182 protein-coding genes, 3 tRNA genes, 1 pseudogene and 1 riboswitch are annotated in these 215,535 nt (G+C 74.3%); of the genes and pseudogenes, 112 read left to right on the forward strand and 74 right to left on the reverse strand.

Annotation, left to right across the window (positions count from 1 at the left end):
- Positions 1 to 331: 331 nt before the first annotated feature.
- The 18 genes from AC3WUG_RS00005 to AC3WUG_RS00090 all read left to right on the forward strand — a co-directional run bounded on the left by AC3WUG_RS00005 (position 332) and on the right by AC3WUG_RS00090 (position 21,906).
- Positions 332 to 1,933: a methyl-accepting chemotaxis protein gene (locus tag AC3WUG_RS00005; RefSeq protein WP_492325750.1), complete on the forward strand. Its 1,602-nt coding sequence runs from the start codon at positions 332 to 334 to the stop codon at positions 1,931 to 1,933.
- A 158-nt stretch (positions 1,934 to 2,091) separates the two neighbouring features.
- Positions 2,092 to 3,822: a methyl-accepting chemotaxis protein gene (locus AC3WUG_RS00010; RefSeq protein WP_492325751.1), complete on the forward strand. Its 1,731-nt coding sequence runs from the start codon at positions 2,092 to 2,094 to the stop codon at positions 3,820 to 3,822.
- Positions 3,823 to 4,067: 245 nt separating this feature from the next.
- Positions 4,068 to 5,672 carry a methyl-accepting chemotaxis protein gene (locus AC3WUG_RS00015; protein ID WP_492325752.1) on the forward strand — a complete coding sequence of 535 codons (1,605 nt, stop codon included), beginning with the start codon at positions 4,068 to 4,070 and terminating at the stop codon, positions 5,670 to 5,672.
- A 279-nt stretch (positions 5,673 to 5,951) separates the two neighbouring features.
- Positions 5,952 to 7,094, forward strand: coding sequence for a multiple monosaccharide ABC transporter substrate-binding protein (gene chvE / locus AC3WUG_RS00020; protein WP_492325753.1), 1,143 nt, complete (start codon positions 5,952 to 5,954; stop codon positions 7,092 to 7,094).
- Entirely contained in the window at positions 7,094 to 8,734 is a 1,641-nt protein-coding gene (locus AC3WUG_RS00025; protein WP_492325754.1) for a methyl-accepting chemotaxis protein, read from the forward strand. The genes chvE and AC3WUG_RS00025 overlap by 1 nt, the downstream gene beginning before the upstream one ends.
- A gap of 103 nt (positions 8,735 to 8,837) precedes the next feature.
- Positions 8,838 to 10,046, forward strand: a complete 1,209-nt coding sequence (locus AC3WUG_RS00030) for a protein-glutamate methylesterase/protein-glutamine glutaminase (protein ID WP_492325755.1) — start codon at positions 8,838 to 8,840, stop codon at positions 10,044 to 10,046.
- Positions 10,043 to 11,053 (forward strand): CheR family methyltransferase, encoded by a 1,011-nt coding sequence (locus tag AC3WUG_RS00035; RefSeq protein WP_492325756.1) that lies wholly within the window; start codon positions 10,043 to 10,045, stop codon positions 11,051 to 11,053. Before AC3WUG_RS00030 ends, AC3WUG_RS00035 begins: the two co-directional genes overlap by 4 nt.
- The gene (locus AC3WUG_RS00040; RefSeq protein ID WP_492325757.1) at positions 11,050 to 11,433 is read left to right on the forward strand and encodes a response regulator; all 384 of its coding nucleotides are present in this window, start codon (positions 11,050 to 11,052) and stop codon (positions 11,431 to 11,433) included. Before AC3WUG_RS00035 ends, AC3WUG_RS00040 begins: the two co-directional genes overlap by 4 nt.
- The gene (locus tag AC3WUG_RS00045) at positions 11,430 to 11,885 is read left to right on the forward strand and encodes a chemotaxis protein CheX (protein ID WP_158372720.1); all 456 of its coding nucleotides are present in this window, start codon (positions 11,430 to 11,432) and stop codon (positions 11,883 to 11,885) included. Before AC3WUG_RS00040 ends, AC3WUG_RS00045 begins: the two co-directional genes overlap by 4 nt.
- Before the next feature lie 67 nt (positions 11,886 to 11,952).
- Positions 11,953 to 12,315: a response regulator gene (locus AC3WUG_RS00050; protein ID WP_147797104.1), complete on the forward strand. Its 363-nt coding sequence runs from the start codon at positions 11,953 to 11,955 to the stop codon at positions 12,313 to 12,315.
- Positions 12,312 to 12,800 carry a hypothetical protein gene (locus AC3WUG_RS00055; protein WP_217616627.1) on the forward strand — a complete coding sequence of 163 codons (489 nt, stop codon included), beginning with the start codon at positions 12,312 to 12,314 and terminating at the stop codon, positions 12,798 to 12,800. The genes AC3WUG_RS00050 and AC3WUG_RS00055 overlap by 4 nt, the downstream gene beginning before the upstream one ends.
- Before the next feature lie 122 nt (positions 12,801 to 12,922).
- Entirely contained in the window at positions 12,923 to 14,407 is a 1,485-nt protein-coding gene (locus tag AC3WUG_RS00060; RefSeq protein WP_492325758.1) for an NCS2 family permease, read from the forward strand.
- A 146-nt stretch (positions 14,408 to 14,553) separates the two neighbouring features.
- Positions 14,554 to 15,879 carry a UDP-glucose dehydrogenase family protein gene (locus AC3WUG_RS00065; protein ID WP_492325759.1) on the forward strand — a complete coding sequence of 442 codons (1,326 nt, stop codon included), beginning with the start codon at positions 14,554 to 14,556 and terminating at the stop codon, positions 15,877 to 15,879.
- Between the two features lie 239 nt (positions 15,880 to 16,118).
- Positions 16,119 to 17,036, forward strand: coding sequence for a DUF559 domain-containing protein (locus tag AC3WUG_RS00070; RefSeq protein ID WP_492325760.1), 918 nt, complete (start codon positions 16,119 to 16,121; stop codon positions 17,034 to 17,036).
- Positions 17,037 to 17,132: 96 nt separating this feature from the next.
- Positions 17,133 to 17,561: a MarR family winged helix-turn-helix transcriptional regulator gene (locus AC3WUG_RS00075; protein ID WP_492325761.1), complete on the forward strand. Its 429-nt coding sequence runs from the start codon at positions 17,133 to 17,135 to the stop codon at positions 17,559 to 17,561.
- A gap of 10 nt (positions 17,562 to 17,571) precedes the next feature.
- On the forward strand, positions 17,572 to 18,894 hold the full coding sequence (locus AC3WUG_RS00080) for an MFS transporter (RefSeq protein WP_492325762.1): 1,323 nt from the start codon (positions 17,572 to 17,574) through the stop codon (positions 18,892 to 18,894).
- A gap of 126 nt (positions 18,895 to 19,020) precedes the next feature.
- Entirely contained in the window at positions 19,021 to 20,802 is a 1,782-nt protein-coding gene (locus AC3WUG_RS00085; protein ID WP_492325763.1) for a DUF4012 domain-containing protein, read from the forward strand.
- A 318-nt stretch (positions 20,803 to 21,120) separates the two neighbouring features.
- A complete protein-coding gene (locus tag AC3WUG_RS00090) occupies positions 21,121 to 21,906 on the forward strand; it encodes a peptidase (RefSeq protein ID WP_492325764.1) in 786 nt (261 codons plus the stop codon).
- Positions 21,907 to 21,960: 54 nt separating this feature from the next.
- On the opposite strand, the gene serC is transcribed toward AC3WUG_RS00090, so the two are convergent.
- Complete coding sequence (gene serC, locus AC3WUG_RS00095) at positions 21,961 to 23,100, reverse strand: phosphoserine transaminase (protein ID WP_492325765.1); 1,140 nt, start codon at positions 23,098 to 23,100, stop codon at positions 21,961 to 21,963.
- 88 nt (positions 23,101 to 23,188) lie between these two features.
- Between serC and AC3WUG_RS00100 the strand changes: the two genes are divergently transcribed.
- The 4 genes from AC3WUG_RS00100 (at position 23,189) to AC3WUG_RS00115 (ending at position 26,896) form a co-directional block, all read left to right on the forward strand.
- Entirely contained in the window at positions 23,189 to 23,887 is a 699-nt protein-coding gene (locus AC3WUG_RS00100; RefSeq protein ID WP_492325766.1) for an iron-dependent transcriptional repressor DtxR, read from the forward strand.
- Between the two features lie 227 nt (positions 23,888 to 24,114).
- Positions 24,115 to 24,278, forward strand: a riboswitch (cyclic di-AMP (ydaO/yuaA leader).
- 2 nt (positions 24,279 to 24,280) lie between these two features.
- Positions 24,281 to 25,072: a C40 family peptidase gene (locus AC3WUG_RS00105; protein ID WP_492325767.1), complete on the forward strand. Its 792-nt coding sequence runs from the start codon at positions 24,281 to 24,283 to the stop codon at positions 25,070 to 25,072.
- A 221-nt stretch (positions 25,073 to 25,293) separates the two neighbouring features.
- The gene (locus tag AC3WUG_RS00110; protein WP_492325768.1) at positions 25,294 to 25,803 is read left to right on the forward strand and encodes an HNH endonuclease; all 510 of its coding nucleotides are present in this window, start codon (positions 25,294 to 25,296) and stop codon (positions 25,801 to 25,803) included.
- A gap of 124 nt (positions 25,804 to 25,927) precedes the next feature.
- Entirely contained in the window at positions 25,928 to 26,896 is a 969-nt protein-coding gene (locus AC3WUG_RS00115; RefSeq protein ID WP_492325769.1) for a universal stress protein, read from the forward strand.
- 4 nt (positions 26,897 to 26,900) lie between these two features.
- On the opposite strand, the gene AC3WUG_RS00120 is transcribed toward AC3WUG_RS00115, so the two are convergent.
- Positions 26,901 to 27,377, reverse strand: coding sequence for an Lrp/AsnC family transcriptional regulator (locus tag AC3WUG_RS00120; RefSeq protein WP_147795577.1), 477 nt, complete (start codon positions 27,375 to 27,377; stop codon positions 26,901 to 26,903).
- Positions 27,378 to 27,720: 343 nt separating this feature from the next.
- Between AC3WUG_RS00120 and AC3WUG_RS00125 the strand changes: the two genes are divergently transcribed.
- The gene (locus AC3WUG_RS00125) at positions 27,721 to 29,196 is read left to right on the forward strand and encodes a hypothetical protein (protein WP_492325770.1); all 1,476 of its coding nucleotides are present in this window, start codon (positions 27,721 to 27,723) and stop codon (positions 29,194 to 29,196) included.
- A gap of 239 nt (positions 29,197 to 29,435) precedes the next feature.
- Here AC3WUG_RS00125 and rocD read toward each other — a convergent pair whose 3' ends face one another.
- The 3 genes from rocD to AC3WUG_RS00140 all read right to left on the reverse strand — a co-directional run bounded on the left by rocD (position 29,436) and on the right by AC3WUG_RS00140 (position 32,269).
- Entirely contained in the window at positions 29,436 to 30,683 is a 1,248-nt protein-coding gene (rocD, locus tag AC3WUG_RS00130) for an ornithine--oxo-acid transaminase (RefSeq protein WP_492325771.1), read from the reverse strand.
- Positions 30,684 to 30,742: 59 nt separating this feature from the next.
- The gene (ddaH, locus tag AC3WUG_RS00135) at positions 30,743 to 31,573 is read right to left on the reverse strand and encodes a dimethylargininase (protein WP_492325772.1); all 831 of its coding nucleotides are present in this window, start codon (positions 31,571 to 31,573) and stop codon (positions 30,743 to 30,745) included.
- 147 nt (positions 31,574 to 31,720) lie between these two features.
- A complete protein-coding gene (locus AC3WUG_RS00140; protein ID WP_492325773.1) occupies positions 31,721 to 32,269 on the reverse strand; it encodes an SRPBCC family protein in 549 nt (182 codons plus the stop codon).
- 192 nt (positions 32,270 to 32,461) lie between these two features.
- Here AC3WUG_RS00140 and AC3WUG_RS00145 point away from each other — a divergent pair, with 192 nt between their 5' ends.
- Positions 32,462 to 33,454, forward strand: coding sequence for an aldo/keto reductase (locus AC3WUG_RS00145; RefSeq protein ID WP_492325774.1), 993 nt, complete (start codon positions 32,462 to 32,464; stop codon positions 33,452 to 33,454).
- A 170-nt stretch (positions 33,455 to 33,624) separates the two neighbouring features.
- Here the strand turns inward: AC3WUG_RS00145 and AC3WUG_RS00150 are convergent, their stop codons facing one another.
- Together AC3WUG_RS00150 and AC3WUG_RS00155 are read right to left on the reverse strand one after the other, a co-directional pair.
- The gene (locus AC3WUG_RS00150; RefSeq protein WP_492325775.1) at positions 33,625 to 34,365 is read right to left on the reverse strand and encodes a hypothetical protein; all 741 of its coding nucleotides are present in this window, start codon (positions 34,363 to 34,365) and stop codon (positions 33,625 to 33,627) included.
- Complete coding sequence (locus AC3WUG_RS00155) at positions 34,365 to 34,844, reverse strand: OsmC family protein (protein ID WP_492325776.1); 480 nt, start codon at positions 34,842 to 34,844, stop codon at positions 34,365 to 34,367. The genes AC3WUG_RS00150 and AC3WUG_RS00155 overlap by 1 nt, the downstream gene beginning before the upstream one ends.
- Before the next feature lie 199 nt (positions 34,845 to 35,043).
- Here AC3WUG_RS00155 and AC3WUG_RS00160 point away from each other — a divergent pair, with 199 nt between their 5' ends.
- From AC3WUG_RS00160 to AC3WUG_RS00170, 3 genes are all read left to right on the forward strand, one after another.
- Positions 35,044 to 36,264, forward strand: coding sequence for a sensor domain-containing phosphodiesterase (locus tag AC3WUG_RS00160; RefSeq protein ID WP_492325777.1), 1,221 nt, complete (start codon positions 35,044 to 35,046; stop codon positions 36,262 to 36,264).
- A gap of 80 nt (positions 36,265 to 36,344) precedes the next feature.
- Complete coding sequence (locus tag AC3WUG_RS00165) at positions 36,345 to 37,592, forward strand: sensor histidine kinase (protein ID WP_492325778.1); 1,248 nt, start codon at positions 36,345 to 36,347, stop codon at positions 37,590 to 37,592.
- Positions 37,580 to 38,260, forward strand: a complete 681-nt coding sequence (locus tag AC3WUG_RS00170; protein ID WP_492325779.1) for a response regulator — start codon at positions 37,580 to 37,582, stop codon at positions 38,258 to 38,260. Before AC3WUG_RS00165 ends, AC3WUG_RS00170 begins: the two co-directional genes overlap by 13 nt.
- 181 nt (positions 38,261 to 38,441) lie before the next feature.
- Here AC3WUG_RS00170 and AC3WUG_RS00175 read toward each other — a convergent pair whose 3' ends face one another.
- From AC3WUG_RS00175 to AC3WUG_RS00215, 9 genes are all read right to left on the reverse strand, one after another.
- Complete coding sequence (locus AC3WUG_RS00175; protein ID WP_492325780.1) at positions 38,442 to 38,672, reverse strand: hypothetical protein; 231 nt, start codon at positions 38,670 to 38,672, stop codon at positions 38,442 to 38,444.
- 3 nt (positions 38,673 to 38,675) lie between these two features.
- A complete protein-coding gene (locus AC3WUG_RS00180) occupies positions 38,676 to 39,350 on the reverse strand; it encodes an ArsR/SmtB family transcription factor (protein ID WP_492325781.1) in 675 nt (224 codons plus the stop codon).
- A 137-nt stretch (positions 39,351 to 39,487) separates the two neighbouring features.
- Entirely contained in the window at positions 39,488 to 41,656 is a 2,169-nt protein-coding gene (locus AC3WUG_RS00185; RefSeq protein ID WP_492325782.1) for an Ig-like domain-containing protein, read from the reverse strand.
- 167 nt (positions 41,657 to 41,823) lie between these two features.
- Positions 41,824 to 43,167, reverse strand: a complete 1,344-nt coding sequence (locus tag AC3WUG_RS00190) for a dipeptidase (protein ID WP_492325783.1) — start codon at positions 43,165 to 43,167, stop codon at positions 41,824 to 41,826.
- Between the two features lie 49 nt (positions 43,168 to 43,216).
- Positions 43,217 to 44,293, reverse strand: coding sequence for an aminopeptidase P family protein (locus AC3WUG_RS00195; RefSeq protein ID WP_492325912.1), 1,077 nt, complete (start codon positions 44,291 to 44,293; stop codon positions 43,217 to 43,219).
- A gap of 47 nt (positions 44,294 to 44,340) precedes the next feature.
- Positions 44,341 to 45,912 (reverse strand): MFS transporter, encoded by a 1,572-nt coding sequence (locus AC3WUG_RS00200; protein WP_492325784.1) that lies wholly within the window; start codon positions 45,910 to 45,912, stop codon positions 44,341 to 44,343.
- Positions 45,913 to 46,119: 207 nt separating this feature from the next.
- Positions 46,120 to 48,759 (reverse strand): metallophosphoesterase, encoded by a 2,640-nt coding sequence (locus AC3WUG_RS00205; protein ID WP_492325785.1) that lies wholly within the window; start codon positions 48,757 to 48,759, stop codon positions 46,120 to 46,122.
- Between the two features lie 241 nt (positions 48,760 to 49,000).
- Complete coding sequence (locus tag AC3WUG_RS00210; RefSeq protein WP_492325786.1) at positions 49,001 to 49,375, reverse strand: hypothetical protein; 375 nt, start codon at positions 49,373 to 49,375, stop codon at positions 49,001 to 49,003.
- 100 nt (positions 49,376 to 49,475) lie between these two features.
- Positions 49,476 to 50,369: a ribokinase gene (locus AC3WUG_RS00215; RefSeq protein ID WP_492325787.1), complete on the reverse strand. Its 894-nt coding sequence runs from the start codon at positions 50,367 to 50,369 to the stop codon at positions 49,476 to 49,478.
- Positions 50,370 to 50,708: 339 nt separating this feature from the next.
- On the opposite strand from AC3WUG_RS00215, the gene AC3WUG_RS00220 reads away from it, so the two are divergent.
- The 5 genes from AC3WUG_RS00220 (at position 50,709) to AC3WUG_RS00240 (ending at position 57,463) form a co-directional block, all read left to right on the forward strand.
- Positions 50,709 to 50,781, forward strand: a tRNA-Arg gene (locus tag AC3WUG_RS00220).
- A 248-nt stretch (positions 50,782 to 51,029) separates the two neighbouring features.
- Positions 51,030 to 53,195 (forward strand): DEAD/DEAH box helicase, encoded by a 2,166-nt coding sequence (locus AC3WUG_RS00225; RefSeq protein WP_492325788.1) that lies wholly within the window; start codon positions 51,030 to 51,032, stop codon positions 53,193 to 53,195.
- Positions 53,196 to 53,233: 38 nt separating this feature from the next.
- Complete coding sequence (locus tag AC3WUG_RS00230) at positions 53,234 to 53,995, forward strand: PRD domain-containing protein (RefSeq protein ID WP_492325789.1); 762 nt, start codon at positions 53,234 to 53,236, stop codon at positions 53,993 to 53,995.
- Positions 53,996 to 54,056: 61 nt separating this feature from the next.
- Positions 54,057 to 56,003, forward strand: a complete 1,947-nt coding sequence (locus AC3WUG_RS00235) for a glucose PTS transporter subunit IIA (RefSeq protein ID WP_492325790.1) — start codon at positions 54,057 to 54,059, stop codon at positions 56,001 to 56,003.
- On the forward strand, positions 56,000 to 57,463 hold the full coding sequence (locus tag AC3WUG_RS00240; RefSeq protein WP_492325791.1) for a glycoside hydrolase family 1 protein: 1,464 nt from the start codon (positions 56,000 to 56,002) through the stop codon (positions 57,461 to 57,463). The genes AC3WUG_RS00235 and AC3WUG_RS00240 overlap by 4 nt, the downstream gene beginning before the upstream one ends.
- Positions 57,464 to 57,575: 112 nt before the next feature.
- On the opposite strand, the gene AC3WUG_RS00245 is transcribed toward AC3WUG_RS00240, so the two are convergent.
- A complete protein-coding gene (locus AC3WUG_RS00245) occupies positions 57,576 to 59,705 on the reverse strand; it encodes a serine hydrolase domain-containing protein (RefSeq protein ID WP_492325792.1) in 2,130 nt (709 codons plus the stop codon).
- Between the two features lie 252 nt (positions 59,706 to 59,957).
- Here AC3WUG_RS00245 and AC3WUG_RS00250 point away from each other — a divergent pair, with 252 nt between their 5' ends.
- Complete coding sequence (locus AC3WUG_RS00250; RefSeq protein WP_218704816.1) at positions 59,958 to 60,110, forward strand: hypothetical protein; 153 nt, start codon at positions 59,958 to 59,960, stop codon at positions 60,108 to 60,110.
- Between the two features lie 29 nt (positions 60,111 to 60,139).
- Here the strand turns inward: AC3WUG_RS00250 and AC3WUG_RS00255 are convergent, their stop codons facing one another.
- The 3 genes from AC3WUG_RS00255 to AC3WUG_RS00265 form a co-directional block, all read right to left on the reverse strand.
- Positions 60,140 to 60,514, reverse strand: a complete 375-nt coding sequence (locus AC3WUG_RS00255; protein WP_492325793.1) for a hypothetical protein — start codon at positions 60,512 to 60,514, stop codon at positions 60,140 to 60,142.
- A 109-nt stretch (positions 60,515 to 60,623) separates the two neighbouring features.
- Positions 60,624 to 62,141, reverse strand: a complete 1,518-nt coding sequence (gene arfA / locus AC3WUG_RS00260; protein ID WP_492325794.1) for an arabinosylfuranosidase ArfA — start codon at positions 62,139 to 62,141, stop codon at positions 60,624 to 60,626.
- Between the two features lie 110 nt (positions 62,142 to 62,251).
- Positions 62,252 to 63,244: a LacI family DNA-binding transcriptional regulator gene (locus AC3WUG_RS00265; RefSeq protein ID WP_492325795.1), complete on the reverse strand. Its 993-nt coding sequence runs from the start codon at positions 63,242 to 63,244 to the stop codon at positions 62,252 to 62,254.
- 164 nt (positions 63,245 to 63,408) lie between these two features.
- On the opposite strand from AC3WUG_RS00265, the gene AC3WUG_RS00270 reads away from it, so the two are divergent.
- The 3 genes from AC3WUG_RS00270 to AC3WUG_RS00280 all read left to right on the forward strand — a co-directional run bounded on the left by AC3WUG_RS00270 (position 63,409) and on the right by AC3WUG_RS00280 (position 65,717).
- Positions 63,409 to 64,692, forward strand: a complete 1,284-nt coding sequence (locus AC3WUG_RS00270) for a low temperature requirement protein A (protein WP_492325796.1) — start codon at positions 63,409 to 63,411, stop codon at positions 64,690 to 64,692.
- 126 nt (positions 64,693 to 64,818) lie between these two features.
- Positions 64,819 to 65,460, forward strand: a complete 642-nt coding sequence (locus tag AC3WUG_RS00275) for a hypothetical protein (RefSeq protein WP_492325797.1) — start codon at positions 64,819 to 64,821, stop codon at positions 65,458 to 65,460.
- Between the two features lie 47 nt (positions 65,461 to 65,507).
- Positions 65,508 to 65,717, forward strand: a complete 210-nt coding sequence (locus AC3WUG_RS00280) for a hypothetical protein (RefSeq protein WP_492325798.1) — start codon at positions 65,508 to 65,510, stop codon at positions 65,715 to 65,717.
- A 193-nt stretch (positions 65,718 to 65,910) separates the two neighbouring features.
- Here AC3WUG_RS00280 and AC3WUG_RS00285 read toward each other — a convergent pair whose 3' ends face one another.
- The gene (locus tag AC3WUG_RS00285) at positions 65,911 to 66,543 is read right to left on the reverse strand and encodes a hypothetical protein (protein ID WP_492325799.1); all 633 of its coding nucleotides are present in this window, start codon (positions 66,541 to 66,543) and stop codon (positions 65,911 to 65,913) included.
- 209 nt (positions 66,544 to 66,752) lie between these two features.
- Here AC3WUG_RS00285 and AC3WUG_RS00290 point away from each other — a divergent pair, with 209 nt between their 5' ends.
- Positions 66,753 to 67,427: a helix-turn-helix domain-containing protein gene (locus tag AC3WUG_RS00290; RefSeq protein WP_492325800.1), complete on the forward strand. Its 675-nt coding sequence runs from the start codon at positions 66,753 to 66,755 to the stop codon at positions 67,425 to 67,427.
- Positions 67,428 to 67,435: 8 nt separating this feature from the next.
- Entirely contained in the window at positions 67,436 to 68,197 is a 762-nt protein-coding gene (locus AC3WUG_RS00295; protein WP_492325801.1) for a hypothetical protein, read from the forward strand.
- 102 nt (positions 68,198 to 68,299) lie between these two features.
- On the opposite strand, the gene AC3WUG_RS00300 is transcribed toward AC3WUG_RS00295, so the two are convergent.
- The 6 genes from AC3WUG_RS00300 to AC3WUG_RS00325 all read right to left on the reverse strand — a co-directional run bounded on the left by AC3WUG_RS00300 (position 68,300) and on the right by AC3WUG_RS00325 (position 78,607).
- Positions 68,300 to 69,409 carry a substrate-binding domain-containing protein gene (locus AC3WUG_RS00300; RefSeq protein ID WP_492325802.1) on the reverse strand — a complete coding sequence of 370 codons (1,110 nt, stop codon included), beginning with the start codon at positions 69,407 to 69,409 and terminating at the stop codon, positions 68,300 to 68,302.
- 117 nt (positions 69,410 to 69,526) lie between these two features.
- Positions 69,527 to 70,822 carry a multiple monosaccharide ABC transporter permease gene (gene mmsB / locus AC3WUG_RS00305; protein ID WP_492325803.1) on the reverse strand — a complete coding sequence of 432 codons (1,296 nt, stop codon included), beginning with the start codon at positions 70,820 to 70,822 and terminating at the stop codon, positions 69,527 to 69,529.
- A gap of 39 nt (positions 70,823 to 70,861) precedes the next feature.
- Positions 70,862 to 72,409, reverse strand: coding sequence for a multiple monosaccharide ABC transporter ATP-binding protein (gene mmsA, locus AC3WUG_RS00310; RefSeq protein ID WP_492325804.1), 1,548 nt, complete (start codon positions 72,407 to 72,409; stop codon positions 70,862 to 70,864).
- Between the two features lie 259 nt (positions 72,410 to 72,668).
- Complete coding sequence (locus tag AC3WUG_RS00315; protein ID WP_492325913.1) at positions 72,669 to 73,475, reverse strand: ATP-binding cassette domain-containing protein; 807 nt, start codon at positions 73,473 to 73,475, stop codon at positions 72,669 to 72,671.
- Between the two features lie 16 nt (positions 73,476 to 73,491).
- Entirely contained in the window at positions 73,492 to 74,667 is a 1,176-nt protein-coding gene (locus AC3WUG_RS00320) for an ROK family transcriptional regulator (protein WP_158372643.1), read from the reverse strand.
- A 406-nt stretch (positions 74,668 to 75,073) separates the two neighbouring features.
- The gene (locus AC3WUG_RS00325; RefSeq protein WP_492325805.1) at positions 75,074 to 78,607 is read right to left on the reverse strand and encodes a helicase-related protein; all 3,534 of its coding nucleotides are present in this window, start codon (positions 78,605 to 78,607) and stop codon (positions 75,074 to 75,076) included.
- A gap of 269 nt (positions 78,608 to 78,876) precedes the next feature.
- On the opposite strand from AC3WUG_RS00325, the gene AC3WUG_RS00330 reads away from it, so the two are divergent.
- From AC3WUG_RS00330 to AC3WUG_RS00350, 5 genes are all read left to right on the forward strand, one after another.
- Entirely contained in the window at positions 78,877 to 80,643 is a 1,767-nt protein-coding gene (locus tag AC3WUG_RS00330; RefSeq protein WP_492325806.1) for an RNA/DNA-binding domain-containing protein, read from the forward strand.
- Positions 80,640 to 83,462, forward strand: a complete 2,823-nt coding sequence (locus AC3WUG_RS00335; protein WP_492325807.1) for a DUF1156 domain-containing protein — start codon at positions 80,640 to 80,642, stop codon at positions 83,460 to 83,462. The genes AC3WUG_RS00330 and AC3WUG_RS00335 overlap by 4 nt, the downstream gene beginning before the upstream one ends.
- A complete protein-coding gene (locus AC3WUG_RS00340) occupies positions 83,459 to 85,402 on the forward strand; it encodes a GmrSD restriction endonuclease domain-containing protein (protein WP_492325808.1) in 1,944 nt (647 codons plus the stop codon). The genes AC3WUG_RS00335 and AC3WUG_RS00340 overlap by 4 nt, the downstream gene beginning before the upstream one ends.
- A complete protein-coding gene (locus tag AC3WUG_RS00345; RefSeq protein ID WP_492325809.1) occupies positions 85,402 to 88,734 on the forward strand; it encodes a DUF499 family protein in 3,333 nt (1,110 codons plus the stop codon). The genes AC3WUG_RS00340 and AC3WUG_RS00345 overlap by 1 nt, the downstream gene beginning before the upstream one ends.
- Before the next feature lie 599 nt (positions 88,735 to 89,333).
- Positions 89,334 to 90,560, forward strand: coding sequence for an aldose epimerase family protein (locus AC3WUG_RS00350; protein WP_492325810.1), 1,227 nt, complete (start codon positions 89,334 to 89,336; stop codon positions 90,558 to 90,560).
- A 95-nt stretch (positions 90,561 to 90,655) separates the two neighbouring features.
- On the opposite strand, the gene AC3WUG_RS00355 is transcribed toward AC3WUG_RS00350, so the two are convergent.
- From AC3WUG_RS00355 to AC3WUG_RS00365, 3 genes are all read right to left on the reverse strand, one after another.
- Positions 90,656 to 91,555 (reverse strand): SRA domain-containing endonuclease, encoded by a 900-nt coding sequence (locus AC3WUG_RS00355; RefSeq protein WP_492325811.1) that lies wholly within the window; start codon positions 91,553 to 91,555, stop codon positions 90,656 to 90,658.
- 199 nt (positions 91,556 to 91,754) lie between these two features.
- Entirely contained in the window at positions 91,755 to 92,405 is a 651-nt protein-coding gene (locus AC3WUG_RS00360; protein WP_492325812.1) for a hypothetical protein, read from the reverse strand.
- 113 nt (positions 92,406 to 92,518) lie between these two features.
- Entirely contained in the window at positions 92,519 to 93,133 is a 615-nt protein-coding gene (locus tag AC3WUG_RS00365) for a hypothetical protein (protein WP_492325813.1), read from the reverse strand.
- A gap of 401 nt (positions 93,134 to 93,534) precedes the next feature.
- On the opposite strand from AC3WUG_RS00365, the gene AC3WUG_RS00370 reads away from it, so the two are divergent.
- Complete coding sequence (locus tag AC3WUG_RS00370; RefSeq protein WP_492325814.1) at positions 93,535 to 95,940, forward strand: glycerophosphodiester phosphodiesterase family protein; 2,406 nt, start codon at positions 93,535 to 93,537, stop codon at positions 95,938 to 95,940.
- Positions 95,941 to 95,967: 27 nt separating this feature from the next.
- Here the strand turns inward: AC3WUG_RS00370 and AC3WUG_RS00375 are convergent, their stop codons facing one another.
- The 5 genes from AC3WUG_RS00375 to AC3WUG_RS00395 all read right to left on the reverse strand — a co-directional run bounded on the left by AC3WUG_RS00375 (position 95,968) and on the right by AC3WUG_RS00395 (position 100,858).
- Complete coding sequence (locus tag AC3WUG_RS00375) at positions 95,968 to 96,990, reverse strand: LacI family DNA-binding transcriptional regulator (protein ID WP_492325815.1); 1,023 nt, start codon at positions 96,988 to 96,990, stop codon at positions 95,968 to 95,970.
- A 52-nt stretch (positions 96,991 to 97,042) separates the two neighbouring features.
- Positions 97,043 to 97,669 carry a 2'-5' RNA ligase family protein gene (locus AC3WUG_RS00380; protein WP_492325816.1) on the reverse strand — a complete coding sequence of 209 codons (627 nt, stop codon included), beginning with the start codon at positions 97,667 to 97,669 and terminating at the stop codon, positions 97,043 to 97,045.
- 92 nt (positions 97,670 to 97,761) lie between these two features.
- Positions 97,762 to 99,126, reverse strand: a complete 1,365-nt coding sequence (locus AC3WUG_RS00385) for an ABC transporter substrate-binding protein (protein ID WP_492325817.1) — start codon at positions 99,124 to 99,126, stop codon at positions 97,762 to 97,764.
- Positions 99,123 to 99,941 carry a carbohydrate ABC transporter permease gene (locus tag AC3WUG_RS00390; protein ID WP_147795638.1) on the reverse strand — a complete coding sequence of 273 codons (819 nt, stop codon included), beginning with the start codon at positions 99,939 to 99,941 and terminating at the stop codon, positions 99,123 to 99,125. The genes AC3WUG_RS00385 and AC3WUG_RS00390 overlap by 4 nt, the downstream gene beginning before the upstream one ends.
- A complete protein-coding gene (locus AC3WUG_RS00395; RefSeq protein WP_492325818.1) occupies positions 99,941 to 100,858 on the reverse strand; it encodes a carbohydrate ABC transporter permease in 918 nt (305 codons plus the stop codon). The genes AC3WUG_RS00390 and AC3WUG_RS00395 overlap by 1 nt, the downstream gene beginning before the upstream one ends.
- A gap of 225 nt (positions 100,859 to 101,083) precedes the next feature.
- On the opposite strand from AC3WUG_RS00395, the gene AC3WUG_RS00400 reads away from it, so the two are divergent.
- The 3 genes from AC3WUG_RS00400 to AC3WUG_RS00410 are packed head-to-tail and all read left to right on the forward strand — an operon-like array spanning position 101,084 to position 104,260.
- Entirely contained in the window at positions 101,084 to 102,043 is a 960-nt protein-coding gene (locus tag AC3WUG_RS00400; protein ID WP_492325819.1) for an inorganic phosphate transporter, read from the forward strand.
- A gap of 5 nt (positions 102,044 to 102,048) precedes the next feature.
- Positions 102,049 to 102,663 carry a DUF47 family protein gene (locus AC3WUG_RS00405; protein WP_492325820.1) on the forward strand — a complete coding sequence of 205 codons (615 nt, stop codon included), beginning with the start codon at positions 102,049 to 102,051 and terminating at the stop codon, positions 102,661 to 102,663.
- Between the two features lie 46 nt (positions 102,664 to 102,709).
- Positions 102,710 to 104,260 (forward strand): DUF8370 family protein, encoded by a 1,551-nt coding sequence (locus AC3WUG_RS00410; protein ID WP_492325821.1) that lies wholly within the window; start codon positions 102,710 to 102,712, stop codon positions 104,258 to 104,260.
- Between the two features lie 538 nt (positions 104,261 to 104,798).
- On the opposite strand, the gene AC3WUG_RS00415 is transcribed toward AC3WUG_RS00410, so the two are convergent.
- The 3 genes from AC3WUG_RS00415 to AC3WUG_RS00425 are packed head-to-tail and all read right to left on the reverse strand — an operon-like array spanning position 104,799 to position 106,971.
- Entirely contained in the window at positions 104,799 to 105,185 is a 387-nt protein-coding gene (locus AC3WUG_RS00415; protein WP_492325822.1) for a hypothetical protein, read from the reverse strand.
- Between the two features lie 8 nt (positions 105,186 to 105,193).
- A complete protein-coding gene (locus AC3WUG_RS00420; RefSeq protein WP_492325823.1) occupies positions 105,194 to 106,597 on the reverse strand; it encodes a restriction endonuclease fold toxin-2 domain-containing protein in 1,404 nt (467 codons plus the stop codon).
- On the reverse strand, positions 106,594 to 106,971 hold the full coding sequence (locus AC3WUG_RS00425; RefSeq protein WP_492325824.1) for a hypothetical protein: 378 nt from the start codon (positions 106,969 to 106,971) through the stop codon (positions 106,594 to 106,596). The genes AC3WUG_RS00420 and AC3WUG_RS00425 overlap by 4 nt, the downstream gene beginning before the upstream one ends.
- Positions 106,972 to 107,224: 253 nt before the next feature.
- On the opposite strand from AC3WUG_RS00425, the gene AC3WUG_RS00430 reads away from it, so the two are divergent.
- On the forward strand, positions 107,225 to 108,880 hold the full coding sequence (locus AC3WUG_RS00430; RefSeq protein WP_492325825.1) for an exonuclease domain-containing protein: 1,656 nt from the start codon (positions 107,225 to 107,227) through the stop codon (positions 108,878 to 108,880).
- On the forward strand, positions 108,877 to 109,248 hold the full coding sequence (locus AC3WUG_RS00435) for a hypothetical protein (protein ID WP_492325826.1): 372 nt from the start codon (positions 108,877 to 108,879) through the stop codon (positions 109,246 to 109,248). Before AC3WUG_RS00430 ends, AC3WUG_RS00435 begins: the two co-directional genes overlap by 4 nt.
- A gap of 130 nt (positions 109,249 to 109,378) precedes the next feature.
- Here AC3WUG_RS00435 and AC3WUG_RS00440 read toward each other — a convergent pair whose 3' ends face one another.
- The 3 genes from AC3WUG_RS00440 to AC3WUG_RS00450 are packed head-to-tail and all read right to left on the reverse strand — an operon-like array spanning position 109,379 to position 113,962.
- Entirely contained in the window at positions 109,379 to 111,454 is a 2,076-nt protein-coding gene (locus tag AC3WUG_RS00440) for an alpha-glucuronidase (protein WP_492325827.1), read from the reverse strand.
- A 22-nt stretch (positions 111,455 to 111,476) separates the two neighbouring features.
- Positions 111,477 to 112,934: a serine hydrolase domain-containing protein gene (locus AC3WUG_RS00445; RefSeq protein WP_492325828.1), complete on the reverse strand. Its 1,458-nt coding sequence runs from the start codon at positions 112,932 to 112,934 to the stop codon at positions 111,477 to 111,479.
- Positions 112,931 to 113,962 carry a LacI family DNA-binding transcriptional regulator gene (locus AC3WUG_RS00450; protein ID WP_492325829.1) on the reverse strand — a complete coding sequence of 344 codons (1,032 nt, stop codon included), beginning with the start codon at positions 113,960 to 113,962 and terminating at the stop codon, positions 112,931 to 112,933. Before AC3WUG_RS00450 ends, AC3WUG_RS00445 begins: the two co-directional genes overlap by 4 nt.
- 267 nt (positions 113,963 to 114,229) lie before the next feature.
- On the opposite strand from AC3WUG_RS00450, the gene AC3WUG_RS00455 reads away from it, so the two are divergent.
- The 6 genes from AC3WUG_RS00455 to AC3WUG_RS00480 all read left to right on the forward strand — a co-directional run bounded on the left by AC3WUG_RS00455 (position 114,230) and on the right by AC3WUG_RS00480 (position 122,410).
- The gene (locus AC3WUG_RS00455; protein WP_187365216.1) at positions 114,230 to 115,285 is read left to right on the forward strand and encodes an ABC transporter permease; all 1,056 of its coding nucleotides are present in this window, start codon (positions 114,230 to 114,232) and stop codon (positions 115,283 to 115,285) included.
- Positions 115,279 to 116,205, forward strand: coding sequence for a carbohydrate ABC transporter permease (locus AC3WUG_RS00460; RefSeq protein WP_230322822.1), 927 nt, complete (start codon positions 115,279 to 115,281; stop codon positions 116,203 to 116,205). The genes AC3WUG_RS00455 and AC3WUG_RS00460 overlap by 7 nt, the downstream gene beginning before the upstream one ends.
- Before the next feature lie 55 nt (positions 116,206 to 116,260).
- The gene (locus tag AC3WUG_RS00465) at positions 116,261 to 117,901 is read left to right on the forward strand and encodes an ABC transporter substrate-binding protein (RefSeq protein WP_492325830.1); all 1,641 of its coding nucleotides are present in this window, start codon (positions 116,261 to 116,263) and stop codon (positions 117,899 to 117,901) included.
- A gap of 84 nt (positions 117,902 to 117,985) precedes the next feature.
- Entirely contained in the window at positions 117,986 to 119,554 is a 1,569-nt protein-coding gene (locus tag AC3WUG_RS00470; RefSeq protein ID WP_492325831.1) for a GH39 family glycosyl hydrolase, read from the forward strand.
- Complete coding sequence (locus AC3WUG_RS00475) at positions 119,551 to 120,246, forward strand: DUF624 domain-containing protein (RefSeq protein WP_492325832.1); 696 nt, start codon at positions 119,551 to 119,553, stop codon at positions 120,244 to 120,246. The genes AC3WUG_RS00470 and AC3WUG_RS00475 overlap by 4 nt, the downstream gene beginning before the upstream one ends.
- A complete protein-coding gene (locus AC3WUG_RS00480; RefSeq protein WP_492325833.1) occupies positions 120,239 to 122,410 on the forward strand; it encodes a beta-galactosidase in 2,172 nt (723 codons plus the stop codon). The genes AC3WUG_RS00475 and AC3WUG_RS00480 overlap by 8 nt, the downstream gene beginning before the upstream one ends.
- A 249-nt stretch (positions 122,411 to 122,659) precedes the next feature.
- Here AC3WUG_RS00480 and AC3WUG_RS00485 read toward each other — a convergent pair whose 3' ends face one another.
- The 4 genes from AC3WUG_RS00485 to uxuA all read right to left on the reverse strand — a co-directional run bounded on the left by AC3WUG_RS00485 (position 122,660) and on the right by uxuA (position 127,873).
- The gene (locus AC3WUG_RS00485) at positions 122,660 to 124,078 is read right to left on the reverse strand and encodes a mannitol dehydrogenase family protein (RefSeq protein ID WP_492325834.1); all 1,419 of its coding nucleotides are present in this window, start codon (positions 124,076 to 124,078) and stop codon (positions 122,660 to 122,662) included.
- Positions 124,075 to 125,511 (reverse strand): glucuronate isomerase, encoded by a 1,437-nt coding sequence (gene uxaC, locus AC3WUG_RS00490; protein ID WP_492325835.1) that lies wholly within the window; start codon positions 125,509 to 125,511, stop codon positions 124,075 to 124,077. Before uxaC ends, AC3WUG_RS00485 begins: the two co-directional genes overlap by 4 nt.
- A gap of 128 nt (positions 125,512 to 125,639) precedes the next feature.
- Entirely contained in the window at positions 125,640 to 126,671 is a 1,032-nt protein-coding gene (locus AC3WUG_RS00495; RefSeq protein WP_492325836.1) for a LacI family DNA-binding transcriptional regulator, read from the reverse strand.
- A 20-nt stretch (positions 126,672 to 126,691) separates the two neighbouring features.
- The gene (uxuA, locus tag AC3WUG_RS00500; RefSeq protein WP_492325837.1) at positions 126,692 to 127,873 is read right to left on the reverse strand and encodes a mannonate dehydratase; all 1,182 of its coding nucleotides are present in this window, start codon (positions 127,871 to 127,873) and stop codon (positions 126,692 to 126,694) included.
- Between the two features lie 199 nt (positions 127,874 to 128,072).
- Between uxuA and AC3WUG_RS00505 the strand changes: the two genes are divergently transcribed.
- The 7 genes from AC3WUG_RS00505 (at position 128,073) to AC3WUG_RS00535 (ending at position 132,886) form a co-directional block, all read left to right on the forward strand.
- Positions 128,073 to 128,609: a hypothetical protein gene (locus tag AC3WUG_RS00505; protein ID WP_492325838.1), complete on the forward strand. Its 537-nt coding sequence runs from the start codon at positions 128,073 to 128,075 to the stop codon at positions 128,607 to 128,609.
- Positions 128,606 to 128,908, forward strand: a complete 303-nt coding sequence (locus AC3WUG_RS00510) for a hypothetical protein (RefSeq protein ID WP_147795672.1) — start codon at positions 128,606 to 128,608, stop codon at positions 128,906 to 128,908. Before AC3WUG_RS00505 ends, AC3WUG_RS00510 begins: the two co-directional genes overlap by 4 nt.
- Entirely contained in the window at positions 128,905 to 130,677 is a 1,773-nt protein-coding gene (locus tag AC3WUG_RS00515; RefSeq protein ID WP_492325839.1) for an alpha/beta hydrolase, read from the forward strand. Before AC3WUG_RS00510 ends, AC3WUG_RS00515 begins: the two co-directional genes overlap by 4 nt.
- A complete protein-coding gene (locus tag AC3WUG_RS00520) occupies positions 130,671 to 131,159 on the forward strand; it encodes a hypothetical protein (protein ID WP_492325840.1) in 489 nt (162 codons plus the stop codon). Before AC3WUG_RS00515 ends, AC3WUG_RS00520 begins: the two co-directional genes overlap by 7 nt.
- A 340-nt stretch (positions 131,160 to 131,499) precedes the next feature.
- Positions 131,500 to 131,850, forward strand: a complete 351-nt coding sequence (locus tag AC3WUG_RS00525; RefSeq protein WP_492325841.1) for a hypothetical protein — start codon at positions 131,500 to 131,502, stop codon at positions 131,848 to 131,850.
- Entirely contained in the window at positions 131,847 to 132,566 is a 720-nt protein-coding gene (locus tag AC3WUG_RS00530) for a WXG100 family type VII secretion target (protein ID WP_492325842.1), read from the forward strand. Before AC3WUG_RS00525 ends, AC3WUG_RS00530 begins: the two co-directional genes overlap by 4 nt.
- Entirely contained in the window at positions 132,563 to 132,886 is a 324-nt protein-coding gene (locus AC3WUG_RS00535; RefSeq protein ID WP_492325843.1) for a hypothetical protein, read from the forward strand. Before AC3WUG_RS00530 ends, AC3WUG_RS00535 begins: the two co-directional genes overlap by 4 nt.
- A 19-nt stretch (positions 132,887 to 132,905) precedes the next feature.
- Here the strand turns inward: AC3WUG_RS00535 and AC3WUG_RS00540 are convergent, their stop codons facing one another.
- Positions 132,906 to 133,214 (reverse strand): hypothetical protein, encoded by a 309-nt coding sequence (locus AC3WUG_RS00540; RefSeq protein ID WP_218704895.1) that lies wholly within the window; start codon positions 133,212 to 133,214, stop codon positions 132,906 to 132,908.
- Positions 133,215 to 133,642: 428 nt separating this feature from the next.
- Between AC3WUG_RS00540 and AC3WUG_RS00545 the strand changes: the two genes are divergently transcribed.
- Genes AC3WUG_RS00545 through AC3WUG_RS00565 form a run of 5 tightly spaced genes read left to right on the forward strand, consistent with a single transcriptional unit; the run spans position 133,643 to position 137,152 of the window.
- A complete protein-coding gene (locus AC3WUG_RS00545) occupies positions 133,643 to 134,104 on the forward strand; it encodes a hypothetical protein (protein WP_492325844.1) in 462 nt (153 codons plus the stop codon).
- Between the two features lie 57 nt (positions 134,105 to 134,161).
- Positions 134,162 to 134,458, forward strand: coding sequence for a hypothetical protein (locus tag AC3WUG_RS00550; protein WP_158372591.1), 297 nt, complete (start codon positions 134,162 to 134,164; stop codon positions 134,456 to 134,458).
- Positions 134,458 to 135,756, forward strand: coding sequence for a hypothetical protein (locus AC3WUG_RS00555; RefSeq protein WP_492325845.1), 1,299 nt, complete (start codon positions 134,458 to 134,460; stop codon positions 135,754 to 135,756). The genes AC3WUG_RS00550 and AC3WUG_RS00555 overlap by 1 nt, the downstream gene beginning before the upstream one ends.
- On the forward strand, positions 135,753 to 136,556 hold the full coding sequence (locus AC3WUG_RS00560; RefSeq protein WP_492325846.1) for a hypothetical protein: 804 nt from the start codon (positions 135,753 to 135,755) through the stop codon (positions 136,554 to 136,556). The genes AC3WUG_RS00555 and AC3WUG_RS00560 overlap by 4 nt, the downstream gene beginning before the upstream one ends.
- Entirely contained in the window at positions 136,553 to 137,152 is a 600-nt protein-coding gene (locus AC3WUG_RS00565; protein WP_492325847.1) for a hypothetical protein, read from the forward strand. Before AC3WUG_RS00560 ends, AC3WUG_RS00565 begins: the two co-directional genes overlap by 4 nt.
- A gap of 15 nt (positions 137,153 to 137,167) precedes the next feature.
- Here AC3WUG_RS00565 and AC3WUG_RS00570 read toward each other — a convergent pair whose 3' ends face one another.
- From AC3WUG_RS00570 to AC3WUG_RS00580, 3 genes are all read right to left on the reverse strand, one after another.
- A complete protein-coding gene (locus tag AC3WUG_RS00570) occupies positions 137,168 to 137,452 on the reverse strand; it encodes a hypothetical protein (RefSeq protein WP_492325848.1) in 285 nt (94 codons plus the stop codon).
- Positions 137,453 to 137,503: 51 nt separating this feature from the next.
- Positions 137,504 to 137,920 carry a class I SAM-dependent methyltransferase gene (locus tag AC3WUG_RS00575; RefSeq protein WP_492325849.1) on the reverse strand — a complete coding sequence of 139 codons (417 nt, stop codon included), beginning with the start codon at positions 137,918 to 137,920 and terminating at the stop codon, positions 137,504 to 137,506.
- Positions 137,921 to 138,104: 184 nt separating this feature from the next.
- Entirely contained in the window at positions 138,105 to 138,692 is a 588-nt protein-coding gene (locus AC3WUG_RS00580) for a TetR/AcrR family transcriptional regulator (protein WP_492325850.1), read from the reverse strand.
- A gap of 190 nt (positions 138,693 to 138,882) precedes the next feature.
- Here AC3WUG_RS00580 and AC3WUG_RS00585 point away from each other — a divergent pair, with 190 nt between their 5' ends.
- The 3 genes from AC3WUG_RS00585 to AC3WUG_RS00595 all read left to right on the forward strand — a co-directional run bounded on the left by AC3WUG_RS00585 (position 138,883) and on the right by AC3WUG_RS00595 (position 141,008).
- Positions 138,883 to 139,182, forward strand: a complete 300-nt coding sequence (locus tag AC3WUG_RS00585) for a hypothetical protein (RefSeq protein WP_492325851.1) — start codon at positions 138,883 to 138,885, stop codon at positions 139,180 to 139,182.
- A 38-nt stretch (positions 139,183 to 139,220) separates the two neighbouring features.
- A complete protein-coding gene (locus AC3WUG_RS00590; protein WP_492325852.1) occupies positions 139,221 to 139,949 on the forward strand; it encodes a hypothetical protein in 729 nt (242 codons plus the stop codon).
- Positions 139,950 to 140,027: 78 nt separating this feature from the next.
- Positions 140,028 to 141,008: a DMT family transporter gene (locus AC3WUG_RS00595; protein WP_492325853.1), complete on the forward strand. Its 981-nt coding sequence runs from the start codon at positions 140,028 to 140,030 to the stop codon at positions 141,006 to 141,008.
- On the opposite strand, the gene AC3WUG_RS00600 is transcribed toward AC3WUG_RS00595, so the two are convergent.
- A complete protein-coding gene (locus tag AC3WUG_RS00600) occupies positions 140,953 to 141,282 on the reverse strand; it encodes a hypothetical protein (RefSeq protein WP_239195114.1) in 330 nt (109 codons plus the stop codon). The genes AC3WUG_RS00595 and AC3WUG_RS00600 overlap by 56 nt on opposite strands.
- Before the next feature lie 56 nt (positions 141,283 to 141,338).
- Entirely contained in the window at positions 141,339 to 142,349 is a 1,011-nt protein-coding gene (locus AC3WUG_RS00605) for a LacI family DNA-binding transcriptional regulator (RefSeq protein WP_492325854.1), read from the reverse strand.
- A 154-nt stretch (positions 142,350 to 142,503) separates the two neighbouring features.
- Between AC3WUG_RS00605 and AC3WUG_RS00610 the strand changes: the two genes are divergently transcribed.
- From AC3WUG_RS00610 to AC3WUG_RS00655, 10 genes are all read left to right on the forward strand, one after another.
- On the forward strand, positions 142,504 to 143,907 hold the full coding sequence (locus tag AC3WUG_RS00610; RefSeq protein ID WP_492325855.1) for an ABC transporter substrate-binding protein: 1,404 nt from the start codon (positions 142,504 to 142,506) through the stop codon (positions 143,905 to 143,907).
- Positions 143,904 to 144,815, forward strand: coding sequence for a carbohydrate ABC transporter permease (locus tag AC3WUG_RS00615; protein WP_492325856.1), 912 nt, complete (start codon positions 143,904 to 143,906; stop codon positions 144,813 to 144,815). The genes AC3WUG_RS00610 and AC3WUG_RS00615 overlap by 4 nt, the downstream gene beginning before the upstream one ends.
- On the forward strand, positions 144,815 to 145,756 hold the full coding sequence (locus AC3WUG_RS00620; protein WP_492325857.1) for a carbohydrate ABC transporter permease: 942 nt from the start codon (positions 144,815 to 144,817) through the stop codon (positions 145,754 to 145,756). Before AC3WUG_RS00615 ends, AC3WUG_RS00620 begins: the two co-directional genes overlap by 1 nt.
- A 31-nt stretch (positions 145,757 to 145,787) precedes the next feature.
- Complete coding sequence (locus AC3WUG_RS00625; RefSeq protein WP_492325858.1) at positions 145,788 to 147,929, forward strand: glycoside hydrolase family 2 protein; 2,142 nt, start codon at positions 145,788 to 145,790, stop codon at positions 147,927 to 147,929.
- A 155-nt stretch (positions 147,930 to 148,084) separates the two neighbouring features.
- Positions 148,085 to 148,456: a YbaB/EbfC family nucleoid-associated protein gene (locus AC3WUG_RS00630; RefSeq protein ID WP_492325859.1), complete on the forward strand. Its 372-nt coding sequence runs from the start codon at positions 148,085 to 148,087 to the stop codon at positions 148,454 to 148,456.
- Between the two features lie 4 nt (positions 148,457 to 148,460).
- Entirely contained in the window at positions 148,461 to 148,781 is a 321-nt protein-coding gene (locus tag AC3WUG_RS00635) for a type VII secretion target (protein ID WP_492325860.1), read from the forward strand.
- Positions 148,778 to 150,190, forward strand: a complete 1,413-nt coding sequence (locus AC3WUG_RS00640; RefSeq protein WP_492325861.1) for an ADP-ribosyltransferase — start codon at positions 148,778 to 148,780, stop codon at positions 150,188 to 150,190. Before AC3WUG_RS00635 ends, AC3WUG_RS00640 begins: the two co-directional genes overlap by 4 nt.
- A 5-nt stretch (positions 150,191 to 150,195) precedes the next feature.
- Complete coding sequence (locus AC3WUG_RS00645) at positions 150,196 to 150,453, forward strand: hypothetical protein (protein ID WP_492325862.1); 258 nt, start codon at positions 150,196 to 150,198, stop codon at positions 150,451 to 150,453.
- Positions 150,450 to 150,980 (forward strand): hypothetical protein, encoded by a 531-nt coding sequence (locus AC3WUG_RS00650; RefSeq protein WP_492325863.1) that lies wholly within the window; start codon positions 150,450 to 150,452, stop codon positions 150,978 to 150,980. The genes AC3WUG_RS00645 and AC3WUG_RS00650 overlap by 4 nt, the downstream gene beginning before the upstream one ends.
- A gap of 144 nt (positions 150,981 to 151,124) precedes the next feature.
- On the forward strand, positions 151,125 to 151,373 hold the full coding sequence (locus AC3WUG_RS00655) for a hypothetical protein (protein WP_147795687.1): 249 nt from the start codon (positions 151,125 to 151,127) through the stop codon (positions 151,371 to 151,373).
- A gap of 4 nt (positions 151,374 to 151,377) precedes the next feature.
- Here the strand turns inward: AC3WUG_RS00655 and AC3WUG_RS00660 are convergent, their stop codons facing one another.
- Together AC3WUG_RS00660 and AC3WUG_RS00665 are read right to left on the reverse strand one after the other, a co-directional pair.
- Entirely contained in the window at positions 151,378 to 153,621 is a 2,244-nt protein-coding gene (locus AC3WUG_RS00660; RefSeq protein WP_492325864.1) for a DEAD/DEAH box helicase, read from the reverse strand.
- Positions 153,622 to 153,632: 11 nt separating this feature from the next.
- Positions 153,633 to 154,067 (reverse strand): hypothetical protein, encoded by a 435-nt coding sequence (locus AC3WUG_RS00665; protein ID WP_492325865.1) that lies wholly within the window; start codon positions 154,065 to 154,067, stop codon positions 153,633 to 153,635.
- Between the two features lie 115 nt (positions 154,068 to 154,182).
- Between AC3WUG_RS00665 and AC3WUG_RS00670 the strand changes: the two genes are divergently transcribed.
- The 3 genes from AC3WUG_RS00670 to AC3WUG_RS00680 all read left to right on the forward strand — a co-directional run bounded on the left by AC3WUG_RS00670 (position 154,183) and on the right by AC3WUG_RS00680 (position 157,030).
- The gene (locus tag AC3WUG_RS00670) at positions 154,183 to 155,331 is read left to right on the forward strand and encodes a zinc-dependent alcohol dehydrogenase (protein ID WP_492325866.1); all 1,149 of its coding nucleotides are present in this window, start codon (positions 154,183 to 154,185) and stop codon (positions 155,329 to 155,331) included.
- 12 nt (positions 155,332 to 155,343) lie between these two features.
- Positions 155,344 to 155,904 carry a hypothetical protein gene (locus AC3WUG_RS00675; protein WP_492325867.1) on the forward strand — a complete coding sequence of 187 codons (561 nt, stop codon included), beginning with the start codon at positions 155,344 to 155,346 and terminating at the stop codon, positions 155,902 to 155,904.
- A gap of 130 nt (positions 155,905 to 156,034) precedes the next feature.
- On the forward strand, positions 156,035 to 157,030 hold the full coding sequence (locus AC3WUG_RS00680; RefSeq protein ID WP_492325868.1) for a pirin family protein: 996 nt from the start codon (positions 156,035 to 156,037) through the stop codon (positions 157,028 to 157,030).
- A 41-nt stretch (positions 157,031 to 157,071) separates the two neighbouring features.
- Here AC3WUG_RS00680 and AC3WUG_RS00685 read toward each other — a convergent pair whose 3' ends face one another.
- Positions 157,072 to 157,671: an NADPH-dependent FMN reductase gene (locus tag AC3WUG_RS00685; RefSeq protein ID WP_492325869.1), complete on the reverse strand. Its 600-nt coding sequence runs from the start codon at positions 157,669 to 157,671 to the stop codon at positions 157,072 to 157,074.
- A 306-nt stretch (positions 157,672 to 157,977) separates the two neighbouring features.
- Between AC3WUG_RS00685 and AC3WUG_RS00690 the strand changes: the two genes are divergently transcribed.
- Positions 157,978 to 160,674, forward strand: a complete 2,697-nt coding sequence (locus AC3WUG_RS00690) for a helix-turn-helix transcriptional regulator (RefSeq protein ID WP_492325870.1) — start codon at positions 157,978 to 157,980, stop codon at positions 160,672 to 160,674.
- On the opposite strand, the gene AC3WUG_RS00695 is transcribed toward AC3WUG_RS00690, so the two are convergent.
- Positions 160,640 to 161,053, reverse strand: coding sequence for an OsmC family protein (locus tag AC3WUG_RS00695; protein WP_492325871.1), 414 nt, complete (start codon positions 161,051 to 161,053; stop codon positions 160,640 to 160,642). The genes AC3WUG_RS00690 and AC3WUG_RS00695 overlap by 35 nt on opposite strands.
- 888 nt (positions 161,054 to 161,941) lie before the next feature.
- On the opposite strand from AC3WUG_RS00695, the gene AC3WUG_RS00700 reads away from it, so the two are divergent.
- Both AC3WUG_RS00700 and AC3WUG_RS00705 read left to right on the forward strand, forming a co-directional pair.
- On the forward strand, positions 161,942 to 166,642 hold the full coding sequence (locus tag AC3WUG_RS00700) for a hypothetical protein (RefSeq protein WP_492325914.1): 4,701 nt from the start codon (positions 161,942 to 161,944) through the stop codon (positions 166,640 to 166,642).
- A gap of 287 nt (positions 166,643 to 166,929) precedes the next feature.
- Positions 166,930 to 167,103 carry a hypothetical protein gene (locus AC3WUG_RS00705; RefSeq protein WP_217615136.1) on the forward strand — a complete coding sequence of 58 codons (174 nt, stop codon included), beginning with the start codon at positions 166,930 to 166,932 and terminating at the stop codon, positions 167,101 to 167,103.
- A 184-nt stretch (positions 167,104 to 167,287) separates the two neighbouring features.
- Here the strand turns inward: AC3WUG_RS00705 and mscL are convergent, their stop codons facing one another.
- Both mscL and AC3WUG_RS00715 read right to left on the reverse strand, forming a co-directional pair.
- Positions 167,288 to 167,875 carry a large conductance mechanosensitive channel protein MscL gene (mscL, locus tag AC3WUG_RS00710; protein WP_492325872.1) on the reverse strand — a complete coding sequence of 196 codons (588 nt, stop codon included), beginning with the start codon at positions 167,873 to 167,875 and terminating at the stop codon, positions 167,288 to 167,290.
- 40 nt (positions 167,876 to 167,915) lie between these two features.
- The gene (locus AC3WUG_RS00715; protein WP_492325873.1) at positions 167,916 to 168,731 is read right to left on the reverse strand and encodes an SAF domain-containing protein; all 816 of its coding nucleotides are present in this window, start codon (positions 168,729 to 168,731) and stop codon (positions 167,916 to 167,918) included.
- A 181-nt stretch (positions 168,732 to 168,912) separates the two neighbouring features.
- Between AC3WUG_RS00715 and AC3WUG_RS00720 the strand changes: the two genes are divergently transcribed.
- Positions 168,913 to 169,059, forward strand: a complete 147-nt coding sequence (locus AC3WUG_RS00720; protein WP_492325915.1) for a hypothetical protein — start codon at positions 168,913 to 168,915, stop codon at positions 169,057 to 169,059.
- A gap of 62 nt (positions 169,060 to 169,121) precedes the next feature.
- On the opposite strand, the pseudogene AC3WUG_RS00725 reads toward AC3WUG_RS00720, so the two are convergent.
- Together AC3WUG_RS00725 and AC3WUG_RS00730 are read right to left on the reverse strand one after the other, a co-directional pair.
- Positions 169,122 to 169,214, reverse strand: a pseudogene (locus AC3WUG_RS00725) (FmdB family zinc ribbon protein); the annotation flags it as partial.
- A 170-nt stretch (positions 169,215 to 169,384) separates the two neighbouring features.
- Positions 169,385 to 170,023 (reverse strand): 5-formyltetrahydrofolate cyclo-ligase, encoded by a 639-nt coding sequence (locus AC3WUG_RS00730; RefSeq protein WP_492325874.1) that lies wholly within the window; start codon positions 170,021 to 170,023, stop codon positions 169,385 to 169,387.
- A gap of 102 nt (positions 170,024 to 170,125) precedes the next feature.
- Here AC3WUG_RS00730 and AC3WUG_RS00735 point away from each other — a divergent pair, with 102 nt between their 5' ends.
- From AC3WUG_RS00735 to AC3WUG_RS00765, 7 genes are all read left to right on the forward strand, one after another.
- Complete coding sequence (locus AC3WUG_RS00735) at positions 170,126 to 171,349, forward strand: molybdopterin molybdotransferase MoeA (protein WP_492325875.1); 1,224 nt, start codon at positions 170,126 to 170,128, stop codon at positions 171,347 to 171,349.
- On the forward strand, positions 171,349 to 171,954 hold the full coding sequence (locus AC3WUG_RS00740) for a GNAT family N-acetyltransferase (RefSeq protein ID WP_492325876.1): 606 nt from the start codon (positions 171,349 to 171,351) through the stop codon (positions 171,952 to 171,954). Before AC3WUG_RS00735 ends, AC3WUG_RS00740 begins: the two co-directional genes overlap by 1 nt.
- Positions 171,955 to 172,104: 150 nt before the next feature.
- On the forward strand, positions 172,105 to 173,241 hold the full coding sequence (locus AC3WUG_RS00745) for a SepX/GlpR family protein (RefSeq protein WP_492325877.1): 1,137 nt from the start codon (positions 172,105 to 172,107) through the stop codon (positions 173,239 to 173,241).
- A gap of 61 nt (positions 173,242 to 173,302) precedes the next feature.
- A tRNA-Ala gene (locus AC3WUG_RS00750) sits at positions 173,303 to 173,375 on the forward strand.
- 85 nt (positions 173,376 to 173,460) lie between these two features.
- Positions 173,461 to 174,018 (forward strand): dihydrofolate reductase family protein, encoded by a 558-nt coding sequence (locus AC3WUG_RS00755; RefSeq protein ID WP_492325878.1) that lies wholly within the window; start codon positions 173,461 to 173,463, stop codon positions 174,016 to 174,018.
- Between the two features lie 72 nt (positions 174,019 to 174,090).
- A complete protein-coding gene (locus tag AC3WUG_RS00760; RefSeq protein WP_492325879.1) occupies positions 174,091 to 175,122 on the forward strand; it encodes a bile acid:sodium symporter family protein in 1,032 nt (343 codons plus the stop codon).
- 138 nt (positions 175,123 to 175,260) lie between these two features.
- Positions 175,261 to 176,748, forward strand: a complete 1,488-nt coding sequence (locus AC3WUG_RS00765; RefSeq protein WP_492325880.1) for a beta-N-acetylhexosaminidase — start codon at positions 175,261 to 175,263, stop codon at positions 176,746 to 176,748.
- 9 nt (positions 176,749 to 176,757) lie between these two features.
- Here the strand turns inward: AC3WUG_RS00765 and AC3WUG_RS00770 are convergent, their stop codons facing one another.
- Entirely contained in the window at positions 176,758 to 178,716 is a 1,959-nt protein-coding gene (locus AC3WUG_RS00770; RefSeq protein ID WP_492325881.1) for a dolichyl-phosphate-mannose--protein mannosyltransferase, read from the reverse strand.
- A gap of 126 nt (positions 178,717 to 178,842) precedes the next feature.
- Between AC3WUG_RS00770 and rsmI the strand changes: the two genes are divergently transcribed.
- Positions 178,843 to 179,703 carry a 16S rRNA (cytidine(1402)-2'-O)-methyltransferase gene (gene rsmI, locus AC3WUG_RS00775; RefSeq protein WP_492325882.1) on the forward strand — a complete coding sequence of 287 codons (861 nt, stop codon included), beginning with the start codon at positions 178,843 to 178,845 and terminating at the stop codon, positions 179,701 to 179,703.
- A 74-nt stretch (positions 179,704 to 179,777) separates the two neighbouring features.
- On the opposite strand, the gene aroD is transcribed toward rsmI, so the two are convergent.
- Positions 179,778 to 180,560, reverse strand: a complete 783-nt coding sequence (gene aroD / locus AC3WUG_RS00780; RefSeq protein ID WP_492325883.1) for a type I 3-dehydroquinate dehydratase — start codon at positions 180,558 to 180,560, stop codon at positions 179,778 to 179,780.
- A gap of 102 nt (positions 180,561 to 180,662) precedes the next feature.
- Between aroD and AC3WUG_RS00785 the strand changes: the two genes are divergently transcribed.
- The 3 genes from AC3WUG_RS00785 to AC3WUG_RS00795 all read left to right on the forward strand — a co-directional run bounded on the left by AC3WUG_RS00785 (position 180,663) and on the right by AC3WUG_RS00795 (position 184,878).
- Positions 180,663 to 181,847 carry an aminotransferase class I/II-fold pyridoxal phosphate-dependent enzyme gene (locus AC3WUG_RS00785; RefSeq protein ID WP_492325884.1) on the forward strand — a complete coding sequence of 395 codons (1,185 nt, stop codon included), beginning with the start codon at positions 180,663 to 180,665 and terminating at the stop codon, positions 181,845 to 181,847.
- Positions 181,848 to 182,041: 194 nt separating this feature from the next.
- The gene (locus AC3WUG_RS00790) at positions 182,042 to 182,773 is read left to right on the forward strand and encodes a head GIN domain-containing protein (RefSeq protein WP_492325885.1); all 732 of its coding nucleotides are present in this window, start codon (positions 182,042 to 182,044) and stop codon (positions 182,771 to 182,773) included.
- A gap of 377 nt (positions 182,774 to 183,150) precedes the next feature.
- Positions 183,151 to 184,878, forward strand: coding sequence for a DUF222 domain-containing protein (locus AC3WUG_RS00795; RefSeq protein ID WP_492325886.1), 1,728 nt, complete (start codon positions 183,151 to 183,153; stop codon positions 184,876 to 184,878).
- Between the two features lie 156 nt (positions 184,879 to 185,034).
- Here the strand turns inward: AC3WUG_RS00795 and AC3WUG_RS00800 are convergent, their stop codons facing one another.
- The 10 genes from AC3WUG_RS00800 to AC3WUG_RS00845 form a co-directional block, all read right to left on the reverse strand.
- Positions 185,035 to 185,979, reverse strand: a complete 945-nt coding sequence (locus AC3WUG_RS00800) for a 4-(cytidine 5'-diphospho)-2-C-methyl-D-erythritol kinase (protein WP_492325887.1) — start codon at positions 185,977 to 185,979, stop codon at positions 185,035 to 185,037.
- 97 nt (positions 185,980 to 186,076) lie between these two features.
- Positions 186,077 to 187,039: a ribosomal RNA small subunit methyltransferase A gene (locus AC3WUG_RS00805; RefSeq protein ID WP_492325888.1), complete on the reverse strand. Its 963-nt coding sequence runs from the start codon at positions 187,037 to 187,039 to the stop codon at positions 186,077 to 186,079.
- A gap of 36 nt (positions 187,040 to 187,075) precedes the next feature.
- Positions 187,076 to 188,371 carry a resuscitation-promoting factor gene (locus AC3WUG_RS00810; protein ID WP_492325889.1) on the reverse strand — a complete coding sequence of 432 codons (1,296 nt, stop codon included), beginning with the start codon at positions 188,369 to 188,371 and terminating at the stop codon, positions 187,076 to 187,078.
- 346 nt (positions 188,372 to 188,717) lie between these two features.
- Positions 188,718 to 189,935 (reverse strand): resuscitation-promoting factor, encoded by a 1,218-nt coding sequence (locus tag AC3WUG_RS00815; protein ID WP_492325890.1) that lies wholly within the window; start codon positions 189,933 to 189,935, stop codon positions 188,718 to 188,720.
- A 139-nt stretch (positions 189,936 to 190,074) separates the two neighbouring features.
- Positions 190,075 to 191,067 (reverse strand): TatD family hydrolase, encoded by a 993-nt coding sequence (locus tag AC3WUG_RS00820; RefSeq protein ID WP_492325891.1) that lies wholly within the window; start codon positions 191,065 to 191,067, stop codon positions 190,075 to 190,077.
- 1 nt (position 191,068) lies between these two features.
- Positions 191,069 to 192,862: a methionine--tRNA ligase gene (gene metG, locus AC3WUG_RS00825; RefSeq protein ID WP_492325892.1), complete on the reverse strand. Its 1,794-nt coding sequence runs from the start codon at positions 192,860 to 192,862 to the stop codon at positions 191,069 to 191,071.
- A gap of 10 nt (positions 192,863 to 192,872) precedes the next feature.
- Entirely contained in the window at positions 192,873 to 194,384 is a 1,512-nt protein-coding gene (cycA, locus tag AC3WUG_RS00830) for a D-serine/D-alanine/glycine transporter (protein ID WP_492325893.1), read from the reverse strand.
- 59 nt (positions 194,385 to 194,443) lie between these two features.
- Positions 194,444 to 194,626 (reverse strand): hypothetical protein, encoded by a 183-nt coding sequence (locus tag AC3WUG_RS00835; RefSeq protein WP_492325894.1) that lies wholly within the window; start codon positions 194,624 to 194,626, stop codon positions 194,444 to 194,446.
- Positions 194,580 to 194,987 (reverse strand): hypothetical protein, encoded by a 408-nt coding sequence (locus AC3WUG_RS00840; protein ID WP_492325895.1) that lies wholly within the window; start codon positions 194,985 to 194,987, stop codon positions 194,580 to 194,582. Before AC3WUG_RS00840 ends, AC3WUG_RS00835 begins: the two co-directional genes overlap by 47 nt.
- A 158-nt stretch (positions 194,988 to 195,145) precedes the next feature.
- Positions 195,146 to 196,957 carry an ABC-F family ATP-binding cassette domain-containing protein gene (locus tag AC3WUG_RS00845; RefSeq protein WP_492325896.1) on the reverse strand — a complete coding sequence of 604 codons (1,812 nt, stop codon included), beginning with the start codon at positions 196,955 to 196,957 and terminating at the stop codon, positions 195,146 to 195,148.
- A 98-nt stretch (positions 196,958 to 197,055) separates the two neighbouring features.
- On the opposite strand from AC3WUG_RS00845, the gene AC3WUG_RS00850 reads away from it, so the two are divergent.
- From AC3WUG_RS00850 to AC3WUG_RS00895, 10 genes are all read left to right on the forward strand, one after another.
- On the forward strand, positions 197,056 to 198,096 hold the full coding sequence (locus AC3WUG_RS00850) for a LacI family DNA-binding transcriptional regulator (RefSeq protein WP_492325897.1): 1,041 nt from the start codon (positions 197,056 to 197,058) through the stop codon (positions 198,094 to 198,096).
- Complete coding sequence (locus tag AC3WUG_RS00855) at positions 198,093 to 199,373, forward strand: extracellular solute-binding protein (RefSeq protein WP_492325898.1); 1,281 nt, start codon at positions 198,093 to 198,095, stop codon at positions 199,371 to 199,373. The genes AC3WUG_RS00850 and AC3WUG_RS00855 overlap by 4 nt, the downstream gene beginning before the upstream one ends.
- A gap of 1 nt (position 199,374) precedes the next feature.
- Entirely contained in the window at positions 199,375 to 200,346 is a 972-nt protein-coding gene (locus tag AC3WUG_RS00860) for a carbohydrate ABC transporter permease (protein ID WP_492325899.1), read from the forward strand.
- Between the two features lies 1 nt (position 200,347).
- On the forward strand, positions 200,348 to 201,184 hold the full coding sequence (locus tag AC3WUG_RS00865) for a carbohydrate ABC transporter permease (protein WP_147795722.1): 837 nt from the start codon (positions 200,348 to 200,350) through the stop codon (positions 201,182 to 201,184).
- A 3-nt stretch (positions 201,185 to 201,187) separates the two neighbouring features.
- Positions 201,188 to 202,174: a glycoside hydrolase family 130 protein gene (locus AC3WUG_RS00870; RefSeq protein ID WP_492325900.1), complete on the forward strand. Its 987-nt coding sequence runs from the start codon at positions 201,188 to 201,190 to the stop codon at positions 202,172 to 202,174.
- Positions 202,175 to 202,240: 66 nt separating this feature from the next.
- Positions 202,241 to 204,337 (forward strand): hypothetical protein, encoded by a 2,097-nt coding sequence (locus AC3WUG_RS00875; protein ID WP_492325901.1) that lies wholly within the window; start codon positions 202,241 to 202,243, stop codon positions 204,335 to 204,337.
- A 152-nt stretch (positions 204,338 to 204,489) separates the two neighbouring features.
- Entirely contained in the window at positions 204,490 to 205,920 is a 1,431-nt protein-coding gene (locus AC3WUG_RS00880) for a sensor histidine kinase (RefSeq protein WP_492325902.1), read from the forward strand.
- The gene (locus tag AC3WUG_RS00885) at positions 205,917 to 206,675 is read left to right on the forward strand and encodes a response regulator (protein WP_492325903.1); all 759 of its coding nucleotides are present in this window, start codon (positions 205,917 to 205,919) and stop codon (positions 206,673 to 206,675) included. The genes AC3WUG_RS00880 and AC3WUG_RS00885 overlap by 4 nt, the downstream gene beginning before the upstream one ends.
- A gap of 133 nt (positions 206,676 to 206,808) precedes the next feature.
- The gene (locus AC3WUG_RS00890) at positions 206,809 to 207,747 is read left to right on the forward strand and encodes an ABC transporter ATP-binding protein (protein WP_492325904.1); all 939 of its coding nucleotides are present in this window, start codon (positions 206,809 to 206,811) and stop codon (positions 207,745 to 207,747) included.
- Positions 207,744 to 208,907 (forward strand): ABC transporter permease, encoded by a 1,164-nt coding sequence (locus AC3WUG_RS00895; RefSeq protein WP_492325905.1) that lies wholly within the window; start codon positions 207,744 to 207,746, stop codon positions 208,905 to 208,907. The genes AC3WUG_RS00890 and AC3WUG_RS00895 overlap by 4 nt, the downstream gene beginning before the upstream one ends.
- 58 nt (positions 208,908 to 208,965) lie before the next feature.
- Here AC3WUG_RS00895 and AC3WUG_RS00900 read toward each other — a convergent pair whose 3' ends face one another.
- The 3 genes from AC3WUG_RS00900 to AC3WUG_RS00910 form a co-directional block, all read right to left on the reverse strand.
- Positions 208,966 to 209,493 (reverse strand): MarR family winged helix-turn-helix transcriptional regulator, encoded by a 528-nt coding sequence (locus tag AC3WUG_RS00900; protein WP_492325906.1) that lies wholly within the window; start codon positions 209,491 to 209,493, stop codon positions 208,966 to 208,968.
- Between the two features lie 25 nt (positions 209,494 to 209,518).
- Positions 209,519 to 209,590: transfer RNA gene (locus tag AC3WUG_RS00905), tRNA-Gln, on the reverse strand.
- Positions 209,591 to 209,667: 77 nt separating this feature from the next.
- Positions 209,668 to 212,184, reverse strand: coding sequence for a helix-turn-helix transcriptional regulator (locus AC3WUG_RS00910; RefSeq protein WP_492325907.1), 2,517 nt, complete (start codon positions 212,182 to 212,184; stop codon positions 209,668 to 209,670).
- A gap of 544 nt (positions 212,185 to 212,728) precedes the next feature.
- On the opposite strand from AC3WUG_RS00910, the gene AC3WUG_RS00915 reads away from it, so the two are divergent.
- From AC3WUG_RS00915 to AC3WUG_RS00930, 4 genes are all read left to right on the forward strand, one after another.
- Complete coding sequence (locus tag AC3WUG_RS00915) at positions 212,729 to 213,388, forward strand: hypothetical protein (RefSeq protein WP_492325908.1); 660 nt, start codon at positions 212,729 to 212,731, stop codon at positions 213,386 to 213,388.
- Between the two features lie 104 nt (positions 213,389 to 213,492).
- Positions 213,493 to 214,047: a hypothetical protein gene (locus tag AC3WUG_RS00920; RefSeq protein WP_492325909.1), complete on the forward strand. Its 555-nt coding sequence runs from the start codon at positions 213,493 to 213,495 to the stop codon at positions 214,045 to 214,047.
- Positions 214,044 to 214,712: a hypothetical protein gene (locus tag AC3WUG_RS00925; RefSeq protein ID WP_492325910.1), complete on the forward strand. Its 669-nt coding sequence runs from the start codon at positions 214,044 to 214,046 to the stop codon at positions 214,710 to 214,712. Before AC3WUG_RS00920 ends, AC3WUG_RS00925 begins: the two co-directional genes overlap by 4 nt.
- 5 nt (positions 214,713 to 214,717) lie before the next feature.
- A complete protein-coding gene (locus AC3WUG_RS00930) occupies positions 214,718 to 215,419 on the forward strand; it encodes a hypothetical protein (protein WP_492325911.1) in 702 nt (233 codons plus the stop codon).
- Positions 215,420 to 215,535 lie beyond the last annotated feature (116 nt).

Raw genomic sequence — 215,535 nt, forward strand, 5'->3', positions numbered from 1 at the left:
CCCCCCCCCCCCCCCCCCCCCCCCCCCCCCCCCCCCCCCCCCCCCCCCCCCCCCCCCCCCCCCCCCCCCCCCCCCCAGGGCCGTCCTGCTGCCCGACCGCCCCGCCTACGCTCTCCGGCCGCGCCCACGACGGTCGCGGTGGGCGCGGCCGGAAGCCGTCGGCGGGCTGGCGCGGGCCCGTGCGCCCTCCGGGAGGCGAAGCGCTTCACTTCACCCCTGCGCGGTGGTCATGCAGGTCAGCGGCCTGCCGATGGGAGGGACGTCCCGGCGACGCGCCCGGCCCGCGCGCAGTCGCGCGGGTCGCGTCGCCACGCACGCGCCTGGAGCGTCCATGTCCCGAACCGCCCCCGCCCCGTCCCGCGCCCGCGGGCTGCGGATGTCCATCGCCGGCAAGGTGCTCGGCCTGCTCGCGGCGTCCGGCCTCGTGGCCGTGCTCGTCGTGGTCGCCGCGGCCACCAGCCTGGTGCAGCTGCGCGACGAGGTCGCGAAGGAGGGCGCGTACGTCGCCCAGCTCGGCCAGGTCAGCGACCTGCAGCGGGCCCTGCAGGCGGGGCGCGCGCGGATGGTCGAGTACCCGGCGGCGTCGACGGACGTGCGGGCCGACCTGCGCGACCAGCTCGCCGAGTACGTGACGAAGATCCAGGACCAGCAGGCGGCGTACGACGACCTCGCCGTGAACGACCAGGCGTGGTCCGACTTCGACGCGGGCTGGAACGAGATGGTCCGCCTCGCGCAGGACGAGCTGTTCCCGATGGCCGACGACGGCGACGTCGCGGGCGCGGCCGCGCTCTACCGCGCCGAGATCCTCCCGCAGACGACGATCGCCGCGGACGCGATCGCGCTGGAGAACCAGTCGGTGGCCGAGGTCGCCGACGCCAGCACCGACGCGGCGTCCGCCCTGGTGACGCGCACCGTGGTGACCGTCGTCGTGCTGCTGGTCGTCGGCCTGGCGCTCGTGCTCGCGATCGGCTTCGTCGTGTCGCGGCGGCTCGCGCAGGGGGCCGGCCAGGTCCGGCACGCGCTCGAGGCGATGGCCGAGGGCGACCTCACCGTCCGCGCCGACGTGCGCACCGCCGACGAGCTCGGCGACATGGCCCGCTCCCTCGCCACCGCCCAGGGCAGCCTGCGCGGCGTGGTGTCCGGGGTGGCCGAGACGGCGCAGACGGTCGCCGCGGCGGCCGAGGAGCTGTCCGCGGCGTCGACCCAGGTGGTCGCGGGCTCGGACGAGACGAGCGCGCAGGCCGGTGTGGTCGCGGCCGCGGCGGAGCAGGTGTCCCGCAACGTGCAGACCGTGGCGGCGGGCGCCGAGCAGATGGGCGCCAGCATCCGGGAGATCGCGCAGAACGCCTCGCAGGCGGCGAAGGTCGCGGGGCAGGCCACGGACGCGGCGGCGGTGACCAACGACCAGGTGGCGCGTCTGGGGACCTCGTCGCAGGAGATCGGGAACGTGGTCAAGGTGATCACGAGCATCGCGGAGCAGACGAACCTGCTGGCGCTGAACGCCACGATCGAGGCGGCGCGCGCCGGGGAGGCGGGCAAGGGGTTCGCGGTGGTGGCCGGGGAGGTCAAGGAGCTGGCGCAGGAGACCGCGAAGGCGACCGAGGACATCGCGCGCCGGGTGGAGGCGATCCAGGCCGACACCAGCGGTGCGGTGGGGGCGATCGGGGAGATCTCGCACATCATCGCGAGCATCAACGACTACCAGCTGACGATCGCGAGCGCGGTGGAGGAGCAGACGGCGACGACCACGGAGATGTCCCGGTCGGTCGCCGAGGCCGCGACCGGCTCGGGGGAGATCGCCACGAACATCACCGGGGTGGCCTCGGCCGCGACCCAGTCGTCCCAGACCCTCAACCAGATGGGCGACTCCATCGGCGAGCTGGCCCGCCTGTCGGAGGACCTGCGCGGGCGGGTGGCCCGCTTCACCTACTGAGCGCGTCCGACCGGCCGCGGCACCCCTGAGGGGGCGCCGCGGCCGGCGGCGTTCAGCGGGGCTCCACCCCGGGTTCACCCCGGGCGCCGCTCACGCGCGGCCGCCGCCGGTCGATCGGAGGCGCAGCAGGGGACAACACCCAGTCTTGAGGAGCCACCATGAGCGTCACCACGACGTCGAGGAAGCCGGCGACCGCCGCCCTCGACCGCGTGCCCACGCCGCGCGGCCCGGGCGGGGTCGTCCCCGCGCGCGCCGGCGGCACGCCTCGTCCCGAGGAGCGCCGCACCGGCCGTGCCGCCGCCCTGTTCGTCGACCGCGGCGTCCGGACCAAGATCCTGCTGCTCCTGGCCGTGGTGGTCGCGGTGGTCGTGGGGACGGGGGTCTTCGCCTCGGTGCGGATGAGCTCCCTCGCGGGCGCCACGGGCACCGTGCAGGGCGTGTCCTCCGACGTCATCGCGCCGCTGGCGCTGGTGCACCAGGAGGAGATCAAGGCCCGCATGGTGATCGCCGAGGCCGGTGCCGGCGAGTCGACGACCGAGGCCGACCAGCAGGACGCCCTGGACGAGATCGCCGCGACGGACGCGGACCTGCAGGCCGCCGCCGACGCGTTCGAGGAGGGCCTGGGCGGCATCGAGGTGCCCGGCTGGGCCGACTTCCAGGCCGCCTGGGCGCAGTACCGCCAGATCCGTGACGAGCAGCTGGTGCCCGCCGCCTTCGCCGGCGACGACGCCACCTTCGACGCCGTCAACGAGGGCGAGGCGCGGGCCGCGGTCGACGCGATGATCGCGGGCCTCGACGCCGCCGAGAAGAGCGCGGACGACTTCCTGCGCGAGACCGCCGCCGGCGCCGCCGCGCAGGCCACCTCCGGCGCCCGGGTGCTGCTGTTCGTGCTGTCCGCCGGCGTGCTGCTCGTCGGCGCGGTCGGCCTGGTGATCGCCCAGGTGATCCGGCGCCAGGTGACCGAGGTGCAGCGCGCCGTCGAGGCGATGGCCGACGGCGACCTCACGGTCGTCCCCGCCGTCGACTCCGCGGACGAGCTCGGCCAGATGGCCCGGGCCGTGACCCGCGCCCAGGAGAACCTGCGCGCCACGGTGTCGGGCGTGGTCGAGACCGCGCAGACGGTCGCCGCCGCGGCCGAGGAGCTGTCCGCCGCGTCCCACCAGGTCGTCGCCGGCTCGGACGAGACCTCCGCGCAGGCGGGCGTCGTCGCCGCGGCGGCCGAGCAGGTGTCCCGCAACGTGCAGACCGTCGCGGCCGGTGCCGAGCAGATGGGCGCCTCGATCCGCGAGATCGCGCAGAACTCCACCCAGGCCGCGCGGATCGCCGGCCAGGCCACCGACGTCGCCCGGTCCACCAACGACCAGGTCGCCCGGCTCGGGGTGTCGAGCCAGGAGATCGGCAACGTCGTCAAGGTCATCACGACGATCGCGGAGCAGACCAACCTGCTCGCCCTGAACGCGACGATCGAGGCGGCGCGGGCCGGCGAGGCCGGCAAGGGCTTCGCGGTCGTGGCCGGCGAGGTCAAGGAGCTCGCGCAGGAGACGGCGAAGGCCACGGAGGACATCGCCCGCCGCGTCGAGGCCATCCAGGGCGACACCACCGGCGCCGTCGCCGCGATCAGCGAGATCTCCCAGATCATCGCGTCGATCAACGACTACCAGCTGACGATCGCCAGCGCGGTCGAGGAGCAGACGGCGACCACCAACGAGATGTCCCGGTCGGTCGCCGAGGCGGCCACCGGCTCGGGGGAGATCGCCACGAACATCACCGGGGTCGCCGCTGCGGCCGCGGAGTCGTCGCAGACGCTCAACCAGATGGGCGGCTCGATCGGCGAGCTCGCCCGGATGTCCGAGGACCTGCGCGCCCGGGTGGCGGGCTTCCGCTACTGAGCCCGGGGCGCCGCCGCGCCCGCGCTCCGGCCCCCGCGCCGCGCGCCCCGCGCCGAGCGCGTAGTCGACACGTCGAGCGAGCAGCTGCCGGCTGCTCGCTCGACGTGTCGGTCGCCCCTCGCGCCGGGAGGACGGGCGGGGGGCGATCGATTCCACCCGCTCGCTGAGCGGCAGAACCGCTCGCGCGCCCGCCGTCGCGGCCGATGGAGAGGACGTAGGTCCCCCTCTCGACGAAGGAACGACAGATGAGCGTGCAGCACGACGGCTCCCCGCGCCGGCTCTGGGCCGACCGCCCGGTGCTGGTCAAGATCCTCACCGCGGTGCTCGTGATGGTCGCGATGACCGCCGTGGTGACCGCCGTGGCGATCGGCTCCCTCCGCACGCTGCGCGCCGACGCCGCCGAGATGTACTCGGGCAACGTCACGCCGCTGCAGCAGCTCACCGAGATCCAGCGCTCGTACCAGGGCGACCGCGCCCGGGTGATCCAGTACGGCATCGCCGACGCGGAGACCCGCGCGACCCTCGTCGACGAGCTCACCGAGCGCCAGGCGGACCTGGCCGCGCAGATCGAGGCCTACCGCGACAACGCCGTCAGCCAGGACGACGTCGACGCCATGGTCGCGGCCCTCGACGCCTACTACGCCGCCGCCGAGGGCACGCTGTTCCCGATGGCCGACGCGGGCGACACCGAGGAGTTCGGCACGTACTTCAACGAGACCATCCGCCCGCTGACCACCGGCGTCATGGACGCGATGCAGGTCGAGACCGCCTCGCAGGGGGAGCAGGCGGCGGCCCTGGCCGAGCAGACGGACGCCCTCGGCGCCCGCTCGGTCTGGATCACGATCCTGGTCGCGCTGGTCGGCGCCGTCGCCGCGACCGCCCTCGCCTGGGTGGTCGCCCGCGGCATCGTCCGCCGGATCGGCGGCGTCTCGCACGCACTGGCGGCGGCCGGCGACGGCGACCTGACCGTGCCGTCGGGCGTCACCGGGCGCGACGAGATCGGCACCCTCGCGGTCGACCTCGAGCGCACGCAGACCAGCCTCCGCGGCCTGGTGTCGGGCGTCGTCGAGACCGCCCAGACGGTGGCCGCGGCCGCCGAGGAGCTGTCCGTGGCGTCGCACCAGGTGGTCGCCGGCTCCGACGAGACCTCGGCCCAGGCGGGCGTCGTCGCGGCGGCGGCCGAGCAGGTGTCGCGCAACGTGCAGACCGTCGCGGCCGGCGCCGAGGAGATGGGCGCCTCCATCCGCGAGATCGCGCAGAACGCGTCGCAGGCCGCCAAGGTCGCGGGGCAGGCGACCGACGTCGCGGCCGCCACGAACGACCAGGTCACCCGGCTCGGCGAGTCGAGCCAGGAGATCGGCAACGTCGTCAAGGCCATCACCAGCATCGCCGAGCAGACGAACCTGCTCGCGCTGAACGCCACGATCGAGGCGGCCCGCGCGGGCGAGGCGGGCAAGGGCTTCGCCGTCGTCGCCGGCGAGGTCAAGGAGCTGGCCCAGGAGACCGCCAAGGCGACCGAGGACATCGTCCGCCGGGTCGAGGCGATCCAGGCCGACACCGGCGCCGCGGTCACCGCGATCGGCGAGATCAGCCACATCATCGCGTCGATCAACGACTACCAGCTGACCATCGCGTCGGCCGTGGAGGAGCAGACCGCCACGACCACGGAGATGTCCCGCTCGGTGGCCGAGGCGGCCACGGGCTCGGGGGAGATCGCCACGAACATCACCGGTGTCGCGTCCGCCACCGCCACGTCCTCGCAGACGCTCGGGCAGATGGGCGACTCGATCGGCGAGCTCGCGCGCATGTCCGAGGACCTGCGCGGCCGGGTGGCCCGCTTCACCTACTGACGCCACGCCGCACCGGCCGGCCCCGCGCCGGCCCCGCGCCGAGTGCACAACCGACACGTCGAGCGCCTATCCCCCGGGTAGGCACTCGACGTGTCGCGTATCCCCTCGCGGTCCGGCGGCGGCGCGCTCGGCCGTCGGTGGCGCCCGCGGCGCGTGCCCGGGACGTGTTCACCCGGCGTTCACCCCGCGGGAGCGCTCACAACCGCGTGATCCCGGTCGATCCAGGGGGCACGGCCGCGGCAGGGAGCGCTGCGCGCCGTATCGGACGAGGGAGTCGAGATGAGGCACGGGAAGCGCCGCCGTGCGGGGAATGCGCTCGCCGCGTCCCTCGCCGTGGCGGCGGTGGTGACGGTCGCGGGCTGCGGGTCCGTGGGCGCGGGCGGGGCCGACGGCGCGCCCGACGAGGGCGCGGACGGGCGCCCGCTGGTCGGCGTGGCGATGCCCACGACGACCTCCGAGCGCTGGATCGCGGACGGCGAGAACGTCCAGGACCAGCTGCAGGCGCTCGGCTACGACGTCAGCCTGGAGTACGCCGAGAACGACGTGCCGACCCAGGTGCAGCAGCTCGAGGACATGATCGCCGCCGGCGCGGACGCGCTGGTGATCGGGTCCATCGACGGCGTCGCGCTCAAGGACGTGCTGGCGGAGGCGGCCGCGGCCGACATCCCGGTGATCGCCTACGACCGGCTGATCCGCGAGTCGCCCGACGTCGCGTACTACGCGACCTTCGACAACGCGCGGGTCGGCGTCCTGCAGGCCACGCAGCTGCTCCAGGGCCTCGGCGTCCTGGACGCCGGCGGCGAGCCCACCGGCGCGACCGGCCCCTACAACGTCGAGCTGTTCGCGGGCTCGACCGACGACAACAACGCGTCGGTGTTCTACAGCGGCGCGATGCAGGTGCTGCAGCCGTACCTGGACTCCGGGGTGCTGGTCGTGCCGTCGGGCGAGACCGACTTCCAGACGATCGCCACCGCCGCGTGGGACCCGAAGAACGCCACCGCCCGGATGCAGACCCTGCTCCCGCGGTACGCGGACAAGCGGCTCGACGGCGTGCTGTCGCCGTACGACGGCATCTCCATCGCGATCCTGGACGCCGTCAAGGGCATCGGCTACGGCTCGGCCGACCAGCCGCTGCCGGTCGTGACCGGCCAGGACGCCGAGCTGGCCTCCGCCAAGTCGATCGCGGCGGGCGAGCAGTACGGCACGGTCTACAAGGACACCCGCCAGCTCGCGGAGGTCGCCGTCTCGATGGTGCGGGCGCTGCTGGACGGCGCCGAGCCCGAGACGAACGACAACGCCTCGTACGACAACGGCGTGAAGGTCGTCCCGTCGTACCTGCTGTCGCCGCAGGTGGTCACGGAGCAGAACTACCGCCAGGTCCTCGTGGACGGCGGCTACTACACGCCGGAGGAGCTGGGCTGATGCGCACCACCGACCACACCCCGGCCGGCACCCCGGCCGCGACCCGGCGCAGCCGCGCGTCCTGGTTCTGGGACCGCCCGATCGCGCTCAAGATCTCCGTCTCGCTGCTCGTCCTGGGCGGCACGTTCGCCCTCGTCGGCGGTGTCGGCGCCGTGGCGCTGTACCGCGCGGGCCAGCACCTGGAGGAGATGTCCGGCCTGACCGGCGACCTGCAGTCGGCGATGTCCGAGCTGCGCACCGCCCAGGCCCGCAGCCACCTGCTGGTGCACCGCGCCGCCGAGGCGACCGACGAGTCCGTCAAGGCGCAGCTGCTCGAGTCCTCCGCGTGGAACGACCGCGACGTCGCCGCCCAGATCGACGCGATCGAGGCCTACCCGCAGTCCGACACCCGGCAGTGGGCCGACTTCGTGACCCGCTGGGACGCGTGGACCGCCTATCGCGACGGCACGCTGCTGCCGTTCGTCCAGGAGGGCGACCTGCCCGGCCTGCGGACCGCGCTCGCGGCCGACGCCTCGGCGGACCCCGACTGGGCGGGCCGCGCGCTCGCGCTGGCGCAGGGCCAGGTCGACGCCCAGGTGGACCAGATCCTCGCCGACAGCCGCGCGGAGGTGGACCGCACGATCCTCGCGCTCGTCGCCGCGTTCGTCGTCGGCGCCGCCCTGTCGGGGCTGCTGGCCGTCCTGGTCATCCGCCGGATCACCCGGGCCGTACGCAGCGTGCAGGGCTCGCTCGAGGCGATGGCGGAGGGCGACCTCACCGTGACCACGGCGGTGCCGTGGCGGGACGAGACCGGCCGGATGGCCGAGGCGCTCGACCAGGCCCAGGAGTCGCTGCGCACGACGCTCGCGGGCGTGGTGGAGGCCGCCGGCTCGGTGGAGACCACCGCCGCCAGCCTCACCGCGTCGAACGGCGACGTGGTCGCGGGCTCCCAGGAGACCTCCGCGCAGGCGGGCGTCGTCGCCGCCGCGGCCGAGCAGGTGTCCCGCAACGTGCAGGCGGTCGCCGCCGGCGCCGAGCAGATGGGCGCCAGCATCCGGGAGATCGCGCAGAACGCCTCGCACGCCGCCAAGGTGGCGAGCCAGGCCACCGACGTCGCGGCCGCGACCAACGACCAGGTCGCGCGCCTGGGCGTGTCCAGCCAGGAGATCGGCAACGTCGTCAAGGTCATCACGAGCATCGCGGAGCAGACCAACCTGCTGGCGCTGAACGCGACGATCGAGGCGGCGCGGGCGGGGGAGGCCGGCAAGGGCTTCGCGGTCGTCGCCGGCGAGGTCAAGGAGCTCGCCCAGGAGACCGCCAAGGCCACGGAGGACATCGCCCGCCGGGTCGAGGCCATCCAGAACGACACCACGGCGGCCGTGACCGCGATCGGCGAGATCTCCCACATCATCGCCTCGATCAACGACTACCAGCTCACGATCGCGAGCGCGGTCGAGGAGCAGACGGCCACGACCAACGAGATGTCGCGGTCCGTCCAGGAGGCCGCCACGGGGTCGGGTGAGATCGCCAGCAACATCACCGGCGTCGCGGGCGCCGCGGCGCGCTCCGCGGACGTCCTGGGCGGGGTGTCGTCGCAGGTCAGGGACCTCGCCACGCTGTCCGCCGACCTGCACGAGCGGGTCGCGCGTTTCACCTACTGACCGCGCCCACCGGGCCGCCCAGGCGGCTCAGGAACCGGCCGCACCGACCGATCAGAACCACGAACCCGGCCGGTGCGGCCGGTCCGCATGTGAGGGGAACTTCGTGACCAGGATCCGTGTGCTGGTGGTCGACGACTCGGTCGTCGTCCGCCGGCTGGTGACGGACTCGCTCTCGCGCGACCCCGACATCGAGGTGGTGGGCTTCGCCTCCAACGGGCGCATCGCGCTCGCCAAGGTGGACCAGCTGGCCCCCGACCTCGTCACCATGGACATCGAGATGCCGGAGATGAACGGCATCGAGGCGGTGCGCGCGCTGCGCCGCAACCGGCACACCATGCCGATCATCATGTTCTCCACGCTCACCGAGCGCGGCGCGTCCGCCACCCTGGACGCCCTCGTCGCCGGCGCGACGGACTACGTGACCAAGCCCGCGAACGTCGGCAGCGTCCAGGAGTCGCTGGACCGGGTCGCGAGCGAGCTCATCCCGAAGATCAAGGCGCTGGTGCCGCACCGGCCCGGTGCCGCCGGGGCCCTCCCGCCCGCCGGCGGCCCGGCCGGTACCGCCCCCGCCGGGGCCCCCGCGCCGCGCACCCGGCTCGGCGCGGGCGCCCCCGGCGCGACCCCGGCGCCCGTCTCCTCCTCGGCGAACGCGCGCCGCCCCGTCGTCACCCGGCAGGCGCCCGCGCCGCACCCGGTCAGCGCCGTCATCATCGGCTCGTCGACCGGCGGCCCCGAGGCGCTGTCGAAGGTCATCGGTGCGCTGTCGGCGCCGCCGTCGGTGCCGGTGCTCGTCGTGCAGCACATGCCGCCGGTGTTCACCCGGCAGCTCGCCGCCCGGCTCGACCGGCTCGGCCCGGCCACCGTTGTCGAGGCCGCGGACGGGGACCTGCTGCAGCCCGGGACCGTCTACATCGCGCCCGGCGACCACCACCTCGAGCTCAGCCGGTCCGCGGGCTCGCTCCGCGTGAAGCTGACCGACGGCCCGCCGGTGAACTTCTGCCGCCCCGCCGTCGACGTGCTGTTCCGGTCCGCGGTCCGCGAGCTCGGCGGCCAGCTGCTCGCCCTCGTGCTCACGGGCATGGGCGCCGACGGCCGCACCGGCTGCGAGGACGTCGTCGGCGCCGGCGGCACCGTCGTGGTGCAGGACGAGCCCACCAGCGTCGTCTGGGGCATGCCGGGTGCGGTCGCCACCGCCGGGTTCGCCCACCGCGTGCTCCCCCTGGGCGAGGTCGCCCCCACCCTCGAGTCCGTGCTGGCCCGCGCCGGCTCCGGACGCCCCGCAGCAGCAGCCCCGATCGGAGGTCGGCCGTGAGCCTGACCCAGGACACCTTCGCGTTCGTCGCCGACGTCGTGCGGCGGCGCAGCGCCATCCAGCTGGAGGCCGGCAAGGAGTACCTCGTGGAGAGCCGGCTGCTGCCGCTCGCCCGCGACGGGGGCCACGCCGGCGTCGACGCCTACGTCCGCGAGGTGCGCGCCGCGCGCCGCGAGTCCGACCTGGCCGACATCGTCGAGGCGCTCACCACCAACGAGACCTCGTGGTTCCGGGACAACACCCCGTTCAGCGCGCTCCGGACGCACGTCGTCCCGGGCCTGCGCGCCGAGCGGCCCGTCCTGGACGGCCTGCGGGTGTGGTCGGCCGCCTGCTCCACCGGGCAGGAGCCGTACTCCATCGCCATGACGCTGACCGATGTGCTCGGCCCCGGCGCCCGGTTCGACATCACCGCCACCGACCTGTCCGACCAGGTGCTCGCCCAGGCCCGGTCCGGCCGCTACTCGCAGCTCGAGGTCAACCGCGGCCTGCCCGCGCCGATGATGGTCCGCTGGTTCCAGCGCAACGGCCACGACTGGCAGATCGCCGACGAGCTGCGCCGCACGATCACGTTCACCAAGCACAACCTGCTCGACCCGCCGCCCCCCGGCCCGTTCGACATCGTGTTCCTGCGCAACGTGCTCATCTACTTCGACCTCGAGACCAAGCGCTCGATCCTCGGCCGGGTGCACCGCGCGCTCCGCCCGGGCGGCTACCTGGTGCTCGGGGCGGCGGAGACCACCATCGGCGTCGACGGCGACTGGGAGCGGGTGCCCGTCGAGCGCGGGTCCGTGTACCGCCCGGTGCAGGCCGGCGCCGTGCCGGCCCCGCGCCCGGCGCCCGGCACGCTCACCGGCGCCACCCCCGCGGTCCCGGCGACGGCACCCCGCGTGCCCGTCGCCGCGGCCCCCACGACGACCTGGCCGGTCCAGCCCCGACCTGCCACCACCCTGCCCACCGCGCCGAGGCGCCCTGCCGGACCGGCATTCGAACAAGGAGTGACGCGATGAGAGCACTGGTCATCGACGACTCGCGGACGATGCGACGCATCGTCGCGGGCGCGCTGGAGAACCTGGGGTTCAGCACCGTCCAGGCCGGCGACGGGCAGCAGGCGCTGGACCTGCTCGAGTCCGGCGAGGAGGTCGACCTCGCCTGCATCGACTGGAACATGCCGGTGATGGACGGCCTCACCTTCGTCACGCGGGTCCGGGCCAACCCGGCCTGGCGCTCCATCACGCTGATGATGGTCACCACCGAGAGCGAGCACGGCCAGATCGTGCGCGCGCTCGCGGCGGGCGCCCACGAGTACCTGATCAAGCCGTTCACCACCGATGCCATCCGCGACAAGCTCGACCTGCTCGGGCTCGTCCCCGCCGAGGAGCCCGTATGACCGCCGCCGCCGTGGAGCAGGACCAGGTGTTCGCCATCGCCGAGGAGGTGTTCGCGGCGATGATCGACGGGGAGCCCGGCTACCTCCGCCCCTGGGAGGGCGAGGTGCCCGCCCCCGCGGAGCCCCTGGCCGCCTGGGTGGACGTGCACGGCGAGCTCGCCGGTCGCGCCGCCGTCACCACCGACGCCCCCACCGCGCACGAGCTGACCCGCGCCCTGCTGGGCATGGGCGCCGACGAGCCGGTCGGCCCCGAGGACCTGCAGGACGCGTTCGGCGAGGTCGCCAACGTCGTCGGCGGGAACATCAAGGCGCTGCTGCCGAGCCAGGGCACCCTCGGGCTGCCCCAGGTCGAGTCGGCGCTCCCCGCGGCCCCCGCCGGGTCGCTCACGCACGAGCTGCGCCTCGACTGGCGCGGCCGCCCGATCGTCGTCGTGGTCTCGCTGTTCCAGTGAGGCCCGGCTCCACCCAGACCCCCGCGACCACCGTCGCGGGACCCGCCACCGAAGGGAAGTGACGAGCATGATCCGCGTGCTCATCGCCGACGACAGCCGGGTGATGCGGCAGATCGTGATCCGCACGCTGCGCCAGGCCGGCTACGACTGGGACGTCCGCGAGGCGTCCGACGGCCAGGAGGCCCTCGAGGCCGTGCGGGCCGACGAGCCCGACGTCATCCTGTCCGACTGGAACATGCCCAACCTCACGGGCATCGACCTGCTGCGCGCGCTGCGCGCCGAGGGTTTCGGCACCCCGCTCGGGTTCGTGACCTCCGAGGGCTCCGAGGAGATGCGCACCACGGCCGAGGAGGCCGGCGCGCTGTTCCTCATCGCCAAGCCGTTCACCGCGGACACCTTCCGCGAGGCGATCGACCCGGTGCTGGCATGAGCGACGCCACGCCGCTGCCCGCGGCCATGGAGGTGCGCGAGCACTGGGAGGGCCTGGTCGGGCGGGACATCACCGTCACGACCGGCGGCCCGATGGTCGACCCGGTGCTGAACGGCGGGGCGCTGGTCGGCGTCTACGTCGACAAGCTGATGAAGCTGTCCGCGCTCGTGCTGTTCGACCTGCCGCTCGCCGCCCACCTGGGCGCGTCGATCGCGCTGGTCCCGGCCCGCACCGCGCAGACCGCCGTCGAGGAGGAGCAGCTGCCCTCGGCCCTGGCCGAGAACGCCGGCGAGATCCTCAACGTCACCGCCGCGCTGTTCAACGTCGGCGACGCCCCGCACCTCAAGCTGGACAAGTGGTACGCCCCGCGCGAGCCGCTGCCGGCCGACGTGGCGCAGTGGGTGCTGGCGTACGTGCGCCGGCTGGACCTGGAGGTCGAGGTGTCCGGCTACGGCTCGGGCACGGCGTCGGTGCTGGTCATCTGAGACCGACTGCACGTCGCGGCCCGGTCGCCCCTTCTGGGCGGCCGGGCCGTCGTGTTACCGGTCGGTGAACGCGTCCCGGACACCCGCGACCGCGCCGTCACCCTTCTGCCACACTTCCCCCCATGTCCACCACCTCCCCGCGGGCGACCGCTCCGGCGTCCGCCGCGCCGAAGAACGCGGTCGACCGGTTCTTCAAGATCTCCGAGCGCGGGTCGACCATCGGCACCGAGATCCGTGGCGGCCTCGTCACCTTCTTCACGATGAGCTACATCATCGTGCTGAACCCGCTCATCCTCGGGACCGTCCAGGACGGGTCCGGCAACTACCTGGGCGGCGGCTCCGAGCCCAACATCCCGATGATCGCCGCGACCACCGCCCTGGTCGCCGGCGTCATGTCGATCCTCATGGGCGTCGTGGCGAACTTCCCGCTGGCGCTCGCCGCGGGCCTCGGCCTCAACGCCGTCGTCGCGTACTCGATCGCCTCGCTGCCCGACATGACCTGGGCCGACGCGATGGGCATCGTGGTGCTCGAGGGCCTGATCATCCTCGTGCTGGTGCTCACCGGGTTCCGGGAGGCCGTGTTCCGCGCGGTGCCGATGGAGCTCAAGACCGCGATCAGCGTCGGCATCGGCCTGTTCATCGCGTTCATCGGCCTGTTCGACGCCGGCTTCGTGCGCATCCCGTTCAGCCAGGCGACGCCGGTCGAGCTCGGCATCGGCGGGTCGCTCGGCTCCTGGCCGCTGCTGGTGTTCGTCGTCGGCCTGTTCCTCGCGATCATCCTCATGGCCCGCAAGGTGCACGGCGCGATCCTCATCGCCATCGCCACGTCCACCGTCCTGGCGATCGTCGTGGAGGCCGTCGGCAACCTCGGCGAGCGCTCGGCCGACAACCCCGACGGCTGGTCGCTGGCCGTCCCGGCCGTGCCGGACTCCGTCGTCGCCGCGCCGGACTTCTCGCTGCTCGGGCAGTTCTCGCTGTTCGGCTCGATCGAGAAGATCGGGATCGTCGCGGTGATCCTGCTGGTGTTCTCGGTGATGATCGCCGACTTCTTCGACACGATGGGCACGATGGTCGCCGTCGGCGGCGAGGCGGGCCTGCTCGACGAGGAGGGCAACCCGCCCCGCACCCGGCAGATCCTGGTCGTCGACTCGATCGCCGCGGCCGCGGGCGGCGCCGCCTCGGTGTCGTCGAACACCTCGTACGTCGAGTCCGCCGCGGGCGTCGGCGACGGCGCGCGCACCGGCCTGGCGTCGGTCACGACCGGCATCGCGTTCCTGCTCGCGACGTTCCTCGCGCCGCTGGTCGGCATGGTGCCGTTCGAGGCGGCCACCCCGGCGCTGGTCGTCGTCGGCTTCCTCATGGTCATGCAGGTGTCCGGGATCGACTGGAAGAACTTCGAGGTCGCCGTCCCGGCGTTCCTGACGATCGTCCTGATGCCGTTCTCGTACTCGATCACGGTCGGCATCGGCGCGGGCGTCATCTCGTTCGTCGTGCTGAAGCTGGCGCTCGGCAAGGTGCGCAAGGTGCACCCCCTGATGTGGGTCGCCGCGGCGCTGTTCGTCGTGTACTTCCTCATCGGCCCGATCAAGTCCTGGCTGGGCGTCTGACCAGCCCCGTCGCAGCCTGACCGCGCCCGCCCGGACCCCGCGTCCGGGCGGGCGCCGTCGTCGGGCGGGGGAGGCGCGGTCCTGCCGGGCGGCCGGTGCTGCGCGATAGGGTGGCGCGGTCCCCGACGATCGGAAAAAGGTCCTCCATGCGCGTCTCCGTCATCGGCTGCGGCTACCTCGGTGCGGTGCACGCCGCGAGCATGGCCAAGCTCGGGCACACCGTGGTCGGGGTCGACGTGGACGCCGCCAAGGTCGCCCTGCTCGCCTCGGGCACCGCGCCGTTCTACGAGCCGGGACTGCCGGAGCTGCTGGCCGAGGTCGGCGGCGACGGGCGGCTCGCGTTCGACACCGACATGGCCGCGGTCGCCGGCGCGACGGTGCACTTCCTGTGCGTCGGCACCCCGCAGAAGCACGGCGAGTTCCGCGCCGACCTCACCTACGTCGAGGACGCGTTCGCGGCGCTGCTCCCGCACCTGCAGCCGGGCGACCTGGTCGTCGGCAAGTCGACGGTCCCGGTCGGGACCGCCGAGGCGCTGGCCGAGCAGCTCGAGGGCACCGGCGCCACGCTCGTCTGGAACCCGGAGTTCCTGCGCGAGGGGTTCGCGGTCCAGGACACGCTGCACCCCGACCGGCTGGTCTACGGCCTGCCGACGGACGAGGACGGCGTCCCGACCGCCGAGGGCGACCGCGCGCGGACGGTCCTCGACGAGGTGTACGCCGCGCCGCTCGCCGACGGCACCCCGCTCGTGGTCACCGACTACGCGACCGCCCAGCTGGTCAAGGTCGCCGCCAACAGCTTCCTCGCCACCAAGATCTCGTTCATCAACGCGATGGCCGAGCTCTGCGAGGCGACCGGCGCGGACGTCACCCGGCTCGCGGACGCCATCGGCTACGACGACCGGATCGGGCGGCGGTTCCTCAACGCGGGGCTCGGGTTCGGCGGCGGCTGCCTGCCCAAGGACATCCGGGCGTTCATGGCCCGCGCGGGCGAGCTCGGCGTCGACCAGGCGCTGTCCTTCCTCCGGGAGGTCGACGCGATCAACATGCGGCGGCGGGTGCGGATGGTGGACCTGGCCCGCGAGGTGTGCGACGGCTCGATCGTCGGGCGGCGGATCGCGGTGCTGGGCGCGGCGTTCAAGCCGGACTCGGACGACATCCGGGACTCGCCCGCGCTGTCCGTGGCCGCGCAGATGCAGCTGCAGGGCGCGCACGTCGTCGTGACCGACCCGCAGGCGGTGGAGAACGCGCGGCGCGCCTGGCCCGGCCTGGCGTTCGCCGCGACGGTCGAGGAGGCGGTCGTGGACGCGGACGTGGTGCTGCTCGCGACCGAGTGGCCGGAGTACCGCGCCCTGGACCCGGAGCGCGTCGGGGGCCTCGTGGCGCGCCGGGCGGTCCTGGACGGCCGCAACGTCCTCGACCCGCGCGCGTGGCGCGCCGCGGGCTGGACGTACCGCGCCCTGGGCCGCCCGTAGCCCGCGCGCCCTCCGCGCCCACCCGCACCTCCTCCCTACCCCGCTCGCTCCGCTCGCTCCACGTTCGCCGAGTGGGCAGTAGGTGTCCCCTCCGCGCCCGTCCAGGGGACATCTACTGCCCGCTCGGCGTGGCTGGGGCGCGGGCGGGAGGCGGACGCGAGACGGGCGGGTACCTGTGGTCCACAGGGTGGTGCCACGGTGGGTACTCAGGTGGGCAGACCCCGGGACAGGGTCCCCGCATGTCGCGATCGCCTGCACCGCTGCCGGCAGCGTTCTCCAGCGCGCCGTTCCGCACTGAGGACGCCGTGCGCGCCGGGCTCACCCCTGGGCGGCTGCGCGCCTCGGACCTGACGGCGCCGCACCGCGGGGTGCGGGTCCCGGGGCCGCCCGACGCCGACCTGCGTGGGCGCTGCCTCGCGGTGCTGCAGGCCTTGCCCCAGGGCGCGCGCTTCGGTCACGTGACCGCGCTCGGGCTGGTCGGCGTGGACCCGCCGTGGAGCCTCGCCGACGACCGCCGGCTGCACGTCGAGGTGAGCACGGCCGGCGTGCGGCCACGGATCCGGGGCGTCGTCGCGCACCGGCACGTGGGCGCGGCTCCCGTGATCGACGTCGGGGGGCTGCCCGTCCTGGAACCCGCCGTCGCCTGGACCCGGCTCGGTGCGCAGGTCGGGCACGTCGAGCTCGTCGTCCTCGCCGACGCCCTGTGCCGCCGACGCGATCCGGTGACGACCCCACGGCGCCTCGCGGAGGCCGTGGCCGCGCTGCCCGCGGGCACCCGGGGTGTGCGCCGTCTCCGGGCGGCGCTCGAGGACTGCCGTGCCGGCACCGACTCCAACATGGAGACGCGGGCGCGGCTCGCGCTCTCGGCGGTGGGCATCGAGTGCGATGTGAACCGGCCGGTGCTCGACGCGGACGGCCGCTTCGTCGCGATGCCCGACCTGTCCGACCGCCGGCACCGGGTCGCGATCGAGTACGACGGCGACGTGCACCGGACGGACAAGCGCACCTGGCGGCGGGACATCGCCCGGAAGCAGGCCATGGAGGCTGCGGGCTGGCGCGTGGTCACGATCACGGCGGACGACGTCCTCCGCGGCGGCGACCGCTGGCTCTCCTGGGTCCGCACTGCCCAGCGTCACCAGTCGCCGAGCGGGCAGTAGATGTCGCCACTCGGCGCGCAGAGGGGACATCTACTGCCCGCTCGGCGGAGGAGGCCCGGGTTTTGTTAGCGAAGGTAATGACGTAGGGTAACTGTTATGACCAGCGACAGTCCGACCGAGCTCGCGGGGGAGCTGCGGGTCGCGCTCGCCAGGAGCTCCCGGCGGATCCGGTCGCGGCGCGGGGGCGCCGACCTGCCCGACCCGCAGTTCAACGTCCTCGCGATCCTGCTGCGGGAGGGGCCGCTCTCGCCCGGCGCGCTCGCCGACGCCGAGCACGTGCAGCCGCCCTCCATGACCCGCACCGTGAACGCGCTGGTGGAGCTGGGCTTCGTGCAGAAGTCCGAGCACCCGACCGACGGGCGCCAGGTCGTCGTGAGCCTGACCGCGCCGGGGGAGGCCGAGGTCCGCGAGACCCGCCGCCGCCGCGACGCGTGGCTCGCCGCCCAGCTCGACACCCTGACCGACGACGAACGCCGGACCCTCGCGCAGGCCGCCGTGCTGCTGCGCCGGATCGCGGCGGGATGAGGCCGCCCGCATGAACTCGACGTTCGCGTCGCTCCGCTACTTCAACTACCGGCTGTGGTTCGCCGGCGCGCTCGTCGCGAACGTCGGCACCTGGATGCAGCGCGTCGCCCAGGACTGGCTCGTCCTGACCGACCTGTCCGACGACTCCGGCCTCGCGGTCGGCATCACGACGGCCCTGCAGTTCGCCCCGACCCTGCTGCTGTCCGCGTGGGCCGGCGTGCTCGCCGACCGGGTCAACCGCCGCAAGCTGCTGATGATCACGCAGGGCGCGCAGGGCGTGCTCGCGTTCGGGCTCGGCGCGCTGGTGCTGTCCGGGCACGCGCAGCTCTGGCACGTCTACCTGTTCGCGCTGGCGCTCGGCGCGGTCGCCGCGCTCGACCAGCCGGTGCGGCAGACGTTCGTCGCGGAGCTGGTGCCCGCGAACCGGCTGTCCAACGCGGTCGGCCTCAACAGCACGTCGTTCAACGCGGCCCGCCTGATCGGCCCGGGCGTCGCGGGTCTGGCGATCGCGGCGGTCGGCACCGGCTGGGTGTTCGTCATCAACGGGGTGTCGTTCGCGGCGACGATCGTGGCGCTGGTGCTCATGCGGACCGGCGAGCTGCACACGATGCCCGTCGCCCCGCGCGCGAAGGGGCAGATCCGGGAGGGCGTCCGGTACGTCCGGGGGCGCAGCGACATCCTCGTGATCATGGCGGTCATCGGCGTCGTGTCGACCTTCGGGCTCAACTTCCAGATGACCAGCGCGCTCATGGCCCGGGCGGAGTTCGGCAAGGGCGCGGGGGAGTACGGGATCCTCGGCTCGGTGCTGGCGATCGGCTCGCTCGCGGGCGCGCTGCTGGCGGCCCGGCGGGAGCGGCCGCGGGTGCGGTTGGTGATCGGCGCGGCGTTCGCCTTCGGGGTGGCGACCGGCGTGCAGGCCCTCATGCCCACGTACGTGTCCTACGCGGTGGCGTGCATCCCGGTCGGCCTGGCCTCGCTGACGATGATGACCGCCGCGAACACCACCATCCAGATGTCGACCGACCCGGTGGTGCGCGGCCGGGTGATGTCGCTGTACATGATCGTCATGCTCGGGGCGACGCCCATCGGGTCGCCGATCGTCGGCTGGATCGGGGAGCACTTCGGCCCGCGCTGGTCGATCGGCATCGGCTCCATCACGGCGCTGCTGGTGTCGGTCGCGGCGGCGCTGTGGGCGCGCAAGCACTGGCGGGTCCAGGTGCGCTACCGGTTCCGGAGCCGACCGCACCTCCAGGTGCTGCACCCGGAGGTCCCGGCGCCGCGGCGCGCGGTCGACCAGGTGGCGGCGCGCGAGGCGGCGGACGCGGCGCTGTAGCGACCGCGCGCGGGGTGCCCCGCCCGGCGCCCCGGCGGGTCGTCCGGCGCAAGTCGGCGGGGTCCCGAGCGGGTGAACCCGCGCCCCGCCTCTTGCCCGATTTGTCCGATATGTGACGATCGACGGATGGCAGTCCGACGGCGGGTGCTCATCGCGGTGGTGGCGCTGCTCGCGGGCGCGCTCCTGCTCGGCGGCTGGCTGGCGTTCCGGGTCTACCAGGCGGGGTCGGCCCTGCGGGACCTGCAGGCCGCGGCGGACGGCGCGCGCGGGGAGGCCGACGCGCTCGACGTGCCCGCGCTCGAGGCGCGGCTGCCGGGGGCGCAGGACGCCGCCGCCCGCGCGGCCGACGCGGTGGACGACCCGGTGTGGCGGCTCGCCGAGCACCTGCCCCTGGCCGGCGACGACCTCCGGGCCGTGGCCGTCGTGGCGACCGCCGCCGACCGGCTGGCTCACGACGCCGCGCCCGACCTGCTGGCCGCGATCGGGGCGGTCGTCGACGCGGGCGCGGAGCCCGAGGGGGCCGTGCCCGCCGGCTGGGTCGACCTGGCCCCGGTCGCCACCGCCGCTCCCGCCGCCGCGCGCGCCGCGACCGTGGTCGACACGCTGCGGGCCGAGCTCGCGGCCATCGACCCGGATCGCCTCGTGGGCCCGGTCGCCGGCCCGGTCGCGCAGCTGCAGGACGCGCTCGACGGCGCGGCCGGGTCGTTGTCCGCGGTCGGCGAGGTCGCCGCCGTGCTGCCCGACCTGCTCGGCGCCGACGGCCCCCGCACCTACCTGCTGCTGTCGCTCAACCCGGCGGAGCTGCGCGCGCAGGGCGGCATCGTCGGCGCCGTCGCCGTGCTCCAGGTCGCCGACGGCGCGGTCGGGCTGGTCGGGCAGCGGAGCACCGTCGACCTCCCGGAGCTCGCCGCCCCCGCGCTGCCGCTGTCCGACGCGGAGGCCGCGCTGTACGGCGACCGGCCCGGGCGCTGGGTGCAGGACTCCGTGCTCGTGCCCGACTTCCCGCGGGCCGCCGCGCTCGCCGCCGCGTTCTGGCAGGAGTCCACGGGCCAGGCGGTCGACGGCGTCATCGCGACCGACCCGGTGGTGGTGGCCGACCTGCTGTCCGCGACCGGCCGCACTGTGCAGGCCGACGGGGAGGAGCTGGGCGGGGACACGCTGCTGCAGGCGCTGCTGCGCGACGCGTACCTGGCGTACGGCGACCCGCGGTGGGGCGACGCGTTCTACGCGCAGGTGGCCACGGCGGCGTTCGCGGTGCTGCGGGACGCGGCCGCCGACCCGGCGACGGCGCGGGTGGCCGGCCAGAGCCTCCTCGACGCGGTGGACGAGCGCCGGGTGGCGCTGTGGACCGCCGACCCGGCCGAGCAGGCCGTCCTCGCGCGCACCCCGCTCGGCGGCGCGTTCCTCACCGGCGACGCGGCGACGCCCGCGGGGCGGGTCGGCGGGGCGCTCGGCGTGTTCCTCGACGACGCCACCGCCGGCAAGCTCGACTACGACCTCGCGACGACGGTGACGGTGACGATGCAGGGCTGCGGCACCGCGGACCCGACGGCCCGGGTGGACCTCGCGCTCGACTACCGGCCGCCGGCGGACGTGGCGGGCTACCCGGCGCAGGTGCTGGGCGACGGCCGCTCGGGCGTGCCCGCGGGCTGGCTGGCGACGAACGTGTCGTTCTGGTCGCCCCGGGACGGTCGCGTCGGGCCGGTGTCCCGCGACGGGGTCGTGGTCGGCGGCCAGCAGGCCTCCGCCGCCCGGCGGGACGTGGCGGTGCTGACGTCGCGGCTCGCGCCCGGGTCCGCGGAGACCTACAGCGTGACGGTCCCCGCGCGGGGCGGGGCGCTGACCGTGTGGACGACGCCGACGCTGACCGGTCCGGGCGTCGCGTCGGGGGAGTGCCCGGCCGGCTGACCCGCCCGGCTGACCCGCCCGGCCCGTCGCGGTCCGCCCTGCCCCCGTCGCCCGTCGGCGTGATTTCACCCGCCGCCCAGGCGCCGCCCCGTCGGGCCCCTGCCGCCCGCCGCCCGCGCCCCCGTGCAGGTCAGGCCCCCGCCGGCCGGTCGAGGCGTCCCTGACCCCGTGACATCCGCGTGATGACGCGGAACTTCCACCCCCTGGCGCCCGCGCGGCCCCGCCAGACGCGTGCCTACCATGACCGAAATGTCCGATTTGTACGAATCGGACCCGAGTCCGGCAACGACGCCGGGCGCCCGGTCCTTGGGGGAGCACATGGCACACCGGCGACGCATCCTGATCGGCCTGGTCGCGGCGGCCGCCGCCGTCCTCGGCCCGGTCGCCCCGGCGCTCGCGGCGCCCACGCCCCCCGCCGTCGCGGCCCCGGCCGCACCGGCTCCAGCCGCCCCGGCCCCGGCCGTCACGATCGGCGACTGCGAGAACCCGACCGACGCACCCGCCGACGGCTACGCCCCGCCGACCCGGTGCGAGCTCGGCATCGTCCGCGCGGCGGCGGTGTGCCTCGCGTCGGCACCGGCGCTGTCGTACGCGGTGGAGCCGGTCGGCACGTCGAACAGCACCGTGACGCTCACCTGGCACAACCCGGGCGGCGAGGACCTGGTGCAGTCGGGGCTGCCGCTCAGCGGCCAGGTGTACTGGCCGGGCACGGTGGTGGTGGACGGCGTGGTCGTCGACTGGCCGGGCTGGACGCAGCTGCCGGACGGGTCGTGGACCGAGCACGACGCCTACGACTACGCCCGGCCGCAGATCGAGGTGACCTTCGAGGTCAACCCGAGCGCGTCGACGGTGGTCGCGTACCCGCCGGCCTCGGCGGTGTGCGCGAACCCGCCGCAGTCGCAGGTCGCCGGCGTGGTCGTCACCTCCGACGTGCTCGCCGCGTCCGACGTGCTCGCCGCGCCCGAGGACCTGCGGGCGGCCTCGGCCGTGCTCGCGGTCACCGGCGCCGACGCGACGCCGCTGCTGCTCGGCGCGGGCCTGCTCCTGCTGCTCGGCGGGGTGCTGGTCGCGATCCCGGTGCGCCGCCGGCGGCACCAGGGCTGACGGGGGCGGGAGGGCGCCGGGGTCGGCCCCGGCGCCCTCCGGCCGCGCCCGGGGTCAGACCAGCCGGTCGACCACGTGGTCGAGGCAGGCCGTGAGCGCGAGCACGTCGTCCGGCTCCACGGCCGGGAACATCGCGACCCGGAGCTGGTTCCGCCCGAGCTTGCGGTACGGCTCGACGTCGACGATGCCGTGGGCGCGCAGGATCTTCGCGACGGTCGGCGCCTCGATCTCGGGGGCCAGGTCGATGGTGCCGACGACGGGCGAGCGCTGCTCCGGGTCGGCGACGAACGGCGACGCCCAGTCGCGCGCCTCGGCCCAGCCGTACAGGTGGCCGGCGGAGGTGGCGGTGCGCTCCGCGCACCAGGCCAGGCCGCCGTTCGCGAGCATCCAGTCGACCTGCTCGGCCAGCAGCACGAGCGTCGCGATCGCCGGGGTGTTGAGCGTCTGGTCCGCGCGCGAGTTCTGCACCGCGGTGGTGAGCGACAGGAACTCGGGCACCCAGCGGCCGGAGGACTCGACGCGGGCGGCGCGCTCGACGGCGGCGGGGGACAGCACCGCCAGCCACAGGCCCCCGTCGGAGGCGAACGACTTCTGCGGCGCGAAGTAGTAGGCGTCGGTCTGCGACACGTCGACCGCGAGGCCGCCCGCGCCGGACGTGGCGTCCACGAGCACCAGCGCGCCCTGGTCGGCGGACCCGGGCACCCGGCGCACCGGGGCGACGGCGCCGGTCGAGGTCTCGTTGTGCGGCCAGGCGTAGGCGTCGACGCCGTCGGCGAGCGCGGGGACGGCCGACGTCCCGGGGGCGACGGAGGTCAGCACCGGCTCGTCCAGGAACGGCGCCCGCGCCGCGGCGGCGGCGAACTTCGAGCCGAACTCCCCGAACACCGCGTGCGCGGACCGGCGCTCGACCAGGCAGAGCGTCGCCAGGTCCCAGAAGGCCGTGGACCCGCCGTTGCCGAGCGCGACCTCGTAGCCGTCGGGCAGGGAGAACAGCTCGCCCAGCCCGGCGCGCACCCGGCCGACGAGGTGCTTGACGGGCGCCTGGCGGTGCGAGGTGCCCAGGAGGGTGCGCCCGGCTGCGGTCAGCGCCCGCACCTGCGCGTCGCGCACCTTGGCGGGCCCGGACCCGAACCGCCCGTCGGCGGGCAGCAGGTGGTCCGGGATGGTCACGGCGGGCGGCGTGGTCGCGGTCACCAGCCGCACGATACCCAGGCGCGTCCGCGCGCGGCCGGAGCCGACTAGCCTGTGGACGGACGTCCGCGCACGACAGGAGGGCACCGGCGTGAGTGACCTGATCGACACGACCGAGATGTATCTGAAGACGATCTACGAGCTCACCGAGGAGGGCATCACCCCGCTGCGCGCCCGCATCGCCGAGCGCCTCGGGCACAGCGGCCCCACGGTGTCGCAGACCGTCGCCCGGATGGAGCGCGACGGGCTCCTGGTCGTGTCCGGCGACCGGCACCTCGAGCTGACCGAGGCGGGGCAGAGCAAGGCCATGCGGGTGATGCGCAAGCACCGTCTGGCCGAGCGCCTGCTGACCGACGTCATCGGGCTCGACTGGGAGTACGTGCACGAGGAGGCGTGCCGCTGGGAGCACGTCATGAGCGAGCGCGTCGAGCGGCGCCTGGCCGGGCTGCTCGACCACCCGCACTTCGACCCGTACGGCAACCCGATCCCGGGGCTCGACGAGATCGGCGAGGAGCGCACCCCGGTGGGCTTCCTCGACGGCGTCGCCCCCGTGGTCGCGGTGGCGGTCGAGGCCGGCGGCGCGACGAAGGGCGTCGTGGCGCGGATCGGCGAGCCGATCCAGACCGACGTCGAGCTGCTCGCGCGGCTGTCCCAGGCCGGCGTGCGGCCCGGGAACGAGATCGCGGTGGAGAAGAACGGCAACACCGTGACGGTCGGCGCCCCGGGCGCGGAGACCGTCCTGGACCTGCCGCAGGAGGTCGCGCGGCACGTCTTCCTCCGCACCTCCTGACCGACGTCCCCGAGGGCCCCGCGGGCTGTGGCGCACGCCACGCGCGGGGCCCTCGTGCGTCGGTGACCTGCTGGGCGATGTGAGCGTTCTCCCGGTCCGGGAAACAGTCCGTGACCGGAACGTGACAATCGCCTCGGGGGTCGGGTACCTTCGGTCCTGCTCGTCGGAACCCTCCTCCGTGCGAGCCCTTGGACGGTACGCCGAGCCCTGCCGCCGCCCGAGGTTCCGTACACACTTCGCCGGCAGGGGCGGGGGAACCACATGCGGGCACCGGAGACGGTGTCCTTGGGGTGAAGCCGCGTGACGCGACCGGGTGACCGGGAGCGGATCGCGGCCGGGTATCTCCGACCCGAACCCGACAGCTCACCTCGTAGGCGCCAGGAGAGGCTGTACGTGACCGCTAGTGCTGTGCGCGCCCGACACCGTTCCGCGCGTCGCCCCGTCACCCCCCTGACCGATCTCGCCACCGCCGCCACGGGCACGCTCGCCCTGGCCGGTCGCCGCACCGCCGTCGTCGCGGCCACCACGGGGCTCATGGTCTCCGCGGTCGCCGTCCCGGCCGCCAACGCCGCGACCACCTCCGGCGACCAGGCCGCGCTGCCGTCGGTCGACACCGCCGCGCTGACGGCCTCGGCGAAGACGGTCCTCGAGACCGCACCGGTCGTCACGGCCCCCGCGGACGCCGCGTGGTCGTTCGAGACCCCGGCCGTCACCGCCGTCGTCCCGGAGCCCGAGCCGGAGCCCGAGCCCGAGCCGGTGCGCACCACCTCCCGGTCCGCGCAGCGCGCCGCCACCGCCGAGACCGCCACCGCGACGGCCGAGGTCGCCACCGCCGCGGTGCCGCAGTCGGTCGCCGGCAACGCCGTGCTCGAGGTCGCCGCCCGCTACGTGGGCGTCCCGTACGTCTCCGGCGGCACCACCCCGGCCGGCTTCGACTGCTCGGGCTTCGTGTCCTACGTCTACGCGCAGCTCGGCATCTCCCTGCCGCGCACGTCGTCCGCGATCAAGGCGGCCGGCACCGTCATCTCGGCCGCCGAGGCGCAGCCCGGCGACCTGATCTGGAGCCCCGGCCACATCTCGATCTACGCCGGCGGCGACCAGCAGATCGACTCGCCCCGCCCGGGCAAGACGATCCAGTTCCGCAGCATCTGGCAGAGCAACCCGACGTTCATCCGCATCGGCTGACACGCTCCGCAGCTCCTCCCGACCCGACCCCCACGGCCCGCGCGGCCGTGGGGGTCGCGTCGTCCCCGGGGGAGGTCCGGGCGCCCCCGGAGCGCCGCGCGACGTGACGTGCGGCACAAACGATGGGGTCACTCCGGCCAGGTGCGCGTACCCTGCTCTTGCTTGCCTCCCCCAGCGGGCCCGCCAGCCAGGCGGGTCCCCGAGGACCCAGGAGTGACGCCGTGCTGCTGCTGCCCGCCCCGCCCAGGACGCTGCTCCTGAACGCCAGCCTCGAGCCCCTCTGCGTCGTCGGCCTGCCCCGCGCCGTGACGCTCGTGATGTCCGGCAAGGCCACCGTGCTGGAGTCGGACGGCCGCGTGCTGCACTCCAAGCACGTCGCGGTGCCCCTGCCGGTCGTCCTGTCGCTGACCCGCTACGTGCACGTGCCGATGCGCCGCCCGCTCCCGCCCACCCGCCGGACGGTGCTGCAGCGCGACGACCACCGGTGCGCGTACTGCGGCGCGCACGCCGACACGGTCGACCACGTGCACCCGCGCTCGCGCGGGGGGCGGCACGAGTGGGGCAACGTCGTCGCGGCGTGCCGCCGCTGCAACCACCGCAAGGCCGACCACCTCCTCCATGAGATCGGCTGGGAGCTGCGCTGGACGCCGTCCGCCCCTCGGGGTGCGACGGCGTTCCTGCGGGGCGCGGCCGTCGACGAGCCGGCCTGGTCGCCGTACCTGGCCGCCTGACGCGGCGCCCGCGCCGTCGTCGCCCAAGACTCCGTCAAGCCCACGCCACGCCGGACCCCACGGCGAGTGCGGAACGGGCATGATCGGGGGCACACTGGGAGGTGCACCGGAGGAGGTCGTGGCGATGAAGCGGGACGCGGAGATCCTGGTCGGCGTGGACGGGTCGGCGGCGAGCATGCACGCCCTCGACTGGGCCGCGGCGGAGGCCCGGACGCGGGGCCGGACGCTGCACGTCGTGTGCTCGTACACGCTGCCGTCGTTCACGGCGGCGTCGCTGGACGGCGGGTACGCCGCCCTGGACGACACCGCCATCCAGCAGGGCGCGCGCGCCGTGCTGTCCGAGGCGCGGCAGCGCGCGGAGGCGCCGGGCCTCGAGGTGGTCACGACCGTCGCCACCGGCGACGCCGCGGCCGTGCTCGTCGAGATGTCGCGGGACGCGTCGCTCGCGGTCGTCGGCACCCGCGGCAAGGGCGGGTTCGCCGACCGGCTGCTCGGCACCGTGTCGTCCACGCTGCCCGCGCACGCCTACTGCCCGACCGTGGTGGTCCCGCTGCGCGACCAGCGCCGCGGCGGCGTCGTCCCCGCCGACGAGTCGACCCCGGTCGTACGGCCGGTGCGCCGGATGATCGTCGGCGTCGACGGCAGCCCCCAGGCCGACCTCGCGCTCCGGCACGCGATCGACGAGGCCGAGGCGTGGGGCGCCGAGCTCACCGCGGTGGCCGGCGTGCCCGTCGGCAGCGGCTCGGGGGTCATGGCGTGGCTCCCGGCGACGATCGACCAGACCCAGGTGCTGGCCGACGTCACCGAGGGGCTCAACGTGGTCGTGGACCGCGCGCTGGTCGACCGGCCCGGGACGACCGTGAAGCGGGTGGTGCTCGACGGCACCGGCGCCGAGCTGCTGACCGAGTTCTCCACGGCGACCGACCTCATCGTCGTCGGGTCGCGCGGCCGCGGCGGGTTCACCGGGCTGCTGCTCGGGTCCACCAGCCAGGCGGTGCTGCACCACGCCGCGTGCCCGGTGATGGTCGTGACCAACCGGTGCCAGGAGCGGATGGCGGCCGCGGGCGGCTCGGCGGAGCAGGCCGCGGGCTGACGCCTCAGGCCGGGGGCGGGGGCACGTCCGGCCGGCGGACGAGCGCCGACAGGACGATGGTCGACCGCGTCCGCGCGACGAACGGCTCGGCCGCGAGGCGCTCGACGACCTGCTCCAGGTGCCGCATGTCCCGCGCGCGCACCTGGACGACCAGGTCGACGTCGCCGGTGACTGTGCTCGCCGCGACGACCTCGGGGTAGCGCTCGACGCCCGCCCGCATGGTCGCGGGGCTGGTCGAGCCGTGGCAGAACAGCTCGATGAACGCCTCCGTCTCCCAGCCGAGCGCGGCCGGGTCGAGCAGCACCGTGAACCCGCGCACGACGCCGCGCTCGCGCAGCCGGTCCACGCGGCGCTTCACCGCGGGCGCGGACAGGGCGACCACGTGCCCGATGTCGGCGTAGGACGCGCGGGCGTCGACGGCGAGCTCGCGGAGGATCGCCTCGTCGATGGGGTCGAGGTCGCCGGGACGGGTGGGGGGCACGGGCCCCATCTTCGCGCACGGGGCCCGGGTCCGGCGCGGACGGGGGCCTGGTCCGGCGCGGACGGGGCGGCGGTGGCGACGACCCGGCGGCGGGGCGGGCGGGGCCGGGCGCGGGCCGGGCGTGGGCCGGGCGCGGGGCGGGGTGCGGGGCCGGGCTGCTCCGCCGGCCGGGTGACCGCCGGGCGGGTGGCGCGTCACCCGTGCGGGGGAACCGGTCCGACCGACCTGCGGGTTCGCCGACCGGCGGGGGTGAACGGGCGGCGCAGGCGTTCAGGGCCCCCCGCGGCGGGTCGATGGGAGCGGGGACAGGGGGCCCAGCGACCGCACCGAGGAAGGACCCGTCATGCCGGTGCCCGGCAGCCGACCGGACCCCACGACGCCGAGCACCCCGGCGTCGCCGCTCCGCGGGTCCGCCGCGGGCCCCGGGCCGCGCGACGAGGACCCGCGGCGCGAGGCGGCGCCGGGGACGATCCCGACCCAGCGCGCGTGGCGCGCGGGGGGTGCTCCGGCGGGGGCCGCGCCCGTGGCGTCGGCCGCTGCCGCCGCGACGGCCGTGCTGGACGCGCCGCCCGCGCCCGTGGGCCCGGTGCGTGAGGCGCTGCTCGCGCCCGGGAACCCCGCGCACGCGGTGCCGCCCGCGCCCCCGGGCCCCTCGCCGCTCGACGCGCCGCCCGCGCCCGCGACCGCTCTGCACGACGCGTCGCCCGCCCAGGCCCCCGCCGCCCCGGCGCCGTCGGCGCCCTCCGCCCCCGCGCCGTCGGCCCCCGCCGCGCCCGCGCAGTCCGCCCCCACCGCCCCCGGACGCCCCGCGCCCCGGACACCCCGCCGCGCCCGCCCCCGCACCGGCCGGCTCCGCGCGGTCGCCGTCACCGCGCTCGGCGTCGCCCTGGTCGGCGCGGTCGCCGCCGGGGTGGTCGTGCAGCTGCGCGCCGACGCCCGCGCCACCGCCTGGGCGCACGCCCGGGAGCGCGTGGCGGCCGAGTACGCCGCACAGCTCGCGGACGAGGCGTTCGTCGCGGACGCCCGCGCGGCGGAGTCGGCGGCCCGGTACGACGCGCTCGTCGCCGACGCGGTGGCGCACGCGGGCGTCGTCGTGTCCGCCGCTCGCGCCGCGGCCGACGCCTCCCCGCACGCCGGCGACGCCGCCCTCGCCGCGCTGCGCACCGCCGCCGACGCCGCCCAGCGGGCCGCGGACGGCACCGGGACCGGCGTGAGCCCGGTCGCCCTGGCCGCGTCGGCGGCTGCGGTCGCCGCGCCGCAGCAGGCCGCGGTCGACGCCGAGGCCGCCTGGCAGGCCGCGGAGGCCGCCCGGGTCGCCGCCGAGCGTGCCGCGGCGGAGCGGGCCGCCGCGGAGGCCGCCCAGCGCGCCGCCCAGCGGTCCGCGTCGCCGCGCTCCACCGCCGCCCGCCCGAACCGCGCCTCCGCCCCGGCGACCTCCGGGGACGGGGCGGCCGCGCCCGCCGCGTCCGCCCCGGCCACGTCCGCCTGGGCGCCGGGCGTCTCGTCGTACGGCGTCGGCGGGCTCGGGGCCGCGCTGAACGCCGCCCGCGCCGCGAACGGGCTGCCGGCGCTCTCGGTGTCGGGCTCGTCGTCGCTGGCGGACCACGCCGCCGCGATGGCCGCGGCCGGCAGCATCTGGCACTCGGGCAGCGACCACATCGTGGGGTGGGTCCAGCCCGTGAGCGACAGCCAGATGATCGCGGCGTACATGAACTCGCCGGGCCACCGCGCCTGGATCCTCAAGGCGGGCAAGTCCTCGGTGTCGATCGGCGCCGTGACGATCAACGGCCGGCTCTACACCGCCATGCGCTTCTCCTGACCGCTCCGCCGCTCCGCTGCTCTGCCGCTCCTCTGCCGCTCCGCCGCCCTGCCGCTCCGCCGTCCGCCGAGTCTCCGTTCTCCGCCTGCGCCCGCCGCTGCGCACGCAGGCACGGAACGGAGACTCGGCGAGATGGCAGTTCTCGGCTGTGCCGGGACGCCGGCACGCAGCCGAGAGTTGCCCTCTCGGCGGCGCGCCCCGCGGCGGCGCGCCGCGCGCGCGTCAGCGCCGCGCGCGCCTCAGCGCAGCGCCTGTGTCAGGCGGTCGAGCGCCAGGTCCAGGTCGTCCGCCTCGACCACGAGCGGCGGTGCCAGCCGGATCGTCGAGCCGTGCGTGTCCTTCGCGAGCACGCCGAGCCCGAGCAGCCGCTCGCACAGCTCCCGCCCGGTCATCCGCGCCGGGTCGACGTCCAGCCCGGCCCACAGCCCGACGCCCCGGCTGCCGACGAGCAGGCCGGTGTCGACCAGCGTCGCCAGCCGCTCGTGCAGGTGGGCGCCGAGCGTGCGGGCGCGCTCCTGGAACGTGCCGGGCCGCAGCAGGTCGACGACCGCGATCCCGACGGCGCACGCGAGCGGGTTGCCCCCGAAGGTCGACCCGTGGGTGCCGGCCGTGAGCACGCCCAGGACGTCCGGCCGGCCGACGACGGCGGACACGGGCAGCACCCCGCCGCCGAGCGCCTTGCCGAGCGTCACCAGGTCGGCGCGCACGCCCCAGAGCTCGAGCGCGAACGTCGTGCCGGTGCGGCCGAGGCCCGACTGGATCTCGTCGGCGATCAGCAGCACGTCGGCGTCGTCGCAGATCGACCGCACCGCCGGCCAGTAGCCCGCCGGCGGCACGACGACGCCCTGCTCGCCCTGGATCGGCTCGAGCAGCACGGCGACCGTCGTCTCGTCGATCGCGTCCCGGAGCGCCTCGGCGTCGCCGAACGGCACCACCCGGAAGCCGGGCGTGTGCGGGGCGAAGCCGTCGCGCGCCTCGGGGTCGGTGGAGAACGACACGATCGTCGTCGTGCGGCCGTGGAAGTTGCCGGCGGCCACGACGATCGTCGCGCGCTCGGGGGCCACGCCGCGGACGTCGTAGCCCCACTTCCGCGCGGCCTTGATCGCGGTCTCGACGGCCTCGGCGCCGGTGTTCATCGGCAGCACCATCGGCTGCGGCTCCGGCGCCCCGGCCACGCCCGCCACGACCGGCCGCGCCAGGTCGGACAGCGCCTCCGCGAACGGGTGCAGCAGGTCGTGGTCGAACGCCCGGGACGACAGCGTCAGCCGGTCGAGCTGCGCCTTGGCTGCCCCGACCAGCGCCGGGTGCCGGTGCCCGAAGTTGAGCGCCGAGTACCCGGCGAGCAGGTCGAGGTACGTCCGGCCCTCGGTGTCCCGGACCCACGCGCCCTCGCCCGTGGTGAGCGTGACGGGCAGCGGGTGGTAGTTCGGCGCGAGCGGGCCGGCGGCGGCGCGCTCGGCGTCCCGGCTGGGGATCGTGGCGGTCATTTCGGTCACCTTCCGGCCGGGGCGGGGCCGGCCGGGGGACCCCGGCCGGCCGAGAGGGGTCAGCGCGCGGGACGGATCTCCAGCGTGCAGCACTTGGCCCCGCCGCCGCCCTTGAGCAGCTCGCTGGTGTCGACGGGGATCGGGCGGAAGCCGCGGTCGGTCAGCTGGGCGGCCAGGGCGGTCGCGCCGGGGGCGACGACGACGTTCAGGCCGTCGCTCACCGCGTTGAGGCCGAGGCACGCCGCGTCGGACTCGGACGCGATGACGGCGTCGGGGTAGCGGCGCTCCAGCTCGGCGCGCGAGGCGTCCGAGAACGCCGGCGGGTAGTAGGCGACCTGCTCGCGGCCGGCCGTCGAGTCGAGCACGGCCAGCGCGGTGTCCAGGTGGTAGTAGTGCGCGTCGACGAGCTCCAGGGTGACGACCTCGCGGCCGGTGACCCGGGCGAGCTCGTCGTGCGAGGAGCGGTCGGTGCGGAAGCCGGTGCCGGCCAGCAGCACGTCGCCGACGCCGAGGATGTCGCCCTCGCCCTCGTTGACCTGCTCCGCGGTGTGCGTGACGTAGCCGTGGTCCGCGAACCACTTCTCGTACGCCGGGCCCTCGGGCTGCCGCTCCGGGTACCGGAACTTCGCCGAGTACACGAGGCCGTCGACGATGGTCGCGCCGTTGGCCGCGTAGACCATGTCGGGCAGGCCCGGGATCGGGTCGATCGTCTCGACGGTGTGGCCGAGGGACTCGAAGGTGTCCTTGAGCACCGTCCACTGCTGCACCGCGAGGCCCGCGTCCGTGTACCGCGTCGAGTCCATCCACGGGTTGATCTCGTAGGAGACCGTGTAGAACGTCGGCTCGCACATCAGGTAGTGGCGGCGGGTCTGCTGCGGGGTCGCGGGCATGGTGCTCCTCGAGGTGTCCGGGGACGGCGTGGTCGGACGTCGGGCCGCCTCGTCGGGGCGCGTCCGGGCAAGCCTACGAGTCACCCGCGCGGAGCATCATGGCGCGACGTTGCGCAACCACCAGCGGTTCGTTGCGCGATCGGGCCGTCAGGCGGCGGTTCGTTGCGTTCCACCCGCAGCCTCGCGCGCCGCGCGGTCGAGGACGAGCCGCAGCATGGCGTCGACGAGCAGGGCGCCGAGCCAGCGTGTCGCGCCCGGCGGCAGGCCGCGCAGGTGCACCGACTCGCTCCAGGTGACGCGGGCCGACGAGCCGGCGGCCTCGACCTCGATCCGCGCGGTGCCGAGCAGCACCGGGCCGAGCTTCTGGAACACCGCGACGCCGGGCACCGCGCCGAGCGGGCGCTCGTAGCGCTCGATGCGCATCCGGTCGACCAGGCCGGGGCCGCCCCGGCGCGCGGTCGGGCCGCTCACCGCGAGGATCGCGTCGCCGACCTCGGGGGCCGTCCGGCCGGGCCAGCGCTCCCAGCCCGGGCCGGCGGCCTCGTCGCCCGGTCGCGTCAGGTCGACCCGGGTCAGCGGGACCCACCGGGTGTGGTGCCGGGCGTCGGCGACGAGGTCCCAGGCGCTCTCGGCGTCCAGGGGCAGCACGCGGGACGCGCGCGCCCACGGCGTGCGGTCCCGGTCTCGCGTGATCATCGTCGCCCTCGTCCCCCGTCGGTGCGTCGCGGACGGGGTGGGGCCACTCGCCCCGCGTCGGCCCCGGGCGCGTCCCGACATCGTCCCCTCTGGGATCGTCACCCGTCGCGGTGAACTGCGGCCCCCGCGGTCCGTGCTGGGTGCAGGCACCCAGGCGCGCCCGGGTGAAAGAGCCGGGGTAGCCTCGGGGCCGTGCAGACGAGGACGCTGGGCAGGACAGGACGGGACGTCTCGGTCGTGGGGCTGGGCTGCTGGCAGCTCGGCGCCGACTGGGGCGAGGTGGCCGAGGACGACGCGCTGGCCGTGCTCGCCGCCGCGGCCGACGCGGGGGTGACGTTCTTCGACACCGCCGACGTCTACGGCGACGGGCGGAGCGAGACGCTGATCGGGCGGTTCCTGCGCGAGCGCCCCGCCGGCGCCGAGCGGATCACGGTCGCCACCAAGATGGGCCGCCGCGCGGACCCGCACGTCGCCGGGGCCTACACGCTGGACGCGTTCCGCGCCTGGACCGACCGGTCGCGGACGAACCTCGGGGTCGACACGCTCGACCTCGTGCAGCTGCACTGCCCGCCGAGCGCGGTGCTCGACCGGGACGCGACCTACGACGCCCTGGACACCCTGGTGGACGAGGGCCGGGTCGCCGCCTACGGCGTGTCCGTCGAGACCGTCGACGAGGCCCTGGCCGCGATCGCCCGCCCGCACGTCGCAACGATCCAGATCATCCTCAACGCGTTCCGCCGCAAGCCGCTCGAGCGCGTGCTGCCCGCGGCCGCCGAGGCCGGCGTCGGCATCATCGCCCGCGTCCCGCTCGCGTCCGGTCTGCTGTCCGGGAAGTACGACGAGCACACCGAGTTCGCCGCGACCGACCACCGGTCGTTCAACCGGCACGGCGAGGCGTTCGACGTGGGCGAGACGTTCTCGGGCGTGCCGTTCGAGGTCGGCGTGGCGGCGGCCCGCGAGGTGGCGGCGCTGACCCCCGCCGGGGCGACGACGGCCCAGCTCGCGCTGCGGTGGATCATCGACCAGCCGGGCGTCTCGACGGTCATCCCGGGCGCGCGCAACGCCGAGCAGGCCCGGGGCAACGCGGACGCGGCCCGGATCCCGTCCCTGGACGACTGGACCCTGGACCGCTTCCGCGAGATCTACGACGAGCGCATCCGCCCCCACGTCCACGACCGCTGGTGACCCGCACCTGCTGACCCTTCGCCGAGTCTCCGCTTCGCGCCTCCGCCGGCCCGCCCGCGCAGAGGCACGAAGTGGAGACTCGGCGGGGGCCTTGGCGCGAGCGCGCACGGGGAGTGCGGGAGCGCGCGAGGGCGAGGGCGCGGGCGCGGGTGCGCGCGCGGGGGTGTCGGCTAGCGGCGCGGGAGGTGGCGGCGGGGCTGCTCGATGACGCGGGGGGCGCCCTCCGTGGCCTCGACGACCAGGACGCTGTCGCTCCAGCGGTCCGGGGGCGGGCCGAACGCCTTGCGTGCGCCCTGGATGACGGTGCGCCCCAGGGCCCGGCCGCCGGTGACGCCGATGACCGCGCCGATGCCGAACGGCACCATCCGGCCGAGCGCCAGGCCGCCCTGCCGCGCGAGCTGCTTGCGGAACAGCTGCCGGGTGAGCCGGGCGTTGACCCGCCGGATCGTGCCGGTCGGCATCCGGGTGAGCAGCGCCCGCGCGACGTTGAGCCCGCGCAGGCCGGTGAGCTCGCCGACGTCGGTGACCGCCCTGGCGCCGGACTCGCCGAGGATCGTGGCGAGCAGCAGCGCGCGGCGGCGCTCGGCGTCCTCGACGTCGATGCCGTGCACGCTCGCGACCGCCAGCGAGAACGCCGCGGACGCGCCGAAGAACGTCGCGACGTCGCCGATGGTGAGGGCCATGGCGACGCCGGTGCCGACCGCGGGCGCCGCCGCGGCCGCGCCGACCGCGCCGCCGGTGCCCTGCACGACCAGCAGGTACTCGCGCTCCAGCAGGCCGATGATCTCCGCGGGCGTGCCCTCGGGGTTGCGGCGCCGGACCGAGTCGACGTGGGCGTGGATCGTGGCGGACGGGATCGTCACGGCCCGGTCCAGGGCCGCGTCGACGATCGGGGTCCGGCGCAGCGCCATCACTCGCCCGTGATCTCGAGGTCGACGGTCGCCCCGGCCTTGAGCGTGTTGCCGACGGTGCAGTGCTGCTCGACGGCGCGGTGCACGACGCGCAGCAGCCGCTCCTTGGTGGCCTCGTCCAGCCCGGACAGGTCGACGACCATCCGCTCGTGCAGCTCGGGGTACCGGTCCTCGGGCTTGTAGTTGTCGCCGCTGACCTCGACGGTGACCTCGACGTCGTCGCCGAGCCGGTGGCTCAGCGCGGTGTCGGCGGACATGCCGGAGCAGCCGGCGAGCGCGATCTTCAGCAGCTCGCCCGGGGTGAAGACGGCGCCGGCCTCGACCGGGCCCATCAGGACCTCCGCGCCGCGCTCGTTGCGCCCGGTGTAGGTGCGGGTGCCGGTGCGCTCGACCCAGAGCCGGGACGGCGGGGCGGCGGGGGAGGCGGGGGTGACGGGCACGTCGGTCTCCGGCGCGAGCCCGGTGTTCGGGGACTCCATGGGCCGATCCTGTCACGCGGCCCGCCGGTCGGCAGCGGGGATCAGCCGTGGGCGGACGGGGTGGCGGTCGCTCGCCCGGACGGGTGGTCCGCCGGGCGAGGTCGCCCGCACGGCGGGCGCGCGGCCGGAGGCGCTCACTAGGCTGGCGGACGTCGTGCCGGGTCCAGCGGCGGGCCCGGCGGGTGCGAGCGGGGGCCGCATGAGCGTGGACGAGGACCGGGACGTGGCGTCGGCGACGGGCGTGCCCGCCGACCCGGACGTGCGGCAGATCCTCGACCGGGTGCGCGAGCACCTCGGCATGGACATCGCGTTCCTCTCCGGCCTGACGACGTCCGCCGAGGTGGTGCTCGCGACCAGCACCGAGACCGGCCCGATGCAGATGGCCGTCGGCGACGAGCGCGACCTCGACGACACCTACTGCGTGCGGGTGCTGTCGGGGCTGCTCCCGCCGGTGCTGCCCGACGCCCGCGGGCACCCGGTCGCCCGCGAGCTCGGCGTCACGGCGGAGCTGGGCATCGGCGCGTACCTCGGCGCCCCGCTGCGCGGCCCGGACGGCGAGCCGGTCGGCATGCTGTGCTGCCTGGCGCGCGGCGCGAACCCGCTGCTCGACGAGGACGCGCTGCGGGTGCTCGGGCTGGCGGCGGCGCTGGTCGAGGACCGGATGGGCGCGTTCGGGCTGCCGCACCGGCCCGCGGTGTCCGAGCGGGTGCGCGGGATCCGGTCGGTGCTCGCGGAGCGCGCCGTCCGCACGGTGTTCCAGCCGGTCGTGCACCTCGGCACCGGGGAGGTCGTCGCCGTCGAGGCGTTGTCCCGGTTCGACCCCGAGCGGTTCCCCACGCCGGTGCACGCGTTCGCCGCGGCCGCGGCCGCCGGCGAGGGCGTGGAGCTGGAGCTGCTCGCCGCGGAGTGCGCGCTCGCCCGGCTCGGCGACCTGCCCCCGGGCGTGCGGATGTCGATCAACCTGTCGGCGGAGGCGCTCGCGGACCCGCGGACCGCCGACCTGCTGCTCGCGCACGGCCCGGCCGTCGCGGTGGAGGTCACCGAGCACACCCCGGTGCACGACTACGAGGCGCTGACCACGGTCACGAACCGGCTGCGCGCCGCGGGGCACCAGGTCGCGGTCGACGACGCCGGTGCGGGGTTCGCGAGCCTGCGGCACGTGCTGCAGCTGCGGCCGACCGCGATCAAGCTCGACCTCGCCCTGGTGCGCGGCTGCGACCTCGACCCGGTGCGGCGCGCGCTGATCCGGGCCGTCGCGGAGTTCGCGCGCGGCATCGACTCCTGGCTGGTCGCCGAGGGCGTCGAGACCGAGCGCGAGCGCGCGACGCTGCGCGAGCTGGGCGTCGAGTACGGGCAGGGGTACCTGCTCGGGCGGCCCGCACCGCTCGACGTGGCGCTGGGCGGCGTGCCCGGGGTCTGACCCTCCTCCGCCGCAGGGGGGAGACGGCCCAGCCCGGCGGCCGATCCGCGCGCGGCGCACCGCGACCTAGGCTCGACCGCATGCCCGCCCCCGTCCCCGCCGCCGCGCTGGCGCCGCCGCGCCTCGGCCCGTGGTCCCGGACGTGGCGCTACCTGCTGGCCGTGGGATCCGGGTTCGTGCTCTGGGTCTTCGTCTCCCACGACCTCGGGGCGGCGTCGCTCGCGAACGAGGACGTGGCGGGCGGGCTCATGCTGCTCGACCTGGTCCTCGGGTTCGTCGCCATCGGGCTGCTGCCGCTGCGCCGACGGCGCCCGCTGCTGACCGCGGTCCTGATCACCGCGCTCACGGCGCTGTCGGCGTTCGCGATCGGTCCGGCGATGCTCGCGCTGGTCTCGCTCGCCACCCGGCGCCGGTGGCGCGAGGTGGCCGTGGTCGGGGCGGTGTGGGTGCTGGCGTCGACGGCCTACGAGCTGCTCTACCAGGGCAGCTCCGCGTCCGAGGACCTGGGCGTGCCGTGGCTGCTGCTCGCCCTGGGCCTGAGCCTGCTGTTCCTCGGCCTGCTGGTCGCGATCGGGTTCTACGTCGGCGCACGCCGGGAGCTGCTGCAGACCCTGCGGCTGCGCGCCGAGGCCGCCGAGCGCGCCCAGGAGTCGCGGGCCGCCGAGGCGCGCCAGGCCGAGCGCACCCGGATCGCCCGGGAGATGCACGACGTCCTGGCGCACCGGATCTCGCTGGTCGCGATGCAGGCGGGCGGGCTCGCGTACCGGGAGGACCTGACCCGCGCGCAGATCACCGCCTCCGCCGAGACGATCCGCGACAGCGCGCACCGGGCGCTCGGCGAGCTCCGCGAGGTGCTGGGCGTGCTCCGGGCCGACGACGAGACCGTGGTCCCGACCGAGCACGAGGCACCGCAGCCGACGCTCGCCGAGCTCCCGGCCCTGCTCGCCGACGCCGACGAGGCCGGGACGCCCGCGCGCCTGGACGTGTCCGGGCTGCCCGGCGGGGACAGGTCGGCGCTCGCGGCCCTGCCCGAGACCGCGTCGCGCACGGCGTTCCGGGTGCTGCAGGAGGCGCTGACGAACGCCCGCAAGCACGCGCCGGGGCAGGAGGTCCGGGTGCGGCTGGCGGGGGCGCCGGGGGAGCGGCTGCTCGTCGAGGCGCGGAACGCCGTGCCCGTCGGGGTGGCGGCCGGGGCCACGGCCCCCGGGGCGGGGCTGGGGCTCATCGGCGCCGCCGAGCGCGCCGAGCTGCTCGGCGGGTCGCTGGAGCACGGGGTCGAGCAGGACGGGCGGTTCGCCGTGAGAGTGTGGCTGCCGTGGCCGAGCTGACCCCGACCCCCGCCGACGTCGTGCGCGTGGTGGTCGTCGACGACGACGCCCTGGTCCGCGCGAGCCTGCGGATGATCCTCGGCGGCGACCCGCGCCTCGAGGTGGTCGCCGAGTGCGGCGACGGCGCCGAGGCCGTCACCGTCGTGCAGCGGCTGCGCCCCGACGTCGTGCTCATGGACGTCCGCATGCCGCGGGTGGACGGGCTGACCGCCCTGCGCTCGCTGACGGCGGCCGGGTCGACCGCCCGGGTCATCGTGCTGACGACCTTCGACGCCGACGAGCTCGTCCTGCGCGCCCTGCGCGAGGGCGCCGCCGGGTTCCTGCTGAAGGACACCCCGCCGGCGCAGCTCGTCGACGGGATCCACCGGGTCGCGGCGGGCGAGCCCATCCTGTCCCCGACCGTCACCGCCCAGCTCATCGCCTCGGTCGCGAAGCCCGAGGACGCGGAGCGGCGCGCGGACGCGCTGCGGGCGCTCGAGGTGCTGACCCCGCGGGAGCGGGACGTGGCGGTGGCCGTCGCCGAGGGGCTGTCGAACCAGGAGATCGCCGAGCGCCTGTTCCTCGGGCTCGCGACGGTGAAGACCCACGTGGCGCACCTGTTCGCGAAGCTGGGCGTGGCGAACCGGGTGCAGATCGCGCGCCTGGTCCACGACGCCGGCCTGGGCTGACCGCGGGGCGCGCGCCGCCCGCACCGAGTCAGCGCCGTGCCCGCGCTCGTGCGCCCTGGCCGCGCCCGCGACGCGCCCAGCCCGTCGAGTGCACATCCGACACGTCGAGTGCCTATCCCCTGGATAGGCACTCGACGTGTCGGGTAGGCACTCGCGGGTCGACCGGCTGGCGGGCGGGGCGTCAGACGCCGATGCCGGCGCGGAGCGCCAGCGCGCGGTCGACCGCGGCGTCGCGGGCGGCGAGCGCCCGGGCCGTCGACCGGGCGCGGTCCGCGGCCCGCGCGTCGGCCGCGGCCGGGGCGGCCACCGCACGGGCGACGGCGGCGGCCCGGCGGCGGCGCACCGACAGGTAGGGCAGGCGGAGCGGCACCGCGCGGGTGCCGTAGCTGACGTCGAAGGTCACCGTGGTCATGGCTCAGTCCTCCTGCTGCGGTGCGGTCGGGGTGGCCTCGGCGTGGGGCTCGACGGCCATGTCGGGGTTGATCGCGGTGAACAGCCGCATCAGGCGGGCGCCACCGGGTCGGATCGCGGGGTCGACGGTCCGCCCGTCGAACCGCTTCATGAGCGCGTACATGCCCTCGATCAGCTCCGCGGTCTCCTCCGGGGTGGCCCAGAACGCGGACGTGGTCAGCTGGGTCAGCGGGATGAGCTCGGGGTCGACGGCGGCGTCGTGGTCGACGTGCCGCAGGTGGTCGATGTACCGCTCGGCCTCGCGGCGGACCGAGATCTCGCCGAGCTCCAGCACCGCGCGCCTCGAGGCCGGGTCGAGCGGGTCCGGCGTGATGTTGCGCTCGCGGGCGACGACGCGCCAGGGGCGCTCGCGGCCCCGGGGCTCGGCGGGCTCGATGTACCCGGCCTTGGCGAGCGTCCGCAGGTGGAACGAGCAGTTGGCGACGGTCTGGCCGAGGTGCGCGGCGCACTCCGTCGCGGTGGCCTCGCCGACGTCGTCGAGGAAGGAGAGCAGGTCCATCCGCACCGGGTGGGCCAGGGCCCGGACCCGGGTCGGGTCGGTGACCCGCATCGCGGGGGGCCGGGTCGCCGCGTCCGGGGTGGTGCCGGACTCGGCGGCGTCGTGCTCGGCGGTGCTCATGCCGGCAACGGTAGACGCACAACATCTCTTGCGCAAGAGATATTGCGCAAGAGATGTTGTGACCCGACGGCATGGGCAGATCCGCCTCAGCGGTCCGGTGCCGGGGGCGTGCGTGCGCGCGCTCGCGGACTGGGGCGCTACGCCCGTCCGCGGCGCGACCGGGCGAGGCCGCGGGCGCCGACCGCGGCGGCACCGGTGAGCAGCAGGCCCGCGGCGACGGCGAGCGCCGCGCCGGCCTCGGACCCGGTGCGAGGGAGCGTCCGGGCCGGGGCTGCGACGGCCGGGGCCGTCACGGCTGCCCCCGCCGGCGGGATCGCGGCGGTCGCGCCGGGCACGACCGGGGCCCCGGGCGCCGGGACCGCGGGCACGGGCGTCCCGGGCGCGGCCGGCGCCTCGACGGCGAACGGCACCGACAGCGCCGCGGCGACCCCGGCGTTCCCCGCCAGGTCCGTCACCCCCGCCAGCGCCAGCCGGATCGTCGCCGCCCCTACCCGCGCGCCGGCGTCCGGCGTGTACGTCGCGGTCCAGGTCAGACCGCCGTCGGCGGTCACCAGGCCGGACAGCGTGCCCGCGTCGGCGACCAGGTCGGTCAGCGCGAGGGTCGCCACGGGCTCCGAGAAGGTGATCGTCAGCGTCGTCGGCGCGGTGACCCGGGCCGTCGCGAGCGCGAGCGTCGCCGTCGGGCGCACGGTGTCCACCGCGTACGCGCCCGACGTGGCGGTGCCCAGTCCGGCGTTGCCGTCGACGTTCACGACCTGCGCGAGGTCGAGCGTGACCACCGCGGGCCCGGACTCGGTGCCGGCCGCGCCCGTCAGCGTGCCGGTCCAGGTGACCCCGCCGTCGGTCGAGGTCAGCACGGGCACGGAGGCGCCGGGCGTGCTGAGGGCCCGCCACAGGCCGACGGAGACCGGCTCCGAGAACGTCAGCGTGAGGACGGCGTCGGTGGTGGTGGTCAGCACCGGCTCGGAGACGGAGACGGTCGCGGTCGGGCGCGTCGTCCGCACGGTGAGCGACGGGGCGGACGCGCTTCCGGTCCCGGCGTTGCCGGCCACGTCCTCGACGGTCGTCAGGTCCAGGACCAGGTCGGCGGTGGTCCGTGCGGCCGCGTCGGGAGTGAACGTCGCGGTCCAGGTCAGGCCGCCGTCGGAGGAGGTCGCCGGCGTGAGGGTGCCGCCGCCCGCGAGCAGCGCCAGCCCGGGGCCCGCGCCGCCCGCCCCGCGGACGGGCTCGGAGAACGTCATCGTCACGGTGGCGGTCTCGCCCGCGCGCACGACGGTCCGGTCGACGGTGACGACCCCCACCGGGCGCAGGGTGTCGACGCGGTAGGCGGGCGAGTCGACGGTGCCGGCGCCGCCGTTGCCCGCCTGGTCCACGACCCCGGAGAGGTCGACGGTGACGACCTGGCCGCTCGCGTTCGTCCCGGGGCTCGGGACGAACGTCGCCGTCCAGGTGGTGTTGTCGCCCGTGGTCGGGAAGCTCACGGTGCCGCCGCGGACGGTGAGGTCGCCCAGGTCGAACCCGAGCACCGGCTCGGAGAAGACCACGGTCAGCGTCGCGGAGTCGCCGATGCCCAGCGTCGTCGCGCTGAGGCCGACCGTCGCCGTCGGCCGGCGGGTGTCGACGGTGTAGGCCGGAGAGGAGGCGGTCCCCGCGCCGGCGTTGCCCGCGAGGTCCTGGACGTCGGCCAGGTCCAGCGTCACCGCCGCACCCGCGGCCTCGGTCTCCCCGGCGGGGATGAGCGTCGCGGTCCACGTCAGGCCGCCGTCGGAGCTGGAGAGGCCGGACACGGTGCCGGCGCCGACCGCGAGGTCGGCGGTCGTGAGGCCGGTGATCGCCTCGGAGAACGTCAGGGTGACCGTCGCCGTGGTCCCGGCCTGGAACGCGGCCCGGCTGACCGAGACGGTCGCGGTGGGCCGCACGGTGTCGACGAAGAAGGCGTTCGACTCGGTGGTGCCAGTGCCCGGGGTACCCCCGGCTTCGGTGACGCCGGCGTTGTCGAGCACCAGCCTGGCCTGGTAGTTCGTCACCCCGGCGGCGGGGGTGTACACCGCGGTGTACACCTGGTTGTCCGAGGTGGCCAGCCCGGACAGCGTGCCGGAGGGCACGGTCACGTCCGCGAGGCTGAATCCCGTGACCGGCTCGGAGAAGGTGAACGTCACGACCGACGTGTCGCCGATCTTGAGCCCCGTCGTCCCGACGACCACCGTGGCGGTCGGCGCCGCGGCCGCGACGGGAGAGGCTGCGGGCAGGACGGGCGTCGCCGCGAGGGCGAGCGCGAGGGTCACGGCGGCGGGGGTGCGGCGCATGCGGCGGGGTCCCGTTCGGGGTCGTCGCAGGCCGCGGGTCCGACCCGGGCGGGTCGCGGCGGCGTGCGGGGATGCGGTCACCGTACGCCGGGCGGTGGGCCCGCGAGCAGGTGCTTCCCCCTAACGGACGCAGGTGGCCCGCGCCGGGGACCGGGTCGCCCCCCTGGCTACCGCCGCCCCGCGTACCGGGTCAGGAACAGCGCCTCCGCCGTCGCCAGCCGCTCGATCTCCGCCGGGTCGACGCTCTCGTTCGGCGCGTGGATCAGCGCCTGCGGCTCCTCGACCCCGAGCAGCAGGATCTCGGCCTCGGGGTACGTCGACGCGAACACCGTGCACAGCGGGATCGACCCGCCCTGCCCGAGCAGCACCATGTCCCGCCCGAACGCCTCCCGCATCGCCGACCGCATCGCGTCGTAGGCCGGCCCGTCGGTCGCGGCGCGGAACGGCGACCCGGTTGCCTCCACGTCCACCGTCACCGCGACCCCCCACGGCGCCGCCTCCGTGACGTGCGCCGTGAGCGCCGCGAGCGCGTCGGCCGGCACGGTCCCCGGCGGGATGCGCAGGTTCAGCCGGGCCGCGGCCCGCGGCACGATCGCGGCCGTCGACCCGACGACCGGCGGGCAGTCGATCCCCAGAACGGTGAGCGCCGACCGGGCCCAGAGCATGTCGGACACCGTCCCGGAGCCGAGCAGCGCCTCGCCCGGCCGGACCTGCGCGTCGGCGCGGAACGTGTCCGGGTCGTAGGGCGCGCCGTCCCAGGTCTGGGTCTGGTCGAGCCCGCGCACCGTCGTGTCGCCGTCGGCGGACCGCAGCGACGCCAGCACCTGGACGAGCGCCGCGAGCGCGTCGGGCGCCGGCCCGCCGAACATCCCGGAGTGCAGCTCGGTCGGCAGGGCGTCGACCCGCACCACGACGTTGACCATGCCGCGCAGGCTGACCGTCACGGCGGGCACCCCCACGGCGGCGTTCCCGGTGTCGCAGACCAGCACGGCGTCGGCGCGGAGCAGGTCGGCGTGCGTCGGCACGAAGTCCTCGAGCCCGCCGGTGCCCTGCTCCTCGGACCCCTCGACCACCAGCCGCAGGTTGACCGGCACGTCGTCGCCGAGCGCCCGCAGCGCCGCCAGGTGCATGAGGATGTTGCCCTTGCAGTCCGCGGCGCCGCGGCCGTACCAGCGGCCGTCGACCTCGGTGAGCGCGAACGGCGGCGTCCGCCAGGCCGCCTCGTCGAGCGGCGGCTGCACGTCGTAGTGGGCGTACAGCAGCACGGTCGGCGCACCGGGGTCGGCGGCGGGGCGCGAGCCGACGACCGCGTCGCTGCCGTCGGTGGTGCGGTGCAGCGCCACGTCCGCGAACCCGACCTCGCGGAACGCGTCCGCCACCCACCGCGCCGCCTGCGCGCACGCCTCGGGCGGGAACTGCCGGGGGTCGGCGACCGACGGGATCGCCACCAGCTCGGCCAGCTCCGTCCGGACGCGCGGCATCTGCTCCGCCACCCGCTCGCTCAGGTCCACGACGTGCTCCTCCCGTGCTCCGCGCCGCGACGCCGCACCGGCCCCGCGCTCACCCCACGACCCGCAGCTCGCGCGAGGTGGTGTTCAGCCGCCGCACCCCGTCCGCGGTGACGGTCACGATGTCCTCGATCCGCACCCCGAACCGCCCCGGCAGGTACACGCCGGGCTCGACCGAGAAGCACATCCCCGGCACCAGCGGCAGCTCCTCGCCCTCGACCACGTAGGGCGGCTCGTGCGTGGTCACGCCGATGCCGTGCCCGGTGCGGTGGATGAACCGCTCCCCGTACCCGGCGTCCGCGATCACGGCCCGCGCGGCCCGGTCGACGTCCTGGCAGGCGACGCCCGGCCGCACCGCGTCGACCCCGGCCTGCTGCGCGCGCCGCACCACCTCGTGCACCTCGCGCACCTCGGGGCCCGGCTCGCCGACGCTCACCGTCCGGCTGGTGTCCGAGCCGTACCCGGCCAGCAGCCCGCCGAAGTCGAGGACCACGCAGTCGCCGTCCTCGATGACCCGGTCGCCGGCCTCGTGGTGCGGGTTCGCCCCGTTGGGACCGGAGCCGACCACGGTGAAGTCGACCTGCTCGTGCCCGTGCTCGCGGAGCAGGTCGGCGAGGTCGGCGGCGACGTCGGTCTCCCGGCGGCCGGCGAACGGCACGTGCAGGACCTGCTCGTACGTCGCGTCGGCGGCGGCCCCGGCCGCGGCGAGGCGCGCGAGCTCGTCGGGGTCCTTCACGGCGCGCAGCATCGGCAGCTGGTCGGTGACCGCGTGGTACGACGTGCGGGGCAGCGCCGCCTGGAGCCCGAGCAGGTGCAGCGCCCACGCGCTGTCGGACACGGCGTACCGGGCGCCGTCGCGGAGCACGGCGCCCGCGGCCGCGTACGGGTCGGCGCCGTCCACCCAGTCGACGACCGCGGTCGCCGCCGTCCCCGCGGCGCCCTCCGCGTCGGGGCGCTCGAGCCGCGGCACGACCAGGGTGGGCTCGCGGTCGGCGGTGAGCGCCAGCAGGGTCAGCCGCTCCGTGATCGCCGTGGGCTGGTAGCCCGTGAGCCACACGAGGTCGGGGCCGGGGGTGACGAGCACCCCGTCGAGCCCGGCGGCTCCGGCGTCCGCGACGACCCGCGCCATGCGGGCGGCGTAGTCGTCGCGGGTGAACGGGGCGAGGGCGGTGGCGGTCACGAGGGCTCTCCCGGGGTGGTGGGTGCGGGGCGGTCCGCGGGGCCGGCCGCCGTCCGCGACACCGCCCCCGCGGCGGAGGTCGGGATGGTGATGAGGTGCGCCGCGGCGGCGGCGGCCGAGTCCTGCACCGTGCCCTGCGCCGCCCGGTGCCGCCGGATCGCGACCACCGCGAGCAGGATGCCGAGGGCGCTCAGCACGGCCATGACCCAGGCGGCCGCGGCCAGCCCGGCGGAGAGCGCGTCGGACGGCGAGGCGCCTGCCGCGGCCCGGTCCGCGCCCACCGATGCGTACACGGTGGCCGCGATGGCGGTCGCGACCGCCGCACCGACGTACCGGGCCATGTTCGACACGCCGGAGGCCGCGCCGACCTGCTCCTCGGGCACGACCGCGGTCGCGGCGGAGGACGACGGCCCGTTCGACAGGCCCATCCCGACCGCGATCGCGATCAGCGGCAGCAAGAACGCCCCGTAGCCCCAGCCGGCCTGCACGAATCCGACGACGACGAACCCGGCGGTGGTCAGCAGGAAGCCGACGCCGATGACCTGCCGGCCGCCGACCCGCTTGGTCATCCGCGGCACCAGGGGCGCCACGATGACGAGGCCGACGGTCGCCGGCAGCGTCGCGAGCCCGGCCTCCAGGGACGAGAACCCCAGCGCGGCGGGGTCCTGGAAGTAGAGGCTGAGCAGGTACATCAGGCCGTTGATCGTGCCCGCGCCGATGAGGATCGCGAGCGTCGCCCCGACCAGGATCCGGTTGCGCAGCAGCGCCAGGTCCAGCAGCGGCACCGCGACCCGCTTCTCCACGACCACGAACAGCCAGCCGGCGACGACGCTGACGACCAGGCAGCCGATCGTGGCGGCCGACAGCCAGCCCCAGTCGCCGCTCTTGCTCACGCCGAGGATGAGGGCCGCCAGCGTCACCGCGACCAGGACGGTGCCGAGGTAGTCGATGGTGCGGGGGCGGTCCGGGTCCTTCGACTCGGCGACCGTGAGGTAGGTGAGGACCATGCAGACGACGCCCACCCCGGCGTCGATCCAGAACAACCCCTGCCACCCGGTCAGGTCCACCAGCACGCCGCCGAGCAGCGGGCCCGCCGCGGCTCCGACGGCCGCCGCCGCGCCCCACAGGGACACCGACCGCAGCTGGTCCTCGCCGTCGCTCGCCACCGACAGCAGGCTCAGCCCGCACGCCAGGATGGTCGACCCCGCGGCGCCCTGGATCAGCCGGCCGGCGATCACCCCGGCCCCGTCCTGGGACAGCGCGATCAGGACGCAGGACAGCACGAACAGCAGCAGGCCGAGCTGGAACACCCGCTTGCGCCCGAAGACGTCGCCCAGCGACCCGGCGGTGATGATCACCGCGGCGCCGACCAGCGAGTAGCCCGTCACGGCCCACTGCAGGGTGTCGACGGAGGTCCCGGTGTCCGCGCTGATGGCGGGGAGCAGGATGCTCACCGCCGACGTGTTCGCGTTCACCACCAGGGTCGACAGGCAGGTGGCGACCAGCACGCTCCGCGCGCCCCGCGCCGTCGTGCCCGCCGCGGCGCCCCCCGCCGTCGCGTCGCCCATCGTCGACCCCCTCGTCCGGCGGGTCGCAGCCGTGCGGCCGCCCGATCGTCCGGTGGCTCGACCGTAGGACCGCGGACCCCTGGCGGCGATCACCCCGTCGGGGTGAGCGCCGCCGGGGGAGTGCGTCGCCGGGCGCGTCGGCGGTCGCCGGGCGCGCAGCCGGAGCTGACGCGCCCGACGCGCACCACCGCGCCCGGCGGCCGGGGCTCAGTCCTCCTGCGCCCCGCGGACCGCCCGGCGCCGCAGCGCCACGCCGCCCGCCCCGAGCGCCAGCAGGGCGAGCGCCGCCGCGACGGCGGCCGACACCTCGGCGCCCGTCGTCGCGAGCGACCCGCGACCGCCGGCGGACGTGCTGCCGGTGCCGGTCCCCGCGCCGGTGCCGCCACCGGTGCCGCCGGCCGTGCCGCCACCGCCACCGCCGCCGACCGGCGGGTCGACCGGGTCGGGCGCGCCCGGTGCCGGCGCCGCCGCGATGGCGAACGCCACGCCGACCGGCGCGGACTCGCGCGCGCCGAGCGCCTGCACGACGGACCCGGCGTAGGCGCCGGCGGGCAGCGCCCCGGCGTACGCGAGCGTCCACCGGCCGTCCGCGCCGACGACGGTCTCGCCCGCGAGCGAGGCCGGCGCCGCGGCCACCGCGGCCAGCGCGGCGGTCCGGACCTCGGCGCCCTGGGCGCTCGCGGTGTCCGCGACCCGCACCACGGCGCCCGGGAACCCGGTGCCGGACAGCGACGTGACCTGGGCGCCGGCCGGGAGGTCGCCGGCGGGCGCGTCGGTGACGGCCAGCCCGGTGAGGTCCGCGCGCTGCGTCAGCCACTCCGCCGGGCCGGTGGGCCGGTCGATCACCCGGGTCTCGCCGATGCAGCCGTTCCAGCCGTTGCGCGCCGCGCCGTCGACCCAGTCCGACCCGAGCAGCCAGGGCATGTCCGCCTGCACCGAGTGACCGAGCGTGTCGGTGGCGTTGCGCAGCACCGGGGCGCCGTCGACGTACATCGTGGTCGTGGACGACGCCGGGTCGTTGACGATCGCGACGTGCGACCAGCTGTCGACCATGATCTCGCCGGACCACGCGGTGCGGTCGCCCTTGGCCGTGGCGATCGGGACCTCGGTGTACTGGAACTCGCGCAGGTTCGAGATGCCGAGCGCCACCGGGGACGCCGTGTAGTCCCACTGCGACCACGGCATGCCCGGGAGCTGCGAGCGGTCGCCTGACCGGACGACGGCCTTCGACCAGCCGTTCACGCCCGCGTCCCAGGCCGGGTCGAGCTGGAGGAACGTCTCGATCGTGTAGCCCTGCGGGAACGTCTCGGCGTTGACCGGCGCGTCGGAGGCCGTGGTCAGGTAGCTGAACCGGGCCGCGGACGAGTTCGCGAAGCACACCGCGGCGCCGTCGGACGAGTAGCCGTGCACGTCGTCTCGGACGATCGTCACGTCGCCCGGCTGGGCCTCGGCGGAGCCGGAGGCGGCGATCGTCGCGCGGGTCAGGTCGTTGCCCGCCGCCACGTCGGGGATCGTCGCGCCCTCGGGCAGCACGCCCGTGGGGAGCCCGTTCATGCGCCAGTGCGCGACGGTGCCCTCGGCCTCCGCGAAGTCGAGCGCGTTGCCGGGCAGCTCCGTGGTGACGGGGTCGGGGCCGACGAAGCCGTCGAGCAGCACGTCGCGCGCCCGCTGGGTCAGCGACGGCCAGACGCCCGCGCCGGGGCCGAAGTCGGGGTCGAAGCCGCCGAACCGCTCGGAGAAGTCGAGGTCGAGCGTGAACCGCTGGTTCGGGCCGTCCAGGAACGGCTGGTCGTAGCTGGTCAGCGTCTCCTGCGGCTTCGCGGTCACCCAGGGCGACGCCGTCTGCATCGTCAGGGTGTCGTGCGCGAGGTCGAACTCCACCAGGCCGAGGTAGCCGTTCCCGCCCTCGTAGGCCATCTGGTAGTCGATCAGCACGTTCGTGACCGAGTGCCCGAAGTCGTTCGTGCGGGTGTGCTGGGTGGCGCCGTGGAAGTGGCCGTTGAACGTGAGGAAGATCTGGTCGCTTCCGCGGATCAGCTCGTCCCACAGCTCCTCGCCGTACTCCGTGTCCCGCGGCGAGGTCTGGTCGGGGCCGATGTTGAGCAGCGAGTGCGTGGTGAGGATGACCGGGACGTCGGGGTGCGCGGCCATCGCGTCCTTCGCCCACTGCATCGTCTGGTCCGACACCCGCCAGGCGAGCGCGAGCACCATGAACTCCTGACCCTCGGCCTCGAAGACGTGGTACTGGCTCAGCCCGGTCGGGTCGCTGCCGCCGTAGGTCGCCTGGGACGCCGCGCGCGCCGAACCGAAGTACTGCAGGAACGGCTCGTTCGCGAGGTCGTAGTCGGTGTCGTCCAGGGTGTCGTCCGAGTTCCGCACGTCGTGGTTGCCCGGGAGGATCGAGTAGGGCAGCCCGCCCTCCTCGAGCGTCCGCATCGCGGCGTCGGCCGCCTGCCACTCCGCGGTCTGCCCGACGCGGTCGACGACGTCGCCGAGGTGCGTGACGAACGGGATGTTGAGCTCGTCGGCGTGCTCCACGAGGAACCGCGTCTGCTCCCGGAACGGGTCGGTGCGGTAGCGGGGGAGGAACTGGTCCGCCGAGTACCGCGAGTAGAACTGCGTGTCCGGCAGGACGGCGAGGGTGAACCGCGAGCCGGGCTCGTCCGACGCCGCGGCCGGGGCGGCGGCGGCGGCCGGGGCGGCGGGGGCCGCGGCGCTCGCGGCCGGCGGGGCGGCGGCGAGCAGGGTGCCGGCCAGGGCCGCGGTCGCGGTGGCGACCGCCGCGAGGGCACGGGCGGGGGTGCGCCGCGACGCGCGCGGGGGCGTCGGGGCAGGGTGAGGTCGCACGGGAGCGTCTCCGGTGGGGTGGGGGTGGGCGCGCCGGTCCGGACGCGCCGCACCCACCGTGGCCAGCGGTTCTGAACACCGCGTGACGTCCCGCGGACCCGTGCGTGGCCCGCGGGTGAAACGGTGGCTGGGGCGGGCTGTGCGCCGGGTGGGCGGCGGCGGTGCGCGGTCGGGGCGCCGGGGTGGGGGCGCCGGGGTGGCGGGCGCCGCGGTGACGCGCGCCGGGGTGGCGCGCCCCGGGTCAGCCGCGCCGGATCACGCGCGCGGGCAGGGGCGCCGGGAGCGGGCCGCGACCCGGGCCGCCCTCGCGGAGCCACGCCTCCAGGGCGGCGGTGTCGACGTCGCCGGACAGCCGCTCGAACCACACCGGCCCCGCGCCCGCCCGCCGGGACGACCCGGACGGCCGCGCGACGACCACGTCGCCGCGCTCGCACGCGTCGAGGCAGTCGACCTCGGTCAGCCGGGCGGCGCCGCGGCCCGCCAGCGCCCGCAGACGGGCGAGCTGGCCGCCGGGCAGCGGGTCGGCGTCGCCGAGCGTCTCGCCCGCGCACAGCGCGCAGGCCGTGAGCCCGGGGACGTCGCCGTCGGGGCCGGGCGCGTCGGGGGTCTCGGGCACCGGACGACGATAGCGGCGCGACCGTCCCGCCCGCGCCGGCGCGCGGCCTGCCCGCCTCGCCCCCTCCTGCGTGCTCGGCGGGGGGAGCCGCCCCCGCCGGTCAGGGCAGGTCGTCCCCCTGCCACGGGTAGGACGGCTGCGCGCCGAGCCGGGTCACCGAGGCCGCCGCGACCCGGGTCGCCAGCGCCGCCGCCTGCCGGACCGCCAGACCGTCCGCGATCCCCGCGGCGAGCGCGCCGACGAACGCGTCGCCCGCCCCGGTCGTGTCCAGCGCGTCGACCTGCCGCGCCGGCAGCGACCACGCCTCCCCGTCCTCGACGCCGACGACCCCGCCCGCCCCGAGGGTGACGACGACGGACCGCACGCCCTGCGCCGCGAGCTCGGCGGCGGCGTCCGCGGGCTCCCGGTCGCGCCGGCCGAGCAGGATCGCCGCCTCGTGCTCGTTGACCACCAGCGGGTCGGCGGTCCGCACCGTCTCGAGGGGGAGCTCGGCGGCGGGGGCGACGTTCAGCAGCAGCCGGGTGCCGCCCGCGGCGGCCACGCGCGCGACGTGCGCGACGGTGGCGAGCGGGATCTCGGCCTGCACGACGCACACCCGCGCCTCGGCGATGAGGTCGGCGGCGGCGTCCACGAGCCGCGGCGACACCGACGCGTTGGCGCCCGGCACCACGACGATCGTGTTCTCCGCGTCGTCCGACAGGGTCACGACGGCCAGGCCGGTCGGCGCGTCGATCTCGGTGACGTGGGTCAGGTCGACGCCGGCGTCGCGCAGGCCGGCGAGGGCGATCCCGGCGTTCACGTCGTCGCCGACCGCCGCGACCAGCGCCACCTCGGCGCCCAGCCGCGCGGCCGCGACCGCCTGGTTGGCGCCCTTGCCCCCGGGCAGGACGCTCGAGGTGTGCCCGAGCAGGGTCTCCCCGGGGTGCGGGTGGCGCTCGACCTGCACGATGAGGTCCGCGTTGACCGACCCCACGACGACGACGTCTCGCGCCACGTCCGTCTCCCCCCACGCTGCGGTCCCGGGTGCCTGCCCGCCCATCCTGCCCCTCCGGGCGCGCCCGCGGGTGGCGGACGGCCGGCGCCCCGCCCGGATCCCCTGCGGATTCTCGCGCCGCCGCCTGATGGATCAGGTGGTGGCGCGAGAATCCGGTGGGCATCCGGACGGACGGCCGGGCCGGTCCCACCCCGGAGCTCCTCGCGGCCGCCCGGCGGAGGGCGATCACCCCGCGCGGCGGAGCGCCACCGCGTCCCGCCCCGGTAGGGTGGGCGCGTCCGCCCCGTCGAACCGACGGCGGGACGGCGGTCGGCCGGTCGGCCCGAGGGTCCCGGCGGCGCGCCTGTAGCTCAGTGGATAGAGCACCGCTCTCCTAAAGCGGGTGTCGGCAGTTCGAATCTGCCCAGGCGCACAACGGACGTCCGCGTGCGCCGCCAGCGGCCCGCGGTCGTCCGCCGAGGCACCCCGCCATGACAAGGCGGGGACGCCCCACGGCGCGCCCGCAGCACCGGCGCCCGCCGCCCCCGGCGCGAGCCCGGGGCCCGCGGGCGGCGCACGCGGCGACGCGTCGCGCGCACCCGGCGTCCGCGCCGGACCCGCGCGGCGACGGCACCACGCCTGCGTGCCCTCGCCGCGGCACGCAGGCACGAAGGAGACGAAGTGGCACGAACCGGCCAGCGCCGACCCGCCCGCGGGGGCAGCAGCACCGCCTCGGGCGGCCAGCGCCGCCGCACCGCCCGCCCGAGCGAGCAGGGGCTGATCCCCGTCCTCGCCGGGGTGGTGCGCGAGATCGAGGGGGCCGTGCAGCGCTCGCCGGTGCGGCCGGCCGTTCGCACGAAGTTCCAGGTCGTGGCGCTGCTGGTCCGCGAGGAGCGCGCCCGCGCGATGGCCGACCCCGAGCTGTCGCAGGCCAAGCGCACGGAGCTGATGAAGCGGCTCGACGGCGTCGCGACCCAGCTCGCCCGCATCGCCGCACGGGACACGTCGCTGCTGGCGCTGCTCGCCGACGACGCCAAGGTCTCGGACGCCGCCCGCGCCTACAAGGCGACCGTCCAGCGCGCGGCCGGCATGGACGTCCCGGAGGAGCCGGAGCCCGAGGAGGCGCCCGCCCCGGTCGCCCCCACGCCGGGCGCCGACCGCCAGGTCGTCCCGCAGTCGGTGATCTCCCGCCGGCTCGCGAACCCGTTCCTGGCCCCCGACTTCGAGGCCGCCGCCGAGCGCGTCGCCGCGAAGCCCCGCCGGCTGGCCGGGTGGGAGCTGCTGGAGCCGCTGTTCCGGTCGTTCGAGCAGTCCGGCGACGGCGTCGCCGCCTGCATGCCGCTGCCCGAGCCCGCGCACGTGCCGACGCCGCCCGGCCGGGAGCTCATGCCGCACCAGGCGCAGGTCGTCACCGCGGCCGCCGAGGGGCACCGCACGTTCCTGCTCGCCGACGAGCCCGGCCTCGGCAAGACCGCCCAGGCCCTGCTCGCCGCCCGCACCGCCGGCGCGTACCCGCTGCTGGTCGTCGTCCCCAACGTCGTCAAGACGAACTGGGCGCACGAGGTCGGGCTGTGGACACCCGAGCGCCGCGCGACGGTCGTGCACGGCGACGGGGAGCGGGTCGACGGGTTCGCGGACGTCGTGATCGTGAACTACGAGATCCTGGACCGGCACGTCGGCTGGCTGGGGGAGCACGGCTTCCGTGGGATGGTCGTCGACGAGGCGCACTTCATCAAGAACAAGCGCTCGCAGCGCTCGCAGCACGTGCTGTCGATCGCGGAGAAGATCCGCGAGCGCGCGGCCCGTCCGCTGCTCATGGCCCTGACCGGCACCCCGCTGATCAACGACATCGAGGACTTCCGGGCGATCTGGCAGTACCTCGGCTGGATCGACGACGAGAAGCCGCTCGGCCGGCTGATGACGGCGCTCGACGCCATCGGGCTGACCCCGGCGGACCGCGGGTTCTCCGTCGCGGCGCGGCAGTGCGTCATCGACATGGGCATCGTGCGCCGCCGCAAGGCCGACGTCGTCGCGGACATCCCGGCGCGCCGGGTCGCCGACCTGCTGGTCGAGCTCGACGGCGCCGCGGGCCGGTCGATCCGCGAGGCCGAGGCCGCCCTCGTCGAGCGGCTGCTGCAGCGGTACCGCAGCGCGGTCGAGGCCCGGGAGTCCGGCCTGGTCCTGGGGACCGACCACGAGATCGCCCGCCGGGTCGCCGCCGCGGAGCTCAAGGACTCCAGCGGCAAGGCCAAGGGCGAGAACGTGTTCTCGATGGTCCGCCGGATCGGGCAGGCCAAGGCCGCGCCGGCCGCCGACTACGCCGCCCAGCTGGCCCGGAACGTGGGCAAGGTGGTGTTCTTCGCGAAGCACGTCGACGTGATGGACCACGCCGAGCAGGCGTTCGCGGAGCGCGGCATCACGTACGCCTCCATCCGCGGCGACCAGACCACCCGGCAGCGCGACAAGAACGTGAAGGCGTTCGTCGAGGACCCCGAGGTGCAGATCGTCGTCTGCTCGCTGACCGCCGCGGGGGTGGGGCTGAACCTGCAGGTCGCGTCGAACCTCGTGCTCGCCGAGCTGTCCTGGACCGACGCCGAGCAGACCCAGGCGATCGACCGCATCCACCGCATCGGGCAGTCCGAGCCGGTCACCGCGTGGCGGGTCATCGCCGCGCAGACGGTCGACTCCCGGATCGCCGAGCTCATCGACAGCAAGTCCGGCCTCGCGGCGCGGGCGCTCGACGGGGCCGACGTGGAGGACGGCGCGGCCGCCGACGTGCAGCTGGAGGCGCTGGTCGGGCTGCTGACCGACGCGCTCGCCGCGCAGGGCGGCGCCACGGCGGCCTGACCACGCCGACGCGGCGCGCGCCCCGAGCCGGGCGCGACGTGATCGTGGTCGGGAAGGCCATCGGCTTCCAGGGCAAGCCCGGCGACACGATCGACGAGAAGCGCGTGGAGTCGGTCTTCCGGATCCGCGACGACGCCGTGGGCAACCACCTCGCCTCGATCGTGGGCACGGTGCCGCCGGAGATCCTCCAGGTCACGGCCGACATCGTCACGGTCGCCCGCCGGTCGCTGGGCCGTGAGTTCGGGGACGGCATCTTCGCGTCCCTGGCGGACCACCTCGTCTACGCCGTGCAGCGGGTGCGGGAGGGGATCTCCCTCGCGAACCCGCTGGCCGTCGAGGTCCGCACGATCCACCGCGAGGAGTACCTCTTCGCGCGGTCGGCCGTGATGATCCTCAACAAGCACCTCGGGGTGACCTTCACCGACGACGAGGCCGTCAACATCGCGCTGCACTTCGTGAACGCGACGGTCGGCGGGTCGTCCGAGAAGACCGCCCGGCTCATGGAGTTCATGCGCGACGTCCTCGGCGTCGTGCGCGAGGAGCTGGCCATCGCGGACGACGACGAGCGCCACGCCTACCTCCGGTTCGCGACCCACCTGCGCTTCCTCGCGCAGCGGGTCGTCGACGGCGAGGTCGAGGACGGCGGAGACCCCCGGCTGCACGCGTTCCTCGTGGAGCAGCAGCCCCGGGCGTTCGCGGTCGTCGACGAGGTGGCGGCGGTCGTCGAGGAGCGCCACGGACACGTCATGACGCTGCAGGAGCGGACCTACCTCGGTCTGCACCTGTCGAACCTGCTCTGACACCCCCTCCCACCCCGCGGCGCCCCTCCGGCGACCCGCGGGGACAGCTCAGGAGAGCACCGTGACATACGAGAAGGACGCTGCCGCGATCGTCGCGGCGGTCGGCGGCGAGGACAACATCACCTCGCTCTACCACTGCGTCACCCGCCTGCGGTTCCAGCTCGTCGACCGCGCGCGCGTCGACGAGGCGGCGGTCCGCGCCGTCGGCGCCGTGCAGGCGATCAACGACAGCGGGCAGCAGTTCCAGGTCATCATCGGCAACGACGTGCCGAAGGTGTTCGCCGCCGTCAAGGAGACCCACCCGGGGCTCGTGGCGAAGGTGAACGACCCGAACGCGGACGACGTGGACGCCGCCGGCGCCCCCGCGGCCTCGGGCGGCTCGATCCGGGACCGGTTCTTCGGCTTCCTGTCGAAGACCTTCCCGCCGCTGCTGCCGGCCATCGCCGGCGCGGGCCTGATCAAGGGCCTCCTCGCGCTCGCGGTGTGGCTCGGCTGGATGTCGACCGAGACCCAGACCTACCAGCTGCTCTACACGCTCGGCGACGCGTTCTTCTACTTCCTGCCGGTGATGATCGCGATCTCCGCGGCCCGCACGTTCAAGACGAACGTGTTCGTCGCCGCGGCGCTGTCGTCGGCGCTGGTCTACCCGAACCTGGTGACCCTGCTGTCGGCCGGCGACCCGGTGGCGTTCCTCGGCGTGCCGGTCACCGCGACCACCTACTCGTACACGGTCATCCCGTCGCTGCTGGCGGTGTGGGCGCTGTCCTGGGTCGAGCGCGGCCTGAAGAAGGTCCTGCCGCAGGCGCTGCACCTCAGCGTCGTCCCGCTGGTCAGCATGGTCGTCGTCGGCCCGATCACCCTCGTGGCGCTCGGCCCGCTCGGCGCGATCATCGGCGAGCAGATCTCCGGCGGCCTCAACTGGCTGCTGACCCACGGCGGCGTGTTCTCGGGCATCCTGCTCGGCGGCCTGATGTCGCTCATCATCATGACCGGCATGCACGCGGCCCTGGTGCCGTTCATCCTCGGCAACCTGGCCTCGCTGGGCAGCGACCCGTTCCTGCCGCTGACCTACGTCCAGGTGTTCTCCGTCGCCGGCGCGCTGTTCGGCGTCGCGCTGCGCGCCCGCTCCCGCACGGTCCGCGCCACCTCGCTGTCGACCGGCTTCACCGCGCTCATGGGCGTGACCGAGCCGGGCCTGTTCGGCCTGCTGCTCCCGATGCGCCGGGTGTTCCTGGCCTCGATGATCGGCGGCGCCGCGGGCGGCGCGATCTCGCTCGGCTTCGGCGCCCAGGCGTACGCGCTCGTCGGCAACTCCGGCCTGCCGGGGCTGCCCGGCCTCGCGGGGCAGACGTTCGGCTGGGCCGTCGCGGCGCTGGCCGTGGCGTTCGTCGCCTCGTTCGTGGCCGTGCTGGTCATCGGGTTCGACGAGTCGCCGCTGACCCGCGGCGCGGCCGCGGCCGGGTCGACCGGCGTGGCCTCGTCGCCCTCCGACGCGGACCGCGCGGCCGGTGCGGCCGCCGCGCTGGACGGCGGCCCGGTCGTCGCCTCGCCGGTCGCCGGCACCGTCGTCCCGCTGTCCGAGGTCGGCGACGGCGCGTTCGCGAGCGGCGCGATGGGCAAGGGCGTCGGCGTCCTGCCGACCGACGGCGAGGTCGTCGCCCCCGTGTCCGGCACCGTCGTCACGGTGTTCCCGACCAAGCACGTCGTGGGCCTGCGGTCCGACGAGGGCGTCGAGGTGCTGGTGCACGTCGGAGTCGACACCGTGAACCTCGGCGGCCGCGGCTTCACCGCCCACGTCGCCGACGGCGACCGCGTGTCCGTCGGCGACCGGCTGCTGACCGTCGACCTGCCCGCTGTGGCGGCCACCCACGACACGACCACCGTCGTCGTCGTCACGAACGCGACCGCGTACGCGGGCGTCGAGCCGATCGCCGCGGGCACCGTCCGCGCCGGGGCCGGCCTGCTCGCCGTCGAGACCCTCGAGCACGCACTGGAGACCGCCCGATGACCTTCCCCGACGGATTCCTCTGGGGCACCGCGTTCGCCGCCAACCAGGTCGAGGGCGGCTTCGGCGCCGACGGCAAGGGCCTGTCCACCGCCGACGTCGTGCCGTTCCGCTCCCCGGAGGCGCGCAACTACACCGCGCTCGAGGCCCTGATGCGCGCCTCGGACGAGGAGATCGCCGTCGCCCGGACCGTCGCCGGCGGCCAGGGCTACCCGAAGCGCTACGGCGTCGACTTCTATCACCGGTACCGCGAGGACATCGCGCTGTTCGCCGAGCTCGGGATCAAGGCCCTGCGCCTCTCGATCGCCTGGACCCGGATCTTCCCGCACGGCGACGACGCGGAGCCGAACCAGGCCGGGATCGACTACTACCGGGACCTGCTGACCCGGCTGCGGGACAACGGCATCGAGCCGGTCGTCACGCTGTCGCACTACGAGATGCCGCTGGCGCTCGTGGCCGACGGCCGCGGCGGCTGGTCCGAGCGCGGCGTGATCGACCTGTACACCCGGTACGTCGAGACCGTCGTCCGCGAGCTGCACCCGCTGGTGACCTACTGGCTCACGTTCAACGAGATCAACACGACGCTGCTGGAGCCGTACACCGGCGGCGGCGTGGTCACCCGCGAGGGCGAGCACACCGAGGCCAAGGCCTGGCAGGCGCTGCACCACCAGTTCGTGGCCAGCGCCCGCGCCGTGCGGATCATCAAGGGCATCGACCCGACGGCGAAGGTCGGCTGCATGCTCGCCCGGATGCTGCACTACCCGGCGACCAGCGCCCCCGACGACGTGCTGGAGGCCCTGGAGGCGAACGACCTCAACCTGCTGCACACCGACGTCCAGGTGCGCGGCGCGTACCCGACGTTCGTGCCGCGGCTGCTGGCCCGCAAGGGCATCACCGTGGCGGTGGAGGAGGGCGACGCGGAGGAGCTGGCCGCGGGCACGGTCGACTTCCTGTCGTTCAGCTACTACATGTCGCTGGTGTCGGCGGCCGACCCGTCGAAGTACGGCATCACGGGCGGCAACATCTTCTCCAGCATCCGCAACCCGCACCTGGAGGTCACCGACTGGGGCGTGCACCACGACCCGGTCGGCCTGCGGATCGCCCTGCGGGACATGTGGGACCGCTATCAGGTGCCGCTGTTCGTCGTGGAGAACGGGCTGGGCGCCAAGGACGAGGTCGGGCCGGACGGGCGGGTCGAGGACCCGTACCGGATCCACTACCTGAAGACGCACATCGAGCAGATCGGCGAGGCCATCGAGGACGGCGTCGAGGTGCTCGGGTACACCGCCTGGGGCGGGCTCGACATCATCGCGGCGTCGACGTCGCAGATGTCCAAGCGGTACGGGCTGATCCACGTGGACCAGGACGACGAGGGGCGCGGCACGCTGGCCCGCACGCCGAAGGCGTCGTTCGACTGGTACCAGGAGGTCATCCGGACGAACGGGGCGTCGCTGCGCGGCTGACGCGCCCGCCGCGGCCGCGGCCGCGAGCCCTACGGTTTCCGGCGAGCCCACCGCCTGTCGCGGGTGGCTCGGCCGGAAACCGTAGGGTTCGTGCGTCGCGGGCCCCGGGCGCTCAGTACGACAGGCCCGGCGCGACCAGCCGGTACGTCACCGCGAACCACGCCACGACGCCCAGCGCGAGCAGCACCAGCACCCCGCCGGCCACCCGCCACCCGCCGGCGCGCCGCCGGACGTCGCCGACCACGCGGACCGTCGCCGGCACGAGCCCGAGGATGCCGACCCCTTGCAGCACCTGCAGCACGCGCAGGCCGCCCTCGGGCAGGTCGACCAGCCCCATGATCGTCGTGATCGCGACCGCCCAGCCGGCGACGGCGAGCACGGCGCTCGCCGCGGCGACCCGGGTCAGCACCCGGGCGGGACGCCCGGCGGCGTCGCGCGGGGCACGGTGCCGGATGCGGCGGACCAGCGCGGCCACCGGACCGGCCAGCGCGCCCACCAGCAGCACCGCGGTCGCGACGCCCAGCGCCGGCAGCGCCACGCCCGTCGCCGCGCCCGCGGGCAGCAGCGTGAACGCGGAGTCGTACCCGATGGCCGTGACCCGGCCGTCCTCGGCGCGCGCGGCGATGGTCCGCTGGCCGCCGACCTCCTGCCACACCCACGGCTCGACCTCCTCGTACAGGACCGGGCGGTCCGTCAGCGGGCCGGGCGCGACCAGCACGCGGCCGTCGTCTTCGGCGGTGACGTGGGTGACCGCGAGCAGCTCGGTGGTGTGCAGGAACGTGCTGCGCATGGCCCGGGAGTCGGTGTACGCGCCGGCGAGGGCGGCGGCGTGCGCGCGGGCGGTGTGGGCGTCGACGGCGGTGGGGCCGTTGGCGTCGTTGGCGTCGGTCGGCGGGAAGTAGCGGTCCGCGAAGCCGTGCATCAGCTGCTCGCGCAGCTCCAGGCTGTCGAGCGCGCCCGCGCCGGAACCGTTCACGCTGACAAAGACGCCGGTGCGCTCGTCCGGGTACAGCTGCAGGTGCGAGTGGAACGCGTTGGTGTCGCCGCCGTGGCCCACGATCCGGTGCCCGTTGCGGTCCTCCTGGAAGAACCCGAGCCCCATCCGGGCGCCGCCGGCGAGCGTGCCGAGGTCGTCCTCGTCGAGCGCAGGCGCCTGCATCAGGGCGAGCGTGTCCGCGTCCAGCACCTGCTCGCCGGTGGCGGGCTCGCCGAGCAGCGCGAGCATGAACCGCGCCATGTCCGCGGCCGACGCCGACAGGGCACCGGCGGGCGGCACCCCGACGACCTCGAACCCCGTCGCCGGGCCGGACGCCGTGCCGTACCCGAGCGCCAGGCGGTCGCGCAGGTCGTCGGCCACCGGCTGGTCGAACGTCGCGGTCGTCATCCCGGCGGGCTCGAGGACGTGCTCCTGGACGTACTGCTCGAACGGCTGGCCGCTCACCCGCTCGACGACGTACCCGGCCAGCGCGTTGCCGTAGTTCGAGTACGCGGGCACGGTCCCGGGCCGGTAGACCTGCTCGGGCGGGTCGGTGGCGAGCGCGGCGCGCAGGTCGACGGGCGTCCCCTCGGCGCCGATCAGCCCGCGGATCCGCTCCTCGAACCCGGCGGTGTGCGTGAGCAGGTGGCGCAGCGTGATCGGGTCGTCGAACGACCGCGGGACGTCGATGTCGACGTATGCCGACACGTCGGTGTCCAGGTCCACGTCGCCGGACTCCACCAGCTGCATGACCGCGGTCGCGGTGACGAGCTTCGACACGGACCCGGGGCGGAACAGCGTGCGGTCGGGGTCGACGGGGACCGCCTCGCCGGACTCCGTCCCGGTGTCGGCCCAGCCGTAGCCGCGGGTCGTGACGACCTCGCCGTCGTGCACGACCGCGACGGCGGCGCCCGGGATGTCGGTGCGCTCCAGGGCGGCGGGCAGGAAGCCGTCGAGCCAGGCGTCGACGTCGGTGCGGGTGAGCGCGGGGGGCACGGGGGTCGCGAGGCTGTCGGGCGGGGCGCCGGGGTCGGCGGCGGGGTCCGCGGGATCGGCCGGAGCCTCGGGCGCGGTGCCGGCGACCGGTGCCTCGGGCGCAGGCGCCGGGGTCGGCGCCGGGGCGGCCGGGGCGCACGCGGTGAGCCCCGCGAGCAGGGCGGCTCCGGCGAGCGCGGCGGCGACGGTGCCGCGGCGGGCCGGGCGCCGACGATCGGACGGTGCGGCGGTCTCGTCGCCGGGTGTGGTCGCGCGGTCGATGGTGCGCACGGCGGCCTCCTCGCGGCCGGGCGGTGTCCGGGCGATCCCGGTGGCGGCACCCCTGGCCTGCACCTCCAGCCTCGTGACCGGCCCGGCGCGGCACATCGGGCGTGGGGCGGGGTCCGCAGGTTGCGCCTTTGGGCGCAACGCTGCGCCGGAGGGGGGAGGTTCCGGCGGTCGCGGTGGCGCCGGTCGCTCGCCGGGCGGTCGGCCGCGGGGCGGGTTACGGTCGCCGCTCCCTCGAACCATCGGAGGCACGACATGGGATACGTCGGCAAGCTGCTGAAGAGCGCGGTCGTGGCCAAGGCGGCGCAGGTCGCGATCCGGGAGATGTCCAAGCCCGAGAACCAGCGCAAGGCCAAGGAGCTGCTGGGGCGGGTCACCAAGCGGGGCGGGGCCACCGGCCGCGCCTGAGAGGCCGACCGGGCGCCGCGCCCGCGAGGTCAGGCGTCGTACACGTGCGCGTCGCCCTCGAACGGGCGCAGCGTGTCCGGCGCCGGGAACGGCAGCGTCCAGGTCGGCGCGCCCGGGAGCACCGCGCCCCACTGCTCCGCGACGACCACCACCCGATCCGGGCTGACCTCCGCGAACCGCACGCGCTGCTCGGTGCCGTCGTCGAGGGTCAGCGACCACCGCTCGGCGAGCCACCGCAACCCCCGCTCGTCGAGGGCCTCCTCGGCGGCGAGCCAGTCGACGGCGCCGGTGACGTCGCGCCCGAGCCGGTCGACCGCGACGAACTCCGCGCCCGCCGGGCGGATCCAGCCCAGCAGCTCGCGGTCGTCGGCGCGCCGGTGCTCGATCCAGTCCGCGGGCAGCATCGCGCCAGGGTAGCGACGAGGTCGCGCGGACTCCTACGGTTTCCGGCCCGGCCGCACGAGATCGGCGTGGGCCGGGCCGGAAGCCGTAGGCGCGGCGCTGAGCCCGTCGTCAGGCGCCCGCGCCGCGCAGGCGCAGGACCGACCAGGACACCGCCGGCAGCTCGACCGTGAGGACGCCGTCCTCGCCGACCTCGGCGCTCGCGTTCGCGCGCGGCAGCACCGTCTCCGCGTCCTCCTGCGTCGCGCGCCAGTGCACGTCGTCGTGCGCGTAGGTCAGCGCCTCCACGACCTCGACCGCCCCGACGCCCCGCAGGTCGACCCGCAGCGTGGTCGGCGCGTCGATGGCCCGGTTCACCGCGAACAGCGCCACGTCCCCGGTCGACGCGTCGTACGTCGCCACCGCGTCCACCAGCGCCGACTCCCCGAACCGCGCGTTCTCGTACGTCGGCGCGTCCACGGCCACCCGCAGCACCTCGCCCCGCGCGTACTTCGAGGTCAGCGCGAACGGGTGGAACGTCGTCTGCCGCCAGGCCGGGCCGCCCGGCTCGGTCATGATCGGCGCGAGGGCGTTGACCAGCTGCGCCTGGCTCGCGGAGTGCACCCGGTCCGAGTTCCGCAGCAGCGAGATGAGCAGGTTCCCGACGACCACCGCGTCGGCGACGGTGTAGACGTCCTCCTCCAGCCGCGGGGCGACCGGCCAGTCCTCGCCCTTGGGGAGCGCGTCGTCGTTCTCGTGGTACCAGACGTTCCACTCGTCGAACGAGATGTTGATCCGCTTGTCGGTCTTGCGCGCCGCGCCCACCGCGTCCGCCGTCGCCGCGACGGTCGCCACGAAGTGGTCCATGTCCTGCGCCGACGCCAGGAACGAGCCGAGGTCGCCGTCCTGCTCGTGGTAGTACGCGTGCGCCGAGATGAGGTCGACCTGGTCGTAGCACTCCTCGAGCACCTCGCGCTCCCAGGTGCCGAACGTCGGCATGCCCGAGCCCGACGACCCGCAGGCGACCAGCGTCAGGTCGGGGAACATCTGCCGCATGCCGCGGCCGGTCTCCGCGGCGAGGCGGCCGTACTCGCGGGCGGTCTTGTGGCCGAGCTGCCAGGGGCCGTCCATCTCGTTGCCGAGGCACCAGAACGAGATGCCGAACGGCTCGTCGGCGCCGTTGGCGCGGCGCTGCTCGGCACGGGCGGAGCCACGGCGCTGGTTGGCGTACTCCAGCAGGTCGAGCGCCTCGGGCAGCCCGCGGGTGCCGAGGTTGACCGCCATCATCGGCTCGGCGCCGGCGGCCTTGGTCCAGGCCATGAACTCGTGCAGCCCGAACGCGTTGGTCTCGGTCGAGTGCCACGCCAGGTCGAGCCGCTCCGGACGGTCCTCGACCGGGCCGACGCCGTCCTCCCAGTTGTAGCCCGACACGAAGTTGCCGCCCGGGTAGCGCACGGTGGAGATGCCCATCTCGCGGGCGAGGGCGAGCACGTCGCCGCGGAACCCGTTCGCGTCGGCGGTGGGGTGGCCGGGCTCGAAGATGCCCGTGTAGACGCACCGACCCAGGTGCTCGACGAACGTGCCGAAGGTGCCGCGGCGGACCGGGGCGACCGTGAAGGCGGGGTCGATGACGACGGTGGCGGAGTGCATGGGGAAGACCCTTCGTCGAGATGCGTTCAGCGTTGAACTACGGCGGCGACGCCCACTGTAGTCCATCGTTGAACTGAGCCCCGTGCGTCCCGAGAGGCGCGGGCGAGAGGTCAGCGCTCGACGAGGTGGAACGGCGTGCCGATGTGGCCGCCCTCGCCGCGGCGCTCGCCGACGAGCAGGTCCAGGATCAGCCCGGTCGACGTCGCCAGGCCCGGGTCGATCGTGGTCAGCGGCGGGACCAGGAACCCGCCCTCCTCGATGTTGTCGTACCCGACAACCGCGACCTTCTCCGGCACCGGGACCCGGTGCACCCCGAGCGTGTAGAGCGCCCCGAACGCCAGCGAGTCGTTGAAGCAGAACACCCCGTCGAAGTCGACGCCGTCCGCCAGCAGCTGCTCGACGGCCGCGGACCCCTCGGCCCGGTTGTACGCGTCGACCTCGACCAGCAGCGCCGGGTCCAGCGGGATCCCCGCGGCGGCGAGCGCGCGCCGGTAGCCCTCGAACCGCACGTGGCCCGTCGAGCCCCCGTCGCCGGGCTGGAACCCGACCGCCGCGATCCGCGTCCGGCCCTGGTCGATGAGGTGCCGCGTCGCGGTCTCGGCCGCCGCGGCGTTGTCCGGGCCGACGTGCGGGACGGTGTCGGACGCCAGGCCCTCGCCGTGCTCGCCGATGAGGACGAGCGGGACGGTGCTCCGCCGCGCCGCCATGTCGTCCCGGGTGAGCCGCAGCGGGCTGAACACCAGGCCGTCGATCGCGGGCAGGTCCTCGGACTCCAGCATCGACAGCTCGACCTCGCGGGTGCCCTTCGACTGGGTGACCAGCACCGTCGCCCCGCGGGACTCCGCGGCGGTGACGAACTCGGAGGCGAACTCGGCGAAGTACGGCTCGCGCAGGCTCGGCACGCACAGGGCGATGAGCCCGCTCCGTCCGCTGCGCAGCTGGCGGGCGGCGAGGTTCGGGCGGTAGCCGAGCTCGGCGATGACCGCGAGGACGCGCTCGCGCACGGGGGCGCTGACCCAGCCGGTGCCGTTCACGACGTTGGACACCGTCTTGGTGCTGACGCCCACGCGCTCGGCGACGTCGGCGAGGCGGACGCGTGCCATGGGCGGTCCTCTCGTCGTCGGGCATCCGCCGGGCAGGTGACCGTGCGACGGCGTCGGGCCGCCGCGCGCGGCTTCGTCGCGCCGATGCTACCGGCGACGCAGTCCCGCGGTTCGACGTCGGACTCCCGTTCTCGGCGGCGGGTCGGCGTGGCACGATCCGTCGGGTGACGAGGCCCGCTGCACCGATCACCCAGTCCCGGGTCGCCCCGCTGCGCATCCGCATGACCGGCCGCGACCCCCGCGAGGAGCGCCGCGCCGCCACCCCGCTCGAGCTGCTGTTCGACCTCACCTTCGTCATCGCCTTCGGCCGCACCGCGGAGGAGCTCGCCGTCCTGGTCGCGGACGGCCACGTCGGCCCGGCGATCATCGGCTTCTCGTTCGCGACGTTCGCCGTGTCCTGGGCCTGGATCAACTTCACGTGGTTCGCCTCGGCGTACGACACCGACGACTGGCTGTTCCGGCTCACCACGATGGTGCAGATGGTCGGCGTGCTGATCCTGGCGCTGGGCGTCCCGCCGATGTTCGAGTCGCTGGCCGCGGGGGAGCACCTGGACAACAAGGTGCTGGTGCTCGGGTTCGTCGTCATGCGCGTGCCGATGGTGCTGCAGTGGAGCCGCGCCGCCCTGGCCGACCCGGAACGCCGACCGAGCGTCGCCGTCTTCATCGGGACGCTGCTCGTGGCGCAGGCCGGCTGGGTGACGATCGCGCTGCTCGACCTGCCGACGGTCGTGTCCCTCGCCTGCGTGGTCCCGCTGATGATGCTGGAGGCGATCGGGCCGGTCGTCGCGGAGCGCGTGCACGGCGGCACCCCGTGGCACCCGCACCACATCGCCGAGCGGTACGGGCTGGTCGTGATCATCGCCGTGGGCGAGGGGCTGACCGGCACGACGTTCGCGCTGGCGGCGCTCATCGAGGAGTCCGGCTGGACCGTCGAGACGGCGCTGCTCGGGCTCGCGGGCGTGGCGCTCACGTTCGGGCTGTGGTGGGCGTACGACGTGATGCCGAGCGGCGAGCTGCTGGCCGCGCGCAGCCGCCGGTCGTTCACCTGGGGGTACGGGCACATCGTGCTGTTCGGGGCGATCATCGCGATCGGCGGCGGCCTGCACGCGGGGGCGTTCTACCTGCAGGGGGAGAGCTCGCTGTCCGCCGTGGGGACGGCGCTCACCGTCGCAGTGCCGGTCGCGGTGTACGTCGGGACGTTCTACGCGCTGTTCGCCGTGCTGAGCCGGGCGCACGACCGGTTCCACGTGGTGCTCGTCGGGGTGTCGGCGGTGGTGGTGCTGGCGAGCGTGGCGCTGGCGGCCGCTGGTGTCGCCCTGGTGTGGTGCCTGCTCGTGCTCGCGGCGACGCCGTGGGTGACCGTCGTCGGGCACGCGTGGGCGGGTCGGGCGGTCCGGGAAGGGCAGTCCGGGCGGGGCGGTGACACGAGGGCCGTCTCTCCGAACTGATCTGGAGGACGCGCGCTCGCCGGGCCGGTCACAGCCGCGTCACGGTACGCGGGAGGTCTAGATCCGCCCCTGTCGGTGGCGATACGGTCGGAACTCAGCCGCATCCCGATTCGCTCGACGATGGGAGTGGCTGTGTTGAAGAACAAGAGGTCAGTGGCCGGCTGGGCGATCACCGCGCTTGCTACGGCCGGTCTCGTAGGAGCAGCGCCGGGCGCGAGTGCCGACGCCGTCGTTGAAGAACCTGTCGCGGTTGACCTCGCCGAGCTTCCTGTGGCGATCGCCAACCCGGACGTTCCGCTTGACGTCATTGCGTCGTTGCCCGAGATCGTCCAGCTCTCCGACGTCACGATCGACGAGTCGTACCAGATCGGCATGCCGATCGTGTACCCCGACGGAACGCTCGTGGAGGGGCAGGACCCTGAGGTCACGAGGGCGGTGCGGAATTCGCGGGCACTCTGTTCCGGTTCCGCCCTGGCTCCAGGAACCGGGTCGTTCGGCCCGGCGAGCACCTGTGGCTCCGTGGTCTTCGGATCGCCTGGCTACTACCGGGGCTACGTGTGGAACACCGGTGGGGTCGGGATCAACGCCCCGCGGGCATGCGGGCAAGGCCGAGGCTTCACGTCGCAGGCGGTTCCCACGTGGTACTCGGTGAGCTGCGGGACCAACACCGGCGGGAGCGTCCACTGGGGGAACGTGCTTGGCAATCCCGCGTTCCGCGCGCAGAGCCTCAGCGTGCCGCTGTCGATCTCGGTGAGGTGGTCGTCGTAGCCGGGAACCGAGCAGCCGTGCGCGTCTGGGGTCGGCCGGGCATTCCGTTGCTCGTCGCTGGGGTGCTCGTCACCGGGCTCGCGTTCGTCCCCGACGTGCTTCTCACCCTGCACCTGTCCAGCGGAGGGTGGTTCGGTGCCGTCGGGGCTGCCGTGGTCAACCGGCTGTCGATGACGCTGACGGTGCTGGGTTGCACGCTGCTGGTGGGCGGCCTGGTCGTGGCGAGCTTGTCGCGGCAGTCGTCCAGATGCCGCTGACTCGCGGGACGGCGGAGGGCGCGCTCGATCAGCCCTCCGCCGTACCGCGGTCGACGGCCAGGACCTCGGGCACTCGTGCACCGCGGTCAGTCGGCGTCGCAGGCCATCCTGGTCGCACTTGAGCGTCCGGTCCTGCGTCTACCGTCTCCGCGTCCGCAGGGAGCGCCGCGGCGATGTAGCGGGTTGGGATGGCTCAGCCCTCCGCCGCACCCCGGTCCACCAGCGTGAACACGCTCGCCGGGCTCGACGGGTCCGGGTCGAGGGCGAGCCCGCCCTCCTGGTCCGCCACCACGACGCCCGCGGCCGACGAGATGTTCACCTGCTCCGGCTGGTCCAGCGTCCCGACGTCGAGCTGCTGGTCCGGCGCGGCCGGGTCGCACGGCGCCACGGTGATGACGTCATCGCCCGGCAGGCTCAGGCAGGACGGCTGGCCGTCGGTGGTGGCCGTGGTCCGCACCTGGAACGTCGTGCCGGTGGGCTGGAACACCCACGTGGTCGGGACGCCGCCGGCCTCAGCGGGGTCGGCGACGGTGGTGACGCCGCCCTCGACGGTCGTGGTCACCCACTCGCCGCCGTAGGTCTGGATGTCGACCTGGTGGGTGCCGTCCAGCGGGTCGCCGCCCGCGGGAGCCGTGGCGTCGTCGCCAGCCCCGGTGTCGGCCGTCGTCGCGACCGGGTCCGGCGCGGGCGTCGTGTCGGTGGTGTCCTCGGCCTCCGCGGTGCCGCCGGTGCACGCCGACGTCCCGACGACGAGGGCGCCGGCCGCGAGGGCGAGCGCGAACGTGCGGGCGTGGGCGCGCGGGCGGCGGGTGGGGGTCGTGATCACGGTGGTCCTCCAGCGGGTCGGCCCGACCGCTGCTCGATCGGTGGTAGCCGCGAGGTTCGCTCGGCACGCCCCTCACCTCGAACGTAACGAGACCAGGGGTAGGTGCAACTGGGGCCGGAGCCCTGCGCGCAAGCGGCGGTGCGGCGCCGAGGGCCGGGTCTCGGCTCAAGCAACTACCTCAAATAAGGCAGGATTGCTATAGTTGTGTCATGGCGTCCCAGCCTCCCGGCTCCAGGCTCACCGTCGCCCAGGCCGCCGAAGCCACCGGCCTCAGCCGGTCGCGCGTGGACGCGCTCATCCGGACCGGCAAGATCCGCGCCACCAAGGTCGGCCACCAGTACGTGCTCGACGACCCCCAGCAGCTCGCCGCCCTGACGCACCGGCGCGGCCGACCCATGAGCGTGCGGATGGCATGGGCACTGATGCTCGTCGTGGACGAGCTGGACGCTCCGTGGTCGACACCAGGGGAGCGCCGACGCCTCCGCGCCCACGTCGAACGACTGCGGGCGGACTCGGACCCCGCGACCCGGCTCCAGGCACTCGTCTCCGGACGGGCTCGCCGGGTGGCGTACCGCGGCACGGATCCGGCGGACCTCCTGGCCGACGACGAGGTCCTGCCGTCGGGCCTGAGCGACCCACGCTCCGGCCTGTCCGCGGCTGCGGAGGCCGAGGGCTACGTGCACGAGGACGACTGGCCGCGCGTCGTCCGCCGCCACCTCCTGGTGGACCCGGTCGACAGCCGACCGGACGTCTGGCTGCACGTCTCCGCCTACGTGCCGCCGCACGCCCTGCGCCTGCAGGTGGCTGCCGACCTCGCCGACCACGGCGGCCCCCGCGAGCGCGCGCGGGCGAGCGCGATCGTCGCCGAGGCGCTGGGCATCTGACCGCCGCCATGATCGTCCTGCCCCCGATGCCGCCGTCGCAGCGCGCGGCGTGGCACGCGCTCATGGACCTGCACGAGCGGATGCCCACCGGGTGGACGATGGTCGGCGGCCAAATGGTCCACCTGCACTGCGCGGAGCGCGGTCGGGCGCCGTCCCGGCCGACGGACGACGTCGACGCGGCGGTCGACGTGCGCGCGGACAGCCGGGCGCTGGCGCGGTTCACGGGCGCCCTGCGCGACCTGGGGTTCCGACCCGACGGCGCGTCGTGGCAGGGGTACGAACACCGGTGGGTCCGCGAGCCCGCGAGTGTGGACGTCCTGATCCCGCGAGGCCTCCGGCCATCGAGCAGGGCGCGCCGGACGGTCACGGGACGGCAGACGATCGAGACGTACGGTGCGCAGCAGGCGGTCGACCGCTCCGCGAGCGTGCCCGTGCTGGTCGACGGTCGGCGGGGCACGATCCGCCGGCCGAGCCTGCTCGGCGCACTCGTCGGCAAGGCGGCGGCGATCCGCATCGCCGTGGACCCCGGCTCGGCTCGCCACGTCCACGACTTCGCGGTGCTCGCCACGCTGGTCCGCCCGGAGGACGCCGTGCACACCGCCGGTCGGCGGGACCGCGAGCACCTCGACAACATGCTGGGCCGCATGGTCGGCGAGACGTCGTGGCGCTCGGTCGACGGCGCGGCGGAGGGCGTCGCCCGGCTGCGGCTCGCGCTGGAGCCGGAGCCCGACGCGCGACGGGAGCCCCGACCGTCGTCGCCCTGGACCTGACCTCGCACCTCTCCGCACGCCCCCCGCACGCCGCGAGGGGCGGACCCACCGCACGGGCCCGCCCCTCGCCTCGACCGCCGCCCTACCGGACGCCGCTCGCCGTCACCCCTGCGTCAGCGGCGCCAGCGTGTCGTCGTCCTTGTACACGTCGGCCGCGTTCTCCTTCGTCACGATGACGGGCGTCAGCAGGAACGACGGCACGACCTTGACCCCGTTGTCGTACGACTCGGTGTCGTTGATCTCCGGCTCCTCGCCCTTCTGCAGCGCCTGGATCTCCTTGACCGTCTGCGCCACGAGCTCGCGGGTGTCCTTGTAGATCGTCGAGTACTGCTCGCCGGCCATGATCGACTTCACCGACTCGACCTCGGAGTCCTGGCCGGTGACGACCGGGGTCTGCTTGCCCGCCTGCGACACGGACGTGAGCGCCGCGCGGCCGAGGGTGTCGTTCGGCGACAGGACGCCGTCGAGCTCCTCGGAGCCGTACGACCCGGCGAGGATCGTGTCCATGCGCTTCTGCGCGTTCTCGGCCTTCCAGCCCTGGGTCGCGACCTGCTCGAACGACGTCTGGCCGGAGACGACGACCAGGGTGCCGTCGTCGATCTTCGGCTGCAGGACGCTCATCGCGCCCTCGAAGAACGGCGTGGAGTTGGCGTCGTCGGGGGAGCCGGCGATGAGCTCGATGTTGTACGGGCCCTCGCCCTTGCGCTCGGCGAGGCCCTCGAGCAGCGCCTGCCCCTGCAGGACGCCGACCTGGTAGTTGTCGAACGCCACGTACATGTCGACGGCGTCGGTGTTCTTCACCAGGCGGTCGTAGGCGATGACGTGGGCGCCGGAGTCGACCGCCGCCTCGAGCTGGGAGCCCAGCTGCGAGCCGTCGATCGCGCCGACGACGATCACGCTGGCGCCCTGCTCGGTCATGGCCTGGATCTGGTTCTGCTGCTCGGTGACGCCGCTGTTGGCGAACTGCACGATCGGGTTGTACCCGGCCTCGGTCAGCCCGTCCTTGAACAGCTGCTCGGCGAGCACCCAGTTCTCCGACGTCTTCTGCGGCAGGGCGACGCCGATCGTGGCGTCGGCCGCGAAACCGCCGCCGCTCTCGGACGACCCGGCGGTCTCCTCGGTGGACGACCCGCCACGCTCGGACGAGCAGCCGGACAGGAGCAGTGCTCCGGCGGCCCCGGCGGCGACCAGCGCCGCAGTCAGCTTCTTCATGGGTGGTGTCACTCTTCCTGGTTGGGCACCCGTCGTTGGGTGCGGTCGAGCGTCGTGCCGGGGTCGGCACGATGGGATACAGGTGTGGGGTCGGGGGTCGGCGCCGGCGGCGCCCGGTCAGCTCCGCGCCAGCGTCTCGTTCTGCGACACCGGCACCGCGCCGGTCCCGGCGGTGCTGTCGTCCGGGCCGGGGTCCGTGGGTCGGCCGCGCCGGGCGCCCTTCATCAGCAGCCCGACGATCGACGGCCGGCCCTGGACCTTGTTGTAGACGTCGAAGGCGACCGCGGCGAGCAGCACCAGGCCCTTGATCATCTGGGTGCTGTCGGAGCCGACGCCCATGAGCTGCAGGCCGTTGTTCAGCACGGCCATGACCAGGCCGCCGATGAGCGACCCGACGACGGTGCCGACGCCGCCGGAGACCGCCGCGCCGCCGATGAACACCGCCGCGATCGCGTCGAGCTCCCAGTTGGTGCCGTCGAACGGCCCCGAGGCGGTGGACCGGCCGATGAAGACGATGCCGGCCAGCGCCGCCAGCACGGACATGTTCATCATGACGAAGAAGTTGGTGCGGCGGATGTTGACGCCGGACAGCGCCGCCGCGACCTTGTTGCCGCCGACCGCGTACACGTGCCGGCCGGTGATCGTGCGGCTCGAGACGAAGCCGTAGACCAGCACGAGGACCCCGAGGATGACGCCGGAGACCGGGAACGACGTGCCGACGCGGCCGCTGCCGAACAGCACCGTGGCGTAGGCGATGACGGCGCCGAGGGCGACCATCCGCGTGATCGACACCCACAGCGGGACCGGGGTGCCGCCGAGGCGGCGGGCGGACCGGCGCTTGCGGAGCTCGCCGTAGACGACGCCCGCGATGGCCAGGATGCCGAGCAGCAGCGTCCAGTTGTTCAGGCCGGTGTTCGGGCCCCACTCGGGCAGGTAGCCGGCGCCGAGCGTCTGGATCTCCTCGGGGACCGGGACGGTGTTCGACTTGCCGATGTACTGGTTCGCGCCGCGGAAGAACATCATCCCGGCGAGCGTGGTGATGAACCCCGGGATGCCGACGTAGGCGACCCAGAACCCCTGCCAGGCGCCGATCGCCGCGCCAACCGCGAGGCCGAGCAGGATGCCGGCCCACCAGGGGATGCCCCAGTCCCGGATCGCCAGCGCCACGATGATGCCGACCACCGCGGCCACCGACCCGACCGACAGGTCGATGTGCCCGGCGATGATCACCAGCACCATGCCGATCGCCAAGATCAGCACGTACGAGTTGCCGTTGATGATGTTCTGCGCGTTGGTCGGCGTGAGCACCTTCCCGCCGGTGGCGATCTGGAAGATGATCACCAGCGCGATCAGCGCGAACACCATGCCGAACTGGCGGGCGCCGCCGCCGAACAGCTGCTTGAGAGACGTCATCGTCCGGTAGTCCTTCGTCGGGTTCCGCTGGGGGCTGGGTTAGTTCGTGAGCGCCGGGCTGGTGCCGGTCATCAGCCGCATCAGCGACTCCTGGTCGGCCTGCTCCCGGTCGAGGACGCCGGTGACCCGGCCCTCGAAGATCGTGTAGATCCGGTCGCACAGGCCGAGCAGCTCCGGCAGCTCGGAGGAGATGACGACGACGCCCTTGCCCGCGTCGGCGAGGCGCTGCACGAGTCCGTAGATCTCGTACTTCGCGCCGACGTCGACGCCGCGGGTCGGCTCGTCGAGGATGAGCAGGTCCGGCTCCGGGAACATCCACTTCCCGAGCAGCGCCTTCTGCTGGTTGCCGCCCGACAGCTTGGCGACGCCCTGCCGGACCGACGGCGTCCGGATGTTCAGCGACTTCCGGTAGTGCTCGGAGGCCAGGAACGCCAGGTCGGTGTCGAGGACGCGGCGCTTGGTGATCCGCCGCAGGTCGGCCGACACGATCGTGTCGAGGATGCTGTCCAGCAGGTTGAGGCCCTGGACCTTCCGGTCCTCCGGGACGTACGCGATCTTGTGGTCGATGGCCTGCTGGACGGTGTGCAGCTCGACCGGCTGCCCGTCGATCAGGATCTCGCCGCCGCGGAACCGCCCGTACGACCGGCCGAAGATCGACCGCGCGAGCTCGGTGCGGCCGGCGCCCATGATCCCGGCGAAGCCGACGATCTCGCCGTGCCGGACCTCGAACGCCGACCCCTTGCAGACCATCCGGTCCGCGACCGTCGGGTGCTCGACCCACCAGTCCCGGACCTCGAAGAACGTCTCGCCGATGTGCGGGGTGTGGTCCGGGAACCGGTGGTCGAGCGACCGGCCGACCATGCCGCGGATGATCCGGTCCTCGTCGATCTCGCCCGCGCCGGCGTCCAGCGTCTCGACGGTCTTGCCGTCCCGGATGATCGTGATCGAGTCGGCGATGGCGGCGATCTCGTTGAGCTTGTGGCTGATCATGATGCTGGTCATGCCCTTCGCGCGGAGGTCGCGCAGCAGGTCCAGCAGGTGCGCGGAGTCCTCCTCGTTCAGCGCCGACGTCGGCTCGTCGAGGATGAGCAGCTTCACGTCCTTGGCCAACGCCCGGGCGATCTCCACGAGCTGCTGCTGGCCGACGCCGATGTTCTTGACCTGCTCGTCGGGGGAGATGGTCAGGTCGACCCGGGCCAGGAGCTCCGCCGCCTTCTCGCGGGTCGCGTCCCAGTCGATGCCGAGCGGTCCGGCGACCTCGTTGCCGAGGAAGATGTTCTCCGCGATCGACAGCTCGGGGATGAGCGCCAGCTCCTGGTGGATGATCACGATGCCGGCCCGCTCGCTGGACTTGATGTCCTTGAACCGGACCTCCTCGCCCTGGTAGACGATCTCGCCCTCGTAGGTCCCGTGCGGGTACACCCCGGACAGGATCTTCATCAACGTCGACTTGCCAGCGCCGTTCTCGCCGCAGATCGCGTGGATCTCGCGCTCGCGCACCGTCATCCGGACCTGGTCCAGCGCCTTCACGCCGGGGAAGGTCTTGGTGATCGACCTCATCTCGAGGACGACGGGGGTGTCCAGCATCGTGCCTGCTCTCTGTGCCGCGCTGCACGGCCGGCGTCGGTGCCGGTCTGTCGAGCTCGCGGTGGACGCTAGGACCGGCCGGACCTTCCCGTCAACCTCTGAAGGCAACCGAGGGGCGGCGCGTTACTGAATCGCAACCGGACGCAGGTCAGGCGGTAGGGATCTAGGCGAACCGGGGCGACGCGGGCGCTTGCTCGGGCCCGGCGTCGGCATTGCCCACAACTTCTGAAGGCAATCGAGTGTGGCGGCTGAAGCCGGGCTAGCGCGTCGCCCACGCCGGGCGGACGGCCCTGGTGGCCCCGGCGATGGCCCCGATGATCTCCTCCGGCGCCGACGTCGCCGCGTCGAACGACCCGTTGTTGCGGCCGTGCCGCAGCACCTCGATCCGGTCGGACACCGCCCGCAGGTCGGCCAGGTTGTGGCTGATGATCACGACGCCGAGGCCCATCTCGCGCAGCCGCTCGACCAGCATCAGCACCTCGGCGGTCTGCACGACGGACAGCGCCGCGGTCGGCTCGTCGAGCACGAGGATCCGGGGCCGCGTCGTCAGTGTCCGGGCGATGGCGACGGCCTGCCGCTGCCCGCCCGACAGCTCGCGCACGGGCGTCCGGACGGACGGCACGGTGATCGTCAGGTCCCGGAGGATCTGCGCGGACGCCAGCTCCATGCCGTCGATGTCCATCGGGCTGTGCTTCGACGCGCGCAGCTCGCGCCCGAGGAAGATGTTCGCCGCGACGCTGAGGTTCTCGCACAGGGCGAGGTCCTGGAACACGGTCGAGATGCCGAGGGCGTGCGCGCTGGCGGGGTTGGGGATGGCGACGGGGTCGCCGTCGATCTCGATGGTGCCACTGTCGGGCTGGAGCACGCCGGAGATGATCTTGGCGAGCGTCGACTTCCCGGCGCCGTTGTCGCCGACCAGCGCGACGACCTCGTGCGCGTGCACGGTGAGGTCGGCGTCGGTCAGCGCCTCGACGGCGCCGAACCGCTTGGTGACCGTGCGCAGGGCGAGCAGGGGCGGGCCGCCGGGCTTCGATCGGCCCTGCTGCTGCGTCGTCGTCCACTCCACGTCGAGTGCCACGGTCTCAGTCTCCGTCCGGCCGGGCGTATGTGGGCAGGGTCGTGCGGGTGTTTTCCAGCGCGAGCAGCACCGCGCCCATGACCTCGGCGTTCGGGCCGAGCTCCGCGGCGACCACCTCGAGCGGCGCGATGTGGTTGAGCGGCACCCGGCGGCGGATCGCCTCCCGCATCGGGCCGATCAGCAGCTCGCCGGTCTCGGCGAGCTCGCCGCCGACGACGACGCACTGCGGGTTCACGGCGATGGCCAGGCCCGCGACGACGGCGCCGATGGTGGCGCCGGCGTCCTCGACGACCTGGCGGCAGCCGGGGTCGCCGTCGTTGGCGAGGGCGACGATGTCTCTGAGCGTGAGGCTGCCTCGGCTGGCTCTGAGGACTTCGATCAGGGCTGGGGCGCCGACGACGGTGTTGAGGCAGCCGCGGCTCCCGCACAGGCAGACCTGGCCCTGGGCGTCGACCTGGACGTGGCCGATCTCGCCCGCCGTGCCGGCGAAGCCGCGGTGCAGGTTCTGGTGCAGGGAGATGCCGGCGCCGGTGCCGTGGGAGGCGCGGACGTAGACGGAGTCCTGGAAGTGCCGGCTCGCGCCGAGGCGGCTCTCGGCGAGGGCGCCGAGGTTGGCGTCGTTGTCGACGAACACCGGGACGCCCAGGCGCTTCGACATCACCTGGGCGACGGGGGCGTCGTCCCAGCCGCGGAGGATGCCGGGGACCGAGACGGTGCCGGTCGCGGCGTCGACCGGGGCGGGCAGGCCGATGCCGATGCCGAGGAGCTCGTCGAGGCCGGAGCCGACGCGCTCGAGGATCTCGACGATGAGCAGGGCGGCGCGGTCGAGGCTCGTGTCGGCGCGGTGCTCGTGGGGGAGGGGGAGGGCCTGCTCGACGAGGACCTGGTGGGCCGAGTCGGTGAGGGTGATGCTCATGTGGCGCGTGCCGACGTGGACGCCCGCTGCCAGGCCCGTGCGGTGGACCATCGTGACGAGCATGGCGCGGCGGCCGTTGTGGATCGTGGCGCGGACGTCGACCTCGCCGGCCTGCTGGAGCTCGCGGACGATGTTGCTGACCGTGGCGGCGGAGAGGCCCGTGGTGGAGGCGAGCTCGACCTGGGTGAGGCCGCCGTAGCGGCGGATGGTGTCGACGACGGTGGCGCGGTTGGCTTCGCGCAGGGCGGTCTGGGAGCCGGCCATGTGGGTGGGGCCTCCCTTCCTGCCACGCCGATGCTGGTGGGGGGAGGGTACTCCGAGCTAGCACGGCAGGCTGCGGCGAACACTTTCGGGGCGGCTGTGGCCGACGCTCGGGACGCTGAGCAGTCGGGAAGTGCTGCAGCGCAGCACTTCCGTGACTGTGCCATAGCCGCGGTCCTGCAAGGCGCCCAGGCGTAGACGACGCGCGGCGACGTCCTTGACGTGGTCGATCGGCATGACGGCAAGGTCCGACCGCACGGGACGTTCGCATGGGTGCTCGAACGCAGTAACGACATCTACGCGCGCGCTGTGGACACTGTGCTGCAGTGGGGCGACCGCGTAATGGGCCCAATGCGCGCGGGTGAGCAGTGGCGCGACGGTGGCCGGTGCACGGGGAGAGTCGACGTGGTCATCGCGGTTGGCCCCCCTGGGACCAGGTCTGCGCCCAGGACTGGTTGTACGACAGGGTGCGGAAGTCGCTGGTGTCGGTGTCGTCGAACGGTCGCTCGAGGTAGCGCGCGGTGTCGTGGCTGGCGCCGTCTCGACTGACCTGGACGAGGGCGAGCCGGTAGTCGTCTCCGAGGTTCTTGGCGGTGACGACCTCGTTCTTGGTGATGGTGAACGTGTCTGCACCTTGGATGCGGCCCTTGACCTCGATCCGCACCACGCGGCCGCCCGGTCGGACCGAGCGGATGTCGAAGCCGGGATTGTTGTGCGGCATCTCCTCCGGCGTAGCGCCAAGCGCACGTTCGGCAGCCATCACGGCAGCGACGGCTCGACGGTCGACCTCTTCGGTGCTCTTGGCGAACATGGCGACCTCGACGGGGCTGACCCCGCTGAGCTGGTCGAGGAGCCCCTGCGGGATAACGAGCGCGGCGCCTGCGACGACGGGCGGGTGCTCGGCGAGCTGGGCGTCGCGGTCGAGCGCGGCCATACGCGTGACCAGGCGGTGCTCGAGCTCGCGCGCCCGCCGCTCAGCGGTGTCCGGTGACATGCGCGTCTGTCGTCCCGCGCCTTGCAGGTCGAGCAAGCGGACGTGCTCGGAGTCCCAGAACTTGATCTGGCCGATGAGACGGGACCGCACTTCCTTGCGGGTGCGCTCGACCTGCCGGGAGATCCGCGCGTAGACGTCGGCGCGGTGGTCGCCGAGCAGGTGCTCGATGGCCCAGGCGGCGGCGACGTCCTCGGCGCCGGCGCGCAGCCACTCCTGGTCGAACACCGGCGAGGCTGCGCCGGACTCGTCCGCGCTGGCGCCGCGGTAGTCCAGATAGGGAGCGGGTCCGCCGCCGCGGAGCCGGCCCTGGTCATCGAGCTCGACGAATGAGAACCGCTTCGAGATCGTGCGGCCGTGGCCGTTGCTGATCTGCTCGGCGATCGCCACCAACAGCCGTGGCGTGGTTCCGGGGTCGATCGGGTCGATCAGGACCGCGCCCTGACGCAAGGTGGGGGCGCACTGGCTGATCGTCATCTCGACGACGGCGTCCAGCAGCGGGTGGCCGGGGGCGATGAGTTGTGCCGAAGTGAGTCCGGCCGGGTGCATCTGGTCGCGTTCGAAGCAGACGCGCTCGTAGCGGTTAAGGACTGCGGCGCCCGTACCGGCCTGTCGGTCGTAGTCCCGAATCGCGACGGGCACGTTGGTGATCTCGAACCGACCGCGTTCGCGCGCCTTGATGCTGCCGCCAAGGCGGCGGAACGCGGCGAGGAAAAACGCCTGGATGAAGTGCGGCTGCAGGCGCCGGGCCTGGGCGTCCTCCATGCGGCGTCGGATCTCGTCGACGTCGGACTCGGGCATGGAGTCGTGGTGCAGAGCTCGCTCGGCGAGCAACTTGCCGATGCCGACACCGACGCTCGCGTCGATGACCTTGTCCAGGTAGGCGCGGGTGGCCGGTTCGTCGCCATAGCGGATCGCGCGCACCATCAGGTCACGCAGCGGCTGGTCCTCGAACGCGTCGCCGAGGACGTCGAAGACCTTCCCGCCGTAGGCGGCCCGCTGCTCCTCAACCTTCTCCAGCAGCCGCAGGTAGACCTCGCCTTCTCGGGTGCCCGCTGCGACGAGGTTCCACAGGTGGCAGACCTCGGACTGCCCGATGCGGTGGATGCGCCCGAACCGTTGCTCGATCTTGTTCGGGTTCCACGGCAGGTCGTAGTTAACCATCAGGTGCGCGCGCTGCAGGTTCAGGCCCTCACCGGCGGCATCGGTCGCGACGAGGATCCTCACGTCCTTGTCCTGTGTGAAGAGCTCCTGCACTTTGCGGCGATCCTCGCGGTGCACACCGCCATGGATCGTGACCACGGCGCGTTCGTCGCCCAGGAGTGAGGAGATGCGCTCGCGCAGGTACTCCAGGGTGTCGCGGTGCTCGGTGAACACGATGAGCTTGCGGTGCTGGCCGTGTGCGTCGGTCTGCAGGGCGTGGTCGACGAGGATGGAGCGCAGCTCGGTCCACTTGCGGTCCGTGTCCGAGGTGCGCACACGGTGTGCGACCTCGACCAGATCGTCGAGGACGGCGATCTCGAGCTGGAGCTCCGCGCGTGTCCGGGCGGCGGTGGCTGCGTCGACGACGGTGTCTTCGAGCTCCTCAAGTTCGTCCCCGGCAAGGTCGTCGAGGGCGTCGTCGACGCCCTCGTCCTTGCCGAGGATGCGCGCGAGTCGGTCCTTGACGGGCAGGTCGTCATCGAGGCGTTCAGCGCCGCTCTCCCTCAAACGCTTCTGCAGTCGCGCTCGCCGTCGTTCGAGCGAGCGCAGGATCGCCTCCGGGCTGGATGCCAGCCGCCGCTGCAGGACGGTGAGCGCGAAGCCGACGTTGGTGCGGCGGCGCCCTTCGCCCTCATCGAGGTTGTCGGCGCGGCCCATCTCCTCGCGGACGTAGTCGGTGACGACCTGGTAGAGCTCTTGCTCCTGGTCAGACAGCTTGTAGGGGACGGTGGTGGCGCGCCGTTCGGGGAACAGCGGCTTGCCGTCCATAGTCAGGAGCTCTTCCTTGACCATGCGGCGCATCAGGTCCTCCGCCCGTACGGCGTGCACGCCGTCGCGGTACTTGCCCTCGAACCGGTCACCGTCGAGCAGGGCGAGGAAGAGCTGGAAGTCGTCCTGCTTGCCGGCGTGCGGCGTGGCAGTCATGAGCAGCAGGTGACGGGTGACCCGCCCGAGCAGCCGGCCCAGGTCGTACCGCTTGGTGATCGACACTTCCTGGCCGAACCAGTGCGCCGACATCCGGTGCGCCTCGTCGACGACAACGAGGTCCCAATCCGTGCGTCCCAGCGCCTCTTTCAGATCGTCGGAGCGGGAGAGCTGGTCCATGCGTGCGATGAGCAGCGGATGCCGGTCGAACACGTTCTGGTCCGGCGTGGTCGCTTCGATCATCGGACGCGTAAGCACCTCGAATGCGAGGCCGAACTTCTCGTGCAGCTCGTCCTGCCACTGCTCGACGAGCGACCCGGGCGCGACGATCAGGCAGCGCGCGAGGTCGGCGCGCAGTACGAGCTCCTTGACGTATAGCCCGCACATGATGGTCTTGCCGGCTCCCGGGTCGTCCGCCAGCAGGAACCGCATCGGCACACGCGGCAGCATGTCGCCGTACACGGCCTTGATCTGGTGCGGCAGCGGGCGAAGGTCGGACGTCGCGATCGCGAGCATCGGATCGAAGAGAGCGGCATACCGGATGCGCAGCGCCTCAGCGCCCAGGCGCCACTCGTCCGCATCGCCGTCCATCGCGCGGGTGCGGCCGGCGTGTTCGAGCCGTAGCCGCGCCTCGTCGTCGCGCCGCAGCAGCGTCTGGCCGTTCGTTCCGTCGGGTGCGGTGTAGGTGACCTGGATGACCGACGACCCGAACCACTTGGTGGAGACGACCAGCACGTGACCGGAACCAACGACTCCGGTCACGCGCACGCCGGGAACGATCGCCTCCAGCGTCACGCGCATCGAGTGCTTGAGCTCACCGCTCACGTCCGCATCCACCTCGATCTGATCGGCACGCTGTGGGTGCTCGTGACGGTATCGGACTCGCCAGCGGCAACCCAGCGTTTCGATCGGGCTGCCGCGAGTCAGACACTCTGCCGCCGGCGTCGTCACAGTGGCCGGTCGCGGGCGTGCCAGCAGACACATGCGGCGGGAGGTCCACGGACGGGCCGTCGGAGGCGCCAGGCCCCTGAGTTCTCCGAGAGTTTTGCAGTACCCTTCACTGCGAGAGCCGCGCAAAACTTCGGAGAAACCCGTTGCCACAGCATGAGCGAGTACTTGCCGCGATCGCGGCCGTCCACGACGGCAGTGCCGCGAGCGAAGTCGAGACCGAACGTCTCGACTTCAAGACCGTCGGCCGATCGATCGCGGACACGCTCACCGACCTTGCAGCCGCGGCCGCCTGCTTCGCGAACCACGACGGCGGGACGGTGGTGGTCGGTGTGCGTGACCACCCCGGCGGCCCCGACGCGATTGTCGGCGCTGGCCGGCTCGATGCAGCGGAGACGCGACATGGGATCTTCAGCCGGACCGACCCGCCGCTGACGGTCGACGTCGCCGAACTCACCTACGAGAGCGTCCGCCTGCTTGTGATCACCGTCCCCGAGAGTGCGGCGGTGCATGCGGTCGGCGGCCGTCACACCCAGCGCATCGGTACGTCATGCATGCCCATGTCGGCGGACCAGATCGCCCGCCTCGTCGCCGACCGGCGCGGAGACGACTGGACAAGTCAAGCAACCGACGTCCCAGTGAGCGCGATCGACCCACTTGCACTGACCACGGCGCGACGGTTCTTGCGTGAGGCCACGGATCCTGCGCGTCGAGCGTTCGCGGAGCTGAGCGACGAAGACCTGCTTCGTGCCCTCGGCGTCGTCACGCCTGGCGGGCGTCTCAACCGCGCTGGCGTGCTTCTGTTCGTTGAGGACCCCCACGCGCGGGAACACACCGCCTACGTCCATCGGCGTACACCGGCCGGTGACCTGACAGCGAACGAGCAGTTCTCTGGCCCGCTGGTGACGAGCCTCGCACGCGTCCTTGACCTGATCTCGGCCCGTACGGACACAACGTCGGTCGACGTCTCGGCCCTTGTCCAGGTCCAGGTCGCCGACCTGCCACCAACCGCGATCCGCGAGGCGCTAGTCAACGCGGTGATGCACCGCGACTACCGCGACTCGGCGCGCATCGTCATCGAGCACACGGCAACGCGGCTCGCCGTGACCTCCCCGGGCCCGTTCGTCAGCGGCGTCACGACGTCCAACGTGCTCAGCACCGCCTCGCGATCACGCAACCCTCGCCTAGCTGAGGCGATCCGCAAGCTCGGACTGGGCGAGACCGCCGGCATGGGCGTCGATCGCATGTACGCCTCGATGGCACAGCTCGGGCACCAGCCGCCGCAGTTCAACGCTGACCAGGCGAGTGTGCGTGTCACGCTTATCGGTGGCGCTCCCAACGCCCAAGTCACACGGTTCGTCCAGTCACTCCCGGAGGGCAGCGCCGACGACGCCGACACGATGCTCACTCTGCTCACGCTGCTCCACACGCGGATCGTGAACGCAGCTGGGCTCGCACCTCTCCTGCAGAAGCCCGTAGCCGAGGTCCAGGCCGTGCTCGACCGCCTCGCGTCGGCACCCTTCGACCTCGTCGAACCGACCCGCGAGACCGTTCGACGGGCGAACCCCAACTACCGGCTCCGAGAGGCGCCCCTACGCATCCTCGGCACGGCCGTGACCTATCGCCGTCGGACGACCGACTGGATCGACGGTCGCGTGCTCGGCCTGCTGCGTGAGACCGGAACGATCAACGCCCGCATGGTCCGCCTCGTCCTCGAGACGGACGCCCCAACCACGTCTCGGATACTCGGGGACATGGTCGAACGCGGGCTCCTGGTCAAGACGTCGACAGCGGAACGCGGTCCAAGTGTCACCTATGGACCCGGGCCTAACGTGCCGACAAGCAAGAGGCGGAACGTGCAACGCACAGCGGCGCGTCCCGAGCCCACGCTGTCCGAGGGAGACGACGCATGACCGAGCCGACGACCACTCCGACCCGGCGGAAGCTGATCGAGGTGTCGCTACCCCTCGAGGAGATCAATCGGGGTCTTAAGGCGGAAAAGGCGCGGAAGGTGGGAAAGCCGCAGCACATCCATCACTGGTGGGCGCGACGGCCGATCACGGCTGCGCGCGCGGTGATCTTCGCACAACTAGTCGACGACCCAGGTTCGGATCCCGATCGGTTCCCAACGGCGCAGGCCCAGGAAGACGAGCGAAGGAGACTTCACGGAATTGTCGCCCGCCTCGCGCAGTGGGATGCCATCGACGACCAAGTTCTACTTCGGGCGGCCCGGCACGAGATTAACCGCTGCACCGGTGACTCGTCGATCGCAATCTTGGACCCCTTCGCGGGCGGGGGGGCGATACCAATGGAGGCTCAACGCCTCGGTTTGGAAACACGTGCTAGCGACCTCAACCCAGTTGCTGCTCTTATCAACAGAGCCCTGGTCGAGATCCCACCTAAGTTCGCCGACCGCCCGCCCGTGTTTCCGGGTGCGAGAGATTCGAAGTTGGGCGACTGGCCGCGGGCGACCGGCATCGCCGAGGATGTGCGCCGCTATGGCGCTTGGATGCGGCAGCGCGCAACGGAGCGCATAGGCCACATCTATCCGAAAGCGACGCTGCCCGACGGGTCGACGGCTTCGGTTATTTCATGGCTCTGGGCTCGGACGGTCACGTGCCCTAATCCGGCGTGCGGCGTCGAGATGCCCCTCGTGGAGTCGTGGTGGTTGTGCAAAAAGAAGGGCAAGGAAGCCTACGTCGTCCCGTGTGTGGAGAATGACGCCGCGGCGCCGTCAGGGCGTCGAGTCAACTTCGACGTCAGTCAGGATCTCTCGAATGTGCCGACGAAGGATAATGACGGCACCATGGCGGGTCGTTCTGGAGCACGTTGCGTTGCGTGCGGGGCTTCCACTCCCATGGACTACATCAAGGACGCCGGGCGGAAGGGGCGCCTCGGTGCGATGCTCATGGCGGTGGTCGCGGAGGGCCCGCGTCGGCGCATCTACCTCGCGCCGACACCGGAGCACAGCATCGCGGCCAAAGTGACGCGTCCTGTCGACATCCCCGACCAAGAGCTGGGGTATGACCCGCGCAATCTATGGACGCCGGCATACGGTCTTAAAAAGTTCTCTGATCTCTTTACCGATCGTCAACTAGTGGCTTTGACAACCTTCAGTGACCTCGTGTCTGAGGTGCGAGCAGAGGTGCTTCAGGACATTCTCGCCACCGGTGCGTCCGAAGGCGAGGCGCTCTATTCTGGAGGGTCCGACGCCTTGGCGTACGCCGACGCTGTAGCGACCTATCTCGCCATGGCGCTCTCGCGCCTTTCGGACTGGAGCAGCTCGCTCTGTCGATGGGAAAGTTCAGGTCAGGTGTCGCAACAGGTTTTCGGGCGACAAGCGATACCGATGGTCTGGGACTTCTCCGAGGCCAATACGCTGGCGAGTAGCAGTGGCTCGTTTGCCGCTGCTGTTGACTATGTGGCGACCGCGCTTGCGAAAGCGTCGGCATCGGGTCCGGCACGCGTTGAGCAGGCGGACGCCGCGTCCGTCGATTTCAAGAATGTCGTCGTCTCGACCGACCCGCCCTATTATGACAACATCGGATATTCCGACCTATCCGACTATTTCTATGTATGGCTCCGCCGCTCCCTTCAGTCGGTACACCCCGATCTTTTTCGGACGCTCTTGGTGCCAAAGGCCGAGGAGCTCGTGGCCAATCAATACAGACACGGTGGAAAGGCCGAGGCGGAGACGTTCTTCGAAGACGGATTCTTCCGCATCTTCGCTACGGCAAGGCAGGCGGCAAGCGGCGACTTCCCAATCACTGTTTACTATGCGTTCAAGCAGCAAGAGCGCAGCGCTGGAAATGTCCTATCAACCGGCTGGGCGACGATCCTGGAGGGCATACTTCGCGCTGGCTGGTCGATCACCGCGACATGGCCGCTTCTCACCGAGTCAAGCCGGCGACTGATCGCGTCCGGGACGAACGCGCTGGCGTCGTCGATCGTCCTCGCGCTTCGCCCGCGTGACGAGTCGGCACAAGCCACGACACGCCGGGGCTTCCTTGCCGCGCTCAAGGCGGAGCTTCCACAAGCGCTTCGCGACATGCAGCAGGGGGCGATTGCCCCAGTCGACCTGGCCCAGTCGACCATCGGTCCGGGCATGGCGGTGTTCTCTCGCTACAGCAAGGTGGTCGAGGCTGACGGTTCGGCCATGTCCGTCAAGACGGCGCTCGCGCTGATCAATCAGGCGCTCGACGAGGTACTCGCTGAGCAAGATGGCGACCTCGACGCGGATACGCGCTTCTGCCTCAAGTGGTACGCGCAGTACGGGTGGTCTGAGAGAGCGTTTGGCGAGGCAGACGTGCTCGCACGCGCGACTAACACGTCAGTCGACGGACTGGCCCGTGGCGGCGTCCTCACGTCGCGCGCCGGCCGCGTCCGCCTTCTCCCGCCGCAGGATCTGCCCGGCAGCTGGAGTCCGGACACCGACGACCGGCTCTCGGTGTGGGAGGCGACCATGCATCTCGCACGGGTGCTCGAGTCAGGCGGCCTTGAGGCGGCTGGGGTGCTTGTGCCGCGCGTCGGACAGCGGGTTGACCTCGAGACAGTCCAACTGTTGGCGTACCGCCTGTACGAGATGACCCAATCGACTCGCCCCTCCGATGCGTTGCTGTTTAACGCGTTGGGAACTTCCTGGTCTGACCTGGCGTCGGTCGCTCGCCGCACTGAGCCGACCCACCCGGCCACCCAGGCGGGCTTCGACTTCGACGCTATAGACGAGGAGTGACGACGGTGGGATTCCAGACACCGCAACTCAAGCTCGCCGATCTGTTGGAGGATGTACGCGCGGGCGAGATCCAGCTTCCGGACTTCCAACGTCCGTACAAGTGGGACGACGACCGGATCCGGGAACTCCTCGTGACCGTGCTCCGCGGACACCCGATGGGCGCTCTGATGCTCCTGGATACGGGCGCGGAGCACGTGCGGTTCAAGCCTCAGCCGCTTGCCCGGGTGGCGGTCGACGCCCAACAGGACGGCCATCGGGTCCTCTCAGCACCGTCGCACCTGTTGCTCGACGGCCAGCAACGCATGACGTCGCTCTACCAGGCATTGACCGGCTCAGGTGTTGTGGCCACCAAGGACTCGCGGGGGAAGGAGCTTTCGCGACGGTACTTCCTCGATGTGGAGCGTGCGCTCGGCAGCCCGACCGACCAGAACGACGCCGTCCGCTCTATCCCACACGACGGTGTTGTGCGAGAGAACTTCGACCGGGACGTCGTCCTCGACGTCTCGACCCGGGAGAAGCAGGTCGCTGAAGGGCTCATGCCGTTCACGTCGATCTTCGACGGCTCCGCGACCAAATGGCTACTCGAGTACACGCGCACTGGCGATGACCGCGACGCTCGGCTCGACATCTTCGAGCGCTTCAACGAGGACATCGTGAACCTCGTCAAGTCGTACGTGATCCCGGCGATCCAGCTCGACGACCAGACGACCAAGGAGGCCGTCGCGACGGTCTTCGAAAAGGTCAACTCCGGCGGCCTGCCGCTGAACAACTTCGAGTTGCTCACCGCGATCTACGCAGGCGACGCTGAGTACTACGCACAGCACGGCGATGACTTCCGACTTGGCGAGGACTGGGTCCAGCACCAGCGCGCCCTCGCACAGCATCCTGTGCTCGCGGGCACGAAGCCGACCGACTTCCTCCAGGCAGTACTCATACTCGCGAGTCGGCGCCGACGCCTCGATGACATCGCGGCAGGGCGATCTAAGCCGCGCCCTATCACCGCCCGGGGAGAGGACATCTTGGGACTCTCGCTTGACGAGTACCTCGAGTGGGCACCACGCGTCCGAGACGGGTTCCTTTGGGCAGCAGGGTTCTACCTCGGTGAGCACATTCACACGGAGTACTTCGTGCCGTACCGCACACAGACCGTGCCCCTCGCGGTGCTTCGAGTACTGCTCGGCGAGGACGTCGACGTCTACACGGTGCGAGACCGCATACGCCGGTGGTTCTGGTGCGGGGTACTTGGGGAACTCTACGGGTCGACGACGGAGTCGCGCTTCGCCGCCGATGCTGCACAGGTCCCCGACTGGGCGCTCGCGGGCCGCACGGGCGCGGAGGTGGAGACGCCTAAGACGGTTGTCGACGCCTACTTCCAGGAGTCCCGGTTGCTCTCTCTACGAACGGGCCGTAGCGCGGCCTATAAGGGCATCTACGCGCTGCTGATGGCTCGCGGAGCACGCGACTGGAAGCTGGATCAGGCCATCGATCATGCCTCCTACCTGGACCAGCAAATCGACATCCACCACGTGTTTCCGCACGCGTGGTGCATCCGAAACGACATCGATCCGCACCTGCGTGACTGCATCATCAACAAGACCCCACTGGCGAAGAAGACCAACATCTTGTTGCGCGGCGACTCACCAGCGGTCTACGTGCCGCGCCTCTTGAAGGACACGGGGATGGAGGCCGCGCGTCTGGACGGGCTCGTCGCGTCGCACCTGATCGAACCCGGGGCGCTGCGGGACGGAGACTTCGAGGCGTATTTCGCGGCTCGTCGGGAGGCGCTCGTCGCGCTCGTAGCCGAGGCGATCGGCAAGCCGGTTGCCCGTGACGTCGTGGCCGACTCTCAGGGGCAGCTTCACGGCGGCGAAGACCCATCCGCGTTCGAGGAGGACGTTGACGAGACCGCGGAAGACGCGGACCTGGAAGGCGCAATCTGATGGCACTGAGCAACAAAGACAAGATCAGCCGGGGCCTCGACGCCCTCGCGCGCGGGCTGCGGCCGTTCGTCGATCAGCACATGCGCGCGTCGGCGCCCGAGGGTGACTGGGTGCGACTGCTTGGGGCGCGCGATGCCCAGCGCCACGGCACGGCTCGGGACTACTCCGCCGACGACCCACGGTTCTTGCTGAAGGTGGTAACCGAAGAGTGGCGCGCGTTCGGTGGCGAGCTATCTCGGGTCACCCAGTCCTACGCCTCAGAGCTGCGTGAGGTAGGCAACCGGTTCGCGCACGGGACAGCGTTCAGCGCTGACGACACGACGCGTGCATTGGATACGATGGAGCGACTTCTCACAGACGTGCATGCGCCCGAGGAGGCGACCGCAGTCAATGCGCTCCGGGTCGAGCATCAGCGCGCAACGTTTGAAGAGCAGACCCGCAGGACGGTTCTCGCAGCTGTCGGGACTGTAGCCACGCCCGGCACTGGCCTGAAGCCGTGGCGTGAGGTGATCACGCCACACGACGACGTGGCCCGCGGACAGTTCAACGCCGCTGAGTTTGCAGCCGACCTGCATCAGGTCGCCACTGGCCAGACGACTCAGCGCGAGTACTTCGACCCTCAGGAGTTCTTCGCTCGCACCTACCTGACCGAGGGACTGAAGGACCTGCTCGACCGCGCGGTGCGGCGAATGTCCCGCGACGACAACGCCTCGCCGGTGGTCAACCTGCAGACGAACTTCGGCGGCGGCAAGACGCACTCAATGCTCGCCGTGTACCACTTGTTCTCGGGCTTGCCCGCGAGCTCCTTCCCGCAGGGCGTCCAGGACGTCGTCGCCGACGGCGACCTCGCGTCGCTACAGGTCCGGAAGGTCGCCCTCGTCGGGACGCACCTGGGCCCGAACCAGCCGCGGATGAAGGACGACGGCACCGAGGTCAACACGCTGTGGGGTGAGCTCGCCTGGCAGCTCGGCGGCCGCGCAGCGTACGACCGCATCGCCGAGTCCGACCGTTCAGGCACCCCCCCGGGCGACGCGCTCACCGCCCTCATCCGCGACCACGCACCGGTTCTCGTGCTAATCGACGAGTGGGTCGCGTACGCGCGTGGTTTATCGGACGAGAAGCTCGCCGGCGGCCGCTTCGAGGACCAGTTCACGTTCGCGCAGTCGCTGACCGAGGCGGTGAGTGCCGTGTCGGGCGCGATGCTCCTGGTCTCGATCCCCGCGTCTGACTCGCTCGGCGGCGGTGACACCGCGTCGACGATTGAGATCGGAGGCGAGCGCGGGCGTCGGGCGCTGGTGGCGTTGCAGAACGTCGTCGGGCGCAAGGCTGACCACTGGCGGCCGGCGAGCAGCGTCGAGTCGTTTGAGATCGTCCGCCGGCGCCTGTTCCGCGAGCCCGATGCTGCGGCGCGCAACGAGATCGCAGCGGTTGCCCGGCAGTTCGTGAACTTCTATCGAGAAAACCACGGCCAGTTCCCGTCCGAGGCCGAGGACCAGGCGTACGAGGAGCGGTTGCGGGCCGCGTACCCGATCCACCCGGAGCTGTTCGACCGGCTCTACACGGACTGGTCCACGCTCGAGCGCTTCCAGCGGACCCGCGGGGTGCTGCGGCTGATGTCGACGGTAATCCACGAGCTGTGGTCGTCGAACGACGCGAGCCCGCTGATCCTGCCCGGGTCCGTCCCGCTGCATGCAGCCCGGGTCGCGAGCGAGCTGACGAACTACCTGCCGGATTTGTGGAAGCCGATCATCGATAAGGACATCGACGGCGAGGGTTCTACGCCGGTCCAGATCGATGCCAGCCGGCCGGGGACGTTCGGTGCGCGATCCCTGACGCGTCGGATCGCGCGGGAGATCTTCCTCGCGTCGGCGCCGACCCTAGGTACCGACCACAAGGGTGTCGAGCGCCCCAGGGTGTGGCTTGGCGTGGCAATCCCGGGTGACACAGTGGGCAACTTCGGTGCGTCCCTTGAGGTGCTCGGCCAGCAGGCGACGTACCTGTACGCAGATAACGCGCGGTACTGGTTCTCGACGACGGCCTCGGTGACTCGCACTGCGAGCGACATCGCGGACCGACTCCGCGACGAGCCCGAACGGGTGTGGCAGGAGGTCATCCGGCGACTCAAGCCGCTCGTGGCCGAAAAGGGGCTGTTCGCCGGCGTGCACCACGACCCTCGCGACTCCTCCGGCGTCCCGGACCTCGACCAGGCGCGCCTCGTCGTCGTGCCGCCCTCAGAGCGCCACACGCGCGGTGACGCCGACTCTCCGGCGATGACTTGGGCGTCCGACGCGATGCTGCGTGTCGGCACGGGGCAGCGGCGATACCGCAACGCGCTGGTGTTCCTGGCGGCTGACGGGCAGCGTTGGGACGACCTGGACGCTGCAGTGCGCGATTTCCTCGCCTGGGATGAGGTCGATCGCTCGTCGTCTACCCTCAATCTGACCGCGCAGCAGGCCGCGCAGGCGACCGCGCGGCGCCGGCAGACCGACGAGGACGCGACCAACCGGATCGCTGGGACGTTCACCTGGGCGCTCGTTCCCGAGCAGCCAGACGCCGGGGCTCCCCCGGCGTTGCGCGCCGAGCGGATTGCGGACGCGTCGTCGGGGCTGGCAGCACGTGTGTCGGACAAGCTCCGACGTGGGGGTGAGCTAGCCGCTGACTACGGTGCTGCGGGCGTACGGATGGCGCTCGACGGTCCGCTTTCAGGGGCTTGGACCTCTGGGCACATCGCCGTGGGCGACCTGTGGGACCTTTACGCGCAGTACCCGTACCTGGACAGGCTGCGCGACCGCGGCGTCCTTGAGCGTGCACTGCTGAGCGGGCTTAGCTCGCTCGTCTGGCAGCTTGAGGCGTTTGCCCTCGCAGAGGGATACGACGAGGAGGCCCACCGCTACCGCGGCGTCGTCTTGCCGGGAGACCTGCCCGAGCCAATGTCGCTCAGTGACGGGTGGCTCGTTGTAAAGCCCGCGGTCGCGATTCAGCAACGAGCGGAGGAGTCGACGCCCCCGCCTATCGCTGCGACACCTGAACTCGACCCGTCTGGTCCGACCATGACATCCGCCGACTCCGTTCCGCCGCCGCTTCCCGCGGTCCGGGTCCTGACGCGCTACTTTGGCTCCACTCGGCTCGACCCACAGCGATACGGCCGGGACTTCGCGCGCATCCAGCAGGAGGTCCTGCAGCACCTGGAGGCCGCGCCCGGGACGCGGCTGGAAGTCAGCATCGAGATCCAAGCGGTCAACGCGGACGGCTTCAGCACGGACACGGTCCGCACGGTGCGGGAGAATGCGGCGACCCTTCGGTTCGAGGCAAATGGCTTTGAGGAAAGCTGACGATCCGGACTGGGTATTCGCCGCGGCAGGCCTTCGATTCTGGCCTAGTTGGAGTTGTGATCGGCGCTTGCGCCGGCGTCCCTATGCTGAGAGATCAACGCTTCTTTACCGCCATGCATCTCAACCGGGTGCCCGAAAAGCGGCTTGATGCTCGATCTCGCGGGCTCGCTTCGGGCGCGGCTGATAGCCGAGATTAGCCATGACCTCGGAGTTCATACGGACCTGTGCTAGAAGGGCGCGCCCACGACGTCCGGACTGCGCGAACGCCTTGATAATCATCGATAAACTGTGGGTAGGCCGTGTATCTGGGTATCTGGGCGGTCTGCCGGGCCGGAGGCCGACTGGCTCGTCGTCACACAACACCGCTCCCAGCCTGTACACGGAACCTGAACAGCCGTGACGGGCCACCTGCTCAGTTATGTAGCCGAACAAGCGGGCTTCCTCGTTGACCTGCCGCCGCGACGGTCCTAGCGTCGATCCCGACCGCACCGCCCCTCCGGGCCCCCGACCCCCTCCACGTCACGCGCCAGGGTCGCCGCGCCGCGGGACACCGACGTCCCAGGGGGCGGCGCCGGTCGACGTGGACAGGGGGGAGTCACATGCGCATGCGTCAACTCCGTCGCGGCCTCGTGGGCGTCGCAGCCCCGCTCGCGGTCGCCGCACTGCTCGTCTCTGGCGGTCCCGCCGCTCTGGGGGCCGACGACACCACCGACCGCTGGGGCGGTGACAAGGGCGGCGGGCACCACGACACCGCCACCATCGCGTCCGAGCCGTGGGGCGCCACCGAGGACGGCACCGCCGTCGAGCGGTACACGCTCAGCAACCGCGGCATGACCGTCCGGATCCTCACGTACGGCGGCATCATCCAGTCGCTAGAGGTCCCGAACGGCCGCAAGGACCCGGTGAACGTCGTCCTCGGCTTCGCCGACCTGCAGGGCTACCTCGACAACAACAACCCGGGCCCCTACTTCGGCGCGCTCATCGGCCGGTACGGCAACCGCATTGCGAACGGCCAGTTCGAGCTCGACGGCACCACCTACCAGCTGCCGATCAACAACGACCCGAACAGTCTGCACGGCGGCTTCAACGGGTTCGACACCAAGGTCTGGACCGCGACGCCGCTCCAGAGCAACGGCACTGTCGGTCTGCAGCTCAACTACCTGAGCCCCGACGGTGAGGAGGGCTACCCGGGCAACCTCGACGTCCAGGTCACCTACACGCTGACCCGCGACCAGAAGCTCGAGATCCACTACAACGCGACGACAGACGCGCCGACGGTCGTGAACCTGACGAACCACACCTACTGGAACCTCCAGGGCGAAGGCACGTCGTCAATCCTCGACCACGAGCTCACGCTGCCGGCCAGCGGCTACACGCCGGTCGACTCGACGCTGATCCCGACCGGCGAGATCGCCGACGTGTCGGGCACGCCGATGGACTTCCGGTCGGCGACGGCGATCGGTGAGCGCATCCGCGAGCCGTTCGAGCAGCTGCTCTTCGGGCAGGGCTACGACCACAACTGGGTGCTCGACCGGCCCGACGACGGCAGCCTCCAGCTGGCGGCGAAGCTCCGCGACCCGGACTCCGGGCGGACGCTGAAGATGTGGACGACCGAGCCGGGCATCCAGTTCTACTCGGGCAATTTCCTGGACGCGACGCTCGTCGGCACCGGCGGGCACGTGTACCGGCAGTCGGACGGGCTGGCGCTCGAGACGCAGCACTTCCCGGACTCGCCGAACCAGCCGCAGTTCCCGAGCACGGCGCTGCGGCCGGGGGAGACGTACGACACGACGACGGTGTTCGACCTGTCGCGCGGGCGGCGCTGACTCGATGAGGAGAGAGGACTAAGTCCTTGAGAGAAGGTTCCGAGGCGGGCCCGGCGCGATTGAGCGTCGGGCCCGCCACGGAGCCTGGCTGCTGACTACGCGACTACGACGGCTCCAGGCAGCGCCGAGGCCTGCTCCCTCGTGTAGGTCGGCCGGTGCAGCTCCTGCTGACGTGAGGCGACGACCTCGCGCGTCGCGGAAGTCCGGGCATCGCGGTCCTGACCGTGATGGAGCCGGTCGTGGCACGTCCCGCAGACCGCTGCGATCCAGTCGACGAGGTCGATGTCTGCGATCAGGTGGTGCGCCTGAAAGTGCGGCTGTCCGTTGTCGCGGACCCAACCTGGGTGCTCGCCGCAACTCTCGCACGTGCCGCCGAAGTCGATCGCGCGTCGAACAACGTACGCCGTCTTGAGGGGACTTGATTGCCGCTTGGCGCGCTGATTGCGGGGCGCGCGCCGGCGGCGTCCACCGTTCTTCGTGACCTCCCGCTCCTGCGCGGCCCACAGGTCCGCCTCACTCGGGAGTTCAGGAGCTGGCGCCGGAACGATAACCGGAAGCGAGATCGGGTCGGGGAGGTCGACGTCCGCGAGGAGTCGAAAGCGGACGTCAGTCCGCAGCACGTGATCGCTTCCGACGCTCACGCCCGGCTCGGACGTGACCACTCGGTAGGCGCCCAGGCAGAGCCACCGCGAGCCCGCTGAGGCGACCTTGTAAAAGACCTGGATGGCCGCCCCCGACGTCTCCGCTTCGCGGAGGTGGCGGTTCCCTGCCGTGTCGTCCATCGCACCCGAGGCGCCCTCACCCGAGTACCAGAACTCGCTGGGCTCTTCGATCCACTGGTTCGCGTAGAGCTTCTTGTACGGGTTCCAGAAGATGCAGAGCTCGCCGGCGACCACTGTGATGCCGGCCATCGCGTTCCCGGGCCTTCCGAACTGCTTGGCGTCTTCGTGAAGCTGCGTGCGGTTGTACTCGACGCCAGGCGTGAAGCGACTCATGACGCGGAGCTTGACTCATCAGGTGCTCTTGCGGGCGCGAACCACCATCGGCGCTCTTTGATTCATACCAACGGAGCAACACGGACAGCGGTTCGGCGCCGATCAGGCGAGATGCGCTCATGCCGCTACTGATGAGAGGCACTCGGTGATGGTCCTCGCGAACCAGGGGCGGACGGCGCCGTCGATGAAGCCCTAGTCCCTAGTCCCTAGCCGTGGCCCTACCGCTGTCCCATCGCCGGCGGACCAGGACGACCACACCAGACGCCGAGGCGCTCGATCCGACTGCCACCACGAACGCCATGGCGACGTCGGCACGGAGAGACCCCCGCACGACGTCGGCGGCGGAGATCACCCCGACGGGTTCCGGCGTCCACGGCTCGTCGCCCTCGTGCTCCACCTGCTCACGGAGGTGCAAGACGTCGGCATCAGGCCCGATACCGAACGTCACGTAGGTGGTGTTGAACTCGTCGTACGGGTCCAGCTCGATCGAGCCGAACGGCTTGCCGCCGAGGGTGAGGTCGCAGGCGTGGATGTACTCCGGGACCCTGACGACGGCGGTCCCGTCCTCGCGTCGTGTCTGCTCAGGACCGACGCAGTACGGCTCGTCCAGCGACGCCGCTGCGACCGCTGATCGGATGTCGCGCAGCAGCTCGTCGACCGACCGGGACGTGGCGAACCACCCCCACCGCCCGACGTTCGGCCGGAACATCGACAGCCAGCTCTCCGGACCGGGCCGCTGCTCGTACATCGTGTAGTCGTTCCCGCGCAGCAGGTCGTGCACGGTGGCGATCTGCCGCTCGGTCCGTTCCTTCTCGGCCCGGGCGACCGCGGACCACACCGCTGCGGTCACCACCAGCACGATCACGGCGGCGGCGACCCGCAGCAACGCCCGCCGCCGCGGCGAGCGACGACCGCCGGACCGCGCGTGACCGGCCGGCCGGTCCGGAACGGGCCCGACGCCGGTCACCCGGCGCTCCAGATGACCATCGCGACGAGCATCCCGACGATCCCGCCGACGCACCCGGCGACGAACCCGAGCAGCGGGCTGATGATCGCGCGCCCCGGTGGCTGCTTGCCGAGCGCGAGGTGCGAGAAGGCGAGCGCGATGACCGCGAGCGACGCGACCAGCCACACCGGGGCCGGCGCCAGGTCGAGCATGCGTCCGACCCCGACGAGGGCACCCAGGACGAACCCGTGCCCCCACAGCCGGATGAACGGCGCGATCGGGGCGGTCACCCCGGCGAGCCCGAGGTGGACGAACCCCATGACCACGGTCGGCGGGATGTCCGTCCACCAGAGGACGGCGAAGCACACGGCTTGTGCGACCAGGACGAGCACGAGGGTCTCGCGGCGCGCGACGGACCCGGGCCCGCGGAGCGCGCGGACCGCGAGCACGACGCCGAGCGCGGCCCCGACGCACGCGGCCGCCGGCGCCGCCACGCCGGGGTGGGGGACGCCGAACAGCCGGAGGGCCACGACGAACGTCAGCACCGCCGTGGGCACGGGTCCGAGGACGACGCTGACGACGCGGGCGGCGGGCAGCCCGCGGGGCGGGGGAGCAACGATCGCCTCGGACACGGACCGCACCTCCACGCGTCACCTGCCGTGCCGGCCCGGGGGAGCCGGATCGCATCATGATCGAGGCGCCGACGACCACCCAAGGACCGGCCCACACGACGATGAGTGGTGGATCCCGCGCCTCATGAGTGGCACCTCGCGCCACAGCCTTCTCACAGCCCCCACCCACCGCTAGCGTCGACAGCGGACGCGCACCCGCGCGTCCCTGCACCGCAGCACCCCGCCCGCCGCAGCGGGGCCGCCGCGGTTCCGCGGCCATGGGGGGCCTCGGGAGAACGGCGACGCGACCCGGTTCGAGGGTCACGGAGCCCGATCGGTATGGCGTGGACCGTCCGCCACACCTCGGCGCGAGCGCGCCCGGCGCACGGACGGGCAGACGTCTCCCACCCCAGGAGCACGCCATGCACCCGCACCCCGCCCGCCGACGCCCACGGTCATCGCTCGCCGTCGCGGTCGTCCTCGCTCTGCTCAGCACGGGCACGATCGCCGCGACCACCCCACCGACCCCGGACCCGACCCCCACGGCCCCGACGGCCATCACCGACGAAGGCCCGGACCCCCAGCTCGTCCTCCCACCCGACCAGGGCCCCGGCGACCCGATCACCGACCCGGCCCCCGACGACGACTCCGCCGAGCCCCAGCCCACCGATCTCGAGCAGTCCGGTCGCACGGCCGCCGACGTCGCCGCCCAGATCGACCGCGAGTGCACCAAGACCTCCGCCGAGATCCTCAGCACCCTCCAGAACCTCGGCGCCCGCCAGCAGTTCACGACCGTCCGCCACCGCGGCGACTTCGACGCCCGCACCCCGGAGAACAGCCTCCCGGCCTTCGAGCAGTCGTACCTGCGCTGCCGCGCCGGGGTCGAGACCGACCTGCGCAGCACCGCCGACGGCACGCTCGTCATGTTCCACGACACCCACCTCGGCAAGATGCTCGAGCCGACCTACGACCCCGAGCAGAACACCGGCCCGAACCCGGCCCTCGCGAGCACGACCTGGGCTCAGCTCCAGCAGAAGGACCTGCTGAACATCGCGCGCCAGCCGCAGCCCGGCGTCAAGGTCCCGAGCTTCGAGCAGTTCCTCGACCACTACCGCCGCGTGGGCGGGCGCTCGCTGCTGTACGTCGAGATCAAGAACACGTCGACGAGCGTGGCGCAGTCGCAGGCCGAGATCATCGCGGCGGTCGAGGAGCTGACGAGGTTCCACGACCGGTACCCCGAGGCGAACATGTTCGACCGCGTCGTGTTCAAGTTCCGGATGTCGGCGTGGACGTCGTTCCACGACTGGCAGGCCCGCGCGCTCCGCGTCACCGGGATACCGAAGCTCCCGCTGAGCCAGGTCATGACCTCCCGGCAGATCGCCCGGCAGCTCGGCGGCGACGGCGCCTACAAGGACGCGATCGTCGCCGGGTGGGCGCGGACGACGGCGGCGGATCGTGTGCTCTCCGTCGAGGTGACGATGAAGGACTCCACCGCCTACAGCCACCTCACGCTGAAGCAGGGCCCGGCGCAGACGCCGACGTTCAGCAACCTGCAGTACTACGCGCCCGCCGCCAACGCCACGGCCCCGCCCGGGACGATGGCCAGCGCCACCGAGATCGTGAAGCGGCACGGTAAACCGCTCGGCCAGTTCGTGCCGATCCCGGACTGGGTCATGTTCCGCGACCCGCGGACGTTCGCCTGGGACCAGGTGCTGCGCAACGCCGACGCCGGGATGAGCACGGTGCCGGTGACGCCGCGGGAGGCGTACTTCAACAACGACTCCCGGTGCTGCTACGCGCTGCGGGACCGGATCGACGGCTCGACGACGCAGGACCGCGACCCCGAGCAGAACGACCAGCGGATCCTGCTGCCCTGGCTGGAGGACATCGGCGCGACGTTCCTGACGGCCGACGACACCGACAGCATCGACGCCTACTTCTCGACCCGCGGCAAGAAGCTCGACACCGGCGACAACCGGGTCCGGCCGAACCGCCCCGACTTGGAGATGAACTCGCTCATCCACCCGGAGTCGCGGCAGATCCCCTCGCTGCTGAAGTACGTGCAGGTGACGGTGGGGCCCGTGAGCGAGAGCAGCCGCTGGCACGTGACCGGGACGGTCCGGTACACGGAGCAGTGGCGGGGCGGCGTCCCGGCCACGATGCGCGACCACCTGGTGGGGCACGACTCGCGGTTCACGCCGTTCCGCGCGGGCGCCGCCGTCTACGGCCGGGCCCACCTCCACGTCCAGGCCTCCTGGCAGTACAGCAGCGGACCCAGCGGCGATTTCGACGCGGCCGCCCTGACCATCGAGCTGCCCGAGCACATCCGCGACGGCCGGCACACGCAGGAGATGCGCCTGGCTGACGGCACCCGGCTGAACGTCCAGTACACGGTGTCCCGGCAGTGGGCCGTCGCCCGCGACGTCACCGCGACGCTGCTGAGCAACGACACCTGGCAGCTGTACGGCGGCATCTGCGGGTTCTCGTCCGGCCCGCCACGCGCGGGGTCGAACTGCGACACCGGCGACCTGTCCGAGACGCGCGGGTTCTTCGACCTGGGCCGCTCCGACCGGATCTCGGTCGCACCGAACACGAACATCCCGCTCGCGAGCCACGTCGTCGCCGGCGCCCGGCCGCTCTCCATCCGCACCGACGTCTGGGGCCGCCGGGTCCTGCCCGACATGTCGCTGTCGGCCGGGACCCTGCCGCTCGACGACTGGGGGTCCGAGTTCGGCGTCCGGCAGACCAGGACGATCGGCGGGACCAGCCCGCACGCGGTCCGCATCGGCTACGTCCTCGACGCGGGGAGCAACCGCGCCGCCCCCTGACCCCGCCGGGCACCCGGCCGACCCGCCCTAGACCGACCCCACCGACCCCCGGTCCACGAGCTCGCCGCGCAGCGACTCGTGGACCGGGTCCGCCGGCGCCTCCCGCATCAGCCCGACCAGGTGCCCCACCACCCGCGTCGCCAGCTCCTCCACGGGCAGCCGCACGCTCGTCAGCCCGATCAGGTCCAGCCCCGGCAGCACACCGTCGCACCCGGTCACCGACACGTCCCCCGGTACCGACAGCCCTCGCGCCTGCGCCGCCCGCAGCACCTCCAGCGCCCGCAGGTCCGTCGGGCACAGCACCGCCGACACCTCGCCGGCCTCGACCAGCCCGAGCGCCTCGGCGATCCCGTCGGAGTTCCGGTGCACCGACACGGCCGACACCGACGCCCCGCCGGCCAGCGCGAGCCGCGCCATCGCCGTCGCGCGCACCGACTCCGGCAGCGACACCTCCCGCGACGGCGTCAGCACGGCCACGCTGCGGTGCCCCCGCCCGAGCACGTGCGACACGACCAGCGCCGCGTGGTGCTCCTCGTCGTAGGTGACGGCGTGGATCTCCGGGTCGGACTCCGGCCGCCCGGCGCGGATCATCGGCACCGCCTCCCGGAACGGCAGCAGCCGCTCCGACGGCACGTCGCCGGTCGCGACGATCAGCCCGCTCACCCGCATCCCGAGCAGCCGGGTCAGCCCGGCGATCTGCCGGGACGCGCCGACGTCGCCGGTCGCGGTGACGGTGAGGACCTCGATCCCGACGCGGTGCGCCTCGGACTGGAGACGCGCGTGCAGCAGGCCGTAGGCCGGGTTGTACGAGTCGCGCAGCAGCAGCCCGACGGTGCGGGTGCGGCCGGCGGCGAGCTCGCTGGCCATCACGTTGGGCACGTAGCCCATGCGCTCGGCCATCTCGAGCACCCGCCGGCGGGTGGGGAGCGAGACGCGGCCGGTGCCGTGCAGCGCGCGGGACACCGTCGCCCGGGAGACGCCGAGCCGGACCGCGAGGTCGGCCTCGGTGAACGGGCGGCGCGCGGCCGGCCCGCCCGAGGTGCTGCTCACGGCGCCCATGCTAGGGCGCGGCTGCCGGCGGGGGACCCGCGCGGGCCGGCACTCAGCGCCGCGGGTCGGCCAGCCGCCAGGTGCGCAGGTGGCGCCAGGTCAGCGTCTCCCACCAGTGCCCGGTCCAGCCCGCGGAGCGGAACTCGTACAGCCCGACGAGCGAGGCCGGGAACGACGCCGGGACGGCCGGGGCGGGGACGGCGCGGACAAAGGCCTCGACCTGGTCGGCGAGCTCCGGCTGGGTGTTCATCTCGTGCGAGGCGAGCGAGATGTGCGCGCGGAACAGGCCGGGGCGGAACGGCGACACGAGCAGCGCGTCGATGGTGTGCGCGAGCGGCGCCAGCGCGGCGTTGACGTCGGCCGCGAGGTCGGCGAGCGCGAGGTTCCGGGTGCCGTCGGGCAGCCGGTCGACGTCGTAGGTGACGGCCGCACCGTGCCGGACGATCCCGGAGTGGTGCACCGCGAACCCGGGCCGGTCGCGCAGGACCGGGTCGAGCGCGGCGACGATGTCCGGCACGTCGGCCCGGATCGGGACGGAGCCCGCGAGCGTCGCGTGCGGCGGGAACCGGCCGGCGGACACGAAGCCGAACTGCCGCTCGACGCTCAGGGTGATGCTGGTGACGGCCGCGGAGGTCGCCGGGTCGGGGATCAGGAAGACGCCGTAGACGGGCTCGGTCATGGGTGCTCGCTTCGCTCTCGCAGGGGTGGGGCCGTGGGCCCGGGCCGGGGGAGTCGGACGCCCGGGCCCACGGCGGTCAGGTGCTCGGGTGGTCAGCCGAGCCGGTCGAGGTAGTCGGCGATGGCCGCGTTGCCGCGGGCCTCCGCGTCCTCCCAGGTGGCCCGGACGTCGGCGCCGCCCACGACCGCCTCGACGGCGCTCTTCACCGCCTCCCGGGCCTCGTTCATCGCGCCGGTGTGGCAGCCGGCGCTGGGGACGGAGTCCGTGGTGCGGGCGAGCTGGTCGAGCGCGACCTGCTGCACGTCCGTGACCTCGCCCTGGAGTGAGTCGAGCGCCTCCTGCGACGTCGGCAGGTAGCCGGTCTCGACGAAGATCCGCGCCTGGATCTCGGGCGACGCCAGGTACTGGACGAACGTCGCCGCGGCCGCGAGCTGGTCGGCGGACCGGCCCTCGTCGATCAGCCAGACGGAGTTGCCGCCGGGGACGGCCCCGCCGTCGGGGCTGCCGACCGGGAGCGGCCAGGTGCCGAACTCGAACTCGGCGGCCCGCTCGGCGTCGCCGAAGATCCGCGAGGACTGGATCATGATCGCGGCCTGCTCGGAGGCGAACGCGGTGAGCGACGCGCTGCCGTCCGTGCCGGTGTTGAGCATCGCGCCGCTCGCGACCAAGGACTGCAGGTGCTCCCAGATGCCGATCTGGGTGTCGCTGGTGAGCACGAACGCGTCCGCCGGGTCGGAGGCCACGCCGTTGTCGGGCGTGCAGTACGTCAGCCCCTCCGAGGCGCTGAACTGCTCGGACCACCACGGGTCGAGGAACACCGTGAGCCCGGCGGTCCCGGTCGCGGTGTGCACCTCGGCGGCGACGTCGAACAGGTCGGTGATGCTGGCAGGCACGGCCGACGGGTCGACACCGGCCTCCTCCAGCAGGGCGGCGTTGTAGAGCACCACCGGCTGGGACACCATGATCGGCACCGAGGACAGCACGCCGTCGAACGTGTAGTAGTTCGCGAGCACCGGCACCAGGTCCTCGCCGTCGAACACGGTCCCGTCGACGGCCGCGACCTCGCCGGGCGCGATCGTGAGCCCGGTGTCGTGCAGGTAGGTCGAGAACGTGTCGCCGCCCTGGATGACGTCCGGCAGGTCGCCGGACTGCACCGCGTTGGTCAGCTTGGCCATCGAGTCGACGTAGCTGCCCTGGAAGACGGCGTTCACGGTGATGTCGTCGTGGGCGTCGTTGAATTCGTCGACGAGCGCCGTCAGGGTGTCGGCCGGGACGCCCGACACCGAGTACCAGAAGTCGAGGGTCACCACCCCGCCGCTGCCGGTGTCGCCGGTGGGGTCGGCCGTGGACGGCTCGTCGGACGACCCGCACGCGGACAGCGCCAGGGCGCCCACCGCGAGGGCACCGACGACCCCGCGCTTCCTGATTTCTCGCATGGTGGTGAATCCCTTCCTCATTTGACGGCGCCCTGCGTGAGGCCCTTGGCCAGGAATCGCTGGCCGAGGAGCACGAGGACGATGGTGGGAATGGCGGCGATGGTCACACCGGCGAGGGACGCACCGAGGTCGGTGCCGGATTCGTCGGTGAGGATCTTGATGCCGACCTGCACGGTTCTCGACGCCGGGGTCTCGGACACCACGAGCGGCCACAGGTAGCCGTTCCACGCCGCGATCGCGGCCATGAGCGTCACGGTGACGACGGTCGGCCGGCAGAGCGGCACGAGGAACCCGAACAGGAACCGCATCGGGCGGACGCCGTCGACGACGGCTGCCTCCTCGATCTCCTTCGGGAACGACAGGAACGTCTGCCGGAGCAGGAAGACGTTGTACGCGGAGACCAGGAACGGCAGGAACACCGCGACGACGGTGTCGAACAGCCCGAGCGACCGGATGGTCAGGTAGTTCGCGACGAGGATGGTCTCGCCCGGGATCATCATCGTGAGCAGGATGAACGCGAACACGAGGTTGGGGCGGCGCAGCCGGCCGAAGACCAGCGCGTACGCCGCGAGCAGCGCGGTGAGCACCTGCGCGGCCGTCTGCGCGAGCGTGACGACACCCGAGTTCACCATCTGCCGCAGGATCGGCGCCCGGCCGAGCGCGGCGGTGAAGTTCTCCAGCGAGAACCCCGTCGGCAGCACGTCCCGGAACGTCCCGGTCAGCGCCTGCCCCGGGCGGAGCGCGGCGAACACGACGTAGAGGACGGGCAGCGCGACGAGCAGGGCGGCGACGGCGAGGTAGGCGATGACGGCCCCGCGGGCCAGGTGGGCGCGCATCAGTAGTTCACCCGCCGCTCGAGGACCCCGAACTGCACGGCGGTGAGGACCGCGATGACGACCAGCAGGATGATCCCGCGCGCCGACGCCGCCCCGTAGTCGGCGGTGCCGCCGAACGCCTTGGCCCAGATGTCGAAGACCAGCGTCTGCGTCGCCCGCGCGGGTCCGCCGCCCGTGACCACCTGGATGATCGTGAACTCGCGCATCGCCTGGACGGACTGGGCCACGACGATGAAGAACAGCGTGGGCGTGATCAGCGGGACCGTGACCGACCGCAGCAGCCGCATCCGGCCGGCGCCGTCGAGCGCGGCGGCCTCCTCGACGTCGACCGGGATCGCGTCGATCGCGGCGATCAGCAGCAGCGTGACGAACCCGATCGAGATCCACACGTCCACGAGCACGATCGAGACCAGGGCCATCGTCGGCTCGGTGAGCCAGCCCGCGGGCCGGCCGGTCAGGGCGATGGCGATCTGGTCGAGCAGCCCGTACGTCGGGCTCATCAGCGCGCGGAACGCGAGGCCGGCGACCGCCGCGGACACCGCCATCGGGATCAGCACCGTCGCGCGGGAGAACGCCGTCCCGCGCAGCCGCCGGGACAGCGGCACGGCAAGCGCCAGGCCGACGAGCAGCTTGCCCGCGACCGTCAGCAGGACGAACAGCGACGTGACGAGCAGCGTGCGCCGGAAGTCCGGCGAGCCGAGCATGCTCGCGTAGTTGTCCGTGCCGACGAAGCCCGACGGGCGGCCGAACAGGTCGGAGCTCTGGAACGACAGCACGGTCGTCCGCAGGAGCGGCCAGTAGTTGAACGCGAGCAGCGCCACGACGGTGGGCGCGAGCGCCCAGTACGCCCAGGCCCGCGGTCTGCTGCGTGACCCGGCGCGCCCCCTGGGGGACCGGGTCGCGACGACGTGCTGCATGGATCCTCCGAGTCGTCCCGTCTCCGCGGCAATGCGGAGTCACAAATGCTTTGCGGTCCACCCAAACAGGGTCGAAGTGGACATCCGGGCAATCGGCGGTAAACGCCGGTGCAATCGGATCGGCTTGCTCCGGACCGTACACTGATGAGTAGCATGTGACAACATCCGATAGCGCTCCGGTGACGTTTGCGAGAGCGCGTACGCAAATCTCACGAGGAGGTCACGGTGCAGGCAGCGCTGCTGGTCGCCGCGGGCGTGCTCGCGGTCGTCTACGGCTCCAACGCGGGCGCGACGATTGCGGCGACGAGCCTGCGCGTGCACGGCGGCCGGCCCTGGTTGGCGCTCGCCGCGCTGGGGTCGGCGGTCGCCGTCGCGCCCCTGGTGCTGGGCACCGCGGTGGCGAGCACGGTCGCGCACGAGCTCGTGCCGTCCGGGGATGATCCGCGCGCCGACCGGCTCGTGTTCCTGGCGGCCGTCGTCGCCGCGCTGGTCGTCACCGGGGTGCTGAGCCGCTGGGGCCAGCCGACCAGCCTGACGCTCGCGCTGATCGCCGGGATCGCGGGCGGCGGGCTCGGCGCGGGGCAGGCGATGGGGTGGTCCGCGATCGGGCGGGTGCTGGCGCTGGTGGCGGTCGCGCCGTTCGTCGGCCTGGCGCTCGCGGCCGCGCTGCACCGGCTGTCGGCCGCCTGGCGGGTGTCGCCCGGCGCGGTGCGTCGCTGGCACGTCGGGTCCTACGGCCTGCTGTGCCTCGCCTTCGGGTCGAACGACGCGCAGAAGCTGCTGGCGATCGTCGCGGTGGCGTCCGCACCGGGCTCGGCCACGGTCGACCCGGTGCTCTGGCAGCTGCTGCTCTGCGGCGGGCTGTTCACGCTCGGCGCGGTCCTCGGCTTGGCGCGGATGGAGCGCACCGTCAACCGCGGCATCCTCGCCGTCCGCGGCCTCGACGCCGTGACCACGCAGACGACGACGGCCGTCGTCATGCTCGCGAGCTCCGGGGTCGGCAGCCCCGTCGGCATGGCGCAGACGCTCTCCGGCTCCCTCGTGGGTGCCGGTCTCGCACGAGGGAGAGGGAAGGTCCGATGGGAGTACGCCGGGAGGGTCGCACTGGCCTGGGGGCTGACGGTGCCCGCGAGCGTCGTGGTGGCGGGCTGCGTCGCGTGGGGCGCCGGGCTGGCCGCCGGATGAGGCGGTTGGCCCGCGGCATCTCGGGTGCCGCCCGGGACGACCTGGTCGACGGGCTCGTCGGGCAGCTGCGCGCGACCGAGGAGGCGTGCGACGTGGCGCTGCGGCTGGCGCGGGGGTCGGTGTCGGCGGGCGCCGCGCGCGAGGAGGTGGCGGCCGTCGAGCACGAGGGCGACGCGTGGCGGGCGCACGTCGTCGAGTCACTCACCCGCGCGCTGACGTCGTACCTCGACCGGGAGGACCTGTTCACCTACTCGCGGGCGGTCGACGACGTGCTCGACAACCTCCGGGACTTCGTGCGGGAGGTCGACCTGTACGGGGTGCGGCCGGCGCCGTCGTGGGTGGGCGTGCTGGAGGAGATCCGGGTCGGGATCCGGGCGCTGCGGGCGGCGACCGAGTGGCTGCGGCGGGACGTGCGGCGGGTGTCGGTGGCGGCGCTCGCGGCGAAGAAGGCGCCGGTGCGGGGGCAGTACCAGCTGGCGATGGCGGCGCTGCTCGCCGAGCCGCTCACAGCGTCGACGCTGCGGCGGCGGGAGGCGCTGCGGCGGCTGGACATCGTGGGGCTGCGGTTGTCGGAGGCTGCGGATCACCTCGCGACCGCGGCGATCAAGCGGGGGACGTGACGGCGGGCCGCCTGCGGCAACCGCTGGAGCGCGGTGGTCCATACGAGTGATCAGCGCACTGGCGTTCAGCGTTCCTGTCCCTGAGCCGCCCGAGTCGGTTATTTTGCTCCGGAGGCTGGAGGTGGGCATGTACTTCTCAGAAGCGAACGGTGTCGCGTCGGGTGATTGGTTCGATCGGCTGCTCGAAGTTGACACGCAACTCTTTGTCGATCCATTCTTGATTTACGCCGAAACTGCAGGCTCGTGGTCGCACGCGGGCGATAAGATCGCCGAGTACTTCCAGAGCGCCTTCGAGATCCTCGCTGGACATCAGGGGAGCCCGGATAGCCTCCAATATCGCAAAGTGGTCACCCTTATGCTGTTCCCGGAGCCAAGTGAGTTTGGCCTCGGATTCGTTTCAAGGGGTACGCGCGGATCTGGAACCGCCGTCGGGTTCGCCAGGAGGATCGTGCGAGCCATGGCAACTGCTATTGAGGCGGGGCTCCAGGATTTGCATCACTTCGAAGAGCTCGGGGTTCTCGTAGATCGCATTGGGCGAGATCGCATCTCCGACATCACCCTCAATATACTCAAGCCTGAGTTCATTGAGTACACCCAGCGCGTCTGCACCGAGCTCGGGATCCCGATGGAGGAGCGGGAGATCGAGCACTCGCTGTTCGACGACCGGCGGCAGAGGTGGGTGACGTCTAAGCAGCGGGTCCCGGTGAATCCGGTCGACGACGAGCCGATATTGCTCACGCCAAAGCGCTTCTTGCGCGAGCTCCCTACCCTGGGCGTTGGGGACTGGTGGAACTACGCCGAGCCGTACTTCCGCGAGGACTTGAACTTCGACCTCGCTACGAAGATGCGCAAGGAAGATATCGTCGCGCTCGCCAAGCGGCACCCCGAGAAGGTCCGAGAATGGTCGAATGCGCGCGAAGCCCAGCCTGCCAATCCGTACGATGTTGACCGGGACCCGGAGGGTCTGCACGGGTGGCAGGCGCAGGGGAAGGCGGTGCAAGAGAGCAGTCCCATCGCCATGGGTGATCAGGTTGAGCCCGCCGAGCTCGATGCATTTATCCAGGCGGTAAACGGCGCGTTCAAGCACTTCGTGGAAGAGCAGGGGGGCTGGCGCCTGCTCTACAACGACGAGACTGGCACGCCTAAGAGGGAAGCCTCGATCCAACTCCTTTACAAGGGCGTGGTCCAGGCCTACTGCGACACTCATGGAGTTGCGCTCGATCGTGAAGTTGAGCTCGGGAGGGGTCCTGTCGACTTCGTATTTACGCGCTCGGCGAGAGACCGGGTATTGCTTGAAGTGAAAAAGATGAATAATGGCGAGTACTGGCATGGCCTAGAAGAGCAACTTACGTCGTACCTAAATAGCGCGGGGTGCTCGCGTGGTTGGTTCCTCGCAGTTCGGCTCGGTGACACGAAGACGCAACGTGCACGAACTGACGACCTCGCCCGTCGAACGCGGAGCGCTGCGAAGGCGACGGGATTCAGTCTGCGCAGTGACTGGGTAGATGCAAGACCGAAGAAGTCGGCCAGCGACCTGAAGCCTTCGAGTCCCGGCGTGAAGGAGTCCCAGGAGGACCCTGAGTTTGGGGATCGTTAGGGAATCTGCCGAACGCAGTCGACGGGTGGCTGGGATCCCGGGTAGTCGGTGCGCGCTGTGCCCTTCACGCCGCCCGTCCACGAGCCGCGCCACGTGCAGCGCCAGATACACCTCCTCCTCCCCACCCACGTCCCACCCGAACCGCCCCCGCAGCAGCCCGGCGATGGCCACCGCCGAGTCGAACGCCCGCGGATGGTCCCGCCGCACCGCCTCGCGCAGCGCCGACGCCGACCCCCACCAGACCCCGCCTCCCCGCGCGCCTGCCGCACGAACAGGCACCGCAGGTGCGTCACGAACCGCCCCACCTCCAGCGACTCCTCGCCCAGCGCGCACCCGTGCAGCGCCCGCACGATCCCGAGCGCCGCCGCGAACGCCCGGCACGACGACGGGTCGGGGACGCTGGAGCGGTACCGGAAGAAGTCGTTCGACTGGTACGCCGAGGTGATCCGGACGAACGGGGGGAGCCTGGAGCGGTAGCGCGCCGGGGGCTGTGCGGGGGAGCGGGCCACTTCGCGCGAGGAGGGTCCGCTCCTCGGCGTCAGCCTTCGAGCGCGTTTCGAACTTCGCGATCGAAGTCGGCGACGGTCATCCCGGGAGTCAGCTCGATCTCAGCGGTGAGCCCTGAGTCGAACGCGACGACCCGAGGACCGTCCGCCGGCATGAGCGTGCGCAGCCAGACGGCGACGTCGGCGTTCTGCTCCGGCGTCCCTTCCAGGTTGATCGACGAGAAGTCGTGCATCGCGGTGATGTAGAAGCCCGGCCCTTCCGCGATCACGTCGAGGCGCAGCGCGATCTTGCGCGGGTCCTCGTCCACCACACGAACGCCGTCCGGCCAGCGCACCCGTGCTGCCTCGAGCAGCGCGTCGGCGGTCAGCGGCAGCGCGAGTGCGTCGTCCTCGCACGCGATGATCAGGTCCTGGAGCACGGCTCTCCTTACGAGTTCTTGGGCTGGTAGTACACCTCGATGTCGACCCCTTCTCCAACGATCGAGTCCACGCGATTTTGAAGGAACGTCACGGCATCCTCGGTGGAGGTGGGGATGCGCACCCGCGCGATCGGATTGCTCTCGTCCTGGATCACCGCCACGTATCGCTCGATCTCGTCGTCGAACTTCGCCATCACCTTCTCGACGCGCGCGGGTGATGCCCCGCCGTCGTACGCCGAACGGCCCGGGGCCTGGACGTGCTTCGCGTCCATGGCCGTCACACCGTCGGGGTCCAGCCGCACGTGGTCCGCCCAGATCCGGCGATCGCCTCCAGTCACCCGGTATTCGAACTCGGACCCGGTGGCCTCGATCTGATAGCGGGCCCACGGGGCGTTACTGGTCACCGCACGCCGGCTCGCGTCACGTCCGCCCAAGGGCTCGTCGTAGAGCTCGTCGATCCACCGGGCTCGTGCCAGTGGGTCGTCCCAGCGCGAGCCTGCCTGGTACAGGCCGCGCGCCGCCGCGTTGAGGTCGCTGCCTGCGCTCGCGACCTCCTCGGCCGCGGACAGCCCACGCAGAGCCCGCGTAGCGGCTCCGGCGCCCCCCGCTGCGGCAAGTGCGATGTCGGGCGTGAGCTGCCCCCACCACTGGGCCGGGCGATCCCGGAGGAGCTCGAGCTGCGCGAGCTGCTCGGTGGTTCCGATGGGATCGTCCGCCAGCGAGTCGTACGTGTCGACCGCGGCGCCGGCCATCTCGCGTCCGTCGCGGTACATGCCCTTCGAGTCGAGCAGCCCGCGGATGGCGTTGAACTTCCACAGCACGTCCGTGATCCCGGTGACCCAGGACCACATGCCCTGGGCGAAGTCCCCGAGATGCCACCGCCCGTCGGGAAGTCCGGCGGCTAGTTCGTCGAGCACCGCTGATGCCGCCCGCGCCGATGCCGCTACCTGGTCCTGCGCCGACGCCAGAACATCCTCGGCGAGTTGCCGGTGGCCTGCTCCTGAATCGGTCATCGCGCTCCCCCGCGCCAGGAGCGCGCCCGACGGACCCAACTCGGCGTCGCGGAGGGCGCAACCACGCGCGTACAGGCTGACGGCGGTCGCGGCCCTTCCTTGACCCCACTCGAGTGCGTCGGCGTGGAGCAGCAGAGTGGATGCGGCGGTAGCGTGGATCTGCGCCACGGTGTCGAGCGTCTGGGCGAACTGCTCACGACGGTTCGCCCAGCCGTCGGCGGCGGTGCCGGTCCAGGACGCGGGCTGAGCCTTTCGGGTCTCCGCGGCCTGCTCGGTAAGCGCGCGGGCCTGCTGGTCGAGTTGCTCCGAATCGCCGCGGAGCGCTCCCGGCGAGCCTGGGACGAGCAGTTGCGGGTCGTCGCAGTTCGTAAGGGTCGCTCCGAGGGCGGTGCCGGTCACCACGGCGTACGGCCGAGCTTGGAGTTCATCTGACGCGCTCGTGCCTCGACGGCCACGTCGACCTCGGTGTACGCGTCCGCGGTCCCGCGCAGCTCGTACCCAGCGTGCTCGATCTCGTCCGCAAGACCGTCGAGAAGGTACGAGAACCGGTCCGCCCAACCGTTGGCGGAACCGGGTAGGGCGTAGCCGTACTCCTGCGCGGCCTGCATCGCGCGGCGTTCCCCCACGGAGTCGACGCGGTCGGCGAGACCTAGAACCGTGTTGGCGGTGTCACGCAGCGCACCGATGTCGACGGTGTACCCGCCGGCGGACAGGACACCATCCGAGGCTGTCGCCCCGGCTGTCCCGCCGTCGTGTGCCATGTTGCTGCTCATCGCCGCCCCCTCCGATCGAGCACGGCAGGCATCGTACGAGCGCCAGCAGCGAACCGTCGGCGGTTTCGGCTGCGATCTCTTGCGACCACCCGTGCAGAGCAGCGAATGAAAGCCGCGGCACCCGCGAGGTGGCTCCGACCTGGCGGCGTGCCGGGACGTCCGATCGGGCGACCCGGGTGCAGACGCCCTTGTCGCCGGCCGGCGCACTGCCGATAGCCTCCGGCAACGACCCGACCCCGACCGAGGACGACGCATGGGCATGTGGGACTGGCTGCGGCCACGGAAGCGCACGGACGAGCCCACTGCGGCGCAGCTGCTCGACCAGGTCGGGCCTCCCGCCCCGACGACGCGCGCCGCGACGCCGGTGGCGGTCCCCTCGCCGCCCCTCACGTCGGCTCCACGCGCCGTCTTCGCCGTCCTCGACGTCGAGACGACCGGCCTCGCGGCCGCCCGCGACCGGGTCCTCGAGCTCAGCGTCGTCCGCTGCGACGCCGCCGGCCGGCCGATCGACGAGTGGTCGTCCCGGTTCAACCCGCAGGGCCCGGTCGGCGCCACGCACATCCACGGCATCACCGCCGCGGACGTCGCGGACGCGCCGCTGTTCGCGGCCGAGGTCGCCACGCTGGCGGGTCGGCTGTCCGGGCTCGTGCTCGTCGCCCACAACGCGCGGTTCGACCTCGGGTTCCTCCGCGCCGAGTTCGCTCGCGCCGGGTGGGCGATGCCGTGGGCTCCGTCGCTGTGCACGCTCGAGGAGAGCCGCCGCCACCTGCCGTCCCTCGCCCGCCGTCGGCTCCCCGACTGCTGCGCCGCCGCGGGCGTCCGGCACGAAGGCGCGCACTCGGCCCTCGGCGACGCCCGCGCGGCCGCCGGTCTGCTGGCGGCTTACCTGGGCGCACGGCGCGGCGGGGCAGCTCTGTATGACGCGCTGGTCGCCGAGGCGGCCGCAGTGGCGTGGCCCGACGGTCCGTCCGGGACCGTGGTGCCCGCGGCGCCCGTCCGCGTCGTCCGCGAGGACCGCCGGATCCGCGAGCAGCCCCGGGAGCATCGCCGCCTCGTGCAGCTGCTCGACGACCTCGCGGTGGCGGACGCCGTCCCGACCGGTGCGCCGGAAGGCACGGCCTCGTACGTCGAGCTGCTCGCGGAGGTCCTGGAGGACGGCGTCCTCACCGACGACGAGGCCGGGGCGCTCGCGGACATCGCGCAGCTGTGGGAGCTGCCGCCGGAGGCGGTCACGGCCGCGCACGAGGCGTTCCTGCTCGCGCTCGCGGGCAAGGCGGTCGCCGATGCCCGGGTGACTCAGGCGGAGCGCGCCGAGCTGTACGAGGTGGCCGAGCTGCTGGGTGCGGACCGGAGCCGGGTGCTCGCGTCGCTGGACGCCGCCGCGGCCCGGCGCGACGCCCGGCAGAGCGAGGGGCTGGCGCCGCTGCCCGAGGGGTGGGCACACGGCGAGCCGCTGCGGGTCGGAGAGTCGGTGGTCTTCACCGGGTGCGACGAGGACGTGCGGACGGTGCTCGAGGCGCGGGCGAGGGCCGCGGGCCTGCGGGTCTCGACCAAGGTGTCAGGCCGCACGGCCATGCTCGTCACTGACGGCAGCTTCGCCGGCACCAAGCTGGCGGACGCGCAGCGCCTCGGCACCCGCATCGTCGCGCCGGAGCTGTTCGGGGTCCTGCTCGACCACGTCCAGCGCGCGGCCGCGCCGACGGTCACCGCGACCAGGCACGGGCGGGCGACCCCGTCGGCCCCGGCGCCTGCGGTCGAGCGCGTGGTGGCGGCGCGCGCCGACGTCGCGCCGGCGGTGATCCGCGAGTGGGCGCGCGGCCAGGGCATCGTGGTGAGTGACCGAGGCCGCCTGTCGGCGGACGTCGTCGCCCGGTACCACGACGCGCACCCAATGCAGGCGACGCTGTGAGCGCCGGGTACCTGGTCCCGCCGACGCTGACGGCCGGTGCCTGTGTCCTCGCGGTGGCGCTGGGCGGATGCGTGATCGACCAGAACCGCCCCCGGATCACCTATGTGAACGACTCCACGGCGACGGTCGTCGTGACCGTCGAGCGTCCGGGTGGCGAGTCCACGAGGGAGCGTGAGGTGCTGATGGACGACGCGACCGACCTCGCTCTCCCCGAGTGCGAGGACGACTCCAGCCTGCGGGTCGTCGCGGCGACTGGAGAGCTCATCGGAACGGTTGACGGGCCGCTGTGCCCCGGGGGCGTCCTGACGGTCACGGACGAGATGACTCTTGAGTACGACCCGGACAGCGGGAACTCAGCAGTCCACTGACGGCTCGAGTTCGTGCGCGTCTCGATCGGCCGCGAGCGGGCAGATCGCAGCTCGTCTGGCCGGTTGCCCGACGTCACGTCCGCCGCGAGCGCGTGCCCAGGAAGTTGTACGCGGTGTCCCCCCGGGGGGGTCAGTACACGACCCGCCCCGACGCGTCCTTGATGCCGGACTTCCGCCAGAAGTAGCTCCGCACCTGGTCCCGCCACTCCACCGCGGACGCCCGCTGCACCTCCAGCCGCTCCCGCACCCGCGCGTCGAACTCGGCCGGCACCGCCCCACCCACGAGGTCCGCCAACGAATCCCACGAGGCCTCGACCCCGTCCAGCCCCTCGACCGCCTCGGAACGCGAGTCGTAGATGTGCTGGATCACCGTCTTCCCCGACCGGAGCACGTGCGCGTACGGCACGTGGTGGAAGAACAGCAGCAGCTCGTCCGGGCACGTCTCGACCGACTCGTACGTCTCCCGCCACGGCGACGGGAACTGCCCCGCGAACCCGGTCCCGGTCGCCACGGTGCGGTCGACCCCGATCCCGTCGCGGTCGGCGAAGTGGTACGTCCCCCAGCGCGAGTACTCGTACCCGTCGACGGACGGCCCGCCGTGGGTGCCCGGGTCGACCATGAACCCGACGCCCAGCGGCGCGGTGTACCCCTCGTACCGCGCCCACGAGCCGTCCATCACCTCGTGCAGCACCGACCGGATCCGCGCCAGGTCGCCAGCACCGGCCGAGGCGAACGTCAGCGCGATCCACTCGTCCAGCACGTCCTCGGCCGTGAGCGTCGAGTCCCACGCCAGCCGCCCGAACGCGTACAGGTTCGCCTGGGCCAGCGGGTGTCCGGTCCAGAACGCGTCGTCCCCGACGTTCGACACCGCGGCCACGCCGCCGGCCGGGGCCGAACCGCCGCCCCCGGCGCCGCCGACGATCGACGCCACCGCCCGCGAGCCGTCCAGCGGGAACCGCAGGTACTCCCGCCACGCCGGCGCGAGGTAGCAGACGTGCCGCTGCTGCCCGGTGTACTCCTGCGTGACCTGCAGCTCGACCGCCAGCCGGGTGCGCGGCATCGCGGCCAGCACGGGGGAGAGTGGCTCGCGGACCTGGAAGTCCATCGGCCCGTGCTTGACCTGCAGGACGACGTTGTCGGCGAACGTCCCGTCGAGCGGCGCGAAGTGGTCGTACGACGCCCGCGCGCGGTCGGTGCTGCGGTCCCGCCAGTCCTGGTGGTGGTTGTAGACGAACGCCCGCCACAGGACGGTGCCGCCGTGCGGGCGGAGGGCCGCGGCGAGCATGTTCGCGCCGTCGGCGTGGCTGCGGCCGTAGGCGAACGGGCCGGGCTGGCCCTCCGAGTCGGCCTTGATGAGGAACCCGCCGAAGTCCGGGACCGCCGCGTAGACGCGGTCCGCGGTCGACGCCCACCACGACGCCACCTCGGGGTCCAGCGGGTCCGACGTCGCGAGGCCGCCGAGCCGCTGCGGCGAGCCGAACGTCACCGACAGGAAGATCCGGATCCCGTACGCCCGGAACACCTCGGCGATGCGGGCGACGTCCGGCAGGCCGTCGGTGAGCAGCTGGGCCTCGTGGGCGTGCACGTTGACGTTGTTGATGCCGACCGCCTCGACGCCGGTCGCGGCGAGCAGCCGGGCGTAGTCGCGGACCCGGCCCAGGTCCGCGCGGACCTCGCCGTCGGCGTAGAAGATCGAGCCGCCGGCGTACCCCCGCTCGATCTGGCCCATCACCGGGTGCACGGTCATGTTGTCCCAGTGGTCGAGCATGCGGAGCGGCTGCTCGGGCGCGCTCGTCGTCGTCCCGGGCACCGCGTCGAGGCCGAGCATCCGCCCCACCGCCTCCTCGCGGGCCAGCGCGTACAGCCCGCGCAAGGTGGCCGGTCCGTCGGCGCCGAGCAGCACCGTGCGGTCGCCGGTCCGGATGATCGCGTGGCCGCCGGCGGGGACCTGGGGCAGGGCGTCGAGGCCGACCGACGACGGCGAGGCGACGGCGCCGACCGGCGCGACGACCAGCCGCGCCTCGGCGGCAGCCGCGTCCGAGGCGGCGGCCGGGCCCGAGGAGCCGGACGACAGCTCCGAGCGGACCGTGTCGAGGCACGGCCCGGCGCCGAGGACGGCGGACGGCTGCGCGCGCAGCGGGGCCAGGGCCGCGTCAGGCAGCCAAGCGTGGTGGACGGTGACGGCGACGGCGTTGTCGGGGGTCATGGCTCCGGTGGGGGTCGAGCGGTCAGGACGGTCCCCGCGCCGGTGCGGCGACCAGCGGCGGGACGAGGAGGGTGGCGAGCGTGGGCTCCCACAGCGGGGCGGTGTGCCAGCGGGCGGACAGCGCGCCGTCGGGGGCGCGGGTGACCAGCAGCCGGTGCGGGGACGCGGTGGCGACGAGGTGGGCGCGCACGGACCCGTCCGGCAGCCGCTCGGCGCGGGCCGCGACGGGGACGACGCCGTCCGGGACGGGGTCGCTGGGGGCGCCCGACGCGACGTCGCCGGGGCGGAGCGCGAGGGATCCGCGGCTCCACGCGTCCGGGCGCAGGTCGACGACGCCACCGGGCTGGCCGTCGCGGGCCGCGATCGTCAACCGCCACGCGTCGGGCCCGACGTCCGGGCCGGCGTCGTCCAGCGTCCACCCTGCGACGCCGAGCGCGGGGGCGTCCGACGCGACGTACCGGTCGCGCGCCGCCCACGAGTCGCGCTCCGCGACACCGCCGACGAGCGTCCCGGCCGCCCCGGCCACGCCCGGCGCCCCGCCCGACGCGTCGCGCGCGCCCGCACCCGCCGCGCCGACCGGCGACGACGCAGCCGCCGCCACCAGCCCCCACAGCACGTCGAGCACCCGCTGGGTGTCCATCGCCGACCCCTGGTACGCCACGACGACCCCGGACTCGGGCACCACGAGCGTGAACTGCCCGTACGCCCCGTCCATCCGGTACCCGTGCCGGCTGCGCCAGACCCCGTACCCGTACCCGAGCGCCCAGTCGTCGTGGGCGGTGTCGGGCTCGGGGCCCTGGTGGTCCTCGACGAAGGTGTCGGCCGTCGGCACGAACGTGGACGCCATCGCCGACACCACCGACTCGGGCAGCACCCGCGTCCCGTCCGCCGCGACACCCCCGGCCGCCAGCGCCATCCCGAGCCGCGCCTGGTCGTCGACCGTCAGGTGCAGCCCCGAGAAGCCCTGCTCGACGCCGGCGAGCGGCCGCCACCACCGCGGCCCGATGCCGAGCGGGTCGAGCAGCCGCGGCCGCAGGTACGCGGTCGGCTGCTCCCCGGCGACGGCGTGCACGACGCGGCCGAGGGTGCAGGTCGCGGGGGAGGAGTACGCGAACCGCGTCCCGACGGGGAACTCGGGCGGCGTCGTCAGCAGGACCGCGGGGTCCGCCGGCATCACGGACGTCTGCTCGCGGCTGTGCCCGGTCGACATGGTGAGCAGGTGCCGCAGCGTGAACCCGTGCGGGTTCGGCAGGTCGAGGTGCCGGTCGACCGGGTCGCCCAAGCCCAGCCGCCCCTCGGACTCGAGCAGCAGCACGGCCATCGCGGTGACCGACTTGGACACCGAGTACACGAGGCCGGCGTGCTCCGCGTCGTACGGCGCCCAGGTGGCGCGGGCCAGGACGGTCCCGCGGCGGGCGACGACGAGCGCGTGCGGGTCGAGCCCGTCCAGCGCCTCGAGTGCCTCGCCGAACCCGATCACGACCGACCCCCGGCCGCAGCGGGCGCCGCCGTCGAGGCCCGGATCACCAGCTCGGTCACCAGCTCCACCCGCGTCGACGGCGGCTGCCCGCCCGCGGCGAGCGTCAGCAGCATCCGGGTCGCCATGGACGCCATCTCCCGCAGCGGCTGGTGCACGGTCGTCAGCCCGGGGTCGATCCATTGGCTGATCGGCAGGTCGTCGTACCCGACGACGGACAGGTCCTCGGGGACGCGCAGCCCGAGCTCGCGGGCGGCGCGCAGGACGCCGAGCGCCTGGTAGTCCGACCCGGCGAACACGGCGGTGGGCCGGTCGGGGCGGTCGAGCAGGTCGAGCCCGTGCCGGTAGCCGCTCTCGGCGTCGAACGCGCCCCACCGGATCAGCGCGGGGTCCCACGGCACGCCGGCCTCGTCGTGCGCGCTGCGGAAGCCGTCGACGCGGGCGCGGGAGCACAGCATGTCGTCCGGCCCGGAGATCGCGGCGATCCGGCGGTGCCCGAGCGCGAGCAGGTGCCGGGTGCCGGACAGGCCGCCGTTCCAGTTGTTGGAGCCCACCGTCGGCACGCCGGCGGGCGGCTCGCCCTGGGTGTCGACGACGGCGAACGGGATGTTCCGAGACTCGAGCTGGTGCCGCTGCTTGGCGTCGAGCCCGGACAGGACGAGCAGGACGCCGAGCGGCCGGCGGGCCATGACGTCGTCGATCCACTCCTGGGGCGGGCGGTGCGAGCCGCCGAGCTCGGACAGCACGACGCCGACCCGCTCGGGGCCGCAGACCTGCTCGACGCCCTTGATGATCTCCTGCGCCCACAGGTTGTCGGCGGCGTGGAACACGAGGTCGAGCAGCCGGACGCCGTGGCCCGAGCCCCGGGTCGCGACGGGCTTGCGGTAGTCGTGCCGCTCGAGCGCCGCCTCGACGCGGGCGCGGGTCGCCTCCGAGACGTCGGTGCGGCCGTTCAGCACCTTCGACACGGTCGGGATCGACACGCCCACCTCGCTCGCGATGTCGGCGATTGTCGTGCGGCCTCTCGGCATGGTTCCCCTTCGAAACTGTCGCTGTCGAGCAGCTGGCCCCGACTGTAGCGCACGGACCGAGCCCAGCGGCAGGAACAGGGGGGTGGTTGACGCACATCGGCCGACGCCCCTACGGTGCGGGTGAAACGGTATCGGTCGCGCGGTCGCAACTTTCGAGACGCGAGCCCGACCAAACCCACGACGAAGTGGATGCCACATGAGCGACGCACCGCCTCCAGCCCGACGCCTCCCGCGTCGGCCGGTCGTGGTCCCTGGCGCGGTGAGCGCATGACCGTCCAGGGCCCCGAGATCACCACGCCGGCCCCCGTGCCCGCGGGGCCGGCCGGCCCGGCCGCGGAGATCACCCCGGCCGCCGACCCCGACGCCCGCGCCCGCCGCGGCCGTACCAGCCGCCGCACCCGCCGCGGCCGGATGGACGGCAAGATCCCCTGGCGCACGGCGCTGCGCAAGGACTGGCAGCTCTACTCGCTGGCCGTGCTGCCGCTGATCTTCTTCGCGGTGTTCCGGTACACGCCGATGCTCGGCAACGTCATCGCGTTCCGGAAGTTCCGCGCCGGCGGCAACATCTTCGGCGAGGAGTGGGTGGGCTTCCGCTACGTGGAGATGTTCCTGTCCGACCCGACGTTCTGGATGGTCTTCCGGAACACGCTGGTCATCGGGGCGCTCACGCTGCTGTTCTGCTTCCCGCTGCCGATCGTGCTGGCGCTGCTGCTCAACGAGCTGCGCTCGCGGGTGTTCAAGCGGTTCGTGCAGTCGGTGTCCTACCTGCCGCACTTCCTGTCGATCGTGATCATCGCCGGCATGCTGTTCCAGCTGCTCTCGCTGGAGGGCACGGTGAACCAGGTCGTCACGGCGCTGGGCGGGGACGCGGTGCCGTTCCTGCAGCGCCCCGAGTGGTTCCGCGCGGTGTACGTGTCGAGCGAGGTCTGGCAGACCGTCGGCTGGGGCACGATCCTCTACCTCGCGGCGCTGACCACGGTCGACGAGAGCCTCTACGAGGCGGCGCGGATCGACGGCGCGAACCGGTGGAAGCAGACCTGGCACATCACGCTGCCGGGCATCCGGCCGACGATGGTCACGCTGCTCATCCTCAACATCGGCACCTTCATGGCGGTCGGGTTCGAGAAGGTCCTGCTGCTCTACAACCCGCTGACCTATCCCACGGCCGACGTCATCTCGACGTACCTGTACCGGGTCGGCCTGGTGTCCAACAACTTCTCGTACGCGGCGGCCATCGGGCTGTTCGAGTCGATCATCGGCCTGACGCTGATCCTCTCCGCGAACGCGATCTCGAAGCGAGCGGTGGGAGCGAGCCTGTGGTGACGACCGTCGAGACCTCCGCGGGCCCGCTGCCCGCGCGCACCGGCAGCCTGCTGCGGGAGACCCGCGGGTACAAGGTGTTCCGGGCGTTCAACGTGGTGGCGCTGCTCGGCGTCGTCGCCGTGACGCTCTACCCGTTCCTCATGATCATCGCGCGGTCGTTCTCCTCGGACACCGCGATCCGGTCGGGCCAGGTGAACATCTGGCCGGTCGGGTTCAACCTCACGACCTACCAGCTCGTGATGAACGACGCGATGTTCTGGACCAACTACAAGAACACCGTGATCTACACCGTCGTCGCGACGGCGATCGCCCTGGTGCTCACCACCTGCTACGCCTACGTCATCTCCAAGCACCACCTGCGCGGGCGCTCGGTGCTCATCGGCATCGCCGTGTTCACGATGTTCTTCAACGGCGGTCTGATCCCGAACTACGTGCTCATCACGAGCCTCGGGCTGAAGAACTCGCTGTGGGCGATCGTGCTGCCGAACGCGATCAGCGTGTTCAACCTGCTGGTGATGAAGGCGTTCTTCGAGAACCTCCCGCTGGAGCTGGAGGAGGCCGCGCAGATCGACGGCCTCGGCACCTACCGGATCCTGTGGAAGATCGTCATCCCGCTGTCGAAGGCGGTGATCGCGACGATGCTGCTGTTCTACGCGGTCAGCTTCTGGAACTCCTGGTTCGCGGCCTTCCTCTACATGGACAAGTCCGAGTTGTTCCCGGTCACGGTCTACCTGCGGAACCTCATCGCCGGGTCGTCGACCGCCCAGTCCACGGGCGCCGCGGCCGCGGACGTCGCGCAGGTCTCGGCGAACATCCAGTCCGTGACGATGGTGCTCACCGTCCTCCCGATCCTCTGCGTCTACCCGTTCGTGCAGAGGTACTTCGTCTCGGGGGTGATGCTCGGCTCGGTCAAGGGCTGACCCCCGCTCTTCCCCTCCCGCGACAAACGACGAAGTTCGTCACGAAAGGAATGCCATGTCCCAGCGCACGCGGGCGCGCGGCCTCGCCGCCGCAGCCGCCCTCGCCCTGGCCCTGACCGCCTGCTCCGGCGGCTCCGACGGCGACGAGGAGACCTCCGGCCTCGACAACCGCACGGGGGCGATGGAGGACTACGCCGCCGGCGACCAGTTCACCGCGACCGAGCCGCTCACCTTCTCGATGCTGTTCTCCGACCACCCGAACTACCCGTCGCAGGACGACTGGCTGCTGTGGTCCGAGATCACCGACCGCACGAACGTGACGCTCGACCCGACGCTCGTGCCGATGTCCGACTACGAGCAGAAGCGCAGCCTGCTGATCGGCGCCGGCGACGCCCCGTCGATCATCGCGAAGACCTACCCGGGCCAGGAGGACGCGTTCGTGTCGTCCGGCGCGATCCTCGCGGTGTCCGACTACGTCGACCTGATGCCGAACTACCAGCAGAAGGTCGCCGACTGGGGGCTCGAGGAGAACATCGACCAGCTCCGGCAGGCCGACGGCAAGTACTACGTGCTGCCCGGCCTGCACGAGGCGCCGTGGCAGGACTACACGATCGCCATGCGCACGGACGTGCTCGCCGACCTCGGCCTCGACACCCCGACCTCGTGGGACGAGTTCCGCACCACGCTCGAGGCGATCAAGGAGGCCCGCCCCGGCGAGTACCCGTTCTCCGACCGGTTCTCCGAGACCTACCCGGGCGGCAACCTGCTGAACATGGCGGCGCTCGGCTTCGGCACCTCCGCCGGCTGGGGCTACAACAACGCGACCTGGGACGGCGACGCCGAGGAGTTCGTCGCCACCGCCGCGATGCCCGAGTACAAGGAGATGGTCGAGTACTTCCACGACCTCGTCGCCGACGGCCTGATGGACCCCGAGAGCTTCACCCAGGACGACGACAGCGCGATCCAGAAGTTCGTCACCGGGAAGTCGGTGGCGATCGGCACCAACGCGCAGAGCGTCGTCAACGAGTACGAGCCCGGCCTCGCGTCGAACGACCCGGACGCGACCGTCGCGAAGATCCCGTTTCCCTGCGGCCCGATCGGCTGCGTGCTGAACCCGGTCACGCAGACCGAGAACGGGATCATGATCAACGCCGACGCGGCCGACTCGCCGAACTTCGTCGCGATGATGCAGTTCATCGACTGGCTGTTCTACTCGGACGAGGGCCAGGAGTTCACCAAGTGGGGCGTCGAGGGGACGACGTTCGAGAAGGCCGCCGACGGCACCCGCACCCTCGCCCCCGACGTCGACTTCGTGGGCCTCAACCCGTCGGGCACGAAGCACCTGCAGAAGGACTTCGGCTTCTCGGGCGGCAACTTCGCCTACGGCGGCGCGACCGAGCTGCTGTGGTCGACGTTCTCCGACGCCGAGGTCGCGTTCCAGGAGTCGATCGCCGACTACGACATGATCGACCTGGCGCCGCCGGCCCCGCTGGACGAGGTCGAGAACGAGCAGCTGACGCTGATCGACACCACGCTCCGGGACGCGGTCTCGCAGGGCACGATCCAGTTCATCCTCGGCCAGCGCGACCTGTCCGAGTGGGACGCGTTCGTCGCCGACCTGGAGAGCAAGGGCGCGACGCAGTACGTCGACGTCGTCAACGGCGCGCGCGACCGCTACGTGGCCGACAACGGCTGAGCCCTCGCCGTCGTCCCGGGTGCCACTGCCCTCGCGCCCGGGACGGCGGCGAGCTTCGTCCCCACCCCCGACCGGAGAGCCACCATGACCAGCACCGGCGCACCCGCCGCCGTCGTCGTCCCGTCCGAGCCCGTCGGCACCCTGCCGCCCGCCTGGCGCGCCTGCGTCGGCACCGGCCGCACCCGCGAGGTGCTGCACGCCGACTACCGCGACTCGCTCGCGGTGGTGCAGGACGAGATCGGGTTCGGCGCCACCCGCGCGCACGGCATCCTGCACGACGACATGGGGCTGGTGCAGCCCTGGTCGCACGAGGGCCGGTCGGGGACCCGGTACGGGTTCGGCTACCTCGACCTGGTGGTGGACACCTGGCTGGACGCGGGCATGGCGCCGTTCCTCGAGCTGGGGTTCATGCCGGCCGCGCTCGCGTCCGGGGACCAGACGGTGTTCTGGTGGCAGGGCAACGTCACGCCGCCGCGGGACCACGACGAGTGGGCCGCGCTGGTGCGCGCGCTGCTGCGGCACCTGGTCGACCGGTACGGGATCGAGACCGTCCGCACCTGGCCGGTCGAGGTGTGGAACGAGCCGAACCTGCCGTTCTTCTGGCAGGGCGCCGACGAGGCCGCGTACCACCGGCTGTACGACGCGACCGCGCGCGCCGTGAAGGAGGTCGACGCGGACATCCCCGTCGGCGGGCCCGCGGTGTCGCCCGGCGCCGACGACTGGCTGCCGCGGTTCGCCGAGCACGTCGCGGACGCCGGGGTGCCGTGCGACTTCGTGAGCAAGCACGCCTACACCTCGGGGCCGGCGCAGCACGTGCCGTTCGGGACCTACCAGACGCTGCGGCCGCCGCAGGACCTCCTCGACCAGTTCGCGACGCCGCGGTCGCTGCTGGCCGGGACCGCGCTGGCCGGGCTGCCGGTGCACATCACCGAGTTCTCCTCGTCGTACCGGCCGGACAACCCGATCCACGACACCGCCTACCAGGCCGCCTACCTCGCGCCGGTGCTCGCCGGCGGCGGCGACCTGGTCGACTCGTTCTCCTACTGGACGCTCTGCGACGTGTTCGAGGAGGTCGGGATCCCGACGGCGCCGCTGCACGGCGGATTCGGCCTGCTCGGCCACCGCCAGCTGCGCAAGCCGGTGTTCCACCTGTACGCGTTCCTGGCCCGGATGGGGTCCGCGGTGCTGGCGCGGGGATCTGACCACCTGGTGACGCGGCACCCCGACGGGCGCGTGACGGCGCTGCTCTGGCAGCCGCTCGACGGCGCCGCGCCCGCCGAGGCGGGGCACCGGGTCCGGCTCGACCTGCCCGGCGCCGGGCCCGCGGTCGTCACGGAGCGGCACGTCGACGCCGAGCGCGGGAACGTGCGCACCGCCTGGCAGGCGATGGGCAGCCCGCTCGCGCCGGACCACCGGGCGCTCGCGGACCTGCACGACGCGTCGGTGCCGGCGCTGACGGTGCGCCGGGTGCCGGCGTCCGCCGGGCGGTGGGTGGTCGACGTGGCGCTCGGGCGGCACGGGATCGCGCTGGTCGAGGTCACCGGGGCGCCGGACCAGGCGCCGGCGTGGACGGACGACGCGCGGTTGCTGGGGGCTGCTGCGTCGCCGGGTGGGGCCGACGGCGCCGGGCCGGGCGCCGGGGGTGCGCGGTGAGCGCCGCCCGGGCCTGGACCGACGACGAGGTCGGGCGCGGCCCGCTGTCCCGCGGGGCCGCCGCCGTCTACCGGGTGCTCGTCCTCGAGGCGCTGCTGGTCCTCACCACGCTGCCGACCGCCGTGCTCGTCGTCCTGCTCGACCGGTCCGCCGCCAACCTGCCGCTGTTCGCCGCCGCGCTGCTGCCCGTCGGGCCCGCCGTCGTCGCGGGGCTCGCAGCCGCCCGCGCCTGGGAGGTCGACCCGGACCTGTCGCCGGCCCGCGGCTTCTGGCGGGCGTACCGGCGCGACGCCCTCGGCACGCTCGCCTGGTGGGCGCCGCTGCTGGCCGTCCTCGCGGTGCTGGCGGTGAACGCCGCGCACGCCGAGGTCGTGCCCGGGGGCGCCGCCCTGCGCCCGGCGGGCCTGGGGCTGGCGGCGCTGCTCGTCGTCGTCGGCGGGCACCTCGCCGTCCTGCAGGCGAGGTTCGCGTTCCGGCTGCGGGACGCCGTCCGGATCGCCCTCGCCGAGGTCGTGCCGCAGTGGCGGTTCAGCCTCGGCGTCCTGTGCCTGCTCCTGGTCGGCGCCGCGGTCACCGTGCTGGCGTTCGACGTGGTCACCGTCCTGCTCGCCTGGGCCGGCGTGCTGCTCCTGCACGCCATGGCCCGCCCGCTCGTCGCCGACGTCACCGAGAGGTTCACCGTCCATGTCTGACGCCACGCCGCTGCGCACCCCCGCGCCCGCACCGACCCCGGCGCGGTTGCCGCGCACCGACTCGATCGCCTTCGGCGGCGACTACAACCCCGAGCAGTGGGGCAAGGACGTCTGGGACGCCGACTACGCCGCGTTCGACGCCGCCCGGATCACCACCGTGACCCTCGGGGTGTTCAGCTGGTCGCTCACCCAGCCCGCCGAGGACACGTTCGACTTCACCGTGCTCGACGAGATCGTGCAGCGCGCCGCCGACGAGGGCCGCCAGGTCTGCCTCGCGACCGGCACCGGCGCGCTGTCGCCCTGGATCGCTCGGGCCTACCCGGAGGTGACGCGCGTCGACTTCGAGGGGCGCAAGCACCGGTACGGCCAGCGGCACAACGCGTGCTGGTCGTCCCCGGCGTTCCGGCGCCTCGCCGCGGGCATCGCGGGCCGGGTCGCCGAGCGGTACGCCGACCACCCCGCCGTCATCGCCTGGCACGTCGGCAACGAGTACGGCGGCGACGGCGGTGCCTGCTACTGCGACCTGTGCGCCGCCGAGTTCCGGCTCTGGCTGCGCGCCCGGTACGGCACGCTCGACGCGCTGAACGAGGCGTGGAACGCGACGTTCTGGTCGCACCGGTTCACCGACTGGGACGAGATCGAGCCGCCCAGCGCGCTCACCGAGCACTGGAAGGGCCGCGGGTACACGGCGTTCCAGGGCATCACGCTCGACTACTACCGGTTCAGCACCGACAACGCGATCCGGCAGTTCACCGAGGAGAAGGCCGCCATCCGCGCGCACTCGGACCTGCCGGTGACCACCAACTTCATGGGGTTCTTCCAGCCGCTCGACTACCACCGGTGGGCCCCGCACCTCGACTTCGCGTCCTGGGACAACTACCCGCCGCGCTCCGACGAGCCCTGGCGCACCGCGCTGACCCACGACCTGATGCGCGGGCTCAAGGACGGCGCGCCGTTCTGGCTGATGGAGCAGACCCCGACGGTCACCGCGTCCCGGGACGTCAACCCGGTCCGCCGCCCGGGGATCATGCGGCTGTGGTCCTGGCAGGCCGTCGCGCACGGCGCCGACTCGGTGCTGTTCTTCCAGATGCGGGCGTCCCGGGGTGCCTGCGAGATGACCCACGGCGCCGTGCTCGACCACTCCGGCCGGCTCGACACCCGGGCGTTCCGGGAGGTCGCCGGGCTGGGGGCGGAGCTGGAGCGGCTGGGGGACACGCTGCTCGGCGCCCGGACGCCCGCGCGCACGGCGCTGCTGGTCGACTGGGACTCGTGGTGGGCGGTCGAGATGGCCGACGGGCCGAACCGCCTCGTGAAGTACCTGCCGACGCTGCTGGAGTGGGGTCGGGCGTTCTGGGACGCGGGCGCGCAGGTGGACGTCGTCCCGGTGACCGCCGACCTGTCGGGGTACGACGTGGTGGCCGCGCCGCTGCTGCACCTGGTCAAGGGCGACCTGGCCGGGCGGCTCGGGGAGCTGGCGGCGCGCGGCGGGACCGTGCTGACCGGGTACCTGTCCGGGCGGGTCGACGAGGACGACCGGCGGTTCCTCGCCGACGTCCCCGGGCCGCTGGCGGGGCTCGCGGGGGTGCGGGTCGCGGAGACGGACGCGGCGGAGCCGGGGGTGGTGAACCCGGTGGCGTTCGACGGGGCGGGGGCGCCGACCGTCGACGGGCGGATGGTCTTCGAGGTCCTGGTGCCCGAGGGCGCCGAGGTCATGGCCCGGTACCGCGCCGACTTCTACGCGGGCGAGCCGGCGGTGACCCGGAACCGGGTGTCGGTGGTGGGCGCTGTTGCCGCCGGGCGCGCGGCGCACGCCCGGGCCGCCGGCGACGCCGCGACCGGTGCCCCGGCAGCCGCCGAGCCCGCCGAGGGCCACGTCTGGTACCTCGGCACCGAGCTCGCCCAGGAGGGCCTGGCCCACGTCGTCCGCACCGCGCTCGCCCGGCACGACCTGCTCGGCCCCTACGCCGACGTCCCGGGCCTGGAGCTCGCGACCCGCGTCACGACGACCGGCGACCGCGTCGACCTCCTCCTGTACCACGGCACCGAGCCGGTGACGGTCGAGGCCCACGCCGACGGCACGGACCTCCTCACGGACCGGAGGTGGACGGCGGGCGAGGGCGTCACGCTCGCACCGGCGGACGTCGTCGTCCTCCGCCGGACCTGACGCGGCCCCCCTCCGCTCCGCGCCCCCTTCCGCCGAGACTGCATCTCGTGACTGTGCGACGGCGTCCGCGCACAGACGCGAGATGCAGTCTCGGCGAGGAGGGTCAGTGCGCGAGGAGGGTCAGTGCGCGAGGAGGGTCAGTGCGCGAGGAGGGTCAGTGCGCGAGGAGGGTCAGTGCGCGAGGAGCGTCAGCGCGCGAGGGGGCGCCGGAGTGCGCGAGCGGCGCGGCGGGGCCGCGCGTCGCGCGCTTCAGGCGGCCAGGAACTCCAGGGCCCGCGCCTGGTCCAGGACTGCCGCGACCAGGGGCTCGTGACCGCCCAGGCCCGGGTCCAGGCGGTCCAGGACCGCGCGCACGGACGTCGCGAGGTCGCCGTCCGCCAGGCCGGCCACCCGCTCCGGGCGCGCCTCCGTGACCGGACCGCCCTGCCCGCGCAGGTGCAGCGCCCACGCCGCGACGGCCGTGGCGGCCCCGGCCGGGACCCGCCCCGCGCGGCACTCGGCGACCAGCACCGGCGCCACCCGGACCGGCAGCTTCTCCGAACCGTGGGCGGCGATCTGGCTGAGCAGGTGCTCGATCCGCGGGTTGCCGAACCGGTCGAGCAGTGCGCGCCGGTACGCGCCGATCTCGTCGGCGGGCAGGTCCAGGTGCCGCGCGGCCTCGTCCCACCACGCCTCGACCCAGCCGCGCAGCCGGCGGTCCGCGATCGCGTCCGCCACGGTCCGGTACCCGAGGGCGCCGCCCGCGTAGGCCAGTAGCGAGTGGGCGCCGTTGAGCAGCCAGAGCTTGCGCTGCTCGAACGGCAGCACGTCCTCGACGAGCTGCGCGCCCGCGTCGTCCCACGCCGGCCGGCCGGCGGGGAACTCCCCGGCGACGACCCACTCGGAGAACGGCTCGGTCACGACGGGCGCGGCGTCGGCGAGCCCGGTCGCGGCGCGCACCGCCTCGCGCCCGGCGTCGGTCGTGGCCGGGGTGATCCGGTCGACCATCGTGGTGCCGAACGCGACGTGCTCCCCGACCCACTCGGCGAGCGCCGGGTCCACGAGGTCGGCGAGCTCCAGCACCACCCGGCGCAGCGCATCGCCGTTCTCGGGCAGGTTGTCGCAGGGGAGCAGCGTCATCGGCCCCGCCCCGGTCGCCCGGCGCAGCCGCAGGCCCGCGACCACCCGGCCCGGGACCGTCCGCACCGGGCCGTGCCGGTCGGCGCGCAGCGCGGCCACGTCGGCCCGCACGTCGCCGCGGTCGGTGTCGAGCTCGCCGGACGCGGTCCGCACGTAGCCCGCCTCGGTCACGGTGAAGGTCGCGACCGCGACGGCCCGGTCCGCCCAGTAGCCCAGCCAGGCGTCGTGCTCGTCGCCGCCGTGCGCAGCCGACACGCTCGACACGACGCGGAACCGCTCGCCGTCGGCGGCCCGGGTGACCAGCGTGTACAGCCCGTCCTGCGGCGCCAGCGCCTCGGCCAGCGTGCGGGAGCGCCCGGTGAACGCAGCGATGCCCCAGCCCGCGGCGTCGGGGGCGTTGTCGGTGTACCAGGCCTGGTGGGCGCGGAAGAAGCCGCCCAGCCCCAGGTGCACGACGCGCACGGGCGCGGCGGGGCGGCCGTGGCCGGCGGCGCGGGACAGCCGCAGGCCGGTGGGGGTGGTCAGGCGGTGCTCGGGGAGGGTGATCACAGCCGGAACGCCTCTCTCGGGATGGTGGTGACGAGGTCGACGGCGGTCTCGTGCGCCTCGTCGAGGGTCAGCCGGTGGTCGGTGACGAGCCGGGCCAGGTACGCGGCGTCCGCGCGCCGGCTCGCGTCGTGCCGGGCGGGGATGGACAGGTAGGCCCGGGTGTCGTCGACGAACCCGGAGGTCTTGGCGAACCCGGCGGTCTCGGTGACGGCCGCCCGGTACCGCTCCATCGCGTCGGGCGCGTCGAGGAACCACCACGGCGCCCCGACGTAGAGCGCCGGGTAGAAGCCGGCCAGCGGGGCGAGCTCGCGGGAGAACGTCGTCTCGTCGATGGTGAACACGACCAGCCGGAACCGCGGGTGCGTGCCGAAGGCCTGCAGCACCGGGCGCAGCGCCTCGGTGAACTCGACGGTCACGGGGATGTCGGCGCCGATGTCGGTGCCGAGGCGCTCGCGGGACGGGGCGTGGTGGTCGCGGCGCACGCCCGGGTGCAGCGTCATGACGAGGCCGTCCTCGCTCGACATGCGCGCCATCTCGAACAGCAGGCCCCGGCGCAGCGCCTCGGCCTCCGCCGGCGTCGCGGTCCCGGCCCGGGCCGCCGCGTACAGCCGCTCGCCGTCGGCCGGGTCGAGCGGCGCCATCGCCGCGTCCCGGTGGCCGTGGTCGGACGACACCGCGCCGTGCGCCGCGAAGTGCGCCCGTCGCCGCTCCATCGCGTCGACCCAGCCCGCGAGCGTGCCGGTGTCCGCCCCGGCGACCTCGCCCAGCGCGGCGACGCGGTCGGCCCAGCCGGGGGTGCCGGCCTCCAGGTACCGGTCGGGGCGGAACGTCGGGACGACCCGGCCGTGCCAGGTCGGGTCGGCGCGCAGCGCGGCGTGGTGCGCGAGGTCGTCGCAGGGGTCGTCGGTCGTGGCGAGCACGTCGAGCCGGAACCGGTCGTACAGCGCCCGCGGCCGGAAGCCCGGCTCGGCGACGCGGGCGGCGATCGCGTCGTACAGGTCGTCGGCGGAGGCCTCGGCGGGGACCAGGTCGACGCCGAGCACCTCGACCAGCACCTGCTCCAGCCACAGCTTCACCGGCGTGCCGCGGAAGGCCGGCCAGTGCCGGCACAGCAGCCGGAACGCCGCCCGGGACCGCGCGGGCGTCGGGTCGGGAACGCCGACGCCGAGGTCCTGGAGCGGCACGCCGCGCGCGTGCAGCAGGCGGGTCAGGTAGTGGTCGGGCGTGATGAGCAGCGCCGTCGGGTCGGGGAACGGGGTGTCCTCGGCCAGCCACCGGGCCGGCACGTGCCCGTGCGGGGACACGATCGGCAGGTCCCGCACCGCCGCGTACAGCTCGCGGGCGACCGACCGCGTCGCCGGCTCGGCGGGCAGCAGCCGGTCAGGGTGCGGCGCGAGCCGGGGTGGGGCGACGGGGGTCGACAGCGCTGTCATGCGGCCATGGTTCGAGGCGGCGGGGCGGGGCTGCAAGCGGTTGCCATGAGTTGCCCCGGTGCGGGGCGGCGATCCCGCGGCGGGCGCCCGACGACGCCCGCGGCGACCGCCTCGCCGGGCAGGCGGCGTCAGCCCGCGCGTGCCGCCACGACCCCCGACGACTCCCGCACCACCAGCCGCGCGGGCACCACGACCGGTTCCCCGCGCGACCGCGCGCCGTTCACCAGCGCGAGCAGGTTCCGCAGCCCGGTGGCCCCCATCGCCTGCAGCGGCGACGACACCGTGGTCAGCGCGGGGGAGACGATCTGGCCGATCAGCACGTCGTCGAACCCGACCACGCTGACGTCCTGGGGCACCCGCAGCCCGGCCTGCTGCAGCCCGCGGATCACCCCGACCGCCATGAGCGCGTTGAACACCAGCACCCCGGACGCCCGGGAGCCGCCGAGCGCCAGCGCCGCCTCGAACCCGCCCGCGAACGTCGGCTCGAACGGCCCGATCCGCCGGCCGGTGATGTCCAGCTCCTGGCACGCGTCGCTGAACGCCCGCCACCGCGCGCCGTTCGGCCAGGACGCATCGGGGCCGGCGACGTAGACGAGGTCGCGGTGGCCGGCCTCGCCGAGGTGCTCGACGGCGCGCCGCGCACCCCGCTGCTCGTCCGCCACGACGCACGGGACGTCGGCGAGCCCGCGGTTCATCACGACCAGTGGCCGCTGCTTGGCGACGCCGCGGATCGCGGCGTCCGACATCCGCGACGACGTGAGCAGCACGCCCTCGACCATCGGCAGGATGCGCTCCGCGGTCTCCCGCTCGATCGCCGCGTCCTCGCGGGTGTCCTCGACCAGCACCCCGTACCCGGCGGCGGACGCCGCGACCTGCGCGCCGCGCAGCAGCTCGGCGTAGATGGGGTTCGCGAGGTCGGACACGAGCACCGCGATCATCCGGCTCCGTGCGGTCGACAGCGCCTGGGCGACCGGGTTCGCCCGGTAGCCGATCGCCGCGGCGGCCGCCCGCACCCGCTCCGCGGTCTGCGAGTTGACCCGGCCCGGCCGCGCGAACGTCCGGGACACCGTCGAGGCCGCGACGCCGGCCGCCCGCGCGACGTCGTAGATCGTCGGCGCGCGGGTCGCCCGCGGCTCGCTGCCCCCGTCGGCCTCCACCATGCCGCGATCGTAGGGTGCGGCTACGCCGCCGGGAGCAGCGAGCGGACCGCCTGCTCGACCCCGCGCAGCTCCGCCAGCCCCTTGAGCCGGCCGATCAGCGAGTAGCCCGGGTACGTCTCGCGGAATTGGTCGTCGAGCATCCGCTGCCCGTGGTCCGGCCGCATCGGCAGCCGCGGGCCGCCCTCGCGCTCGCGGCGCCGCTCCTCCGTGACCAGCGCCGCGATCACCGCGACCATGTCGGCGTCGCCGGCGATGTGCGGGGCCTCGTAGAAGCTCCGGCCGCCGTCCTGGAGCCGCACCGAGCGCAGGTGCGCGAAGTAGATGCGCTCGGCGAACCGCCGGGTCATCGCGACGACGTCGTTGTCCGCCCGCGACCCGTAGGAGCCGATGCACATGGTCAGCCCGTTCGCGGGGGAGGGCGCCGCGTCGAGCAGGTGCTGGGCGTCCTCCGCGGTCGACACCACCCGCGGCAGCCCGAACAGCGGGCGCGGCGGGTCGTCGGGGTGGATGGCCAGCCGCAGGCCGACCTCCTCGGCCACCGGCACGACCTCGCGCAGGAACGACGACAGGTTCCCGCGCAGCGCGTCGGCGTCCACGTCGTCGTAGGTGGCGAGGGCGGCGCGGAACTCGTCGAGCGTGTACCGCTCCTCCGAGCCGGGCAGCCCGAGCAGGATCGTGTCGACCAGCCGCTCCCGGGCCTCGTCGTCCATCGCGTCCAGCACGGCGCGCGCCCGGGCGGTCTGGTCCGCGTCGTACTCGGCCGCCGCGCCGGGTCGGCGGAGCAGGAACAGGTCGAACGCCGCGAGCTGGTCCGCGTCGAACCGCAGCGCCCACGTCCCGTCCTCGAGCGGGTACCCGAGGTCGGTGCGCGACCAGTCCAGGACGGGCATGAAGTTGTAGCAGACCAGGTCGATCCCGCACGCCGCGAGGTTGCGGATCGTCTGCTGGTACGCCGCGACCGCGCGGTCGCGCAGCGGGCCGCCGCGCTTGACGTCCTCGTGCACCGGGACGCTCTCGACGACCGACCACACCAGACCGGCCGCCTCGATCTGCGCGCGGCGCGCCTCGATCGCCTCGACCGGCCACACCTCGCCGTTCGGGATGTCGTGCAGCGCGGTGACCACGCCCGTCGCGCCGGTCTGGCGGACCTGCGCCAGCGTGATCGGGTCGCGGTCGCCGAACCAGCGCCAGGTGTGCTCCATCGCCGTCCTTCCCGGGGGTGGGGGGACGGCGTCGGTGCCGCCCCGCGTGGTCAGCAGCGTCGCCGGGACGGGTGCGGGGGGACAACCGGTTGCCAGAAGTTGCTCGCGAGCGCGGCGCGGGCCCCGGGCCTGCGGGAAGGCGTCGCGCGGACGGCGCAGCTGCCGCGCCCCGACGCCCGCGCCCCCCTAGAGTGACGCCGTGACCGACCCGCAGGACCCCCTCGCGCAGGCCCCGCTGCTGCGCGTCGTCCACGAGCGCCACCCGGACGTCGACGTCGTCGTCCTGCCGCCCGAGGCCCCGGCGCCCGAGCCGGCCGACGCGCCCGTCCCCGTGACCGACGCCGCGCTGGACGCCGAGCGGTCCCGCGTGGAGGCCGCCCTCGCCGGGCTCCTCGCCGCGGCAGCCGCCGACCCCGACGCCGCCCCCCGCACCACCTGGCGCAGCGCCCCCGCGTCGCACGTCGTGCCCGTCGCCGAGGCGCGGCTGCCGATCGACGGCCCCGAGGCCGGCGTCGCCGTCGGCCGGGCGCTGTCCGCGCGGCTGCGCGCCGACGGCTGGGACGGCCACCTCGACCGCGCGGGCGTGACGCCCCTGCTGCTCGCCGCCCTCGACGACCGCTCCGTGCGCGTCGCCTGGCTCGACGACGCCGTCCTGGTGACCGTGCGCGGCCGGGACCTCCCCGTCGCGACCGCGACAGCCCGCGCGCTCGTCTCCGGGACGGAGGACGACCGGTGAGCGGCGAGATCCAGGTCGACCCGTACACCCTCGGGCTGTCCGCCGACGACTGGACCGACCAGGGCTCGCGCGTCCGCACCGCACGCGACCGCGTCGCCGACGCCACCACGTCGGGCTTCACCCCGGCCGTGGCCGGCGCCGCCGCGTCGTGGACGTCCGCGTGGGGCACCGTCCTCGGCGACGTCGCCGACCGCGCCGAGGAGATCGGCACCCGGCTCCGCGACGCCCAGCAGGCCTACGCCGTCACCGACGTCACGGCCCAGGAGACCTTCGAGTCCTGGCTGGGAGGGACCCCGTGACCACGGTGACCATCGACATCCCGCCGGCGATCGACGCGATCCCGGCCGTGGAGGGCGACCCCGCGGTCGTGGCCGCGTTCGCGCAGGACCTGCTCGCGAGCGCCGTCAACCTGGACGACCTCGACACGTTCGCGCTCGACTCCTCGACCCTCGACGGCTGGACCGGCGAGGCCGCCACCGCGTACGGCCGGCACGTCCGCGCCGCCGGCGCGGACGCCCAGGCGATGGGCGTCGCGCTGCGGCAGGTCGCCCGCGCGGCCGACGACCACGCCGACGCGCTGACCGACCTGCTCCGCCGGCGCACCGACCTGGTCGAGGCCCGGTCGTCGTACCACGGGGCCCGCGAGGACCTCGATGCCGACATCCGGTCCGCCGGGGAGGTGGACGACGCCGCGGTGGCCGAGCTGCAGGCCCGGGCGGCGTCGCTGGCGACCCGCCGCGACGGCGTGGTCGCGGACGTCGACGCGCTGGTGCGCGACCTGGCGACCGCCGAGCAGGCGATGCTCGACGCGTTCTCGTCCTACTCGACGCTCGCGCAGGCGCGCGCCGCCGTCTCCGGGCAGATCGACCTCGCCGACGACGCCCTCGGCCGGCCGGGCTCACCGTCGCAGGGCGGCACCCCGGAGCAGGTCGCCGCGTGGTGGGCGTCGCTGACCGAGGAGGAGCAGTACGCCGTCCTCGCGGCCCGGCCCGAGCTCGTCGGGAACACCGACGGGATCCCGGCGCTGGCCCGCGACCAGGCCAACCGGCTGCTGCTCGAGACCGACCTCGAGGCGATGGAGCTGCGCGAGCAGCGCGGCGAGCAGCTGTTCGAGGACTACCAGGCGCTCGACAACGCCCGCGCGGCGCAGGCCGCCCTGGACGAGGGCGCGAACAAGGTCGACCCGGTCACGAACGAGCCGCTCGTCCCGCTGCTGCACCTGTACGACGCGACGGCGTTCGGCGGCGACGGGAAGGTCGCCATCGCGTTCGGGAATCCTGACACCGCGGACCACGTGTCGGTGATGGTCCCCGGCCTGACCAGCCGCGGCACCGAGGCCGGCGGCAACGCCGACGCGGCCTACAACATCTACGAGTCCGCGCGGCTCTCGGACCCGTACTCGACCGCCTCCTCGATCATGTGGATCGGCTACGACGCCCCCAGCGACTGGGACTCCGCCACGGTCGCCGGGGAAGGTCGGGCCGAGGAGGGCGGCGCGCTGCTGTCGCGGTACATCGACGGCCTGCGCGCGTCCCGCGAGGGCGATCCCGCGCACCTGACCGTCATCGGCCACAGCTACGGCTCGACCACCACGGCGCACGGCGCGACCGACCACGGCCTCGCCGCCGACGACATCGTGCTGGTCGGCAGCCCGGGCGCGGGCGGGGGCGTCGAGCACGCCTCCGAGCTCGGCGTCGGCGCCGACCACGTCTGGGCGGGCAACAACAGCCGCGACCTCGTCGCCGCCCTCGCCGACGACGGCTGGGTCGGCGGCTGGATGCTCGGCGGCGCGGGCCTCGGCAACGACATCGTCGAGGACGACTTCGGCGCCAACCGGTTCCAGGCCGAGTCCACGACCCGCGCCGACGTGATGCGGAACTTCGGCGACCACACCAAGTACTTCGACCCGGGCACCGAGTCGCTGTACAACATCGGGCAGATCGTCGTCGGCGACTACGACGAGGTCATCGCCGCGGAGCACTCGTACGACCCCTGGTACGACGGCCCGGTGGACCCGGAGGCGACCCGCGACCCGCAGTCGTTCGAGGGCAGGAGGCCCGAGTGGTGAACCGTCACGTGCGCGCGGCCGCGGTGCTCGTCGCGCTGTCCGCGCTCGCCCTGTCGGGCTGCGGGGGCGGTGGCGGGGCGAGCGCCGACGACCTGGACGCCAGCCGCGACGAGGTGCTCGACGCCGCGCGCCAGGTGCTCCCCGGTGTCGTCGACGCCCTCGGCGCGCAGGTCCAGGACGCCTACGGCGAGTTCGACATGGGCGGGGACGGCATCGTCGACCGCAGGCGGTACACCGTCACCGTGATCGCCACCGGCGCGCAGGCGGACACCGACGACCTCGTCGCCGCGTTGGAGGACGCCGGCGTCACCGACGTCCAGGTGAACCCGATCGGCGGGGCCGCCGGGCAGCGCGACGGCCTCGACGTCTCCGGGTCCGACCCCGGGGGCCGCGACATGAGCGTGAGCGTCAGCGGGCCGTACCTCGAGGTCGCGGACGGGGTGGCGCGGGAGGCTGCGCGCGAGGACGTCGACCTGGGCTGAGCGGGGTGGCGACAGGCCGGGGTCTCCTCCCTGACCTTCTCGGGCCCCCGCCGCAGCAGGAACCCGACCCGTGTCTGGCCTTGCCGTCAGGTCGGCCACCCGCGGCCCACGGTAGACCGGCTCAGCACCCGAGGCACTGCTGCACCACCCGGCTCACCGGGATCGGTCCGAGGTGGTCAGGAGCGGTGAGATGGTCCTTCCCAGCGGCGGCCGGGCCCGTTCTGCAGGGCTCCCGCTCGTGCTCGCCACCTGTCACGAGGCGTCGTCCACAGCGTTCGGGTGACGGACGTGAGTTGCAGCCGAGCGGCCCGCTAACGTGGCCTGCGGAAAGGGGGCTGACATGAGTTTTCGTGTCGATGAAACAGCGCTCGATGACGCCGCCGTGAAGCTGGACGGATTGCGTCCGTCGATCACGGCCGCGGAGTCCTACGTCGCGCAGCACATCAAGCTGGACGGCCTCGGAGACAGCGGTCTGTTCATCACCGCGATCGGCGTCCTGGACGGAATCCGGACCGCGCTCGAGTCCGAGCTCGCGCATCTGGGGACGGTCCTGGAGTCGTCGGCGCAGGAGGTGCGGGCGACGGCTGCGAGCTATCGGACGACCGACGACGCGACCGCCGCGACGATGGACCGCCTCTACCACTACGTCCCGATCTCGCAGTACGGCAACGCGCGTCAGGAACCTCGATGAGCGACCCGTCCCGCGAGCTCGTCGTGCCGGTGCCGTCGGCACCGATCCCGGACTTCGTCGAGACGGTGATGAACTTCCCGGACCTGATCAGCCCCAGCTACTGGCTGCTCCGCATCATCCAGGAGGTCTGCGGGACGGACCCCGTCGCGTGGGTCGCGGAGCACTTCTCGGGTGACTGGGAGCGCATGTCGACCGCGTCGTCCGCGCTCGAGCACCTGGGTGAGTACCACGAAGCCATGGCCGTCGAGCTGCGGCACGCGCGGGAGACATTCCGGGCGGGCTGGACCGGTGAGGCAGCCGAGGCGGCTTCCGCGTACTTCAGCCGTCTCGAAGATGCCGTCAACAGCCAGGCCGGCCCGCTGCGCGACATCGCGCGCGAGGTGGACAACGTCGCCCAGGGTATGAAGTCGATGCAGGCGACGCTGGAGTCGTTGATGGGGATGATGCTCGACTGGGCGCTCGCAGCCGCTGTGTCAGCCGCAGCTGCCGCGGCCTCCTCCTGGACCTTAGTCGGCGGGATCGTCGGCGGCGGCGCCACCGCGTTCTCGATCGCGCAGGCGGCGCGGACCTGGATGCAGGTGGTGCAGGTGCACGGCAACGCGGTCGCGATGATGAACGGCGTCGTCGGCCTCAGCGCAGGCTTCCTCGGCTCGATCCACGGCTTCTCGACCCAGCCCCTCCCCTCGGGCTCCTACACGAATCGACAGCTCTCGTGACCGACGATCGCGACACCCCGCCCCCGCTCCTGGGGATCACAGCAGCGGACCCCGCACTCGACCGTCAGCTGCGCGCACAGCTGACCGCGCTCCGGGACCGTGCGGTCGGGAGCGAGCTCGGCTCGATCCTGGACGACGTGCTCGCAGGCCGCAGGAGCCTTCGCGACGCCGCACGGACGACGGCGTTCGCCGGGGTGGTCGGACCTGCTGTCACCGAGATGGCCGATGCGTGGGCGCGGATGACGCCGGAGCAGCGATCGGATCTCGCGGCCGACGGCGAGCGAACGCTCCGGGCGTCGTCCGAACCGCCCGAGCGCTGAGTACTCGGTGGGTGTCGTCTCAGATCGGGGCGCTGCTGAGCAGCCAACCACCGACGGCGAGCAGTGCGATGACGAGCACCGGGGGCACGGCGCTGATCAGATAGGTGGTCGCCCTGACGCCCGGCGCGAACGGGGTCAACCAGCGGCGCAGCCCGAACCACAGGATGACGGGGCACGGGACGACGCAGACCGCCGCGAGCGCCAGCTGCCAGCTGGGATAGGTCACCAGGGCGAGAATCGTCCCCAGGGCGACCGCGGTCAGGATGCCGACGGAGACGATCCGCGCCGTCCGGAGGCGCGATCCGGCCAGAAGTTGTGCGTCGGTCATGGAGCCTGACCTTAGCGAGTCGAGCGAGCCCGATGCTCAACTGCGAGCCAGTCTCCCGGAAGGCGGAACCCGTGAAGTCACTGCTGACCAGTCGATGGCTCTGGCCCGTCGCGGCGAGTCCGTTGCTGCTCGTTGGCGTCCTGGTGCTCGTCGGCGGAGGTCTGCCCCGGGTCGTCGCCGGTGCCTCTCTCGTCTTAGGGTGGGGACTCACCATTCCGTTCGGTGTCGCTGAGCGTCGGTGGCGCGCGAACCCGAGCCCGACGCTCCAGCTGGCGGCAGCGGGTGGGCGCTGCTCGTCCTCGCGGTGATGCTCGGGGGACTGTGGTGGGGGATGTCGCTCGATCCCGAGGTGTAACCGGGTGGCCTCGCTCGCCCGCTTGATACCGTGACGCGCCAGGTCCAGGCGTCGTCCCCGGGGGAGTCCGCACGTGAGCACCACCGCACCGCAGGGCGGCGTCGTCGCCGTCCGCGCGCTCGACCCGGCGCAGAACGGCGCCGTCGTCGCCCGCCTCGACCGCGGCGCCGGCGTCCTCGACCCGGAGCGCCGCTCGCTGCGCACCAAGCCCGTGACGCTGGACCGCCGGGTCCTGCTCGCCCTCACGTCGAGCAAGAAGCGCACCGGCCTCATGGTCGAGCGCGGCTGGCGGCGGGTGTTCCTCCCGCTGATCGAGGTGCACGGCGGTGCGGCGCTGGGCGTCCCCGCTGCCGTCGCCCGCGCGCTCGCGGACGAGCTGGAGGCCCGCGGCACCCGCGAGACCACCGCCGTGATCGCCCCGCTCCGGGCGCACGCGGATCACCTGGATGCCGGGCTCCCGGTGGCGTCGTCGCCGCTGGGGCGGTACATGGGACTGGGTGGTGGGGGAGCCCTCACCTCGCTGGGCGACTTCTGAGTCGGCCGACGACCTTCTGACACGCGCACGACCGCAACACCCGGGGGTACGGAACGCATGAGTGTGGACGTCTCGATCGCGGCGCTGGACACCGCCGCATCCGAGCTGGAGACGGTGGCGTCGGAGCTGCAGGCGCTGGACGTCGCCGGCGCGTTCGCGGGGATCGAGGCGGCGCTGCCCGGCTCGGCCGTGCCGGACGCGGCCGTGTGGGTGTCGACCCGCGTGGGCGCCGCGGTGCAGGTGCTGGGGGAGAACATCCGCGGCATGTCGGCGAGCGCCTCCGGGTCGGCCGACGGCTACCGCGCGGCGGACGGGTCCGTGCAGACCCGGTTCGGCGCGATGGGGGCGTTCTGATGGCCGCGCTCACCCTGGAGGTCGTGCGGAGCTGGCGCCCCGAGGCGCTCTCGGAGGCGGCGACCGGCGTCGGGACGGCGCAGGAGGCGGTCGACGCGCAGGTGCGCGCGGCCAAGGCCGCGATGACCCGGCTGAGCGACCACTGGGACGGTGACGCCGCCCAGGCCGCCGCGCAGCGCATGGCGAGCGAGGCGACCACCGGGTTCGCGCTGGCGGACGCCCTGGAGGCGGCGCGCTCGGCGCTCGCCTCGGGGGCCACCGACCTCGGCCGGGCCAAGTCCGCGGTGCTCGCGACCGTCGACGCGGCGACCGCGGCCGGGTTCACCGTCGCCGGCGACGGCCGGGTCACGGCGCCCACGCTCCCGCCGGTGATGACCGCCGCGGGCGACCCCGACGGCGCCGGCGCGCAGCGGGACGCCCAGCAGCGCGCTTTGAACGCGGAGGCGCAGGAGCACGCCGACGCCATCGCGACGTCGCTGCAGGACGTGGCGACGACGGACCAGCAGGTCGCGGACACGCTGTCCGCGGTCGAGGTGCCGCAGACGCTGCAGTCGGCGGTCGACGCCTACCTGCAGCGCGCGTTCGCGAGCGGCGACGTCATCGGCGCGCTCGGCTCGGTCGGCGCCGGCGGTGTCGCGCTGGCGCAGGTGATCAAGGGCGTCATGAAGTCGGCGACCAAGGGCAAGGCGTTCCTGGACTTCCTTCGGGCCTCCGGCGCGCCGATCACGCACTACCAGGCGATGCTCGACAACTTCGCCAAGGCCGACGCGGCCATGGACGTGTTCAAGAACGGCAAGCCCGCCGCCGAGTGGATGACCAAGCTGCTCGGAGCCCGGGGCGCGGGCCTGCTGCGCACCGCCGGCAAGGCGTTCCTGCCGCTGACCGTGCTGACCGGCCTCGCCGACACGGTGACCGGCGGCGGCTACGACGGCGCCCGCGGCTGGGCGACCCGCGGCTTCGGCCTCGCGGGCGCGGCCGGCGCGGGCACGCTGATCGCCGTCGGTACCGGCGCGCTCGCCCTCGGCCCGGTCGGACTGGCCGTCGCCGGCGGCGCGGTGCTCGCCTACGGCGCGTGGAGCGTCGGCAACCTGATCTGGGACAACCGCGAGGCGATCGGCGACTTCGTGTCGACGGCGGGCAAGGCCGTCTGGGACGGCGCGACGACCGCGTGGAACGCGACGACGGACGCGGTGTCGAACGCCGCCGACTGGGCAGGAGACCAGGTGGACAAGGCCAAGGACGCGGTGTCCGACTTCGGCAAGGGCGCGCTGAGCGTGCTCTCGGGCGGCCTGCTGTGACCGCCGCGCCCGAGGCGGCGGCCGCGCCGGAGACCCCCGGCGCCCCGGTGCCGGTCGAGGTGCTGACCGACGAGGAGCTGGCGATCCTGGCCGGCCCCGGCGGCCTCGTCGTCGCGCCCTACCTCGCCACGCTGCCGGACGCCGAGCGCGAGGTCGCCCTGCGCACCGCCTACCGCGGGCTGCTCGCGCGCGGCATCGTCGACCCGCCGACGCCCGCGGCGCTCGCGGCCGCCGTCGGCGAGCCGACCGTCGAGCTCCAGGTCCGCCAGGACGTGCTGTCGCTCGTCGCCCTGCGGCGCGGCGCGTCGGCCACGGTGTGCGTCGCCCGGTCGACCGTCCTCGGCCAGGACTACTGGTACGCCCACGTCGTCCGCGACGTCGTGCTGGTCGAGCAGGTCACGACCGACGGGCAGCACCGGTTCGCGCTCGCCGCGGCCGGCACCCTCGGCGACCTGCTGCTCGGCGCGGCGGTGCACCCGGAGACGGCCGACGGCACCGGGCCGGAGATCGAGGTCGCCGACCCCGACGAGCCGCCGACCGAGGTCGTCGAGCACCTCGGGTCCGCGCTGGTGCGCGCCGACGTCGTCGTGCGGGTGCCGGACGACCGCGAGCCGGAGCTGCTCGGGCTGTTCACCGGGCCGGGCGGGGCGTGGGTGCTGTCGGCGCGGGAGGCGTCCGGGGGTCCGGTGGTCGCACGGCCGCTCACCCGGGCGGCGCTGGAGGCGCAGGTGCGGGAGCTCGCGGAGCGGGCCGTGTCGACCGCGGCGGCGGTGGCGTCGGCGGCGGGCGGGGCGCGATGACCGAGGGTCTGGTCCGGATCCCGGCCTTCTCGTCGCGGTCGTCGCGGCGGTGGATCATCGCGACGGCCGTCGGGGTGGTCGCCGTGCTGGGCTACCTCTGGGTCGCGCAGCCCGAGAACCGGGTCTTCCTGCTGCTGATGGTCCCGCTCGCGCTGTACTTCGCGGCGCTGGTCTGGCAGTCGACGTGGCTCGACCCCGTCGGCGGCTCGCTGGTGCGCGTCCGGTGCCGGGTGTGGCGCCGCGAGGTGCGGCTCGAGCCGGGCACGGCGGTGTCGCTGGTGCCGAACGGTGGTGGCGCGCTCCTGCTCAGGGCGAAGGCGGCGCGGGGTCCTGCTCTGTACGCCTCGCTCGTGGCGCGGACCGACTACCTCGACCAGTCCCAGCCGCCCGCCCTGCTGCGCCAGCTCGCCGACGCCGTCGAGCAGCACCGCGCCGGCGGCGCGCGCCCGGTCGCCGAGGCGCTGCGCCAGCAGGCGGCCCACCTGGAGGCGGCCGGCACCGTCGCGAGCTCGCCGCTCGCCGGGCTGATCACGACCGGCGCGCTCACCGCCGCCAAGGCGGGTGGCGCCGGCGCGATCGGCGGGCACCTGGGCTGACGGGCGCCACCCCGGTCAGCCCACCGGCTCCCGCCGGGCCTCGATCAGGTGCCGCGTCGAGTGCGCCACGACCGGCCGCCCGGCCCGCATCTCGGCGTCGAGCGCCCGCAGCGTGTCCTCGTAGCGGTCCACCGAGAAGTCCGGCACCCACCACACGCACTTCCGCAGCACCCAGATGACGGCACCGGCGTCGTGGAACGCCATCCGGCAGGTCGCCCGCCGCAGGTCTACGACGGTCAGTCCCGCTTGCTCGGCGTCCGCCGCCTCGTCGTCGGGGTCGCGCGCGACCGGCCCAGGCACCGGACCGACGAACCGCTCGATCAGCTCGAACGCCGACCGCGGGCCGACGTGCTACCCGAGGTAGGTGCCGCCGGGCCGCAGCACGCGGTGGATCTCCGCCCAGTCCGGCCGCACCGGGTGCCGGGAGGTGACCAGGTCGAACGAGGCGTCGGGCAGCCGCACCCCGTCGCCGGGCTCGACCACCTCGACCCCGCGGGGACCGAGCAGCTCCCGCGCGCGGTGCGCGTTCGGAGGCCACCCCTCGGTGACGACCATCCGCGGCGGGAGGACCGGGGCCTCGGCGACGACCTCGCCGCCGCCGGTGTCGACGTCGAGCGCGGAGTCGACGCGTGCGAGGCGGTTGGCGAGCAGGCGCGCGTAGCCCCACGGCGGGCGCTCCTCGGTGGCACGGCCGTCGAGCCAGCCGAAGCCCCAGCCGGTGACGTCGGCGGCGACGGCCTCGGCGGCCAGGTCCTCGAACGGGCGCATCGCGGCATCGTCGCACCGCGGCGGGGGCGTGGGCGCGGAGATATCGCCTCCCCCGGTGCGGGGAACGGGCGGCGGCCCCAGCGGGAGTCAGGCCCGAGGTCGCCGCCCGCCGTCATGCGGCGGGCAGGGCCAGCCGGGCGGCACCTCGGGAATCAGCGCCTCGGACGCGGGCTCGAGCCCGGCGTCAGAGGCGCGACGCCAGGACGACGCCCGCCAGCTCTCGCGCCCGCGCGAACGGCCGGTCGAACGTCCCCATCCCGACGGTGACGATCGCCCCTTCGTAGACCAGCATCAGCGCCCGCGCGGTGTCCTCGGGCTCCCGTACCCCCGCCTCCCGGCACAAGTCGGCCAGCAGCCCGACCTGCCACGCCTTCTCTGCGGCGACCTCCGCGAGCACGGCGTCCCCGTCGCCCGCGGACGACTCCGCCCGGGCGTTGATCGCGCTGCAGCCGCGCGGGCTGTTCGCCGTCGACCAGGACTCCGCGGCGTCGAACACCGCGAGCACCCGGTCGGGCCCGGGCGTCGGCACGCGGTCCAGCGTGGCGAGCAGGTGCGCGCGCCACCGCGCGTCGCGCTCCCGCAGGTAGGCGACGACCAGGGCCTCCTTGGACCCGAACCGGTCGTAGAGGGTCTTCTTGGTGACCCCGGCGGCCTCGGCGATCGTGTCGACGCCGACGGCGTGGATGCCGCGCTCGTAGAACAGGTCCGACGCGGCGTCGAGGACGCGGCGGGCGCCGGGGGTGAGCGGGGCGGCGGGCTCGGGCGTGGCCATGCGGCGAGTATACCGATCGGTCTACCCGTGCGGACGGGTGCGGCGGCCGCGGCCGAGGCAGCCGTGCGCGACGCCGTCCGGGGCGGGCGAACGGGTGAACGCCGCCGAGTGCCGCCGCCGGCAGCGGTGCAGCCCCTACGGTACGGACGACCGCATCGATCGTGCGGTCGACCGCCCCCGAGGAGCAGCCGTGCGCCACGCACCCGGCGACGCCGCCCACCGCGCCCCGCGACTGCGCACCTCTCTCCGGGGTCGCGTCCGCTCGAGCGAGGGCTGGTCCGTGGTCGTCGTGGACCGCCTCACGATCCGGTACTCGGACGCCGTCGGCGACGTCGACGTGAGCGCGGAGGCCCGGGGCGGCAGGCGCACCGGCGACGAGCTGTATGCCGAGTCGCTCGCGCACCTGCCGTGCGAGCGGGCCGACCTCGTCGTCGCACGGGTGCGCGAGGCCTTCGCGCGCGCGGGATGGCACCTCCGGGTCAACGGGTGAGGCGCCGTCGGGCGAGCCTGACCGGGAGGCGCCGGCGGTTGCTGCGGAACGGCCCGCTCGCTTGGTTGCTCGGGGGCTTCTGGGTCGGCATGTGCGCACTCGCCGTCGGGCTGGAGGCGAGGGCTGCGCCGGTCGCGGCGTCGGTCGCGGGTGCCCTGGGCGTCGCGCTCCTGGTGCGGATGGTGCTGATGGGCGTCTCCTGGGATGGGCGGGAGCTGCGGTGCGTCTCGTGGCTGGTGACCCGCCACGTCCCTGCCGACGACGTGACCGCGGTCCGGGTGGTGGGCTACTCGGGCTTCGCCAACCGGTTCAGCGAGTCCCGGATGCTGTCGGTGCTCGTCGTGGAGCGGGCCTCGGCGCGATCGGTCGTGCTCCGGGGCACAATCGCCCGTGCCGCGACGGCGAAGGCTGCCGCGCGGGACATCGAGGGTGCTGTGCTCGGCAGGGTCGGCGCTGCGCGGGACGCGGCCCCGAGGGGGATGTCGGCGGACGCGCGGGCGCTGGTGCGCGAGACGCAGGCGGCGCTCGCGGCGGTCGACCGGGCGTTCGGGAGCCCGGCTGACACCACCGACACGGACTTCGAGGCCGCCGTGGAGGCGGACTCGCTCCAGGCCGCGGTGGCCGGGGGTCTGTCCCGGTCCGGCATGCGCACTTCCGGCGTCCTGTTCGGCAAGGAGTCGTGCCGCGAGCTCCTCCGCCGGACCGACCTGCGGCCCGCGCAGCGCGAGGCGGTCGCCGAGATGCTGGCCGTGCTGGAGCGCTGGTAGGCGACGCCGCGGGCGCCGGGCGCCGGTCGTCCCGCGTCCGGGGGCGCGCCAGTAAACAGGTCTGTATAGTCCCACGCCATGAGTAAACAGGTCGGTCTACTCGCGCCCGTGCTCGTCGGTGTGGCCGCCATCGGCTTCGTCGCGTCCTGGAGCTCCGGCTTCGTCATCGCGAAGGTCGCGACGGTCGACGCCCCGCCGCTGACCCTCCTCGTCTGGCGGTTCGTCCCGGTCGCGGTGGCCCTGGTGGTGGTGACGCTCGCGACCGGGGCCGCCCGCGCCGTCCCGCCCGCCGACCTGCGCCGGCAGGCGGTGATCGGGCTGTTCGCGCAGCTCGGCTACGTCGTGCTCGTGTACGCCGCGATCGCCGCGGGCGTGGCGACGGGGACCACGGCGCTCATCGACGCGGTGCAGCCGCTGGTGGTCGCGACGCTCGTCGGGCCGCTGCTCGGCCTGCGGGTGCGCGGCGCGCAGTGGGCCGGCCTGGCCGTCGGCGCGGTCGGGGTGCTGCTCGTGGTGCGGTCGCAGCTCGGCGGGTCGCAGGCGCCCGCGGCGGCGTACCTGCTGCCGCTCGCCGCGATGGCGTGCCTCGTGGCGGCGACGTTCCTCGAGCGCCGGTCGCCCTCGCGGCCGCCGGTGCTGGTCGTGCTCACGGTGCAGGTGGTGGTGACGGCGGCGGCGCTGCTGGTCGCGGCGGCGGTCGCGGGTGAGCTCGCGCTGCCGGCCGACGGCGCGTTCTGGGTGGCCACGGCGCTGGCCGCGGTGTTCCCGACGCTCGTCGCCTACGGGCTGTACTGGTGGCTGCTGCGCCGGATCGGGGTGACGGCGCTCAACGCGCTGCTGTTCCTGGTCGCGCCGGCCACCGCGGCGGCGGGCGCCGTCGGGCTGGGGGAGTCGCTGACCGCGGTGACGGTCCTGGGGTTCGTGCTGTGCGCGGCCGGGGTGGCCGTGGTGCTGGCGGTCGAGGCGCGGGCCGCGCGGGCGGCGGCACCCGCGCCCGCGCCCGTCAACGCCGCCGCGCAGCCCGTCCCGCCCCGAACGGGCCCCCGAACACGATCGTGATCCCCAGGACGAACCCGAAGTCGTACCAGTTCCCCGAGTTGAACACCTCGTACGGCGAGACGGTCCGGGTGAACAGCGACACGATCCAGGTGACCGGCAGGATGATCCCGTGCCAGAGCCCGAGCCAGAACCCGGCCGGCTCCTCGGCCCCGGGCGGCGCCTGACCGACGTCGGGGTTCACGCCCGCGGCGCAGGCGGCGAGCAGCAGCACGGTCGCGGCGGCGACCCCGACGGCGAGAGCGATCCGGGTGCGCGGCCTGCGGCGGGTCTCCATGCCGGTCATCGTGGCAGTGCCCCTCGCAGCCCGGGCCCCCCGGGTCGGCACCGGGGTCAGGCGCCGGTGCTCTCCCGGGCGCGCACCGTGTGCGGCGCCGTCACCTCCACCGCCGGGGTGTCCGGGTCCGAGATCCGCGCGGCGATCCGCGCCACCGCCTCGCGGGCGATGAACGGCGTGTCCAGCGACACCGTCGACAGCGTGGGGCGCGAGTACCGGCCCTCCTCGATGTCGTCGATCCCGATGACCGCGACGTCCTCCGGCACCCGCAGCCCGGCGTCGAACACGGCGCGCATCGCGCCCATCGCCAGCAGGTCCGAGTAGCAGAAGATCGCGTCCGGCCGGTCGGGCAGCGCGAGGAGCGACGCCGCGGCGGCGTACCCGTCGGCCCGCCGGTAGTGCGCGGCGGCGCGCAGCAGCGCGGGGTCGACGGCCAGCCCCGCCGCGCGCAGCGCCCGCTCGTACCCGGTGGTGCGCTGCTGCGGCGTCGCGTACGACTCCTCCGGCTGCGCCCCGATCGCGGCGATCCGGGTCCGCCCGACGGCGACGAGGTGCGACACCGCGTCGGCTGCGGCCTGCACGTTGTCGATCGCCACGTGGTCGTACCGGCCGTCGAAGTCGTGCTCCCCGAGCAGGACCAGCGGCATGGTCGACGAGCCCTGCATCTCCAGCAGCTCGGACCGCGTGACCAGGGGGCTGAACAGGACGCCGTCGAACAGCATGGTCCGGTCGGCGCCGGTGAGGAGCTGCCGCTCGCGCTCGTGGTCGTGGCCGGTCTGGTCGACCATCACGCGGTAGCCGAGGTCGGCGGCGGCGTTGATCACCTCGCGGGCGAGCTCGGCGAAGTACGGCAGGTCGATCTCGGGGACCACCAGCGCGAGCACGCCGGTGCGGCCGGTGCGCAGGGTGCGCGCGACGGGGTTGGGGCGGTAGTCGAGCTCCTCGATCGCGGCGAGCACGCGGGTGCGCATGCGCTCGCTCACGTGGGTGTACCCGCTGACCACGTTCGACACGGTCCGCACGGAGACCTGGGCGTGCTCGGCGACGTCGCGCAGGGTCGCGGCCATGCCACCTCCTCGTCGTGGGTGAAGCCCAGCATAGGGGTCTTGCAACGTGTGCAAAGAAGGTCTAGTTTGCACACGTTGGCAAAGACGCAAGCCGGACCCGTCGACGCCCCGCCCGCCCCGCGGCGTCGACGCCCGATCGCACAAGGGAGTGCCGATGCACCCGACCCACCCCGCCCGGCGAGCCCGCCGCGGACGCCCGATCGCCCTGGTGGCGACCGCGCTCGCCGCCGCGACCGCCCTCGCCGCCTGCGGCCCGTCCATCTCCGGCGGCTCCGGCGACGGCTCCGACGGCGGCAGCAGCGCCGCGGCCGACGCCGACCGCCTCCAGGCCCCGAGCGGCGACAGCCCCAGTGGCGAGATCACCATCTGGGACCGCTCCGGCGACCTGTTCAACGTCTTCGACGCCGTGATCGACGACTTCAACGAGGTGTACCCGGACATCGTGGTGCACCACGAGGCGGTCGACATCGACGCGAAGCTGCAGAACACGCTCATCACCGAGACCGACGTCCCCGACGGCGTGTTCCTCGACGACGCCAAGGTCGCCGGGTACGCGGACTACCTCTGGGACCTCACCGACGTCCTCGAGCCGTACACCGACGACATCGCGCCGCAGAAGATCGACGTGAACTCGCTCGACGGCGGCATCTACGGCGTCCCGTTCGACCTCGACCCCGGCCTGCTGTTCTACAACGCGACCGCGCTCGAGGCGGCGGGCGTCGACGTCACGCAGATCGCGACCTACGACGACCTGCTCGAGGCCGCGCGGCAGTACCAGGCCGCCGTGCCGGGGTCGAAGCCGATCCACCTGGAGCAGAGCGCGTTCCTCGGCCAGCTGCAGCTCGAGATGTACGCGAGCCAGCTCGGCACGTCGATCGCCGACGAGGACGGCGAGCTGCGGCTCGACTCCGACGCCTACCGGCAGATCCTCGGCTGGCTCGACACCGTGCAGACCGAGGGACTGGGCACCCGCGCCGAGTACCTGTCGCCCAGCGACGTCGGCCCGCTGGAGAGCGGCCAGCAGGTGTTCTACCCGTGGGCGATCTGGTTCTCGTTCGCCCCCGAGCAGCAGCTCACCCAGACCTCCGGCGACTGGCGGGCCATGCCGCTGCCGGCGTGGGAGGACGGCGGGGCGCGGTCCGGCGCGATGGGCGGCTCGTCGTTCGTGCTGCCGAAGGCCGGGGAGAACGCAGAGCTCGCCTGGCTGTTCTACGAGTTCCTCATGTACGACGAGGCCGGCTACTCGGCGGTCTGGGGCCCGAACGACACCTACCCGAACGGCCTCGCCACCTCGATCCCGGCCTACGCGCCGGCCGCCGACCCCGACAAGCCGCTGTTCGGCCCCGTGGCCGGGCTCGGCGACCAGGACCTGTGGACCACCGCGGTCGAGGCCGGGTCCGAGATCCCCGGCGGCGCGCCGACGCCGTCGTGGTGGGCGGGCGCCGTGGACTACCTAGGGACGAACGTGCAGCGCATGCTCGACGGCGAGCTCACGCCGGACCAGGTGATCGAGCAGTCGACCGCGGACATCCAGGCCAACCTCGTGGACCGGCAGTGACCGCTGCCGCCACCACGGCACGCGTCGCGGCCCGGGGCAGGAGGCGCCCGCACCTGCCCCGGGCCGTGGCCCCGTACGTGTTCGTCGCCCCGTTCGTCGCGATCTTCGTGGCGTTCAGCGTCTACCCGATGCTGTTCACGCTGCGGCTGTCCTTCACCAACTGGCGGGGGAGCGGGGCGGCGGAGTGGGTCGGGCTCGGCAACTACACCTACCTGCTCGGCAACGAGGCGTTCTGGTCGTCGCTCGGCAACTCCGCCGTGCTGTGGCTGCTGATCGTGCCCGTGCAGATGGCGCTGGCCCTCGTGGTCGCGGTGCTGCTCGACAACGCGAAGACCCGGATGCGCGGCTTCTACCGGATCGCGTTCCTGGTGCCGTTCGTGACGCCGCTGGTGGCGGTCGCGCAGATCTGGGTCGTCGTGTTCGACCGGGACTACGGCGCGGTCAACGGCCTGCTGAACCTGGTCGGGCTGCCCGACGTCGGCTGGCTGACGACGACCCAGTGGGCCAAGCCGACCCTCGCGCTGCTGTTCGGCTGGAAGACCACCGGCTTCATCGTCGTGATCCTGCTGTCCGGGCTGCAGTCCATCGACGGCGCGGTCTACGAGGCCGCCTCGATCGACGGGGCGTCGCCGGTGCGGCGGTTCTGGAGCATCACCGTCCCGCTGGTGCGCCGCACGCTGATGTTCTCCGTCGTGCTGCAGACGCTCGCGGTGTTCCAGATGTTCGCCGAGCCGTTCGTCGTCACCGACGGCGGGCCCTACGGCTCGACGACCACCGCCGGCCTGCACCTGTACGACCACATCAACCGGGCCGACCTCGGCACCGGCGCGGCCAACTCGTTCCTGCTCGTGATCATCGTGATGGCGCTGTCGCTGGGGTTCGTGCGGCTGCTCCGGTCGGAGGACTGATGACCGCCACCGAGACCCGTCCCGTGGGCTCCGCCCCCCGGTCGCCTCGGCGTCCCGTCGACCCGGGGACCGCCCCGGCCCGCGGGCCCCGCCGCCGCTGGGCCCCCGGCCCGCTCGGCACCCAGGCGTTCCTGCTCGTGCTGGCGCTCGCGTTCCTCGCGCCCGTGGTGTGGGCGCTGGTGTCCGCGTTCAAGCCCGCGACCCAGATCGTCGGCGACCCGCTCGGGCTCGACCCGTCGTCGCTGACCCTGGAGAACTTCCGCCGGATGTTCGCGGACGTGCCGATCGGTCAGGGGTTCCTCAACACCGCCGTCGTGCTGGTCGCCAAGGGCTCGCTGACCCTGTTCTGCGCCCCGCTCGCCGCCTACGCGTTCGCCAAGTACACGTTCCGCGGCCGGGACCTGCTGTTCGGCACCGTGCTGATCACGCTGATGCTCCCGACGATCGTGCTGATCATCCCGCTGCTGCTGGAGATGAAGGAGCTCGGCTGGGTCAACACGTACCAGGCGCTGATCCTCCCCGGGGCCGTGGACGCGTTCGCGATCTTCTGGATGCGCCAGGTGATCGCGGCCGTCCCCGACGAGCTGCTCGACGCCGCCCGCGTCGACGGCTGCACCGAGTTCGGCATCTTCTGGCGGATCGTCCTGCCGGTGATCCGGCCGGCGCTCGCCGGCCTCGCGGTGCTGACCGTCATGAACATCTACAACGACTTCGTCTGGCCGGTCGTCGCCGCCTCGTCCTCGCGGATGGCGACGCTCCAGGTCGTGCTGTCGACGCTCGCGCAGAACATCACCGGCAACCGGATCGGCGCCGACTACGCCACCGTCACCGGCGAGCTGCTGGCGGCCGCGTCGATCGCGCTGATCCCGCTCCTGCTCGTCTTCATCGCCCTCCAGAAGCACTTCATCAACGGCATCCTCGCCGGAAGCGTCAAGGGCTGACCTCCGCTTCTCCTCCGAAAGGCCCCGCACGATGACCGCAGCCCTGCCCGGCGCGCCCGCCACGCCCGCCGTCCCCCGCACTGCGCCCTCCCACCCTTCACTTCCCCGCCCCGAGTACCCGCGCCCCGACCTCGACCGGTCCGACCGGTGGGTCCCGCTCAACGGCACCTGGGACCTGGACCTGCCCGACGGCACCGTCCCTGTCGTGGTGCCGTTCGCCTGGGAGACCGCGGCGTCCGGCGTCGCCCGCACCTGGCTCGAGCACGCGACGTACCGCCGGTCGATCACCGTCCCCGCGGACTGGGCCGGGGCGCGCGCGCTGCTGTGCTTCGGCGCGGTGCACCACAGAGCTGTCGTCCGGGTCGACGGGGCCGAGATCGCCGAGCACGTCGGCGGGCACACCCCGTTCGAGGTCGACCTGACCGGGATCCTCGCGCCTGGCGCCACGGGGGTGCTGGAGGTCGAGGTCCACGCCCCCGCCGACAAGCGGTCGATCCCGCACGGCAAGCAGCGGTCGGTCCCCCGCGACGACTACGACGGCGTCTCCTTCACGCCGACCTCCGGCATCTGGCAGAGCGTGTGGCTGGAGGCGCGCGGGTCGACCTACGCCGCGTCGGTCGCGGTGCGGGGCGACTCGCTCGCGGGCTTCGAGGTGACGGTGGCGCTCGCGGGATCGGCGGCCGCGGGGGCGGCGGTGGAGGTCGAGGTCGTCGAGGGGTCGGCCGCGGGGGAGCGGGTCTCCCTCGTGGCGGGTGCCGACGGCGTCGCGCGCGGCCGGCTCGACCTCGCCGAGCCGCGGACCTGGAGCCCCGCCGACCCGCATCTGTACGTCCTGGCCGTGTCGACCGAGGACGGCACGCCGGGCGACGCCGACGCGGTCCGGGTGACGGCGGGCCTGCGCCGCGTCGAGACGGCGGGCGAGCACCTGCTGCTCAACGGCGAGCGCCTCTACGTCACCGGGGTCCTGGATCAGGGCTACTGGCCCGGCACCGGCCCGACCGCGCCCGACGAGGCCGCGCTGCTCGCCGACCTGGAGCTCGCGCGGGACCTCGGCTACACGCTGGTGCGCAAGCACATCAAGCTCGAGGACCCGCGCTGGCTGCACGCCGCCGACCGGATGGGCATGCTCGTCTGGGCGGAGCCGCCGGCGCCGAGCCGGTTCAGCGCCGCCGCGGCCGCGGCGTTCGAGGCGCAGCTCGCGCCGATGGTCGAGCGGGACGGCAACCACCCGTCGATCGTCATCTGGGGGCTCTACAACGAGGAGTGGGGCCTGGACTGGGACATCCCGGGGTCGCCCGAGCGCGCCGAGGCGGCGACCCGGGCGTACGACCTGCTGCGGTCGCTCGACGACACCCGCCCGGTGGTGGAGAACTCCGGCTGGGCGCACGTCCGCACCGACCTGGTCGACTGGCACTACTACGACGAGGACCCGGCGACCTGGGCGGCGAACCTCGCGGCGCTCGCGGACGGCACCCGCGAGGACTTCCCGGTGAAGCTGGGGCCGGACTTCGTCGTCGACAAGTCGTTCTACGGCTCGGCGTCGTTCCCGCGCACGGGCGTGCCGGTGCTGAACAGCGAGTACGGCGCCGGGTTCACGTCGCTGGAGCGCGGCTGGCACCTGCGCTGGCAGACCCAGGAGATCCGGCGGCACGACCGGTTCGTCGGCTACGTCTACACCGAGCTCACCGACGTCGAGCACGAGATGGCCGGCCTGCGCGACGCCGACCGGCGGCCCAAGGACCTCGGCGGGGTCGACCCGCGGGACGTGAACGCGCCCACGACGCTGGTGCTGGACCTGGTCCCGGCGCACGCCGGCGGGGACATCCCGGTGCCGTCCGGTCCGCTCGACCTCGACGTGCACGTGTCGCACCACGGCCCGGCGCCCCTGCTCGGGCGGGTGCGGGCGGCGTGGGTGCCGGCGGGGACGCCGTTCGGTTCCGCTCCGGTGGCGTCCGCCGCCGAGTCCGAGCCCGTGAAGGCGGAGCCGTACGTGCTGAGCGGAGCCGTGCGCGTGACGGTGCCGTCGCCCGGCGCCCTGCCGGCGGCGCGGCTGCACGTCTGGCTCGTCGACGAGGACGACCGCGTGCGCGCCCGGGCCTACGTCGACGCGGCGCCGATCGAGCCCCCGAACCGCCGCGGCGCACGCGTGACCCCGGCGACCCCGCACGCCTGACGCGGCCGGGGCCACCGAGACTGCAGAACCGGACTGTGCGCGCGGGGCGTGCTGCAGTCCGGTTCTGCAGTCTCGGCGCACGCGCGGCGTCCGGACGGGTGGCGCTCGGCGCACCGGGGCGTCGCGGAGTCGGAGCCGCCGTTACAGTGCGTCACGTGACCTCGTTCTACGACGACCCTGACGCCGCGATCGAGCGCGTCCAGGCCGACATCCGCGCCGCTCAGGAGCGCGCCGTCAAGGCCGCCGAGGTGAAGGACGCGCTCGACCGCCTCCGCGGCCGGGCGCGCAGCCCGCGGGGCGAGGTGACCGCCGAGGCCGACCCGTCGGGCCAGCTGGTCGACCTCCAGCTCGCCGACGCCGCGACCGACCTCGCGCCCCGCGACCTGGCGGCGCTCATCGTCGAGACCGTCCGCGCCGCGGGCCGGGACGCCGGGCGCCAGGCGCTCGCGGTCACGGCCGACGCGTTCGGCGAGGAGTCGGCGGTGACGGAGCACCTGCGGGCCGAGCTCGCCGGCCGGCTGCGGTGACCGCGTGAGCGGGGGCTTCGAGGTCGACACCGAGGTGCTGCGGCGCCACGGCACGCGCGTCGGCCAGGTGGCCGGCGACCTCGGCACCGCGCAGGCGGCCGCCGGTTCCGTCGACCTGCACGGCGGCGCGTTCGGCGTCCTGTGCTCGTTCCTGCCGGGCATCGTCTCGGGCGTCGACAGCGCCGCCCGGGACGCCGTCACGGCGATGCGCGAGGCCGCCGACGGCATGATCACCGAGCTGGGTGCGATGGCGCGCTCGATCGACGAGGCCGACCAGCGCGTCGAGGCCCGGATGCAGACGATCGCCCGGGCGCTCGACCGGTGACGGCCAACCCGCTGGTCGCCGGCCCGGTCGACACCTCGACCGCGTTCGGCGGCTCCGGCCTGCTCGACTCCGTGACCCAGCTGTCGGCGTCCCTGCAGTCGGGCGACTGGCTCGCGGCGGGGCTCTCCGGGGTCGGCGTCGCGCTGGACACCGCCGCCGCCGTCATGGACCCGCTGGGCTCGCTCATCGCCGCCGGGCTCGGCTGGCTGATGGAGCACCTGGAGCCGCTGAAGGGCTGGCTGAACGACCTGACCGGCGACGCCGGTGCGGTGCTCGGGTTCGCCGCCACGTGGGAGAACGTCGCGACGGCGATGAACGGCGCGGGCGACGAGCTCAACCGCATCGTGGCCGCCGACCTCGAGGCCATGTCGGGCGCCTCGGTCGTCGCGTACGCAACCTACGCGAACAACCTCGCGGACCGGGTGCGCGCCGGGGGTGGATCCGCCTCGGCGATGGCGTCCGCCCTGCGCACGTGCTCGACCGTCGTCCAGGTCGTGCACGACCTGGTCCGGGACACGCTGGCGCAGCTCGTCGGCTCGATCATCTCGTGGGCCGCGGAGCTCGTCCTGACCGTCGGTCTGGCGACGCCGTACGTGGTCTCGCAGGTGACGACTCGGGTGTCGTCGCTGGCCGTGCGGGTCGGGCGCTCGGTGACGGACCTGCTCACCTCGGCGAAGTCGCTGAAGGGGCTGCTGGAGGCGATGAAGGACGTGCTCGCGCGGCTCGCCTCGGGCGTGCGGGGGCGGTTGCCCGGTGGGAGCGGGGCGCCGTCGGCGCCGCGGGTGCCCGATGCGCCGTCGGTGCCGGCGCGCAGCCCGCTCCCGGACATCAGCGACCTCGACGCGCTCCATCCCAAGAACCCGGGCGGCGACCTCGACGCCTGGTCCGACGCGGTCGCGGCGCGGCACCCGACGCTCGAGCCGGACGAGGTGCGCAACATCTACCGGTACACGACGGACGAGGGCTACACGGAGATGAACGGCTACCTCCGCAACCCCTCCGCCTACGCGGCTGAGGACGCGGCTCGGATCCAGAGCGAGGTCGACGCGGCTGTGTCCGGCATGGGAAAGCTGCCGACGCACGGCGAGACCACGTTCCGAGGCACCCGCATGCCCGACGACGTGCTCGCGCAGTGGCAGCAGCCCGGCAACCACGTCAGCGACCCGGCGTTCTGGAGCACGTCCACCGAGGCGCGTATCGCCGAGGAGTTCCGGCTGCGAAACGGCGGCAACGCGTTCATCACCGTCGAGGGACGGAGCGGGGTGGACCTCCAGCCGCTCTCGCACTTCGGGAGAGAGGCAGAGATCCTGATGCCACCGGGCACGGTGTTCGAGGTGCGTGACGCCCAGCTGTTCGGCGAGGGCGCCTCCAGCTTCTGGTCGTTCGTCGGACGTGAAGTGGCACGATGAGCCGGATGGACGACGCGACGCAGGACCCCCGGCCGGATCCGCGCACCTGGAGCTCCGACGACCTCGACGGGCTCTCGCCCGACGAGCGCAGGCGACAGGTCGAGGCGCTGCTGCGGCGCGCGCTCGAGGAGAGCTCGGAGCGTGTCGGAGAGCTGCGCCCGGGGGACATCAGCGACCGCAAGGGCGCTCTACCCACGGTCACCGAGCTGGTGTCGACGCCGGAGGAGCGCGCCGCACGCGCGGAGCAGGACCGCCGCCGATGAGCAGCCCGCTGAGCAGCTTCCTCGACGCCATCGCCAAGCTCCCCGAGTTCAACGGCATCACCTTCCGCGGGCTGGCGGCCGGCGAGCCGCTGCCCCACGCCGTCGGCGTCCTCGCGGGCGTCGTCTCGTCGTCGCGCAGCGCGCGGGTCGCGACGGAGAACTTCTCCGCGGCCCGGCTGCTCGTCCTGCTCAACCGGACGGGCCGCAGCATCGCCGAGTTCTCCGAGCGCCCCGGGGAGGGCGAGGTCGTCGTCCGCCCCGGCACGGTCTGGCGCGCGCTGATCGAGGTCACCGTCACGGGCACCGACGTGCCCGTCCTGGTGCTGGAGGAGCTGGACCCGTCGGGAACCACGCCGGCGCCGACCGAGTGGGGCGACACCCTGGACGAGCTCGCGACCCGGGTCGTGCGCCTGGTCCAGCAGGGACTGGCCACGGACGCGGTGCCCGTCGCCGTGCCGGGCAAGTACGTCGGGCCCTGGCCGACGCAGCCGCTCCCGGCGCAGAGCGGCCCCGCGGCGTCGCGCTGAGCACAGGCGGAGGGACGACGGCGCGCCAGACGTGGCGGCTCCGCCCGCGGCGTGGGCGCCCGACGGCGCCGGCGTGCGCCCACCGCGGACGCACGCCCGGACGCCAGTTCGCGTCCGCCGGGCGTCACCGTGTACACAGTGCGTATGAGCGGGGTCCTGGTCTACGCCGACAAGATCGACGAGAACGCGGCGGAGGTCCGCTACGAGGTCCGCCGCGACCAGCCGGACGGCCAGGTCGACGGCGTCCTGGTGATCGAGACCTCGGGCGACCGGAACACCTGGCACGTCGAGGGCAGGAACGCGTCCAGCGCGCTGGCCGGCCTGGTCGTCGGCCGCGCGGTCCGGCACCGCGGCGAGCAGGGCGCCTGGCCCGACCGGGTCGCGCAGCAGTAGCCCCCTAGTCCGGGGCCGCCGCCAGCTCGTCCCACACGGGCCCGTAGCCGAGGCGCGCCTGCTCCATCGCGACGACCTCCCGCGCCAGCCCCGCCTCGGTCACGTCGACCGCCGCGACGGCCGCCGCGGCCACCGACGACTCCCGCACGTAGGCGTCGAACACGCGCCGCTTGCCGGCCAGCAGCTCGACGAGGCGCTCGTCCACGCCGTCCTCGGCGAGCAGCCGGTGCGCCACGACCGCTCGCACCTGGCCCATCCGGTGCAGCCGGGCGACGGCCTGCGCCTCCGCCGACGGGGTGAGCTGCGGCTCGCAGAGCACCGTCACGGACGCGGCCTGGAGGTTCAGCCCGACGCCGCCGACGGTGATCTGCGCGACCAGCACGCCGTCGCGGGGCCCGGCCGAGAAGGCGTCGATGACCTCCTGACGCTCGTCGGCGGGGACGTCGCCGGTGAGCGGGCCGAACACCCGGGGCGCGCCGGGCCCGGCCCCCAGCGCCCCGGCGACCACGTCCAGCACGTCCCGGAAGTACGAGAACACGACCGTGCGCTGCCCGTTCGCCCCGGCCTCGGCGACGATCTCCCGCAGCCGGCCGAGCTTGGTCGACTCGCCCGGGTCGGCCGTGAGCCAGGCCGCGCGGCGCATCGCCATGAAGTTGCCGGTCGCCACCGCGGCCCGGTAGACCTCCTCGCCGGCGGGGGACAGGTCCTCCCACTCGTCGACCAGGACCAGGTCGGGCAGCTCGACCAGCACGTCGGCCTGGTTCCGGCGCAGGTAGACCGGCGCGACGTCCCGGCGGAAGGTGTCCGCGCCCACGAGGCCCAGGTGCCGGGGGAGCGACCCCGCGAGGTCCGGGTCGAGGAGCCGCACGAGGGCCACGAAGTCGTCGATCCGGTTGTCCATCGGCGTGCCGGTCAGCAGCAGCAACCGCCACACCGCCGACGCCCACGCCGCCACCGCCCGGGACCGCTGCGCCTCCGGGTTCTTCACGTAGTGCGCCTCGTCGACGACCAGCATCGCCACCCCGTCGGCGCCGTCGAGCGGCACGTGCGGGAGGCCCTCGAACGTCGTCACCCCGACCCCGCCCTCGGCGTGCCAGCGGGCGATCGCCGCGGCGCGGTCCGGCCCGTGCAGGCGGTGCCCGGTCAGGGTGGTCTTCGCGTCGATCTCGCGCAGCCAGTTCACCAGCACCCCGGCGGGGCAGACGACGAGGAACCGCCGCTCGCCGCCGGCCGCCAGGTGCGCGATCGCGGCCAGCGCCTGCACGGTCTTGCCGAGGCCCATCTCGTCGCCGAGCAGCGCCCGGCCCTGGTTGAGCGCGAACCGCGCGCCGAACTCCTGGTACCCGCGCAGCGGCACCCGCAGTCCCGCCAGGTCGAGCGGGTGCGCGGCGACCCGCTCGGCGAGCTCCGCCGTGAGCAGGCCGCGCGCGGCGAGCACGTCCTGGGCGAGCGGCACGATCGTGCCGAGCACGCCGTACAGCTCGGCCGCGCGCCGCTCGAACGCCTCCCACAGCGCCGGGCCGTCGGTGTCGGGGACGGCGCACGCGGCGGCGAGCCGGTCGATCGTCGCGGCCAGACCGCCCGCGTCCAGCGTGGCGTCCCAGGCCGCCAGGGCCGCCAGCGCCCCGCGCGCGCGGTCCTTCGTCGCCCGCCGGGACAGCGCGAACCGCAGCCGGCCTGCGGCGGGTGCGGCGGACGCGGCGTGCACCGGCACCGCCGACGCGTAGGCGGTGAGCGCCTCGCGGTGCGGCTCGACGAGCGGGCGCAGCCGGAGCAGCCGGTCGAGCAGCCGCAGCACCTCGGCCGTGGTCGCGGTGTCGGGGCGGCCGGAGCGGTCGACCTCCAGGCGCACCGGCACCCCGGCCCGGACCGCCTCGGCGAGCTGGTCGACCGCGGCGACGACGCTCCGGGCGGTCTGCGTCCCGACGCCCGGGACCTCGTCGAGCGCGGCAGCGGGGACCCCGAGCAGGTCGGCCGCCGTGGCGTACCTGGCGTCCGTCAGGGCCCGCAGCCGCAGGTTCCGGTCGGTCATCGCGCCGAGCTGCTCGACGGGGACGACGCCCAGCTCGGCGCGGACCCGCTGCTCGCGGTCGGTCTCGACCAGCCCGGCCACGCGGACGGTCGCGCCGTCGAGGTGGTCGAGCACCGCGCGGGCGCGGTCGGCCAGGGCGCCGTGCCGGGCCAGCAGATCCCGCGCGGCGGCGCCGGGCTCGACCGGGGCCGGCTCGGCGAGGGGCGCGGTGCTCATCGCCCGCGATGCTACGGCGCGGGCGTCTCCGTCGCCGTCGGGCTGGGGACGGCGGCCGCCTCGGTCACCCGCACGGTCAGAACGTCGCACTGCACCGGCGCCGACTCCGCGCACCGGGCCTCCGGCGCCAGCCACACCTCGACCCGGTCGCCGTCGCGCAGCTCGGCCACCGTCGCCTGCGAGCCGTCGGCGGCGAGCACCGACGGCTCCGCACCCAGCCCGGCGAGCGCCATCCCCTCGAAGTACGGGTCCGACGCCTCGGTGAGCGCCCCGCCCGCGGCCACCCCGGTGACGTCCGGCGTCGGCTGCCCGCCCAGGTGCTCGGACGCGGACGGCGCGGGTGCGGCGGGGGAGCCGGCGGGGGAGCAGCCGGTGACCAGGCCGGTCACGGCGGCGAGCACGGCGGTCCCGAGCAGGGCGACGGCGGGTCGGCGGACGGCAAGCACGGGCCGATCGTCGCACCGATCCGCGCGGCCGGGGAACCGCGGGCCGCCCCCGGATGCGGCATCGCCCCGCAGTCCGCAGGCTGAGGGTCACCGAATCGCCGAGAGGGGTACGTCGATGCGCGCCATGGTGTATCGCGGGCCGTACAAGGTCCGCGTGGAGGAGAAGGACGTCCCGAGGATCGAGCATCCGAACGACGCGATCGTGAAGGTCGTGCGAGCCGCGATCTGCGGTTCCGACCTGCACCTCTACCACGGGATGATGCCCGACACCCGGATCGGCCACACGTTCGGCCACGAGTTCATCGGGGTGGTCGAGCAGGTCGGCTCGTCGGTGCAAAACCTGCAGGTCGGCGACCGCGTGATGGTGCCGTTCAACATCTACTGCGGGACGTGCTTCTTCTGCGCGCGCGGCCTGTACTCGAACTGCCACAACGTGAACCCGAACGCGACCGCGGTCGGCGGCATCTACGGGTACTCCCACACGACCGGCGGCTACGACGGCGGCCAGGCGCAGTACGTGCGCGTGCCGTTCGCCGACGTCGGCCCGGAGAAGATCCCGGACTGGCTGGACGACGAGGACGCGCTGCTGATGACCGACGCGCTGTCCACCGGCTACTTCGGCGCGCAGCTCGCGGACATCCGCGAGGGCGACACGGTCGCGGTGCTCGGAGCGGGCCCGGTCGGCCTGTTCGCGGCGCGGTCGGCCTGGCTGATGGGCGCCGGCCGGGTGGTCGTGATCGACCAGCTCGACTACCGGCTCGAGAAGGCGAAGGAGTTCGCCCACGCCGAGACGCGCAACTACGCGGAGTACCGGGACATCGTGGTCGAGATGAAGCACGCCACCGACGGCCTCGGGTTCGACCGCGTGATCGAGGCGGTCGGCGCGGAGGCGGACGGCAACCTGATCCAGCACGTCACCGCGGCCAAGCTCAAGCTGCAGGGCGGGTCGCCGGTCGCGCTGAACTGGGCGATCGACGGCGTCCGCAAGGGCGGCACCGTCTCCGTGATGGGCGCCTACGGCCCGATCTTCTCCGCCGTGAAGTTCGGCGACGCGATGAACAAGGGCCTGACGCTGCGGATGAACCAGGCGCCGGTGGCCCGGCAGTGGCCGCGGCTGCTCGAGCACATCCGGAACGGCTACCTCAAGCCGTCGGACATCATCACGCACCGCATCCCGCTCGAGCACATCGCCGAGGGGTACCACCTGATGTCGTCGAAGCTCGACGGCATGATCAAGCCGGTCATCATCCCGGACGAGGACTGAGGGGGCACGACCATGCCGTACCGCGCCGAGAAGCCGCCGCTCGCGGAGACGCCGGAGCAGCTCCGGGCCCGCATCCCCGGCTGGGGTGCCGACCTCGACCCCGCCGACCGCCCGTCGTACCCGCGCGAGCGGACCGACCTCCCCACCGGTGCCCACTGGGACTTCCCGGAGCGCCAGCCGGAGCCGTACCCGCGGGAGCGGTCGATCGAGCACACCCAGCTCCCGCCGGTGTTCGGCACCGCGCAGCCGCTGCACGGCCCCGCCGGGGCGATCCGGCGGTACGCCTACGACCGGTTCAGCGAGGGCCGCGCCGCGCACTGGCTGCTGCTGATCGCCGCCGACCGGGTGGAGTCCACGACCGAGCACCTGAAGTCGTTCGGCACGCTGCACCCGGACAACCCGATCACCGAGACCGGGATCCTGTCCGAGCCGCGCCGGCACCCGATCGCCTCGCGGAAGGGCCGGGTCGACGTCCGGCACCAGGTGCTGGACCCGCTGATCGTGGCGGGCCCGTGGATCGCCGGCGGCCTCGCGGCCGTCGCCGTGCTGCGCCGGGTCACCCGGAAGGGCTGACGCTCGCCGCCGAGCGCGGTGGCTCGCGTCGAGCGCGGTACCCCCAGGTACCGCGCTCGGCTGCGTCTCCCGCGCTCGGCGCCCGACGTACCCTGGTCGCCCCGCCCGCCGCGCCAGTCAGGGAGCGACCATGACCAACCTCGAGGCCGTCGCCACCGAGCGCGTGTGCACCCCCGGCGGCGGCGACGCCGGCGCCGGCCTCCCCGCCGGGGTCGAGCTCCTCGAGCCCCGGGACGTCCCGCTCGGGGGCATCCGCGCGATGTCGGTCCGGCGCACGCTGCCCCAGCGGGCCCGGTCGTTCGTCGGCGCGTGGTGCTTCCTCGACCACTACGGGCCCGACGACGTCGCCGCGACCGGCGGGATGCGCGTCCCGCCGCACCCGCACACCGGCCTCCAGACGGTGTCCTGGCTGTTCTCGGGCGAGATCGAGCACCGCGACAGCCTCGGCACCCACTGCCTCGTCCGGCCCGGCGAGATGAACCTCATGACCGCCGGCCGGGGCATCAGCCACTCCGAGGACTCGACCGACGCGACCACGGTCCTGCACGGGGTCCAGCTGTGGACCGTGCTGCCGGAGGCCGACCGCGGCGCGGCGCCGGCGTTCGAGCACCACGTCCCGCCGGTCGTCCCGCTCGACGGCGGGGAGGCGCGGGTGTTCCTCGGCACGCTCGCCGGGTCGACGTCGCCGGTGCGGACGTTCAGCCCGCTGGTCGGAGCGGAGGTGCGGCTGCGGCCGGGGACCGCGCACACGTTCGAGGTGGACCCGGCCTTCGAGCACGCGGTCCTCGTCGACGCCGGGGCGCTCGCGGTCGACGGCGTCGCGGCTCCCGCGCACCACCTGCTGTACCGCGAGCCGGGCGCGACGACGCTGACCCTCGCCGCGACCGGCGACGTCGAGGCGCGGGTGCTGCTCATCGGCGGGCTGCCGCTCGGCGAGCAGATCGTCATGTGGTGGAACTTCATCGGGCGGGACCACGACGAGGTCGTCGCGGCGCGCGCCCGCTGGCAGGCCGAGATCGCCGACCCCGGGGGACCGGCGCCGGGGTTCGGGCGCGTGCAGGGGCACCCGGCGGCGCCGCTGCCGGCGCCGCCCATGCCGGAGCTGCGGCTGCGGCCGCGCGCGTAGCCCGGCGCGGCCGCACCCGGCCGCCCCGGCCGCCCCGGCCGTCAGGCGACCGGCATCGCGTCCGGATCGCCGATGTGCCCCGGCGCGTTCGCCGCGAGCACCCGCTGCACGAACGCGCAGTACTCCGCCATGTAGTGCCGCAGGAACTGCGCGAGCGTGTCGTCCAGCAGCGTCCCGTCGTCGGCGAACGTGCCCGCCTCCACCTGCACGTACACCTCGGGGGCGTTGAGCTGCGGCGCGTCGAGGAAGCTCAGCACGCCGCGCATGGACGACTGCATGACGGCGGTGCCGATCTTGCCGATCGAGGCGCCCGCGATGCCGGTCGGCTTGCGGGCGAACGCGTTCGTGCCCCAGGGGCGCGAGCCCCAGTCGATCGCGTTCTTCAGCGCGCCGGGGATGGAGCGGTTGTACTCCGGGGAGACGAACAGGATGCCGTCCGACTCCGTGATCGCCCGCTTGAGCTCCCGGGCCTCCGGCGGGTAGTCCGCGTCGTGGTCGGGGCTGTAGAGCGGGAGCCCGCCGATCGGGATCTCCCGGAACTCCAGCTGCTCCGGGGCGAGCGCGATCAGGGCGTTCGCCAGGGTGCGGTTGATCGAGGTGCTCGACAGGCTGCCGACGAAGTAGCCGATGGTGTACGACATCGCGGTCTCCGGTCCTCTGGCGGCGGGGGCCCGGCCGGCCCCCGCGCGGCGACCACCAGCCTGGCACCGGCGCGCGCGGGCTGCGCGGCGGCCGTCGGACCCGGGGTGCGACCCGGCGCGCGGCACCGCGTGCGGCCCGGGGCGCCGGTGCCTGGGTAGGTGCCCGGCGGGGCGCGTGCGTCCGTGCTCCGCGCCGGGGCGCGCCGGGCGGCGGCGCTCTGCGTAGGTGCTCCCGGTGCCGCCGCTGAGTGGTGCCCCAGGCGGAACAGTCCCTACCCGGGGGCTGACGCACACGGAGGGCTGACGGTGGAGGCAGAGGGATTCGGGCTGACGGTGGCGGCGGCGCAGCGGTGGCTGCCGCTCGGCCGCGACGTCCTCGTGCGCGGGGACCGCGGCGCGGGCAAGACGACGGTGCTGGAGGGCCTGCTCGCCGACGCCTCGCGGCGGGGCGTGACCGGCATCCTGCTGCGCGCGGGCGGCTCCCGGCCGCTGTCGGCGCTGCTCGACCACGCGTCGTCGTCGGTGCGCGTGCCGGACGAGGCGGCGCTGACCGACTGGCTGACCGACGAGCTGCGCGCGCGGCGCAGCGTGCTCCTGGTCGACGACGCGGACCGGATGGACGACGCGAGCCTCGGCGTGGCCCGGCGCGTGCTCGGCCGCACGGGGTCGCTGCTCGTCGCCGCGAGCACCGCCGACCCGCTCCGCGCCCCCGGCGGCGGCCTGCGCGACCTGCTGCTCGGCCGGGCGCCCGCCGAGGTGCGGGTGCAGCCGTTCGGGTTCCGGGCGGTCGCGACCCTGCTCGAGTCCGTCCTCGGGGCGCCCGCCGACACCGGGCTGACCGCGTCGGTGATGGCCGGCACCGGGGGCAACCCGCGGGCGGTCGTGGCGCTCGCGGACGCGGCCCGGGCGTCCGGCGCGCTGCGCCGGCAGGACGGGCTGTGGGTCGAGGACGGGACGCTGGGCGACGTGCCCGTGGAGGCGGTCGCCTACGTGTTCCTGTCCGGGCTCGGGCCGGCCTGCGTCGGGGCCCTGGAGACGCTCGCGAGCGCCGGCCCGCTGCCGGCCGACGTGGCGGGCCGGCTGGTGGACCCGTCCGCGCTCGCGGAGCTGTCGGACCACGGCCGCGTCGTCGGGCACGAGCTCGCGGGCTCCGGCGAGGTGCTGGCGGTGTCGCCGCCGCTGCTCGCCCGCGCGCTGCGGGAGCGGGTGTCGCCGTACCGCCGGCGCCGGCTCGCGGAGCGGGTCGCGGCCGAGGGCGGGGGCCTCGCCGCGGCGGCGTCCCCGGTCGACGACCTGACCACCGTGCTGCTGGCCGCGCCGTCCGGCGAGGGCGGCGCGCCCGCGTGGGTCGCGCAGGTCGCCGGCCTCGTGCACGAGCGCGCCACCGCGGACGAGGGAGCCCGGCGGGCGGAGTGGCTGGCGCACCCGACGCTGGCCACGGCCAACGCCTACCTCGCGGCGCTGATGCTCCGGCCGGCCGCCGAGCAGCTGGAGGAGGTGTTCGCGCGCATGGAGCCGGGCGAGCACGACGACGCGGGGGCGCGCGCGGCGTTCGCCTTCTACCGCTCCCGGTGGGCCGCCTGGGCCGCGACCGCGGCGGGCCCCGCGGGGCCGGCGGCCACGGCGCCGGACCCGCTGGCGGTCGACCTCGCGGTCGGCCAGCCTGGCGCCCGTCCGTGGGAGGATGGCGAGGCGGAGGACGGGACGACGGAGGACGCGGCCGAGGTCGCGCTGCCCGACGTCGCGCTGCCCGAGGTCGCGCCCGCCGACGACGGCTGGCCCGTCGCGGGGCCGGACGACGCGTGGCCCGACCCCGTGGACCCGGACCTCGCCCCGGTCGCCGAGCTCGGCCGGCTGAAGCCGCGCCTGCTCCGGGAGCTCGCGGCGGGCCGCAGCCCCGCGGAGGTGGCGGCGGAGGTCGAGCCCGAGACGCGGGTGCCGTTCGTGCGCGGGTGGCCGTCGGTGCTGCGCGCCGCCGCGCTGCTCGAAGCCGGCTGGCCCGAGGCCGCGCTCGAGGTGGTCGAGCGCACCGACCTGTCCTGCGCGGCGCCCGAGCCGCGGCACTACCTCGCGGCCCTGCGCGGCCAGGGCCTGCTGCAGGCCGGCCGCATCGACGAGGCGGAGCAGTGGCAGCGCCGGATGCTCGACGCCGCCTACGACGAGGTCGACGCCCTGGCCATCCGGGTGCACGCCAGCATGCTGGCCGAGGTGCTGTACATGTCGTCCCAGACCGCCGCCGCCTGGCGCGCGGTGAGCACGGCGCTCCGCCTCGGCGCGCCGGGCCCGGTCGGGACCACGTTCTACCGCCGCGGGCTCACCGTGGGCGCCGTCATCCAGGCGCACGCCGGCAACCTCACGCTGGCCCAGGTGCTCGTGCGCGAGCTGGACCGCTCGCCGCAGGCGTACCGGCCGCTGCTGCGCTCGATGCGGCCGCTCGCCCGGGCGGCGCTCGCGGCGGCGTCCGGGGAGGCGCTCGCCGGCGCGCGCATCGTCCGCCGGGCGGCCCGCGCCTACGCCGCGGAAGGGCTGCTGCAGCCCGCGCTGCTCTGCTGGACGCTGGGCTCGGGCGACCTCGACGCGCTCCGGGCGCAGGCGGTCCGCGAGCTCGGGGCGCGGACCCGGGTCCCGCTGCTGGAGCCGTACGCGCAGGTCGTGGTCGGGCTCGCCGAGGGCGACCGGGACGTGGTCGCGGCGGCCGTGTCGCGGACGAGCGCGGCGACCGCCCCGGCGCTCGCCCGGGCGGCCGAGCAGCTCCTCGGCGTCCAGGAGGGCACCCCGCGACCCGCGCGGGCGCCCGTGCCCCGGCTGATCGCCGGCGTGCGCGCCGAGCCGCTCTCGGTCCGGGAGCAGGAGGTCGCCGTGCTCGCGCGCGAGGGCCTGAGCAACCGGCAGATCGCCGACCAGCTCTACCTCAGCGTCCGGACCGTCGAGAACCACATGAGCCGCGCGCTGCGGAAGCTCGGGCTGGTCAGCCGGGGCGAGCTGGTGCAGTGGGGCGGCTGACCGGCACGCCCTGACGCACGGCGCGGGGGATCTCGGCGACCTCGTCGACGACGGCGAGCAGCCGGACCACCGCGTCGTCGGGGGCCGTGGTGTCGAGCCGCACCTCGTAGGTGACGCCCGTCGACGCCCAGGTCTCCGGGGCGAACCCGCCGCGCGCCGTCACGGCGACGCCGTCGAGCGGCAGGCCGCGGGCGTGCGCCTCGCGGTAGACGTCGTTGAGCACGCAGCCGGCGACCGCGAGGTGCAGCAGGTGCGCGCCGGTGAAGGCGACGGTGGCGCGGACGCCGTCGTCCGTCCACCGGTGGGGGAGGGCGAGCGCGTCGCCGTCCGCGGGCGCCAGCGTGCCGGCGCCGACCGTGACCGCGAAGTCCTCGGGCACCGGCGCTCCTCCCCTCGGGCGACGACGGCAGCGTAGCCCCGGCCCTCGCGGCACCTACGTGCGGCGGCGCCTGGCGCTCACCGGCAGCGCGCTGACCCTCAGGCCGCCCCGTCCGGCCACTCAACCCGGGGGCCCGGACCACTCACCCCGCGGTGAGCGGCGGTCCGGGGGCCCTTGAATGGACGACGTCGGAGGGCCTGCAGCGGCTGACAGGCCCTCCGACGTCGAGGTCGCCGGTGCTCGGCACCGCCCCCCGTCGGGCACCGGGGCCCTCGTCGTCGGACCGTGATCTCGGTCACGAGCGCCGACCAGCGACCTGCGGCGATGCACCCGGTCTGTGACCAGGCTGTGTGAGCGTTCACCCCGGGGGACGCCAGGTTGTTGACCGCTGCACCATCGCGGGCCATAGTTCATCCCGACGGTGCGCATCGCCTGCCCCCTGCGCGGTGCGCACCGTTCACTACGTCGCCCGTCGCCCGTCGAGCCGCTGCTCCGGGCCCGCGGCCCTCCCCGCTCGGCCGGGCGCTCCGGCGCCGCGCCGTCGACGGCCCCCGCTGCCGCCGGTCGACGCCCCGCGCCGCGCCCGTCGACGCCTCGCGCCGACGCCCCGGGCCGGCGGCCCGCGCCGGCGTCCCGCCCGGCGAGTTCCGCGTCATCACCCGCCTCGGCGGCGCGTCACGTCGGCGGTCGGGGGGTGTCCCGGTTAGCGTGCTGCGGGTGAAGGTCCCTGCGCGCCGCTCCGTCCCCGGGCAGCAGCCGGCCGCCTCCGCCGAGGCCGCGCCGGTGACGCCGCCGACCCCCGCGACGACCGCCGGCGGCCCGACCGCCGGGACCGGCACCGAGGGCCCCGCGCCCCGGCGCGACACCCCGCACGACGGCGAGACGCCCATGCCCGAGCCCACCGACCCCGCGACCCCGGGCGGCCCCGTGCTGGTCGAGCCGCCGTCCGCCGCCGAGCTCGTCGAGGGCGCCGCCGGCACCTGGCGCGCCGCGCTCGTCGAGGCGGCCGGCGGGTCGACGCTGGCCGACGTCGAGCTGCTCGGGGACGCCGCGCTCGACCTGTCCGCCGCGCACCCCTCCGGCATCGCCCAGCTGTTCGCCGGGCGGGAGACCCGGCTGTCGAACCTCGTCCGGGAGGGTGCCGCGCTCGGCACCGCCCGGCGCCGCGCCCGGGCCGTCGCCGCCCGCGCCGGGACCTACGCGCAGCAGTACGGCATCGCGCCGACCTACCTGGCCATCGGCGTCGCCTCGTGGACCGAGCACTCGACGCCGGACGTGGCGACCGACGACGTCGCGGCGATCGCCACGGCGACCCGGGAGTCCTCGGCCCGGTCGGGCGACGACGGCGGCGACGGGGAGACCGGCGCCCCCGCCCCGACGGCCCGCAGGGTGCGCGCGCCCGTGCTGCTCCGGCCGGTCTCGCTCCGCGCCCGCGGCACGGCCGAGAGCGACTACGAGCTGACGCTCGAGCCGTCCCTCGAGGTGAACCCGGTCCTGGCCCGCGCGCTGCGCTCGCGCGGCGTGCTGCTCGACCCCGGCGCCGTGGCGCGCAGCGCGTTCACGGGGTCCGGCTTCGACCCGCGCGACGCGATCACCCGGCTGACCTCGCTCGGCACCGCGGTCCTCGACGACTTCCAGCTCGTCGACCGGATCGTCGTCGGCACGTTCGTGCACCCCGGCCAGGTGCTGGTCGACGACCTGGACCGGCTCGCCTCCGCCCTGGAGCGGCACGAGGTCGTCGCCGCGCTGGCGGGCGTCCCCGAGGCGGTCGCCGCGCTCGACGTCGCCCTGCCCGAGCCGGCCCGCGGCGACCGGGACCCGGCGCTCGAGCGCGGCGTGGGCGACCTGGACCCGGCGCAGCAGCACGTCCTCGACGTGGTCGCCGGCGGGTCGCACGTGTTCGTCGACGCCCCCGCCGACAGCGACGTCACCGGTACGCTCGCCGCGCTGGTCGCCGACGCCGCGGCCGAGGGCCGCACCGTCCTGTACGTCCCCGGCCACCGGCGCGCCGCCGTCGCGCTGCGCGAGCGCCTGGAGCAGCTCGGGGTGGGCGAGGTCCTGCTGGACGTGGCACCCGACGCCGCCTGGCGCGCCGCCTCGTCGCGCCGGCTGATGGGCGCGATGACCCTCGACGTCGACCCGGGCGACCCGGTCGCGACCGCCGAGCTCCGTCGCGCCCTCGTCGAGCGCCGGGAGCGGCTGCGCGGCTACGTCGACGGCCTGCACCGGGTCCGCGAGCCGTGGGGCGCGTCCGCCTACGACGCCTTCCAGGCGCTGGCCCGGCTCACCGCCGAGCGGCCCGCGCCCCGCACCACCGTCCGGCTGGCCGCCGAGGTCGCGCGCACCCTCGACGCCGACCGCCGCGCGGCCGTCGGCGCGGAGCTGCGCGAGGCCGCCGAGGCCGGGGCGTTCACGCTCCGCCCGGTCGACACGCCCTGGTACGGCGCCGCCCTGCTCACCGACGACGAGGCCGCGGACGCGCTGCGCCGCGCCGAGCGCCTGGCCGGCGAGGACGGGCTCGCCCGGGTCGCGAGCCGGATCGCGGAGGTCGCCGAGGTCACCGGGTTCACGCCCGCCGCGACGCTCGCCACCTGGGCCGAGCAGCTCGAGGTGCTCGCGGGCGTCCGCGGGGCGCTCGACGTGTTCCAGCCGATCGTCTTCGAGCGGAGCCCGGCCGACATGGTCGCCGCCACCGCGTCGAAGGCCTGGCGGGCCGAGCACGGCACCCCGATGGGCTACTGGCTGCGCCGCCGCCTCAAGAAGCAGGCGAAGGACCTCCTGCGCCCCGGCCGCCCGGTCGCCGACCTGCACGCCGCCCTGCTCGACGTGCAGCGGCAGCGCGCCATCTGGGCCGAGCACTGCCCGGCCGGCGGCTGGCCGCGGCTGCCCGAGGGGCTGGGTGAGATCGAGGCCGAGCACCGCGAGGTGCGCGCCGACGTCGAGGCGCTCGGCGTCGTGCTCGCCGGGACCCCCGAGGGCGCCGACCTGCTCGGCCGCCCGATCGGCGAGGTCCTGGACCGGGTGCGGCGGCTCGTCGCGGCGCGGGACACCCTGGCCCGGCTCCCCGAGCGCACCCGGCTGCTCCGGTCGCTCCGCGCCGCCGGCCTCGACGAGCTGCTCGACGACCTCGCCACGCGCCGGGTGCCGGCCGGTCTGGTCGCCGCCGAGCTCGAGCTCGCCTGGTGGAGCACCGTCTTCGAGCAGCTGCTCGCCGCCGACCCCGCCCTCGCGGGCTACGACGGCCGCACCCTCGGCCGGCTGGCCGCGGAGTACCGGCAGCTCGACGTGGCGCACACCGCCGCGCTGGCCGGGCCGGTCCGCGCCCGCGCCGCCGCGCACGTGCGGAACACGATGGCCGCGCACACCGAGCAGACCGAGGCGCTGTTCGCCGAGCTCGTCGAGGAGCGGCTGACCGGGCTGCGCGAGACCTTCGAGCGGTACCCGGACGTCGCCCGCCGGCTGCGGCCGGTGCTCGCGGCCGCCCCGATGCTCGTGCCCCAGGTGCTGCCCGCCGCCCGGACCGTCGACCTCGTGGTCCTGGACGCCGCCGCGCACCTGCCCGTCGAGGTCGCGCTGCCCGCGATCGCCCGCGGCCGCCAGGTCGTCGTCGTCGGGGACCGGCGGTGCGCCTCGGGCACCGCCGTCCGCGAGCTCGCCGACGTGCTGCCGACCGTGCCGCTGCGCGCGGACGCGTCCCGCCGCGACCCGTACCTCACCGCGTTCCTCGCCGCCCACGGCTACCGCGACGTGCTGTCGCCCACGCCGCTGCCCACCAGCGCGGCCGCCGTCGGGCACCACCTCGTCGACGGCACCGGGATGCCCGACGGGTCCGGCGCCGTGCAGAGCACCCGCGCCGACGTCGACCGGGTCGTCGAGCTCGTCATCGAGCACGCGCTCACCCACGGCGAGGAGTCGCTGGCGGTCGTCACCGCGTCGCCGGTGCACACCGCACAGATCCGCGAGGCCGTGCTGGCGCAGGTCCGGGACTCGCCGTCGCTCGCCGCCTGCCTCGACGGCGCGCGGCCCGAGCCGTTCGTCGTCACCGACCTGACCAACGTCGCCGGCCTGCGCCGCGACGCGCTGATCCTGTCGCTCGGCTTCGGGCGGACGCCGCACGGGCGGGTGCTGCACCGGTTCGGGCCGATCAGCGGGCCCGGCGGCGACGCGCTGCTGCTCGCGGCGCTCGGCGTCACCCGGCACCGGCTCGACGTCGTGTCCTGCTTCGCGGTGGGCGACGTGGACCCCGAGCGGCTGCGCGGCCCGGGGCCGCGGCTCCTGGCCGACCTGCTGCGGTTCGCCGAGCGGCGGGCCGCGGGGGAGACCGACCTGGCGATCGCGGCGGCCCCGGTGGACGAGGAGCCGGCCGCCGACGAGACCGTTTCCGACGACACCGCCGACGACGCGCCGGCCGAGGGGCCCGCCGCCGAGGAGGTCAAGGCCCCGGCGGTCGCGCAGGAGGTCGAGGCGCCCGCCGCCGAGCACGCGCCGGACCGCCTCGTCGTCGACCTCGCCGAGCGGCTCTGGCGGCACGGGCTGGTCGTCGAGCTGGACCACGGCCTGCCCGGCGGGCTGCACCTGCCGCTCGCCGTCGGCCACCCCGACCTGCCGGGCGAGCTGCTCGTCGCCGTCCTCACCGACGACGACGCCTACCTGCACGAGCCCAGCGTCCGGGTCCGCGACCGCCAGGTCGCCGAGCGGCTCGAGCGCCTCGGCTGGAGCGTGCTGCGCGTCTGGTCGGCCGCCGCGTTCCTCGACCCGGAGGCCGAGGTCGACCGCATCCGCCGCGCCCTGCACGCGGTCGCCGACCGCCGGCTCGCGGAGGCCGAGGCCGACCGGGCCCGCGCTCGGCTGCTGGTCCCCGCGCCGCTGCCCGACGACGACGGCACCGGCCCCGCGCCCACGCTGACCGGGTTCGCGGTCGTGCCGGGCGCCGACCTGCCGGCCGGCGGCGGCGCGCGACCCGGCGAGCGCCGGGTGCTCGACGCAACCGGGGCGATCACCGTCGTGCCGGACACGTCGGCGGAGGACCGGGACCCGGCGCCCGCGGGCGACGGCTCCGGGGGCGCGCCCGAGGTCCCGGCGCGGTGGACCCCGCCGGCGGCGCCGGGGGCCGGGGCGGGCGCGACGTCGCCGGGCCGGGCCGACGGGGACTCGTCCGCGGACGGCCCGCGCGCCGCCGCGGGCTCCGGTGCGTCGGACGCCGACGGGTCGCGCGCGGGTGCGGCCGGTGCGACCGGTGCCGGCTCGCCGCGGTCGCAGGAGCGCCCGGCGTCGTCGGCCGCCCCGGCGACCGCCGCGCAGATCCCCGGCGTCATGGAGGCGGCCGCGCCGATGACCGGCGCCGTCCGCGCCGTCCAGCCGACGCTCGCCGTCCCGGGCGGCCCGCGACCCGACGTGCGCCCCGGCCTGCCGATCAGCGCCTACTCCGACGACCAGCTCGACGACCTCGTCGCCTGGCTGGTCTCCGACGGCACCGAGCGCACCCCCGACGAGCTCGCCGCGGCCCTGCGCGCCGAGCTCGGCATCACCCGCCGCGGCGCCCGGGTCGACTCGGTCGTCTCGGCGGCGGTCACCCGCGCGACCCGCTGACCGCCCCGCGTCGACCGGGCGCGGCGCGCGGGTTCCCGGCGAGCGGACCGCGCCGCGGAGGACCGCTTCGCCGAGAGAGGACCGTCTCGCCGAGAGAGGACCGTCTCGCCGAGATAGGACTGAGGACGGTCCTATTGCGGAGCGGAGGTCCTATCTCGGCGGGGGCGGTGCCGCGGGGTCCTCGGAGGGCGCAGCCGCCCGCGGCGAGGCGGGGCCGGCGATCGGGCGGGGTCGGGGTCCGGCGACGCGGCCCGTGTCGTCGGGGCGCGGGGTGGGACACTGGACGGGTGACCACTCCGACCGAGCAGGGCCCCGAGCCCACGGACCGACCCCGCCGTCCGGTCGACGACTCCCCGCTCATCCCGAGCCGCAGCGCCGACGACTCGGACACGGGCTGGGGCGACGACCGCGGCGACTCCAACGACGACCGCCTCCGCCGGGACGTCCCGCCGCACTGGTGACCCCCGCCCCCGCCGGCTGCGCCGACATCGGTGCTTCCGCTCGAGATCGGTGGTTCTGAGCACCGATCTCGGTCCGAAGCGCCGATCTCGCGCTCACGACCGACGTCACGCGGGCCCGCCGAGCGGCCGGTCGGCGAGGGCCCGGTGGGACGGGAGCGTCGGCGCGTGAGCACCGGGCGGGCGGTCAGGCCAGGGGCGGGTGGCCCGGGTCGCCGGTGCCGGTCGAGCGGCCCGTGACGCCCGGGGTCGCCGGGCCGGAGGCGTCGGGGGTCACGGCGGTCCCGGGTGCGGAGCCCGCGGTGTCCTGGCGGAGCGCCGGGCTCGACTGGGCGGCCAGCAGGTCGCGGATCTCCTGGAGCAGCAGGATGTCCTCGGACGGACGCGCGGGCTCCGCCTCGATCCCGCGCTTGCGGCGCTCGGCCATCTTGTTGAGCGGCAGCACGATGAAGAAGTAGACCGCCGCGGCGGTGATGAGGAACTGCAGCAGGGCGTTGAGGATCAGGCCCATGTCGATCGTGGCCTTGTTGATCGGCCCGATCACCCAGATCTCCGAGATGTCCGGCTTGCCGAAGATCATCGCGATGAGCGGCGAGATGAACCCGTTCTGGATGGCGGCGATGACGGTGCTGAACGCCGCGCCGATCACGACACCGACGGCCAGCTCGATCGCGTTCCCGCGGGAGATGAAGTCCTTGAACCCCTGCAGCACCTTGCCGGCGCCCCTGGCGCCCTCGGTCGCGCTGCGCAGGCCCTTGTTCAGTGCGTCGCTCATGCGGTGAGATCCCCCGGTGTGCTGCGGCGATGTGTCCGCATCATCCCACGATGACCGCGCTGAGCACGCGGGACGCGGCTGCGCCGCTCAGGGCCACCGACTCGTCGGGGTCGACCGCGAGGAGCACCGGCGTGCTCTCCGTCGACGTCGTGCCGCCGCCGAGCAGCCCGCCGCCCGAGCCCGGATCGAGGTCGTCCCCGCCCGGTCGCGCGAGCACGACCGCCGCCCGGGCGAGCCGAGTCGCCTCGTCGCCGTCGTGCAGCGCGGCCGCGACGACGTCGACGCGCATGCCCGGCACCAGCACGTCCGCGACACCGGCGTCGGCGAACCGCACCGGCACCACGACCGTCCCGGCGGGCCCCGCGGCGGCGTCGTCCACGAGCAGCCCCGCCACGAGCGGCAGACCCGCCGGCACCGCGACCGCGAGCCGTCGTCCGGTCAGCGCCGCCACCGCCGAGGGCCGGGTCGGGCCCGCGTCGCCAGCCCTGCCGACCGCGGCGCCGGCGGCGTCGGCCCCGTCGTCCGCCGCGCGCCCGCCCGCCGCGCGCCCGTCCGCGGCGGAGCCCGCGTCGGCATCCGACCCGGTCACCGACCACTCGTCGGCGAGCCCCGCCGGCAGCAGCGCGAGCGGCACCTCCGCGAGCCGCACGTCCTCGGGCGCCAGCACGCTGCCGAGCGCCAGGTCGCGCGCCGCGACCGGCACCCGTGCAGAGGGCGGGTCGGCGGGCCGCAGCAGCCCGACCGCGACCAGGGCGGCGAGCCCGGCGCACAGCGCGGCCACCGGCCGGCGGGCGCGCCAGGCCAGGAGACGGAGCCGGCGGCGGGTGGTCGCGGGCAGCGGGTCGGTGAGGGGCACGACGCCGACGCTACGGAGCGCGCGAGGGCGCGTCGGGCCCACGGGTGGACCGGCTGGGGACGGCGTCCGCCCGCCCGGGCTGTGGAGGACTCGGCGCCCGCTCGGGACGTGGGTCCGGCGACGACGCCGCGGACGGCCCGACCCCGGGCGTCAGCTCGCGGCGGGCTTCGCGGCGCTCGTGGTGGAGGACGAGGTCGACGACGCGGCCGGCGCCGGGGTCGACGTGCTCGTGGTCGACGACGACGTGCTCGACGTGCTCGACGACGACGAGCTGCTGCTGCTCGCGGACGTCGTGGAGCTGGAGGTCGACCGCGAGTCGTTGCGGTAGAAGCCCGAGCCCTTGAACACGACGCCGACGGAGGAGAACACCTTGCGCAGCTTCCCGCCGCAGGCGGGGCACTCGGTGAGCGCCGCGTCGCTGAACGACTGGTGGATGTCGAAGGCGTGGCCGCACTCGGTGCAGGTGTAGGCGTAGGTGGGCACTGCTGTCTCCCGCGGATGACGTGACCTGGGTGGACGGGAGCAGGTCGCCGGGCGGACCTGCCCGCGCCCCTGGCACTCCCTCTGTCCGAGTGCCAATGATACGCGCGCCCGCGATATTCCTCGTCGGCCGTCCGCGGCCGCGCCGGAGCCGGGCCCGCGCGCGCCCCGGCTCAGCCGCCGAGCCGCACCCAGCGCTCGGGGGTCGCGACGATGTCGACGGTCCGGTCGTGCGGCTCGTGCGGCAGCGGCCGGGTCCCGGCGTCGTACAGCTCCTCGGCGAACACGAGTGCGACGACGGGCGTCCCCGGGCGGGCGTGCGCCAGCGCGCGGTCGTACCAGCCGCCGCCCTGCCCGAGCCGGTTGCCGGCGGTGTCGACGGCGAGCGCGGGCGCCACGATCACGTCGACCTCCGCGATGGCGTCGGCGCCGAGCGAGGGGCCGGACGGCTCCGGCGGGCGGCCGGGCGCGCGCTCGAGCAGGTCGTGCCGCCCGGCGAACCACGCCCACTCGCGCTGGAGCCCGGCGCCGAGCACCGGGAGCAGCACCCGCGCGCCGCGCGCCGCGAGCGCGTCGAGCAGCGGCCCGGTGTCGGGCTCGGTCGGCCGCGCGCTGTAGGCGGCGACCACGCCGGCGTCCGCGAGGACCGGGATCGTCTCGACGACGTCGACGAACGCCTCGGCCGCGGCGGCCCGCAGCCGGGGCGACCGGGCGCGGCGGGCGGCGCGGATGGCGGCCCGGAACTCGTCCTTCACCTCGGTGATGCTGCTGCCGTCGGAGACGTGCGGATACGGCTGGGCAGCGGCGCTCATGGCACCCAGTCTCGCAAATCGCCCCCGTACCGGGTAGGACCAAAGGGGTTGCGCGGCGCGGCCGGTGGGCGGTGGGCCGCACCGGCCGGGCATGATGCGGGCATGAGATCCGTCCAGGACCAGCTCGCGGCGGTGCTCGCCGGGGTGGGACCGGTGGCCCCGCTCGACGTGGTGCTCGCCGACGCGGCCGGCACGATCCTCGCCGAGGACGTCGTGGCCCCGGCGGACGTCCCCGACCGGCCGGTCGCCGCGCGTGACGGCTACGCGGTGGCGACCGGCGACCTGCGCGGGGGCGCCCCGGGTGCGCCCCTGGTGCTGCCCGTCGCGCACGACGTGCTGGCGGGCGACCCCGCGGCGCTGCGGCTCGCCCCCGGTCAGGCGGTGCGGATCGCGTCGGGCGGTCCCGTGCCCGCGGGCGCCGACGCCGTGGTCCCGGCCGAGGACACGGATCGCGGTGCCGTGCGGGTGACCCTGCACCGGGTGCCGGTGCCGGGCGAGCACGTCCGCGCCGTCGGGGCCGACACCGTGCGCGGCGCCGTCGTGCTGGCGGCCGGGACCCGGCTCGGCGCGCGGCAGCTCGCGACCGCGGCCGCGGCGGGACGCGGCCGGCTCCGGGTGCACCCCGCGCCGCGCGTCGTGATCGTCTCGATCGGCTCCGAGCTCGCCGAGCCCGGCACCCCGCCGCGCGACGGCGGCGTGTACGAGTCGGCGGGCCACGCGCTCGAGGCGGCGGTCCGCGACACGGGCGCGACCCCGGTCCGGGCCGGCGTGGTGCCGGACGACCGCGCCGTGCTGAGCGAGGCGCTCGAGGACCAGCTGGTGCGCGCGGACGTCGTCGTCACGACGGGCGGGTTGTCCGAGTCGCAGCACGACACCCTCGCCGACGTCCTCGCCCCGCTGGGGACGGTGCGGTTCGACCAGGTGGCGATGGCACCGGGCTTCCGGCACGGCTTCGGCACCCTCGGCGACGGGCCGCACGCGGTGCCGCTGTTCGCGCTGCCCGGCCACCCGGTGGCGTCGCAGGTGGCGTTCGAGGTGTTCGTCCGTCCCGCGCTGCGGGCGATGGCCGGGCACACCGACCTGTTCCGCCCGTCGGTGACGGCGCGCGCGGACGTCGGGTGGCCGTCGCCCGAGGGCGTGCGGCAGTTCGTGCCGGCCGCGGTCGTCGGTACCCCGGGCGAGGGGTACCGGGTGACGCCCGTCGGCGATCCCGCGGTCCCCTCGATCACGGGGTTCGCGCACGCCAACGCCCTCGCCGTCGTGGGGGAGCAGGACTCCGCCGTCGTCGCCGGGCAGGTCGTGCACTGCCTGGTGCTGGAGGGCTGATGCCGCGCGGCTGGCCCGTGGCGCTGTCCGACGGCGACGTCCGGCTGCGTCCGCTGCGGCGGTCCGACGAGGCCGCGTGGATGCGGCTGCGCGCGGTGAACGCCGCCTGGCTGGAGCCGTGGGACGCGACGTCGCCCGAGCCCGTGACGGGGCGGCGGCCGACGTTCGGGCAGTTCGTCCGGACGCTCGACCGGCAGGCCCGGTCGGGCACCTCGCTGCCGTTCGCGATCGAGCACGCCGGGGAGCTGGTCGGCCAGCTCACCGTCTCGGGGATCACCTACGGGTCGCTCTACTCCGCGTCGGTGGGCTACTGGGTCGCGCAGCACGTGGCCGGCCGGGGGATCACGCCGACGGCGGTGGCGCTGGCGACGGACCACTGCTTCACGACGCTCGGGCTGCACCGGGTCGAGGTGAACATCCGCCCGGAGAACCGGCCGTCGCTGCGGGTGGTCGAGAAGCTCGGCTTCCGGGACGAGGGCCTGCGCGAGCGGTACCTGCACATCCAGGGCGCGTGGTGCGACCACCGCACGTTCGCCCTGACGACGGAGGACGTGCCGCGCGGGCTGCTGGCGCGCTGGCACGCGCGGCGCTCGTCGGACGTCTGACCGATCCGTCCGCTCTGCCCGGGTTCGTCCGGGTGTGGCAGGCTGTGCTCGGACCGCCGAATGACATCCGTGTGATTTTCACGCGGTGGGCCGCTCGACACGCCGCGACGGGTCCGGGGCCGGTGCCTGCGCCGCACCTACCGTCGTGGAGTGTACGAATTCGCCGGACCAGCCGCCCTCGTGGTGGTCGGCCTGTGGATCGCGTACCTGGTGCCGCACAAGCTGCGGCACCGGCAGCAGCTGCTGGAGTCGCGGACCGACGACCGGTTCTCCGACGCCCTGCGGGTGCTCGCCGTGACCGGACCGGAGGGGTCCGGCCGCCGGCGGCGCGCGGAGGTGGCGGGGGGAGTCCGGCAGGACTGCGGCCCGGTGGAGAAGCGGGCCGGGCTGCTGACCCCGGGGACGGGGAACCGGCTCGCGACGACGGAGAGGGGAGGGGCCGAGGTGGACCGACCGCACGGGACCCAGGACAGGATCGGCGCCGACGCCGCCCGTCGTGCCGCGCAGCTGCAGGCCGCCCACGCCGCCGCGACCGCCCGCCGGGGCGCCGCCGCGCGCCGGCGCGGAGCCCTCGCGGGCGTGCTGCTGGCCGCCACGGTCGCCGGGTGGGTCGTCGCGGGCGTGACCGCGCTCGGCGTGCTCGCCGGCGTGGTGCCCACGGTGCTGCTCGCCGGGGTGCTCGGCCTCGGCCGCCGCGCCGTGGTGCAGGGCCGCCTCGCCGAGGACGAGTGGCAGCGCCGGATCCACGAGGCCACCGCGCCGCTGCGCGAGCGGGCCGCGCGCCCGGGCCGCAAGGGCGCCGCCGGTCGCGCCGTGCGGCCGTCGCTCACCGAGACCCAGGCGATCGAGCGGGTGCGGGCCGACGCCCCCGTCCGGACCTCGACCCGGGTGCGGGACGGTGGCCGCGAGGGCGACACGTGGACGCCGGTCGCCGTGCCCAGGCCCACCTACGCCACCAAGGCCCCCGCGCCGCGCCGCGAGCCCGCCCCGCTGGGCGAGGTCGAGGGCTCGACGCACGCCGCGCCCGTGCGCCGCACGACGGCGACGCCCGACGAGGCCGCTGCGGTCGCGGCCGAGCAGACCGTCGTCGCGGCGACGGGGACGGACGGCGCGCCGGCGTCGACGACCCCGTCGGCCGCGCCCGCGGACGCGACCCCCGCCGGCGCGCCCGCGCCCTCCGACGCGGCCCCGGCCCGTGGGGGCGTGACCGCCCCGGCGACCGAGGAGCCGACCGGCTCGATCGACCTCAACGCCGTCCTCGCCCGCAGGCGTGCGGCCGGTGCGTAGGGTCGCGACCAGCGGTGTCGTGAGCACCCGCGAACGGGTGCTAGGCTGATCACCGCTTCAAGGGGCTGTGGCGCAGTTGGTAGCGCGTCTCGTTCGCAATGAGAAGGTCAGGGGTTCGAATCCCCTCAGCTCCACCTGAAGGCAAGGCCCGGGATCCTCGATCCCGGGCCTTCGTCGTTCCCCGGCGGCGTGTCGGTGGTCGCGGCTAGCGTCGGCGTCATGCGGGTGATCTACAACACGGCGACGTCGCTCAGCGGGTTCATCGCGGACGAGGAGAACTCGCTCGCCTGGCTGTTCGCGGTCGACTCCGCGACCCAGCCCGACCACGAGGCGTTCCTGGCCGGCATCGGGGTGCTGGTGTCCGGCTCGACGACCTACGAGTGGGTGCTGCGCGAGGAGGACCTCGTGGCGCACCCCGAGAAGTGGCCGGCCTACTACGGGGCCCGCCCGTACTACGTGTTCACGAGCCGCGACCTGCCCGTGCCCGAGGGTGCCGACGTGCGGTTCGTCCGCGGGTCGGTGGCGGAGGCGCTGCCGGCGATCCGCGAGGCGGCCGGTGCGGGCGACGCCTGGGTGATTGGCGGCGGCGACCTCGCGGGCCAGTTCCTCGACGCCGGGGCGCTCGACGAGGTGCAGGTCAGCGTGGCACCCGCCGCCCTCACCGGCGGGGCGCCGGTGCTGCCGCGGCGCGTCGGGCCGGACCGGCTGCGGCTGCGGTCGGCCGAGCGGTTCGACCAGTTCGCCCACCTGACGTACGACGTGCTGCCGCCCTCCTGACGACGTCCCGGCGAGCCGCCCGGAGCGCGGACCGCGGCCGGGCGCTCCGTGACGCGGTGGCAGAATGACCCGGTGCCTGAAGCGATCCCGTCCCGACCGGGCCGGTGGTCCCGGGCCTGGTCCGCGACCAAGACGTGGGTGGACCCGCTCGTCGTCATGATCGTCGCGGTGTTCCTCCTCGGGCTGTTCGCACCCGCCTCCGGCGGCTTCGCGACCGGCCTGGACCACGTCACCACCGCCGCGGTCGTCCTGCTGTTCTTCCTCTACGGCGCCCGCATGGCCACCAGCGAGGTCTGGGACGGCCTGAAGAACTGGCGGCTGCAGGGCGGGATGCTCGCGTCGACGTACCTGCTGTTCCCGGTCCTGGGGCTCGCGGTGCAGGTGCTGCCCGACTCGGTCCTGCCGCCCGACCTCAAGACCGGCCTGCTGTACCTGTCGCTGCTGCCGTCGACGATCCAGTCCTCCGTCGTGTTCACGTCGATCGCGCGCGGCAACGTCGCGGGGGCGATCACCGGCGCGACGGTGTCGAACGTGCTCGGCATCGTGCTGACCCCGCTGCTGGTCGGGATCCTCATGTCGCGCGCGGGCGGTCCGGTCGGCGGCTCGGCCGGGGCGACGCTGCTGCAGCTGCTGCTGCCGTTCGTCGTGGGGCAGATCCTGCAGCCGAAGATCGGCGCGTGGGTCCGCGCGCACAAGCCGGTCACGCTCATCACCGACCGGGGCACGATCCTGCTCGTCGCGTACGGGTCGGTGTCCGAGGCCGAGGCGTCGGGCGTCTGGGACCACCTGACCGTCGGCGTGCTCGTCGCGCTGGTGGCGGTCTGCGCCGTCCTGCTCGCGGCGATGCTGGTGATCACGTGGAGCGGCGGGCGCGCGCTGAGGCTCTCCCGCGGCGACCGGATCGCGCTGCTCATGTGCGGGTCGAAGAAGAGCCTGGCGACGGGCCTGCCGATGGCCAGCGTGCTGTTCGGCCCGGTCGCCGCCGCGGGCGTCGCGCTGCCCGTGATCGTGTTCCACCAGCTGCAGCTCGCGACCTGCGCGGTGCTGGCGCGCCGGCTCGCGGCGACGGACCCCGAGCCCGACCCGGTGGTCGCGCGCGCCTGACGTCCGGCCCCCGGTCGTCCGCGGCGTCGCGACCGGTCCCGCGCGTCGCCCCACGGGACCGGACGAACCGGGCACACTGGTGCGCGGGGGCCGGGCGTCGTGCGCCCGCGTTCAGTCCCGTCGCCCGGAAGGACCGTCGTGCCCGCTCCGACCACACCCCTGCGTCTCGTGCCGGCCCCGCGGCTGGTGCGCGAGGCCGAGGGTGCGCCGTTCGTCGTCTCCGCCGCCACCACCGTCACCACGGGCGTCAGCCCCGCGGAGGTCGCGCTGGGCGTGCTCGCCGCCGAGCAGCTCAGCCGCATCTCCGGCAGCACCGTCGAGGTGCGCTACCGCGACGTCGCGGAGCCGACCCAGCCGGGCGACGTCGCGTTCGTGCTCGACCCGGAGCACCTGTCGGGGGAGCAGTACCGGCTGGACGTCGCGTCCGACCTCGTGCGGGTCGCCGCGGGCACCCCCGAGGGGCTCATGCGCGGGCTGGCGACCCTGCACCAGGTCATGCGACCGCACGACGGCACGTTCGCCGCGTGGCCGGTGCACGTCGAGGACGAGCCGGTGCACGGCTGGCGCGGTCTGTCCGTGGACGTCGCGCGGCACTTCTTCGGGCCCGACGACCTGCGCGTCGTGGTCGACCTGATGGCCGCGTACAAGCTCAACGTGCTGCACCTGCACCTGTCGGACGACCAGGGCTGGCGGCTCGACCTGCCGTCCCGGCCGGACCTGGCGGCGCGCTCGGGCGGCACGGCCGTCGACGGCGACCCGGGCGGGTTCTTCACGACCGAGGAGTTCCAGGCGCTGGTCGCGTACGCGGCCGCACGGGGCGTGCGGGTGGTGCCGGAGATCGACGTGCCCGGCCACGTGAACGCCGCGCTGCACGCGTACGGCGAGCTCACGCCGTCGGGCGAGGCGGCCGAGGCGTACACCGGCATCGAGGTCGGGTTCAGCCGGCTCACCGCCGACCTGCCGACGACCGAGCCGTTCCTGCGGGACGTGTTCGGCGACGTGGCCGCCGTGACGCCGGGGGAGTACGTGCACATCGGCGGCGACGAGGTGCACACGATGGAGCACGACGAGTACGCGCGGCTGGTGCGGATGGCCTCGGACGCCGTGCGCGCCGCGGGCAAGCAGGTGGTCGGCTGGCAGGAGATCGCCACCACGCCGCTCGAGCCGGGCACCGTCGTGCAGTACTGGGACACCCGGATGGACCCCGCGCCGATCGTCGCCGCCGCGCAGGCGGGGGCACGGCTGCTGATGTCGCCGGGGTCGAAGGCCTACCTCGACATGAAGTACGACGGGGACACCGCGCTCGGGCTGGAGTGGGCCGGGCACATCGAGCTGCGCGACGCCTACGCCTGGGAGCCGACCGCGCTGGTGCCGGGCCTGCCGGAGGGCTCCGTGATCGGCGTCGAGGCGACCGTGTGGACCGAGACGCTGCGTAGCCTCGACGACCTCATGACGATGCTGCTGCCCCGGCTCGCGGCCGTCGCCGAGGTCGCGTGGACGCCGGCGGACCGGCGGGACTGGGACGACTTCGCGACCCGGGTCGCCGCGCACGGCCCGTACTGGGACGCCGAGGGGTACGCCTGGTACCCGAGCCCGCAGGTCGACTGGCACGTCGACCTGGCCTGACGACGCGCGTCAGATCCAGGACCGCAGCCACATGTGCAGGTGCCAGAAGTCGTACGGCACGACCCACGCGGTCCAGATCGGGTAGAAGAACGCGCTGACCGCGAGGACGACGACCAGCACCGCCGTGGTGGCGACCAGCCCCCGGCGGCGCTGGCGCTCGTCCCGGCCCTGCACCAGCAGCGCCAGCACGTAGGTCAGCGTCAGCACCACCCAGGGCGTGAACGCGATCGAGTAGAACGTGAAGATCGTCCGCCCGGTGTACTGGAACCAGGGCAGCCAGCCGGCGGCGATGCCGGACAGCACCGCGCCCGCGCGCCAGTCCCGGCGGACGAGCAGCCGGTACAGGGCGACCAGCAGCGCCAGCGCGCCGAGCCACCAGATCACCGGGTTGCCCAGCGAGGTGACCGCCTGGGAGCACGCCTCCGCCCCGCACAGGTCGTGGGCGGCGGACCCCGTCAGGCCGGACACCTCGGTGGGGTAGTAGAACGACGTCGGCCGCCACTGGATGATCCAGCCCAGCGGGTGCGCGGCGTACGCGTGCTCCGCGGTGAGGTGGGTGTGGAACTCCCACATCTGGGTGTGGAAGTGCCACAGGGAGCGCAGCGCGGGCGGCAGCCAGGTCACGCCCTCGCCCGGGTTGTCGACGGCCCACTGCCGCAGGTACGAGCCGGGGTGGGCGAACCAGGACGCCCAGGTGCCGAGGTACGTGCCCGCGGCCGTGAGCACCACGATGAACCCCGCCGGGACCGCGTCCCGCCAGAGCGTCGCCGGCAGCCACGCGCGGACCCCGACCGACCGGCGCGCGGAGGCGTCCCAGGCCACCGACAGCAGCCCGAAGACGGCCAGGAAGTACAGGCCCGACCACTTGGTCCCGATGCACAGGCCCAGCAGCACGGCCGCCGCGAACCGCCACCACCGCCAGCCCAGCCGCGGGCCGAGGCCCAGCTCCGCCCCCGAGTCGAGGACCGCCGCCGTCCGGGCGGCCAGCCGGCGGCGGGCCTGGTCCCGGTCGAGCAGCAGTGCCCCGAACGCGGCGAGGGCGAAGAACATGACGAAGTTGTCCAGCAGCCCCGTGCGGGAGTGCACGATCGCCTCGCCGTCGACGGCCATGAGCAGCCCCGCGACCGTCCCGAGCGCGGTCGACGCGAACAGCCGGCGCGCGATCCGGGCGACCATGAGGACGGCGAGCGTCCCGACGACGGCCGAGGCGAGCCGCCAGGCGGTCGCCGACCCGATCCCGCCGCCGAGCTGGAGGCCCAGCGCGATCAGCCACTTCCCGACCGGCGGGTGCACGACGTACTCCGGCGACGTGCCGAGCGCGGAGCCGTCCCCCTGCGCGAACAGCGCGTTGGCGTCGTCGCCCCAGGACCCCTCGTACCCGAGCCGCAGCAGGGAGTACGCCTGCTTCACGTAGTAGGTCTCGTCGAAGACGAGCTCGTGCGGCCGGCCGAGGTTCCAGAACCGCAGCACGCCGCCGAGCAGCGTCACCGCGAGCGGCCACAGCCAGCCGGTGACGCGCGCCCGGCGGGTCGCGCCGAGCAGCAGCGTGCGCGCGCCGAGCAGCGAGACCAGCAGCCGGTCGTGCGTGGACAACCCGGGGTCGTCCTCGCGGTCGGGGTCCTCGCCGGCCCGGATGACGAGGGTCCCGGCGGCCGGGGTGGGGACCGCGTGGCCGTGCCGGGCGGTGCCGTCCGGCGGGGCGGCGTCCGACGTCGTGGGCCCGCCGGTCGCGGGCCCGCCGGTCGCGGGGCCGCCGGTCGCGGACGGCACCGCGGGGGCGTCGTCGGGGCCGGGCGGGACGACGGGCGGGAACCGCCGCTCGCCCGGGGCGCCGCGGTCGAGGCCGCCGTGGTCCGGGGCGTCCGGGGTGCTGCGGTCCGGCCCGGCGGTGTCCGGCCCGGCGGCGTCCGGCCCGGGGGAGGGGTCGCGGGGACCCGGCTCGTCGGGCACGGGGTCGGGCTGCGGCACGGTCGCCATCGTAGGGGCGCCGCCTGAGCGGGACCTGCGGGATCGCGCCGCCGACGGGTGGCGGTGCGTGGCGCTGGAGCGGGGCCGCGGCGCGGGGGCCGCCGCGGAGGTGGCAGGCTGGCCCGCGTGACCCCCCAGGCTCCCGGCACCGGCCGGCTCGTGCTCGCGGCGACCCCGATCGGCGACGTGGAGGACGCCTCGCCCCGGCTGCGCCGGCTGCTCGAGGAGTCCGACGTCGTCGCGGCGGAGGACACCCGGCGGCTGCGGGCGCTCGCGGCGCGGATGGGCGTCACGGTCGGTGGGCGGGTGGTCAGCCACCACGAGCACAACGAGGCGGCGACGACGCCGGAGCTGCTCGACGTCGTGCGCGGCGGCGGGACGGTCGTGGTCGTCACGGACGCGGGCATGCCCGCGGTGTCCGACCCGGGGTTCCGCGTCGTGGCCGCGGCGGTCGAGGCGGGGCTCACGGTGACGGCGGCGCCCGGGCCGAGCGCCGTGCTCACCGCCCTCGCGCTGTCCGGGCTGCCGACCGACCGGTTCTGCTTCGAGGGGTTCCCGCCGCGGAAGCCGGGGGAGCGGGCCCGCGCGCTGACCGCCCTGGAGCGCGAGCCGCGGACGATGGTGTTCTTCGAGGCCCCGCACCGGCTGGCGGCGACGCTCGCGGACATGGCGACCGCGTTCGGCGCGGACCGGCCCGCCGCGGTGTGCCGGGAGCTGACCAAGACCTACGAGGAGGTCGTCCGGGACGGGCTGGGCGCGCTGGCGGCGTGGGCCGCGGCGGGCGAGGTGCGCGGCGAGATCGCGGTCGTCGTGGCCGGCGCCCCCGCCCGCGAGGTGGCCTCCGAGGCGGACCTGGTCGCGGAGGTGCTGGCCCGGGCGGACGGCGGGGAGCGGCTCAAGGACGCCGTGGCCGAGGTCGCGCAGGTCGCGGGCGTCCCGAAGCGGGACCTGTACGCCGCGGCGCTGGCGGCGCGCGCGGGGCGCTGACGCCGGGGGCGCCGGGGGGGGGGGGGGGTGCTCGGGCGCCGGGCGCCGCGGACGGCCGTGCCCGTCAGCCCCCGTCAGCCCCCGTGCACCACGTCGAGCGCCGCCCGCAGCGCCCCGAGCTCGACCTGTCCCGGCGCCGACGCCCGCCCGACCGTCCCGAACGTCGCCGCCGAGCCGAACACGCCGCCCGCGACACGCGACGCGACGCCCGTGGCCGCCATCGACATCGTGATCAGCGGGCGGTCGGTGCGCAGCGCCGTCTCCCACGTCGCGGCGAGCAGCGTCAGCACGTCGCCGGGGTCGCGCGGCATGACGGCGATCTTCAGCACGTCGGCGCCGCGCTCGGCCATGAGCAGCAGCCGGCGGACGATCTCGTCGAGCGCGGGCGTGGCGTCGAAGTCGTGGTTCGACGCGACGACGGCGGCACCCGCCGCGTGCGCGAGGTCGACCAGCGCTCGCACGGTGCCCGGGTCCCGCATCACCTCGACGTCGAGCAGGTCCACCACGCCGGTGGCGAGGACCGCCCGGTAGCCGGCCGCGTAGGCGTCGTCGGTCACGTCCGCGAGCCCGCCCTCGTGCGTCGTGCGGATCGTGACGAGCAGCGGCAGGTCGCCGAGCGCGCCGCGCAGCGCGGTCCCGGCCGCGGCGGCGGCCTCCGGCGTCGCGCGGCCGTCGTCCAGGTGGTCCACCCGCCACTCGACGACGTCGGGCCCCGCCGCGACGACCGCGGCCGCCTGCGCGAGCAGCTCGTCGACGGTGCCGCCGGTGAGCGGCACGATCACCTTGGGCCGGCCGGCGCCGATCGCGGTGCCCCGCACGGTCACCGGGGTCGGCGCGGGCGCCGCGGTGCTGGTCATGGGTGGGTCCTCCTCGGCCGGACGCTGCGCCGGCCACTCATCATGCCGGTTCGCCGCGCGCGGCGCGTACCCCCGCACCGCCGGGCGCACTAGCGTCGGGCCATGGAGTTCCGTCGCATCCCCGGCCTGCCGCCCTACGTGTTCACCATCATCGACACGCTCAAGGTCGAGGCGCGGCGCGCCGGCCGCGACGTGGTCGACCTCGGCTTCGGCAACCCCGACCTGCCCAGCCCGCAGATCGCGGTCGAGAAGCTCGCCGAGGCGGCGCACAACACCCGCAACCACCGGTACTCCGCGTCCCGCGGCATCCCGAAGCTGCGGCAGGCGGTCGCCGACCACTACCTGCGCCGGTTCGGCGTCACCCTCGACCCGGACACCGAGATCATCTCGACGATCGGCGCCAAGGAGGGGTTCAGCCACCTCATGTGGGTGCTGCTGCAGCCCGGCGACGCGGCGCTGGTGCCGACCCCCTCGTACCCGATCCACATCTGGGGCCCGTACTTCGCGGGGGCCGACGCCCGGCAGGTGCCGATCGGCGACGGCACCGACGGGGCCGGCTACGTCGACCGGGTCATGGAGGCCTGGGACCTCGGCTGGCCGAAGCCGCGCGTCATCGTGCTGTCGTTCCCGCACAACCCGACGACGACCACCGTCGAGCTGCACGACCTCCAGCGGCTCGTCGACTGGGCGCGGGAGCGCGACGTCGTCCTGGTGCACGACCTGGCGTACGCCGACATGTGCTTCGACGGCTGGACCCCGCCGTCGATCATGCAGTGCGTGGGCGCGACCGAGGTCGCCGTCGAGCTGTACTCGATGACCAAGTCGTACTCGATGGCCGGCTGGCGGGTGGCGTTCCTGGTGGGTCGGAAGGACGTCGTCGGCGCGCTGGCGAAGCTCAAGTCCTACCTGGACTACGGGACGTTCCAGCCGATCCAGATCGCCGCGACGGTGACCCTGAACGAGGCGACCGACTACCCGGCCGAGCTCTCCGCGGTCTACGAGAGCCGGCGGAACGCGCTGGTCGACGGGCTGTCCCGGATCGGCTGGGACATCCTGAGGCCCAAGGGGACGATGTTCGCCTGGGCGCGGATCCCCGAGCCGTACCGGGAGATGGGGTCGATCGAGTTCGCTGAGATGCTGGTGCGGGACTGCGACGTGGCGGTGTCGCCGGGCGTCGGGTTCGGGCCGGGCGGCGACGGGCACGTGCGGTTCGCGCTGATCGAGAACGAGCAGCGGATCGGCCAGGCCGTCCGCGGGCTGCGCAAGGGGCTGACCCGGCTGGGGTGAGCCGGTCGGGGTGCGCCCGGCGCCGGCGGGCGTCGCGGGGGTGAGCGTCGCGGGGTGAGGGGCGCGTCCCCAGGGTCCGTTCAGGGTCGCCTCAGGGGCGTACCGGATGCCGCCGCCGCGCCCCGACCTGGGAGCCTCGGACGTGACGGCGCGGGGGACCTTCCCGCGCCCGCGGCAGCACGAGGGGACGGACCATGCGAGGCACCAGGACGACGGCGGCCCGGGCGACGGCGGCGGCGGCCGTGGGGACGGCGCTGGTGCTCGGCCTCGCTGCGTGCGCGGGAGCCCCGCGCGGCCCGGTCGTGACACGGGACGTCGACATCGAGGACGTCACCGCGGTGCAGCTCGCGACGTCCGGCGACCTGACGATCCGCCGAGGGACCACCCCGTCGCTCACGGTCACCGCGCGCGAGGGCACCCAGGACCGGCTGGTCTCCGAGGTGCGGGACGGCGTGCTGGTGCTCGACTCGCGGCAGTCGTTCGGCGTGGGCTCCTGGGGCGACGTGTCGTACGAGCTGGTCCTCGGGGAGGTCGCCGAGCTGGTGGTCTCCGGGTCCGGCGACGTCACGGCGGACGACGTCACGGGCGACGGGCTGCGGCTCTCGGTCGAGGGCTCCGGCTCGGTCGACCTGACGGGGGTGGACGCCGAGTCCGTCGCGCTGCGGATCGCGGGCTCGGGCGACGTCGAGCTCGGAGGCCGCGCGAACACGCTGGCCGTCGGGATCGAGGGCTCGGGCGGCGTGGACGCGGACCGGCTGCGCGCCGACGAGGTCGACGTGTCGATCGAGGGCTCCGGCGACGTCGAGGTGCACGCGACCCGGCGGCTGGCTGTGTCGATCGAGGGCTCGGGCTCGGTGTCCTACGCGGGGGACCCGGAGGTCACGCAGCGCATCGAGGGGTCGGGCGAGGTCTCGCGCGAGGACTGACGGCCGCTCCGGCGCGGGGTCGGGGCAGCGGAGGTGCGCTCGCGGCGCTGCGCGCGGGTGCCTGGCGCGCTGCCAGCGTCCGCCGAGTCCTCCACAGGCGCGGGTGCGTGCGTGGTCCCCAGCCGGGCGGTGGTCGAGCCGGGGGTGTCAGGGGGTGTCCCTAGGGTGGTGACATGCCCGCTGACCTGCGCGAACCCACTCCCGAGCCCGGCCCTGCGCCGGGTCCGGGAGTGCTGGCGTGCGGGTGCGGCTGCACCTGCGGCGCCGGCGAGTCCGGTGCCCGTGGGGGTCGCGAGAGGGGCGCTGTCGACGCCGAGCCGGGTGCTGCCGACGCGGTGCCCGGTGCTGCCGTTGCCGTGGCGGGTGCCGTCGACGCCGTGGCGGGTGCTGCCGACGGGTTCGAGGGTGCCGCCGATCCCGCGGTGGTGGCGGAGTTCCTGGACCCCGACCTGCCCGGCCCCGAGCGGTTGACCGAGGCCCTGGACCGCACCCCCACCGGGGTGCCGCTGGCCCGGCTGCTGGGGGCGCTGGACCCGCGGTCGTTGGACGACTTCGACCTGGCGGAGGTCGCCGCCGCGTACACCCGGATGTCGGGGTGGGCCCACGCAGGGCTGGCGCGGGTGGCGGTCGAGCTCGCCCGCCGCCCGGGGATGGGACCGCGGCACGACCCGCGCGCCCGGCGCGGCTCGGGGATGACGCCGGAGCGGGTCGCGGCGATGGTCCTGTCCGCGCGGTTGAAGCGGTCCCCGCGGGACACCGCGGCGTTGATCCGCGAGGGCGCGGAGTTCACCGGTGTCCTGGCCGAGACCGGGGCCGCGTTGTGTCAGGGGCGGATCAGCGTGCCGGCGGCTCGGGCGATCGCGGCCCGGCTGGGCGACCAGGTCGCGTGGGTGGCCCAGCCGGTGCAGGACCACGTGCTGCCCCGCGCCCCGCACTCGAGCGTGACCCAGGTCAAGGTGGACCTGGAGCGGGCGCTGCTGCGGGTCGACCCCGAGCACGCCCAGGACCGCCGGGACACCGCCCGGGCCGGGCGGCGCATCACCCACCCGCGGGCGCTGGCGGACCAGATGGCCGAGATGCACCTCGTGCTGCCCGCCGAGCACGCGATCGGCCTGGAGACCGCCCTGCACGGCGCGGCCCGCTCCGCCCGCGCCGCCGGAGACCCCCGCACCCTGGACCAGCTGCGCTGCGACACCCTCGTCGACTGCGTCCTGACCGGCACCCCCGCCACCACCCTCGCGGCGACCGGCGCCTCACCCGCCACCACCCCCGGCTACCTTCCGGGGCGGTCCGACTGCCGCCCGCTCGCGCCAGCTGCCGTCTCCGGGCACGCGTCCTCGAGCGGACCGCCCGCACCCGACTCGACCACGACCGACACTGCCACGCCCCCGGGCACCGCCACGCCCTGCGACACCCCCGCGCCCTCCGACAGCGGGCGAGCCGGGACGCGCGACCCGCGCACCCACGTCCTGGTCACCGTGCCGCTGTCCACCCTGATCGGGCAGGACGACACCCCCGCCGACCTCGCCGGGTACGGCCCGATCGACGCCACCACCGCCCGCGCCCTGGCCCAGGGCGGAGTCTGGCGGCGACTGGTCACCGACGACCTGTCCGGCACCGTCCTGGACGTCGGCCGCACCACCTACCGACCACCAGCAGCCCTCGCCGACCACGTCCGGCACCGCGACCGCACCTGCACCTTCCCCGGCTGCCCCGTGCCCGCCCACCACTGCGACCTCGACCACACCATGGACTGGTCACCCGCACCCGACGACCCCCACCCCCCAGGCCCCACCAGCCACACCAACCTCGGCCCCACCTGCCCCCGCCACCACCACGCCAAGCACCACGCCCGGTTCGCCCTGCACCAACCCGAACCCGGCGTCCACGAGTGGACCGACCCCACCGGCCACCGCTACCGCACCCGCCCCGGCACCGACCACCCCACCCAGCACCTCACCGGACCCCGCCGCCTGCGCACAGCCACACCCGACACCCCGCCAGACCCGCCCGCGCCCGGCGCCGCGTGGGACCCACCCACGCCCAGGGCCGTGCCGGACGCATCCCCGCCCGGCGACAACGACGACGACCTCCCGCCCTATTGACGCCACGTGAGGACTGACGCCGCACGTCAGCGCCGAGACGATGTCGGCGCTGAGGCGACGCGCCTGCGCCGAGGCGACGCGCCTGCACTGGCGCCTCTCCGCGCGTCGAGCGGCGCGACGCGGCGGACGCGTCTCCGCGGACCCGCCCCCTCCGAGCTAGAGGACGTCCGACCCCGCGACGAGCCGCGCACCCGGCACCGGCCCGGACGCGGTGAGCACGGAGTCGGCCACGCCCGCCGCGGTCATCGCCGCCGCGATGACGAGCGCGTGCTGCCGGCTGCGGGCCAGCGCGGCCACGGTGGGGCCGGAGCCGGAGACGACCACGCCGAGCGCGCCGGCGTCCTCGGCGACCGCCAGCGTCTCGACCAGGCCGGGTGCCAGCTCGACCGCCGCGTCCTGCAGGTCGTTGTGCAGCAGCGCGCCGAGCGCGGGGGCGTCGCCGGCCCGCAGCGCCTGCAGCAGCGCGACGTCCCCGTCGGAGTCCAGCCCGTCCCGGCCGGCGGCGAGCCGGTCGAACTCCTCGTAGACCCGGGGCGTGGAGAGGCCCTCGTCGCGCACGCCGAACGCCCAGTGGTACTCGCCGCGGCTCAGGGCCGCGGTGAGCAGGTCGCCGCGGCCGGAGCCGACGGCGGTCTGGCCCATCAGCAGGAACGGGACGTCCGAGCCGAGCTCGGCGGCGATCTCGTGGAGCTCCTCGCGGCTCAGCGCCGTGCCCCAGAAGGCGTCGCAGGCGAGCAGCGCGGCGGCGGCGTCGGCGGAGCCGCCCGCCATCCCGCCGGCGACCGGGACGCCCTTGTGCAGGTGCAGGTGCACGCCCTCGTCGATCCCGGTGCGGGTGGCGAGCGCGCGGGCGGCGCGGAGGGCGAGGTTGCTCGCGTCGGTCGGGACCAGGTCGGCCTGCGGGCCGGAGACGGTGAGCCGCAGGTCCGGGGACGCGGAGGCCACGACGTCCTCGTAGACGGACACGGCCTGGAAGACGGTGGCCAGCGGGTGGTAGCCGTCGGGGCGGCGCGGGCCGACGCGGAGCGACAGGTTCACCTTGCCGGGCGCCCGGACGCGGACCTCACGGCCGGTGCGGGGGGCGAGGCGCAGGTCGGTCACGGGGACCACTGTGCCAGGTCCGGGCGCGTCCGGCGCGTCCCGGCGGCGACGGGCGGGCCCGCGACAGCGGCGCGGACGCGGGCGACGTCGGGCGAGGTCAGCCCGCCGCGGGCGCGTGCAGCTGCTCGGCGACGCGGGCGAGCGCGAGGACGTCGAGCGCCTCGCCGCGGGCCTGCGGGTCGACCCCGGCGGCCTCGATGGCGCGGGTGGCCGCCTCGCTGCCGCCGGCGAGGGTCGCCAGGGCGGAGCGCAGCATCTTGCGCCGCTGCGCGAACGCCGCGTCCACGACCGCGAACACCTGCTCGCGGGTCGCGGTGGTGGCCGGGGGCTCGCGGCGGTCGAGGCGGACGAGCGCGGAGTCGACGTTCGGCACGGGCCAGAACACCGAGCGGCCGACGGTCGCGGTGCGGCGGGCGGAGGCGTACCAGGCGGCCTTGACGGACGGCACGCCGTAGGTGCGGCTGCCGGGCGGGGCGGCGACCCGGTCGGCGACCTCGGCCTGCACCATGACGAGCACGCGCTCGAGGGACGGGAAGTGCTCGAGGAACGTGAGCAGCACGGGCACCGACACGTTGTACGGCAGGTTCGCGACCAGGGCGGTCGGCGCGCGGCCGGGCAGGGCGCGCACGTCGAGCGCGTCGCCGCGGACGACCGTGAGCGACGGGTGCGGCGGGGGGCCGGGGTCGGGCGCGCCCGCGGCGGGCACGGGCACGTCCGGCAGGTCGACGGTGTCGACGACCGCGCCGGGGACGTGGCGGCGCACGGTGTCCGGCAGCAGGCCCGCGAGCACGGGGTCGATCTCGACGGCCACCACGTCGGCGCCCGCCTCGAGCAGGCCGAGCGTCAGCGAGCCGAGCCCCGGGCCGACCTCGACCACCCGCTCGCCGGCGACCACGTCGGCCTGCCGGACGATCTTGCGGACGGTGCCGCCGTCGAGGACGAAGTTCTGCCCGAGGGTCTTGGTGGGGCGGATGCCGGCGCGCTCGGCGAGGGCACGGATCTCGGCCGGACCGAGCAACGGCCCCGCCGCGGGTGCGACGGGGCCGGTGCTGGAGGACATGCGGGCGAGCCTACCCGGCTGCCCGCGGGTGCGGCGTCAGCTGAACAGGCGCGACCCGCAGACCGGCCACTGGCCGGCGCCGGAGCGGTTGTACAGCATCTGCGCGCGGGCGGTCTGCTCGTCGGCCGAGGCCTGCGAGGGGAGCCCGGAGCCGCCGACGGCGTTCCACGTGGCGACGGAGAACTGGTACAGCCCGTGGTACTTGCCGGACGCCGAGACGATCGACGGGTTGCCGCCCGACTCGCACGCGGCCAGCGCGGCCCAGTTCAGGCCGGCCGCGTCGCCGCCGCCGACCGCCGGGGTGCCGGCGGACGCCGCGGCGGACGACGAGGACGTCGCCTTCGGCGTGGTGGCGACCGGCTTCTTCTTGGTGCCGACGTTGGTCACCTGGTCGACGGGCGCCTGGGTCACCGCGTCGGACAGCGTCTCGCGGCCGGTCTCCTGGCCGTCGACGGTGGTCACGCGGTCGACGACGGTGCGCACGCCGACGACGCCGGCCGTGGTGACCTTGGAGTCGCCGACGTACAGCGACGCGTCGTTCTGCTCGACGGCGTTGAACGGCACCTCGTGCGTGGTGGTGACGTCCTGGATCACGACGCGGTTGACGACGACCGTCACGGTGTCGCCGGCGCGCTGCACGCTGACCCGGTCGAGCGGCTGGAGCGTGACGCCGAGGGCGTCGAGCGCCTCCGCCACCGTGGTGCTGCCGTCGGGGACCGCGTGCGTCGCACCGTCGATCTGCACCGCGGCGGCGCCGTCGAGGGTGAGGTCGAGCGACAGGTCCGGGCGGCCGCCCGCGGCCGAGCGGGACGCGACCAGGCGGACGTCGTCGCCGCGGGTGGCGAGCATGGTGAGCGCCTCGTCGGCGGTGAGCGCGGTCGTCCAGACCGTCTGCTCGGCGCCGTCGGCGCTGATGGTCACCTGGTGGGCGTGCCGGACGACGACGTCGACGCCGTCCTGGAGCGCGCCGGAGGGGGTGACGGAGTCGCGGGAGCCGAGCTCGAGCTTCTGCTCGGCCAGCAGGCCGTCGACGCTGCCGGAGAACGTCGACACGGTCGTGGTGACCCCGTCGACGTCGAGGGTCACGGTCTTGTGGGCATCCGCGACGGCGACGCCGCCGGTGGCGAGCACGACCACGGCGGTCGCGGCACCGATGAGGCGCACGCGACCCCGGCGCGACCGGCGGTCGCCGTCGGGCTCGGTGCCGGCGGACCCGGGGTCCGTGTTTCGGACGACGCGGGTGCGGAGGGCGGAGGGCGTGGCGGCGAGGCGCGCGCGGGCGCGACGGAGGAGGGAGGTCACGTGGTTCCAGACGACGGCGGTCCCGGGCACGGGGGGCGGGTGCGGCGCACGTGGGCGTCGTCCGCCGGTGCCCCGGGCCGTGTCGGCCCCGCGGCTGCCGCGGCCCCTGGAGGGAGGTGCCGCACCGGCGGTCCCGGATCCCCGATCCGGCGGTCATGCCCCGCGCACTGCTGCGCGGGTGCGCTCGCGGGGGGAGGGCCCCGGTCTGTCACGAGCGACACGCGACCGTAACCCATTCGTGACCATGTGCCAAGTGGTCGCCGCGTCGGTGCTGGTGGGCGCCACGCTGACCACGGCGCTCAGCGGGTGCTCAGCCGACGCTCAGCGAGCGTGCCGGACCGACGGACGCGCCGGCGGGAGCGGGCCGGGCGAGGCGTCAGTACCAGCCCTTGGCCTGCGACGCCGACCACGCACCGCACGGGGTGGAGTACCGGCCGCCGATGTAGTTCAGGCCCCAGGTGATCTGGGTCGCGGGGTTGGTGCGCCAGTCGGCGGCGACGGTCGCCATCTTCGAGCCCGGCAGGGCCTGCGGGATGCCGTAGGCGCCGGAGGACCGGTTCTCGGCGTTCACCCGCCAGCCGCTCTCCTTGTTCCAGAGCTGCAGCAGGCAGGCGAACTGGTCGTCGCCCCACCCGCGCGCGGCGGCGAGCTGCTTGCCGATCTCCTGGGCGCTGCCCGGCGAGACGGTGATGTCGACGCCGGTCGCCACCTCCATGGTGCCGACCTTGACGACCTGGGTCACGGGCTCGACGGTGACGGTCGACGCGACGACCTGGCGGTCGACCACGGCGCCGCCGACGCTCGCCGTGCTGTAGGTGGTGGTGCGCACGCCGGCGCGCCCGGCCGTCGCGACCTTGCGGGTGCCCTTGGCGAGCGTGGGGTCCTCGACCTCCTGCTCCTCGAACGGCACCGCCTCGGTGACCGTCTCGCCGGACGTCGCCGCGCGGGTCACCATGACCACGAGGCCGTCCGTCGCGGTCGCGTCCAGGGGGACGGACACCCGGTCGCCCTCGTTCAGCACGAGGCCGATGTCGCGCAGCGCGTCCCGGACGGTCCCGCCGCTGGTCAGCCCGTCGATCACCTGGCCGTCGACGGCGAGGTGGATGGTCTTCTGCGTCGACACCCGCAGGACGTCGCCGCGCTCCAGGCCCGCCGACCGGGACGCGGACAGCAGCGTCTCGTCGTCGCGGAGGCCAAGCCCCTCGACGGCCTCGCCGACCGTGAGCGCGGTGGTCCAGACGGTGCGGTCCTGGCCGTCGACCTGGACGTCGATCTCCCGGCCGTGCCGGACGACGATCTGCGCGCCGTCGCCGACGGGCTCGCCGAGGCCCGGGGCGACCAGGTCGCGGTCGCCCACCTCGATGTCGCCGGCGGCGAGCACCTGGCCGACGGTGCGGCCGAACGCGCTGACCTCGACGGCCGTGCCGTCCACCTCGACCGTCACGGTCTTGTGCAGCCCGACGAATGCGGTCGTCGCGCCGGCCACCAGCGCGAGCGCGAGGCCCTGCGCGCCGTACCGGAGCGCGCGGGCGCGGCGGTCGGTGCGGTGGGTGGTGCTCGACGGGGGGACGACGGGGGTCTCGGGCGCAGGCACGCGGGGGGCTCCAGCGGGTCGGGTCGGCGGGAGGGAGGGACTCACGCCGGTACGGCCTCCCGACCGTAACCGATTCGTGACCGTGAGGGGAACCCAGGATCCGCGCGATCACCCCTCCGGGCGGGGGTCGCGGGCCGGTTCACCAGGTGCCGTACACGCGCTCCGAGGTGGCCGCCAGGGCCGCGCACGCGTCGGCGAGGTCGAGATCGCGCTCCGCCGCCAGGCGCCGGACCGAGTGCGGGACCAGGTACGGGGCGTTCGGGCGGCCGCGCAGCGGGTGCGCGGTGAGGTAGGGCGCGTCGGTCTCGACCAGCAGCAGGTCGAGGGGCAGCAGCCGCAGCGCCGCGCGGAGGTCGTCGTTCGCGCCGTAGGTGATCGGGCCGGCGAACGACGCGTACCAGCCCTCGCGCGCGCACACCTCGGCGAGCGCCGGGCCGCCGGAGAAGCAGTGGAACACCGTCCGCTCGGGAGCGCCGTCGCGGAGCAGGACGTCGACGACGTCGTCGTGCGCGTCGCGGTCGTGGATCTGCAGCGCGAGCCCGAGCTCCTTGGCGAGCGCGACGTGCGCGCGGAACGCCTCCCGCTGCACCTCCCGGCCGCGGGGCCCGGCGCGGAAGAAGTCCAGCCCGGTCTCGCCGACGGCCCGCACCCGGTCGTTGGCCCGGGCGACGGCGGCCACCCGGGCCAGCGCCTCGTCGAGGGACGCGTCGTGCCGCGGCTGCGGGTCGGGCTCCAGGCCGTCCGGGGCGACCTCGTGCACGCCGGCGTGCAGCACCGCCTCGTTCGGGTGGATCGCGACGGCGCCGAGCAGCGCGCGCCGGCCGGGGCGCAGCGGCGCCGGGGCGGTCGCCGGGTCCGCGTCCGGGTCGGCGTCGACGCGCAGCACCGCGTCGGTCCACGCCACCGCGTCCAGGTCGCAGCCGACCTGGACCATCCGCGGCACGCCGACGGCGGCGGCCCGGTCCAGGTGGTCGTCCAGCGTGGCCGGCGCCGGCTCGTCGCCCGCGTCCGCGCCCGCCGCCGCCACGACGCCCAGCACCGACTCGAGGTGGGTGTGGTCGTCGACGACGGCGACGGGCAGCGGCTCCGGCGAGGGGGCCCAGCCGGTGGGCCGGTTGCGGCTGCGCGCCACCTCAGCCCTGGCGGAGGCGGTCGAGCTCGGTCTCGACGACGTCGTCGTCGAGCTTGGTGAACACCGGCGTCGGCTTGCCGACCGGGGTGCCCGGCACCACCGCGCGCGGCCGCCAGGCGGGGACGGTCTCGCCGAGCCGGTAGTCGCCGGTGATGACGGGGTAGTGCCTGGACGCGTCGTCGAGGTCGGTGACCTCGTCGATCCGGGGGAGCGGGGAGAACGTGCCGGTGCCGCCCAGGGCCTCGTGCACCGCCTGCGCGGAGTGCGGCAGGAACGGCGACAGCAGGGTGTTGCAGTCGCTCACGGCCTGCGCCGCGGTGTGCAGCACGGTGCCGAGGCGCTCCGGGTCGTTCTTCAGCTTCCACGGCTCGGTCTCGGAGATGTACCGGTTGGCCTCGCCGACCACCCGCATCGCCTCGCCGATCGCCGCGCGGTGCCGGTGCGTGCCGATGAGCTCGCCGACCCGGCCGAACGCGGTCGTGGTGGTCGCGAGCAGGTCCTCGTCGACGGTCGTGCGCGGGCCGGGCTCCGGGATCGCGCCGACGTTCTTGTGGATCATGCTCGCCGTGCGGTTCACCAGGTTGCCCCAGCCCGCGACGAGCTCGTCGTTGGTGCGGCGCTTGAAGTCGGCCCAGGTGAAGTCGGCGTCCTGGCTCTCCGGGCCCGCGGTCGAGATGTAGTACCGCAGCGCGTCCGGCTGGTACCGGCTCAGCATGTCGCGGACGTAGATCACCACGCCGCGCGACGAGGAGAACTGCTTGCCCTCCATCGTGAGGAACTCCGACGAGACGACCTCGGTCGGCAGGTTGAGCGTCCCGTAGACGCCGGGCTCGCCGCCCTTCGACCCGCCCCCCGCGTAGCCGAGCAGCTCGGCCGGCCAGATCTGCGAGTGGAAGGTGATGTTGTCCTTGCCCATGAAGTAGTAGGACAGCGACTCGGGATCGGTCCAGAACTGCCGCCACGCCTCGGGGTCGCCCGACCGGCGGGCCCACTCGATCGACGCGGACAGGTAGCCGATCACCGCGTCGAACCACACGTAGAGCCGCTTGGACGGGTTGTCCTCCCAGCCCTCCAGCGGGATCGGGATGCCCCAGTCGATGTCCCGGGACATGGCGCGCGGGCGCACGTCGTCCAGCAGGTTCAGCGAGAACTTCAGGACGTTCGGCCGCCACTCGGTGCGGGTGCGCAGCCAGTCGCCGAGCGCGTCGACGAACGCCGGCAGGTCGAGGAAGAAGTGGTTCGACTCGACGAACTTCGGGGTCTCGCCGTTGATGCGGCTCCGCGGGTTCTTCAGGTCGATCGCGTCGAGCTGGTTGCCGCAGTTGTCGCACTGGTCGCCGCGGGCGCCGTCGTAGCCGCAGATCGGGCAGGTGCCCTCGATGTACCGGTCCGGCAGCGTGCGGCCGGTCGACGGGCTGATCGCGTTCATGGTCGTCTGCTCGACCATGTACCCGTTCTTGTGCACCGTGCGGAACATCTCCTGCACCACCGCGTAGTGGTTGCGGGTCGTGGTGCGGGTGAACAGGTCGTAGCTGAGGCCCAGCTGCGTCAGGTCCTCGACGATGACGCGGTTGTACCGGTCGGCGAGCTCCTGGGGGCTGACGCCCTCCTGCTCGGCCTGCACGAGGATCGGCGTCCCGTGCTCGTCGGTGCCGGACACCATGAGGACGTCGTGCCCCGCCATGCGCATGTAGCGGCTGAACACGTCGGAGGGGACGCCGAAGCCGGCGACGTGGCCGATGTGGCGCGGGCCGTTGGCGTAGGGCCAGGCGACAGCGCTGAGGATGCGGGACATGGCGTCGATCCTAGTGAGCCGCGCGGGCCGGCTCGCGACCGGTCTCACCGGCGGCGTCGTCGCCGGCGTCGCCCGCCGCGGCGGGCCGGGTCGGGTGCGCGGCGCGGGCGGCGGGGCCGACCACGCCCCGGCGGCGCAGCACGACCCAGGCGATCGCCAGCACCCCGAACCACACCGGCATCACGAGCAGCGCCGCCCGGGTGTCGGGGTCGAGCGCCAGCACGACGACCATCGCCGCGAAGAACGCCAGCACGACCCCGCACATGACCCGGCCGCCCGGCATCCGGAACGCGGACGCCGCGTGCAGCTCGGGCGAGCGGCGCCGGTACACCAGGTACGACACGAGGATGACGGTCCACACGACGATGAACAGCAGCGTCGCGACGGTCGTCACCAGCGTGAACGCCTCGATCACGGAGCGCCCGGCGTACAGCAGGACGACGCCCGGCAGCAGGCACGCGCAGGAGAACGCCAGGCCGCGGGCGGGGACGTGCCGGGCCGACAGCCGCCCGAACGAGCGCGGCGCCTCCCGGTCCTCCGCCAGGCCGTAGAGCATCCGCGACGTCGAGAAGATGCCGCTGTTCGCCGACGACGCGGCCGAGGTGAGGACGACCAGGTTGATGATCCCGGCGGCCGCGGGCAGCCCCGCCAGCGCGAACATCGCCACGAACGGGCTCTCGCCCGGGTCGATGCTCCGCCACGGGGTCACCGCCATGATCACGACGAGCGCGCCCAGGTAGAACAGCAGCACGCGCACCGGGATGGCGTTGATCGCGCGGGGGAGCGTGCGGGCGGGGTCGCGGGTCTCCGCGGCGGTGGTGCCGACCAGCTCGATGCCGACGAACGCGAAGATCGCGATCTGGAACCCTGCGAGGAAGCCGGTGAACCCGTGCGGGAAGAACCCGCCGTCGCTGTACAGGTGGCTCAGCGACGCGGTGACGCCGTCGGCGCCCTGGAAGCCGATCGAGATCAGCACGACGCCGACCGCGATCAGCCCGACGATGGCGACGATCTTGACGATCGCGAACCAGAACTCCAGCTCGCCGAACAGCCGGACCGCGACCAGGTTGAGCGCGAGCAGCAGGGCGACGAGGGCCAGCGCGGGCAGCCAGCGCGGCAGGTCGGGCGCCCAGAACGCCACGTACCCGGACACCGCGACCACGTCGGCGATCCCCGTGACGATCCAGCAGAACCAGTACGTCCAGCCGGTGAGGAAGCCTGCCCACGGCCCCAGGACGTCCGCCGCCATGTCCCGGAACGACTTGTACTCCAGGTTCGACAGCAGCATCTCGCCCATGGCGCGCATGACGAAGAACAGCATGAAGCCGATGACCGCGTAGACCAGCAGGACGGACGGTCCGGCCAGGGAGATCGTCCGGCCGGAGCCCAGGAACAGGCCGGTGCCGATGGCGCCGCCGATCGCGATGAGCTGGATGTGCCGGTTGCTGAGGCCGCGCTGGAGGTGGTCCTCGGGGGCGTGCGGCGTGGCGGCAGCGGCGGCCGGTGCGGTGGGCTCGGGCACGGGCGTCCTTCCGGGTCGGGGGTGGGCGGGACCGTACCCCCGATCGGGTGACGCGCGCGTCAGCGTCCGTCAGGCAGGAGCGGCTGCTCCGCGAGGTCGCGGATCCACTGGGGGGTCTCGCGGCCCTCGCGCTCGTCGAGCGCGAGCCGCAGCTCCGCGATCGATCGCTGGACCTGGGGGTGCTGCCGGGCCGCCTCACGCCTCCGGATCCGGTCTTCGATCTCCTGCTCGATCGGGTCCATCGCACACCTCTTCGTCGTCGTCACGGCGCCGCCCTGGTCTGCTGCCATCGTGATCCGGCCACGGCTGCGCCTTCAACCCCACTTTCTCGAGCGAAGCGAGCAGGCCCCGCTCGTCCCGCGTGGCGAGGTCGCTCCGCGCCAGGAACGCGAGCACGGCGTAGCCCTGGCTCATCTGCTCCCGGTCGTCCGACAGCGTCAGGCCCAGCGCCCACTCGGCCCGCCGCCACCACTGCTCCCGCCGGTCCGCGCGGTCGCGCTGCCGGATCGTCGCGATCCCCACGACGAGCGCCACCATCGCCGCCGCCCCCGTGGCCACCGGGCCCAGGAGCGACAGCGCCCCGAGCCAGCCGGTCCCCGTCATGCGGCCGACGCTAGGACGGCCCGCGCGGCAGCGCTCCCGTCCCCGTGCGCCGTCCTGGGGACGACACGCCTCTCCGTGCTTGTGGAGGACTCGGCACCCGCTCACGGCGCGCTCCCCGGCGTCACCCCGGTGTGCGGCGACCGCCTCCTGCCCGGCGGTCAGCCCTCCACGGCCTCCGCCAGCGCCATCCACTTCTCCTCGACCTCGCCGATCTCGGCCTCGAGCGCCGCCTTGTCCTTCCCGAGCGCCGTCAGGCCCACGTAGTCGGCGGGGTCGTGCTCGGCCATCTTCTTCTCCAGCGCCTCGATCTGGCCGGTGAGCTTGGAGATCCGCCGGTCGAGCGCGCCGAGCTCCTTCTTGGCGGCGCGCAGCTCCGCCCCGTCCAGCCCCGACGGCGCGACCTCGCCGCCCACGGCGCCCGACGACTCGGTGGGCGCCCCGGTCGCGACGGAGCCCGCGCCCGCCCGCGACCGCTCCAGCAGCCGCAGGTACTCGTCCACGCCGCCCGGCACGTGCCGGAAGTGCCCGTCGAGCACCGCGTACTGCTGGTCGGTGACCCGCTCCAGCAGGTACCGGTCGTGGGAGACCACCAGCAGCGTGCCCGGCCAGGTGTCGAGCAGGTCCTCCATCGCCGCGAGCATGTCGGTGTCCAGGTCGTTCGACGGCTCGTCGAGGACCAGCACGTTCGGCTCGTCGAGCAGGATCAGCAGCAGCTGCAGCCGCCGGCGCTGGCCGCCGGAGAGGTCCTTGACCGGCGTCTGGAGCTGGACCGCGGTGAACCCGAGCCGCTCGAGCAGCTGGCCCGGGGTCATCTCCTTGCCGCCGGCGACGTAGGAGGTCCGGTACCGGGCGATGACGTCGTTGACCCGCGTCTCGGCGATGTCGGCGAGCTCGGCCAGCTCCTGCGTGAGGGTGGCGACCCGGATCGTCTTGCCGCGCTTGACCCGGCCGGTCGTCGGCGCGACGGCGCCCGTCACCAGGCCGAGCAGCGTCGACTTGCCGGCGCCGTTCACGCCGAGCACGCCCGTGCGCTCGCCCGGCGCGATCCGCCAGGTCACGTCGCGCAGCACCTCGTGGGCGCCGTACGCCACGGACACGTCCTCGATGTCGACGACGTCCTTGCCGAGGCGCGCGGTGGCCATCTGGGACAGCTCGACGGAGTTGCGGGGCGGCGGCACGTCCTCGATGAGCTGGTTCGCGGCCTCGATGCGGAACTTCGGCTTCGAGGTGCGGGCCGGGGCGCCGCGGCGCAGCCAGGCGAGCTCCTTGCGCATGAGGTTCTGCCGCTTGGCCTCGGTCGCCGCGGCCATCCGGTCGCGCTCGACGCGCTGCAGCACGTACGCGGCGTACCCGCCCTCGAACGGCTCGACGATCCCGTCGTGCACCTCCCAGGTCGCGGTGCACACCTCGTCGAGGAACCAGCGGTCGTGGGTGACGACGAGCAGGCCGCCCGCGTTCGACGACCAGCGGCGGTTGAGGTGCCGGGCGAGCCAGGTGACCGCCTCGACGTCGAGGTGGTTGGTCGGCTCGTCGAGCATGAGCACGTCGTCGTCGCCGGCCAGCAGGGCGGCGAGCGCGACGCGGCGCCGCTGCCCGCCGGACAGGTCGCCGACGAGCTTGTCCCACGGCAGGTCGCCGACCAGGCCGGAGACGACGTCGCGGACCTTCGGGTCGCCGGCCCACTCGTGCTCGGCGCGGTCGCCGACGACGGAGGCTCCGACGGTCAGCGCGGGGTCGAGGGTGTCGGTCTGGTCCAGCACGCCGATCCGCACGCCGCCGCGGACGGTCACGCGCCCCGAGTCCGGGGTGAGCCGGCCGGCCAGCAGCGCGAGCAGCGAGGACTTGCCGTCGCCGTTGCGGCCGACGACCCCCACCCGGTCGCCCTCGTTGAGGCCCACGGTCACCGAGTCGAAGACGTTCTTGGTCGGGAAGGACAGGTGCAGCGCTTCGCCGCCGAGCAGGTGGGCCATCGGGCAAGCGTAGGGCGCGCCGGCCGTCGTCAAACCGGTTGGCTCGATCGTCAAACCGCTTTTACGGTCGGGAGGACGTGCTGCACGAGGAGGTGAGCATGAGCCGACCGACGATCTCCGACGTCGCCCGGGCCGCCGGCGTGACGAAGGCGACCGTGTCCCACGCGTACAGCGGCCACCGGCCCATCTCGGCGGCCACGAAGGCGCGGGTGTTCGCCGCGGCGGAGGAGCTGCGCTGGGTGCCCAGCAGCAGCGCCCGCGCGCTCGCGGCCCGCCGGGCCAACGCGATCGGCGTCGTGCTGCGCCGGGACCCGGCGATCCTCGCGTCCGACACGTTCTTCCCCGCGTTCATCGCGGGCGTCGAGCAGACGCTCGCCGAGCGCGAGGTCGCGCTGGTGCTCCAGGTCGTCGGCAGCAGGGGCGCGGAGGAGCGGGCCTACCAGGCGATGGCCGCGGGGCGGGCGGACGGCGTCATCGCGCTCGACCTGCACCGCGACGACTGGCGGGTGCCGTTCCTGGCCGGCCTCGGCCTGCCGGCGGTGCTGCTCGGCGCGTACGACGGCCCGACCCGGCTGTCCTGCGTCCGCACCGACGACGCCGCCCCGGTGGAGCAGCTGGTCGCGCACCTGCGCGCCCGCGGCCACACCCGGATCGCGCACGTCGCCGGCCCGCTCGGCTACGTGCACTCGTACGCCCGGGCACGCGCGTTCGTCCGGGCCGTCGGCTCGCGGGAGCTCGTGCGGGAGGGCGACTTCACCGCGGGCAGCGGGCGCGCGCACACCGCCGAGCTGCTCGCGCTGCGCGACCGGCCCACCGCGATCCTGTACGCGAACGACACGATGGCGATCGCCGGGATGTCCTACGCGCAGAGCCGCGGCGTCCGGGTGCCGGAGGAGCTCGCCGTGGCCGGGTTCGACGACGACCACCTGTCCGCGCACCTGAGCCCGCCGCTCACCAGCGTGTCCACCGACCCCGCCCGCCGCGGCCGGGTCGCCACCACCCGGCTGCTGTCCGACCTGGCCGGCGACGGGCCGCGGTCCGTCACGGTCGACTGCACCGCCCTGCAGCTGCGCGGGAGCACCGACGCCCCCGCGCCGACGCACCACACCCCTGACGTGCTCGAGGAGGAGCTTCCATGAGGTACATCCGCACCGCCGCGCTGCTGGGCGCCGTCGCCCTCGCCACCGCCGCCTGCTCGAACGGGTCCGGCGACGGCGGCGGGTCCGGAGACGCCACCGGCGCCACCGGGCCCATCACCGTCTGGCTGTCGAACAACGAGCAGGAGGTCGGCTGGGGCCAGGACGTCGTCGACGCCTGGAACGCCGACCACCCCGACGAGCAGGTGACGGCCCAGGAGATCCCGGCCGGCTCGTCCTCCGAGGAGGCCATCACGGCCGCCATCACCGCCGGCACGGCCCCGTGCCTGGTCTACAACATCTCCAGCGCGGCCGTCCCCGGCTGGGTGCGGCAGGGCGGGCTGGTCGACCTGACGACGTTCGACGACGGTGCCGACTACATCTCCGGGCGCGGCGGCGACGGCGTGTCCGTCTACGAGACCGACGGCGGCTACTACCAGCTGCCGTGGAAGTCGAACCCGGTCATGGTCATGTACAACAAGGCGCTGTTCGCCCAGGCCGGGCTGGACCCGGAGAACCCCGGCATGGCGACGTTCGACGACTTCCTGGCCGGGGCGCAGCAGATCGTCGACTCCGGGGCGGCGCCCAGCGCGATCTGGCCGTCGCCGACCAACGACTTCTACCAGCCGTGGTTCGACTTCTACCCGGTGTACCTGGCCGAGACCGACGGCACCGCGCTGGTCGAGGACGGCAAGGCCACCTTCGACGACGAGGAGGGCAAGGCCGTCGCCGACTTCTGGGCGTCGATCTACGCCGACGGCCTCGCACCGCAGGAGGCCGCCACCGACGACGCGATGGTGTCCGGCCAGACCGCGATGCAGATGGCCGGCCCGTGGGCCATCGCGTCCTACAAGGACAGCGTCGACGTCGGGTTCATGCCGGTGCCGACCTCCGACGGCCGCGAGGACGTGACGACGTTCGCCGACTCCAAGAACGTCTCGATGTTCACGTCCTGCGAGAACCAGGGCACGGCGTGGGAGTTCCTCACGTACTCCACCAGCGAGGAGAGCGACGGCGCGCTGCTCGAGGCCACCGGCCAGATGCCGCTGCGCCAGGACCTCGCGGCGACGTACCCGGACTACTTCGCCGAGCACCCCGAGTACGAGGTGTTCGCGGACCAGGCCGCCCGCACCGGCGACGTGCCGAGCATCCCGAACTCGATCGAGGCCTGGCAGACGTTCCGGGAGGCGTACACGTCGGCGGTCATCTTCCAGAGCACGTCGGTGGACGACTTCCTCAGCACCGCGGCGTCGAAGATCGACGACCTGGTGCAGGGCTGACGTGTCCACGGTGACGGCGGGCGCGGGGGCGGCGCCGGGCGCGGGGCCGGGCGCGGGCACCGGCCGCGCCCCGGCGCCCGCGCCCCGGGGCCGCGGCCGGCGGTGGTGGTGGGGCGGCCAGCCGCTCGGCACCCTGTTCGCGGCGCCCTACCTGGTGTTCGTGCTGGTGGTGTTCGCCTACCCGCTCGGGTTCTCGGCGTACATGGCGTTCCACGACTACTTCTTCACGGCGCCGGGCGTCGAGGTGCCGAAGCCGTTCGTCGGGTTCGACAACTTCCAGGCGGTGCTGACCGACCCGCAGGTGCTCGCCTCGTTCCGGAACACCGCGGTGTTCCTGGTGATCAACGTGCCGCTGACCGTCGGCCTCGCGCTGGTGCTGGCGTCCGCGCTGAACGCCGGGGTGCGGTGGGCGGCGGCGTACCGGGTCGCGTACTACGTGCCGTACCTGACGGCGAGCGTGTCCCTGGTCGGGGTGTGGATGCTGCTGTTCTCGTCGAACGGCCTGGTCAACGCGGTCCTGGGGCCGCTGGCGCCGGACCCGTCCTGGCTCGCGAACAAGGCCCTCGCCATGCCGACGATCGCCCTGTACGTCACGTGGAAGCAGCTCGGGTTCTACGTGCTGCTGTACCTCGCGGCGCTGCAGAACGTGCCCCGGGAGCTGTACGAGTCGGCCGAGACCGACGGGGCCGGCGGGGTGCAGCGGTTCCTCAACGTGACGGTGCCCGGGGTCCGGGCGGCGACGACGCTCGTGCTGGTCCTGGCGATCATCACCGGCACCAACCTGTTCACGGAGCCGTACCTGCTCACCGGCGGCGGCGGCCCCGACGGGGCGTCCGTGACGCCCGTGCTGCTCATCTACCAGCGCGGCATCCAGCAGCAGAACCCCGACGTCGCGGCGGCCATCGGGATGGTGCTCGTGATCGTCGTCGGCCTGCTGTCCCTGGCCGCGCAGCGACTGAACCGGGAGCGGTGACATGCGACGACGACGTGGCGGTGCCGTGGCGCGCCAGGTGCTCCTGGCGGCGGCCGCGCTGGTGTTCGCCTTCCCCTTCTACTTCATGGTGGTCGGGGCGTTCCAGGAGAGCCCGACCAACACCCCCGACCGGCTGGTGCCGACCTCGGGGTGGACGACGCAGAACTTCGCGCAGATCGACTCGCGGATCGACCTGGCCGGGTCGCTGGTCAACTCGCTGGTGTTCACCGCGGGCGTGCTGCTCGGCACCGTGGTGCTCGGCACGCTCGCCGGGTACGCGGTGGCGCGGCTGCAGTTCCCCGGGCGGCGGCTGACCTGGGTGCTCATGCTGCTGGTGCAGATGGTGCCGTTCCAGCTGCTGATGATCCCGCTGTACGTGCAGATCACCCGCGGCTACGGCCTGGGCGACACGTACCTCGGCATGATCCTGCCGTTCGCGATCAACACCACGGCGGTGTTCATCTTCGCCCAGTTCTTCCGGGCGCTGCCGCGGGAGATGTTCGAGGCGGCCCGGATCGACGGCGCCGGCGAGCTGCGCATCCTGCGGTCGATCGCCCTGCCGCTGGTCCGGCCGGCGCTGGCGACCGTCGTGCTCGTGACGTTCATCGGGCCGTGGAACGAGTTCCTCTGGCCGTTCCTCATCACCAAGGACGCGTCGCTGCAGCCGCTCGCCGTGTCCCTGGCGAACTACATCTCCAACGTGTCGCAGACCGCGGCCAACCCCAACGGCGCGATCCTCGCCGGCGCCTGCGCGCTCGCGTTCCCGGTCGTCGCCCTGTTCTGCCTGTTCCAGCGGTACTTCCGCACCACCGACCTCGGCTCCGCCGTGAAGGGCTGACCCATGACCGCCACCACCCTGTTCACCGGCGCGACCTTCCCGCTCGGCCCGTTCGTGCCCTACGAGGGCAACCCGATCCTGCGGCCCCGCGGCGGGTCGTGGGAGTCGGCGAACCTGTACAACCCGGCGGCGCTGGTCGTCGACGACGAGGTGCTGCTGCTCTACCGGGCGCACGCCGACGACATCGTGTCGCACATCGGCCTGGCCCGGAGCCGCGACGGCTACCACTTCGAGCGCGAGGCCGAGCCGATCCTGTCCCCGCAGGAGGACTACGAGGAGTTCGGCTGCGAGGACCCGCGGATCGCGTACGTCGAGGGCACCTACTACCTGACGTACACCGGCTGGGACCGGAAGGCCGCGCGGCTGTGCCTCGCGACGTCCACCGACCTGCGCACCTGGACCCGGCACGGGCCGCTGTTCCCGGGCTTCGACACGTTCGCCACCGTCGACCCGCGCGGGCACGAGTGGTCGAAGGCGGGCGTGATCGTGCCGGTGAAGATGCACGGCCGGTGGTGGATGTACTTCGGCGAGGGCGGCCTCTACTGGGCCACCAGCGACGACCTGGTCCACTGGACGCCGGGCACGCCCGACACCGAGCCGATGTACGCGCCGACGCCCGGGTCCTTCGACGCCGACCTCGTCGAGATCGGCACCTCGCCCGTGCTCACCGACAACGGGCTGCTCGTCATGCTCACCAACGGCGCCACCCGCACCGTGCACGACGACGGCACCGTCGACGTCGACTACCGGTGCGGCCAGATCGCGATCGACCCCGACGAGCCCACCCGGGTGCTGGCCCGCCTCCAGGAGCCGTGGCTGCGGCCGCAGACCTTCGAGGACCTCAACGGGCTGGTGTCCAACGTGACGTTCGTCGAGGGGCTCGTGCAGTTCGGCGGGAAGTGGTTCGCCTACTACGGGCAGTCGGACACGACGCTCGCGGTGGCCGTGCACGACCCCGCCCGGCCCTGGGGGTCGTCGCTCCGCGGCTGACCCGCGCCCGCACCACCCGACCCGCACCACCCGACCCGCACCACCCGACCAGGGGGACGAGAGACGATGACGACTCGACGCACCTTCCTCGCCGCGACCGCCGCGGTGCCCGCGCTGGTGGCGGCCGCGCCCGGGACCGCCGCCACCGGCGGCAGCGGAGCGACCGGCGCGACCGGCGCCACGACCGCCCGCGCCGCCGGGACCGCGCCGCCCGGGCCGAGGCTCGCGAACCCCGCGCACCTGCGGTTCCTCCTCGACACGGTGCCGCTGCCGGCCGTCGGCGCGCACACCACGTACCGGATCGCGGAGGAACCCACGGCGCTGGCCCCGTGGACCTACGCCGACGCCGACGGCGGCACGTTCCGGCGGGTCGGCGGCGGCACCCTCGACCCGGCCACGGGGCACTGGAGCCAGGGCGCGTACAACGCGGACGACATCGCGCGCGCCGCGGTCGTCCTGCTGCGGGACTGGGCGGCCGCGGGCGACGGGGAGAGCCGGGAGCAGGCGTACCAGCTGCTCCGCACGCTCACCTACCTGCAGGACGACTCCGGGCCGCACGCCGGCCGGGTGGTGCTGTGGCAGCAGCCCGACGGGGCGCTCAACCCGAGCGCCGAGCCGGTCGAGCTGCCCGACCCGTCGAACTCCGCCGAGTCGTACTGGCTCGCGCGCACCGTCTGGGCGCTGGGGGAGGGGTACGCGGCGTTCGCGGCCGACGACCCGGCGTTCGCGCAGTTCCTGCTCGACCGGCTGCACCTCGCGGTCGCCGCGCTCGAGCAGGAGTCGCTGTCCCGGTACGGGCGGCGGGTGCGCAGCGACGGGGTGCCGCTGCCGGGCTGGCTGATCGCCGGCGGCGCGGACGCCACCGCGGAGGCGGTGCTGGGCCTGGTGGCCGCCGTGCGGGTGCTGCCCCGTGACCGGCAGCTGTCCCGCGCGCTCGACCGGTACGCCGAAGGCATCGCGGCGATGGGGTCGCCCGACACCCGGCCGTGGCCGTTCGGCGCCGTGCTGCCGTGGACCGGGTCGCTCGGGTTCTGGCACGCCTGGGGCGCGGCGGCCCCGGAGGCGCTCGCGGCGGCGGGGGCGCTGCGCGGCCGGCGGGACTGGCGGCGCGCGGCGCTCGCGGACGCGGGCACGTTCACGCCGCTGGTCCTCGCGACCGGCGGACCGTTCAACGCCTGGACCCCGGCACCCGGGGAGGCGCAGATCGCCTACGGCGCCCACGGGCGGGTCGCGGCGGCGCTGGCGGCGGCCGACGCGGGCGGCGGCGAGGGCCTGCGGGTGCTCGGCGGGCTGGCCGCGGGCTGGTTCTTCGGTGCGAACCCGGCCGGGGTGCCGGTGTACGATCCCGCCACCGGGGTCACGTTCGACGGCGTGGAGACCGACGGCCGGGTCAACCGGAACTCCGGCGCCGAGTCGACGATCCACGGCCTGCTCGCGATGCAGCTGCTCGACGCCCGGCCCGACGTCGCGGAGGTCGCCCGGTCGATCACCGGCCTCGCCGCGCACGACGGCCTCCGGGTGCTCGACGCCGAGGCCGCGCGGCTCGGCGCGGGCTGCGAGGTGGTCCGGCCCGCCGGGGGCGCGTGGACGGGCGAGGGCAACCTCGTCGGCGGCGGGTACGTGCGGGTGCCGCCGGGGTCGACGGTCGAGTTCGACGTGCCCGGGGCCGGGGCGGGCGCGTGGGCGCTGCCGCTGGTGTGGCGGACCGCCGCCCCGGCCGGGCGGGCGCGCTGGGAGGTCGTCGACGGGCCCCGCCTGGGGCGCACCGAGAACGGCGGCACCGGTGCGGCCGGGCTCACCGAGGCCGACGGGAGCCTGGTGCCCCAGCTGCTCGACCGGCCGCTGCCGGACGCCGGCCGGCCCGGCGGCGCCCCCGCGGCCGGGGTGGTCACCGTGCGCTGCACCAACGAGGGCGGCGGCGACCTGCGGCTCGACGCCCTGCTCCTCCGGCCCGCGGTGGCGACGGCGCGCTGGTCCACCACGACGGGGACCGACGCCGTGCTGTACGCGGGGTCGACGGCCCGCGCCACGTCGGCACCGGCGCTCGCGGCCGGCTCCGGCGCCGCGTACCTGCCCGACGGCCGGGTCGACCGCCGGGTCGCCGCCGCCGGCCCGGGCGCCGCGGTCCCGGTGCCCGCGGGCGGGTTCACAATCACGCGCTGAGCGGCCCGGCGCCGAGCGCGGGTGCAGGAGGTCGCGATCGCCGGGCACGCGGTGGCCGCACCCTCGGGCGGGCCGTTCCCGCGGCCGGGGACGGGGCGTCCGCCGTGGTCACGGCCCGGGGGTCCCGGCGGGGTCCGGCTACGGTGGCACCCGTGCAGCCGCTCGACCGCGACCCCGACACGGCCGGCGTCCCGGACGTCACCCACCACGCCGATCCGACGCGCCCGGGCCCGGGGCGTCCCGCGCGCGCCGACGACCCGGCCGCGCCCGCCGTCCCGCCCGCCGAGGTGCTCGCCGACCCCGACGCCCCGGGCTGGGGCCGGCCGCCGATCACCCCCGACCAGCGCCGGTACGACGTGCTGCTGGCCGCGGGCCTGCTGGTCGGCGGCATCCTCAGCCTGGCGCTCGGGCGCACCGCGGGCATGTACGACGAGCCCGCGGAGGGCTGGGTCGCCGTCCTGTGCGTGCTCGCGGTGACCGCACCGCTCGCGTGGCGCCGGCAGCGACCCGCCGTGGTGGCGGTCGTGGTCGCGGCGGCGTTCGTCCTGGTGGGCGAGCTGCGGGTCCCGGAGACGCTGTTCGCGAACATCGCACTGTTCATGGCGCTCTACACGGTCGGCGCGTGGGACCGGAACCGCGCGCGGGCGCTGTGGGTGCGCGCGGGGATCGTCGTCGCGATGTTCGTCTGGCTGCTGGTCGCGATGTTCCAGGCGGTGACCGACCCGGAGGGGATCGAGGGCTTCTCCAACGCGGGCGCGTTCTCCCCGCTCGTCGCTTACCTGCTGATCCAGCTGCTGACCAACATCCTGTACTTCGCCGGGGCCTGGTGGTTCGGCGAGCACGCCTGGAACGCCGCCCGCGAGCGGGCCCGCACCGAGTACCGCGGCCGGCTGCTCGTGGGCGAGCGCCGCCGGGTCGAGGAGCAGGCCGTCGCGATCGAGCGGCTGCGGCTGGCGCGCGAGCTGCACGACGCGGTCGCGCACCACGTGTCGATGATGGGCGTGCAGGCCGCGGCGGCGCGGATGGTGCAGGCGTCCGACCCGGAGCAGGCCGCCGCCGCGCTGGAGCAGGTCGAGGACTCCGCGCGCGAGGCCGTCGACGAGCTGCACGGGCTGCTCAGCACGCTGCGCGAGTCCGGGACCGAGGCGCACGCGGCCTCCGCGGTCGGCTCGCTGTCCGTCGAGCGGCTGCCCGAGCTGGTGCAGCAGGCCGCGGACACCGGGCTCGCGGCGCAGTACCAGGTGATCGGCGAGCCCGTGCGGGTGCCGCCGCTGACCTCGCTCAACCTGTACCGGATCTGCCAGGAGGCGCTGACCAACGTGCGCAAGCACGCGGGCACCGGCGCCCGGGTGGACGTCCGGCTGCGGTACGAGCCCGACGCGGTCGAGCTCGAGGTCACCGACGACGGCACCGGCGCGCGGCGCGCCGCCCGGCGCGGGACGTCCGGCGGGCTCGGCCTGGTCGGCATGCGGGAACGGGTCGCCGCCGACGGCGGCACGCTGGAGACCGGCGCGCGCGGGCGCGGCGGGTACCTGGTCCGGGCGCGGGTGCCGCTCGGGCCGCGGACGGGAGGGGCGCGATGAGCGGGGCCGACGCGGTGCGGTTCGACGACGCGACGGAGGCCGACGGCCCGGACCGCGGCTTCGGCCCGGGCCGGCCGGTGCGCGTCGTGCTCGCCGACGACCAGGCGCTGCTGCGCGCGGGGCTCGCCACGATCCTCGGCGCGCAGCCGGACCTCGAGGTCGTCGGGCAGGCCGGCGACGGCGCCGAGGCGGTCGAGCTCGCGCGGGCGCTGCGCCCCGACGTCGTCTGCATGGACGTGCAGATGCCGGGCGTCGACGGCCTGGAGGCCACGCGGCGGATCACGGCCGACCCCGACATCACGGCCGGCGTCCTCGTGCTCACCACCTTCAACCGCGACGACTACCTGCTGGAGTCGCTGCAGGCGGGTGCCGCCGGGTTCCTGCTGAAGAACTCCCGCCCCGAGCAGCTCGCCGACGCGGTGCGCGCCGTCGCCGCGGGGGACGCGCTGCTGTCGCCCGAGGTCACCCGCGCCGTGATCGCCCGGGCCGTCGTCGGCCAGGGCTCCGCCTCCGGAGGGAGCCCCGCGGGTGCCGCGCGCGGGACCGGGGACCCCTCCGCCACGGGGCTGACCGAGCGCGAGCTGGAGGTGCTGCGGCTGGTCGCGCGCGGGCTGAGCAACGACGAGATCGCCGCCGAGCTCGTCCTGGGCCGCGCGACGGTCAAGACCCACGTGTCGAACGTGCTCACCAAGCTCGGGCTCCGGGACCGGGTGCAGGCCGTCGTCTACGCGTTCGAGAACGGGCTGACGGACTGACCCCCTCCGCCCCGGGACGGAGGCCCGCGCGCCCGGCAAGTTCCGCCCGGCGGCCGAGGTGCCGGGGCCTGGTCGCCTTCTAGCGTTGACCTCAGCGGACGACAAGTCCGGACAGGTCACGACAGGAGACGACATGCTGCAGCTCGACGGGATCCACCGGTCCTTCGGGGACCGGCTGGTGCTCGACGACGTCGGCTTCTCGGTGGAGCGGGGCAAGCTCACCGGGTTCGTCGGCGGCAACGGCGCCGGCAAGACGACGACGATGCGGATCATCCTCGGGGTGCTCTCCGCGGACTCGGGCACGGTGACGCTCGACGGCAGCCCGCTGGGCGACGACCGCCGCCGGGCGTTCGGCTACATGCCCGAGGAGCGCGGCCTCTACCCGAAGATGCACGTGCTGGAGCAGATCACCTACCTCGCGCGGCTGCACGGCTACGAGCGCCGCGCCGCGACGGAGAAGGCCCGCGAGCTGCTCGAGAAGCTCGGCCTGGGCGAGCGGCTGACCGACCCGGTCGACGACCTGTCGCTCGGCAACCAGCAGCGCGCGCAGATCGCCGCCGCCCTGGTGCACGAGCCGGAGGTGCTGGTTCTCGACGAGCCGTTCTCCGGCCTCGACCCGATGGCGGTCGACCTGGTGCTCGGCGTGCTGCAGGAGTACGCCGCCCGCGGCGTGCCCGTGCTGTTCTCCTCGCACCAGCTCGACGTGGTCGAGCGGCTGTGCGACGACGTGGTCGTCATCGCCGGCGGGAAGATCCGCGCGGCGGGGGAGAAGGAGGCGCTCCGCGCCCAGCACGCCGCCCCGCGGTACGAGATCACCTCCGGCGGCGACATGGGCTGGCTGCGCACCGAGCCGGGCGTCCGGGTCGTCGAGTTCGACGGCGGCTACGCGCTGTTCGAGTCCGACGAGGCCTCCGCCCAGCGGGTCCTGCGCGCCGCCCTCGACGCCGCGCCCGTCCAGCAGTTCAGCCCGGTGCGCCCGCGGCTCGCGGAGATCTTCCGCGACATCGTCCGCGACGAGGAGCGCCACGACGAGGCGCCCGCCACCACGAAGACCAAGGAGACCGTGCGATGAGCCGCCGCACCCCGATGCCGTCGAACGCGCCGTCGTCCGGCCCCGCGCCGGCCGGCCGGCCCGCCACCCCGAACACGGTGCAGGCGACGCTCATGGTCGCCGAGCGCGAGATCACGACGCAGGTCCGCAGCAAGTCGTTCCTCATCTCGACCGCGGTGCTGCTCGTGCTCGTCCTCGGCGGCATCATCCTCACCTCCGTGCTGGGCGACCGGCTCGGCGGTGGGGACACCAAGGTCGCCGTGGTGCCGGAGACCGCCGCGGTCATCGAGGGCGTCGACGGGCTGGAGGCGGTCGACGCCGCCGATCCCGAGGCCGCCCGCGCCCTGGTGGAGTCCGAGGAGGTGTCCGCCGCCGTGCTGCCCGACGACGACGCGGACAACCTGCTGGGCGTCGTCGTGGTCGGCCTGGATTCCGCGCCGGACGGTGTGATCAGCGCGCTGGCCGTGACCCCGCCGGTCGAGCTGCTGGACGAGTCCGGCACCTCCGACGGCCTGCGCTACATCGTGTCGTTCATCTTCGGCATCGCGTTCTTCATGGCCGCCATGACGTTCGGCAGCACCATCGCGCAGAACACGGTCCAGGAGAAGCAGTCCCGGATCGTCGAGATCCTGCTGTCGACCGTCCCGCCGCGGGCGCTGCTCGCCGGGAAGATCCTCGGCAACACCGTGCTGGCGGTCGGCCAGATCGCCGCGATCGCCGCGGTGGCCGTCGTCGGCCTCGTCGTCACCGGCCAGGACGACCTGCTCGGCATGGTCGGGGCGCCGGTCGCCTGGTTCGTGCTGTTCTTCCTCGTCGGGTTCGTGCTGCTGGCCGCGCTGTTCGCGTCCGCCGCCTCGCTCGTCTCCCGCGTCGAGGACACCGGCCCGGTGCTCACCCCGGTGATGATGCTCGTGATGATCCCGTACTTCGGCGTCATCTTCTTCAACGACAACGACCTGGTGCTGACGATCATGTCGTACGTGCCGTTCAGCGCCCCGGTCGGGATGCCGGTGCGGCTGTTCCTCGGCGAGGCGTCCTGGTGGGAGCCGCTGGTGTCGCTGGTGATCCTCGCGGGGACCGCGGTGCTGGTCACCGGCATCGGCGCCCGGATCTACGCCCGCTCGGTGCTCCGCACCGGCCGCCGGGTCAAGCTCTCGGAGGCCCTGACGAAGGCGGCCTGACCCCCCGCCCGGACGACGCGCGCGGCACCCGCAGGGGGGTGTGCCGCGCGCGTCGTCGTCAGGGGGTGTCGAACGGGGCGACCAGGGTGCGGAGCAGGTCCGCGAGGCGGTCGCGTTCGGGGGCCGGGAGCGACGAGAGGAGGTCGCGCTCGATCTCCAGGAGCGTCGACATCGCGGCGTCGACGCGGGTCCGGCCCTCGTCCGTCAGGCTGACCAGCACGCCGCGGCGGTCGTCGGGGGACGGCAGCCGCTCGACGAGCGCGCGGGACGCGAGCCGGTCGATGCGGTTGGTCATGGTCCCGCTGGTCACCAGGGTCTGGGTCAGCAGGGCGCCGGGCGACATCCGGTACGGCGCGCCGGCGCGGCGCAGCGCGGACAGCACGTCGAACTCCCACGGCTCCAGGCCGTGCCGGGCGAACGCCTGCCGGCGCGCGAGGTCCAGGTGCCGGGACAGCCGGGTGACCCGGGACAGCACCGACAGCGGCGCGACGTCGAGGTCCGGGCGCTCGCGGGCCCAGGCCTCGACGATCCGGTCGACCTCGTCCCGGGGCGCGCCGGGCTGACCCTGCGGAACGGCTGCCGACATGCGGGCGAGGGTACTCGACGGGCGGCTCCGCCCCCAGGATTCGAACCCGGACCTCAAGGCTCCAAAGGCCTGCGTGCTGCCGTTACACCAGGGCGGACCGCGGGACGGCACGCCCCGCGTCGGCCGCCAGTCTGCCAGCCCGCGCCGGGTGCGCGTCGCACGCCCGGTGGCGGCTCAGGCGACGGCGGGGCCGTCGTCGTTCCAGGCGCTCAGCTCCGCGCGCCCCGAGAGCCGGAGCTTGCGCAGCACCCGGCTGACGTGGTTCTCCACGGTCCGGACGCTGATGTGCAGGTGCTCGGCGATCTGCCGGTTGGCCAGGCCGGAGCGCACCAGGCGGGCGATCTCGCGCTCGCGGGCCGACAGCGGCTCTGCCGGGCGCTGCTGCGCCTCGTCCCCCTGGTGCCCGGCGCGCTCGGGGCTGCCGACGCCGAGGACCTCGGCGGCGACCCGCACCAGGCTGGGGGCGACGGCCGGGTCGACGTCGGCGATGACCGAGCGGGCCGCCGCGGCGTCGCGCTCGGCGATCGCGATCTGGAGGGTGAGGTACGGGTCGAGCAGCGGGACCTCGGCGCGGGCCCACACCTCGCGGACCCGCTTCGCGCGCTCGGGGCTGAGCCGGGGCAGGCAGTACGCCCAGGTGAGCAGCGCGGGGTAGACCAGCCCGGAGGTGGCGTACTGCTCACCGGCCTGCCAGCCGATCTCGGCCGCGTCCGGGTGCCCGGAGCGGCGGGCGTCGGCGGCGAGGGCGAGCGCGTGCAGCGAGCTGATCAGGGACCGGGAGCTGCGGGCGGTGACGTCGAGCTCGCGGACGAGCGCAGCGCACAACGTGGCGTGCCCGGCGTTCGCCTGCAGCAGCGTCCCGATGGTCAGGCCGCGCCGGTAGAAGGTCTCGTCGAGCGGGCCGGCGTGCCCGAGCAGCAGGGAGGTGCTGAGCACCCGCCAGGCGCTCGCGAGCTGGCCGTGGAACGACAGCGCCTCGGCGAGGACGCACGCGTGCAGGCGGATGCCGAGGGTGTCGTACGCGTCGTAGGCCGCGGACAGGTGCTCGCGGGCCTCCTGCTCGGCCTCCTCGGTGCGGCCGAGCACGATCTTCGCGAGCACCCGCAGCGCGTTCAGGTGGTGCCGGCTCGTGACGGACATGGCGACGTCGCGGTAGCCCTCGCACAGGGACAGCGCGGTGGCCGGCTGCCCGACCTCGATGGCCGCCGCGGCCAGGGCGAACGCCCGCCGGCCCTGCACGACCGGGTCCTGGTGCCGGGCGGCCTCCGGGGTGAGGACGGACTCGATCGGCTCCCCCCGGTTGATGGCGGCGACGGCGCGCTCCTTCAAGCCGTGGACGTCGACGAGCGAGCGCGCCTCGTCCCCCCAGCCCGCGGTGATGGTCCGCAGCAGCTCCTCGCCGACCCCCTGGGCGTTCAACCAGTACAGCTGGTAGGACCGGAAGGTCAGCCGGTCGGCGGCGGTGTCCCGCGGGGACAGCGCGGTGGCGCGGAACACGGAGTCGATCTGCGTCGTCTCGTAGCGCAGCATCAGCAGCGCGAGGTACGTGTTGGCGTTCGCGACCGTGCTGTCCTCCAGCCACGCCGCGCGCGCGAGGCTCTCCGCGATCTGCTCCTGCTCGTGCACCAGCCCGGCGAGCTCGGTCGACCAGCGCAGGAACCCCTCCTGCTCGCTGAGCTCGGCGTCGATCAGCGCGTGCAGGTCGTCCTCGCGCAGCAGCACGGGCTCGAGCTGGCGCCCGACGTCGGCGCTCGCCCGGGCGGCGGCGCCGCGGCGCTCGACGATGCTCACCCCCTGGCGCAGGGCGCGCGCGAGGGCCGGGGGCGCGACCACCAGGACGTCCCCGGCGGCCGCCACGGGGTGGTTGACCAGGCGTCCCCGGTCGATGAGATCGTGCAGCAGGACCGGGTCGACGATCCGCATCGCCTCGTCGGCGTCGACGGGGCCGATGGCGGCCATCCGGCGCAGCGCGTCGACCAGCTCGTCGCGCAGGCTGCCGAGGAACTGGAACGCGAGGGCGTCGGCGGGGACGTCGGCGAGCCGGCCCTCGACGGACCAGTGCCCGTCGCTCCGGCGCAGCACGTCGCTCGCGCGGGCGGCCGCGACGAGCGCCGCGATCGCCCCGGGGTTGCCGCCGCTCTGGGCGAGCACGGCGGTGGTGAGCCCGGTGTCCGCCGGCCCGCCGAGGACCGAGCTGAGCATCGTCGACACCGCGGCGAGGTCGAGCGGTCGGACCCGCAGCGCGGCCGGTGCGCGGGACGCCAGCACGGACCGGGCCTCGGGGACCTCCAGCCGCAGCGGGTTCGCGGTCGTGGTGGCGACGAGTGCCGCGCCGGTGCGGCGCAGCGCCCTCTCGACCAGGCGCAGCGACAGGCCGTCGACGCGGTCGAGGTCGTCGAGCATGAGCACGCTGCGCGGGGCGCTGAGCTCGTCGACCAGCCAGGCGAGCAGCGCGCGCTCGGTCGCGTCCTCGACGTCGAGGGCGGGGTGGTCGAGCAGCGTGGCGTGGTCGCCGGGGCCCGCGCCGCGCACCACGATCCCCGGGCGCCTGCGCCCGGACAGGTCGACGCGGAGCGAGCGCAGGGCGGTGGACTTGCCCGCCCCGTGGTCGCCGCGCAGCACGACGTCCCGTCCCAGCGCCAGCCAGCGCCGCAGCTCCGCGCTCGTCCCGACCGCCCCCTGACAGTTCACCGCAGGTGCACTCATTTTCACCATATCGGGGACCCTCCTCCGCCGCCCTGCACACGCGTGTCCGGCGGCACCACTCCCACGCCGACCCCCCACCGTCGGTGAGGGGCGCACCGCGGCGGAGGTGCGTGGTGGCCGTGCACGGGCGTGAGGGGGTGCCGTGCGTCGGGCGGGTGGGGGTGTCCGGGTCGTCCGGTTTGCGTTCCCGGCCGCACGGATGGTGCGTGCGGACGACCGCGCCGGGCGGCGTCTCGGTGTCGATCGCGCACCCGACGCACGGCCCCGAGAGCGCCTCGACTCACATCTGGGCCCAAGGTCCCACACGACTTTCGAGCAGTTCCGTGGCGGTCTGCAGCCGGATCGGACCGAGAACCGCCAGCGCTCTGACCTGGGACGACGGGGGTCCCGGCGGGGGTCCGGGGGCGGGTCGCCGGCGCCCCCTACACCCCGCGCAGGCTCCCGGAACGTGAATCCGCGTCCCCCCGAATCTGGTTCAGCAACCCCAACCAGGTGCCCGACCGACGGGCCCGTCTCTCGAAGGATCCAGATGACCACGCAGACCCACGACCGCAAGCGCCGCCGTAAGGGCCTCGTCGCCTGGGGCGCCCTCGCCGGCGTCGCGGCGCTGATCACCACGGCCGCGTTCACCGACAACGCGTTCCTCAACCTCGGTGGCGCGAACGGCATCGGTGGCGCCGACTCGACCTACAACATCCAGGTGGGGGCGACCGACGCCGAGGGCGTCTTCCTGAACGACGGCACCTGGCAGGAGGCCGACGACCCGATCGGTGTCCCGGTGTTCCTCGAGGGCGCCCAGTCGCTGTTCCCGGGCTCCGAGGCGATCAGCGTCGACATCCCGGTCCGCAACGACTCGGCGCACTTCACCTCGTCGCTCGCCCTCTCGCTCGCGCAGCTCGCGGACGACACCGAGGCCGGCACGGTGACCGACGCCAACTACCTGGCGAGCCTGCGGTTCGACGTGACCATGCCCGCCACCGAGCTCGGCGCGGCCGTGAGCCACACCGACCTCACCTTCGCCGAGGTCTCCGCGCTCGCGCTGAACGACCTGGCGGCCGAGGAGGAGACCACCGTCTCGCTGAGCATCCGCCTGCTGTCGCAGGCCGACTCCGGCGCGGCGTGGGAGGACAACACGCTCTCCGGCAAGGGCGCGTTCATCCAGGCGGTCCTGGACGGCTCGTCCGTCTGACGCCGTCGGCGGGGGGGGGGGGGGGGGGGGGGGGGGGGGGGGGGGGGGCGCCCCCCCCCCCCCCCCCCCCCGCTTCCCCGCCCCACCACCGAGGAAGGACGGACATGTCCCCGTACCGACGCACCGCGGCGTTCGCGGTGCCGCTGGGCCTGCTGGTCGCCCTGACCGCGGCCCAGGTCGTGCACCGCAGCGACACCGCCGTGGAGTTCACGGGCGTGACCTTCGCGCTCGAGGCGGCCGGCAGCGCGACGGCCGGCTGGGCGCCCGCCGAGGCCGACTGGCACCCGAGCACGCAGCCGGTCACGGTCGAGGTGCCGGACCACACCCCGGCACCGGGTGGTGTCGTCGACGTCCGGGTGGCGGTCCGCAACACTGCGGGCGTGCCCGCGGGCGCGGTGGTGGCGCTGTCCGACCCCGACCCGACCGTCGGTGCGCCGGACCTGTTCGACGCCCTGCACGTGCAGATCGCGGAGGACGGGGTGGTGCTTGCCGAGGGGCTCGCCCCCGACGTCCTCGCCGAGCTGCCGGGCGACCTCCCGGCCGACCGGCAGGGGCACCGGGTGCTCGACATCCGCGTGCAGACCCCCGCCACGGGCGACGACCGCTGGGCGGGCGTGCGCACCGGGGTGCAGGTCGTGATCGAGGGGACGACCCGATGACCCGCCTCCAGCACGCGCGCCGCGCCGCGGCCGTCCTGCTCACCGGGCTGCTCGCCCTGGCCGCGGCCCTGGTCGCGGCGGCCCCCACCGCAGCAGCCCCGGTCGACCCCACGCTGCCGCTGGTCCAGGGGGCCACGAGCACCGCGCAGCTGAGCGTGCCCTACCCGGGCCGCAGCACCGCCTTCGACCTCCTGGCCACGCCACGCCCCGGCAGCACGAGCGACCTCGTCCTGCTGGTGGACGGCGGCACCGGCCCGCTCGCCGCCGGGCCGGACGCGCTGGTGCTCGCGCTCACCGACGACGCCGGCCAGGTCCTCGCGCAGGGCACGGCCGCCGAGCTGGCCGCCGCGCCGATCGCGCTCGGCGTGCTCGGGCCCGAGCCGATGCACCTGCACGGCACCGCGACGCTGCCGGCGACCGCGGGCGACGCGCTGCAGGGGCAGGGGCTGACCCTGGTGCTGTCGCTCGTGGCCACGCAGGACGTCCCGCCGGTCGTGCCCGTCACCCCCGAGGCCGCGCCGTCCGGCGCGCTCGCCGTGACCGGCGCCTCCGTCCTGGCGCTCGCCGCCCTGGCCCTCGGCCTCGCGGTGGTCGGCCTCCTGCTGGCCGCCCGCCGGCGCCGCCGCTCCTCGTCCGACGCCCTCGCCACCGACCTCTCGGAGTGACCGCCATGTCCCGCCTCGCGTCCTGGACCCGTGCCGCACGGGGTCTCCCGCGCCGCACCGTCGTCGCCGGCGCAGCCGTGCTGGCCGTCGCCGCCCTGGTCACCACCGCCGCGTTCACCGACCGCTCCTGGCTCAACGTCGGCGGGGACAGCGGCTTCGGCACGCCGGCCGAGCTGCACCTCGAGGTGAAGAGCCAGAACACCCGGGACCTGTCCGACGACGGCACCTGGGTGCGGATCCCCGAGGAGGGCGCCGGCCCGGTCAACCCCGCACCCGGCGTCGGCGGCACCGTGCCGATCCCGGACGACGGCACCCTGCGACCCGGCGGGCCCTCCGCCACCGTCGACATCCCGGTGCGCAACGCGTCCGCGAGCCTCGACGCGGCGCTCGAGCTCCGGGTGCTGTCCCGCACCGACCTGGAGGACCCGACGCCGTCGCGGTTCGCCGCGCACCCGGACGGCACCCGGGCCACCGTCGGCGAGGCCAACGCGGCCTACCTCGACGAGCTGCTGTTCGACGTGCTGGTCGACGACGTGCTGGTGGCCGACGACCTCCCGGTCGAGGAGCTGCCGATCCAGCTCGGCACGCTGCCGGCCGGCACGGCCCGGCTCGTCACGCTCGAGGTGCGGCTGCCCGGGGAGAGCGACCTGACGCTGGCCAACGGCGGCGTCGCCTCGCTCACCGCGCACCTCGTCGCCACCACCTGACCGACCGCCCGCCCCGCCCGCTCTGCCCTGGAGGGTCACCGTGACACCGCCCACCCCGCCGGCCACCCGCCGCGCCGCCCGCGCCGCGGCGGGCCGCCGGCCCCGCCGGTCCGCGC

Source organism: Cellulomonas sp. EB106-03-03-XG116, assembly GCF_058792015.1.

What these genes read in the sequence shown, in the direction of transcription:
- AC3WUG_RS00470 (WP_492325831.1), top strand. Translation starts at nt 117,986, where the DNA reads ATGACCAGCACCGGCGCACCCGCCGCCGTCGTCGTCCCGTCCGAGCCC.
- AC3WUG_RS00785 (WP_492325884.1), top strand. Translation starts at nt 180,663, where the DNA reads ATGGAGTTCCGTCGCATCCCCGGCCTGCCGCCCTACGTGTTCACCATC.
- chvE (WP_492325753.1), top strand. Translation starts at nt 5,952, where the DNA reads ATGAGGCACGGGAAGCGCCGCCGTGCGGGGAATGCGCTCGCCGCGTCC.
- AC3WUG_RS00650 (WP_492325863.1), top strand. Translation starts at nt 150,450, where the DNA reads ATGAGCAGCCCGCTGAGCAGCTTCCTCGACGCCATCGCCAAGCTCCCC.
- AC3WUG_RS00255 (WP_492325793.1), bottom strand. Translation starts at nt 60,514, where the DNA reads ATGCTGCCCGCGGACTGGATCGAGCACCGGCGCGCCGACGACCGCGAG.
- AC3WUG_RS00680 (WP_492325868.1), top strand. Translation starts at nt 156,035, where the DNA reads ATGACCAACCTCGAGGCCGTCGCCACCGAGCGCGTGTGCACCCCCGGC.
- AC3WUG_RS00430 (WP_492325825.1), top strand. Translation starts at nt 107,225, where the DNA reads ATGGGCATGTGGGACTGGCTGCGGCCACGGAAGCGCACGGACGAGCCC.
- AC3WUG_RS00370 (WP_492325814.1), top strand. Translation starts at nt 93,535, where the DNA reads ATGCACCCGCACCCCGCCCGCCGACGCCCACGGTCATCGCTCGCCGTC.
- AC3WUG_RS00075 (WP_492325761.1), top strand. Translation starts at nt 17,133, where the DNA reads ATGACCAGCGACAGTCCGACCGAGCTCGCGGGGGAGCTGCGGGTCGCG.
- mscL (WP_492325872.1), bottom strand. Translation starts at nt 167,875, where the DNA reads ATGAGCGACGCACTGAACAAGGGCCTGCGCAGCGCGACCGAGGGCGCC.
- AC3WUG_RS00240 (WP_492325791.1), top strand. Translation starts at nt 56,000, where the DNA reads ATGACCTTCCCCGACGGATTCCTCTGGGGCACCGCGTTCGCCGCCAAC.
- ddaH (WP_492325772.1), bottom strand. Translation starts at nt 31,573, where the DNA reads ATGCCCGCGACCCCGCAGCAGACCCGCCGCCACTACCTGATGTGCGAG.
- AC3WUG_RS00870 (WP_492325900.1), top strand. Translation starts at nt 201,188, where the DNA reads ATGACCGCCACCACCCTGTTCACCGGCGCGACCTTCCCGCTCGGCCCG.
- AC3WUG_RS00155 (WP_492325776.1), bottom strand. Translation starts at nt 34,844, where the DNA reads ATGGAGTCCCCGAACACCGGGCTCGCGCCGGAGACCGACGTGCCCGTC.
- AC3WUG_RS00425 (WP_492325824.1), bottom strand. Translation starts at nt 106,971, where the DNA reads ATGAGCAGCAACATGGCACACGACGGCGGGACAGCCGGGGCGACAGCC.
- AC3WUG_RS00575 (WP_492325849.1), bottom strand. Translation starts at nt 137,920, where the DNA reads ATGCGCCCGTTCGAGGACCTGGCCGCCGAGGCCGTCGCCGCCGACGTC.
- AC3WUG_RS00620 (WP_492325857.1), top strand. Translation starts at nt 144,815, where the DNA reads ATGACCGCCACCGAGACCCGTCCCGTGGGCTCCGCCCCCCGGTCGCCT.
- AC3WUG_RS00300 (WP_492325802.1), bottom strand. Translation starts at nt 69,409, where the DNA reads ATGAAGAAGCTGACTGCGGCGCTGGTCGCCGCCGGGGCCGCCGGAGCA.
- AC3WUG_RS00290 (WP_492325800.1), top strand. Translation starts at nt 66,753, where the DNA reads ATGGCGTCCCAGCCTCCCGGCTCCAGGCTCACCGTCGCCCAGGCCGCC.
- AC3WUG_RS00530 (WP_492325842.1), top strand. Translation starts at nt 131,847, where the DNA reads ATGAGCGACCCGTCCCGCGAGCTCGTCGTGCCGGTGCCGTCGGCACCG.
- AC3WUG_RS00025 (WP_492325754.1), top strand. Translation starts at nt 7,094, where the DNA reads ATGCGCACCACCGACCACACCCCGGCCGGCACCCCGGCCGCGACCCGG.
- AC3WUG_RS00595 (WP_492325853.1), top strand. Translation starts at nt 140,028, where the DNA reads ATGAGTAAACAGGTCGGTCTACTCGCGCCCGTGCTCGTCGGTGTGGCC.
- AC3WUG_RS00685 (WP_492325869.1), bottom strand. Translation starts at nt 157,671, where the DNA reads ATGTCGTACACCATCGGCTACTTCGTCGGCAGCCTGTCGAGCACCTCG.
- AC3WUG_RS00265 (WP_492325795.1), bottom strand. Translation starts at nt 63,244, where the DNA reads ATGGCACGCGTCCGCCTCGCCGACGTCGCCGAGCGCGTGGGCGTCAGC.
- AC3WUG_RS00805 (WP_492325888.1), bottom strand. Translation starts at nt 187,039, where the DNA reads ATGTCCTCCAGCACCGGCCCCGTCGCACCCGCGGCGGGGCCGTTGCTC.
- AC3WUG_RS00790 (WP_492325885.1), top strand. Translation starts at nt 182,042, where the DNA reads ATGCGAGGCACCAGGACGACGGCGGCCCGGGCGACGGCGGCGGCGGCC.
- AC3WUG_RS00355 (WP_492325811.1), bottom strand. Translation starts at nt 91,555, where the DNA reads ATGAGTCGCTTCACGCCTGGCGTCGAGTACAACCGCACGCAGCTTCAC.
- AC3WUG_RS00735 (WP_492325875.1), top strand. Translation starts at nt 170,126, where the DNA reads ATGAGATCCGTCCAGGACCAGCTCGCGGCGGTGCTCGCCGGGGTGGGA.
- AC3WUG_RS00895 (WP_492325905.1), top strand. Translation starts at nt 207,744, where the DNA reads ATGAGCCGCCGCACCCCGATGCCGTCGAACGCGCCGTCGTCCGGCCCC.
- AC3WUG_RS00670 (WP_492325866.1), top strand. Translation starts at nt 154,183, where the DNA reads ATGCGCGCCATGGTGTATCGCGGGCCGTACAAGGTCCGCGTGGAGGAG.
- AC3WUG_RS00655 (WP_147795687.1), top strand. Translation starts at nt 151,125, where the DNA reads ATGAGCGGGGTCCTGGTCTACGCCGACAAGATCGACGAGAACGCGGCG.
- AC3WUG_RS00140 (WP_492325773.1), bottom strand. Translation starts at nt 32,269, where the DNA reads ATGATCACGCGAGACCGGGACCGCACGCCGTGGGCGCGCGCGTCCCGC.
- AC3WUG_RS00525 (WP_492325841.1), top strand. Translation starts at nt 131,500, where the DNA reads ATGAGTTTTCGTGTCGATGAAACAGCGCTCGATGACGCCGCCGTGAAG.
- AC3WUG_RS00925 (WP_492325910.1), top strand. Translation starts at nt 214,044, where the DNA reads ATGACCCGCCTCCAGCACGCGCGCCGCGCCGCGGCCGTCCTGCTCACC.
- mmsB (WP_492325803.1), bottom strand. Translation starts at nt 70,822, where the DNA reads ATGACGTCTCTCAAGCAGCTGTTCGGCGGCGGCGCCCGCCAGTTCGGC.
- AC3WUG_RS00010 (WP_492325751.1), top strand. Translation starts at nt 2,092, where the DNA reads ATGAGCGTCACCACGACGTCGAGGAAGCCGGCGACCGCCGCCCTCGAC.
- AC3WUG_RS00115 (WP_492325769.1), top strand. Translation starts at nt 25,928, where the DNA reads ATGAAGCGGGACGCGGAGATCCTGGTCGGCGTGGACGGGTCGGCGGCG.
- AC3WUG_RS00835 (WP_492325894.1), bottom strand. Translation starts at nt 194,626, where the DNA reads ATGGACCCGATCGAGCAGGAGATCGAAGACCGGATCCGGAGGCGTGAG.
- AC3WUG_RS00180 (WP_492325781.1), bottom strand. Translation starts at nt 39,350, where the DNA reads ATGAGCACCGCCGAGCACGACGCCGCCGAGTCCGGCACCACCCCGGAC.
- AC3WUG_RS00450 (WP_492325829.1), bottom strand. Translation starts at nt 113,962, where the DNA reads ATGCCGAGAGGCCGCACGACAATCGCCGACATCGCGAGCGAGGTGGGC.
- AC3WUG_RS00740 (WP_492325876.1), top strand. Translation starts at nt 171,349, where the DNA reads ATGCCGCGCGGCTGGCCCGTGGCGCTGTCCGACGGCGACGTCCGGCTG.
- arfA (WP_492325794.1), bottom strand. Translation starts at nt 62,141, where the DNA reads ATGCACTCCGCCACCGTCGTCATCGACCCCGCCTTCACGGTCGCCCCG.
- AC3WUG_RS00850 (WP_492325897.1), top strand. Translation starts at nt 197,056, where the DNA reads ATGAGCCGACCGACGATCTCCGACGTCGCCCGGGCCGCCGGCGTGACG.
- uxuA (WP_492325837.1), bottom strand. Translation starts at nt 127,873, where the DNA reads ATGGAGCACACCTGGCGCTGGTTCGGCGACCGCGACCCGATCACGCTG.
- AC3WUG_RS00125 (WP_492325770.1), top strand. Translation starts at nt 27,721, where the DNA reads ATGCCGGTGCCCGGCAGCCGACCGGACCCCACGACGCCGAGCACCCCG.
- AC3WUG_RS00610 (WP_492325855.1), top strand. Translation starts at nt 142,504, where the DNA reads ATGCACCCGACCCACCCCGCCCGGCGAGCCCGCCGCGGACGCCCGATC.
- AC3WUG_RS00080 (WP_492325762.1), top strand. Translation starts at nt 17,572, where the DNA reads ATGAACTCGACGTTCGCGTCGCTCCGCTACTTCAACTACCGGCTGTGG.
- AC3WUG_RS00675 (WP_492325867.1), top strand. Translation starts at nt 155,344, where the DNA reads ATGCCGTACCGCGCCGAGAAGCCGCCGCTCGCGGAGACGCCGGAGCAG.
- AC3WUG_RS00385 (WP_492325817.1), bottom strand. Translation starts at nt 99,126, where the DNA reads ATGAGGAAGGGATTCACCACCATGCGAGAAATCAGGAAGCGCGGGGTC.
- AC3WUG_RS00865 (WP_147795722.1), top strand. Translation starts at nt 200,348, where the DNA reads ATGCGACGACGACGTGGCGGTGCCGTGGCGCGCCAGGTGCTCCTGGCG.
- AC3WUG_RS00015 (WP_492325752.1), top strand. Translation starts at nt 4,068, where the DNA reads ATGAGCGTGCAGCACGACGGCTCCCCGCGCCGGCTCTGGGCCGACCGC.
- AC3WUG_RS00005 (WP_492325750.1), top strand. Translation starts at nt 332, where the DNA reads ATGTCCCGAACCGCCCCCGCCCCGTCCCGCGCCCGCGGGCTGCGGATG.
- AC3WUG_RS00600 (WP_239195114.1), bottom strand. Translation starts at nt 141,282, where the DNA reads ATGGAGACCCGCCGCAGGCCGCGCACCCGGATCGCTCTCGCCGTCGGG.
- AC3WUG_RS00875 (WP_492325901.1), top strand. Translation starts at nt 202,241, where the DNA reads ATGACGACTCGACGCACCTTCCTCGCCGCGACCGCCGCGGTGCCCGCG.
- aroD (WP_492325883.1), bottom strand. Translation starts at nt 180,560, where the DNA reads ATGACCAGCACCGCGGCGCCCGCGCCGACCCCGGTGACCGTGCGGGGC.
- AC3WUG_RS00565 (WP_492325847.1), top strand. Translation starts at nt 136,553, where the DNA reads ATGACCGAGGGTCTGGTCCGGATCCCGGCCTTCTCGTCGCGGTCGTCG.
- AC3WUG_RS00480 (WP_492325833.1), top strand. Translation starts at nt 120,239, where the DNA reads ATGTCTGACGCCACGCCGCTGCGCACCCCCGCGCCCGCACCGACCCCG.
- AC3WUG_RS00920 (WP_492325909.1), top strand. Translation starts at nt 213,493, where the DNA reads ATGTCCCCGTACCGACGCACCGCGGCGTTCGCGGTGCCGCTGGGCCTG.
- metG (WP_492325892.1), bottom strand. Translation starts at nt 192,862, where the DNA reads ATGTCCCGCATCCTCAGCGCTGTCGCCTGGCCCTACGCCAACGGCCCG.
- AC3WUG_RS00160 (WP_492325777.1), top strand. Translation starts at nt 35,044, where the DNA reads ATGAGCGTGGACGAGGACCGGGACGTGGCGTCGGCGACGGGCGTGCCC.
- AC3WUG_RS00930 (WP_492325911.1), top strand. Translation starts at nt 214,718, where the DNA reads ATGTCCCGCCTCGCGTCCTGGACCCGTGCCGCACGGGGTCTCCCGCGC.
- AC3WUG_RS00885 (WP_492325903.1), top strand. Translation starts at nt 205,917, where the DNA reads ATGAGCGGGGCCGACGCGGTGCGGTTCGACGACGCGACGGAGGCCGAC.
- AC3WUG_RS00390 (WP_147795638.1), bottom strand. Translation starts at nt 99,941, where the DNA reads ATGCGCGCCCACCTGGCCCGCGGGGCCGTCATCGCCTACCTCGCCGTC.
- AC3WUG_RS00890 (WP_492325904.1), top strand. Translation starts at nt 206,809, where the DNA reads ATGCTGCAGCTCGACGGGATCCACCGGTCCTTCGGGGACCGGCTGGTG.
- AC3WUG_RS00045 (WP_158372720.1), top strand. Translation starts at nt 11,430, where the DNA reads ATGACCGCCGCCGCCGTGGAGCAGGACCAGGTGTTCGCCATCGCCGAG.
- mmsA (WP_492325804.1), bottom strand. Translation starts at nt 72,409, where the DNA reads ATGCTGGACACCCCCGTCGTCCTCGAGATGAGGTCGATCACCAAGACC.
- AC3WUG_RS00900 (WP_492325906.1), bottom strand. Translation starts at nt 209,493, where the DNA reads ATGTCGGCAGCCGTTCCGCAGGGTCAGCCCGGCGCGCCCCGGGACGAG.
- AC3WUG_RS00055 (WP_217616627.1), top strand. Translation starts at nt 12,312, where the DNA reads ATGAGCGACGCCACGCCGCTGCCCGCGGCCATGGAGGTGCGCGAGCAC.
- AC3WUG_RS00605 (WP_492325854.1), bottom strand. Translation starts at nt 142,349, where the DNA reads ATGGCCGCGACCCTGCGCGACGTCGCCGAGCACGCCCAGGTCTCCGTG.
- AC3WUG_RS00320 (WP_158372643.1), bottom strand. Translation starts at nt 74,667, where the DNA reads ATGGCCGGCTCCCAGACCGCCCTGCGCGAAGCCAACCGCGCCACCGTC.
- AC3WUG_RS00840 (WP_492325895.1), bottom strand. Translation starts at nt 194,987, where the DNA reads ATGACGGGGACCGGCTGGCTCGGGGCGCTGTCGCTCCTGGGCCCGGTG.
- AC3WUG_RS00455 (WP_187365216.1), top strand. Translation starts at nt 114,230, where the DNA reads ATGACCGTCCAGGGCCCCGAGATCACCACGCCGGCCCCCGTGCCCGCG.
- AC3WUG_RS00550 (WP_158372591.1), top strand. Translation starts at nt 134,162, where the DNA reads ATGAGTGTGGACGTCTCGATCGCGGCGCTGGACACCGCCGCATCCGAG.
- AC3WUG_RS00090 (WP_492325764.1), top strand. Translation starts at nt 21,121, where the DNA reads ATGGCACACCGGCGACGCATCCTGATCGGCCTGGTCGCGGCGGCCGCC.
- AC3WUG_RS00195 (WP_492325912.1), bottom strand. Translation starts at nt 44,293, where the DNA reads ATGGCGCGGGTCGTCGCGGACGCCGGAGCCGCCGGGCTCGACGGGGTG.
- AC3WUG_RS00200 (WP_492325784.1), bottom strand. Translation starts at nt 45,912, where the DNA reads ATGGGCGACGCGACGGCGGGGGGCGCCGCGGCGGGCACGACGGCGCGG.
- AC3WUG_RS00065 (WP_492325759.1), top strand. Translation starts at nt 14,554, where the DNA reads ATGCGCGTCTCCGTCATCGGCTGCGGCTACCTCGGTGCGGTGCACGCC.
- AC3WUG_RS00440 (WP_492325827.1), bottom strand. Translation starts at nt 111,454, where the DNA reads ATGACCCCCGACAACGCCGTCGCCGTCACCGTCCACCACGCTTGGCTG.
- AC3WUG_RS00465 (WP_492325830.1), top strand. Translation starts at nt 116,261, where the DNA reads ATGTCCCAGCGCACGCGGGCGCGCGGCCTCGCCGCCGCAGCCGCCCTC.
- AC3WUG_RS00050 (WP_147797104.1), top strand. Translation starts at nt 11,953, where the DNA reads ATGATCCGCGTGCTCATCGCCGACGACAGCCGGGTGATGCGGCAGATC.
- AC3WUG_RS00070 (WP_492325760.1), top strand. Translation starts at nt 16,119, where the DNA reads ATGTCGCGATCGCCTGCACCGCTGCCGGCAGCGTTCTCCAGCGCGCCG.
- AC3WUG_RS00350 (WP_492325810.1), top strand. Translation starts at nt 89,334, where the DNA reads ATGCGCATGCGTCAACTCCGTCGCGGCCTCGTGGGCGTCGCAGCCCCG.
- AC3WUG_RS00540 (WP_218704895.1), bottom strand. Translation starts at nt 133,214, where the DNA reads ATGACCGACGCACAACTTCTGGCCGGATCGCGCCTCCGGACGGCGCGG.
- AC3WUG_RS00085 (WP_492325763.1), top strand. Translation starts at nt 19,021, where the DNA reads ATGGCAGTCCGACGGCGGGTGCTCATCGCGGTGGTGGCGCTGCTCGCG.
- AC3WUG_RS00645 (WP_492325862.1), top strand. Translation starts at nt 150,196, where the DNA reads ATGGACGACGCGACGCAGGACCCCCGGCCGGATCCGCGCACCTGGAGC.
- AC3WUG_RS00660 (WP_492325864.1), bottom strand. Translation starts at nt 153,621, where the DNA reads ATGAGCACCGCGCCCCTCGCCGAGCCGGCCCCGGTCGAGCCCGGCGCC.
- AC3WUG_RS00700 (WP_492325914.1), top strand. Translation starts at nt 161,942, where the DNA reads ATGCCCGAGCCCACCGACCCCGCGACCCCGGGCGGCCCCGTGCTGGTC.
- AC3WUG_RS00150 (WP_492325775.1), bottom strand. Translation starts at nt 34,365, where the DNA reads ATGGCGCTGCGCCGGACCCCGATCGTCGACGCGGCCCTGGACCGGGCC.
- AC3WUG_RS00625 (WP_492325858.1), top strand. Translation starts at nt 145,788, where the DNA reads ATGACCGCAGCCCTGCCCGGCGCGCCCGCCACGCCCGCCGTCCCCCGC.
- AC3WUG_RS00185 (WP_492325782.1), bottom strand. Translation starts at nt 41,656, where the DNA reads ATGCGCCGCACCCCCGCCGCCGTGACCCTCGCGCTCGCCCTCGCGGCG.
- AC3WUG_RS00335 (WP_492325807.1), top strand. Translation starts at nt 80,640, where the DNA reads ATGACCGAGCCGACGACCACTCCGACCCGGCGGAAGCTGATCGAGGTG.
- rocD (WP_492325771.1), bottom strand. Translation starts at nt 30,683, where the DNA reads ATGACCGCCACGATCCCCAGCCGGGACGCCGAGCGCGCCGCCGCCGGC.
- AC3WUG_RS00855 (WP_492325898.1), top strand. Translation starts at nt 198,093, where the DNA reads ATGAGGTACATCCGCACCGCCGCGCTGCTGGGCGCCGTCGCCCTCGCC.
- AC3WUG_RS00060 (WP_492325758.1), top strand. Translation starts at nt 12,923, where the DNA reads ATGTCCACCACCTCCCCGCGGGCGACCGCTCCGGCGTCCGCCGCGCCG.
- AC3WUG_RS00345 (WP_492325809.1), top strand. Translation starts at nt 85,402, where the DNA reads ATGGCACTGAGCAACAAAGACAAGATCAGCCGGGGCCTCGACGCCCTC.
- AC3WUG_RS00395 (WP_492325818.1), bottom strand. Translation starts at nt 100,858, where the DNA reads ATGCAGCACGTCGTCGCGACCCGGTCCCCCAGGGGGCGCGCCGGGTCA.
- AC3WUG_RS00495 (WP_492325836.1), bottom strand. Translation starts at nt 126,671, where the DNA reads ATGGTGGAGGCCGACGGGGGCAGCGAGCCGCGGGCGACCCGCGCGCCG.
- AC3WUG_RS00250 (WP_218704816.1), top strand. Translation starts at nt 59,958, where the DNA reads ATGGGATACGTCGGCAAGCTGCTGAAGAGCGCGGTCGTGGCCAAGGCG.
- AC3WUG_RS00040 (WP_492325757.1), top strand. Translation starts at nt 11,050, where the DNA reads ATGAGAGCACTGGTCATCGACGACTCGCGGACGATGCGACGCATCGTC.
- uxaC (WP_492325835.1), bottom strand. Translation starts at nt 125,511, where the DNA reads ATGACAGCGCTGTCGACCCCCGTCGCCCCACCCCGGCTCGCGCCGCAC.
- AC3WUG_RS00295 (WP_492325801.1), top strand. Translation starts at nt 67,436, where the DNA reads ATGATCGTCCTGCCCCCGATGCCGCCGTCGCAGCGCGCGGCGTGGCAC.
- AC3WUG_RS00555 (WP_492325845.1), top strand. Translation starts at nt 134,458, where the DNA reads ATGGCCGCGCTCACCCTGGAGGTCGTGCGGAGCTGGCGCCCCGAGGCG.
- AC3WUG_RS00165 (WP_492325778.1), top strand. Translation starts at nt 36,345, where the DNA reads ATGCCCGCCCCCGTCCCCGCCGCCGCGCTGGCGCCGCCGCGCCTCGGC.
- AC3WUG_RS00380 (WP_492325816.1), bottom strand. Translation starts at nt 97,669, where the DNA reads ATGACCGAGCCCGTCTACGGCGTCTTCCTGATCCCCGACCCGGCGACC.
- AC3WUG_RS00845 (WP_492325896.1), bottom strand. Translation starts at nt 196,957, where the DNA reads ATGGCCCACCTGCTCGGCGGCGAAGCGCTGCACCTGTCCTTCCCGACC.
- AC3WUG_RS00755 (WP_492325878.1), top strand. Translation starts at nt 173,461, where the DNA reads ATGCGGGTGATCTACAACACGGCGACGTCGCTCAGCGGGTTCATCGCG.
- AC3WUG_RS00915 (WP_492325908.1), top strand. Translation starts at nt 212,729, where the DNA reads ATGACCACGCAGACCCACGACCGCAAGCGCCGCCGTAAGGGCCTCGTC.
- AC3WUG_RS00580 (WP_492325850.1), bottom strand. Translation starts at nt 138,692, where the DNA reads ATGGCCACGCCCGAGCCCGCCGCCCCGCTCACCCCCGGCGCCCGCCGC.
- AC3WUG_RS00175 (WP_492325780.1), bottom strand. Translation starts at nt 38,672, where the DNA reads ATGACCACGGTGACCTTCGACGTCAGCTACGGCACCCGCGCGGTGCCG.
- AC3WUG_RS00730 (WP_492325874.1), bottom strand. Translation starts at nt 170,023, where the DNA reads ATGAGCGCCGCTGCCCAGCCGTATCCGCACGTCTCCGACGGCAGCAGC.